Raw genomic sequence first — 226,223 nt, forward strand, 5'->3', positions numbered from 1 at the left:
AGATGCGCAGGATGCTCCTGGAGCAGATGGACCAGGTCGACTCCTGGCTGGAGCGCGCGGGCCGGCTGGCCCGCCCCGCGCCGCTGGGCGCGAACCCCGTCGGCGACCGGATGGCGCACAAGTTCGAGACCCGCGCCGACGGCGACCCCCGGTCCTTCGTGGCCGTGATGACGGCGTACCGCGAGGTCCTCCAGCAGACCCACGACTCCGTGCAGAGCGCGATCCGCAACTTCACCGCGGTCGACGAGGAGCACGGCAGCGAGCTGACCAGGCTGAGCGGGAACTGACGGGAGCCGGCGAGATGAAGCAGCTGAACCCGGACGACATCGACATCGTCCTCACCGACCCGCAGAACTGGGCGTCCCGGTCGCACCGCGAGCTGTACGAGGCGGTGCACAACAACAACGACCCCGGCCAGACCGGCGAGATCGGCGCGGAGTGGGGCCAGTTCGGCACCGAGCTGACCGAGTCCGCGCGGCTGATCAACGAGCGGGTGGCGCTCACCGAGTCCGGCTGGACCGGCAACGCCGCCGACGCGGCGCGCACCGCGCTCAAGATGCTCGCCGACTGGGTGACCGACACCGCCGAGACCGCGGTCGAGGTCGGCAAGCGCGTGCAGGACCAGAGCCAGATCATGCAGAACGCGCGGGCGTCCATGCCCGAGCCGGCCGACTTCAACTGGGACCAGGCGACGGGCACGTTCACCGCGGGCGGCATCCAGGGGCTCATGAGCTCCGCCGCCGACGTGCAGGCCGCCAACGAGCAGTCCCGCGCGCTGCACGAGCACGCCGTGACGGTCATGAGCACGATGGAGAACGAGTCGCGCGCGGTCGACCAGACCACGCCGCTGTTCACCCCGCCGTTCAACCCGGTGACCGGCCGCACCGAGGAGCCGCAGGTGATGGCGTTCGCCACCTCCGGCGCCCCCACCCTGGGCGACGCGTCGGACGCGACCCGGGTGAGCGGCACGACCGCCGCCGCGCCGATGGCCGCCTACCAGTCGTCGCAGTCGCAGGCGTACCAGCCGGTGTCGGGCACGAGCGCGCAGTCGGCGCCGGCCTACACCGCGCCGTCCGGTTCCGGCGGCGCGCCGGCGGGTGCGGCCGCCTACTCGGGCGGCCCGGTCCCGACCGGCTCGTACACCGGTCCGACCGGCTCCTACACCGGCCCGTCCGGGTCGTACGGCGGCAGCACGCCACTGGCCCCGGCCGCGACCTACCGGCCCGAGGGCACCACGGCCGCCGCGGCGGCGGCCCAGGTGCCGGTGGCCAACCCGTACACCCCGCCGGCGAGCTCCTACACGCCGCCGTCGAGCGCGTACAACCCCGGCGGCTCGGGCTACGTGCCGCCCGCAGGCCAGTACAACCCGCCCGGCAGCAGCGGCTACGTGCCGCCGTACCAGCCGGCCAACCCGAACTCGGTGCCGCGGCAGGGCGGCGGGACGCTGCCGCCGGGCGTGAAGCCCCCGACGTACGTCCCGGCGGGCAGCCCCGGCACGCCCCCGGTGACCGGTCTGCCCGGCACGGGCGGCGGCGGCACGGGCGGCGGCGGTGCCGGTGGCGGCGCGCCCCGCATCCCCACCGGCGGCATGCCGGGTGGCTTCGGCGGTGGCGGTGCCGGCGGTTTCGGCGGCGGCGGCGCGGGCGGCTTCGGCCCCACGGGCTCCGGCGGCGCGGGCGGTTTCGGCCCGGCCGGTTCCGGCGGCGCCGGCGGTGGCGGCACGATGGGCGCGGGCGGCTCGACCGGCGCGATGGGCCCCGGCGCGCGCGCCGCGATGGCGGGCGGCGGGTTCGGCCCCGGCGTGGGCGGCGCGGCGGGCACCCCGATGGCCGGCGGCGCGCCCATGGGCGGCGCGGGCCAGGGCGGTCAGGGCGCGGAGGACAAGGAGCACCGGGCCGCGGCGTACATCAAGGGCGAGGACATCTTCGAGGTGCCCGGCGAGAACCTGCCCCCGTCGGTGATCGGCGGCGCCAAGGTCCGCAAGAAGGGCGACCAGGCGTGATCGAGCCGGAGTTCCTGCTCACGCCGCGCGAGCTGGACGTGCTGTGGCACCACCTGGACCTGGGTCGGCTGCCCTACCCGCTGGACGTGCCGAGCACCGGCGCGACCGAGGACGAGCGCGACCGGGTGCGCGCCGAGGTGCTGGCCGAGTACGGCGAGCCCTCGCCGCGGCTGGTGGAGCTGCTGCGGCTGCTCTCCGACAACGACGTGTCGGTGGACGCGGTCGCGCACGTGGACCGGTCGGTGCGGGCGCTGGCCGTGTCCAACGGCGAGCGCGGCGCGCTGGCGGTCGTCGACGAGGGCAGGTTCGGCGTGCTGGAGATCCGGCCGACGGCGCTCGCCAGGTCCATCGTCGAGGTGCTGCCGGACGGCTCGGCCGGGCCGGGCAGCGCGCTGTCCCTGCGGTTGGAGACGCTGAACGCGGCGGTGGCGCTCCAGCAGGAGGAGGAGCAGGCCGAGGACGACGACGACCCGTGGGGCAGCGGTGAGCTGGACGAGCGGGAGGCGCTGCAGAAGGCGGGGCTGTCCCGCGAGGACGCCTCGGTGATCAGCGAGCTGGCCGCGAGCCGGGTCGCGGGCGGCCAGTTCGGCGTGACCGTCGGCGGCGGCTACCGCTCCGCGCGGGCGGGCACCCTGATCACCTGGTTCGACACGCCCCAGGGCCGCTACCTGATGGTCAGCGAGGACGGCTGGCTGAGCCTCGCGCCGACCGACAACGACCGGATCGCCACCCGGATCGCCTCGGTGCTGTCCGCGGTCGCGTAAGGACACATGCGGAGGGCCCCGGCGCGCGCCGGGGCCCTCCGCCGTGCGTGCCCCCGTCTTACGCCGACTCGCGGTCGAGCGCGGCGTCCGCCGCCAGCAGGCGCAGCACCGCGCGGGCCACCTCGTCGTTCTGCCGGAACGCCGGCGCGTTCGTGCCGGGCCGCGCGAACGCCGCGAACGCCGCGTTCGTGGTGTACGGCCCGACCGCGAACCGGCGCGCGTGCGGCACCCCGGCGGCGTCCACGAGCCTGCTGTCCGCGGCCGACACGCCCACCAGCCCGCCCTCGTCCCGCAGCTCCCCCGCCGCCAGCAGCGACCGCAGCAGCGGGTCCGCCGTGCGCTCCAGCCGGTGCACCGGCAGCCGCGCCTCGACCAGCCCGGTCGCCCGCACGACGTGCCCCGGCGTGCTCGCGCTGCCCGCCAGGAAGACGCCGTCCTCGGCCCGCACCCACGTGTCCGCGCCCAGGAACCGCACGACACCCGCGCGGGACAGCGCCAGCAGCTCCTCCAGCCGGTCCGGCGGCGGCCCGCTGGCGAACCAGCTGAAGAACCCGCGCCACCAGCCGTCGTCGCCGCGCAGCCGCCCCGAGGCCGCCAGCCGCGCGAACTGCCCGTACACGCCGAGCAGCGCGAGGAACGCGCCCAGGTCGGCGCTGTGCGCCGGGTCGCCGCGCCGGGCCACGTCCGCCTCCACGTACCCGCGCACGTGCTCCTGGAACTCCTCGGCGGAGCCGAACACCCGCCCCGCCAGGGGCCGGTCGAGCCGCTCGAAGTCGATCCGGTCCTCCGCCGCGGGCACGGCCCGCTCCTCCAGCGCCCGCATCCCCGCGCCGTACCAGTCGAGCCCGGCGAACTCCGCGGCGAACTCCTCCCACGGCACGCGCACCCGGTCCGGGTGCCCGGTGAACAGCTCGCGGTAGTGGCCGTGGGCGACGTCCTTCGCCATCAGGGGCCACGCGTCGGCGCGGAAGTCCACGTCCCCGTCGCGGGCGAGCAGCGCGGCGGCGTCGAAGAACCCGCCGGGCTCGGGCCGCGCGCCCTGGAGCCGGTACCCGGTCTTCGAGTGGTACGGCAGCCCGCGCCGCGAGCCGACGTGCAGCCGGGGTTCCCGCCCGGACGGCCGGTAGCGCAGCTCGCCGCCGACCCGCTCGAACACCCCGCCGCGCCCCTGGCCGAGCAGCACGGCGAGGTCGACGAACGCCAGGCCCAGGCCGCGCACCACGACGTCCTCGCCCGCCGGCACCCCGGACAGGTCGGTGTCGGCGGTGTAGTCGGGCGGCAGGTAGGTCAGCCCGTGCCGGGCCGCGTACCCGGCCAGCTCGACCTCCTCGGGCGCGGGCCGCGCGTCGAGGTGCCCGAGGGCCAGCACGACGACGTCGGCGACGAGCGGTTCGGCGCGGCCGGCGAGCCACACCCGCTGCGGCGCGCCGGGCCCGCCGGCCAGCCGCACCGCGCGCGTCCGGTGCAGGCGCACGGAACCGCCGGGCGGCAGCGACCGCACCGCGCGCTCGTGGAACCACCGCAGGTAGGCGCTCTGCACCCGCCGCGAGGGGAACGAGGTCGGTGTCGTGGCGGCCAGCTCGGCCCGCACGCCGGGGTCGAGGTCCACCCCGGACAGGTCGCCGGCGGCCCACTCGGCGAGCGACGGCCCCGGCCGCACCGGTCCCTCGCACAGCACGCTGTCGTCGGTGAACGCGGTGACGTCCTCGGCCATCGAGTTCATCCGCAGCAGCGGCGACTGCTCGTGCCGCCACACGCGGCCCGCGCCGGGTGGGAACGGGTCGACGAGGTGCACCTCCAGCGGACCGCCGAACAGCTCCGCGTTGGCGCCCAGCCGTTCGAGGAGACCCGACGCGCGGGGACCGGCGCCGATCACCACCACCCGGCTCACCGGTTTCCGCCCGCACTGGTCGACGCGGTCGTGGCGGGTGGTGTCATCGGAATTCTCCCGAGGGCGCGCGGAGGGGTCGGAACGTGGGGTCGGAACACGTGCCGCGTCCCTCAACGCCGCACCCCGATCGTATGCGCGCGCGGCGACCGCGGGTCAAGGCATTCCGCGATCTGGACACCGCCGGGCCGCCGTTGACGGTTCCGCGGCGACGCTGCTGGACTGGCGTCGCCGGACCCGGGCGCACCAGTACCCGCGTCTCCCTCAACGCCCCGTCCGCACGGGTCCCGGCGCCGTTCGGGGCACCCGCGCGGCACCCCGCCCGGGCACCTCGCCGACGAGGTGGCCCCCGCTCCCGGAGCCGGTCGGACCGGGTCACTTCGCCGGTCCCGGTCCGACCACCCCGCGCGCCGGGGAGATCGTCTTGCACCCCTCACGCCGACGGCCACTAAACTCGAATGCGACCACCGGTCCCCATTGCACCGTTCGAGTGAAAATGGGCCGGGAAGCGCACACCGGTCCGCGGTGGTGATCTCATCGCGCGATGCGCCGGCACCCAGTTTGGTCCTCGACGATTGGCCCGCAGAGCTGAATGAAGATGGTCGAACAGGAAGGCGCCGCGGCACCGCGTGAGGGGCACGGGAATTCCCGTGCCGATTTCGCGCGCCGCTGGGCCGCCGCGATCGGCTCCACCGTGATGGCCGACCTGCCGCGCCCCCGGCTGGAGGAGCTGCTGGCCGGTTTCACGGACGTCCTGCTCGCCGCGCTGGACGACGACGGCCCCACCGCGCCCGTGCAGCGGGTCGGCCGCGGCCTGGTCGAGCACGGGCTGGTGTCGACCACCACGCTGGAGCACACGGTCGAGTTCATCGGCACGCACCTGCCGGCCGCGTTCGACCTGCCCGCCGGGCGGACCGGGCGGCTGGCGGCCGTGCTCGGCGCCCTCGCCGCCGGGTTCGGCGACGGCCTGCGCGTGCACACCCTCGACCAGCAGGAGAAGAGCGCCCGGCACGCCCTGATCGCCACCCGCTCGGCCGAGTCCGCGGTGCGGGCGAGCGAGGCGAAGTTCCGCGCCGTGTTCCACAGCACGGCCGTGGCCATCTCGGTGACCAGCCTCGACGGCAAGGTCCTCGACTGCAACGAGGCCATGCTGTCCATGATCGGCTACTCCGCCGACCAGGTCGTGGGCACCGACGCGGGCGAGCTGCTGCACCCCGACGACCGGGAGACCCTGCGGCGCGGCGCCCGGCAGCTCGCCGCGGGCCTGGGCGAGCACGTGCGCACCGAGGTGCGGCTGGTGGACACCGACGGCGAGGAGGTGCCGGTGCTCGTCGCGATGTCCCTCGTCCGCGACGACCTGGACGAACCCGCCTACTACGTGACCATGATGGAGAACCTCGACGAGCTGCGGGCGCTCCAGGCGCAGCTGCTGCGGCAGAGCCTCAACGACGTGCAGACGGGCCTGGCCAACCGGGCGCAGTTCGTCGGCTGGCTGGAGAAGGCGGCGGGCAGCCGGGGACCGGCGACGCTCGGCCTGGTCGTGTTCGACGTCGACGGCTTCCGGGTCGTCAACGACGCGTTCGGGCACGACGTCGGCAACCGCGTCCTCGGCGGGATCGCGAAGCAGCTGCGGTCGGTGTTCGACGGCCGCGGGCACGTCGCGCGCATCGGGCCCGACGAGTTCGGCGTGCTCCTCCACGACCCGGCGGACGTGGCGACCGTCGTGACGCTCGCCGAGGAGGCCCTCGAACTGCTCGCCGAACCCGTCTGGGTCGGCGACGACGGGGTGGGCGTGACCGCCAGCGTGGGCGTCGTGGTGGCGCCCGCGCGGGGTGCGGACGCGGCCGAGCTGCTGCGGTCCGTCGACATGACGGTGCGCTGGGCCAAGGACGGCGGCAAGGCGCAGTGGGCGCTGTACGACCGGGAGCGCGACCGGCGGGACCGGCGCCGGATGCGGCTCGCGGCGTCCATCTCCGGCGGCCTGGAGCAGGGCGACTTCCGGGTGGACTACGAGCCGGTGCACTCGCCGGTGGACCGGTCGCTGCTCGCCGTCGAGGCCACGCTGCGCTGGGATCACCCGACCGAGGGGTTGTTGGACCCGCGGGACCTGCTGTCCCTGTCCACGTCCACCGGCATGGTGGTGCGGCTCGGCAGGTGGGCGATGGAGCAGGCGTGCTTCCACGCCGGGCAGTGGTACGCCGAGTTCGGCGACCGCGCGCCGCTGCTGACCATGGACCTGACCGCCCGGCAGTGCCAGGAGCCGGAGCTGGTGGCCGAGGTGCGGCGGGTGCTGCGGGAGAGCGGCCTGCCCGCCGAGCGGCTCCAGCTCGAACTGGGCGAGCAGCTGCCCGCGCTGATCACCGACGAGCAGGCCGAGGAGCTGACGTTCCTCGCCGAGCACGGCGTGCGGCTCGTGCTCGACCAGGTGGGCGGCGGCAACCTGCCGGTCGACCGGCTGCGGCGGTTCCCGTTGAGCGGCATGAAGTTCCAGGGCTCGCCGGTGGCCGGCCTCGCCGAGGGGGCGAACCGCTTCGACGAGAGCGCCGCCGTGGCGCTGCTCACGTGGGCCGCGTCGCTGGGCATGCCCCTGTACGCGGCGGGCGTCACGAGCGAGACGGTCGCCGCGCGCCTGGCCGAGCTGGGCGTGACGGGGGTGCAGGGCCCGCTGTTCGGCGACGGGCCGCTCACCGCCGAGGACGTCACCGCGATTCTCGGCAAGTCCTGAGGGGACGCTCAGGCCGCTCACAGCCGGCGGGGCGACAGTGGGGGCATGACACAGGAGCTCCCCGCGGTGAGCGGGTCGCAGGAGCAGGTCCGGGCGCCGTTCCGGCGGCGCACCGGCACGGTCGTGACCTCGGCGGCGCTGGTCGCCGCGGTGCTCGGCGGGGTCACCGGTGGCGTGGTCGGCGCGGTGAACGCGTCCGGCGGCGGCACGACGGCGGTCGGCAGCCCGGTGGCGGCGCGGACCGGGTCCACGTCGACGGCCGACGTCTCGGCGATCGCGGCGGCGGTGCTGCCGAGCGTGGTGCAGGTCGACGTCACCTCGGCGCAGGGGCGGGGCCTCGGGTCCGGGGTGGTGCTCAGCGCCGACGGCCGCGTGCTGACCAACAACCACGTGGTGGCGGGGGCGCGGGAGATCACGGTGACGCTGTCCGACGGGCGGACCGTCGACGCCGCCGTGGTCGGGACCGACGCGTCCAGCGACCTGGCGGTCGTGCAGGCGGAGGGCGTGAGCGGGCTGACGCCGGCGGTGTTCGCCGATTCCAGCGCGGTGCGGGTCGGGGACCAGGTCGTGGCGATCGGGTCGCCGGAGGGGCTGCGGGGGACCGTGACGACGGGCATCGTCAGCGCCCTGGACCGCACCGTCACCGTGCCCGGCACCACGACGTCCCCCCGCAGCTCGTCATCGGTGAGCTACCAGGCGATCCAGACCGACGCGTCGATCAACCCCGGCAACTCCGGCGGCCCGCTGGTGAACGCGGCCGGCGAGGTGATCGGCATCAACTCGGCGATCTACTCGCCCGCGTCGGGCGGCGGCGAGGCGGGCAGCGTGGGCATCGGCTTCGCGATCCCCTCCGACCAGGCCCGCCACATCGCCACCACCCTCACCTGACCCCGCGAGTCATGCGCTCGCGACCCGCGAGTCATGCCTTCACGACCCCTGTGTCATGCGTTCGTGCCTAACACCGTTGGGCATGAGCGCATGACACGAGGGTCGTGAGCGCATGACTCGCGGGTCGTGAGCGTTGGACTCGCGGATCGTGAAGGCATGACTCGCGGGTTAGGGCCAGGTGGGGCGGAGGGGGTAGTGGGCTTCGGCGCCGTCCAGCTTGACGCCGAGGACCTGGTGCAGCTGGATGTCGTTGCGCTCGAAGCCCAGGCGCGAGGCGGCCAGGTAGAGGCGCCACACGCGGGCGCGGGGCAGGCCGATCTCGGCCACCGCGTCGTCCCAGTGGGCGTCCAGGTTGCGGCACCACGCGGCCAGGGTGAGGGCGTAGTGCTCGCGCAGGTTCTCCTCGTGCCGCACCTCGAAGCCGTGGTCGTGCACCTGCGACACGATGTGGCCGGGGCCGACCAGCTCGCCGTCCGGGAACACGTACCGGTCGATGAACCCGCCCGTGCGGGCGCGCTGGCGGTTGTCCGCCCGGGTGATGCAGTGGTTGAGCAGCCGGCCGCCGGGGCGCAGCTTGCGGTGCAGGGAGCGGAAGTACGCGGGCAGCTTGGCCTTGCCGATGTGCTCGGTGAGGCCGATGGAGCTGATCGCGTCGAACCCGCTCTCCCGCACGTCGCGGTAGTCCAGGTGGCGCACCTCGGCCAGGTCCGACAGCCCCGCCTCGACGATGGCCTTCTGCGCCCACTCCGCCTGGTTGCGCGACAGCGTCACGCCGAGCGCCCGCACGCCGTACTCGCGCGCCGCGTGCATCACCATGCCGCCCCACCCGCAGCCGACGTCGAGCAGCCTCATCCCCGGCCGCAGCCCGAGCTTGCGCGCCACCAGGTCGTGCTTGGCCGCCTGCGCCTCCTCCAGCGTGGACGACGCGGTCGGGTACACGGCGCACGTGTACGCCATCGACGGCCCGAGCACCCACTCGTAGAACGTGTTCGACACGTCGTAGTGGTGCGCGATGGCCTCGCGGTCGCGCGTCTTCGAGTGCCGCAGCCCGCGCAGCCGCCGCTCCTGCGGCGGCGCCTCGACCCGCGTGCCCAGCCGCGTGCGCCCCAACGTGGCCAGCAGCTCCAGCCGCTGCCCCCACGGCACCCCGCGCAGCGACATGTCGGACAGGTGCACGAGCGCGCCGTGCACGTCGCCGACGATCTCCAGGTGACCGGTCACGTACGCGCGCGCCAGGCCCAGCTCGCCCGGCGCGGACGCCAGGTACGACAACGCCTCCGGCGTGCGCACCTCGATGCGCACCGGGGCGTCGCGCGGCCCGGCCTCGCTGCCGTCGAACGCGCTGAAGCCCACGGACCCGTCGCCGCCGACCACCCGTTGGAACACCTCCGCCAACCGCACGTCCCCCGCTCCCTTCACTCGCGCAGCACACACTTGGCGTACAGGTCGGGCAGCCGGCCGCCGGGGTCGTAGCGCTCCTTGAGCCCCCGGTACTCCGGGCCGTTGTAGTTGTCCCAGAACTCCCGCTCGCCGTAGTACGAGTCGGAGTACAGCGACTTGTGCCCGCCCAGCCGGGTGACCTCGTCCTCGATCAGCCGGTTGCGGCTGCCCGGCTCCTCGTCCGGCCGCAGCGACACCGTCGACCAGAAGCCGACGTTCACGTACAGCAGGTCGGGGTCCATGGGGTACAGCGGCCAGCCCGCGCGGTCGCGCAGCCGCACGGGGCACAGCCACACGGGGCTGACGCCGATCTCGCGGTGGAAGAAGTCGAGGAATTCGGCCAGCCGGTGGACCGGGATCTCCACGTCCTGGATCACCGGCTCCTGCACGGCCTTGCTCAGCCGGTCGGAGAACCGGTGCCGCCGGTCCCACGCCACGACCCGCCGGTACACGTCGGACCGCAGGAACCGCTTGGGCACGAGCCGCCGCACGACCGGGTGCTGCACGCCGAACGCCCGCGAGCACCAGAACCAGTCGGTGTCCCACCGCCACAGGTAGTCGCGCACGGTCAGGTGGTCGGTGCGCCGGGACTGGATCGACCGGTAGTAGATCCGGTTGCCGGTGTAGTCGGACGTGGCCGGCGCGCTGTCGGCGAAGGTGCCGAGGGTCAGGTACTGCTCCCCGCCGGAGAACACCGTCCCGTCCACGAAGTCGACCGGTTCGCCCCGGTACGACCGCTCCGCGCAGATCGCCTCGACGGCCTCCGCGCAGCGCGCCGCGTCGCCGAACGGCACGTGCCGCAGCCGGACGTACGGCTTGACCGGCTCCAGCTCGATCTCCAGCCGCAGCGCGTACCCGAGGGTGCCGTAGGAGTTGGGGAAGCCGCGGAACAGGTCGTCGCCGGGGCCGACCACCTCGATCGAGCCGTCGCCGGTCATGACCTCCAGCTCGCGCACGGACTCGTGCGGCAGGCCGTTGCGGAAGGAGGTGGACTCGATGCCCAGCCCCGCGACCGCGCCGCCGAGCGTGATCGTCTTGAGCTGCGGCACGACCAGCGGCACGAGCCCGTGCGGCAGGGTCGCGTCGACCAGGTCCTCGTAGGTCGTCATGCCCTGCACCTGCGCGGTGCGGGCCTGCGGGTCGACGGACAGGACCCGGTCGAACCGGGCCACGTCGAGGCCGCCCGGCCGTTCGTCGCGGAACCGGAACAGGTTCGACGTCGACTTGGCCAGGCGCACGGGCGAGCCCGCCGGGATCGCCGCGTACTGGCCGCGCAACGCGGTCACCGCCCGTGCGTGGGCAGCGCGCGCGTGGTCCGCTCCGTGATCGCTCACCGGACCGACGGTAGGCCCGGAACCGGTGATCGGCACCCCCGTTTTTCCACCTCCCTCGAAGTTACCGACGAGTAGTACCCTGACGGCTATGACGCACGCCACGCACGAGGTGACCAACCAGGTCCCGCCGCTGGAGGGCCACGACGTCTCCGCCGACCCGGCGCTGCTGGACGGCCTGCGCCGCGGCGGCGCGGGGTGGGTCGAGCCCGAGGTGCGCGAGCTGGGCGTGCTGGCGGGCACCGCGCACGTCCAGGCCCTCGGCAGGCAGGCGAACGCCCACCCGCCCGTGCTGCACACCCACGACCGGTACGGCAACCGGGTGGACGAGGTCGAGTTCCACCCCGCCTGGCACGAGCTGATGACCACCGCCGTCCGCCACGGCCTGCACGCCGCGCCGTGGCGGGACGACCGGCCGGGCGCGCACGTGGCGCGGGCCGCCAAGTTCCTCGTGTGGAGCCAGGCCGAGGCGGGCCACGGCTGCCCGATCTCGATGACCTACGCCGCCGTGCCCGCGCTGCGCGCCGCGCCCGCGCTCGCCGAGCGGTTCGAACCGCTGCTGGCGTCCCGCGAGTACGACTTCGGCCTGCGCGCCCCCGAGGGCAAGCGCGGCCTGGTCGCGGGCATGTCGATGACCGAGAAGCAGGGCGGCTCCGACGTCCGGGCGAACACCACCCGCGCGGTGCCCGCCGGCGACCACCACGTGATCACCGGGCACAAGTGGTTCACCTCCGCGCCGATGTCCGACCTGTTCCTGACCCTGGCGCAGGCGCCGGGCGGCCTGAGCTGCTTCCTGCTGCCGCGCGTGCTGCCGGACGGGACGCGCAACGCGCTGTTCTTCCAGCGCCTCAAGGACAAGCTCGGCAACCGGTCGAACGCCTCCGCCGAGGTGGAGTACGACGGCGCGGTGGGCTGGCTCGTCGGCGAGGAGGGCCGGGGCGTGCGGACCATCATCGAGATGGTCAACGCCACCCGCCTGGACTGCGTGCTCGGCTCGGCGTCCGGGATGCGCCTCGGCGTCACCCAGGCCACGCACCACGCCGCGCACCGCAGGGCGTTCGGGTCCTACCTGGTCGACCAGCCGGCCATGCGCAACGTGCTGGCCGACCTCGTCGTGGAGTCGGAGGCGGCGACGACGGCGGCGCTGTGGCTGGCCGGCAACCGCAGCCGGCTGGGGCTCGCGGTCACCAAGTACTGGGTGTGCAAGCGCGGCCCGGCGCACGCGGCCGAGGCCCTGGAGTGCCTGGGCGGCAACGGGTACGTGGAGGACTCCGGGATGCCCCGGCTGTTCCGCGAGTCGCCGCTGATGTCGATCTGGGAGGGCTCCGGCAACGTGGCCGCGCTCGACGCGCTGCGCGCCCTGGCCCGGGAGCCGGCGGCGGTGGCGGAGTTCCTCGCCGAGCTGGACGCGGCGCGCGGCGCGGACCGGCGGCTGGACGCGGCGGTCGACGCGCTCAAGGGCGAGCTGGCCGACCGCGACGACCTGGAGGTGCGGGCGCGCGGGCTGGTGGAGCGGATGGCGTTGGCGTTGCACGGTTCGCTGCTGGTCCGGTACGGCCACCCGGCGGTGGCGGACGCGTTCTGCGCGTCGCGGCTGTCCGGCGACCGGGGCGCGGCGTTCGGCACGCTGCCGCGCGGCGTCGACTTCGCGGCGATCGTGGAGCGGGGGTCGCCGAAGCCGTGAGCGCGGTGCGCGTGGAGCGTTCGGGACCGGTGTTCACCGTCCTGCTGAACCGTCCCGAGGTGCGCAACGCGGTCGACGGGCCGACCGCGCACACCCTCGCGGAGGTGTTCCGCGAGTTCGACGAGGACCCGTCCGCGTCGGTGGCCGTCCTGCACGGCGAGGGCGGCACGTTCTGCTCGGGCGCGGACCTCAAGGCGATCGGCACCGCGCGGGGCAACGACCCGCGCTCGCCGTCCGGCCCGATGGGGCCGACCCGGGTGCGCCTGTCCAAGCCGGTGATCGCGGCGGTGGCCGGGCACGCCGTGGCGGGCGGGCTGGAGCTGGCGCTGTGGTGCGACCTGCGGGTGGTCGAGGAGGACGCGGTGTTCGGCGTGTTCTGCCGCCGGTGGGGCGTGCCGCTGGTCGACGGCGGGACCGTCCGGCTGCCCCGGCTGATCGGGGCGTCCCGCGCGATGGACCTGGTGCTCACCGGTCGTCCCGTCCACTCGGGCGAGGCGCTGCGCATCGGCCTCGCGAACCGCGTCGTGCCGAACGGGACCTCCCGCGCCGAGGCGGAGCGCCTGGCGCGGGAGGTCGCCGCGTTCCCGCAGGCGTGCCTGCGGGAGGACCGCCTCTCCCTGCTGGAGCAGGAGGGGTTGCCGGAGGCCGCCGCCCTGGACAACGAGCTGGAGCACGGGCTCGTGTCGCTCCGCGAGGTGGAGGCGGGGTTGACCCGGTTCCGCGCGGGGGGCGGCAGGCACGGCAGGTTCCCGGGATGAGGCGTGACCGGGGACGCCCGCCGGCGCGACGTACGCGCCGTTCGTGACGACCTGGTCGAACAGCACCCCGCGGGTGCCGGCCCTTCGCGCCGTTCGACCCCTGTCCGGGCCGGCCGGGGGCCCACCCCGGGAGTGGTCCCACCGGGCGGTGCTCCCGCGGGCGGACGGGGGCGGCGAGCCCCCCGGGTCCTACGGGCCGACGAGGGCGGCGAGCCGCGCGAACAGCGTCCGGGCCGCGCGGACCTGGTCGGGGTCGTCGGTGAACAGCGCGGCGTGCGGGTGGGCGTAGAACACGACCGCCGCGCCGTCCGCCATCCCGAAGCGGGTCACCGGGTCGCACCCGACGCCGGGGTAGGCGCCCGCGCCGCGCGGGATCACGCGCACCGCCACGTCGTCGCGCCCGACCTCGACGCCCTCCGGCACGTAGGCCGTGCAGCGGGCCGGGTCGAGCCTCGGCAGCACCGGGTTGACGCCGAACGGCGCGAGGGCGTCGACCCGCACCGCGTTGCGGCACAGCACGTTGAGCACCCTCGGCGCGTCGGCGCCCCAGCGGCACCACATGTCGTGCGCGTCGGGCGCGGGCGCGTCGAGGACGCCGTCCTCCAGCAGCGCGACCTGGCGCGGTGACATCCGGGTGCGGGCGGCCAGCTCGGTCGCGCTGAGCCCGGAGGTCTCCCGGACCCGGCGCAGCTCGCGACCGAGCAGCCGGCTGCGCAACGTGGTGGCCACGGGGGGGATCACGCGATCACACTAATCCCGATACGTATCAAGGGGCGATTCCCCGGACGGGTGCCCTGTCGCTACGCTGTGTGCCTACCCGACACTGTCCGCAACCCGAACAGGACCAGGCGCATGGCCGAGGGCTCGACCTCCAGCACGGTGCAGGCGTGGGAGCTCGGGGTGCGGCTGCGCGAGCACCGCGACCGCCTCGGCCTGACCGCCGCGTTCGTCGGCAAGACCACCGGGATGGGCAGCACGAACCTGTCCGCGGTGGAGTCGGGCAAGCGCCGCCTCACCGCGGCCAGGCTCGCCGACCTCGCCGCGGTCTACGAGCTGGACCGCGACGAGCTGACCGGGTTGGACGGGCTGCGCCAGGGCGGCGAGCGGCGCGAGTGGTGGCACGACCACGCCCACCTCTACCCCGACGAGTTCGTCCGCTTCCTGGGCCTGGAGGCGGGCGCGGACCGCATCGCCGAGTACGCGCCGGACATCGTGCCCGGCCTGCTCCAGACCGCCGACTACGCGCGGGCGGTGCTGCGCGCGGCCACCCCGTACATCAGGCCGGTCGACATCGGCCCGCGCCTGGCCACCCGCCTCGCCCGGCAGGCCAGGCTGACCGACGACCACCCGCCGGTGTTCGACGTCGTGCTGGGCGAGGCCGCGCTGCGGCAGCGGATCGGCGGGCCGGGCGTCATGCGCGCGCAGCTCACCCACCTGATCGCGGTCGTCGACGCGCACGACCACGTGCGCGTGCGGGTCGTGCCGTTCAGCACCGGCGCGCACCCGCTGCTGGGCGGCGCGCTGATGATCCTGTCGTTCCGGCCCTCCCGGCTCACCGACGTGGTGTACCACGAGACCGCGATCAGCGGTGTCCTCACCGACAAGCGGCACGTGATACTCGAATCGACCGCGAGCTTCGCCGAGACGTTCGACCGCGCGCTCGGCGAACGGGAGTCCCGCGAGTTCATCGGTCACGTCCACGACGAGATGGAGGAGCCATGACGGCGCGCACTTCCCCGCCCCCGGCGCACGGCTGGTTCAAGAGCAGCTACAGCTCGGCTTCGGGCAGCTGCGTGGAAGTCCGGTTCGACGGCCGCGCGACGCACGTCCGCGACAGCAAGAACAGGCGTCCCGCGATCCGCCTCGACTCCGGGTGGTCGGCCTTCCTCCTCGGCGTGCGCGACGGGGCCTTCGAGGCCTGAGAGGGCGGCGTCAGACCAGGCCCAGCTCCCGGGCGATCAGCATCTTCTGCACCTCGCTGGTCCCCTCGCCGATCTCCAGGATCTTCGCGTCCCGGTAGAAGCGGCCGACCGGGTACTCGTTCATGAACCCGTAGCCGCCGAAGACCTGCGTGGCCTCACGGGCGTTGTCCACGGCCGCCTCGGACGACACGAGCTTGGCGATGGCCGCCTCGCGCTTGAACGGCTCGCCGCGCAGCATCTTCGCCGCCGCCTGGTAGTAGGCCAGCCGCGCGGTGTGCGTGCGGGCCTCCATCTCGGCGATCTTGAACTGGATGGACTGGTACTCGCCGATCTTGCGGCCGAACGCCTCGCGCTCGCCCACGTACCTCAGGCACTCGTCGACGCACCCCTGGGCCAGGCCCACGCCGATCGCGGCGATGGCGACGCGGCCCTCGTCCAGGGTGCGCAGGAACTGGGCGTAGCCGCGCCCGCGCTCGCCGACCAGGTTGGCCAGCGGCACGCGGCAGTCCTGGAAGGACAGCTCGCGGGTGTCCGAGGCGTTCCAGCCGACCTTGGAGTACTTGCGGGACACCGAGAAACCGGGCGTGCCGGCCGGCACCAGGATCGCCGAGATCTCCGGCTTGCCGTCCTCGCGGCGGCCGGTGACCGCGGCGACGGTCACCAGGCCGGTGATGTCGGTGCCCGAGTTGGTGATGAACGCCTTGGTGCCGTTGATCACCCACTCGTCGCCGTCCTGCTTCGCCGTGGTGCGCAGCGCCCCCGCGTCCGACCCGCCGCCGGGCTCGGTGAGGCCGAACGCGCCGAGCACCTCGCCGGAGGTGAGCTTCGGCAGCCACTCGGCCTTCTGCTCGGCGGAGCCGAAGCGGTACAACGGCATCGCGCCCAGCGAGACGCCCGCCTCCAGCGTGATCGCGGTGGACGAGTCGACCCGGGCCAGTTCCTCCAGGGCCAGGCACAGCGCGAAGTAGTCACCGCCCATGCCGCCGTGCTCCTCGGGGAACGGCAGGCCGAACAGGCCCATCCGCCCCATCTTGGCGACGATCCCGTAGGGGAACTCCTCGCGCTCGTAGAACTCGCCGATGACCGGGGCGACCTCGTCCCGGGCGAACTCCTCGACGGTCTTGCGCAGCGCCTCGTAGTCCTCGTCAAGGCGGAAGTCCAGCATCGCTCACTCCTCGTGGGGCACGACGACGGCCAGGGGTTGGTCCAGGGCGACCTGTTGGCCCTCCCGGACGTGCACTTCGGTGAGCACGCCGGCCACGGGTGACGTGACGGTGTGCTCCATCTTCATCGCTTCGACCACGAACAACGCCTGCCCGGCGGCCACCTCGTCGCCCCGCTCGGCGCGCGCGACGAGCACCGTGCCGGGCATGGGGCTGGTGACCGGACCGCCGCGGCCGGCGGCGCCCGACGCGGCGACCTCGGACGGCCGGGTCTCGGTCAGCGCCCACGCGTGCCCGTCCCGCCCGAGCCACAGCACGTCGCCGTCCCGGGCCATCGCGTAGGACCGGCCGCCCACGACGAGCCGGTCGCCGTCGACCCGGACCGCGTACCGGGCCGGCGCGCCGCCCGCGACCGACACCTCGTCGCCGCGCACGCGCACCTCGACGCCGTCGATCAGCCACCGGGTCCAGGCGTGCTCGCCGAGCCGCCAGCCGTCGGCCCGCGCCCACGGGTCGTCGCCGTCGCCGCGCAGGGAGAGCTGCCGCTCCAGGGCGGCGGCGGCCGGCACCTCGTCGGGCCGCTCGACGGCGACCAGCGAGTCGAGCTTGCGCTCCACCAGCCCGGTGTCGAGGTCGCCGGCCCGCACGTCGGGGTCGGTCAGCAGCGCCCGCAGGAACGGCACGTTCGTGGTCACGCCGAGCAGCGTGAACCGGCCCAGCGCGGCGTGCAGCCGGCGCAGCGCCTCGGCCCGCGTGGCGCCGTGCGCGATCACCTTCGCCAGCATCGGGTCGTAGTCGCTGCCCACGGTCAGCCCGACGCGCAGCGCCGAGTCGACCCGCACGTCCGCCGGCTCCTCCAGCAGCAGCACGGTGCCACCGGTGGGCAGGAACCCGCGCGCCGGGTCCTCGGCGTAGACGCGGGCCTCCACGGCGTGCCCGGTCAGCTCCACCGAGGTGAACCCCAGGGGCTCGCCCGCCGCCACCCGGAGCTGCTGCTCGACCAGGTCCACGCCGGTCACCAGCTCGGTCACCGGGTGCTCGACCTGGAGCCGGGTGTTCATCTCCATGAAGTAGTACTCGCCGGACGAGCCGTCGACGATGAACTCGACGGTGCCCGCGCCGACGTACCCGACGGACCGCGCCGCCTCCACCGCCGCGCGCCCCATGGCCTCCCGCACCTCGGGGGTGAGCAGGGGCGACGGGGCCTCCTCGATGATCTTCTGGTGCCGCCGCTGGAGGCTGCACTCGCGCTCGCCGAGGTGCACGACGCCGCCGTGCGCGTCCGCCAGCACCTGGATCTCGACGTGCCGCGGGTTGCCGATGAACCGCTCGACGAGCAGGGTGTCGTCGCCGAACGACCCGCGCGCCTCGCGCCGGGCGGACTCGATCGCGTCCCGCAGCCCCCCGGGGTCGCGGACCAGCCGCATCCCCTTGCCGCCGCCGCCCGCGGAGGGCTTGAGCAGCACCGGGAAGCCGACCTCGCCGGCCGCGCCGACCAGGTCGTCGTCGGTCATGCCGGCCTCGGTGCGGCCGGGCACCACCGGCACGCCGGCCGCCGCGACGGTGAGCTTGGCGCGGATCTTGTCGCCCATGGCCTCGATGGCCTCGGCGGGCGGGCCGATGAACACCAGGCCGGCCTTCTCGCAGGCACGCGCGAACTCGGCGTTCTCGGCCAGGAAGCCGTACCCGGGGTGCACGGCCCGCGCGCCGGTCGACAGCGCGGCCTCGACGACCCTCTCGACCGACAGGTAGCTCTCCCGGGCCGCCGCCGGGCCGAGCCGCACCGCCTCGTCGGCCAGCCGCACGTGCAGGGCGTCGGCGTCCGCGTCGCTGTGGACGGCGACGGACCGGATGCCGAGGGACCTCAGGGCGCGGATCACGCGGACCGCGATCTCGCCGCGGTTGGCCACCAGTACCGACTCGAACATCGCCATCACATCCGGAAGACGCCGTAGGACACCGGCTCGATCGGGGCGTTGGCCGCCGTGGACAGGGCGAGCCCGAGGACGGTGCGCGTGTCGAGCGGGTCGATCACGCCGTCGTCCCACAGGCGGGCGGTGGAGTAGTACGGGTTGCCCTGGTCCTCGTACTGCCGCCGGATCGGGGCCTTGAACGCCTCCTCGTCCTCGGCGGACCACTCGTCGCCGAGCTGGTCCCGCCGCACGGTGGCGAGCACGGACGCGGCCTGCTCGCCGCCCATGACGGAGATGCGGGCGTTCGGCCACATCCACAGGAACCGGGGCGAGTAGGCCCGGCCGCACATCGAGTAGTTGCCCGCGCCGAACGAGCCGCCGATGACGACGGTGAACTTCGGCACCCGCGCGCACGCCACCGCCGTGACCATCTTCGCGCCGTGCTTGGCGATGCCCGCGGCCTCGTACTCGCGGCCGACCATGAACCCGCTGATGTTCTGGAGGAACACCAGCGGGATCGACCGCTGGTCGCACAGCTGGACGAAGTGCGCGCCCTTCAGCGCGGACTCGCCGAACAGCACGCCGTTGTTGGCGACGATGCCGACCGGGTGGCCGTGGACGCGCGCGAACCCGGTGACGAGCGTCGCGCCGTACTCCTTCTTGAACTCCTGGAACCGGCTGCCGTCGACGACCCGGGCGATGACCTCGCGCACGTCGTACGGGGTGCGGCTGTCGGTCGGCACGACGCCGTACAGCTCGCCGGGGTCCACCGCCGGCTCGACGCTCGGTTCGACCCGCCACGGCCGGGGCGCGCGGGGGCCGAGGGTGGAGACGATGGAGCGGACGATGCGCAGGGCGTGCTCGTCGTCCTCCGCGAGGTGGTCGGTGACGCCGGAGGTGCGCGAGTGCAGCTCGCCGCCGCCCAGCTCCTCGGCCGTGACGACCTCGCCGGTCGCGGCCTTCACCAGCGGCGGGCCGCCGAGGAAGATCGTGCCCTGGTCCCGCACGATCACCGCCTCGTCGGACATCGCGGGCACGTACGCGCCGCCCGCGGTGCACGAGCCGAGCACGGCGGCGACCTGCGGGATGCCGCGGGCGGACATGGTGGCCTGGTTGAAGAAGATCCGGCCGAAGTGCTCGCGGTCCGGGAACACCTCGTCCTGCCGGGGCAGGAACGCGCCGCCGGAGTCCACCAGGTAGACGCACGGGAGGTTGTTGTGGAGCGCGACCTCCTGGGCGCGGAGGTGCTTCTTGACCGTCATCGGGTAGTAGGTGCCGCCCTTGACGGTGGCGTCGTTGGCGACCACCACGACCTCGCGGCCGGAGACGCGGCCGACGCCCGTGATGACGCCCGCGGCCGGTGCCTCGTCGCCGTACATGCCGTCGGCGGCCAGCGGGGACAGCTCCAGGAACGGCGAGCCGGGGTCCAGGAGGGTGTCCACGCGGTCGCGGGGCAGCAGCTTGCCGCGGGCCACGTGCCGGGCGCGGGCCTTCTCCGGGCCGCCCGAGGCGGCTCGGCGGAGCTTGTCGCGCAGGTCGTGCACGAGCGCGGTGTGCTCGTCGTGGTAGCGCCGGAAGGCGTCGGCCGACTTGTCGGCCGCGCTGCGCAGCACCGGGGCGTCCATCGGGCTCCTCGCGGTTAGCCATCGTTAACCTGAGGAGATGTTAGCGCCTGTTAACGCCTGCCCACAAGCCGGAGGGGGCCGTCGACGACGACCCCCTCCGACCGGTGGCGCGCTCAGCCGGTGACGGCGTTCAGCTGCGGCAGGTAGCCGAGCCGCTGACCGTTGCGGTTCGGGTGGTACGACTCCTCGACCGGCCACGACAGGCTGTTCAGCCACCAGTCGCCGGAGCAGATCTCGTGCCCGGTGAACGCGCCGCGCACGTCGCGGTAGGCGAAGCCCTTGGCGCCCGCCCGGCCCGAGATGACCGTGTGCAGGGCGTCGGCGGCGGAGTTGATGGCCGCGCGCTTGGCGTCGCTCAGGCCCACGTTGCAGGAACCGGGCACCTTGTAGAGGCGCGGGTAGCCGAACACGACGACCGTGGCCGAGGGCGCCCTGGTGCGGATCTGGGTGTAGACGTTGTCCAGCAGGCCCGGCAGGGTGCCCGAGACGTACGCCTTGGCCTGGTTGACCCGGTTGGTGCAGGTCGAGTCCGTGCCGAAGGTGCAGGTGGTGATCACGTCGGTGAAGCCGGCGTCGTTCCCGCCGACGGAGATGCTGACCAGGGAGGTGCTCGCGGTGACCGAGCCGATCTGGTTGTTCAGCACGTCGCCGGTGCGCGCGCCCGAGCAGGCGACGAACGCGAACGACGCGGGCGCGTGCGAGGCCGCCCACAGCGCCGGGTAGCTGTACTGGCTGCGCTTGCAGCCGCCGGAGTCGGAGTAGTAGGAGCCGGTGCCCGTCCCGGAGGAGTAGGAGTCGCCGAGGGCGACGTAGTTGACGGCGGCGGCTTCGGCCGGCACGACGAGGGCCAGCGACGCGGCTAGCGCCAACGCCGCGCTGGACAGGATGCGGACAAGGCGCATCGGGGGCCTCCCGGAGGGGGAACTGCGCAGGGATGTGATGCAGAGCACTACTAGAGTTACCAGCAGGTAGAGCGGGTCGGACAGCGTAAGTGAAAAGTTAACGGATCATGACCACTCTGAGTAAATAATCTCCGTCCATCGGCTCGGTTAACGACCGTTTACGTGCGCCGGGCGGGCCGCTTAAGATGAGGGGCGTGCCAGTCGAGCCCGTGAAGCAATCCCGCCGCGACCAGATCCTGGCCGCCGCCGCCGAACTGTTCGCCCGGCACGGCTTCCACGGCGTGGGCATCGACGACATCGGCGCCGCCGTCGGCATCTCCGGTCCCGCCCTCTACCGCCACTTCCGCAGCAAGGACGCCATGCTCGGCGAGATGCTGACGCAGATCAGCGAGCGGCTGCTGGAGGGCGGCGTGGCGCGCGTGGAGACCTCGTCCGGCCCGGACGACGCGCTGCGCGCGCTGATCGGCTGGCACGTGGACTTCGCCCTGGACGACCCGGCGCTGATCACCGTGCAGATCCGCAACCTGGCCAACCTGACCGACCCGGACCGCCGCCGGGTGCGCGCGCTCCAGCGCCGGTACGTCGAGGTGTGGGTCGAGACGATCCGCAAGACCTCGCCGGAGGTCGACGAGCCGACCGCGCGGGCCGCCGCGCACGCCCTGTTCGGCCTGATCAACTCGACCCCGCACAGCGCCCACCTGGACCGGGACCAGATGGCGGCGCTGCTGTCGCGGATGGCCCTGGCCTCGTTGGCCGGCGCGGTGTCCTGACCCCGCCGGACCGGCGCCGCGCGGCACCCCGCCGGACCCACCGGGGGGACGGCCCCACCACGCGGTGGGGGGACAGGGGGTTGGCGGGCGCCGATGCCGATCCGTAACCTTGGGCGCCGATGAGCGACGCGGCGGTGCGGACCGACACCACCGGGGGGTGGCCGGGGCTCCGGTTGCTCGCCCGCCTACCGGCCTGGTTCCGGTTCGTCCTGGTCGCGCTGGCCGTGTTCACGTGCGGCGTGATCGCGTCCCGCCCCGTCGGGGCGACCGACGGGTCCCCGCTGACCGGGGACGTCGCCACCGCCGCGCGCGCGGTCGAGGCGATGGCCGACCCCGGGGCGGCCAACCCGCTGCTCGCGTTCCCCGAGGACTTCGACCGCGTCGTCAACCGCGACCCGCGCACCGCCACCGGCCCGGACGGCACGACGCGCGCCGTCGACCCGAACGGCGGCTGCTCCGGCCCCGCCGGCGACACCGAGTGGGACTTCGGCACCGGGTGCCGCGCCCACGACCTCGGCTACGACCTGCTGCGGTACGCCGAGCAGAAGGGCCGCCCCCTCGGCCCGGACGCCCGCAGGTCGCTCGACACCCGGCTCGCGCTCGACATGCACGCCCAGTGCGACGTGAACCCGCGCGGCAGCGGGGGGCGGTGCCACGCCACCGCGCGGCTGTACGCGGCGGGCCTGGAGTTCAACTCGTGGCGGCAGCGGTGGGGGCCGCCCGGCCACGAACCGGTGCTCGCCTGGGGCTTCGGCAGCGCCGTCGTGGTGTTCCTGCTGGTCGCACGCCTGCCGCGGCGCCGCGAGACGGCACCGCACCCGCCCGCGCCGCCGACCGCCGACCGGTACGCGACGTTCCTGCGGCTGGCCGCGCTCGGCCTCGTGGTGATGGGCCAGTCGACGCTCACCGTCCTGCACTGGGCGGGCGTCAGCGCGAACTGGCTGTGGCTGCTCACCTGGCTCCTCCAGGCGATCCCGGTCTTCTACTTCGCGGGCGGGCAGGCGAACCTGCTCAGCTGGTGGGCCGTGCAGGCCGACCACGGCGGGTACGGGCGGTACCTGGCCGCGCGGATCTCGTGGCTGCTGCGGCCGGTGCTGGCGTTCGTGCTGGCCTGGCTCGTCCTGCCGCTGCCGCTGGAGCTGCTGGACGTGGACAAGTCGCGGGTGGGGATGTTCGGGCGGCTGATCGCCCACCCGCTGTGGTTCCTCGGCCTCTACCTGGTGGCGGTGGCCGCGACGCCCGTCATGGCCTGGCTGCACCGCAACGCCCGGCTGGTCACACCGGTCGCGCTGGTCGCCGTGATGATCGCGGTCGACGCCTGCCGCGTCGGGTTCGGGTGGCGCACCGGCGGCCACCTGAACCTGGTGCTCGGCGCGCTGCTGCTCCAGCAGGTCGGGTTCCACTACGCCGACGGCAGCCTGCTGCGGGTGCCGCGCCGGGTGCTCGCCGCCCTCGCCCTGGCCGCCGCGCCCGCGTTACTGGTGCTGATCACGGTGGGCGGCTACCCGCGCACCATGATGGCGCTGCCCGGCGAGCGGACCTCGAACCTCAGCCCGCCGACGGTGTGCCTGCTGGTGCTGGGCCTGGCGCAGATCTGCCTCGTCCTGCTGCTGCGCGACCGCGTCACCGCCTGGCTGGAGGGGCACCGGCAGTGGCGGGTCGTGGACTTCGCCCGCGCCGCCCCGATGACGGTCTACCTCGGCTACCTGACCGCGCTGGCCGCCCTCGTCGGCACCCTCGGCCTGCTCGACGCGCCCGGCGGCGCGTTCGGCGCGTTCGGCTGGGTCGCCGCCCGGCCCCGCTGGCTGGCCGTGCTGGTGCTGCTGCTCCTGCCCCTGGTGCTGCTGTTCCACCGCTTCGAGCGCGGCGGCCTGCCCGGACCGTGCGGCGGCCGGGAGACCCACCGCACCCGGCTGGCCGCCACCCTCGGCGTCGGCTACGGCGTGCTGGGCGTCCTCGGGTTCGTGGTGACCGGGTTCGCGGGCACCGCGGGCACGCTCGTCGTGCTCAAGGTCGACCCGCTCCAGAACCTCATCCACCTGCTGCTCGGCTGGTACCTCCTGCACGCCGCCCACACCGGGACCTGCCACGGCCGGCGGCCCTGGCTGCTCACCGCGCTGGCCTGCGTCCCGCCGCTGCTCGTCCTGGAGCCGACCGCCCCCGTCGTCGCCCTGCACGGCGCGACGATCGCGGCGGCGCTGCTGGCCGCCATACCGAAGCAGGACCAGCAGCACGCAGCCGAACACCGGCAGCCACGTCAGGCGCTCCAGCACCCATAACGCGTCCGACGGCGGCGTGTGCAGGCCGCGCAGCGGGCCGAACGCCGAACCGACGAGCGTGACCGCGAGCAGCGCGCTCTGGTGCAGCAGGAAGACCGGCAGCGCCGCCGCGTTGAGCCGGGCCGCGCGGAACGACGGCCGCACCAGCAGGACCAGCCCCACCTGCGCCAGCGCGAGCGCCAGGGCGGCGGCCGTCGGCGGCGACAGGTTCGACTCGGCCGCGCCGGGCACGCCCACCGCCGACACCGGGTAGCCGGCGCGCAGCAGCACGGCGAACGCCGCCGCGCCGAACCCGAGCAGCGCCGCACCCCACGAGCGGCGCCACCCGTGCCGGGCCACCAGCAGGCCCACCTGCCACGGCGCCCACCACACGGCCACCACGTTCGCCCAGCCCGGACCGCCCCACCAGGCGTCCACCGCGACCAGCGCCACCGGCAGCGCGACGCCCCACCAGCCGAGCCGCGCGAGCAGCGGCGTCGCCGCCAGCAGCAGCAGGTACACGCCCAGGAACCACAGCGGCGTGACGACGGCGTACCCGGCGTTCCACAGGGTCTGCTGGGGCAGGCCGCGCACCGACAGCCCGAACAGGACGACCGCCCACGCGGCGAGCAGCCCGGCGACCGGCGGCAGCAGCCGGCGCACCCGCGACCACCACGGCGTGGTCGAGCGGGCCGCGCCGAACCCGCCGGTGAAGAAGAACAGGCCGAGCACCTGGAGCACCCAGCTCGCCGGGGCCAGCTCCGGCACCCACCGCAGCGGGCTGTCGAACACCAGCCCGTCGTCGGTCAGCACCAGCGCGGTGACGAGCCAGTGGCCCAGCACCACGCCCCCGATCGCCAGCGCGCGCGTCGCGTCGACCGCCGCGTCCCTGCCCCGCGGCCCCGTCACGGCGCCTCCCCCACCGCGAGCCGCGCGAGGGCGCGCAGCGACGGCGAGCCGGGCGTGAAGTACCCGTCGTGCGCCGCGTCCCCCGCGTCGAACACCCGGGCCCCGAAGTCGGGGTCCAGCGGGTCCGCGCCGTGCCCGAGGTCGCCGACCCGCACCGCCGGCACCCACCTCGTCCAGTCCCGCGCGCCGCGCGCCGCCCACACCCGTCCGCCCAGTTCGGCGGCCGAGTCGGCGCGCACGCCCGGCGAGCCGAGCAGCACCACGTCGGCCACCCGCGCCCGGGCGAGCCCGCACACCACCGAGCCGTAGCTGTGGCACACCAGCCGCACCCGCCTCGGCGACCCCCGCCCCTGCAACTCCCGCACGTACGCGTCCAGCGCGGTCGCCCCGGCACGGGCCAACCGGCCGGAGGCCGCGTCCACACCGAGTCCCGAGGGCGTCCGGTAGCCGAGCCAGGCGACGACCGCGAGGTCGTCCCGCCCCGCCGCGGTGAACAGCGCGCGGGCCATCCGGCCCACCGTCGCCGCGAACCGGCGTTCGTCCACATCGGACCCCGGCACGAGCACCACCACGTGCGCGGCCCGGGCCGGGTCGCCGAGCACCTCGACGTGCGGGGTGGCCGGCGGCGGGTCTCCCCCGCCGGGCGTCACCAGCACCAGCAGCGCCGCGAACAGCGCGATCCCCTTGGTCACACCGGGAAAGCTAGGGAGGTGACGCGCCCCGGGGCGTCACCCCGGGGTACCCGCCGGCCGGTGCTACCCCGGTACGACGAGGCCCGACTCGTAGGCCGCGATCACGGCCTGCGCCCGGTCCTGCAGGGCCAGCTTCATCAGCACCCGGCTCACGTGCGTCTTCACCGTCTGCTCGGCCAGCACGAGGTGGGCCGCGATCTCGGTGTTCGACAGGCCCTGCGCGACGAGCCGCAGCACCTCCGCCTCCCGGTCGGTCAGCGCGTCCAGCGCGGCGGGCCGCACCGAGCGCACCGGCCGCGCCTTGACGAAGTCCTCGATGAGCCGCTTGGTCACCGACGGCGCCAGCAGCGCCTCCCCGCGCGCCACGACGCGCACCGCGTTCAGCAGCTCGCTCGCCGGGGCGTGCTTGAGCAGGAACCCGCTGGCCCCGGCGCGCAACGCCTCGTAGACGTAGTCGTCCAGGTCGAACGTGGTCAGCACGAGCACCTTGACCGGGTCGTCGGCGAGCAGCCGGGTGGCTGCGAGGCCGTCCACGCCCGGCATCCGCACGTCCATGAGCACGACGTCCGGCTCCAGCCGCCGCACCTCGGCCACGCCCGCCGCGCCGTCGCCCGCCGACCCCACGACGGTGATGTCCGGCTGCGCGTCGAGCAGCGCCGAGAAGCCCTCCCGCACCATCTCCTGGTCGTCCACCACCAGCACCCGGATCACCGCCGCACCACCGGAATCGCCGCCCGCACCTCGAACCCGCCGTCCTCCGTCGGCACGGCGGTCAACGAACCGCCGTGCACCGCCACCCGTTCCCGCATCCCGCGCAGGCCGTGCCCGCCGCCACCGCCGCGCGACGGCCCGCCCGCCGTGTTGCGCACGGCCACCCGCAGCTCCCCGTCCACCAGTTCGACCAGCACCGACGCGTCCGACCCCGGCGCGTGCCGCCCGGCGTTGGTCAGCGCCTCCTGCACCACCCGGTACGCGGTCAGCCCCACCGCGCCCGGCACCTCGACGTCGGCCACCTCGGCGTCGGCGTGCAGCGACCGGATGTCCGCCAGGCCCGGCTGGGGGTTGCGGTCGGCGCTCTGCCCGGAGGCCCGCAGCACGCCCAGCAGCTGCTGCATGTCGGTGATCGCGGACCGCGCGGCACCGCCCAGCTCGGCGAACTCGCGCCGCGCGCCCTCGGGCAGGTCGGGCAGCCGGTAGGGGGCCGTCTCGCAGCGCACCACCACCATCGACATGTGGTGCGCGACCACGTCGTGCATCTCGCGCGCGATGCGGGCCCGTTCCTCCAGCGCGGCCTTGGCGTCCCGCTCGTCGTGGAACCGCTGCTCGGCCCGGCCGCGCGCGCCGAACGCGTACCCGAGGAGCAGCAGGACCAGCAGCGTGCCGATCGTGGTCGGGAAGTGGTCGAGGTCGCCCAGCGCGCCGGCCAGGAACACCGCGCCGGACGTGAGCAGGCCCACCACCACGACCACCCGGCCGCTGTGGATCATGCCGATGGCCAGCACCACCGGGATGTACCAGCACCAGCCGGCGGGGCCGAGGATGGCGGGTTCGGACTCCAGCAGGAGCCTGCTCGCGACCACGCCGGCGGTGGCCAGCCGCCAGGCCGCCAGGGTCGAGCGCAGCAGGAGCGCGAAGGTGCCGCCGACGAGCACGAACAGCAGCGGCCACCAGCCGTCCGGGCTGTTGTTCGAGGCGTACTCCACGCTCTGCACGATCGCCACGACCAGGCCGTAGAGCAGCACCGAAGCCCACGCGAACCGCCGGTACCGGAAGTCCTCGAAGACCCGCGTGCGGTCGCGGAGCAGCACGACCTGGAGGAAGGTGCGGATCACGCGGCCGATGCTAGGCGGGTCCCGGCCGGGGCACATGCGACCCGGGGGTGTCATACCCGAGTAGCACCCGGACCGGCAAGCCGTTGCCTAGGACTCACGCCACCGGGTAGGCAGTACGGCAGAGCGCGAAAACTCCTACTCCGTGTTGGAAGATGGCTGAATGCACCCGCAGCAGGACCCGGATCGCTGGTCACGGCTCCGCGCCGTGGCCGGTGAGGCCCTGACCGCCGCCAAGGTCGGGGAGGACGCTGTCGCGGTCGACCTCGTGACCGGATACCTCAGCGGCTCCCCCGAGGGGAACGAGGAGATCAGAGAGCTGGTGCTGCTGCTGTTCTCCGAGTGCAGCGACATGGTCGCCGCCCTCGGCTCGGGCGGCGCGACGCCGGTGAAGATGCAGGTCTTCGACGAGGACGGCCAGGAGGTGCCGATCGACGACGCGGACCCGCCCGTCCGCACGGCGATCCGCACGCTGCTCGCCGAGGTGCACGGCGACCAGGCCGCCGCCGCCGAGCAGATCGAGATCGCGCTGGCCAACGGGCAGCCGCAGGAGCTGGCGACGGTCGTGCTCCAGGCGCTGCGCTGGACGGTGAAGCTCGCCCTGGAGTGCGAGGTGCGCAACCTCCCCGTGGCCCCCTGGATAGCCACCGCCCTCGACGAATAACCCGCCCACCACACGAACGAGTGACCACCCCCGAGAGTCCAACCCCCAGGCCCCGAGAGTCCAACGCTCAGGCCCGGTGAGTTCTACGTTCGGGGCTCACACCGTTAGGCGCGAATGCAGAACTCAGGGGTCCTGAGCGTTGGACTCTCGCGTCTTGAGCGTTGGACTCTCGGGGTCTGAGCGTTGGACTCTCGCGGTTAGGGGAGGAGGTCGGCCACTAGTTTGGCCACCTGGTCGACCTCGATCAGGAACGCGTCGTGGCCGTACGGGGAGGTGACCACGCGGAGGTCGCCGGCACCCGGGACGGCGGCGGCGATCTCGGCCTGCCGGGCCAGCGGGTACAGGCGGTCGGAGTCGATGCCCGCCACGACGGTGCGCGCGGTGACCCGGGACAGCGCCTCGCGCACCCCACCGCGGTCGCGGCCCACGTCGTGGCCGTTCATCGCCTGGGTCAGCACGACGTAGCTCTCCGGGTCGAACCGGCGGACGAGCTTGGCCGCGTGGTGGTCCAGGTACGACTCCACCGCGTACCGCCCGTCGGCCTGCACCTCGCGGCCGAACCGCGCGTCCAGCTCGGCCGCGCTGCGGTAGCTCGCGTGCGCGATGCGCCGCGCCACGCCCAGCCCGCCCACCGGGTCCAGCCGGATGGCGTGCAGCTGGGCCGAGGCGAGCGCGACGTTGTCCGCCGACGACGACGCCGGCGCGGCCAGCACCAGCAGGTTCCGCACCCGCTCGGGCACGGTCACCGCCCACTCCAGCGCCCGCATCCCGCCCATGGACCCGCCGAGCACCGCCGCCCACGCGCCCACCCCCAGGTGGTCGGCCAGCAGCACCTCGGCGGCGACCTGGTCGCGCACCGTCACGCGCGGGAACCTCGCGCCCCACGGCAGGCCGTCCGGCGCGGTGGCCCACGGCCCGGTGGTGCCCTGGCACCCGCCCAGCACGTTCGGCGCGACCACGAACCAGTCGGCCGGGTCCAGCACACGACCGGGGCCGATCAACCCGTCCCACCAGCCCGGCGTGGGGTGCCCCGGCTCCACGCCGCCCGCCGCGTGGCTGTCCCCGGTCAGGGCGTGCAGCACGAGCACCGCGTTCGACCGGTCGGCGTTCGGCTCGCCCCACGTCTCGTAGGCGATCGACAACGACGGCAACGACGGCAACGCGCCGCGGAACCACCTCCGCCGCCCGTTCGGGTCCCCCTCCCGCCACCCGCCGGCGGCGGGAGGGGTCTCCCCGGTGGTGGACCCGAAGCTCACAGCACCGACTTGGCGGCGCGGAAGCCGGCCTCCAGGTCGGCCTTGAGGTCCTCCACGCCCTCGATGCCGACCGACAGCCGGACCAGTCCGGGCGTGACGCCCGTGACGACCTGCTCGTCGGGCGTGAGCTGGCTGTGCGTGGTGCTGGCCGGGTGGACGATCAGGCTGCGCACGTCGCCGATGTTCGCGAGCTGGCTGAACAGCTCGACGCCGTCCACGAACGCCCGCCCCGCCTCGACGCCGCCGTGCAGCTCGAACGACACGATGCCGCCCGCGCCGTTCGGCAGGTACTTCTGCGCGAGCCCGTGCCACGGGCTCGACTCCAGCCCCGCGTAGTGCACCTTCTCCACCTCGTCGCGCGCCTCCAGCCACCGGGCCAGCTCCAGCGCGTTGGCCGAGTGCCGCTCCAGGCGCAGCGACAGCGTCTCGATGCCCTGGATGACGAGGAAGCTGGTCAGCGGCGCGATGGCCGCGCCCGTGTCGCGCAGCCCCTGCACGCGCAGCTTCGCGGCGAACGCCCCGTGCCCGAGGGCGGGCCAGTACTGGAGGCCGTGGTAGCTCGGGTCGGGCTCGGTGAAGTCCGGGAACTTCTCCGCGTCGGAGAACTCGAACTTCCCGCCGTCCACGACGACGCCCGCGATGGCGGTGCCGTGGCCGCCCAGGTACTTGGTGGCCGAGTGGATCACGATGTCGGCGCCGTGCTCCAGCGGCCGGAGCAGGTACGGCGTGGGCACGGTGTTGTCCACGACCAGCGGCACGCCGTTCTCGTGCGCGACGGCGGCCACCGCCTCGATGTCCAGCACGTTGCTGCGCGGGTTGGCCAGCGACTCGGCGAAGAACAGCTTCGTGTTCGGCCGCACGGCCGCCCGCCACGCGTCGAGGTCGTCGGGGTCGTCCACGAAGGACACCTCGATGCCGAGCTTGGGCAGCGTGTAGTGGAACAGGTTGTAGGTGCCGCCGTAGAGGGACGCGCTGGACACGAAGTGGTCGCCCGCGCGGGCGAGGTTGAGGATGGTCGCGGTCTCCGCCGCCTGGCCGGAGGCGAACGCCACCGCCGCCACGCCGCCCTCCAGCGCCGCGACCCGCTGCTCCAGCACGTCCTGCGTCGGGTTGTTGATGCGGGTGTAGATGTTGCCCGGCTCGGCGAGGCTGAACAGGGCCGCGCCGTGCGCCGAGTCGCGGAACACGAACGAGGTGGTCTGGTAGATCGGGGTGGCCCGCGCGCCCGTCGCGGGGTCGGGTGCGGCGCCGGAGTGGACCTGTCGGGTGTCGAAGGACCAGGACATGCGGTGTGCTCCTGTCAGGCGGGGGTTGCGCGGGCACGCCGAGGAGACCGGGCGTGCCGGTGGGGGTGGGGTCGTTCAGCCGCGACGACAGGCCGCGCCGACGACGCGCACGTGGTCCACGTGCCGAGGTGCCACCAGCAGAGGACCCATGCGGCTGAACGTAGCAACGTGCCACGGGTCGCGACAGGGCGTCCACGTCGTGGGAAGCCTAGGGTTCGGCACCATGCGCACCGCACTGATCGGGTACGGGCTCGGCGGAGCCGCGTTCCACGCACCCTTCCTGTCCTCCTCGCCGGACCTGGAGCTGACCGCCGTGGTCACCGGCAACGCCGACCGCGCGGCCGAGGTCGCGGCCCGCTACCCCGGCACCGAGGTCATCGCCTCGGTGGACGACGTGTGGGCGCGCTCGGACGATTTCGACCTGGTCGTGGTGACCACCCCGAACCGCTTCCACGCCGGGCACGCGCGCGCCGCGCTGGAGCACGGGCTGAACGCGGTGGTGGACAAGCCGTTCGCCGGGTCGGCGGACGAGGCGAGGGCGCTGGCCGACCTGGCGTCGTCGCGCGGCCTGCTGCTGGCCCCGTTCCACAACCGGCGGTGGGACGGCGACTTCCGCACCGTCGCGCGGCTCGTCGGCGACGGCGAGCTGGGCGACGTGCACCGGTTCGAGTCGCGGTTCGAGCGGTGGCGGCCCGAGCCGAAGGACGGCTGGAAGGAGTCCGGCGACCCGGCCGACCTGGGCAGCATCGTCTACGACCTGGGCACGCACCTGGTGGACCAGGCGGTGGCGCTGTTCGGCCGGCCGACCGGCGTGTACGCGGAGGTGCGGACGCTGCGGCGCGGCGTCAAGGCGCACGACGACGCGTTCCTGGCGCTGACCCACCCGTCCGGCGCCGTGTCGCACCTGTGGGCGTCGGCGCTGGTGGGGGCGCTCGGCCCGCGGTTCCGGGTGCTGGGCGACCGGGCGGCGTACGTCAAGCACGGGATGGACCCGCAGGAGGAGGCGCTCAAGGCGGGCGAGGTGCCCGGCGGCCCTGGCTGGGGCGCGGAGCCCGAGGAGCGGTGGGGCGTGCTGGCCGCGGGCGGCGACCCGCGGCGCGTGCCGACCGAGCCCGGCGCGTACCAGGAGTTCTACGCGGCCGTGGCGGCCGGGCGGGCGCCCGTGCCGGTCGAGGACGCGATCACCGGCCTGGAGGTCGTGGAGGCGGCGTTCGGGTCGGCGCGAACGGGTGACGTGGTCGCGCTGCGCTGACCCTTGATCGGCGGCGTCGGTCAGCGCGGCGCGGGTTCGCCCGCGCCGCGCCGGGGCGTCTCGCCGACCGCCAGCAGGCACAGGCCGCTGACCAGCGCGCCGGCGATCAGGTAGAGCGAGATCGGCCACGAGTCGTGCGTCGGCGTGGCGCCCAGCAGCCACGTCGCCACGAGCGGGGACAGCCCGCCGCCGAGCACCGCGCCGAGCTGGTAGCTCAACGACACGCCGCTGTAGCGGACCCGCGTGCCGAACAGCTCCGCGTAGTAGGCGGGCATCGGCCCGAACAGCGCGGCCGACCCGGTGAACGCCAGCACCATCGCGAGCACCACCAACCCGGGCGAGCGCGTCTCCAGCAGCCAGAACAGCGGGAACGCGAACAGCCCCAGGAACGCCGCGCCGCCCAGCATCACCGGCAGCCGGCCGACCCGGTCCGACAGCCGCGCGAACACCAGGATGGCGACGGCCTGGGTGAACGCGCCGATCAGCCCGGCGTTGAGCAGCGTCGCGCGGCTCATGCCGAGTTCCTTCGTCCCGTACGACACGGCGAACGTGGCGACGATGAAGATGAACGCGGTGAAGCCGAGGTTCACGCCCGCGCCCAGCAGCACGGTCCGCCACGACCGGCGCAGCAGGTCGGCGACCGGCAGCCGCACCGCGCCGCGCGCCTCCCGGGCGGCGCGGAACTCCGGGCTCTCCCCCACCGACAGCCGCACGTACAGGCCCACCCCGACCAGCACCAGGCTGAGCAGGAACGGCACCCGCCAGCCCCACTCCGGGAACGCGTCGCCGGACACCGCGGTGGACGCGGCCATCGCGCCGTTGGCCAGCAGCAGGCCCAGGGGCGAGCCGAGGAACGTCCAGCTGCCGTACCACCCGGTGCGGCCCGGCGGTGCGTGCTCGACGGCCATCAGCGTCGCGCCGCCCTGCTCGCCGCCGAGGAAGAAGCCCTGCACCAGGCGCAGCAGCACGAGCAGCAGCGGCGCGGCGATCCCGATGGACGAGTAGGTCGGCAGCAGGCCGATCAGCGCGGTGCACACGCCGGTCGCGGTGAGCGTGAGGACGAGCATCGACCGCCGGCCGACCCGGTCGCCGAAGTGCCCGATGACGACCCCGCCGAGCGGGCGGGCGAGGAAGCCCGCGCCGAACGTGGCGAACGCGAGCAGCGTGCCGATCCGCGGGTCGAAGGACGGGAAGAACAGCTTGTCGAAGACGAGCGCGGACGCCGTGCCGTAGAGCAGGAAGTCGTACAGCTCCACCGCGTTGCCGGCCGAACTGGCCAGCGCCACCCTGCGCACCCCTGATGTCGCCACCCCGGTAGCCATCCACCCACCCTGGCCCGGCACGCCCACGGCGGAGCTTGACAGTGAGCTACCTCACAAACACGATCCGTGAGGGTGCTTCCGCTCGCGTGCCGAGGCCGACGACTCCCCGCCCAGCGCGCCGACGTGATCGCGGGAACCGCTCAATACACCACACGATCCGGTGAGATCACTGGAACGAGTGGTGTCGTGCCCATCATCGTGAGGGCATGGCACCCCTCCCCTTCATCGCGGCGATGGCCGCACTGGCTCCGTTCGTCCACGCACCGGAGTCCAGCTTCGTGCTCAACGTGCAGCGGGGTGAATCGCTCCGGATCGTCAACCTGACGTGCGAACCCTCCGGCGGCCTGCACCCCAGGGCGGACCGGGCGTGCGACGCGCTGTCCCTCGTGGACGGTCAGGTCGCGCAGCTCTCCCCGGGCGGCGACGCGATCTGCACCCTGGAGTACAACCCCGTCCGGGTGAAGGCGACCGGCACGTGGCGCGGCGAGGAGCGCTGGTTCGAGGCGGAGTTCCCGAACCCGTGCGTCATGCACGCCGAGACCGGCCCCGTGTTCGACTTCTGAGCCCGGCGCACCCGTGGAGGGGCCCACGACACCGCCGCCGAAGTCGTGGGCCCCTCCACCGATGACGCTAGGGAGTGCACCGGCGAACGGTCAACAAAGTTCACAGTGGTGAAACAGGGCCGGATCAGCCCTGCTCGTGGCCGGTTCCCACCCCGTCCCCCTTGACGGCCTGGGACACTCGACGGCATGGCAGACCTGTCGGGGGTCAGGGTCGCCGCCCTCCCCCTCCTGTGCTCCGGCGTCGTGTCGCTAGCACCGGGGTGGACCGGGCACTGGCCGGTGGCGTTGGCCCTGACCGTCCTGGCCGCCACCTGGCGGCCGGGCGCGGTGGGCGCCGGCGTCTCCGCCGTCCTGGCCGCCACCGCCCTCACCGCCGCCGTGCTGCCCACCGAACTCCCGACCCTGCTCGCCCCGGCGCCGGCCGTCGTGCTCGGGCTCGTCCTGCTGGCCGCCGCCGCGGTCCTGTGGCGACGCCTCGACCTGGGCGTCGCCGCCCTGGCCCCCGCCGTGGCGGGCACGACCGCGCTCGCCCAGGCGCTCCCCGCCACCGCCCCGCTGGTCCTGGTCTCGGTGGTGCTGCTCGGCCTGGCGGCGGCGTCGGGCGACAACCTCCTGGCCTCGGCGGCGACGGCCTACGCGGTCGCCACGTGCCTGACCGGTGCCCTGCTCCTGCCGGCGGCCGTGCCCGCGGTGGTGGCGTTCGCGGGCGCGGCGGGCGCGGTGCGGCGGCACGTAGCCTCTCGGCATGAGCATCCACGACATCCCCGTGCGCACCCTCTCGGGTGAGGGGTCCAGCCTGGGCGAGCACGCGGGCAAGGCGCTGCTGGTGGTCAACGTGGCGTCGAAGTGCGGCCTGACGCCGCAGTACAAGGGCCTGGAGCGGCTCCAGGAGCGGTACGCGGACCGCGGCTTCTCGGTCGTCGGCTTCCCGTGCAACCAGTTCATGGGCCAGGAGCCGGGCACCGCGGAGGAGATCGCCACCTTCTGCTCGACGACCTACGGCGTCACCTTCCCGCTGTACGAGAAGATCGACGTCAACGGCCCCTCGCGGCACCCGGTGTACGCCGAGCTGACCCCCACCGAGGACGCCGACGGCAAGGCCGGGGACGTGCAGTGGAACTTCGAGAAGTTCCTGCTGTCCCCGACGGGCGAAGTGGTCGCCCGCTTCCGCCCGGCCACCGACCCCGAGGCCGACGAGGTCGTGCAGGCGATCGAGGCCACCCTGCCCTGACCACCGCCGCCGCCGCGGGTCCTCACCCGCGGCGGCGCGGCCGGGTCAGCACTCGACGACGTTCACGGCCAGGCCGCCCCGGGCCGTTTCCTTGTACTTGTGGTTCATTCCCGCAACGGACTGACCAGCACGAACGACGAGACGAAAGCGGGGAAATGGCAGACACGCCGCGCCATTCGGTCAGCGTCGCCGGAATCGTCGTCAACGACTCAGGACAGGTGCTCGTCATCCGCCGCAGGGACAACGGCCACTGGGAGCCACCGGGTGGAGTGCTCGAACTCGCCGAAACGTTCGAGGAAGGCGTCAGGCGTGAAGTCCTGGAGGAGACCGGCATCTCGATTCAAGTCGAGCACTTGTCCGGCGTCTACAAGAACATGAAGCGCGGCATCGTCGCCTTGGTCTACCGCTGCACCCCACTCGGCACACCCAGTAGCACGACGGACGAAGCCACCGCGGTCCGCTGGGTGACACTGGACGAAGTACGCGAAGCGATGGCACCGGCCTACGCGGTACGGGTCACCGACGCGTTCGAACCCACATCGCACACTCGCGCTCATGACGGCGTGAACCTGCTGTGACCCAACCACGGCCTGTCGACCACGAGGCCGCGTCACCGCCGAGCAAGCGCCGGGTGTTCAAGGTCGCCTTCGACCTGCGGGACGAGAGCGCATCGGAGTTCACGACCGCGCTGTCCACGGAGAGGATGTGGACGGAGAAGACAACCACGCAGGTGGTCGTACAGGTGCGCAGCATCCCGTTCTTCGTTCGGGGTGTGGCCTTCGGCGATACCGTGCGGGTCCGAGCCGATCACGACCGACGAGAACTGGTCTTCGAAGAACTGCTCACGAGGTCTGGACACTCCACCATTCGGATCAGCATTCCCAGCCAAAACGCAGCAGTCCCGGTAGAAGACGCCTTGCAGCGGCTCGGCTGCTCATGGGAGACCATTTCCGCAGGTATGTCGTGGGCCGTTGACGTCCCACCCGAGGTGGACTACTCGTCAGCAAGGACCGCGCTTCTCCTGGTGGTCGCGAAGGCGGGAGCAGTGCTTGAAGAAGCTTCGGTAGCAGCAGGACATCACAGCAACAACGATCGGTAAACCGATCCCACAGCCTGCACATCCCGCCGGGTGGCAAGCGTTGGCACTGCCGAATCCAGCTGTACGGGATCAAGGCGCGCCGGCTGCGGAAGCATGTCCCCAGGCAGTCCTCAGCGGCAGCAGTCGGGACGATCGCGGTCGCGCGGCTGGACCGGGCTGGGCTCGGCGGTCGACTGCCGCGGCGGCTCCGCCGCCTTGCCACCGGGAGTGGTTGTGCCGCAACGAGGACCAGGCCCACGACGCGCGACGGTCCCCACCCCGCGCTACCGAGGTGGGGACCGTCGCGTTCGGACCAAGATCAGGCCGTCTCCAGGCCGTGGGACGTCGGGTACCAGCGAGAACCACCGAGCAACGATGGAAGTCATTCGCGCTGGTCAGACGCCGGTCATCAGCACTCGATGACGTTCACCGCCAGGCCGCCCCGAGCGGTCTCCTTGTACTTGTGGTGCATGTCCTTCCCCGTCTCCCGCATGGTCTTGATGACCTTGTCCAGGGACACGAAGTGCGACCCGTCGCCCCGCAGTGCCATGCGCGCCGCCGTGATGGCCTTGATCGACGCCAGCGCGTTGCGCTCGATGCACGGGATCTGCACGAGCCCGCCGATCGGGTCGCAGGTCAGCCCGAGGTTGTGCTCCATCGCGATCTCGGCCGCGTTCTCGACCTGCTCCGGCGTGCCGCCGAGCACCTCCGCCAGACCGCCGGCGGCCATGGAGCAGGCCGAGCCGACCTCGCCCTGGCAGCCGACCTCGGCGCCGGAGATCGACGCGTTCTCCTTGAACAGCACGCCGATCGCGCCCGCCGTGAGCAGGAACCGCACCACGCCGTCGTCGGACGCGCCCGGCACGAACCTCGCGTAGTAGTGCAGCACCGCGGGCACGATGCCGGCCGCGCCGTTGGTGGGGGCGGTGACGACGCGACCGCCCGCGGCGTTCTCCTCGTTCACCGCCAGCGCGAACAGGGTCACCCAGTCCATCACCCGCAGCGGGTCGGTGGCGTAGTGCTCGGCGGCCAGCCGGGACCTCATCTCGGCCGCCCGCCGCCGCACCTTGAGGCCGCCGGGCAGTTCGCCGGTCTCCGTGCAGCCGTGCTCCACGCACTCCTGCATGACCTGCCAGATGTGGAGCAGGCCGGACCGGATCTCCTCCTCCGACCGCCACGACCGCTCGTTGTCCAGCATCAGGCCGCTGATCGGCAGCCCGGTCTCCCGGGTCCGCGCGAGCAGCTCGTCCCCGCTGCGGAACGGGTGCGCGACCGGCGTGCTGTCCGGCTTGATCCGGTCGGTGCCGGACGCGGTCTCGTCGACCACGAACCCGCCGCCCACCGAGTAGTAGACGGCCGAGTCGACCGGCGACGACCCGGAGAACGCCTCGAAGCGCATCCCGTTGGGGTGCAGCGGCAACGACTTGCGCCGGTGCATGACGAGGTCGGTGTCCTCGGTGAACGCGATCTCGTGGACGCCGCCGAGCCGCAACCGCCCGGTCGCCCGGACCTCCTCGACCCGCGCGGACGCCGCCACCGGGTCGACCTCCTCGGGCTTGTGGCCCTCCAGGCCGAGCAGGACGGCCTTCGGGCTGCCGTGCCCGTGGCCGGTTGCTCCGAGTGACCCGAACAGCTCCACGTGCACTCGGTCGACTGAACTCGTTCGTGCACCCAGGCGGTCCACGAACATCGTCGCCGCGCGCATCGGCCCGACCGTGTGCGAACTCGACGGACCGATGCCCACGGAGAACAGGTCGAACACGCTGATCGCCACGGATCAGCCCTCGGTCAGTTCCGCGTACTTCGCGGCGGTCAGCAGCCCGGTGGCGTCCTCGACGGCCACCTTGAACAGCCAGCCGCCGCCGTACGGGTCGTTGTTGATCAACGACGGGTCGTCGACCGCCGCCGTGTTGACCTCCACGACCTCGCCGCTGACCGGCGCGTACAGGTCGCTCACCGACTTGGTGGACTCCAGCTCGCCGCACACCTCGCCGGACGCGACCCGCGTGCCGACGGCGGGCAGCTCGACGAACACGACGTCGCCCAGCGACTCGGTCGCGTACGAGGTGATCCCGACCGACACGGGCTCCCGGGTGCCCGGCGCCCAGTCGACCCACTCGTGCTCGGGCGTGTACAGCAGGTTCTCCGGAAAGGTCACGTCAGCGCTCCCTGGTGGTGAAGGTCCACCCCCACTCTGTCCTGGGACCTGAGAGCTTCGCCGCGCGCGCGGCTTGCACCGTGGGTGCGCCCCCTCGGACGAGGGTGCGCTTTCCAGAGTCGCCTCACCGCGCGCGGTTCTCGCTGCCTGAGAGTGTGCGGGGGACTTGCTCCTTCGGCGCCTCGAACGAACGAGGTCTCTCCCGCGCGGGTTCCGGCGCCGTCGAGGCGCCGCGGCCGATGTTCAGTTGGGTGACCCGCACGCTAGGTGCCGGCCCGGACGGGTGTCAACGCGCCGCACGACTTGTTCCGCCGGCACAACCGGACCCGTCCTCCTTGGTTCCGCGCGCACGATGACACCGCGCCCCGGGTACCCGACCTTTGGCGAACACGACAGCCGAAGGAGCCCACCGTGCGGATCGCAGTCCCCCGGGAGATCAAGAACCACGAGTACCGCGTCGCGCTGACCCCGGCGGGCGCCCACGAGCTGGCGTCACGCGGTCACGAGGTGTTCGTCGAGGCCGGCGCGGGCCTCGGCTCGGCGATCACGGACGAGGAGTACGCGGCCGCGGGCGCCAAGGTGCTCGCCGGGGCCGACGACGTGTGGTCCGAGGGCGAGCTGGTGCTCAAGGTCAAGGAGCCGGTCGCCGAGGAGTACCCGCGGCTGCGCGAGGGCCAGGTCCTGTTCACCTACCTGCACCTGGCCGCCGACCGGCCGCTGACCGAGGCGCTGCTGGCCTCCGGCACCACGGCCATCGCCTACGAGACCGTGCAGACCCCGAACGGCGCCCTGCCGCTGCTCGCGCCGATGTCCGAGGTCGCGGGTCGCCTCGCGCCGCAGGTGGGCGCGTTCTCGCTGATGAAGCCGTCCGGCGGCCGGGGCGTGCTGCCCGGCGGCGTGCCCGGCGTGCACCCGGCGCGCGTGGTCGTGATCGGCGGCGGCGTGGCGGGCCTGAACGCGGCCGTGATCGCCGCGGGCATGGGCGCGGACGTGGAGATCCTGGACACCAACGTCGACCGGCTGCGACACATCGATGCCCTCTACCAGGGCCGCCTGCGCACCGTCACGTCGAACCGGTACGCGGTCGAGCAGGCCGTGCGCGAGGCCGACCTGGTCATCGGCGCGGTGCTGGTGCCCGGCGCGAAGGCGCCGAAGCTCGTGACCAACGAGCTGGTCGCCGACATGAAGCCCGGTTCGGTGCTGGTGGACATCGCGATCGACCAGGGCGGCTGCTTCGCCGACTCCCGGCCGACCACGCACGCCGACCCGACCTACCAGGTGCACGACTCGGTGTTCTACTGCGTCGCGAACATGCCCGGCGCGGTGCCGCGCACCTCGACCTACGCGCTGACCAACGTGACCCTGCCGCACGCGGTCGCGCTGGCCGACCGGGGCTGGCGGGAGGCGCTGCGCGCGGACGCGTCGCTGGCGCTCGGCCTCAACACCCACGCGGGCCTGCTGACCAACGCGCCGGTGGCCGAGGCGCACGACCTGGCGTTCACCGCGCCCGAGATCTGATCCGGAAAACAGAGGGGGCCCCGCTCACGTGCTGTGAGCGGGGCCCTCGTCGTACGAGGCGGCCCGCTCAACCAGCCTGGGGGTCACTGGGAGCGGGCCGCGTCCCAATGTTAGCGGGGAACCGGGCTCCCTGCCCAGCGGGCCCACCGGTCCGGCCCACATCACACGCCCCGCCGGCCACGCGGAGTTGCCGACGTTCAAGCTAATGAGTGAATTACCCGGGTAACGGGTAAGTCACGACGCCGTGCCGGCCGATGCACAGGACGGGACCCCCGCCGCTACGCAACGGGGTCGTCCGCTCGTGCGGCTCCCCCGCCGCGCCCCACCCCGTCCCCTCGCGATCGGAGTGCCGATGGCCGAACCACAGGGCTGGATCGACTGCCACGACCCCTTCGGGAGGGACCGGTCCATGACCGTCCTCGTCGAGGACGACCGCGTCCTCCTGGTCGCCCCGCCCGGCGAGTCGGCGGTGATGTCGGTCACGCAGACCCGCAGGCTGCACCACCTGCTCGCCCAAGCCGCCGACAGGATGTGAGCGCGTGGACGAGGCGCTCCGGGCCGCCGTGCTGCGCCGGCTGGCCCTGCTCGACGAGGCCGTCGAGCGGGACGAGGCCGACGCGCTGGTGCCGCTCGCCCGGGCCGAGATCCACCGCCTGGCCGACGGTTGGCGGCTGCTGCTGACCCTGCACCAGCCCGATCCGGACGGCCGCTGCGGCGCGTGCCCCGGCGTGCTGCGGCACAAGAAGTGGCCGTGCCAGGTGTGGACGATGGCCCACCAACACCTCATCGGCGAGGGCCTGCCGCACCGGGAACGCCGCCGGCCGCTGCGCCCGCTGCTCCGTTCGCACGACGCGGAGACGACCACCGAGATGCCGGCGGTGGTGTCGAAACCGCGACACGCCCTCCCCGAGTGACCCTCCTAGGGCAGGATGACGCCCGGTAGGAGTATTCCGGGAGGGACGCGTGCACGACGGCAGTGGCCGCATCGTGGTGCAGAACTTGACCAAGCAGTTCGGTCCGGTCGCAGCGGTGCAGAACTTGAGCTTCACGGTGGAACCCGGTTCGGTTACCGGCTTCCTCGGTCCCAACGGCGCGGGCAAGACGACGACGCTGCGCATGCTCCTCGGGCTGGTGACGCCCACGGCGGGCACCGGTCTGATCAACGGCAGGCCGTTCCACCAGCTCGGCAACCCCGGGCGGGTCGTGGGCGCGGTGCTGGAGGCGCAGGGCTTCCACCCCAAGCGCACCGCGCGCAACCACCTGCGCGTGTACGCGGCGGCGATCGGCGTGCCCGACTCGCGCGCCGACCAGGTGCTCCAGCTGGTGGGCCTGGGCGCGGCGGGCGACCGCCGGGCGGGCGGGTTCTCGCTGGGCATGAAGCAGCGGCTGGCACTGGCCACCGCGCTGCTCGGCGACCCGCAGATCCTCGTGCTCGACGAGCCGGCCAACGGCCTCGACCCGGAGGGCATCGCCTGGCTGCGGACGTTCCTCCAGTCGTTCGCCCGCAGCGGTCGGACCGTGCTGATCTCCAGCCACCTGCTGGCCGAGGTCGAGCAGACCGTCGACCAGGTGGTCATCGTCAGCCGGGGCCAGACCATGTACTACGGGCCGCTGGACAACCTGCGCGACCAGCAGCAGGCCCGCGTGCTCGTGCAGCCGTCGGACGCCGCCGGCCTGGTCGCCGCGCTCCGCGAGGACGGCGTGTCGAACATCGAGCAGCTGCCGGACGGCCGGATCGCGGTCAGCGGGGTCGAGGCCAAGCAGGTCGCCGACACCGCGCTGAAGGCGGGCGTGTCGATCTACGGCATCCAGGAGGAGAAGGCGGACCTGGAACGCCTGTTCTTCCAGCTCACCAACGGTCAGTACGCCGCGCCGGGCCAGGACCAGTACGGCCAGAACCCCTACGGGCAGCCACAGCAGGGTTACGGGCAGCCCCAGCAGCCGTACGGCCAGCCGCAGCAGGGCTACGGCCAACCCGGGTACGGCCAGCCGGGGTACGGGCAGCCGGGCTACGGCCAACCCGGGTACGGCCAGCCGGGCTACGGCCAGCCGACGCCGCCCGGCGGCAGCGGCTACTACGCCCCGCCGCCCGGCTACCAGCAGCAACCCGGGCAGCAGACGCCGCCGCAGGGGTACCAGCAGCCCGGGCAGCAGCAACCACCTCAGGGGTACCAGCAGCCACCGCAGGACAACCCGTACGGACAGCAGCAGGGTGGCGGCCTGGGGGGCGGTGCGTGATGGGTGACCTGATCAAGGCGGAGTTCCGCAAGACGACCACCACGGGCCTGTGGTGGGGCCTGCTGATCCCGACCGTGCTGCTGGCGCTGGGCTGGGCGCTCGGCACGGGCGCCATCGGCAAGGGCATCATGGACGTCGTCAGCAGCGACGAGGCCGAGGACCTGACCAGGCTGCTCGGGGTGGACCCGGCGCAGTGGCAGGTCTCGCTGTTCGGCATGGCCCGCAGCATCAACGTGGCCACCATCTTCCCGATGATCTTCGGCGGCCTGGCGATCTCCGGCGAGATCAACCGCAGGACGATCACCACGACGTTCCTCACCGCGCCCACCCGGGTCGCGGCGCTGAGCGCGAAGCTGATCGTCTACGTCGCGTGGGGCGCGATCTACGGCGTCGCGATCGTGGCCGCCGTGAGCATCGGCATCGTGATCACCTCGGACTCCGGCGCGCTGCCGGACCCGGCGGGCTGGCTGGCGCTGGCCGGCGTGGGCATCCTGGCCTCGATCCTGATGACGATGTTCGGCGTGGGCGTCGGCGCGCTGATGACGAGCGTCGTGGGCACCACCGTGGTGCTGATCCTCTACATGCTGATCATCGAGAACGGCATCCAGCTCGTGCTGGCCTCGCAGAACCTGCCGGAGCTGATCGGCTTCCTGCCCAACGGCGCGGTGAACGGCATGACCGGCTCGGTCGCGTCCTCGCTGTTCCTGGCGAACGCGGGCGTGGTGCCGGACGAGCTGGTCGACGTGCTGCGGACCATCGCGGGCGGGCTCGGCGCGTTCGACTGGTGGCTGAGCGGGTTGATCTTCCTGGTCTGGACCGGCCTGTTCTTCCTGGGCGGGTGGGCCTCGACCCAGCGCAAGGACATCACGTGATGTGACGCACTCCTGGAGGCCGTCCCGGTTCGTCGGGGCGGCCTCCGTTCTTTTCGGGGGTCGACGAGGGCGTTTCCCTTGTTGCACCGCTCCGCAGGCGTCGAAGCGGACCGCTCGCCACTGCGCACACCAATCCAAGAGCACCGGCGGGTGAAGATCAGCGCAACCGCGGGCGCGCTGCCTCGGCGCCTGCGGAGCAGTGCACCGCCCGCGGGCCGGCCGGCGGGACCGAAGGTGGGCGGTCCGCGTCATCGCACTCATGTCGGTGGTCCGACCTAATCTGGTGGGCGTGACCAACACCGACGGCTGGATCAGGCGACTCGCCCGCGCGTGCTGGCAGCACCGCTCCCTCGTGGTGTGGTCGGTGCTGGCCGCCGTCGTGGGCGTGGGGCTCCAGGCCGCCGGGCCGCTGCTGATCAAGGCCGCCGTGGACGACGCGGTGGCCGGGCGCACCGACCGCCTCACCTGGCTCGCGGTGGTGCTGGTCGGGTTGGAGTTGCTCACCTTCGGCACCGCGTTCGTGCGCCGCTACCTGGGCGGCAAGCTGGCCGTGGACGTGCAGCACGACCTGCGGCAGGCCGTGTTCGGCGCGGTGCAGCGGTTGGACGGGCCGAAGCAGGACGCGTTGCGCACCGGGCAGGTGGTGTCGCGCTCGATCACCGACCTCCAGCTGGTCAACAGCCTGCTGTCGATGACACCGCTGGCGTTCGGCACGGTCGTGTTCGCGGTTGCCGCGCTGGTGGCGATGTTCTGGCTGTCGCCGTTGCTCACGGTGATCGCCCTGGTGGTCGTGCCCGCCGTAGGGGTGGTCGCGGCGCGCAGCAGGCTGACGTTGTTCCCGGCCACGTGGTCGGCCCAGCAGCGGGCCGCCGACGTGGCGCAGCACGTCGAGGAGACGGTCACCGGCGTGCGCGTGGTGAAGGGCTTCGGGCAGGAGGCGCGCGAGGTCTCCCGGCTGGAGTCGCGGGCGAAGGTGCTGTTCGCGGAGCGGATGCGGGCGGCCCGGTTGACCTCGAAGCCGTCCGCGACGCTGACCGCCCTCCCCTACCTGGGGCAGGTGGCGGTGCTCGCGCTGGGCGGCTGGCTGGCGCTGCGCGGCGAGGTGTCGCTCGGCACGTTCCTGGCGTTCGCGACGTACGTGGCGAACCTGGTCGGCCCGACCCGGCTGCTGTCGAGCCTGATGGTGACGGCGCAGCTGGCGCGCGCGGGCGTGGAGCGGGTGTACGAGCTGATCGACTCGCAGCCGGACGTGGTCGACGGCGGGCGCGACGTGCCGGCCGGGCCGGTGGGCGTGGAGCTGCGGGACGTGTCGTTCGGGTACACGCGCAGCGAGCCGGTGCTGTCCGGGGTGTCGCTGCGGGTCGAGCCGGGCGAGACGCTGGCCGTGGTCGGCACGGCGGGGTCCGGCAAGTCGACGATCTCGCTGCTGCTGCCCCGGTTCTACGACGTGCACGGGGGCTCGGTGACCGTGGGCGGCGTGGACGTGCGGGAGCTGCGGCTGGAGTCGCTGCGGCGGACCGTGGGCACGGTGTTCGAGGAGGCGTTCCTGTTCTCCGACTCGGTGCGCGCGAACATCGCCTACGGCGTGCCCGACGCGTCGGACGAGCAGGTGGAGGCGGCGGCGCGGGCGGCCGAGGCGCACGGGTTCATCGCGGCCCTGCCGAACGGCTACGACACCGCGGTCGGCGAGCGCGGCCTGACCCTGTCCGGTGGTCAGCGGCAGCGGGTGGCGCTGGCCAGGGCGCTGCTGTCGGACCCCCGCGTGCTGGTGATGGACGACGCGACGTCGGCCGTGGACACCGCGACCGAGGCCGCGATCCACCGCACGCTGGCCGCGGTGACGGCCGGGCGCACCACGGTGCTGGTGGCGCACCGCCGGTCGTCGCTGGCGCTGGCCGACCGGATCGCCGTGCTCGACGCGGGCCGCGTGGTCGACGTGGGCACGCACGAGGAGCTGACCGCCCGCTGCCGGCTGTACCGCGACCTGCTGGCGGGTCCCGGCGAGGCGATCGAGCAGGTCGACCCGAGGGCCGACGCGCGGCTGGAGCCCGGACCGGACGGCGTGACGCCGGAGCTGTGGCCGGGTTCCGACGAGGACGAGCTGACCGTGCGGGCGGCGAACCGGTCGGTGAGCGCGGAGCCGGGGGTGGCCCGCGGCGGTGGCGGCACGTCGGCGCTGCTGGGCGGCACCCCGCCGACGCCGGAGCTGGTCGAGCGCGTCCGGTCGCTGCCGCCCGCGCTGGACGAGCCGGACCTGCGCGGCGAGGACCCGAGCGCCCCCGACCCCGGTTTCCGGCTGCGCACGCTGCTGCGCCCGGTCCGGTGGGCGATGGTGGGCGTCGCCGGCCTGCTGCTGGTGGACACGGCCCTGTCGGTGGCGCTGCCCGGCCTGGTGCGGCTGGGCGTGGACCGGGGCGTGGTGGGCGGCGCGGTCGGCTGGCTGTGGCTGGCGGCGGCGATCGGGTTCGTCCTGGTCGCCCTGGGCTGGGTGTCGTCGGCGATCGGCACGGTCGTCACGTCGCGGGTCGGCGAGCGCCTGCTCTACCTGCTGCGCGTGCGCAGCTACGCCCACCTGCAACGGCTCGGCCTGGACTACTACGAGCGCGAGATGGCCGGGCGGATCATGACCCGGATGACGACGGACGTGGACGCGCTGTCGAGCTTCCTCCAGACGGGCCTGACCACGTTCGCGATCAGCGTGCTGACCGTGGGGGGCATCGCGGTGGCGCTGACCCTGACCGACCCGGGGCTGGCGCTGGTGGCGCTGAGCGTGCTGCCGGTGCTGCTGGTCGCCACGGTGGTGTTCCAGCGGTTGTCGTCGCGGGCCTACGCCGAGGCGCGGGAACGCGTCAGCGCGGTCAACGCCGACCTCCAGGAGAACGTCTCCGGCCTGCGCGTCTCCCAGGCGTACACGCGCGAGGCGCGGTCGGCGGAGGCGTTCGCCGAGCGCAGCGACGCCTACCGGCGGTCCCGCATCCGGGCGCAGCGCTACATCGCCACCTACTTCCCGTTCCTGGCCCTGCTGTCCGGGGTGGCGCAGGCGGCGGTCCTGGTGGTCGGGGCGTACCGGGTGGCCGACGGCACGCTGTCGGCGGGCGTGCTGCTGGCGTTCGTGCTGTACCTGGGGTTGTTCTTCGCGCCGCTGTACCAGCTGTCGGGCGTGTTCGACGGCTACCAGCAGGCGCGGGTCGGCCTGAGCCGCATCGGGGACCTGCTGCGCACGCCCACGTCCGTGCCGCCCGCGGAGCACCCGGTGGGCGTGGCGGAGCTGCGGGGCGAGGTGGAGCTGCGCGACGTCACGTTCGCCTACCAGGGCACCTCCGCGCCGGCGTTGGAGGGCGTGTCGCTGCACGTCGCGCCGGGCGAGACGGTCGCCCTGGTGGGTGCGACGGGCGCGGGCAAGTCGACGCTGGTCAAGCTGGTGGCGAGGTTCTACGACGTGACGTCCGGGCAGGTGCTGATCGACGGCGTGGACGTGCGCGACTACGACCTGTCGGCGCTGCGGCAGCGGTTGGGCGTGGTGCCGCAGGAGGCGCACCTGTTCGGCGGGGACGTGGCCGAGAACGTCGCGTACGGCGACCCGGGCGCCTCGCGCGCGCAGGTCGAGGCGGCGGTGCGCGCGGTGGGCGCCCTGCCGACCGTGGCGTCGCTGCCGCACGCCTTCCACCAGCAGGTCGGCGAACGCGGGCAGGGCCTGTCGGCGGGTCAGCGGCAGCTGGTCGCGCTGGCGCGCGCCGAGCTGGTCCAGCCGGCGCTGCTGCTGCTGGACGAGGCCACCGCCGCCCTGGACCCGGCCACCGAGTCGGCGGTCCTGGCGGCGGGCGACCACCTGGCGGGCGCGCGCACGACGTTCGTGGTGGCGCACCGCCTGGCGACCGCCGCCCGTGCCGACCGGATCGTGGTGCTGGCCGGCGGGCGGGTCGTCGAGGTGGGCACGCACGCCGAGCTGCTGGCGGCGGGCGGCCACTACGCGCGGCTGTGGGCGCACGGGCTGGGCGAGGCGGTGCCGGACGACAGGGCCGACGCGCGGGTCGGCTGACGTCGTCCCCGCCGGTCCCGCGCGGGACCGGCGGGGACGGGCCGGTCAGCCGGCCAGGAGGTCGTCCAGCTGCTCGTAGCCCTCGACGACGCCGGTCTCCATGCCGGACGACAGGGCCAGGTCGCGCACCTCGACCGACTCGTAGACGCTCACCGCGTCGAGCCGCGTGCGGCCGTCGCCGAGGTCGGTCAGGGTGAGGGTCTCCAGGCACACGCCGTCCGGGAAGCCCTCGAAGGTGAACGTCTGCACGATCCGCGACGGCTCCCTGACCTCGTGGAACGAGCCGTAGAAGCCGTACTCCTCGTCGCCGCGGGTGTGCTTGTACCGGTACGCGCCGCCGGTGGTGGCCTCCCAGCGCTCGACCTGCATGGTCACCGAGCGCGGGCCGAGCCACCTGACGACCAGGTCGGGGTCGGTGTGGGCGCGGAACACGGCCCCGGGCGGGGCGGCGAACTCGCGGGTGATGCGGATGGTGGGTGCCGCCGGGTCGGCGGTGATGGTCGTTCCGGGGTGGGTGGTCGTGGTCATGACGCTTCTCCTCCACGCACGTCGGGTGCGGCCTCGTCGGCCAGGTCTGCGAGCACGGCGTCGAGCCGCCGGTAGCGCTGCTCGGCTTCGTGCCGGTAGCGCTCGATCCACTTCGTCATCAGGTCGAACACCTCCGCTTCGAGGTGGACGGGACGCCGCTGCGCCTGCCTGCTGCGGCTGACGAGCCCGGCGTCCTCCAGCACCCGCAGGTGCTTCGACACGGCCTGCACGGTCACGGAGTAGGGCTCGGCCAGCTCGTTGACCGTCGCGTCCGCCACCGCGAGCCGCGCCACCATGTCGCGCCGGATCGGGTCGGCCAGGGCCGAGAAGACCCGGGACAGCTGGTCGTCCACCGCCACCTCCTTGTTCAACCGCTCGGTTGAACACGACGATAGGCGTCGGGGCGACCGTGGTCAACCGTCCGGTTGAACAAGCTGGTCACGAGATCGGGTTCAGATCGGTGAACACCTCACGGCCCGAAGGGGCCGGCGGTGCGCTCCCCGTCTCCCCGCCGACACCACGCCCGGCACGTGACGCGCTTAACCTCAAGAGGTGCTCAAGCACCCATAACAGGACCGATGACGTGATCGATCCTGTGAGTGAGACCTCCGCGCCGGGCCCCTCCTGTGTGTGAACTGCACCAGACGGGGGACTAGCCTGGTCACGAGTGAGTCATTACCAAGAGCGAGATGGATAGAGGCGAGCGCCAGCCGTGTCCAGCAGCAGTCCTGCTTCTCAGTTCGGCCCCAATGAGTGGCTGGTCGAGGAGATGTACGAGCAGTTCCTCGCCGACCCGTCGTCGGTAGACCCTGCCTGGCACGACTTCTTCGCCGACTACAAGTCGACGCAGCGGTCGAGCGGCAACGGGGCTGGGACGGTGGCCGCGGAGAACGGCTCGACCACCTCGTCCACCGCCACCGCGACGAAGCCGGCCGCGGGCAAGCCCGCCGAGCAGGCACCCCGACCGGCCGCGGCCGAAGCCGCGCCCGCTCCGGCCAAGCCAGCTCCGGCCAAGCCCGCAGCCGCCAAGCCCGCGACCGCCGCACCGGCGGCGAAGCCCGCGGCCAAGCCAGCTCCCGCGCAGGCCGCCAAGGCCGCGCCGGTGAAGCCCGCCCAGGGCCAGGAGCAGAAGCAGCTCCGGGGCGCCGCCGCCGCCATCGCGAAGAACATGGAGCTGTCGCTCACCGTTCCCACCGCGACGAGCGTGCGCGCCGTGCCGGCCAAGCTGCTGGCGGACAACCGCATCGTCATCAACAACCACCTCAAGCGCACCCGCGGCGGGAAGGTCTCCTTCACCCACCTCATCGGGTACGCGGTGGTCCGGGCGCTCCAGGCGTTCCCGAACATGAACCGGCACTTCGCCGAGGTCGAGGGCAAGCCCTTCGTCGTCACGCCGGAGCACGTGAACTTCGGCCTGGCGATCGACCTGCCCGGCAAGGACGGCTCCCGCTCGCTGGTGGTGGCCTCCATCAAGGGCTGCGAGGGGATGACCTTCACGCAGTTCTGGCAGGCGTACGAGGACCTGATCCGCAAGGCCAGGTCCGGCTCGCTGACCGCGGAGGACTTCTCCGGCACGACCATCTCGCTGACCAACCCGGGCACCATCGGCACCAACCACTCGGTGCCGCGCCTCCAGGCGGGCCAGGGCACGATCGTCGGCGTCGGCGCGATGGAGTACCCGGCGCACTTCCAGGGCACCAGCGAGCAGGCCCTGACCGACATGGGCGTCAGCAAGATCATCACGCTGACCTCCACGTACGACCACCGCGTCATCCAGGGCGCGGAGTCGGGCGAGTTCCTCAAGCGCATCCACCAGCTCCTGCTGGGCGAGGACGGCTTCTACGACGACGTGTTCACGTCGCTGCGGCTGCCGTACGAGCCGATCCGCTGGGTCGCCGACATCCCCGAGGGCGCGGTCGACAAGACCGCCCGCGTCATCGAGCTGATCGACGCGTTCCGCACCCGCGGCCACCTGATGGCCGACACGGACCCGCTGAACTACCGCCAGCGCAGCCACCGCGACCTGGACGTCCTGTCGCACGGCCTGACCCTGTGGGACCTGGACCGGGAGTTCCCGGTCGGCGGGTTCGCGGGCCAGGAGCGGATGAAGCTGCGCGACATCCTCGGCGTGCTGCGCAACTCGTACTGCCGCACGGTCGGCGTCGAGTACATGCACATCCTCGACCCGGAGGAGCGCCTCTGGATCCAGGAGCGCGTCGAGGTGCCGCACGAGAAGCCGCCGGCCTCCGTGCAGAAGTACATCCTGTCGAAGCTCAACGCCGCCGAGGCGTTCGAGACCTTCCTCCAGACCAAGTACGTCGGCCAGAAGCGGTTCTCGCTCGAAGGCGGCGAGACGGTCATCCCGCTGCTCGACGCGGTGCTGGACAAGGCCGCCGAGCACGAGCTGGACGAGGTCGTCATCGGCATGCCGCACCGCGGCCGGCTGAACGTGCTGGCGAACATCGTCGGCAAGCCGATCTCGCAGATCTTCCGCGAGTTCGAGGGCAACCTCGACCCGGGTCAGGCGCACGGCTCCGGTGACGTGAAGTACCACCTGGGCGCGGAGGGCAAGTACTTCCGCATGTTCGGCGACGGCGAGACCAAGGTGTCGCTGACCGCGAACCCGTCGCACCTGGAGGCCGTGGACCCGGTGCTGGAGGGCATCGTCCGCGCCAAGCAGGACATCCTCGACAAGGGCGGCGAGGGCTTCTCCGTGCTGCCCGTCGCGATGCACGGCGACGCCGCGTTCGCCGGTCAGGGCGTGGTCGCCGAGACGCTGAACCTGGCGCTCGTGCGCGGCTACCGCACCGGCGGCACCGTGCACGTCGTGGTGAACAACCAGGTCGGCTTCACCACCGCGCCGGAGAACTCGCGCTCGTCGAAGTACTCGACCGACGTCGCGAAGATGATCGGCGCGCCGGTGTTCCACGTCAACGGCGACGACCCCGAGGCGTGCTACTGGGTCGCGAAGCTGGCCGTGGACTACCGGCAGGCGTTCAACAAGGACGTCGTGATCGACATGGTCTGCTACCGGCGCCGCGGCCACAACGAGGGCGACGACCCCTCGATGACGCAGCCCGCCATGTACGACGTGATCGACACGAAGCGCTCGGTGCGCAAGACCTACACCGAGTCCCTGATCGGCCGCGGCGACATCTCCGTCGAGGAGGCCGAGAAGGCGCTCCAGGACTTCTCCTCGCAGCTGGAGCACGTGTTCAACGAGGTCCGGGAGCTGGAGAAGCACCCGATCAAGACCTCGCCGTCGATCGAGGAGGAGCAGCAGGTCCCGGCCAAGCTGCCCACCGGCGTCGACCGGTCGGTCATCGAGCGGATCGCCGACGCGCACGTCGACCTGCCCGAGGGCTTCACCCCGCACCCGCGCGTGAAGCCGGTGCTGGAGCGGCGCGCCAAGATGGCCCGCGAGGGCGGCATCGACTGGGCGTTCGCCGAGCTGCTGGCGTTCGGGTCGCTGGTGCTGGAGGGCCGCACGGTCCGGCTGGCCGGCCAGGACTCGCGGCGCGGCACGTTCGTGCAGCGGCACGCCACCCTGGTGGACCGCAAGAAGGGCGCCGAGTACACGCCGCTCCAGAACCTGGCCGACGACCAGGGCAAGTTCATGGTCTACGACTCGGTGCTGTCGGAGTTCGCGGCGCTGGGCTTCGAGTACGGCTACTCGGTGGCCAACCCCGACGCCCTCGTGCTGTGGGAGGCGCAGTTCGGCGACTTCGTCAACGGCGCGCAGCCGATCATCGACGAGTTCATCTCGTCCGGTGAGGCGAAGTGGGGCCAGGTGTCCGACGTCGTGCTGCTGCTGCCGCACGGCCACGAGGGCCAGGGCCCGGACCACACGTCCGGCCGCATCGAGCGCTTCCTCCAGCTGTGCGCGGAGGGCTCGATGACCATCGCGGTGCCGTCGACGCCGGCGAACTACTTCCACCTGCTGCGCCGCCACGCCCTCGACGGCGTGAACCGCCCGCTGGTGGTGTTCACCCCCAAGTCGATGCTGCGCCTGAAGGCCGCGACCAGCCCGGTCGAGGACTTCGTCGAGGACCGCTTCCAGTCGGTCATCGACGACAAGGCCGCGAAGAAGGACAGCGTCACCAAGGTCCTGCTGTGCAGCGGCAAGATCTACTACGAGCTGCTGGCCGAGCAGGAGAAGCGCGGTGCGCAGGACGTGGCGGTCGTGCGCGTCGAGCAGCTCTACCCTGTCCCGGCGCGCAAGCTGACCGAGGCCCTGGAGAGCTACCCGAACGCCACCGAGGTCCGGTGGGTGCAGGAGGAGCCGGCGAACCAGGGCGCGTGGCCGTTCTTCGGCCTGGCCCTGCCCGAGCTGCTGCCCACGAGGTTCACGGTGAAGCGCGTGTCGCGCCGCCCGATGGCCGCCCCGTCCGCCGGGTCGTCCAAGGTGCACGAGGTCGAGCAGCGCGAGCTGATCGCCAAGGCGTTCGAGTAGGCCGTTCGAGGTGTGCTGGTCGAGCCGTCGGGGCGCCACGTCCCGGCGGCTCGGCCGTTTCCCCCGTTTTTCGCTTGGGAGGGCGACGTGTACTTCACCGACCGCGGTATCGAGGAGCTGGAGAAGCGGCGCGGCGAGGAGGAGGTCACGCTGGCGTGGCTGGCCGACAAGCTGCGGGCGTTCGTGGACGCGAACCCGGAGTTCGAGACGCCGGTCGAGCGCCTGGCCACGTGGCTGGCGCGGGACGACGAGGACGACTTCGAGGACTGATCAGCCGAGCCGGAGCGCCGCCGCGGACTCGATGAGGCCCGAGCGCTCCAGCTGACCGAGCACCTCGTCGATCGTCTCGGGCGGGTTGGTGCGCTCGTCCACGATCTGCTGCACGCACGAGTAGACGACCCGGTCGTTGATGCCGATCAGGTCCAGGACGAAGTCGTCCGGGCTCTTGGCCTCGATGTCCCACCTGCACAGGTACTCGGCCGGGAAGTCCTTGAGGTTGTCGGTCACGATCACCTGGGCGCCCGCCCGGATCGCCGCCGCCAGGACGTGCCGGTCGTCCGGGTCGGGCAGTTCGAGCCCGCTCACCAACGACTCGTAGCCGTTGACGAGGCAGTCGGGCACCGAACGGTTGATCAGGTCGCGCAGTCTGTGCCGCTTCTGCTGCGCGATGCCCCGCCGTTCGAGGGCGCGGTCGACCTCGTCGAGGATCCGGTCGGTCCACTTCGCCTGCACCAGACGCGCACAGGCGACCCTGAGGAGCAGGTTGCGCACGGTGTTGCCGTACAGGGCACAGGCGTCGTAGATCACGACGAACGCCATTCAGTCTGTTCCCAACTCCTGGTCGAGTCGCGTCAGCTCGTCGACGACCTGCTTGCGCGCGAGGTCGTCCCGCCGCATGTAGTCCATCAGCGCGTCGAACCGGACGCGACGGTGCCTGCCGACCAGTCGGTACTCGATCTCGCCCCGTTCGAGCAGGCTGATCAGGTACGGCCGGGAGACGTTCAGGATTTCGGCGGCGCTCTGGGTGGTCAGTTCGGCGTTGACCGGCATGATCCGGACACCTTGGCCGTTGGCCATGGCGGCGAGGACGTGGACGAACATCTCGACCGCCGGGCGCGGGAGCACCAGTGCCTCGCCGGGGCCGCCCTCGACCAGTATTTCGAGTTCTTCGGCCTGCCCACCGGACGACGTCAGGTAGTCCTTCACCCGCCTCAACGCACGCGCCGCGATCTCGGCGTCGACCACACCGGGTGCCACGTTCGCCGCTTCGACCTTCACCATCGCCGTCACCCCCTGGTCGAATTATTCGCAACAATCGAAGCGAACGCAACAAGTGTCACCCGTCCGCGCGGTACCGGCGACCCCGCGGCGTCGAGTCACGGATCAGGCACACCCGCCCGGTGCGGTGCTCGTCCTCGCGGCCTCGACGACGGCGCGGCCGGCGCTGACGATCGACTCGGCGCGGTCGGCGCGGTCGAGGTTGAGGTAGCCGGCGAGCATCGCGCCGTCGCGGAGGAAGATCAGTTGGTCCACCGCCGCGGCGGGGTCGGTGATCCCCAGTCGCACCAGCAGGTCGCGCAGGTAGGCCGCGAACCAGGACCGGTGGGCGGCGACGGCCCGGCGCACGGGGTGGTCCGGGTCGGCGTACTCGGCGGCGGCGTTGATGAACGGGCAGCCGCGGAAGCCGGGCGAGCAGCTCAGCCCGGAGATGCCGTGCGCGATGGCGACGAGCGTGTCGCAGGCGTCGGAGGCCCGGTCGCGGAACTCCTCCAGCGCGTGCCGCTCGACCGCCGCCCGGCCCTCGACGTAGGCCACGACCAGGTCGTCCTTCGTGGGGAAGTGCCGGTAGAAGGTCACCTTGCTGACGCCCGCCTCGGCGATCAGCCGGTCCGCGCTGACCGCCCGGATGCCCTCGGCGTAGAAGTGCTCGTCGGCCGCCGCGAGGATGCGTTCCCGGACGGACGGGGTGGGCCGCGCGTCGTCGGCCTTCGCCTCGGCGGCGGTCTGCGCCATCGCGGTTCCCCTTCCCTCGGCCGGGTCTCTCCGGGTCGTGCCGGCCAAGTCTACTGACGTACTAGTTCGTCTACCTGACGACGGACGCCGCCACGCGCCGGTTGTGAAGCAGCGCACCTTCCGTTGCCCCGAGCAGCGCCGGCGGCCAGGCTGGCGACTGCCGGTAGGTAGACGAACTAGTACGTCTACCTACCGGGTCACGAGCCGAAGCGCCTCCGACCGTTGGGAACCCCATGACCGCCACCACCGCTCCGACCGCGACCGGCCTCGCGCCGGCCCTCCGACGCCTCTACCTCGTCCGCTTCGCGTTCGCCCTCGCCTGGGCCGGCTCGCTGTTCGCGACCGCGTCGGGCATCGGCCCGGTGAGCGGGGCCCTGCTCGTGCTCTACCCGCTGTTCGACGTGGCCGCGGCCGTCGTCGACGCGCGCTCGTCCCGGACGACCGGGTCCACCCGGGGCCTGTACCTGAACATCGCGATCAGCACCCTCGCCGGCGTCGGCCTGGCGGTCGCCGTCACGTCCGGCGTCCCGGCGGTCCTGCGGGTGTGGGGGGCCTGGGCGATCGCGTCGGGGATCGTCCAGCTCGTCGTCGGCGTCGGGCGGCGGGGGCTGGGCGGCCAGTGGGCGATGATCGCCAGTGGCGGCCTCTCCGCCCTGGCCGGGACGACGTTCGTCCTCCAGGCGTCCGGCGAGGGCGCGTCGCTGGGCACCCTGGCCGGCTACGCCCTCGTCGGCGGGATCTTCTTCCTCGTCTCGGCGCTGCGCCTCGGCCGCGCCGGCAGGGGCTGACACGACGACCGGCGCGCGACCCCGACCCGGTGACGCCCACCGCCCGCAAGGGGCGGCGGGCGTCCCACTCCTACCAGGCGTCCCACTCCTACCAGGCGTTCCGCTCCTACCAGGCGTAGGACTCCGGGGCGGGCTTGCTGCCGTTCGGGCCGGGGGCCGGGAACAGCTCGTCCAGCTTCGCCAGGACCTCGTCGTCGAGCGCGATCTCGACCGACCGGAGCGAACCGTCCAGCTGCTCCATCGTGCGCGGGCCGATGATCGGCGCCGTCACGCCCTCCCGGTGCAGCAGCCACGCCACGCCCAGGTGCGCCGGGTCCTCACCCAGGTCGGCGGCCAGCTCCTCGTACGCCTCCACAGCGTCGCGGTGCTTCTCCAGGGCCTTGGCGCTGCGCTCGCTGGTCCCCCGCGACCCGCCGCCCTCGCGCTGCTTGCGCAGCACGCCGCCCAGCAGACCGCCCTGCAACGGCGACCACGGGATCACGCCGAGGCCGTAGTGCAGCGCCGCCGGCAGCACCTCCAGCTCGACGAAGCGGTTCAGCAGGTTGTAGATCGACTGCTCGCTGACGAGGCCGAGGAAGTGCCGCTCGCGCGCGGCCTCCTGCGCCTGCGCGATGTGCCACCCGGCGAAGTTGGACGACCCGAAGTAGACGACCTTCCCCTGCTGCCGCAGCACGGAGAACGCCTCCCAGATCTCCTCCCACGGGGTGTTGCGGTCCACGTGGTGCATCTGGAGGAGGTCGATGTGGTCGGTCTGGAGCCGCCGCAGCGACTCCTCCGCCGAGCGCCGGATGTGCAGGGCGGACAGCCGGCCCTCGTTCGGCCAGTCCCCCATGTCGCCGTACAGCTTGGTCGCGATCACGGTCTTCTCGCGCCGGCCACCGCCCTGCGCGAACCACCGGCCGATGATCTGCTCGGTGACGCCCTCGCCCTTCTGCCAGCCGTAGACGTTGGCCGTGTCGAAGAAGTTCAGGCCGTGCTCGTGCGCGCGGTCCATGATGGCGTGGCTGTCGGCCTCGGACGTCTCCGGGCCGAAGTTCATCGTCCCCAGGCACAAGCGGGACACGGAGAGGCCGGAACGGCCGAGCTGGGTGTACTCCATGCCACCAGCCTGCCCCAGGTCGTGGGGTTCGACCACCGGGGACGAACGGCGGTCCCGGGAACGGGTCAGCGCACCCGGACGCCCTCCCGCCACACCGCGTGCGTCAGGGGCACGCCGGGGCGGTAGGCGAGGTGCGTCGCGGAAGGTGCTTCGAGCACGTGGACATCGGCCCGCGCGCCGACCGCCAGGTGGCCGACGTCGGTCCGGCGGAGCGCTCGCGCGCCGCCCAGGGTCGCGGCGGTGACGGCCTCCTCCACCGACATGCGCATCTGGAGCACGGCGGTGGCCACGGCGAAGGCCATGGACGTCGTGTACGAACTGCCGGGGTTGCAGTTGCTGGCCAGGGCGACGGTCGCGCCCGCGTCGAGCAGGCGGCGCGCGGGGGCGAGGGGTTGCCTTGTCGACAAATCGCACGCGGGCAACAGGGTGGCGACGGTCGCCGAGTGCGAGAGCACTTCCACGTCCGCGTCCGACAGGTAGGTGCAGTGGTCGACGCTCGCCGCCCCCACCTCGACCGCCAGCCGCACGCCCGGCCCCTCGCCCAGTTGGTTCCCGTGCACGCGCAGCCCGAGCCCCTTGGCCGCCGCCGCGCGCAGGACCGTCCGCGACTCGTCCTCGTCGAACGCCCCGCGCTCGCAGAACACGTCCGCCCACCGTGCGTGAGGCGCCACGGCGTCGAGCATCGCGCCTGCTGCGAGAGATACGTAAGCATCTTTGTCAACGTCCTCGGGCACCAGGTGGGCGCCGAGGAACGTCACCTCGTCGACCAGTTCCGACGCGATGCGCGCCGACCGGACCTCATCGGCGACGGTCAGGCCGTAGCCGGTTTTGGTCTCGATGGTGGTGGTGCCTTGACGAGCGGCTTCTTCGACGTGCTTGAGCACGTTTGCGATGAGCGCGTCGTCGGACGCCTCGCGCGTCGCGCCCACGGTCACCATGATGCCGCCGGCGGTGTACGCCTGGCCCGCCATGCGGGCCTCGAACTCGGCGGTGCGGTCGCCCGCGAAGACCAGGTGGGTGTGGCTGTCCACCCAGCCGGGGAGGACCGCGCGGCCGGCCGCGTCGACCCGGGTGTCGGCGGGCGGGGCGGCCGAGGCCGGGCCCACCCACCGGACGTGCGAGTCGAAGACGATCGCCGCATCGGTCAGGCGGCCCAGCTCGGGGTCGTTGGTCGTCAGTTCACCGATGTTGGTGACCAGCGTGCCGGCGCTCACCGTCGCACGAACCGCTGCCAGGCGTCGGCGGGGAACGCCAACCGGCCGCCGCTCGGCGACTTCGAGTCCCGCACCGCCACCAACGGCGGGGAGAACGCCACCTCGACGCAGTTGTCGTTCCCGCCGCTCCCGCTGCGACTGCTCTTGCGCCAGATCGGACCGGTCACGTTCACGGTGGGCCGCCCTCTCACTCGAACTCGGCACGAACCCGCTCGATCAAGGCGACCGACTCGGGTGGAGCCAGGGCGAGTCCGAGCAGATTGTTGAACAACACTGTAGCCCGGGAGACCTGTTCCGGATCTTCGCTGTGCAGCGCCCCCGTCGCGTAGGACACGTAGAGCAGGGGCGATTCCGCCGGATCGGGGAAGTGGAGGAGGGTGAAGGGACCGCGCTGCCCCGCATGGGCCCCGATGGTCCGCGGCAGCACCCGGAGGTCGACCGTTTCCAACTCGGCCGCCATCACCAGGTACTCCAACTGCCCCCTCATCAGGGCACCGCTCCCGATGCGTTGGCGCAGCGCGGTTTCGTCGACCAGGGCGGTCAGGTGCAGGGGGTTCTCCTCGGCGGTCAGCCGGCGTTGGCGCACCATCCTGACCTTGACGTGGGCGGCCAACTCCGGCTTGCTCCAGCGCTGGCCGCTCTCCAGCACCGCACGGGCGTAAGCCTCGGTCTGGAGGAGGCCGGGGACGTGCAGGAGGGTCAACTCCCGCACGGCCACCGCCTCGGTCTCTATGTCGACATATCCCATGTTGCGGAGGCCGTAGGTGGTCCACCAGCCGGGCTTCAGGGCCTCGCGCACCTGGTCGAGCAGGTCCGGCGCGTAGTGGTCGTAGACGTCCATCATCGTGCGGGCCAGGTGGACGTCGACCTTGGTCTCCCCCGCCTCGATCCGGTACAGCGAGTTCCGGTGCTTGTCGAGGCGCGCGGCGGCGTCCTCGATGGTCATCCCGGCTTCCTCGCGCATCCGGCGCAAGCGGCGGGCCAACTTCCGGCGGCGGAACGACGGGCGGATCGGCATGGGGCCATGATGGGCGGGTGGGGTCCCGGAACCGGGAATCCCGTTACCCGATCAGGTGACTGCTCCCCTGCGGCTCAGGTGAGCACTTCCCGCAGCGCCTCGCGCAGCAGCCTCGGCACGTCGCCGAGCGTCTCGTGCACGCCGTCCCGCGCGATCACCCGGCCGCCGACCACGACGACGGACACGTCCGACGCGGTCGCCGCCATCACGACCTGGTCCGGTTCCACCCCCGTCGTGCGCACGGAGTCCAGCCTGACCGACACCAGGTCGCACGGCGCGCCGACCTCGATGCGCCCCGCCTCCGGCCACCCGATCGAGGCGTGGTTGGTCAGCGCCGCGAGCAGCTCCGCCGGGCTGAACCGCCCCCTGCGGCCGGTGCGCAGCCGTTCGCCGTGCTCCAGCGCCCGGGCTTCCGCCAGCAGGTCCACCACGGCGTGCTGGTCGCTGCCCAGGGACAGCGGCGACCCGGCGTCGGCCAGTTCGCGGGCCGGGCCGATGCCGTCGGCCAGGTCGGCCTCCGTGGTGGGGCAGAAGCAGACCCCGGAGGACGCTCCACCCAGCAGGGAGATGTCCTCGGGCGTCAGGTGGGTGCCGTGGACGGCGGTGGTGCGGCCGGTGAGGGCGCCGGCCTCGGCGAGCAGGCCGGTGGGCGTCAGGCCGTACGCGTCGAGGCACGCCCGGTTCTCGGCCGGCTGCTCCGACAGGTGCACGTGCAGCGGCCGGTCCGGGAACGCGCCCGCCACCAGCGGCAGCAGCTCGCGCGGCACGGCCCGCACGGAGTGGATGGCCGTGCCGATCCGCATCCCGTCGTCGGCGCGCAGCGCGGCGACCCGGTCGAGCCAGCGGTCGCCGGTGCCGTCGGAGAACTTCGCCTGCACGCCCCGCACCGGCTCGCCGATGCCGCCCGCCAGGTAGCAGGCGTCCAGCAGGGTGATGCGGACGCCGGCGTCGCGGGCGGCCTGGCGCAGCGCCTCGGCCATCTCGTTGCCGCCGGCGTGCAGGTAGTGGAACTCGCCGACGGCGGTCACGCCGGCCACCGCCATCTCCGCGTACACCGCGCGGGCCAGCCGCAGGTAGCTGTCCGGCGTCAACCGGTCGGCCAGCTCGTACATGGCGTCGCGCCACGTCCAGAACGTGCCGCCGCCGCCGTGCGTGCGCCCGCGCAGCGCCCGGTGGAACGCGTGCGAGTGCGCGTTGGCGAACCCGGGCAGCACCAGGCCGTGCAGCCGCTCCACACCGAGCGGGATGGTGTCCACCGTGGACACGGAGGTGATCCGGCCGCGGTCCACGCGCACCAGGACGCGGGGGGCGACGCCGTCCGGCAGCCACGCCCGTTCGCACCAGTAGCTCCTCACCGGGCGGTTCCCGCGGACGCCAGGTGCTCCAGGGTCGCGGCCAGCGCCACCACGCCCGCCGCGCAGTCGTCCGCCTCGGCGAACTCGGCGGGCGCGTGGCTCACCCCCGTGGGGTTGCGCACGAACAGCATCGCGGTCGGCACGTGCGCGGCGAGGATGCCCGCGTCGTGCCCGGCCCCGGTGGGCAGGGCGGGGGTGTCCTCACCGATGGCTCGTCGCACGTCGGCCATCAAAGCAGGGTCGAAGAGCACCGTGCCACCCCAGCTCTCCTCGGCGACCCGCACCTCGCACCCCTCGTCGGCGGCGGCGAGGCGGGCGGCGGAGGTGATCCGCTCGACCACCTCGCGGGTGCGCGGCTCGTCGTCGGCCCGCGCGTCGAGCCACACGTCGACGGACGAGGCGATCACGTTCGTGCCGCCGGGGTTGGGCACGATCCGGCCCACGGTCGCCCGCGCCCCGTCACTGGCGGCCTGCCGCGCGGCCACCACCAACCGCGCGGCCGGGAGCATCGGGTCGCGGCGGTCCCCCATCACCGTCGCGCCGGCGTGGTTGCCCTCGCCGGTGAACGTGTAGCGCCACCGGCCGTGCGCCAGGATCGACGACGCCAGGCCCACCGGCACGTCCAGGCCCCGGCCCTGCTCGACGTGCAGCTCGACGAAGGCGCTCGTGCGGGCCAGGGCAGGTGCGTCGGGTCCCATCCGAAGGGGGTCGAAGCCCGCCGCGTGGGCCGCTTCGCCGAACGTGACCCCGTCCGCGTCGGTCAGCCGGGCCGCCGCCTCGGGCGTGATCGCGCCGGTCATCAGCCGCGACCCCAGGCAGGCGACGCCGAAGCGCCCGCCCTCCTCCTCCACGAACACCACGATCGCCAACGGCCTCGCCGGCCGGAACCCCCGGGAACGCAGCAGGTCCACGGCCCGCAACGCGGACACCACGCCCAGCGGCCCGTCGAACGCCCCGCCGCCGGGCACCGAGTCCAGGTGGCTGCCGGTCACCACCGCGCCGGGCCCCGGCGCGCCCCACCACGCCCACAGGTTGCCGTTGCGGTCCGGCCGCACGTCCAGCCCGCGCCGCCGCGCCTCCTCGGTGAACCACTCGCGCAGCTCCAGCTCCACCCGGTCGAACCCGTGCCGCGAGTACCCGCCGCGCCGGGCGTCGCGGCCGACGTCGGCGAGGTCCGCGAGGTCGGTCACCGCTCACCGGCCATCGGGACGACCACACCGCGCTCGGCGGCCACGTCGACCGCCCGCTGGTAGCCCGCGTCCACGTGCCGGATCACGCCCATGCCCGGGTCGTTCGTCAGCACCCGCTCGATCTTGCGCGCGGCCAGCTCCGAACCGTCGGCCACCGTGACCTGCCCGGCGTGGATCGACCGCCCGATGCCGACCCCGCCGCCGTGGTGCAGCGACACCCAGGTCGCCCCGGACGCCGTGTTGACCAGCGCGTTGAGCAGCGGCCAGTCGGCGATGGCGTCCGAGCCGTCCGCCATCGCCTCGGTCTCCCGGTACGGGGACGCGACCGAGCCGCAGTCGAGGTGGTCGCGGCCGATGACGACCGGCGCGGACAGCTCGCCCGACGCGACCATCTCGTTGAACTTGAGCCCGGCCCGGTGGCGCTCGCCGTAGCCGAGCCAGCAGATGCGGGCGGGCAGGCCCTGGAACTCGACCCGCTCGCCGGCCATCCTGATCCACCGCGCGAGCTTCTCGTCCTCGGGGAACAGCTCCAGGACCGCCCGGTCGGTGGCGGCGATGTCGGCCGGGTCGCCGGACAGCGCGGCCCAGCGGAACGGGCCCTTGCCCTCGCAGAACAGCGGCCGGATGTAGGCGGGCACGAAGCCGGGGAAGTCGAACGCCCGCTCGCAGCCGCCGAGCTTCGCCTCGCCGCGGATCGAGTTGCCGTAGTCGAACACCTCGGCGCCGCGGTCGAGGAACCCGACCATCGCCTCCACGTGCCGCGCCATCGACGCCCGCGCCCGGTCGGTGAACTCCTCGGGCTTCCTCGCCGCGTAGTCGGCCCAGTCGTCGACCGACACGCCGACCGGCAGGTACGCCAGCGGGTCGTGCGCGGAGGTCTGGTCGGTGACGACGTCGACCGGCACGTCGCGGCGCAGCAGCTCCGGCAGCACCTCGGCGGCGTTGCCGATGACGCCCACGGACAGCGCGCGGCCCTCGGCCTTCGCCGCCAGCACGCGGGCGACCGCGTCGTCCAGGTCGTCGGCGACCTCGTCCAGGTAGCGGGTCTCCACGCGGCGGCGGGCGCGGGCCGGGTCGGCCTCGACGCACAGCGCGACGCCCTCGTTCATGGTCACCGCGAGCGGTTGCGCGCCGCCCATGCCGCCCAGGCCGGCCGTCACCGTCAGGGTGCCCTTCAGCGTGCCGCCGAACCGCTTGTCGGCCACCGCGGCGAACGTCTCGTAGGTGCCCTGGAGGATGCCCTGGGTGCCGATGTAGATCCACGAGCCGGCCGTCATCTGGCCGTACATGGTCAGCCCCTCGGCCTCCAGCCGGCGGAACTCCGGCCAGTTCGCCCAGTCGGGCACGAGGTTGGAGTTGGCGATCAGCACGCGCGGCGCCCACTCGTGGGTGCGCATCACGCCCACCGGGCGGCCGGACTGCACGAGCAGCGTCTCGTCGTCGGCCAGGTTCGCCAGCTCGCGCGAGATGGCGTGGAAGCTCGGCCAGTCGCGGGCCGCCTTGCCGGTGCCGCCGTAGACCACCAGGTCCTCGGGGCGCTCGGCGACGTCCGGGTCCAGGTTGTTGTGGAACATCCGCAGCGCGGCCTCGGTGGGCCAGCTGCGCGCGGTCAGCTCGGTTCCTCGTGCGGCGCGGACCATCAGATCGCTCCATTCCGGATGAGTTCCTCGGCGGCGGCGATCTCCGGGGCGAGGTGGCGGTCCGGGCCGGGGCCCGGGACGTGCTCGCGGAGCGTCGCGACGGCCGCCGCGGTGGCGGGTGCGGGCGTGAGCGGGTGGCGCAGGTCCAGCGCGCGGGCCGCGGTGAGCAGCTCGATCGCGAGGACCCGGCGCAGGCCGTCGACGGCCTGGCGCAGCTTGCGGGCGGCGGACCAGCCCATCGAGACGTGGTCCTCCTGCATGGCGCTGCTCGGGATGGAGTCCACCGAGGCGGGCACGGCCAGGCGCTTGAGCTCGCTCACGATCGCCGCCTGCGTGTACTGGGCGATCATGTGGCCCGAGTCGACGCCCGGGTCGTGCGCCAGGAACGGCGGCAGGCCGTGCGAGCGGTTCACGTCGAGCATCCGATCGGTGCGGCGCTCGGCGATGCTCGCCACGTCGGCGACCGGGATGGCCAGGAAGTCCAGCACGTAGGCGAGCGGCGCGCCGTGGAAGTTGCCGTTGGACTCGACCCGGCCGTCGGCCAGCACCACCGGGTTGTCGATGGCGGAGGCCAGCTCGCGGTCGGCGACCACCTCGGCGTAGGCGACGGTGTCGCGGGCCGCGCCGTGCACCTGCGGCGAGCAGCGCAGCGAGTAGGCGTCCTGGACGCGCGTGCAGTCCGGGCCGCGGTGGCTCTCCACGATCTCCGAGCCGCGCAGGAACCCGGCCATCCGCCGCGCCGAGAGGCCCTGGCCGGGGTGGGGGCGCAGCGCGTGCAGGTCCTCGGCGAACACGCGGTCGGTGCCCAGCAGGGCCTCCACGCTCATCGCCGCGGTCAGGTCGGCCACGTCGAGCAGGTGGTGCAGGTCGTGGATCGCGAGCACCAGCATGCCGAGCATGCCGTCGGTGCCGTTGATCAGCGCCAGGCCCTCCTTCTCGGCCAGGCGGACCGGCGTGATCCCCGCGTTCGCCAGGGCCTCGGCGGCGGGCAGCAGCACCCCGTCGGCGTCGCGCGCGAACCCCTCGCCGGTCAGCGCGAGGGCGGCGGCGGACAGCGGGGCCAGGTCGCCGGAGCAGCCCAGCGAGCCGAACTCGTGCACGACGGGCGTGATGCCCGCGTTGAGCATCGCGGCCATCGCCCCGGCGGTCTCCGGGCGGACGCCGGTGTGCCCGGTGGTGAGGGTCTTCAGGCGCAGGAGGACCAGCGCGCGGACGACCTCGCGCTCCACCTCGGGCCCCGAGCCGGCCGCGTGCGAGCGGACCAGGGACTGCTGGAGGGCGGCCCGGCGGTCCGGCGGGATGTGCCGCACCGCCAGGGCGCCGAACCCGGTGGAGACGCCGTAGGTCGGCTGCTCGGCGGACGCCAGGCGCTCGATGTGGGCCCGCGCGGCGGCGACCGCCTCGCGGGCGGACTCCGTGATCTCCACGCGCGCGCCACCGCGGGCGACGGCGTGGACGTCGTCGCGGGTCAGGGGCTTGAGGCCCAGCTGCACGGGTTGCTGCATGGGCCCATCCCACCCCGGTTCCCGGGCCCGCACGACCCGGGAACCCCCGATGGTGTCTGGTATCCCAGACGGCCTACCAGCGGGCGAACCAGTCCACCCTGGGGCTCGGGTCGGTCGTGACCTGCCCGGCCACCTCGGCCAGCTCGTCCTCGGTGCCCAGGTCGTCCGGGGCGCCCGGGGCGCGCTGCACGGCCAGGTACCGCGCCGGGCGCAGCTCCACGACCAGCACGCCGCGCTCCGGGTAGAAGGAGGCGGGGCGCCCGAGCGCGGTGGTCCGCCGGGGCTCGCCGACCTGGCCGTCGCCGCTGCCGAAGCTGACCACGTAGGGGCGACCCCGGTGCTCGCCGCCGGCCTGCGCGGTCCACCGGTCCAGGCCCGTGCCGTGGAGGGAGAACCCCGTCGAGCCGTTCAGCGACACCGGCACCGGCATCGGCCTGTCGTCGCGCGCGGTCGACTCCGCGATCGACTTCATCACCGCGCGCGGGTCGGCCACGCCCTGCGGCGACAGGGACAGGAAGCGGGTCGGCTCGGGCTGCCAGTACAGCAGGTCCCCGATGTAGAAGGCCGGTGCGCCGCGGACGGTCGTCCGGTCCGCCGGGGCCGCCTCCGCCATCCGGGCCGTGAGCATCTCCACGTCCTGGAACTTCACGCCGAACGTGATCACCTGCGTGCTCCCGCCGGGCCCCTCGTAGCCGCGCTCGACGCCGTACGCCGCGTAGCTCCGCAACTGCTCGACGAACCCCGGGGGCATCCACGCGGGCGAGTACTCCAGCGACACGGTCCGCACCGCCGGGCCGGGGGCGGACGTCGACGTGGCGGAGATGGCGGGTGGCGCGGTCTCGGCGACCGGGCGGGTGGTGACCGCCGTGATCGCGACGGTGGCCGCGGCGGCCGTGGCGGCGGTCGCGAGGACCAGGAACAGCGGCTTGCCGGACCTGCGCGGCCGGTGGAGGGCGGCCAGCACGGGGCCGGGCGGCGGGGTGCGCTCGGCGCGCAGCTCCAGGGCGTCCCGGAGCAACTTCTCGGTGCCGGTCTTCCAGGCGTCGTTCACAGCGCCTCCTTCACCCGGTGCGCCGCGCGCAGCGTGGCCAGCGCGCGGGAGACGTGACTGCGGACGGTGACCTGGGAGCAGCCCAGGACCGCGGCGATCTCGGTGTCGTCGTACCCCTCGTAGTACCGCAGCACGACGGCCGCCTTCTGCTTGCGGGGCAGCTTGTCGACGTGCTGGAGCATCGCCTCGCGCTCGTCGTAGCGGTGCGAGACGTCGGGATCGGGTGGGTCCACGTCGCTCAGCGGCACGTGCGGCCGCAACCGCCGCCGCCAGCTCAGGTACTCGTTGGTGACCATCTTCTTGAGGTAGGCGACCGGCGCGTCCACCGCCGCGATGCGCGCCCACCGCTGCTGGGCGCGGAGGAGGACCTCCTGGACCACGTCCTGGGCCAGGTGCGGGTCGCCGGTCAGCACGGTCGCGTAGCGCAGCAGCGGGGTGACCTGCGCGGTGGCGAAGTCCTCGAAGCTGGTCGTCATACCCCTCCAATGCGGTCCGCCGCCGATTTGTTGAGAATGGGCCCGTGGGCGGCAGCAGCGACGTGCCGGCACTGCGGCGCGGCCTCGCGGTGCTGCGGCTGCTGGCCAGCAGACCGGGGCCGCTGTCGGCCGCCGCCGTGGCGCGCGAGCTGGCGCTGCCCCGCTCGACGACCTACCACCTGCTGGCCGAGCTGGCCGCCGCCGGGTTCGCGACCCACTTCCCCGAGGAGCGGCGCTACGGGCTGGGCGTGGCCGCGTTCGAGCTCGGCTCCGCCTACCTGCGGCACGACCCGCTGGAACGGCTCGCGCGCCCCCTGCTGCGGCGGCTCGTGGACCTCGTCGGGCGGACCGCGCACCTCGGCGTGCTGCACGGCGCGGAGTCCCTCTACCTGGTGCGCGAGCAGCCCCGGCAGCCCACGACGATCGTGTCGGACGTCGGCGTGCGGCTGCCCGCGCACCTGACCGCGTCCGGCCGGGCCGTCCTGGCGCACCTGCCCGCGGCGCAGGTGCGCGCCCTGTTCCCGGGGGTGTCGTCGTTCGTCGACCGGACCGGGCGCGGCCCCGCCGACCTGCCCGCCCTGCGCCGCCTGCTGGTCGCCGAGCGCCGGCGCGGCTGGGCCGTGGAGGACGGCTACGTGACGGCCGGGTTCGCGTCGGTGGCGGCGCCCGTCTTCGACCACGGCGAGCGGCCGATCGCGGCGATCACGGTCACGTTCCGGCACGTGTGCGAGGCCGAGTGCGGCGGGACGTGGCCGGACCTGGCGGCGGAGGCGCGGCGCACGGCCGACGAGCTGACCTCGCGGTTGCGGTAGGGCGGTCGCGGTGGGGCCGGTCGCTCCCGGCGCAACGGCGGCGGCCCCGGTCCGGGTGGACCGGGGCCGCCGCGGGGGGTCGGGACGGGTGGGGCTAGAACGAGACGGTCTTGAGGAACTCGGCGGCCACGTTGGCCGCGGTCTTCTTGTCCACGTCCACCTGCTTCACGAGGTCGGCGAGGTTCTCGGTGGTGAGCGCCGCCGAGACCTTGTCCAGCGCCGCCTTGCCCTTGGCGTCGACCGCGTCGGACCGCAGCAGCGGCACGATGTTCTGCGCCGGGTACATGACCTTCGGGTCCTCCAGCTCGACGAAGTCGTTCGCCGCGATGTCGGCCGACGTCGTGTAGAGGTTGATCACCTGCACGGTGCCGTTCTTCAGCGCGTCCACGGTGATCGGGCCGCCCGCGTCGGTGGTCTTGATCTCGGTGAACGAGACCCCGTACAGCTCGTTGACCTTGCTCTCCCAGCGCTGGGCCCACTCGCCCGCCGCGCCGAGCACGTACTTGCCCGAGCCGAGGTCGGCGATGGACTTCACGCCGCTGTCCGCGGTGGCCTTGGTGACCACCAGGACGTCCTTGTCCTCCGCCTCGGACTTGGCCAGCACCTCCAGGCCGGACGGCGTCTTCGACTTCAGCGCCGCGTAGACCTCCTCCGCCTCGGTGGCGGTGTTGGCCTTGTCGAAGTAGTTGAGCAGGTTGCCCGTGTACTCCGGCACCACGCCGAGCGACTTGTCCTGCAACGCCTTGACGAGCAGTTCGCGGGCGCCGATGCCGGCCTTGACCGTCGCCTTCCCACCGGCGGCGTTCAGCGCCCCCGCGTAGATCTCGGCGAGGATCTTGTTCTCGGTGAAGTCGGCCGAGCCGACCACGACCTCACCCGACGCGGCCTGCTGGTCGCTCCCGCTCAGGTCCTCCGCGGACCCGCAGGCGGAGACCACCAGTGCGGCCGACGCGACGATGACGGCCAACGTGCGCTTCATGCCGTGCTTCCTCCTGAATCGACGAGCACCGGTTCCTCCCGGCGCCGACGCCTCGACGGTCCCCGCGCGGCACGCGCGGACACCCGCAAACCCGTCGGCACGACCAGCCGACCGACGAGCGCGAGCAGGACGTCGAGCGCGACCGCGAGCAGCGCGATGAGGACCGCGCCGCCCACGAACTGCCCGTAGTCCAGCACCCGCAGCCCGTCGAGCAGCGGACGCCCCAGCGTCTCGATGCCCACGTACGCCGCGACCGAGGCGGTCGCGACGACCTGGAGCGTGGCGTTGCGCAGACCGCCCACCAGCAGCGGCAGCGCGTTGGGCACCTCGACCCGCCACAGCCGCTGCGCGCCGGTCATGCCCATGCCGCGCGCCGCGTCCACGACCCCGCGGTCGACGTCCTGGATGCCCGCGTAGGTGCCCGCCAGGATCGGCGGGACGGCCAGCACGACCAACCCGATCAGCACGCCGGCCGTGCCGCCGCCCGCGACCAGGTACAGGAACGTGACCAGGCCGAGGGTGGGCAGGGCGCGCAGGGCGTTGCCCGTGCCGACGAGCACGACGCCGCCGCGGCCCGTGTGGCCGACGAACAGCCCGAGCGGCACGGCGACGGCCGCCGCGCCCAGGACCGCGCCGAGGCAGTACAGCAGGTGGGTGCCCACCCGCACCGGGATGGACTTGGTGCCGGTCCAGTTGGCCGGGTCCAGCAGCCACGCGAGCGCGTCCGCGAAGATCACCTGGTCACCCCCGCCCACGGGGTGAGCCGGTTGCGCAGCAGCACCAGCAGCAGGTCGACCACGAGGGCCAGCAGCAGGGTCAGCACGATGCCGATGACGATCGGCGCGAGGTAGCGCTGGCGGAACCCGTCGGTGAACAGCGTGCCGAGGCCGCCGGTGCCGATGAGCGCGCCGACGCTGACCAGGCTGATGTTGCTGACCGAACCGACCCGCACGCCGGCCGCGAGCACCGGCACGGACAGCGGCAGCTCCACGGTGAGGAAGCGGCGCACCGGCCGGAAGCCCATCGCGGTGGCGGCGGCCGTGACGTGCGCGGGCACCGCGTCGAGCGCCTCGGCGACGGGGCGCACGAGCAGCGCGGTCGTGTAGACGGTGAGCGCGATGACGACGTTGAGCGGGTCGAGCACCCGGGTGCCGAGGATCGCCGGGATGATCGCGAACAGGGCCAGCGACGGGATCGTGTAGACGATGTTCGACACGCCGATCAGCGCCGCGTTGAGCCGGCGGAACCGGTGGCACAGCAGGCCGAGGACGATCGCCAGCAGCACGGACACGACCAGCGGCACCAGCGACAGGTAGACGTGGTCGAGGAGCATGTCGAGCAGCGCCGCGCGGGTGCCGGCGTCGCTCAGGTAGGTCACGACGTCACCCACGGCGGCCCTCGATCACGTCGAGGACCTGCCGGGCGGTGACGACGCCGGCCAGCCTGCCGCCGGCGTCGACGGCCACGCCGAGCCGCGACGGCGAGGACAGCGCCGCGTCCAGGGCGCCGCGCACGGGCGCGCCCACCTCGTAGAGCGAGCCGCCGGGCACCGCGGCGCCGTCGGGCGCGACCCAGCCCTGCGGCCTCTTGTCGGCGTCCACGACGAGCCGCCACCCGTCGCCGGGCGCGGCGGGCGACCCCTCCGGCACGGTGGGCACGTCCGACACCACCACGCCGGAGGGGTCCACGAAGGACAGGCTGCGGTAGCCGCGGTCCTTGCCGACGAAGGACGCGACGAAGTCGTCCGCGGGACGGGTCAGCAGCTCGACGGGCGGCGCGTACTGGGCGAGCACGCCGCCGGTCCGGAACACCGCGACCTTCTCGCCGATGCGCACGGCCTCGTCGATGTCGTGCGTGACGAACACGATGGTCTTGTCCAGCTCGGCCTGGAGCCGCAGCAGCTCGTCCTGCAACCCCTCGCGCACCACCGGGTCGACGGCGCTGAACGGCTCGTCCATCAGCAGCACGGGCGGGTCCGCGGCGAGCGCGCGCGCCACGCCGACGCGCTGCTGCTGGCCGCCGGAGAGCTGCGCGGGGTAGCGGCGGCCCAGCTCGGCGGGCAGGCCCACCAGCTCCAGCAGCTCGGCGGCGCGCTCGCGGGCCCTGCGGCGCGTCCAGCCGGTGAGCAGCGGCACGGTGGCGACGTTGTCCAGCACCGTGCGGTGCGGGAACAGGCCGGCCTGCTGGATGACGTACCCGATGCCGCGGCGCAGGGTCGGCGGGTCCACGTCGGAGACGTCCTCGCCGTCCACCAGGATCGTGCCGGAGGTGGGGTCGATCATCCGGTTGACCATGCGCAGCGACGTGGTCTTGCCGCAGCCCGACGGTCCTACGAAGACCGTGATCGTGCCCGCCTCCACCACGAGGTCCAGCCCGTCCACCGCCGTGGTCCCGCCGTCGAACCGCTTGGTCACGTCGCGGAACTCGATCACCCGGGGTCCTCTCGCCGATGGTCGTCAAGCGTCGGTCGACCCTAGCCCGTTAGCCCGACCGTGGCACGGCGTTCCAGATTCCGGTCAGTAGGCTGCACCGGTTGTGGCAACCGAACTAGTCCGCGCGCTCCTGGCCGAGCGCGGCGCGCACGCCCGAGGGCTCCGCCGCGTCGTCGACCTGCTCGCCGGCGACTGGCACCCGTTGGCCGAGCTGGTGCGGCTCCCGGCGGTGCCCCGGCGCACCGTGCAGGAGCTGCTGACCGCGATCGGCGACGACCTGGACACCGACGGCGACCGGTACCGGCTCTCCCCCGCGCACGCCGCCGACTACGCCGGGTTCGGCGTGGGCGGCGACGACCTCGTGGACCCGTTCGGCGCGCTGCTGTCCCGGCACACCGCGCAGCTGCGCACGATCCTCGCCGACATCGCCGACGTGCCGCCGCCGCTGGCCGCGCTGGACCACGTGCAGGCGACGGCGGAGACCGCGCTGAAGCGCGCGCTGTGGCTGGACACCACCTACGACCTGGCCGGCCGCACGCTGCTGTGCCTGGGCGACCACGACCTCACCTCGCTCGCGGTGTGCTCGGTGAACCCCGACGTGCGGGTGGTCGTGGTCGACGTGGACGACCGGCTGCTGGAGTACGTGGACGCGCGGGCCGCCGAACGCGGCCTGTCGATCACCACCGTGCACGCGGACTTCCGGTTCGGCCTGCCGCCCGCCGTGCTGGAGTCGGCGGACCTGGTGTTCAGCGACCCGCCCTACACGCCGGAGGGCATGGCGCTGTTCGCCGGGCGGGCCGTCGAGTGCCTCGCCGACCCGGGCCGCGGGCGGGTGCTGCTGGCGCACGGGTTCAGCGACCGCACGCCCGCGCTGGGGCTGAAGGTGCAGCAGGAGCTGCAACGGCTCGGGCTCGTGTTCGAGGCGATCCTGCCCGCGTTCCACCGGTTCGACGGCGCGCAGGCCATCGGCAGCGCGGCCGACCTGTACGTGTGCCGGCCCACGTCGCGCCGACCGGTGGCGCCCGCGCGCACCTCCATCTACACGCACGGCCCGCAGTCGGTGGAGGCGTCCGGTCCCGGGTCGGAGGCGTTGGAGGCGCTGGTGGACCTCGCCCCGCGCCCGGAGTCCTCGCCGCCGCCGAAGCCGCGTCGGCCCGGCTGGGCGGAGCCGGTCGGCAAGGGCGCGGCGTCGCTCGCGGTGGACCTGTCCGGCGACCCCGGGCCGTGGCTGCTGCGCACCCTGCTCGCCTGCTCGCCGGGCCGGATGGCCGCGCTGGTGCCGAACAACCACCCCGACGTGGCGTCCGAGAAGGGGCAGAAGGGCCTGGCCTCGTTGGTGGGCACCAGGTTCGCGCTGCGGTACCTGCGGTCCACGCCGGACGGCAAGCACTGCGTCGTGGTGGCCGACCAGGTGCTCGCGGGGACCCTGGACACCGGTGGCCTGGCCGTGCGCGAGGTGCTGGTGCGGGCGCACGGCAAGCTCGGCAACGTGTGGCGCGAGGCGCTGGTCACGGCGTCGCGCGGCGCGCTGACCAAGCGCGAGGCGAGGCAGCGGATCGAGGAGGCGGTGGGCGAGTCGGACGACCTGGAGCTGCGGCTGATCGACCTGCCGCGCCACCGGATCGCCGCCCTGCTGCCGCTGGTCGCCGAGTCGGCGCGCTGACGGCCCCGGGCCTGCGGGGCTCAAGGGCTACTGCGGCTCAGGGGTTCGGTGACGGGGGCGCCCCGAGCGAGGCCGCCAGCTCCTCCAGCCTGCCCAGGATGCGGGCGACCGCGCGCAGCAGCTTCAGCACCTGCTCGGTGATCCGCTCCAGCACCGCCGCCGCCCGGCCGACCGCCCACGCCGCGAACGCCGCCACCGACGCCCCGGCGCTCGCCTCCGCCGCCGCCAGCGCCACCGCGGCGTTGCGGACCGCCTCGCGGGCGAACAGGACGACGAGGTCGCGCACCATGCCGCGCACGGCGGCGGTGACGGTGCCCGCCGTGGACACGTGGTCGGCGACCGCGGCGCAGGCGCGGGACGCCTCCTCGGCCTCGTCCGCCGACTCCAGCCGCGCCCGCCGGAACGCCTCGGCCGCGCGCGGCGCCCAGCCGGTCACCTCGACGCGCACCTCGTAGCGGCGGTCGCGGGCGAGGCGGTCCAGGTCGAGCGACGCCTGCCGCCAGCGCGCGACCGCCTCCTTGATCCGCGCGCCGTCGCCCTCCAGCCAGTCCAGCGGGGCGCGCAGGAAGCGCACGTGCTCGACCAGCCAGCCCACCCCGGCCGCGTCGAGCGCCTCGAACGGGTCCAGCGCGAGGCCCAGCGTGTCCAGCCAGGCGGCGGCCAGCCCGCGGCCCGGCGCGGCCGTACCCCCGCACCTCGGGGCGTCGACCCGGCTGTCGACCAGCGCGCGGCGGACGTCGTCGACGACGCGGGCGGCGTCCTCGGCGAAGGGGCGCAGCAGCAGGCCGAACGCGTCACCGCCCAGGTCGGCGCGGGCCAGGCCGGCGGCCACCCCGTCCGACCGGGAGCCGCCGGGGTCGCCGGAGCGGGAGCCGCCGGCGTGCGCGCGCAGGTCGAGGTCGCTCACCGCCGGGCCGTCCCCCCGCCCTCGTCCGGTTCGCGCCGGTCCGGTTCGCGCCGGTCCGGTTCGTCCCAGCCCCGCAGGCTGCGCGGCAGCGGCAGGTCGGGGGCGGCGTCCGGCACCTCCTCCGCGCGCACGGCGGGCGGCGGCAGCAGCGGCACGCGCGCCACCGGCTCGTCGGCCGGGAGGAAGCCGGTCAGGAAGTCCATCGCCTCGGTGCCGCCGAACTCGGGCTCGACGACCTCGGCCACCCGGCGCGCCACCTCGGCCTGCGCCCGGCGGACGGTCGCCAGCACCAGCTCGCCCAGCAGCTCGTCGGGCACCTCGCCGGACCGGGCGAACGCGATGTCGCGCAGCGCCCCGTTGGGGGCGACGGTCACGGTCACCGCGCCGTCCGGCGAGGAGGCGGTGGCCGACGCGGCGCGGATGCCCTCGCGCACCTCGCGCGAACGCCGGGCGAGGTCACGCGCCTTCGCCTCCAGGTCCGCGATCATCCGTTCCGGGTCCACGCACGTCCCCCCACTGCCGGCCGTCACCCGATCGTGGAGTATCGCGGATCAACCGGCGCGGGGTATGTGCAGGGGTCCGAGGGCGAGGATCGCGCGGAACTCCTTCGGCGGCACCGGTCGGGAGAACAGCCAGCCCTGGTAGGCGTCCACGCCGACGCCGCGCAGCACGTGGAACTGGGTCGCGGTCTCCACGCCCTCGGCCACGCACTTGCGGCCCATCGCCCGCGCCATGTCCACCACGGCCCGCGCCACCGCGAAGTCCGACGAGTCGTTGCCCACGCCGGACACGAACCGCCGGTCGACCTTGATGATCTGCGCCGGGAGGTCCTTGAGCCGCGCCAGCGACGAGTAGCCGGTGCCGAAGTCGTCGACGGCGAACCGGATGCCGCGCTCGACCAGCTCGTCCATCGACTGCCGCACCCGCGAGGGCAGGTCCACCAGGGCGGTCTCGACCAGCTCCAGCACCACCCGGTCCCACGCGATGCCGGTCTCGGCGATCGTGTCGGCGACGATGTCGACGAACTCCGGGTCGCCCGGCACCAGGCCGGCCAGGTTCACCGCCACCGACACCGGCTGGTCGCCCGGCGACGGCCACGTCGACGCCTCCTTCAGCGCCGTGCGCAGCACCCACCGGTCCAGCTCGCGCAGCAGGTCGCCCTGCTCGGCCACCGGCAGGAAGATGTCCGGCGGCAGCAGGCCGCGGTCCGGGTGCGGCCAGCGCACCAGCGCCTCCGCCGTCTGCACCGACCCGTCCACGCCGACCACCGGCTGGAAGTGCAGCGCCAACCCGTCGTGCTGGAGCGCTTCGCGCAGCTGCCCCTCCAGGTGCACCTGCCGGTCCGCCGACGCGATCAGCGCCGCCGACGCCAGCGACACCCGGCCCGCGCCGGACCGCTTCGCCTCGAACATCGCCGCGTCCGCGAACCGCAGCAGGTCGTTGCCGGTCGCCCGGGACCCGTTGGGCACCGCCGCGCCGATCGACGCCGACACCCGCACCAGCTGCCCGTGCACCGGCACCACCGTGCGCAGCAGGCTCGCCACCGTGGTCGCCAGCTTGTCCACGCCGCCGACGTGGTCGATGTTCTCGCAGATGATCACGTACTCGTCGCCGGACAGCCTGGCCGCCGTGCAGCCGTCCGGCAGGCCGCCCTCCAGCCGGCGGGCCAGCGCGACCAGCAGCTCGTCGCCCGCGTCGTGGCCCAGCGAGTCGTTGACCCGCTTGAAGTTGTCGATGTCGCAGAACAGCACGGCCACCTTCGACCGCTCCGGCGACTCCAGCAGCGTCCCGAGCATCTCCTTGACCAGCGCCCGGTTGGGCAGGCCGGTCAGCTCGTCGTGCGTGGCCTGGTGGCGCAGCGCCTCGGCGGTGCGGCGGCGCTCGGTGATGTCCTGGAAGACGATCAGCCAGAACCGGCGGCCGTCGTCCTGCACGGACAGCGCGACGTGCAGCTCGCAGTAGACCTGCACGCCGTCGCGGCGCACCAGGATGCGCTGCGGCACCTTGTGCGTGCGCTCGGCGCCCACCGCGGACATCTCGTCGATCGACGGCAGCGGGTTGCCGACGTCGTCGGGGTGCGTGAGGTCGCCCGCGGTCATCCCGCGCAGCTGCTCCAGGTCCATGCCGAGCAGGTCGCACAGGGCGTCGTTGGCGTCGACGAGCCGCTCGCCCTCGTCGAACAGGCCGATGCCGACGGGCGTGAGCGACACCAGGTCGGCGAACCGCTGGCTCGACCTCTTCATCCGGGTCTCGGTCGCGCGCTGCTCGGTGATGTCCTGGGCGGTGCCGACGGCCAGCGGGAGCCCGTCCGGGCCCTTGACCACCACGCCGTAGCAGCGGAACACGCGCACCGCGCCGTCCCGGCGCACGATGCGGTGCTCCAGCTGGATCGGCCGCTCCCCGGTCGCCAGCTGCTGCCACAGGTCGTCGACCCAGGCGCGGTCCTCGGGGTGCACCAGGTCCAGGTAGGTCTGGTAGCGGGTGTGCTCCTCGCGCGGCACGCCGAACAGCAGCGTCATCATGTCCGACCACAGCACGTCGCCGGTCTGGAGGTTCCACTCCCACACGCCGAGCTGCGCGGCCTTCTGCGCGTCGGCGAGCCGCCGCCGGTCCTCGCGCAGCTGGCGCTCCAGCGCGCGGGCGTCGGTCACGTCCTGGACGGTGCCGTGCAGCCGGCGGACCCGGCCGCCCTCGAACTCGGCGCGGGCGCGGCACACGTAGACGCGGTCGCCCAGCTCGCTGCGCACCTCCACCTCCAGCGTGCGGCCCGCGTCCGGGTCGCCGTCCCGGGGGCGCAGCAGCGCGCGGCGCAGGTCCTCCAGCCGGCCCCGGTCCTCCGGGTGCACGCCGCACAGCAGGTCGTCGTCGGGGAGGACGCCCAGCTCGGCGTACATCTCCAGCAGCACCTCGCTGCGGTGGACCCGGCCGGGCTGCGCCGCGACGGGCGACGCCTCGTAGCTCCAGCTGCCCATGCGCGCGATGCGCTGCGCCTCCAGCAGCCGGGCGCGCTCGGTCTCCAGGGCGCGGTCGGAGCGCCACTGGTCGGTGATGTCGCGGATGTAGCCGGTGATGAACTGGGTGCGCCCGTCCGAGCGCAGCTTCGCCTCGGCGACGCCCCTGATCCAGCGCAGGTCGCCGTCGGGCCGGTAGATGCGGTAGACGATGTCGATGGGGTTGCCGTCCAGCTCCCGGTTGGACCAGTAGCTGGCGACCATGTCGTAGTCGTCGGGGTGCACCACGTCCAGCACGGCCTGCGCGCCGGGCACGACCTCGTCGGGCTTGAGGCCCATCATCTCGTAGTGGGTCTCGGACCAGACCGTGACGCCGGTGTCCGGGTCGTACTCCCACGAGCCGATCTGCGCGACCCGCTGCACGGTGCGCAGCCTGCGCTGCTCGTCGCGCAGGTCCTCGGCGGCCCTGGCCAGGTCGGAGACGTCGACCAGGAGCACGGCGTGCAGGCCCGTGCCGGGCACGGGCATCCGGACCGCGCGGACCGGCAGGAGCGCGCCGTCGCCGCGGTGCAGGCGCAGGTCGTCGTGGTCGCCGAGCAGCAGCTCGCCGAGCGGGCGGCCGACCAGGTGGTCGGCGGAGGGGACGCGGGCCAGCTCGACCGCGGCGGGGTTGGCGCGCATGACGACGCCCTTGGGGTCGCACAGCAGCGTGGGTGCCTCGGGCATCGCCAGGCCGTCCAGCGCCACCCCGCCGTCCGGCGGGCGCGCAGGGTCGAGCACCACAGGAGCCCGTCCAACCCGCTTGGGCACGGTCCCACCTTCCCGTGTTCACGGCAGGGATGACCGGCCCGACCGCACCCGACCGCAGACCCCTGACGGGGTGCCCCTCTCCACGGGCAATATTCACCCGTGGGGAGGGACGGTAGCGCTTCGGAGCGTCATCGCCCACCCCCCAACGGGCTAACGAAACGTCACGTTAGTGAGTTCGTTGCCTTGTCGAGGGGTGTGGGCTCTGCGGCCGGAGCTCTCCCGACTCCGACACCGGTCAGGCTACTCCGTCCTGGCGGGCTGCCAAGGCCACGGCGGTGGCCACTTCAGGTCCGACGCGCGGGTCGAGGGCGCTCGGCACGATGCGGTCCGCGGCCAGGTCGTCCGAGGCCACGGCCGCGATGGCGTCCGCCGCGGCGAGCTTCATGTTCTCGGTGATCCGGGTGGCGCCCGCGTCCAGCGCGCCGCGGAAGATGCCGGGGAACGCGAGCACGTTGTTGATCTGGTTGGGGAAGTCGCTGCGCCCGGTGGCGACGATCGCGGCGTGCCGCGCGGCGACCTCCGGGTGGACCTCCGGGTCGGGGTTGGACAGCGCGAACACGACCGCGTCGTCGGCCATGCTCGCGATCAGGTCCTCGCCGACCCTGGACGAGGAGACGCCGACGAACACGTCCGCGCCGCGCAGCGCCTCGGCGATGCCGCCGCGCAGGCCGCTGCCGTTGGTGCGCGAGGCCAGCTCGGCCTTCACCGGGTTGAGCCCGTCGCGGCCCTCGTGCACGATGCCGCGCGAGTCGACCATCACGACCTCGCCGACACCGGCCGCGAGGAGGATGTTCGCGCAGGCCACGCCCGCCGCGCCCGCGCCGGAGATGACGACCCGCTGGTTCGCGGCGTCCTTGCCCAGCACGGTGTTGGCGCCGCGCAGCGCGGCCAGCGTGACGACCGCGGTGCCGTGCTGGTCGTCGTGCATGACCGGCACGTCCAGGGCCTCGATCAGCCGCTTCTCCAGCTCGAAGCAGCGCGGCGCGGCGACGTCCTCCAGGTTGACCGCGCCGAACGACGGGCGCAGCCGGACCAGGGTCTCCACGATCTCGTCGACGTCCGTGGTGTCGAGCACCAGCGGGATCGAGTCGAGGCCGCCGAAGGTCTTGAACAGGGCCGCCTTGCCCTCCATGACGGGCAGCGACGCGCTCGCGCCGATGTCGCCCAGGCCCAGCACGGCGGTGCCGTCGCTGACCACGACGACCAGCCGGTGCGCCCACGTGTAGCGGGCGGCCAGGGCCGGCTCCTCGGCGATGGCCTGGCTGACCCGGGCCACGCCGGGCGAGTAGGCGATGGACAGCGCGCGCGAGTCGGCCAGCGAGGCGGTGACGCTCACGCCCAGCTTGCCGCCCTCGTGGGCGCTGAAGATCTCGTCGTCGGTGAGTTCGGCGGTGGTCGGTTTCTCGTTCACTGCGGTCACGGGAGTCCCTCCTGCGGTGCGCGATTCCTGCGGCGCACCGGGACCGGCGTTGTCACGCGGGTCGACGGGGCCTGGCTGCGGGCTCCGGCACGCGGTGGCGCGCCGTCCCTGGGGGTGGTGTCGGGCAAGCATGGCAGCGACAAGGGGTGCTGTCTGCGACGGGGGTCACAGTCTTTCCGCAGGTCAGAGCGGGTTTTCGCAGAACGTACGTCCGGTTTTCTGCACCGACCGGTCAGTTTCCGCAGGCAGGATCGGTCAAGAGCCGGCAGGTCCTAGGGTGTTCGCCATGCAGGCACGTGAGTTGAAAATCCCCGGCGCTTTCGAGTTCACACCTTCGGTGTTCCCCGACGAACGGGGCCTCTTCGTCGCACCGTTCCAGGAGGCGGCGTTCGTCGAGGCCGTGGGCCACCCGCTGCGGGTCGCGCAGACCAACCACAGCGAGTCGCGGCGCGGGGTCGTCCGGGGGCTGCACTACGCCGACGTGCCGCCCGGCCAGTCGAAGTACGTGCACTGCCCGCGCGGCCGGCTGCTCGACGTCGTGGTGGACCTGCGGGTGGGGTCGCCGACGTTCGGCGAGTGGGACGCCGTGGAGCTGTCGCCCGACCGGTTCAACTCGGTCTACGTCCCCGAGGGCCTCGGCCACGCGCTGATGGCGCTGGAGGACGGCACGGTCACGTCGTACCTGTGCTCGGAGGGCTTCAACCCGAAGGCCGAGCGCGCCGTCAACCCGCTGTCGCTCCCCCTGCCGTGGCCGGCCGACGTGGAGCCCCTGCTCTCGCCCAAGGACGCCGCCGCGCCGACGGTGGACGAGGCCCGCGAGGCCGGCCTGCTGCCGTCCTACGACGAGTGCACGGCCTGGTACGCGAAGCTGCGCGGCTGAGTCGCCGTCCCGGCCGCGCGGCCGGGACGGCGGCCCGGTCAGCGCAGCCGGCGGGGGCGCGGCCACAGGCGGTACCGGACCACCCCGACCACCTCGGCCGCGCCCAGCGTCCGCGAGTCCGTCGTCCCGAAGGGGTTGTCGCTCTCGACGTACCACCCCCCGCCGACCTCGCGCACGGCCCGCTTGACCGACAGCTGCGCGGGCCGGGCGCGCCACCTGACCAGCACGAGATCACCCGGTCTCGGCGGTCTCCGGTAGGCGACGACCACGACGTCACCGTTCCGCAGGGTGGGCGACATGGACGGCCCGACCACCCGAACCAGCGGCAACGGGTTGGCCTCCGACGGTGCCAACGATCACCTCCACCTGCTCGCGCCCCGGCCCCGGAGTAGGGTTCCGCACGTCGGAGCATCCACTGTCAGGGAGGAAAGATGCGACTTCTGTCGCGCATCCGTTCACTCCGCCGCCCGCTCCTGGAGGCCACCGCGCACTGCGACCTCCCGTGCGGTGTTTACGACCCGGCCCAGGCCCGGATCGAGGCCGAGTCGGTCAAGGCGATTCAGGAGAAGTACCAGGCGAACGAGGACCCCGAGTTCCGCGCCCGTGCCATCCTGATCAAGGAGCAGCGGTCGGATCTCGTGAAGCACCACCTGTGGGTGCTGTGGACCGACTACTTCAAGCCGCCGCACTTCGAGAAGTACCCGGAGCTGCACGACCTGTTCAACCGGGCCACCAAGGCCGCCGGCGCGTCCGGCGCCAAGGGCTCCATGGACCCCGCCAAGGGCCAGGAGCTGCTCGACCTGATCGCCCAGATCGACAAGATCTTCTGGGAGACGAAGGCCGCAGCCTGAGCACGATCGCGGAGCGCTGACCAGCGGGGACCTTCCCGGTGGTCAGCGCTCTTCCTTGTCCGCGGCCTGTCCCGCCCCGCCGCGCCCGGCCTTCGTGAGCCCGCCTCACCACCGGCGGCGACTTCGGACAACCGGAGCCGCGAACGTGGCGCGGAGCACGTGTCGCACCGAGGCGGGTCGGGGGTGGCGTCCGTAAGATCGGCCCCGTGACCTCACACGTGTACCTCCTGCGGCACGGGCAGACGGAGTGGTCCGAGAGCGGGCGGCACACGGGGAGCACCGACATCCCGCTCACCGAGACCGGCGTGCAGCAGGCGCGGCGGGCCGGGGCGGTGCTCGCGCGGTTGCGCGGGACGGACCGGCCGCCGGCCCTCGCGCTGGCCAGCCCCCGGCAGCGGGCCTGGCGGACCGCCGAGCTGGCCGGGCTGCACGACGTCGAGCGCACCGAGGACCTCGCCGAGTGGGACTACGGCGACTACGAGGGCCTGACCACGCCGCAGATCCGGGAGACCGTGCCCGGCTGGACCGTGTGGTCGCACCCCACCCCCGGCGGCGAGACGGCCGAGCTGGTGCACGAGCGGGCCGTTCGGGTGCTGGAGGCGGCGCGCAAGGCGCTGGTGAGCGGTGACGTGGTGCTGGTCGGGCACGGCCACTTCAGCCGCGTCCTCATCGCCACCTGGCTCAACCTGCCGCCCAGCGAGGGTGTCCACTTCGGACTCGACCCGGCGGGCACGACGGTGCTCGGCGACGAGCGCGGCGACCCCCAGGTGCGCCGGCTGAACGTGCCGGCCTGGGAGTTCGACGTTGACTGACCCCCGGGTCCGCCGCATCCGGCCGGAGGACGTGCCCGCCGCCGTGCGCCTCGCCGAGGAGCTGGCCGAGTACGAGCGCGCCCGCGACGAGTGCCGGTTGACCGAGGCGCAGCTGCACGACGCCCTCTTCCGCGACGCACCCGCGCTGTTCGGCCACGTGGCCGAAGTGGACGGTCGCGTCGTCGGCACCGCCCTGTGGTTCCTCAACTTCTCCACGTGGCGCGGCACGCACGGCATCTACCTCGAAGACCTCTACGTCCAGCCGGCGCACCGCGGCAGCGGCCTCGGCAAGGCGCTGCTGACGGCCCTGGCCGAGGAGTGCGTCGCCCGCGGCTACGCGCGGCTGGAGTGGTCGGTGCTCGACTGGAACGCGCCCGCGATCGGCTTCTACAAGTCGCTCGGCGCGGTCCCGCAGGACGAGTGGACCGTCTTCCGCCTCACCGACGACGCCCTCACCCGACTGGGGCGGGACGGCTGACGGCCGCACCGCCGAGCGCGGCCTGCCGCACCACCCCGACCCACCACAGCACGGTGAACGCGATGACCGTCGGGTTCTTCAGGAACAGCAGCACGGCCAGGTAGGTCCGCCGCCACGCCTCGGGCAGCAGCGCGCCCGCGCCCTCCAGGCCGACGTCGAACACCAGGGCCGCCGCCGCCATCAGCACGACGTGCCACCCCAGCGACGGCCAGTGCCGCCGGGCGAACGCCCGTGCGCCGGCCCAGTCCGGCCGCTCACCGCGCACGGCCACCCGCCAGACCAGCACGACGAGCGCGACCCGCACCCCCGCCACCAGCACCTCGGACGCCAGGGCGAGGCCCGGCGGCAGGTCCCGGGTGACGACCACCAACCGCTGCGCGGACGCGACCAGCGACAGCCCCACGACCCAGCGCCAGTGCCGCAGGTAGAACCCGGCCGCCCAGCGCAGCACGTCGAGCGCCAACGACAGCTCCCGCACCCCAACCCCCTCAGTCAGTAAAGATTTTAGTTCAGTGTACTGAAATATCTGCCGAGGTAAAGTGACCGCCATGGACCACGGGCGCGAGCTGAGCACGGCGGTGGTCGCGTTCCACGAGGCGGTGGGCGCGCGCCTCGGCGTGACCGCGGTGGACCAGCGCGCGCTCGCGCTCATCGGCAGCAAGGGCCCCCTGAGCGCCGGCGAGCTGGCGAAGGAGATCAACCTGACGCCCGGCGCGGTCACCGGCGTGGCCGACCGGCTGGAGCGCGCGGGCCTGGTGCGCCGCGAACCCGACCCCGACGACCGGCGGCGGGTGGTGATCAGCGCGGTGCCCGGCGCGTTCGGCCGGGTGTTCGCGGGCCTGGCCGCGGCGATGGCCGAGCTGGGCGACCGCTACACGCCCGAGCAGCAGCGGGTGATCGCGGACTGGGTCGAGCGCGCGGTCGAGGTGCTCAAGGAGCAGACCCGGCTGCTCGGCGAGGGCGACGAGCCCAGGCCGTAGACCGCCTCACGCGGCAGACCGTTCACGGGGCAGGCCGCTTCACGCCCACCGCGCCGTAGGAGACGGCCTCGGCACCGGTCTCCGGCTCGTCCTCGCCGCGCCACCGGGTCGCCAGCACCAGACCGGGTTCCAGCAGCTCCCAGCCCTCCAGCATGACCTCCAGCTCGGCCTTGGAGCGGGCCACCATCGGCATCAGCGTCCCCTCGGCCACGCCGATCAGCTCCTCCACCACCGAGGGCTGCACGTCGCCGGTCAGGTGGCTCACCACCAGCACGCTGCCGGCGGCCAGCGCGTCGCGGTAGCCGGCGATCATCCCGGCGGGGCCGTCCTCGTCCCGCACGAACGGCAGGACCGCGACCATGAGCACGGCGACCGGCTCGGTCAGGTCGAGCATCCCGCGCACCTCGGTCGTGCCGAGCACGGCGGCCACGTCGCGGATGTCGGCCTCGGCGATGGCGGCGCCGGAGTTGTCCCGCAGCATCGCGCGGCTGTGCGCCACGGCGGTCGGGTCGTGGTCCACGTACACCACGCGGCACGTCGGGTCGACCTGCTGGGCGACCTCGTGGACGTTGCCCGCGGTCGGGATGCCGGAGCCGAGGTCGAGGAACTGGCGGATGCCCCGCGAGACGCACTCGCGCACCGCCCGGCGCAGGAACGCGCGGCTGTGCTGGACCATCGCGGCGGCGGGGACGTGCCGCATCGACCGCTCGGCGTACTCGCGGTCGACCGCGAAGTTGTGCGCGCCGCCGAGGTAGTAGTCGTAGAGCCTGGCCGCGTTGGGCCGGTCGACGTCACCCGACGCCGACACCCACCTCGGGGGGTTCTGCACTGCGCACCTCACCCTGCACGGCACCCGGAGCGGCGTGAACGCCTGCCAGACCGTATCTGGCTACTCCGTTCGTGTCCATCCGCCAAACGTGAACACGCAGTGTGATTGTGACTGGTGGGTGGGCTCGCGACCAAACCCGCAGGGTGGCTCCCGGCCGAGGGGGCGGCGCAGGGGTCCTGCCCCCTCGGCCGGGCGGTTCGGGCGTCAGACGCCCGCGTAGGAGCGGATCCAGTCGCGGTAGCGGGTGACGGCGGTGTAGTTCGAGCGCGTGGAGCGGTCGGAGGTGGACGCGACGCCGACCTGGTAGCGGCGGCCGTCGACCGGGCTGGTGGCGAACATCGGGCCGCCCGAGTCACCGCCGGCGGCGATGCCGTTCACGCGGGTCACCGAGATGGCGGTGCCGCCGCGGTAGTCGCGCCCGTTGACCGAGGTCACGCGGGTGTCGGCGTACTTGAGGTAGCGCGACTGGCAGTTGATCTCCGGCTGGTCGGTGCAGGTGGCGCCCCAGCCGTAGAGCTGCACGATCTGGTTGACGGCCACCGCGGTGGTGGTGCCCAGCGGCGCGTAGGTGCCGGAGACCGAGCGGTCGATCTGGGCCAGGGCCAGGTCGGCGGACGAGTGCTGGATGATCCGGGTCGCGGTGACCAGGGTGCCGCCGGTGGTCTGGTCGAGGCTGCCGACCCGGAAGGTGTAGGTACCGGCGGACGCCACGCAGTGCTGCGCGGTCAGGATCCACGTGGGCGCGATGATGGTGGCCGAGCAGTTCTGCTGGCCGTTGCGGAACAGGCGGGCCGCCCACGGCGCGTTGGACGCCGTGCCGCCGCCGATGATGTACGGCGTGACGTCGTCGGCCGGGGCGGCGGAGGCCGTCGGGGCGAGCGTCGTCAGCGCGAACGCGGACAGCAGGGCGGTAGTGGCTCCGACCACCGCGGACAGGGCGCGATTGAGTCGCATGGATTCGTCACCTCAGCGAACGCAGGGAGTGGTGAATTCACCACCCACAGCGTCACTCTTACCGGTGACGGTGGCCACCCGCCGTTAGTCGGCGATCAGCCAGACCAACGGCGGGGACCGAATGCCCTATTCGTCTTCTTCGTCCACCCCGAGGGCCCACCGGCGCACGGGGTTGGAGAACAGCAGCACCAGCACGACGACCACGTAGGCGCCGAGCAGCGCGCCCCACAGCTGCCTGCCGGACGGCCCGTACACGTACCAGGCGATCCCCAGCAGGAGCAGCTGCACGACCACCGCGGGCGTGCGGCCCCAGTGCCGGCCGAGCACCAGCCCCACCCCGGCGGCGAGGACGCCGCCCGACAGGACCGCGAAGTAGGCGGCCTCCCCGAGCACCCCGCCGGGCTCGTCCGCCTCGAAGGAGCGCAGGACCAGCGCGACCGCGAACGCCAGGCCGGTCAACCCCTGCACCGCGGTCAGCGCGCCGGCGGCGCGGACGGCCGGTGGGACCTGCTGCTGGGGCGTCACGCTGGACCTTTCCTCACGGTGCGTACTCGTCACGCATCGTAGGCCACCCGGTTGGCGAGTCCCCTTCGGCCGCCGCAGGGGCGAAGATCATGGGAAGTCTTCGGCGAGCCGGCGGTCGGGCCGGGGTGCACTTGTCGCTGACGTGCAGCAGGGCGACGTGGAAAGGAGATTTGGACCACTTTCGTGCGCTCTGAACCCTCCTACCGGGTGACACGTGATCTGTCACAGGTCACGCACTGTCCTACTCTGCTGGAGTGCGCGCACTTCTGGTGGTCAACCCGCAGGCGACGGCCACGACGCCTGCCGGCCGGGACGTGCTCGCGCACGCGCTGGCCAGCGAGGTGAAGCTCGACGTCGTCGAGACGGACTACCGCGGGCACGCGGCCGACGCCGCGGCGCGCGCCGTCGTCGAGGGGTACGACCTGGTCGTGGCCCACGGCGGCGACGGCACGGTCAACGAGGTGGTCAACGGCCTGGTGCGCGACAGCGCCCGCGCCGGCGGCCCCCTGGCGGACCTGCCGATGCTCGGCGTGGTCCCGGGCGGCTCGGCGAACGTGTTCGCGGGCGCCCTCGGCCTGCCGCGCGACCCGGTGGAGGCGACCTACCGCCTGCTCCAGGCGATCGAGCACGGCACCAGCCGCCGGGTCAGCCTCGGCAAGGTCGCCTCGGCGGGCGGCGACGAGGACCACGACCGCTGGTTCACCTTCAACGCGGGCGTGGGCTGGGACGCCGACGTCGTCGCGGGCGTCGAGGCGCAGCGCGCCAAGGGCCGCCAGGCGTCACCCGGCCTGTACGTGCGGACCGCCCTGACCACGTACTTCACCGAGCGCAGGCAGCCGTCCTCGCTCACCGTGCGGGTCCCGGACGAGCCCCCCTTCGAGGACGTGCGGCTGGCCTTCGTGTCCAACACCGACCCGTGGACCTACCTCGGCGACAAGGCGATCCGCCTCAACCCGAGCACCTCGTTCGACGGCGGCCTGGGGCTGTTCGCGCTGCACGGGATGGGATTCCCCACGATTGCCCGCTACGTCGCGCATCTTTTGGCGACGGACGGGAACCCCAAGGGCGCGAACCTGCTCCGGCGCGACGACGTCGAGTTCGTCCGGGTGACGAGTACCGAACCCGTCAACCTCCAGGTCGACGGCGACCTGCTCGGCTCGTGCACCGAAGTGGAGTTCACGGGCGTCCGCGAGGCGCTCACGGTGGCCGTGTGACGGCTGTGCGGCGTTGTGTGACCGTCGCGTGACCGGCTCGCTACCCATCCGCGACGTTCCGACCTGCTGTGACGTCGTTGCGTGAACCCGCAGGTGAACTCTGTCGATCTTTCGGGTGAGTTCACTCACCGGGTTAGTGCTAAACCCTTGACATCCCCGCCGTTCGTGAAAGCATTCACAAGCACCCCAAAACCGACCGCTGACGACTGGCGCGCCCTTGCGCGCGCCTAGCTGAGGAGTAGTTCCAATGGACTGGCGCCACCGCGCGATCTGCCGCGACGAGGACCCCGAGCTGTTCTTCCCCGTGGGGAACAGCGGGCCTGCGTTGCTCCAGATCGCCGAGGCGAAGACCGTCTGCCGCCGTTGCCCCGTCGTCTCCGACTGCCTCGCGTGGGCTCTGGAGAGCGGCCAGGACGCCGGCGTGTGGGGCGGGATGAGCGAAGACGAGCGTCGCGCCCTCAAGCGCCGCAACGCCCGCACCCGGGCTCGCAGCAACGCCTGAGCCGATAGGCAATCACGAAGGGCCCGACACCGTGCCAGGTGTCGGGCCCTTCGTCTTGTTGCACACCCTCCCGCATGACCACGTGACACCGCTGAGGCGGGTTCGTCACGTGTGCACGGGGAGCAGTCTAACGCCGCGCCCTGAGGGGCACGCGCAGGACCGCCTCTGTACCGCCCTTGGGCCGCCTCCGCAAGCTCAACGAGCCCCTGAGTTCGGATTCCACCAGCGTCCGGACGATCTGGAGGCCGAGCCGGTCGGTGCGCTCCAGCGAGAACCCCTGGGGCAGGCCGCGGCCGTCGTCGGAGATCACCACGTCGAGCCACTTCGCCGAGCGCTCGGCGTGCACGACCACCTCGCCGCGCTGACCCGGGTGGTAGGCGTGCTCGAACGCGTTCTGCACGAGTTCGGTCAGCACCATCACCAGCGGCGTGGCCAGCTCGGCCTGCACGATGCCGAACGGCCCCTCGCGGCGCACCACCACCTGCGACTCGGTGGCGGCCACGTCCGACATCATCGGGATGACCTTGTCCACCACGTCGTCCAGGTCCACCCGCTCGTCCACCGACATGGACAGCGTCTCGTGCACCAGGGCGATCGACGTGACGCGGCGCACCGACTCGGCGAGCGCCTCGCGGGCCTCCTCGCTGCTGGTGCGGCGGCTCTGCAACCGCAGCAGCGCGGCCACGGTCTGGAGGTTGTTCTTCACCCGGTGGTGGATCTCGCGGATCGTCGCGTCCTTCGACATCAGGGCGCGGTCGCGGCGGCGGACCTCGGTCACGTCGCGGCACAGCACGAGCGCGCCCGCCGCGCTGCCCCTCGGCCGCAGCGGCAGCGCCCGGAACAGCACCGCGGCGCCCCGGCGCGACTCGGCCTCGATGCGCATCGACGGCTGCCCGTCGAGCGCGGCCCGGATGCGCTGGGCGACCTCGGTCGCGTCGAACGGGTCGCCGATCAGCGACCGCGTCAGCGGCGCCAGGTGCACCCCCACCAGGTCGGACGCGTGCCCCATCCGGTGGTAGGCGCTCAGCGCGTTCGGCGAGGCGAACACCACCGCGCCCGACGCGTCCAGCCGGATCAGGCCGTCACCGACGCGCGGGCTCGTGTGCACGTCCGGGGACGGCTCGGTGGTGGGGAACGTGCCGTCGGAGATCATCTGGCACAGGTCGGCGGCACTGCCCAGGTAGGAGATCTCCAGCGGGCTCGGCACGCGCGGCACGGCCAGGTTGGTGTTGCGGCTGAGGACGGCGATGACCTCGTCGTGCCGCTTCACCGGGATGGCCTCGCGACGCACCGGCACGCCCAGGTGCCAGCGCGGGTCCTCCTCGCGGCAGATCCGCGCCTCGGCCATGGCGCGCCGCAGCTGCGGGTGCTCCTCGACGTCGACCATGCTGCCGACGACGTCCTCGGGGTGCGCGGTCGGCGCCGTCGTGGGCCGGGCCTGGGCGACGCACAGGAACGTGTCGTCGTCCAGCGGCGCCCACAGCAGGAAGTCGGCGAAGCTGAGGTCCGAGAGCAGTTGCCACTCGGCCACCACCAGCTGGAGGTGGTCGACGGCGGCGCCGGAGAGCTTGGTGTGCTCGGCCAGCAGGTCGGTGAGCGTGGACAGCTACTCCACCACCGCGATCAGGTCGCCCTCCTGCACCACGTCGCCCGTGGCGACCGCGATGCGGGTGATCCTGCCCGAACCCTCGGGGAGGACCGGGATCTCCATCTTCATGCTCTCCAGCACGACGACGGTCGTCTCGTGCGTGACCTCGTCACCCTCGCGCACGGCGATCTGCGCCACGTTGGCGACGATCTCGGCCCTGATCTCCTCGGCCATGGCCCTCCTTCGCTCCAGGACCATCCAACCACGATTCAGACCCGGTGCCGCGCACTTCCGGGCGCGTGACACACTGTCGGGAGGTAGTTCGAGCACTAGGAGAACCCCATGTCGAAGCGTGCCCGCAAGCGCCGCGACCGCAAGAAGGGTGGCGCCAACCACGGGAAGCGCCCCAACGCCTGATCAACTTCAGTGCGTGCGAAGGCCCCGGAGCCCACGGCTCCGGGGCCTTCGAAGTCTGGTCGAATGCCTACGGGGTCCTATTCGGCCACCGTGGCGGTCGTGGTGCGGACCTCCACGACGGCCTGCTGGAGGCGCGCCCGCAGCCGCTGCTTCAGCTCCTCCGGCGCCAGCTCGCCGCCGCACTTGCGGGCCAGCAGGGCCTTGAGGTGCTCCTCGATGCCGTACTGCTCCAGGCACGGGTGGCACTCGTCCAGGTGGGCCGCGAGGAGCGACTTGCGCTTCTCGTCGCACTCGTGGTCGAGGAACAGGTAGACCTCGGCCAGGACCTCGGAGCAGTCGGTCTCGTGGTGTTCGCCGCAGCTCATCGGCCCGCCACCTCCGCCCGGCCGTCGCGGAGGAAGCCGCGCTCGCGCGCGACGCCCGCGAGCTGCTCGCGAAGCTGCCTGCGGCCCCGGTGCAACCGGGACATCACGGTGCCGATGGGGGTGCCCATGATGTCTGCGATCTCCTTGTACGCGAAACCCTCGACGTCGGCGAGGTAGACGGCGATCCGGAACTCCTCGGGCAGCCTCTGGAGGGCGTCCTTGACGTCCGAGTCGGGCAACCGGTCGAGCGCGTCGACCTCCGCCGAGCGCAGGCCGCTCGACGTGTGGCTCTCCGCCTGCGCGAGCTGCCAGTCCGTGATCTCGTCGGTCGGCTGCTGCACCGGCTGGCGCTGCTTCTTGCGGTAGCCGTTGATGTAGGTGTTCGTGAGGATGCGGTACAGCCAGGCCTTCAGGTTCGTGCCCTGGGAGAAGGACGCGAAGGCCGAGTACGCCTTGAGGAAGGTCTCCTGGACCAGGTCCTCGGCGTCGGCCGGGTTGCGGGTCATCCGCAGGGCAGCCGAGTACAACTGGTCGAGCATCGGCATGGCGTCGCGCTCGAACCGGGCCGCGCGCTCCTCCGCTGTCTCGTCAGTCGGCGTGTCCTGCGTTCGCGTGGCTGGCACCGCGCTCCCTTCCCACCGGCCGGTGGGCGCGGTGGACGAGACTGTCTGGGGCGCGTTCGAGGATACGCGGCGGTCGCCGGGACGGCAGCGGGCGGAGCCGCGCGGCGGACGTGCCCTCACCGGCCTGCTGACGTGCTGGTCCATCACCTCGGTAGCCACACCCGCACCAACGCGGGGGGCGCTCCGGGCATTCCCCGCGCTGTTGTGCCCGATCCCTGCACTAAGGTGCGCGATCATGGCCGGACGTGGGACGCCCGCCACCGCGTTGCTGGACAAGCAGAAGGTGGCCCACACGCTGCACGCCTACGACCACGACCCGCGGCACGAGTCGTACGGGCTGGAGGCCGCCGAGGCGCTCGGCGTCCCGCCCGGGCGGGTGTTCAAGACCCTCGTCGCGGAGGTGGACGGCAAGCTCGCCGTCGGCGTGGTCCCGGTCACCGGCCAGCTGGACCTGAAGGCGCTGGCGACGGCCCTCGGCGGCAAGCGGGCGAAGATGGCCGACGTCGCGGCGGCCGAGCGCGCCACCGGCTACGTGGCGGGCGGCATCTCGCCGCTGGGCCAGAAGAAGCGCCTGCCGCTGGTGCTCGACGCCTCGGCGGAGGGCTTCGGCACCGTGTACTGCTCGGCCGGGCGGCGCGGCCTGGAGGTCGAGATCGCGCCCGCCGACCTGGTGCGGCTCACCGGTGGCGTCGTGGCCCCGATCTCGGCCTAGGGACCGGGCTCAGACCTCCAGGGGGCGCAGCACCCGGGACAGCCACTCGCCGACGGCCCGGTGCACGCCCTCCAGGTCCGCCTTGAGGTTGTGGTCGCCGCGCAGCAGCACCACCTCGCGGTGGTGCGCCGACCCCGGCCGGCCGAACGGGTCCGCCTCGCCCTGCACGACCAGCGTGGACACCTCGACGGCGTCCAGCTCGGGCTGCCGCGTCCTCTCCGGCTTGCCCGGCGGGTGCACGGGGAACGCCAGGCACAGCACGGCCACCGCCTGCCCCTCCGCCGACGTCCGGCACGCCACCCGCGCGCCCGAGGACCGGCCGCCGAACACCAGCGGCAGGTCGTCGAACCAGCGGCTGGACAGGTCGTCGGCGACGGCCAGCCACGCCGCGTCGAGGTGCGCGGCCGGGGCGGGGGCGCGGCGGCCCGCCACCCGGTAGGGCTGCTCGACGAGCGCGACGTGCACGCCCGCCGCCACGGCCGCGCGGGCCGCGGCGACCAGGTCGGGCGCGGCGATCCCGCCGCCCGCGCCGTGGCCGAGCAGCAGCGCCGCCCGCCCCTCCGGCGCGCAGTGCAGCTCGGCCCGCGCGGGGCCGTGCGGGGTCTCGACGACGCGCGAGGTCATGACAGCTCGAACAAGGTGGGCTCCGGTTTCTCGGACTCCCCCAGCACGACGGCGTCCATGAGGGACGGGTCGTTGTTCCTGATGCTGTTGACCCGCGTCGACACCGGGCGCAGCTCCAGCGCGGCGACCAGGTCCGGGTCGGGCGCGAGCAGGCCGGAGGGGTCGCCGTTGTCCGGGTCGAGCCACGCCGACCAGCGGTCGCGCGGCAGCACGAGCGGCATGCGGTGGTGGACCTCGGCCATCTCGCCGACGGCGTCGGTGGTGAGCACGGCGAAGGTGATGACCGGCTTGCGCTCGTCGCCCTCCTGCTGCCACCACACCGACCAGATGCCCGCCATCGCGAGGCTGCTGTCGTCGCCGGGGTTGATGAAGTACGGCTGCTTGCGGCCCTCGCCGGGCTGCCACTCGTACCAGCCGGCGGCCGGGACGATGCACCGGCGCTTGGCCGCCGAGTCGCGGTAGGCGGGCTTGGTGAGCACGCTCTCCGACCGGGCGTTGATCATCTTGGCGCCGCCGGACGGGTCCTTGGCCCAGTGCGGCACGAGCCCCCAGCGCATCGTGCGGACGCTGCGCTCGGTGGTGCCCGGGTCGGGGTTGCCGTCCTCGTCGCGCGGGTGGCGCTCGACGACCACCGGCGCCTGCTTCGTCGGCGCGACGTTGTAGTCGGGGCCGGGCGCGTCACCGCCGGTCCCGTCGCCCACCGTCCCGTCCACCGCGTCGAACTCGGCCGCGAGGAGCGCCGGGTCCTTGGTGGAGGCGTACCTGCCGCACACAACGATCACCTCCGGAGGTAGCCCATCGTCGCACGTCGGAAAGCCCGGTGCGACCCGTCGACCACCCCATGCGGAATCATCGACCCATGACTCAGCAGTGGTCCGCTCCCACCGCCGACGGCCCCGTGCGCGCGACGGTACCCGTGCCCGGTTCCAAGTCGATCACCAACCGCGCGCTCGTCCTCGCCGCGCTGGCCGACGGCCCCTCCACCGTGCACGCCCCGCTGCGCAGCCGCGACACGACGCTGATGGCGGCGGCGCTCGGCTCCCTCGGCGTCGGGGTCGCCGACGGGGCGGACGGCTCGTGGCTGGTCACCCCCGGCGAGCTGCGCGGCCCGGCGCGGGTGGACTGCGGCCTGGCGGGCACCGTCATGCGCTTCCTGCCGCCCGCCGCGGCGCTCGCGGTCGGCGACGTCGTCTTCGACGGCGACCCGCACGCGCGGACCCGCCCGATGAGCACGATCCTCGGCGCGCTGCGCGCCCTGGGCGCCGACGTGGACGGCGACTCGCTGCCGTTCACCCTGCACGGCAAGGGCGGGCTGCCCGGCGGCGAGGTCACCGTCGACGCCTCGGCGTCGTCCCAGTTCGTGTCCGGCCTGCTGCTGTCCGGCGCGCGCTACGAGAGCGGGGTGACCGTGCGCCACGCCGGCCGGCCCGTGCCGTCGCTGCCGCACATCGCGATGTCGGTTGCGATGCTGCGCGAGGCGGGCGTGGCCGTGGACGCGTCCACCCCGGACGTGTGGCGGGTCGAACCCGGCCCCCTGGCGGGCCGCGAGTGGCACGTGGAGCCGGACCTGTCCAACGCGACGCCGTTCCTGGCGGCGGCGGCGGCGACCGGCGGGACGGTGACCGTGCCGGGGTGGCCCGCCCGGACCACCCAGCCGGGCGGCGCGGTGCGGGAGCTGTTCGAGCGCATGGGCTGCGCGGTGGAGCTGACCGCCGACGGCCTGGTGCTCACCGGCCCGGACCGGCTGACCGGCCTGGACGTGGACCTGCGCGACGAGAGCGAGCTGACGCCGACCGTCGTGGCGCTGGCGGCGCTGGCCGACGGCCCCTCGCGCGTCCGGGGCGTCGCGCACATCCGGGGCCACGAGACCGACCGCATCGCCGCGCTGGTCGCCGAGGTCAACCGCCTGGGCGGTGACGCCGAGGAGACCGAGGACGGCCTCGTCGTGCGACCGCGACCGCTGCGCGGCGGGGTGTGGCGGGCCTACGCCGACCACCGCATGGCCACCGCGGGTGCCATCGTCGGCCTGGTGGTGGAGGGCGTGTCGGTGGACGACATCGGGTCGACGGCGAAGACGATCCCCGACTTCCCGGGGATGTGGGCGACGATGCTCGGGACGCGCTGACGTGGCGCGCGGCGACTGGCGGCGGCTGGACGAGTCCGACGTCCGGGTGCGGCCGGGCAAGGGGACCCGGCCGCGCAGCAAGCGGCGGCCCGAGCACGCGGACGCGGTGCCCGCCATGGTCGTGGGCGTGGACCGGGGACGGTGGACGTGCGCCGTGGAGGGCGACCCGGCCCGGCTGGTCACCGCGATGCGGGCCCGGGAGCTGGGCCGCACGCCGGTCGTCGTGGGCGACCGGATCGGGTTGGTCGGCGACACGTCCGGGCAGCCGGACACCCTGGCCCGGGTCGTGCGCGTCGACGAGCGCCGCAGCGTGCTGCGCCGCACCGCCGACGACACCGACCCGTTCGAGCGGGTCGTCGTGGCCAACGCCGAGCAGCTGGTGATCGTGTCCGCGCTGGCCGACCCGCAGCCGCGGCGCGGGTTCATCGACCGCTGCCTGGTCGCCGCCTACGCGGGCGGGCTGGAACCGCTGCTGTGCCTGACGAAGTCCGACCTGGCGTCCCCCGACGACCTGGTGGCCGCGTACGCCGAGCTGGACCTGCCGGTGGTCGTGACGCGGTCCGACGAGGACCCCGCCGAGCTGCGCGAACGGCTCGTGCACCGGCTGTCCGCGCTGATCGGGCACTCGGGCGTGGGCAAGTCGACCCTGGTCAACCGGTTGGTGCCGGACGCGAACCGGGCCGTGGGCGTGGTCAGCGGCGTCGGCAAGGGCAGGCACACGTCCACCCAGACCGTCGCGCTGCCGCTGCCCGAGGGCGGGTGGGCCGTGGACACGCCGGGCATCCGCTCGTTCGGGCTCGCGCACATCACGCCGGACGACATCGTGGGCGCGTTCCCCGACATGGCGGCGATGGCCGAGGAGTGCCCGTCGGGCTGCGGCCACCAGGGCCCGCCCGAGGACCCGGACTGCATGCTCGACGAGCTCGTCACCTCCGGCGAGGCCTCCCCCGGCCGCCTGGCCTCCCTCCGCCGCCTCCTCTCCTCCCGCGGCAAACTGGACGAATACGACTAACCCCCGAGAGTCCAACCCCCAGGCCCCGAGAGTCCAACGCTCAGGTCGTGAGAGTCCAACGTCCAGGCCCCGTGAGTTCTTCGTTCCGGCCTAACGGTGTGAGGCTCGAACGGAGAACTCAGGGGTCCTGAGCGTTGGACTCTCGAGGTCTGAGCGTTGGACTCTCGGGGTGGGGTTCGCTGGATCGGGTGGCGATGTCACCGCTTCGGTGTCGGTGACGCGGGGAGCGGGAGTACGGTGCGCAGCCGTGGCCAAGGTGACCGGCATCGGCGGTGTCTTCCTGCGCGCCCGCAACCCCGCGCGCCTGGCCGAGTGGTACCGCCGGCACCTGGGCGTGCCGATGGGCGACGGCGCGGCCGTCACGTTCCACTGGACCGAGGACGAGACGACGACCCTCGCGCTGTTCGCCCAGGACACCGCCTACTTCGGCGAACCCGGGCAGCGCGTGATGCTCAACCTGCGCGTCGACGACCTGCCCGTCCTGCTCGACCAGCTCCGCGCTCAGGGCGTGGAGGTGCTGCCGGACACGGAGGAGTCCGAGTTCGGCCGGTTCGGGTGGTGCGTCGACCCCGAGGGCAACCGGATCGAGCTGTGGCAGCCCGCGCCCGGGATGTGAGCCCGGACCACACGAGCCGGGACTACACGAGCCGGGACTACACGAGCCGGGACTACACGAGCCGGGACTACATGAGTTCGAGCAGGAACGGCAGCTCCTGCGTCGCGTACCAGGCCAGCTCGTGGTCCTCCGCGCCGCCCAGCGCGAACTCCGCGTCCGGGTCGCCCAGGTCGGCCGCGTCGATCACCTCCGCCGCCGCGCGCACGTCGTCCTCCGCCTCCAGCGTGTCCAGGTGGATCGCGGCGACCAGCTCCACGGGCACCGGCCCGGACAGCTTCACCACCGAGAAGTCCAGGTCGGGGCGCAGCTTCACGTCCTCGACGTCCACCGACACCACGGCCCGCCGCGGCACCGCCTTCTCGTCGCCCGCGATCAGCCGCAGCGACGCGCGCGCCGCGTCCAGCATCGCCGAGTACTCCAGCTCCTCGGTGTCACCGGTCGCGTAGGACTCGCGCAGCGCCGGCGTCAGCGCGAACCCGGTCCCGCCCACGGGCGCGAACAGCCCGTCATCGACCAGGCCGCGCAGCATCGCGACCGTCGCCGGCAGGTACACCCTCATGCGGACACCGTTCCCATCAGCTCCTCCACCGACTCCTCCACCATCGCCGCCAGCACGTCCACATCGGACATCGCGTCGCGGTCGGCGTTCAAGCCGAAGTACACCCCGCCGTCGTACGAGGTCACCCCGATGGACAGCGCCTGGTTCTTCGCCAGCGGCACCACCGGGAACATCTCGATCATCCTCGCCCCCGCCGCGTACAGCGGCACCTGGGGGCCGGGGACGTTCGTCACCACCACGTTGAACAGCCTGCGCGAGAACGACGACGCGGCCCGCGCGCCGAGCGCGTGCAACGTGGGCGGCGCGAACCCGGAGAACCTCACCAGCGTCTGCGCCGCCACCGACTGGCCCGACTCCTGGTGCGCGCGCATCGCGTGCGACACGTGGTGCAGCCGCACCACCGGGTTCGGCTCCCCCACCGGCAGGTCCACGAAGTACGCCGCGACGCCCGCCTCGTCGTCGCGCACCGACATCGGCGCCATCGCCCGCATCGTCGTGCCCGCGGTCACGACCTCGCCGCGCGACAGCAGCCAGTTGCGCAGCGCGCCGGACAGCACCGCCAGCACGCCGTCGTTGACCGTGCCGCCGTGCACCCGCCGGATCGCCCGGAACTCGTCCAGCCGCGTCCGCGCCACCGCGAACCGCCGCTGCGGCGAGATCCGCACGTTCAGCGGGCTGCCCGGCGCGGGCGTCGCGGCCGTGCGCACCGCCGACGCGAGACCGCCGAACAGCCCGGCCACCTTGCGCACCGTCGCCACCGTGTCCACCGCCGCCGAACGGGCGTTCTCCACCACCACGCCGGGTCGCTGCACGGCCTCCGCCACCGCGTCCGCCACCAACTGGAGGCCGCTGGGCTCCGGGGACGGCATCCACAGCGACGCGACGGGCGTGCGCGGCGTGGCGCTCACGTCCAGGATCACCTGGCCGATCTCGGGTGCGCCCAGGCCGTCCACCATCGCCTGGTGGGTCTTCGTGATCACCGCCGTGCGGTTCCGGGCCAGGCCCTCGACCAGGTAGATCTCCCACAGCGGCCGCGTGTGGTCCAGCGGGCGGGACATCAGCCGCGCCACCAGGTCGTGCAGTTGCCGCTCGCTGCCCGGCTTCGGCAGCGCCGAGCGGCGCACGTGGTAGGTGACGTCGAAGTCCGGGTCGTCCACCCAGACCGGCCGGGCCAGCCTGCCCGGCACGTGCACGACCTTCTGCCGGTAGCGCGGCACCAGCGACAGCCGCTGCTCGATCAGGTTCACCAGGCGGTCGTAGTCGAACCCGGTGCGCGGCCTGCGGAACACCGCCACCCCGCCGACGTGCATCGGCGTCGTGGAATCCTCCAGGTACAGGAACGAGGCGTCCAGCGCGGACAGGCGGTCGGGCATGCCGCCCAGGCTAGTCGCTGCGCACGGCCCGCCGCTGTGGTCGACGGGGCGTCGTCCGTTCCGGTCGATCCCGGTGCCAGTCGCTCAGGCAGGTCGCCCCGGCCGGTCACCCGGGTCGGTCGCCCCGGCCGGCTGCTCGGGTCGGTTCCTCGGGTCGGTCGCTCCGGCCGGTCACCCGGGTCGGCTGCTCGGGTCGGCTGCTCGGGTCGGCTGCTCGGGTCGGCTGCCCCGGTCCGGTGGCCCGGGTCAGTCGCTCCAGTCGGCGCAGTCGGCCACCAGGCGGCGCACCGCGTCCACCTCGTCGTCGTCCCGCTGGTGCCGGGCCAACCTGATCGCCGCCGCGGTCGGCATCGCGCGCCGCACGCCCGCGTCCGTGCCCGACAGGAACCCCCGGAGGAACCGGGCGCGGGCCAGCCGCTTGAGGGGGCGCAGCGGCGCCACCGCGATCGCCAGCCAGCTCATCGCCACGTCGACCCGCCGGTCGCCGCGCGCCGCGCACGCCCAGTCGACCACCACCGCGCCCTCGGGGCCCATCACCACGTTCCCGGGGTGCAGGTCGAGGTGCACCAAGCCGCCGCCACCGCCGTCGCCCGCGCCGAGGAAGTCGGGCGGGCGCACGTCGTCCAGCCTGTGGTGCAGCTCGGCCAGTTCGCGCCCCAGCGCGGACGCGCGCCACGGCCTCGCGTCCAGCTCCTGCGACATCCGGGGACCCGGCACGTACTCCATGACCAGGTCGGTCTCCGACACGTCCGCCACCCTCGGCACCGGTATGCCGTGCCCGCGCAGGTAGCGCATCAGCTCGGCCTCGGGTCCCGGGTCGCGCCCGGCCCGGTCGCGCTTGACCAGCAGGCCGTCCGGACGCAGGTAGACGTCCGCCTCCCGGCCGGAGGCCAGCAGACGGTGCGCCTCGTCGCGCGGTGTCATGTGACGATCATCATGATTGACAGCGGAGAAACAAGCCCCAAACGGGTGTTGGACACTTACCGGGTGGACGTATCCCCCAAGGACAAGTTCGTCACCGTGTACGGCCGCAAGCCCGTGCTGGAGGCGTTGGACGACCCGTCGCTCGACGTCGACAAGGTCGTGCTCGCCGACACCGCGCGCGGTCAGGCCGCCCGCGAGATCCTCGACGCCGCCGCACGGCGGGGCGTGGCCGTGCAGCGGGCCACGGCGCAGCGGGTCAAGGTGCTCGCCGGCAACGGCAAGCAGGACCAGGGCGTGCTGGCGGACGTCGTGGCGCCCCGGATGCGACCGCTGGAGGTCGGCCTGCGGTCCGCGCCGCGCACCGTGCTCGTCCTGGACGGCATCACCACGCCCGCGAACGTCGGCATGATCCTGCGCACCGCGACCGCCGCCGGGATCGAGGGCATCGTCGTGCCGCGCCGGGGCGTGGCCTCCCTCGACCCGCTCGTGGTGAAGGCGTCGGCGGGCGTCGCGTTCCGGGCCCCGATCCTGAAGTGCGCGACCGCCGCCGAGGCCGTGGCCGCGCTGGTCGCGTCCGGGTACCCGGTGTACGCCCTGGACGCGTCCTCGCGGTCCTCGGTGTTCACCGCCGACCTGCCGGCGCGCGCGGCGTTCGTGCTGGGCAGCGAGACCGCGGGCATCTCGGACGACGTGCGGCCGCACGTGACGGGGTGGCTGTCCATCCCCATGTCGGCCGGTGTTGAATCGTTGAACGTCGCTACAGCGGCAGCCGTCCTGTGCTTCGAGGTGGCCCGCCGCCGCGGTTAGCCCTCCCCGGCCACCGGGGTCCCGAGCAGGATCTCGACCTCCTCGACGGTGGCGCGGACCGTCCGGTGGTGCACCCCGACCATGCCCGCCGCGGCCGCGCCCCGGACGTTCACCGCGAGGTCGTCCACGAAGACGCAGTCGGCGGGGTCGAGGCCGAGCCGTTCGGCGGTGAGCAGGTAGATCCGGCGGTCCGGCTTCGCCATGCCCACGTCGCCCGAGGTGATGACCACGTCGAACAGCGGCGCCCAGGCGCGGGGCGGTGCCCACAGGCCGTCGGCGTTCGACAGGACGGCCGTGCGCACACCGGACCGGCGGACCTGCCGCACCAGCCCGACCAGCGGCGGTTCGTCGGCACCGTGGTCGTCCCCGAAGTCGGTCAGCACCCCGCCGAAGTCGAGCACCAGTCCCCGCACAGATAACTCCTTCGGGTGATCGAGGTACGTAAACCGCACCGCCCCCCTCGGTTCAGCATGCCACCACGCCTCCGCGCCCTGCCCAGCTCGCCGCAGCCCGGCACCCCGAGCCCCCTGGACGCCCGCCACTTCCTCATCCCGCTGGTGGAGGCCCTGTCGGGTCGTCGGCCGCCGCAGCAACTCGCGCCGCTGTTCCCGACCAAGGCCCTCAAGGAGTTCCCGACCACCCCCACCACCACCCGCCTGGGCCGGTACCGGCTGTGCCACATCGCGCCCGGCAAGGCGGAACTGGCGGGGACGCTGCACCTGCCGACCAGGACCCGAGCCTTCGCCGCCCGGGTGGAGCACTCGGGCACCCGCTGGCAGTGCACCGAGTTCCACCTGCTGCCGTGAGCCACGATCGGGTGAACATGACCATGAAAATGTACGGAAACGCCGTTACCGACATCGGTTGGAACGAAGAGGAGGCCCGACCACACCACGACCATCCCCTACCCGACGCCCCCGACGCCCCACGTCCCCACTGCCGATGACGGCCCGGTAGCCACACACGCCCACCGCCGACACCGCCACAGGGCCGCCACCGCCGCTCCCCCACCGCCGCCGACCGCCGACCGCCGAGCCCACGCGACCGCGCGACCGCGCGACCGCGCGACCGCGCGACCGCAGGCGAGGGTCGCGGTGGCGATGGCTCGCGGGCAATGGCTGGCGCGGTGGCGGCTGGCGCGGTGGCGCGCGCAGGCCCGGGCCCGGGCGGGGAGGTTACGCAGGTGGGGTGGTGCCGAGGGAGTCTCGGCACCACCCCACCTGTGCGTTGTGCGTGCGCGCACCGCGACGTGCGGTGCGTTGGGTTATCTGCCGGGGCCGGGGCCGGGGCCGGTTGCCGGGGGCGCTACTCGCGGGGGCCCTTGCGCTGGCCCTTGGCCTGGGCGCGGGCCGCGGCTCGGCGTTCCTTGCGGGTGCCGGCCTGATTGCCGCCCTGGGTGGGGGTGGCGCCGCTGGTCTCGGCGTCACCGCTCTCCGACGGGCCGGTGTAAGTGAGGCCCTGCTGGCCGCCTCGGCCTTCCAGGCCCTTGCCGCGCAGGGCGGGGGGGATGGCGTTCCCGCTCTGGAGCTGCGCCAGCGCCGGCCCGGCGGGGGCCTGGGCGGCCGCTTCGGCTTCCTGCTGGGCGGCTGCCGCGGCGGCGGCCCGGGCTCGGGCTCGGCTGCCGGCCAGGGGGCCGCCGTTGGCGAGGGAGACCTGGACGGGGGGTTCGGCTGCGGCGGGCGGGGCGGGTTCGGCGGCTTCGACCTGGAGGTTGAACAGGAAGCCGACGCACTCCTCCTTGAGGGCGTCCAACATGGTGTTGAACATGTCGAAGCCCTCGCGCTGGTACTCGATCAGCGGGTCGCGCTGCGCCATGGCCCGCAGGCCGATGCCCTCCTTGAGGTAGTCCATCTCGTAGAGGTGCTCGCGCCACTTGCGGTCGAGGACGGAGAGGAGGACGCGGCGCTCCAGTTCGCGCATGGCGCCCGGGCCGACCCGGCCGTCGATCTCGGCTTCGCGGGCCTCGTAGGCGGCGAGGGCGTCGGCGTGGAGCTTGGCCTTCAGCGCCTCGCGGTCGACGTCCTCGTCGTCCTCCTCGAACAGCTTCTTGTGGTCGAGGCTGACCGGGTACAGCGTCTTGAGCGCGGTCCAGAGCTGGTCGAGGTCCCAGTCCTCGGCGTAGCCGTCGGCGGTGGCGCCGTCGACGTACTCGCCGACCACGGCGGTGATCATGTGGGTGATCTGTTCGCGCAGGTCCTCGCCGTCGAGCACGCGGCGGCGCTCGGCGTAGATCACCTTGCGCTGCTCGTTCATGACCTCGTCGTACTTGAGGACGTTCTTGCGGATCTCGAAGTTCTGCTGCTCGACCTGGGTCTGCGCGCTGCGGATGGCGCGGGTGACCATCTTGTGCTCGATCGGCACGTCGTCCGGCACCTTGAGCCGCGTCATGACGGTCTCGACCATGGCCGCGTTGAAGCGGCGCATCAGCTCGTCCTTGAGCGACAGGTAGAACCGGGACTCACCGGGGTCGCCCTGGCGGCCGGAGCGACCGCGGAGCTGGTTGTCGATGCGCCGCGACTCGTGGCGCTCGGTGCCGAGCACGTAGAGGCCGCCGGCGTCCTTGACCTCCTCGGACTCGGACTTGACCTCGGCGCTGACCTCCTCGATCAGCTTCGCCCAGGCGGCCTCGTACTCCTCCGGGTTCTCCACCGGGTCGAGGCCGCGTTCGCGCAGCTCGTGGTCGGCGATGATGTCCGGGTTGCCGCCCAGCACGATGTCGGTGCCTCGACCGGCCATGTTGGTGGCGACGGTGACGGCGCCCTTGCGGCCGGCCTTGGCGATGATCAGCGCCTCGCGGTCGTGGTGCTTGGCGTTGAGGACCTCGTGCGGGATGCCCTTGCGGACGAGGAGCTTCGACAGGTACTCGGAGCGCTCGACGCTGGTGGTGCCGACGAGGACGGGCTGGCCCTTCTCGTGCCGCTCGGCGATGTCCTCGGCGACGGCCTCGAACTTCGCCTCCTCGGTCTTGTAGACGAGGTCGGCCTGGTCCTTGCGCTGCATCGGCCGGTTGGTGGGGATGGGCACTACGCCGAGCTTGTAGGTCTGGTGGAACTCGGCCGCCTCGGTCTCGGCGGTGCCGGTCATGCCGCCGAGCTTCTCGTAGAGGCGGAAGTAGTTCTGGAGGGTGATCGTGGCGAGCGTCTGGTTCTCGGCCTTGATCTCGACGCCTTCCTTGGCCTCGATCGCCTGGTGCATGCCCTCGTTGTAGCGGCGGCCGGCGAGGACGCGGCCGGTGAACTCGTCGACGATCATGACCTCGCCGCCGCGGACGATGTAGTCCTTGTCCTTGGCGAACAGCTCCTTGGCCTTGATCGCGTTCTGGAAGTAGCCGACGAGCGGGGTGTTGGTCGAGTCGTAGAGGTTCTCGATGCCGAGCTGGTCCTCGACGTACTGCACGCCGGCCTCGGTGACGCCGATGGTGCGCTTGCGCTCGTCGACCTCGTAGTGGGTGTCGCGGCGCATCCGGGTGGCCAGGCGGGCGAACTCGACGTACCAGCGGGACGACTGGTCGGCCGGGCCGGAGATGATCAGCGGCGTGCGGGCCTCGTCGATGAGGATGGAGTCGACCTCGTCGACCAGGGCGAAGAAGTGGCCGCGCTGGACCATCTCGTCGCGGCTCCACGCCATGTTGTCGCGGAGGTAGTCGAAGCCGAACTCGTTGTTCGTGCCGTAGGTGATGTCGGCGTTGTAGGCGACCCGGCGCTGCTCGGGGGTCATCTCCGAGAGGATGGCGCCGACGGTCAGGCCGAGGAAGCGGTGGATGCGGCCCATCCACTCGGCGTCGCGGCGGGCGAGGTAGTCGTTGGTGGTGACGACGTGGACGCCCTTGCCGGCGATCGCGTTCAGGTAGGAGGGCAGCACCGAGGTCAGGGTCTTGCCCTCACCGGTGCGCATCTCGGCGATCTGCCCGAGGTGCAGCGCCGCGCCGCCCATGAGCTGGACGTCGAACGGGCGCTGGCCGAGGGTGCGCTTGGCTCCCTCGCGGACGACGGCGAACGCCTCCGGCAGCAGCTCGTCGAGGCTCTCCCCGTCGGCGCAGCGCTTGCGGAACTCCTCGGTCTTCGCCCGCAACTCCGCATCGGAGAGGTCGATGACGTCGTCTTCGAGGTTGTTGATGTGCGCTGCGATGTTGCGCAGGCGCTTGAGCATCTTGCCCTCGCCGGCGCGGAGCAGTCGGGACAGCACCATCTGGGTCGACCTCATTACCTCATCGCGACGCGCCCGGGGGACGGGCGCCTTCCACTGCCCCGTCACGGGCATGACGAGGCTTCACCACCCGCCATCGTAGGCAAGTCGTGAAGGTGTGTGCACAGACACAGGTAGGAAGGGGTGCGAAACGCCCTGTGACGGCCGACCGGAGGCACGTGGGAGATGCGCGGGAGACGCGCGGGGGGCGTGCGGCGGGGAACGCCCACCGGGCGGGCGAGCGGGCGGGGGAACGGGCGGGGTGTGCGCCGGTCGGAGCCCGATCGGCACCGGGGAGGAGGACGGGCGGGGAACGGGCGGGGTGCGAGAGGACGTCGGGGCGGTGGGTCGGCACCCGGTCCGCGAAAGCCGACAAGATCACGCAGAGCGACGAGGTGGGGCGAGGCGGCAGGCCCGGCCAGGCGGCGGTGCGGGGCCAGCGGCAGGCCCGGCCAGGCGGCGGTGCGGGGCCAGCGGCGGGGCGGAACCGGGTGGCGGGGCCAGGCCGGGCCGGGCCAGCGGCGGGGCGGAACCGGGTGGCGGGGCCAGGCCGGGCCGGGCCAGCGGGGGCGGGGGCGGTCAGGGGGCAACCCCCGGCGTGCAAGGGACGCCGGGGGCCGCGAGGTCGAGTGGCGGGGACTGTGGCAGGTGGCGCTCAGGCCAGCCTGATCACGCCGTAGTCGAACCCCTTCCGGCGGTAGACGACGCTGGGACGTCCGCAGTCCGCGTCGGAGAACAGGTAGAAGTCGTGGCCGACCAGTTCCATCTCGTAGAGGGCCTGGTCGACGGTCATCGGCTTGGCCGCGTGCTCCTTCTCGCGCACGACCCGGCCGGGCAGGTTGTCGTCGACGCCGTCTTCCCAGCGCTGGGCGGGCACTTCGGCCATGCCCTCGTACGCGGGTTCCGGTTCGGTGGTCTCCAGCACGGCGGTGCGGCCGAGCCACATGCCCTGTGCGTGACCGTCGTGGTCGGGGCGGCGGGGAAGGGAGTCCCCGAGACCGCTGGTCGCCTCGGCGACCGATGTCGGGCCACGTCGCCCGTGGTGCACGCGCCTGCGATCGTGCGAGCGGCGCAAACGGTTCTCGAGCTTGGCGACCGCGGCGTCCAGGGCGGCGTAGAAGTCACCGGCACACGCTTCGGAGCGGACCACCGGGCCACGTCCCTTGCCGGTGATCTCGACGCGCTGGCAGTTCTTGGACTGCCGGCGGTTGGGTTCGTGGAACAACTCCACGTCGAAGCGGATGACCTTGCGGTCGTAGCGCTCAAGGCGGGCCAGCTTTTCGGCGACGTGAACCCTGTAGTGATCGGGCACCTCGACGTTGCGGCCCTTCACGACGATGTCCATACACGACCTCCCTCGCTTAGGGGCGAGCTGTGGCTTGTGATCGTTTGGCACCGGTATTCGCGATCTACTTCGCGGACATGTTGCGGAGGGTTGCCCTCGGGCTTCCCACCGGCGCCGGGGTCATGGGCTGTTCGCCTCCTCCCCGCGTTCCGGGAACGCTGATAGCGGTGCACGTTAGCCCGGTATTCGCCGCTGCGACAGCCCCCGAGGCGGGGGATCTCGAAGATTTTCCGCTCGTGACTGAGAGCGACCGGAAACCGGTACCGGCTGTCGACCGCGCGGACGCGGTGGGACACCCCGAAGGCAGCCGCTCACCCGAACGGCCCAGCAGTGCGCGGTCATCCGTCAGCAGAGCGGTTACCTCCAACGGCCTCAGCGCGGGCGTCATATCCGGCCAACGGGCGAAGAGTCCGGGAGGTTCCCGGGCCGTTTCACCCGTGTGGGTGGGTTCGTCGGGCAGTAGTCAGTGCGAGAACGACGGATACCCGGAACCCACCCGTTTTCAACATCGAAATGCAGGCGGATGCCGTGGAACCGGTGGTGACCACGTCGTCCAGCAGGACAACCGCGCTCCCGGGCGGTGGGAGGCCCCCCGGAACGAGACGCAGGCGACCTGCGAGATTCGCGCGGCGGGCCGCCGGTGAGAGCCCCACTGAATCACGAACGCCTTTCGTGAATGCGAGTGCGGGGGCCACGGGAAAGCCGGACGCACGTGCCACTCCCACCACGTGGGAACCGCCTCGGGCGCGCGCCGCCGACCGCCGGGACGGGGCGGGCACGAGGCACGCGCCGGACCCCGCGCCGGGCAGCAGCGGCACGGCGGCGGCCACCAGGGAGCCGAACACGGCGGCCAGCTCGCGCCGGCCGCGCTCCTTGAACGCGAGCAGCGCCTCGCGCGCCGCGCCCGAGTAGTCGGCCAGCGCGTACACCGGCGGGCCGGCGCCGGGCACGGGGACGGGCCTGGGCGGCCCGAACGCGGCCAGGCAGGGCGGGCACAGCCGGGACCCCGGGCGGGAGCAGCCGGCGCAGCGGGACGGGAACAGCAGTTCGATCACCATGGGCACGACCCTGCCGGCCGGTGCCGGCGAAACCGCAGGTCGAGCCCGTCGGACACGAACGGGTGAAACTACGGAACCGCAGGTCAGCCGGGGTAGAAGGCCAGCGTCCCGGGTGCCACGGCGGTCGCCGACGCGTGCCACACGTCGCCGACGTCGCCCGCGCTCCACAGCCCGCTCTGGTCCACCGCCAGCACGTTGCGCCCCGGCGCGGCGGTCACCGACCTGACCGGCACGGTCAGGTTCGAGGTGTTGTACCGCTCGATCCGCATCCCGTCGATGTTGACCTTCGCGATCGGCCACGCGGCCAGCGACGTGCTGACGACCACCACGTCCTGCGCCAGCCAGTCCAGCGACAGCGCGGACGCGCCCAGCACGGACGGCTGGAGGTTGCGGGGCGCGCGCAGCGACACCGCCGAGTCCTGGCCCCGCACGACGGCCGCCACGATCAGCTTCCCGTCCACCACGGCCGCCACCCGCGTGCCGTCCCGGGACAGCCGCAGCTCGGTGATCTTGCCGATCAGCGACAGCTCCGAGGCGTTCACGGCGTTCGCCGTCCACCCGTTGTCGGTGCGGATCACGCGCACCACGTCGGTACCGTCGACGACCGTCCACACCTCGCTGCCCGGCTCGTCCTGCCGCCCGCCGAGCAGCCACGTCGGCCTGGTCAGGGTGCTCGCGGTCAGGTCGACCTGGGCCAGGTCCCCCTGGACGCCGCCGACCCTCAGCCGCGCGGAGGACCCGGCCCGGGTCACCACGGCGAGCTGGCTGCCGTCCACCGACTGGGCCCCGCTGAGCACCTCGTAGGCGCCCTCGCCGGCCGGGCCGGGCACCGGTTCGCCGCTGGCGCGCCTGATCCGCCCGTTCTCCACGAGCAGGCCGCCGAGCCCGGCGGCGGGGGTGGTCAGCGCCTCCCCGGTTTGCACGTCGGAGGTGCGCCACTCCTCCTGGTCGGGGGAGATCGGCTGGCCCTCCACGAGCACCCGCACGCGGCTGCTGGTCACGCCGGCGAGGGACTTCACCACCTGGGCCACGATCTGCTTGCCGACGGCGGCCGTGATGTCCCCGACCTTCGTCAGGTCCACCTCCAGCGCCCCGTTGTCGTTCTCGGCGGTGTTCTTGCGCTGCGCCGCGCCGTTCGGGACGGCCGTGGACAACGCGCCGCGCATCCCGACCGCGGGCCCCTTGAGCAGCAGGTTCACCACCCGGCTCGGGATCGACGTGGACGGCGCGACGACCACCCACCGGGGGTCCGGCACGAGCACCGCGAAGTCCTGGTCGTAGAAGAACAGCGTCACGCGCCGGTAGTTCTGCTGGAACCCGCTGAGCGGCACGAAGATGCCGTCCGGCGGGTCGGAGATGCGCCACTCGCCCTCGTCCCGGGTGATGCCGACGGGCGTCTCCAGGTTGCCGAGCTGCTGCACGAACGAGTTGTCCTCCAGCTGGAGGCGGCCGACGTTCTTGCCCTGGAGCAGCACGGTGCGCTGCTTGTCGTCGTCGGACAGGGCGGCCGTGGGCACGGTGTTGAACGTGGTCTCGATGATCGCGGGCGCGCCCTTGGTGTCCCAGGTCTTCTCGGCCTCGGAGGTCAGGTAGGCCCTGGCCGCGGCGTAGTCGTTCTCGGGGTTCGCGGCGGCGTTGACGAACTCGCGGACCAGGGTCAGCGGGTCGATGCCGGCGACGGGTTCGGGCGCGACGGCCACGGTGGCGTTGCCCGCGGACGGGTTGACCGGGATGGGCGAGGTCTGGGTGGGGATCGCGGCGCAGCCCGACAGCGCGAGCAGCGCGACCGGCAGCGCGAGCAGCGCCCTCGCGGACCGCCTCACCGGACCTCCTCGCGCTCGGCGGTGACCGGTTCGGCGGGCTGCCACGTGATCTCCTCCTCGGTCAGCTCGACCTCCTCGACCTGCTCCGGCTCGTCCGCGCCGGGTTCGACGACGACCGGCGGCAGGTCGGGCGGTTCCAGCGGCAGCGGGCTGGAGTGCACCTCGTGCCCGTGCCGGCAGGGCAGGGTCAGCCGGAACACCGCGCCGTGGCCGCGCTCGCCCCACGCCTGGAGCCAGCCGCCGTGCAGCCGGGCGTCCTCCAGGCTGATGGACAGGCCGAGGCCGGTGCCTCCGGTGCGCCGGTTGCGCGACGGGTCGGCCCGCCAGAACCGGTTGAACACCAGGTCGGCCTCGCCCGCGCGCAGGCCGACGCCGCGGTCCCGCACGGTCACCGCGACCGCCTCGCCGTCGCTGCGCAGGGTCAGCTCGACCGGCATGCCCTCGCCGTGGTCGATGGCGTTGGCCAGCAGGTTGCGCAGGATGCGCTCGACGCGCCGCGAGTCCAGCTCGGCGGTCACCTCGTGGTCGGGCAGGTCCATGACGATGGTGGTGCCGCTGCTGTTGGCGATGGCGCGCACCGCGTCGTGGGCGCGGCGGGCCAGCACGCGGATGTCGACCAGCTCGGCGGCCAGCTCCTCCACGCCCGCGTCGAGCCTGCTGATCTCCAGCAGGTCGCCCAGCAGCGACTCGAACCGGTCCAGCTCGTCGACCAGCAGCTCGGTGGAGCGCGACAGGCCGGGCGGGAACTGCTCGCGCGACGCGTGCAGCACGTCCGCCGCCATCCGCACGGTGGTCAGCGGGGTGCGCAGCTCGTGGGACACGTCGGAGGTGAAGCGGCGCTGGAGCTGGCCGAACTCCTCCAGCTGGTGGATCTGCCGCTGGATGCTGGCGGCCATCTCGTTGTACGACTCGGCCAGCCGCGCCACGTCGTCCTCGCCGACCACGGGCATCCGCTCGTCGAGGTCGCCGTCGGCGAAGCGCTCGGCGATCTCGGCGGCCTGCCGGACCGGGCGCACGACCTGCCGGGTGACGAGGTTGGCGATCACCGCGAGCAGCAGGAGCAGCACGACGCCGCCCACGACCAGGGTGTTCTGCACGACCTCGGCGGTGGCCTGCTCGCCGGTCAGCGGGAACAGCAGGTACAGGTGCATGGCGCGGGTCGAGGTGTTCACCGGCTTGCCCACGACCAGCAGGGTCGTCGGGCCGGTCTCCCGCTCCACGGTGGTGATCTGGTAGCCGGCGCTGCCCCGGTCGAGCATCCTGGTCAGGTCGACGGGCACGTCGCGCCAGCGGCCCACGGCGACGGGCTGGCCGTCGGAGCCGGTGCCGCCGACCGGGTCGTACAGGACGGGTTCGAAGGCGCCCGCGCCCAGGCTGGTGGGGTCGAGGTCCCCACCGGAGCTGTTGATCTTGTTCAACGCGGTGGTGAACCGCGTCTTCACGCTGTCCGGACCGGGGTTGAGGCCCGCGAGGTCCGGTTGGATGGCCGCCGCGCTCGCCTCGCCCTGGCGCAGCGCCGCCTCGATCTTGGTCTCCAGCAGCTGCCCGGTGATCTGCACCTGGAGCACCATGCCCAGCACGAACACCACGGCCGAGGACAGCGCGAGCGTGGACACCACGACCCGCAGCTGGAGCGAGCGGCGCCACAGCTCGCCGAACGCGGCCACCCGGCGTCGAGCGCGCTCGACCCCGCGGCGCGCTTCACGCACCACGGGGTCGAGGAGACGCGGGGTCATCGCCGGCGGGCTCCGATCACGGAGGGCCCGCCTTGTACCCGACGCCGCGCACGGTCAGCACCACCTCGGGGTGCTCCGGGTCGCGCTCGACCTTGGAGCGCAGCCGCTGCACGTGGACGTTGACCAGCCGGGTGTCCGCCGCGTGCCGGTAGCCCCACACCTGCTCCAGCAGCACCTCGCGGGTGAACACCTGGCGCGGCTTGCGGGCCAGCGCCACCAGCAGGTCGAACTCCAGCGGGGTGAGCTGGATCGGCTTGCCCTCGCGCAGCACCTCGTGACCGGGCACGTCGATGGTGAGGTCGCCGATCTGGAGCACCTCGGCGGGCTCCGCCTCGGTGCGCCGCAGGCGGGCGCGGATGCGCGCCACCAGCTCCTTCGGCTTGAACGGCTTGACCACGTAGTCGTCGGCGCCGGACTCCAGGCCCAGCACCACGTCCACGGTGTCGCTCTTGGCGGTGAGCATGACGATGGGGACGCCCGACTCGGACCGGATCGCCTTGCAGACGTCGATGCCGTTCATGCCGGGCAGCATGAGGTCGAGCAGGACCAGGTCCGGCTTGAGCTCGCGCAGCGCGGGCAGCGCGCGGGCGCCGTCGGCCACCACAGCGGTGTCGAAGCCCTCGCCGCGCAGCACGATGGTCAGCATCTCCGCCAGGGCGGGGTCGTCGTCCACGACGAGCACGCGTGCCTTCATGCCCCACATCGTCCCACTAGTGGCCTGCGGTCCACGCACCGACCGGCGGTCATCGCTGCTGGTCGCCGCCCGGGTCCGGTACGTGACCGATCTGTGTTGCCGTTCCACGGACCCCACCTCGCCTCGCCGCTCGGGATCGTTCAGCGACTCATCGGCCCGGTGGTGACGTTTCGTTACGGCGTCACACTAACGACTGAACCAGCGGGCGATCGCCTCGTCGGCCCGCAGGTCAGCGGTGCCGTCGAGCACCTCCCACGGCGCCAGCCAGCCGGCCGCCGCCAGCCCGTCGTACACCGCCGCGCACCGCGCCTGGAGGCCGCCGTCGGACTCGTAGACGTCCCGCTCCCGGGATTCCCGCCGCTCACGGCCCGCCGCGCGGTCCGCCGCGACGTCCGCGGGCACGCGCAGCAGCAGGTGCAGGTCCGGGATCGGCAAGCCGAAGCGATCGACCTCCAGCGCCCGCACCCACTCGACGAACTCCCCGTCCGCGCCCTGGTGCTGCCGGGCCGCGCCGTAGGCGGCGTTGGACGCGACGTACCGGTCGAGCAGCACGACGTCGCACCGCGCGAGGTCGGCGCGGATGCCCTCGGCCGCGTCCCGCCGGTCCAGCGCGTAGAGGACGGCCATGGCGTGCACCGAGTCCGTCACGCCGCCGAGCCTGCCGTGCAGGGCGTCGCGCACCAGGTCGGCGTGCACGTCCACGTCGTAGCGGGGGAACGCGCCGGTCGCGACCACGGCGCCGGCCCGCTGCCAGGCGTCGGTCAGCAGCCGGGCGAGGGTGCGCTTGCCCGCGCCGTCAAGGCCCTCGATCACGACGAGTTTTCCCACGGGAACACCCTAAGGGGCGCTGGTCGGTCACGTTCGGCGGCATCACATCGCCCAGTCGAGTGACAATAGATCCTTTCGGTCACCAGATTGAGTGACTACGGTGAAGCCCATTTCCGGTTGCGCGAAAGGGTGGTCCACAGGTGACCGCGGACTCGGGGCACGCCAGACCGGTGGACGACCCGGCGGGCCACCCGGTCGGGGGGCTCCCCGGGGCACTCGCCGAGACGCTGCGCTACGGGCCGTTCCACCGGGCGCTGCACGACGCCATCGCCCACCGCGGCCTGTCCCTGGCCAGGCTGCGCGCCCACCTCGGGCAGCACGGCGTGCAGGTGGGGCAGTCGACGCTCAGCTACTGGCAGCGCGGGCTGCGCCACCCCGAGGTGCCGCGCGCCATCGCCACCGTCCGGGCGCTGGAGACCGTGCTGCGGCTGCCGCCCGAGTCGCTGGTCGCGCTCGTCGGCACCCGGCCCCAGCCCCACCCGGCGCGGCCCGCCTGGGTGTCCACCGCGCCCCGGCACGACGGGTTCGACGGCGTCGGCGACCTGGGCGCGAACACCGACCTGGAGCTGCTGTCCGTGCACGACACCGTGCTCGTCGGGCCGGAGCGGGAGCAGCGGTCGATCAGCACGCGGCTCGTCGTGCGCGCGGGCCGGGCCGGGCCCGACCGGTTCCTCGGCGTGCACCAGGGCGACGAGGGGTCGCTGGTCGACAACGCCCTCGTGCGGCCCGGCGAGGGGTGCCGGCTCGGCCGGGTGCGCCGCCAGGTCGCCACCCGCGGGCTCGCCTTCGAGCTGCTGTTCGACCGCAGGCTCGCCGAGGGCGAGGAGCACGTGTTCAGCTTCACCGTGGTCGACGACACCGGCGGGCCGACCCCGGGCCACCGCCGCGCGTTCCGCGAGCCGTGCCGCGGCTACCTGGTGCAGGTGGCGTTCAACCGCCGCGCCCTGCCCGCCCGCTGCACCAAGCAGTTCCGGGCGGACGCCGACGCGGCGCCGGTGGACCTGGAGGAGCTGGTCTGCGGGCTCGGCGGGTTCGTCAGCGCCTACTACGAGGACGTCGGCCCCGGCGTGGCGGGCATCGGCGTCGAGTGGACGTGACGGGGCCGGGACCCCCGAGGAGGTCCCGGCCCCGGCGGGCACCGGTCAGTACCGGTAGTGCTCGGGCTTGTACGGGCCCTCGACGTCCACGTCGATGTACTCGGCCTGGTCCTTCGACAGCTTGGTGAGCTTGCCGCCCAGCGCCTCCAGGTGGATGCGCGCGACCTTCTCGTCCAGCTTCTTCGGCAGGCGGTACACCTCCTTGTCGTACTCCTCGTGCTTGGTGAACAGCTCGACCTGCGCGATCACCTGGTTGGAGAAGGAGTTCGACATCACGAACGACGGGTGGCCGGTGGCGTTGCCCAGGTTGAGCAGGCGGCCCTCCGACAGCACCAGGATCGAGTGGCCGTCGGGGAAGACCCACTCGTCGACCTGCGGCTTGATGTTGATCCGCCGCACGCCGGGGTAGCGCTGGAGACCGGCCATGTCGATCTCGTTGTCGAAGTGGCCGATGTTGCCCACGATCGCCTGGTGCTTCATCCGGGCCATGTGGTCGACGGTCACGACGTCCTTGTTGCCGGTCGTCGTGATGATGATGTCGGCCTTGTCGAGCACGTCCTCCAGGACCTGCACGTCGTAGCCGTCCATCGCCGCCTGGAGCGCGCAGATCGGGTCGATCTCGGTGACGATGATCCGGGCGCCCTGCCCGCGCAGCGACTCCGCCGCGCCCTTGCCCACGTCGCCGTAACCGCAGATCACGGCCACCTTGCCGCCGATCAGCACGTCGGTGCCGCGGGTGAGGCCGTCGATCAGCGAGTGGCGGATGCCGTAGCGGTTGTCGAACTTCGACTTGGTGACCGCGTCGTTGACGTTGATCGCCGGGAACAGCAGCTCACCCGCGGCGGCCAGCTGGTACAGGCGCATGACGCCGGTCGTGGTCTCCTCGGTGACGCCGCGCAGCCCCTCGGCGATCTTGGTCCACTTGCCGGTGTCGGCCGCCAGGGAGTCGCGCAGCCTCCCCAGGAAGATCTGCCACTCCTCGGAGTCGTTCGCGTCCGCCTGCGGGACGACGCCGGCCTTCTCGTACTGCACGCCCTTGTGGACCATCATCGTGGCGTCGCCGCCGTCGTCGAGGATCATGTTGGGGCCGCCGCCGTCGGGCCAGGTCAGCATGGCCTCGGCGGTCCACCAGTACTCCTCCAGCGTTTCACCCTTCCAGGCGAACACCGGGACGCCCTTGGGCTCCTCGGCGGTGCCGTGCGGGCCCACGACGACCGCGGCGGCGGCGTGGTCCTGGGTGGAGAAGATGTTGCACGACGCCCAGCGGACCTCGGCGCCCAGCGAGACCAGGGTCTCGATGAGCACCGCCGTCTGCACCGTCATGTGCAGCGAACCGGAGATCCGCGCACCCTTGAGCGGGTAGACCTCCGAGTACTCGCGGCGCAACGCCATCAGGCCGGGCATCTCGTGCTCGGCCAACCGGATCTCCTTGCGGCCGAACTCGGCCAGGGAGAGGTCCGCCACGGCGAAGTCGATGCCGTTGCGGGTCTGGAGCCTCTCGGCGGTCATCGCGGGTTCCTCCATCTCGGGTTGACCCGACCCTACCGCCCGCCACGCCGGGCCACGGCGGTCGCGGTGAACTGCGCGCGGATGGACCACCATGGCACTGCTGACGTGAGGTTTCGCGGGGAGGACCTGTGCTGATACCCGGCCCCGACACGCGGGTGGTCGAGCTGCGGGTGCACGGCGTGCAGGGCACGACGCCGCACTCGCTGGTGGACGCCGTGGCGGCGGTGGACGTGGCCGGCGACGGCCTGGGCCGCCTCGTGCGCCCGGCCGACCGGCTGCGCAGACCCGCGCCCGGACCCGTGCTCCAGGCCGGGGGGCGGCCCGTGTCGCGCGTGGTCGAGGGGTACGTGTGGGGCGGCATGACCTCCGGCGGGTGGGCCAAGGCGACGTGGGCGCTGCTGTTCCCGTTCTCGCTGGCCAACGTGGCGCACTGGATGCTGCCGCCGGTGCCCGCCGGGAACCTGCCCGCGCACCTGCTGGGCATCGGGCTGCGGGCGCTGCTGCGGCTCGCGGCGCTGCTGCTGACCGTGCTGCTGATCGCCCAGGTGACCGTGATCAGCCTCGACCTGGTGGCCGCGCAGTGCCTGGCGGCGGGCTCGCCGTGCCTGTGGGGGCAGTCCTGGCCGGCCGCGACGCCGTGGGTGCGGGCGGTGGTGGGCACCGCGCCGGTCGCGCTGGTCGTGCTCGTCCTGCACCGGGTGTCCAGCGTGGACTGGCGCATCGAGCGGCGGGACGTGCCCGCGTCCTCCGCGCCCGGCTCGGGGCTGCCCGGGGCGCACGTCGCCACCGACCCCGACACGCCGTCGCTGCGGGTCCTGCACCTGGTGGCGGGCCTGGGCACGGGGGTGGCGATCGCGTTGGGCGGCCCGCTCGGCCCGCTGGTCGCGCCCGGCTGGCACGGTGCCGCGATCGCCGCGTGCCGGTGGGTGGGCGTCGGGCTGGTCGCGGTGGCGGCGCTGGGCGCGATGCTGCTCGACGACCCGACGGGCGGTTCGCCGCACCGGGGCGGCCGGTGGCTGCGCGCCGCCCTCGGCCGCGGCCCGCGCCGCGTGCTGCACGTCACGGCGTGGCTGGCGCTGCTCGCGGCCACCGCGCTGCTGGTCCGGCTGCCCCGGGAGCTGCCCGGCGCGGACCTGGGCGTGCAGGTCGTGGCGGCCCTCGTGGCGCTGGTGTGCGCGCTGATCGGGCTGCTGCTGGTGCCCGCGGCGCTGCTGGCCCGGCGCACGTGGCGTGCGCAGCCGCGCGAGCTGCGGCCGTGGGCGGGCGGCTGGATGGCGGCGCCGGTGGTGGCGGTGTCCGCGCTGCTGGGCGGCGGGTTCGGCGCGGGTGTGGCGCTGACCCTGCGAGGGCTGCTCGGGCACGGCGAACTGCCGCGCGGGTACGACTACATCGCGCTGCTGTGGGGCGTCGCCGGCGTGCTGGCCCTGCTCGCCGGGGTGGCGGTCGCCGCGTACACCGGGATGGTGCGGTGGAGCTCCCTGCGGCGGGACAAGGAGTGGGCGCGCGAGGCGTCCCTGCTGCACGCCGGGCGCGCCCGCGACCTCAAGCGCGCCGCGCGGGCCTGGTGGTGGGCCGAGTGGCAGCGCGGGCACAGCCACCACGTGGTGCTGATCGTGGCCGCCGTGCTGGCCGTCGGCGCGGTGCCGGCGGCGTTCCTGCGGCTCCGGGAGGTCGTCCTGCCCGAGTGGGCGTGGCCGTTCTCCGGGCTGGGCGTCGTCGTGCTGGCCCTGCTGGCGCTGGCGCTGCTGCGGGCCGTGTGGCTCGCCGCGCGGCGGCCGGACACCGCCCGCCAGGTCGGGGTGCTGGCCGACCTGGCCGCGTTCTGGCCGCGCGAGGCGCACCCCGTCGTGCCGCCGTGCTACGCGCTGAAGGTCGTGCCGGAGCTGGTGTCGCGGGTGCGGGAGCACCTGGACGACCCCGGCACGCGGGTCGTGCTCGCCGGGCACAGCCAGGGCAGCCTGCTCGCCGCGGTCGCCGCCGCCCGGCTGCTGGAGGAGCTGCCGCCGCACCAGGCCGAGCGGTTGGGCCTGGTCACGGCCGGGTCGCAGCTCCAGTGGGCGTACTCGCGGGCGTTCCCGGCGGTCGTGCCGCACAGCTCGCTGGCGTCCCTGTCCGGCGGCCTGGCCGGCCGGTGGCGGGCGCTGTGCCGGGGCACCGACCCGCTGGGCGGCGCGGTCACGACGTGGGACCGGCAGGTGTACGACGGGATGCTGCTCGGCACCGGCTTCCGCCCGGACGGCACGTCGGGCGCCCTGCCGCCGGCCGAGCGCGGCCCGACCGGCGCGCTGGTGCTGGGCGGCGACCACTGGCTGCCCGACCCGCAGCGCGGCCCGTTCCCCGGCCGGCGGTGGGCGCCGGGCGTGAACCGGCACGCCGACTACACCTCGGACCCGGAGTGGGACCGCGCCGTGGCGCTGGCGGCGGGCCTGGAGGTGGGCGAGCGGCCCGTGCCGGTGCTGCCTACCGCGCGGCCGGGGTCGCCGTCGTTCCGGTTCCCGTCGCCGGAGCAGCGGTGAGCCGGTCGAGCAGGCGGTCCGCGGCGCGTTCCCGGCCGGCGGCGGCGAGCAGGCCCGCGGGGGCCAGCACGTAGTCCCGGTCGACCAGCACCGCGGCGTCGCGCAGCACGGGCCGCAGCACGGGGTCGGCGCGCAGGGTCCCCTCGATCCCGTCGAGCGACGCCGCGTGCCGGAACACGCCGCCGGACAGCACGAGCAGGCCCGCGCCGCGCGGTCCCAGCCGCCCGTCCACCAGGCGCAGGTGCCGGCGCACGGCCAGGACGGCGGCCAGCGCGGCCAGCCGGTGGTCCACGGCCGGGTCCTCGGGCAGCCAGTCGACCCGCGCCGCCCGGACCCCCGCCTCCGCGCGCAGGGCGGTCGCCTCGGCGTCGGTGACCAGCCGCTCGGCGAGGGCCTCGGCGACCAGCGTGCCCGCCGACCACCGCATCCCCAGGTCGCCCTCGACGGTGCGGCGGTCCGGCGGCAGCGCGACCGTCCTCTCCGGACCTTCCACAGTGGACACGGCGGAGTACACGTCGGTGGTGGCGCCGCCCACGTCCACGACGAGCACGGCGCCCTCGTGGTCCCGCGCGGCCAGCCGGGACACCCCGCCCAGCACCGCGTCCGGCGTCACGGCCCGCACCAGCCGGCGGAACCGCGGCCCGCGCGACAACCCCTTGCCGCCGATCACGTGCGACAGGAACACGTCGCGGATCGCCCGCCGCGCCGGACCGGGGTTCAGCTCCCCCACGTCCGGCAGCACGTTCTCCGCGCGCACCACCGTGCGGCCCGCCAGCAGCTCCAGCGCCCCCGGCTGCGCCTCGGCGTTGCCCGCCAGCACGACCGGGCACGCGACGCGGTTCGCGCCGAGCCGGCGCGCGTTGTGCAGCAGCACGCGGTCGTCGCCGCCGTCCGTGCCGCCGACCAGCAGCACCACGTCCGGGCGGGCCGCGCGCAGCGCCCGCACGCCCGCGCCGTCCAGCGGACCGGCCGACACGTGCACCACCCGCGCGCCCGCCGACAGCGCCACCCGGTACCCGGCCTCGGCGCTGACCAGGCGTTCCTGCCCGACGACCGCCAACCGCAGGCCGCCGCCCGCCGACGAGCAGGCCAGCACCTCGTCCACCGGGCCCAGCGCGCCGGCCACCGCGTCGATCCCCCGGAGCACCTCCGGCGGGGTGGTGGCGTGCTGCGCGGTGCCGAGCAGCTCACCGCCCCCCGACACCGCGGCCGCTTTCGTCCACGTCGAGCCGATGTCCAGACACAGCACGGTCATGCGGCGCAAACTACCGGTGGCCTCGCGGGCCCCCGGTCACCTCTAGGCTGATCGGACCAACGCACCGAGGAGGGGAACGCCGTGCCGGGGAACGGGCTGTGGCGCACCAAGTCGATCGAGCAGTCGATCGCGGACACCGACGAGCCGGACACCAAGCTCCGCAAGGAACTCACCGCCTGGGACCTGACCGTGTTCGGCGTCGCGGTGGTGATCGGGGCGGGCATCTTCACGCTCACCGCCTCCACCGCGGGCAACCTCGCCGGGCCGTCCGTGTCCCTGGCGTTCGTGCTGGCCGCCGTGGCGTGCGCGCTGGCCGCGCTCTGCTACGCCGAGTTCGCGTCCACCGTGCCGGTCGCGGGCAGCGCGTACACGTTCTCCTACGCCACGTTCGGCGAGTTCGCGGCGTGGATCATCGGCTGGGACCTGGTGCTGGAGTTCGCGGTCGGCTCCGCGGCCGTCGCCAAGGGCTGGTCGGTGTACCTGGAGACCGTGCTGGGCCACGCCGGCCTGGACGTGAAGACGACCGCGACCATCGGGGGCGTGGACGTCGACTGGGGCTCGCTGCTGCTGGTGGCGGTGCTGACCGTGCTGCTGGCGGTGGGCACGAAGCTGTCGTCGCGGGTGTCCGCGGTGATCACCGCGGTCAAGGTGGCCGTGGTGCTGCTGGTGATCGTGCTCGGCATCGGCTACATCAAGATGGCGAACTACAGCCCGTACGTCCCGCCCGCGCAGACCGGTCCGGCGACCGCGCACGGGCTGGAGCAGTCGCTGTTCTCGCTGCTCACCGGGTTCGAGGGCTCCACCTACGGCGTGCTGGGCCTGCTGGCCGCCGCGTCGCTGGTGTTCTTCGCGTTCATCGGCTTCGACGTCGTCGCCACCACCGCCGAGGAGACGAAGGACCCGCAGCGCGCCGTGCCGCGCGGCATCCTCGGCTCGCTGGCCATCGTGACCGTGCTGTACGTCGCGGTGTCGCTGGTGATCACCGGCATGGTGCCCTACACCGAGCTGGCCACCCAGCCGGACGGCAGCCGCGCCACGCTCGCCACCGCGTTCTCGGCGAACGGCGTGGACTGGGCGGCCACCGTGATCTCGGTCGGCGCCCTGGCGGGCCTCACCACGGTCGTCATGGTGCTGATGCTCGGCCAGACGCGCGTGCTGTTCGCGATGTCCCGCGACGGCCTGGTGCCGCGCGGCCTGGCCCGCACCGGCAAGCACGGCACGCCGTTCCGCATCACGCTGGTCGTCGGCGTCCTGGTCGCGATCGCGGCCGGCTTCTTCCCGGCGGGCAAGCTGGAGGAGATGGTGAACGTGGGCACGCTGTTCGCGTTCATCCTGGTGTCGGCGGGCGTGCTGGTGCTCCGCAAGACCCGCCCCGACCTGCCGCGCGGCTTCCGCGTGCCGCTCGTCCCGGTGGTGCCGGTCCTCGCGATCCTCGCCTGCCTGTGGCTGATGCTGAACCTGACCGCCCTCACCTGGGTCCGCTTCCTGGTGTGGATGGCCCTGGGCGTGGTCGTCTACTTCGCCTACGGCCGCCGCCACTCGCTGCTGGGCAGGCGCGGGACGACCGCCGTGCCCGTGGTGAAGGAGGACGAGGTCCCGTAGCGGCGCGGTGGTCCCGCACCGGCGGGCCACCCGACCGAACGGAGGAGGGGCGGCGAGCACACCGGCTCGCCGCCCCTCCTCGGTTCCGCGGCCCTACGACTTCTGGGCCGGCGACCGGTCCAGGTCGGGCTCCAGGTAGATCAGGCGCGCGGCCGGGACCTTGGTCCTCACGCGCTGCTCCGCGTCGTCGATGGCCTGCGCCACCTCGGAGACCTCCAGGCCCGGGTTCAGGGCGATCTTGGCGGCCACCAGCAGCTCGTCCGGGCCGATGTACTGGGTCCGGATGTGGATGACGCGCTGGACCTTGCCCGCCGCCAGCTCGTCGACGATGACGTCCAGCTCCGCCGGGGCCGCGCCCTCGCCGATGAGCAGCGACTTCATCTCGATGATCAGGATGATCGCGATGACGCCCAGCAGCACGCCGATGCAGATGGTGCCGATGGCGTCCCACACCGGGTCACCGGTGAGCGTGGACAGGCCGACGCCCATCAGGGCCAGCACGAGGCCGAACAGCGCACCCGCGTCCTCCAGCAGCACGACCGGCAGCTCGGGCACCTTCGACTGGCGGATGAACTGCCACCACGTGGCGTTGCCCTTGATCGCCTTCGACTCGACGATGGCGGTGCGGAAGCTGTAGGTCTCCAGGCCGATGGCGACGACCAGGATGACCACCGCGACCAGCGGGCTGCTCAGCTCCTCGTGCGACTCCAGCTTGTGGATGCCCTCGTAGAGGGCGAACACCGAGCCGAGGCTGAACAGCATCAGGGCCACGACGAACGAGTAGAAGTACCGGTCCCGGCCGAAGCCGAACGGGTGGTTCAGCGTCGCCCTGCGCCGGGACGTCTTCTGCCCGAGCAGCAACAGGCCCTGGTTGGACGTGTCGGCCACGGAGTGCACCGATTCGGCCAGCATCGACGACGAGCCGGTGATCAAGAAGCCGACGAACTTGGCGATCGCGATGCCCGCGTTCGCCACCAGTGCGGCGATGATCGCCTTGGTACCGCCCCCTGCTGACACGGTTGCTCCCTACACGCCCTGGTCCGATTTGTCGTGGTGACCCTACTCAACGCCGGGGGTTGCCCGGAAAAGCCGGGTGGGAACCTCGGCGGTCACCACGACGGACGGATCGGCGGCCGGCAGCCACACGGACTGGCCCCGCCGCAGCTCCAGCACCGTCGAGCCGGACGTGAGCCTCGCCACACCGCGCGCGCAGAAGAGGATCTGCGGTCCGCTGTGGTCGATCCGGACCTCGTCGCCGTCGTCCACCTCGACGCGGGACAGCTCGAACTCGGGGCACGCCGTCCGGTACGTCCACAGGCCGGGCGCGGTCGGCGAACCGGTCTGCACCGGCATGTCGCCGCACGTGAAGTCGAGCACCCGCATCAGCTCGGGCACGTCGACGTGCTTGGGCGTCAGGCCGCAGCGCAGCACGTTGTCGGAGTTCGCGAGGATCTCCACGCCGGTGCCGTGCAGGTAGGCGTGCAGGTTGCCGGCGGGCAGGTAGATGGCCTCGCCGGGCTGGAGCACGATCCGGTTGAGCAGCAGCGCGGCCAGCACGCCCGCGTCACCGGGGTACGCCTCCCCCAGCTCCAGGACCGTACGGCACTCCAGGTCGAACTCGCCGTGCTCCTTCACGTGCGCCACGCACGCGTCGAGCACCTGCGGCAGCAGCACGTCCAGCGCGTTCTGCGGCAGCGTGATCACCGTGGTGAACAGGGCGCGCAGGCCCTCGGCGTCGGGCTGGGCGGCCAGCAGCTCGGTGTAGGGCGCGAAGTCGGGCGCGTCGAGCGAGCGCAGCAGCTTCACCGTCCGCGCCGGCTCCCGGAACCCGGCCAGCGCGTGGAACTCGGTCAGCGCGCAGACCAGCTCGGGCTTCGCCGACGGGTCCTTGTAGTTGCGGACCGGCGAGTCCAGCGGCACGCCCGCCGCGTCCTCGGCGGCGAACCCCTGCGCCGCCTGCTCCGCCGACGGGTGCGCCTGGAGGCTCAGCGCCTCGTCGGCGGCCAGCACCTTGAGCAGGAACGGCAGCCTGCTGCCCCACCGGTCGGCGCAGCGCGCGCCGAGCTGGCCGTCCGGGTCGTCCGCGAGCAGGTCCAGCAGGGACCGCTGCACGCCGTCCGCGCCGACCACGTGCGACGGGTCGCCCGGGTGGGCGCCCATCCACAGCTCGGCCTCGGGGTGCGGCGCCGGCACCTCGCGCCCGAGCATCTCGGCGATCGCGGTGCGCGAACCCCACGCGTACGCGCGCACGGCGTTGTGCAGCAGTTCCACAGTCAATCCCCTCACACGGCCGGCGCGTACAGCCCCGGGCCACCCAGCGTCCCCGCCGCCAGGCCCAGGTACAGCGCGGCCAGCTCGAACCGCAGCGCGAGCAGCGCGGCGCACACGGCCTCGCCGCCGCCGACCTCCTCGGCCGGCTCCAGCACGTCGGCTCCCGACAGGGTCTCCATCGCGACCCGGCGGGTGAACTCGGCCTGCGGGCCGCGGCGCACGGCCAGCAGCATCACCCGGACCAGGCCGTCCTGCTCGTCGTCCGGGTCGGCGAAGATGTCCGCGCCGGACGTGCCCCGCACCGCCCTCCGGTGCAGCGCCGACCGGGTCGACGCCTGAGGATAGCCGGCCACGTCGCTGACCACGCCCGCGTGCGCGGCGAGCATGCCCGCGCCGTGCACGGCGACGGCCGTGGCCAGGTCGTCCAGGCCCCACAGCAGCGGGGTGCGGTCGGCCACGCGCAGCGCCAGCGTCTTCGCCGGGTTCACGAACGACTCGTGCTGCGGGTGGCAGCGCTCGGCCTCGCGGTCCAGCTCGTCGGCGATGGCGTGCACGTCCGCTTCGAGCAGCCCCAGCGCCTCCAGCGCCACCAGCCACGCGGCGAACGCGCGGGCGAAGCCGAGGCCCCGCGGCACGGGCACGCGCGGCGGGACGAGCACGGCGTGCCGGGCCGCGGCGGCGGCCACCGGGCCGTCGGGCTCGGCGGTCAGCAGCACGCGCGCGCCGCGCCGGGCCACCCGGTCCACCGACTCGGCCAGCTGCACGTCACCGGGGTCCTCGGTGTGCGCGAGGACCACGTCGAGCGCGCCCACCCACGTCGGCACGTCGTCGGACACGACGACCGGCACCGGGCAGCGCGGCCCGAGCAGGGCCGTCACCAGCCCGGCGACGGCCGGCCCGACCCCGGGCCTGGCGACCAGCACCAGCGCCCGCGGCCGTTCGGTGAAGATGCGCCGGACCCCTAGCTCGTCCGCCACCTCGGCGGCGGCCCTGACCTGCGCGCCCGCGCGCGCGGCGGCGCGCAGCAGGCCGCCCGTGTCGGCGTCGGCGAGGCGGGACTGGTCGTCGAGGAGACTGTCGTCGAGCACGTGCTCACCCGGCCGTCGGCTCGACAGCCTCGTCGAGCAGCAGCACCGGGATGCCGTCCCGGACCGGGAACGACCGGCCGCACGACGTGCACGTCAGGTAGTCCGCCCGCGGGTCGGACGCGGTGCCGATTTCGAGCGGCGCGTGCTCCGGGCACGGGCAGGCCAGGATCTCCAGCAGCTGCGGGTCGAGTTGCACTGCCACGGCGCTCATCCCCTCACGATCGCCAGGACCTCGTCGCGCAGGGCGGCGACGGAGGCCGCGTCGGCGGCTTCGACGTTGAGCCGCAGCAGCGGCTCGGTGTTGGAGGCGCGCAGGTTGAACCACGAGCCGTCGGGCAGGCTCACCGTGAGGCCGTCGAGCTCGTCGAGCTCCACGCCCTCCCGGCCGCCGAACTCGGCCTTGATGGCGGCCAGGCGGCCGGCCTGGTCGTCGACCGTCGAGTTGACCTCGCCGGACGCGGCGTAGCGCGAGTAGGCGCTGGTCAGGTCGGACAGCGTACCGGCCTGCTCGCCGAGCGCGGCCAGCACGTGCAGCGCGGCCAGCATGCCGGTGTCGGCGCGCCAGAAGTCGCGGAAGTAGTAGTGGGCGGAGTGCTCGCCGCCGAAGATCGCCCCGGTCCGGGCCATCTCCTCCTTGATGAAGGAGTGGCCGACGCGGGTGCGCACCGGCGTGCCGCCGTGCTCGCGCACGATCTCCGGCACCGCGTGCGAGGTGATCAGGTTGTGGATGACCGTGCCGCCCGGGGCCTTGGCCAGCTCGCGCACCGCGACCAGCGCGGTGATCGCGGACGGGGACACCGGCTCGCCGCGCTCGTCGACCACGAAGCAGCGGTCGGCGTCGCCGTCGAACGCCACGCCCGCGTCGGCCCCGACCTCGCGGACCTTGGCCTGGAGGTCGACGATGTTCTTCGGGTCGAGCGGGTTGGCCTCGTGGTTGGGGAAGCTGCCGTCCAGCTCGAAGTACATCGGGACGACGTCGAACGGCAGGCCCTCGAACACCTTCGGCACGGTGTAGCCGCCCATGCCGTTGCCCGCGTCCACGACGACCTTCAGCCGCCGGTTGGCGCTCAGGTCGACCAGCTGGTGCAGGTAGGCGGCGTACTCGACGAGCATGTCGCGCTGCGTGACGGCGCCCTTGGCGACGCCCTCGGCGTCCGGCACGCCCTGCTCGGCGTCCTGGCGGACCTGCGCCAGGCCGCTGTCCTGGCCGACCGGCGCGGCGCCCGCGCGGCACAGCTTGATGCCGTTGTACTTGGCCGGGTTGTGCGACGCGGTGAACATCGCGCCGGGCAGGTCGAGCTTGCCGGAGGCGAAGTACAGCATGTCGGTGCTGGCCAGGCCGATGCTGACCACGTCGACGCCCTGGGCCGTGACGCCCTCGGCGAACGCGGCGGCCAGCCCCGGGGACGAGTCGCGCATGTCGTGGCCGATCACCACGGCGGGACCGCCGACCAGGCGCGCGAAGGCCGCGCCGAAGTCGCGCACGACACCCTCGTCGAGCTGTTCCCCGACGACACCGCGGATGTCGTAAGCCTTGACGATGCCGGACAGATCGCGCACGGCCACACTCCCGATATTCGGCTCTTGACACTGCCCTCAGGAGCCTACCGGCGCACGGGCGCGCGCCGCGTCCGGTCATCCGGTCGTTCGGACTTCGTGACGGGCCCGGCCGCTCTCCGCGCGGTCTCCGTGCGGTCGGCGAGGGGCCGTTCAGACCTCGCGAGGGGCCGTTCGGTCCGCGCGGGCCGTTCAGTCCTCGGGCGGGCCGTTCAGTCCTCGGGCGGGCCGTTCAGTCCTCGCGCGGGTCGGGCAGGACGCGGAGGTGGCCGCGCCTGATCGTGCCCGCGGGCACCTCGGGGACCTCGACCGCGGGGGTGCGCCCCGCCTCGCGCACGGCCTCCGCCAGCGCGGTCAGGTCGTCGACGGTCGGCTCCGGCGCCCGGAACTCGCCCTGGTGCCGCACGACCTCCCAGCCGCGGGGCGCGGTGAGGCGCAGCGCGTGCTCCTCGCAGAGGTCGTACGAGTGCGGTTCCGAGTAGGTCGCGAGGGGTCCGACGACCGCCGTGGAGTCCGCATAGGCGTACGTGAGCGTGGCGACTGCCGGGTTAGCGCACCCGGTTCGCGAGCACCGTCTCACGCTCCGCACGGCGGGGACGATATCGCGTCCCGCGCGAGGTGTGTTGGATTACCTCCGGCGCGGCGCTCGGGAGGGGTCCGGACTTCGGCAAGTTGCCTGGTCGCGGAGGCACCCGCACGGGGCCGAGCGGCCGACAACTACCCTTGTCCCGTGGTGATGGCTCGGGGTTCACGGCGGCAGGGCGCTCCGCGGCGGCGCAACCGCGACCGGCACGGCCGGGGGTTGCGCGGTCCGCTGTACCCGGCCACGCTGCCGGCGGCGCGCAGCCGTGCCGAGCGGTTCGACGCGCTGGTGCTGGAGGCGCTGGAACCGATCGAGGCGCGGTGGCGCACCGAGCTGACCCAGTTGGACGTGGCGGTCGACGACGTGCCCGACGTGGCGCCCAACGGCGACGACGGCGACGTGGTCGAGGACGGCAACGTCCCGCTGGCCCGGCTGATCCCGGCCGGCGCCGACCGCCGTGCCCGCATCGTGCTGTACCGGCGACCGCTGGAGGCGCGCGCGAAGGACGGCGCGGACCTGTCCGACCTGGTGCACGACGTCCTCGTGGAGCAGGTCGCGAACTACCTGGGCCTGGACCCCGACGTGATCGACGGCGAATAACCCAAAGCCCACCCGCGAGAGTCCAACGCTCAGGCCCCGAGAGTCCAACGCCCAGGCCTCGAGAGTCCAACGCTCGGACCCGGTGAGTTCTTCATCCACGCCTAACGGTGTGAGTCCCGAACGCAGAACTCAGGGGTCCTGGGCGTTGGACTCTCGGGGCCCGGAGGTTGGACTCTCGCGGTCAGGGGCGGCGGCGGGACGGGGGGATGGCGGTCAGGAGGGTGAAGAGGGCCGCGGCGGCCTGGAGGACCAGGAGGAACTCGCGCAGGGTCGTCGAGACCTCCACGCGCACCTCGGACGCCGTCGTCGGCAGGGTCACGCCCACCAGGTGCCCCCACGCCCGCACGGTCGCCACCTCGCGACCGTCCACGGTGGCCCGCCAGCCCGGTTCCTCCTCGGCCGCCAGCACCAGGAGCCTGCCCTCGGGCCCCTCGGACACCCGCACGCCCACCTCGGGCGGCCCGGCCTCGACGGGCGCGAGGCCGGGCGCGCCCAGCTCCACGGGCGGGTCGCCGCCGGTGCGGGCGCGCCGGGCCAGCTCCGGGGACAGCAGCACGGCGTTGCCCGCCGCCGGCTGCACGCGCAGCACGGGCCGCCCGTCGGTCATCGCGGGCGTGACGGCCACCAGGTCGCCCGCGGCGTCGCGCAGCCGCCGTGCCGCGGCCGGGTCGGGCAGGACGACGAACGCCACCCCGGACGCCGCGGCCTGGGCGAGGGCGGTCCGGGCGGTGGCGGCGTCACCGCCGGTCAGGTCGCGCGACCACCGCGCCAGCCGGGCCGGGGCGGCGGCCACGGGCACGAGGTCGTCGTCCCCGAACGCGGGCAGCCGGCCCGCCACGAGCCGCGTCGGCGTGCCGAGGACCAGCACGGACCGGCCGGTGCGCGGCAGCTCCCGCTCCACCGTCGACGGCAGCCGGGCCGCGTCGTCGGTCAGCGCGCCGGTGCGCAGGCCGGCGAACCCGGACACCGCCAGGCCGACGACCGCCACCACGCCCACCGCGGACACGACCCGCGCGAACGGCACGGCCGCCGCGTCCCGCCGGAACGCCGACAGCACGACGTGCAGCAGCCCCCACCCGACGACCACGAGCGCGGCGCCGGTCCAGCCGGGCTGGGCGGGCCCGCCGGGCAGCGGCGTGATCGGCACCGTCCGCAGCACGATCACCGCGAACCCGCCGAGCACGACGACCGCGAGCCCGGCGAGCATCGACCGGTTCGGCCGCGCGGCGAGCGCGAACAGGGCGAACGCGACCACCGCGAACCCGGCGAACGGCAGCGCGCCCGTCCCGCCCGGCCGCAGCGCCACCAGGTCGAGCAGCCCGGACACCGGGGTCTCCGCGAACGCGCCCACGCCGTGCAGCACGACCGACGGGTTCTGGAGCACCACGGCGGGCCACGGCAGCAGCAGCGCCATCGGCAGCAGCACGACCACGAACAGCGAGGCCACCCGCCGCCGGCCGTCGCCCGCCCGGCCGGGCACCACGACGAACCCGACCAGCGCGCCCAGCGCCACCAGGCCGTGCACGAGCGGCGAGAACGCGCCCAGCGCGGCGACCGCGAGCGCCGTCCCGGAGGCCACCGGCAGCCAGGCCGCGCCGGCGCCGCCGCGCAGCACCGACACCACCCCGGCGAACACCACCGGCACCAGCAGGTGCACCACGACCACGTCGAGCCGGCCCTGGCTGACCGCGGACGTGGCGGCCGGCAGCAGGGCGTACCCGGCGGCCACGAGGGCGCGCACGGGCCGCCGCGCGGGCACCCGCCGGGTCGCGGCGTAGGCGGCCAGGCCGGCCAGCGGGGCGTCCGCGACGAACAGCACGGCGACCAGCCCGGCCGGTGAGCCGACGAACACCCCCAGCACGCCGAGGACGGCGAGCGCCGCGGGCGCGGGCGCGGTCGTGCCGCCCGCCACCGGGTGCCAGGCGGCCAGGTAGGTCGACCACGTCGCGGCCAGGTCGCCGACCGGCAGCAGCCGCCCGCCCGAGAGGTCGAGGCCGAGGCGGGACGCGTTGGCCAGCAGGCCGAAGAGGGTGAGGCCGAGCACCAGCAGCAGCGGCGGGCCGAGGACGACGGACCGCAGCACGCGCGCCCGGTCGACCTCGACGAACACGATCCCGGGCACGGGGGCGGTGGTCCCGCGCGGCACCGGCGAGGGGCGCGGGCGCGGTGAGGGGCGCAACGCCCCGGGGGCCGTCCGCTCGGCCACCGGCACCACCACCGCCGGCCGCCGCAGGCCGCCCGTGGCGCGCACCGGCCGCCGCCGCGACAGCACGCCCGCGGGCAGCGCCGCCGGTCCGACCGCCGGGCGCTGCGCGGCGGACGGCGGCGACCACGCGGGCGACCGGCCGTCGTCGGGCAGCCTGCCGAGCGCCAGGTCGGCCTCGACGCGTCGCCTGATCAGGTGAGCCGACGCGGTGCGGGCGGCGTTGCGCAACCGCGTCACCCGGCTGGTGAACAGCCCGCGCACCACGCCGCGCACCGGCCGCGCGCGCCGGCCCGCGAGCAGCCGGGCGCGCCCGCTCAGCAGGTAGCGCAGCGCGCCGACCTCGGCGTGCGCGTCGGCGAACCGCCGCAGCAGGACGAACCCGAGGGCGCGCAGGACCGCGAGCACGGCGAGGCGGGGCAGGCCGAGCCAGAACGACGCCGCGCCGCAGTTGACCAGGAACGCGCGCAGGCCGTGCGCCCGGTCGACGCCCCGGTAGGCGGGTCCCGGGCGGGCCGCCGCCGCGTCCAGCCGCCGTTCGCCGCGGCCGAGGGCGCGCGCGTGCCGCACCCGCGCCACCGGGACGGACAGCACCAGGTGGCCGGCGAGGTTGACGCGCCACCCGAAGTCGACGTCGTCGCCCAGCAGGGGCAGCGCCCGGTCGTAGCCGCCGAGCGACTCCCACACCGAGCGGCGGACCAGCGACCCGGCGGAGGGCACGGCCAGCGCCTCGGTGCTCTGCTCGAAGAACGCGGTCTCGAAGGTCCCGACCGGTTCCGCGCCGCCGATGCCGGTCTGCCGGTGCCCGGAGGAGTCCGCGGACACGCCCGCCTCCACGACCAGGCGCGGGTCGGCCCAGTCCAGGGCCAGCGGGCCGAGCAGGGCGGCCGACGGCGACACCTCGGCCGCGGTCAGCAGCGAGGACAGGCAGTCGGGTTCGGGCGCGCAGTCGTCGTGCAGCAGCCACACCCACGAGCCGGGGTCGCCCCACCGCTGCACGGCGTGCTCCACGGCGGCGTGCACGGCCTCGCCGAACCCGGTGCCGCGCGGCAGCGTCAGCACGCCGTCTATCACCCGATCGGTACCTTCGGCGGCGTCGGCGAGGAGCTTCGCGGTGCCGTCCACGGACCCCGTGTCGACCGCGATCACGTGCCGGGGACGGGGTCGTTGCCGGCGCAGCGCGGACAGCGCCGTGCCCAGCCACCGGTCGCCGTCGTGGCACACCAGCACCGCCAGCACGGGTGCGGTGCGCAGCCGTGGAGCAGCCCCGCTCGTCAAGTGCCGCTCCTCGATCCGTTCCGACTACGCCGTGGGACGCCCACGGTAAGCCAGGCCGGACCCGGGGGGTTCGACGCGGCACGATCACGCGGCCTGACGACGCCGCGGGCCGCGCACCCGGTTCACGCGCTCACACGGCGCGCTTCTTGAGCTTCCTCCGCTCGCGCTCGGACAGGCCGCCCCAGATGCCGAACCGCTCGTCGTGCTGCAGCGCGTACTCCAGGCACTCGGAGCGCACCTCGCAGCCGAGGCAGATGCGCTTGGCCTCCCTGGTGGAGCCGCCCTTCTCGGGGAAGAACGCCTCGGGGTCCGTCTGCGCGCACAGGGCGCGCTCCTGCCAATCCTGCTCATCGGTCGCGTCGAACGCGCCGAGCACGACCGGCTCCTGTGCCGGGACGTCCCCGCCCACGATGCGACCCCCGTCGAATTCCTGCATCCAGTCCGCCTCCTCGCCTTCCGCTCTCCCCGGTTGGCGGACACCACTCGCCGTCCCCACAACGACGAATGACACCGATGTGATTACACCTGTGTCACAACACCCGGTCAAGCCGAGTCCACAGGACGGGGGATATTCGCGCGGATGGCCGCAAAAGCCTTGACTGGCTGCACAGACGGTGATTGGCCCGGCGTGGCGCGCGACACGCCGGGCGCGAACGGCCCAACGACCGACCTGTCGGCGGGCGCGCCCGGGAGGCCACACTGGTGGGGTGAAGCGATCAGCGGTGCGACCGAGTCCACTGTTCCTCAGCCTGCTCGCGGCGACGGTGGTGGGCGCCGTGCTGACCCTGTTCGAGGAGTCGCGGGCCGCGCTGGTCGGCGGCACGGTCCTGTTCGTGCTGGCCGGCTGGGCGGTGTCGCTGTGCCTGCACGAGTTCGGTCACGCGATCGTGGCGTACCGGGGCGGCGACCACGCCGTGCAGGCCAAGGGCTACCTGACGCTGGACATCCGCCGCTACACCGACCCGGTGCTGAGCATCGTGCTGCCGCTGGTGCTGCTGGCGTTCGGCGGCATCCCGCTGCCCGGCGGCGCGGTGTGGATCAACCACCACGCGCTGCGCGACAAGCGCGTCGAGTCGATGGTGTCGCTGGCCGGGCCGTTGTCGAACCTGGTGCTGGGCTTCCTGCTGGCGATGTCGGTGCTGCTGTTCTCGCCGCCGCTGGGCCTGGCCGCCGCCCTGTCCTACCTGGCGCTGCTCCAGGTGCTCGCGTTCGTGCTGAACATCCTGCCGATCCCGGGCCTGGACGGCTGGGGCGCGATCGAGCCGTACATGTCGTACTCGGCGCGGCAGTTCGGCGCGAAGGCCCGGCAGTGGGCCCCGTTCGTGCTGTTCGCGGTGCTGATCGGCTTCCCGACCATCGCCCGGCTGTTCTTCGACGCCTCGTACGCGGTGTTCGAGCTGGTCGGCGGGCACCAGTCGCTCGCCGGGTACGGCCAGGGCACCTTCCTGTTCTGGCGCTGAGCCCCGGTGGGAGGATGGCGTCCCGTGAAGGTCGTCGTACTGGTGGGCGGGGTTGGCGGGGCGCGGTTCCTGGTGGGGCTCAAGAGCCTCCTGGCCGGTCCGGGGCACGAGATCACCGCGGTGGTGAACACCGGTGACGACGTGTGGATGCACGGGTTGCGGATCTGCCCCGACCTGGACACCTGCATGTACACCCTGGGTGGCGGGATCGACGCCGAGCGCGGCTGGGGCCGGGCGGGCGAGACCTGGGCGGTGAAGGAGGAGCTGGCGGCGTACGGCGCGGACCCGACGTGGTTCGGGCTGGGCGACCGGGACGTGGCCACGCACCTCGTGCGCACGCGGATGCTGCGCGCCGGGTACCCGCTGTCGGCGGTGACCGAGGCGCTGTGCCACCGCTGGGAGCCGGGCGTGCGGCTGCTGCCCATGTCCGACGACCGGGTCGAGACGCACGTCGTCGTGGACCTCGACGGCGCGGAGAAGGCGATCCACTTCCAGGAGTGGTGGGTGCGGCACCGGGCCGCGCTGCCGGCGAAGTCGTTCGCCTCGGTGGGCGCGGGGACCGCGACCCCCGGGCCGGGGGTGGTCGACGCGCTGCTGGAGGCGGACGCGGTGCTGATCGCGCCGTCGAACCCGGTGGTGAGCGTCGGCACGATCCTGGCCGTGCCGGGGGTGCGGGACGCGCTGCGCAAGACGGAGGCCGGCGTGGTGGGCCTCTCCCCGATCATCGGCGGCAAGCCGCTGCGCGGGATGGCCGACGCGTGCCTGGCCGCGATCGGCGTGGAGACCTCCGCCGAGGCGGTCGGCCGCCACTACGGCTCGCGCAAGACGACCGACCGGGGCGTGCTCGACGGCTGGCTCGTGCACACCGGCGACCGCTGCGACGTGCCGGGCGTGGCGGTGCGCGCCGTGCCGCTGCTGATGTCCGGTGTGGACGAGACCGCCGCCATGGCGAAGGCCGCGCTGGACCTGGTGGGTGTCGAGCTTGGCTGACCACGCCTCGCCCTCGCTGACCGTCCTGCCGGTGACCGGGCTGCCGGAGTTCCGGCCCGGTGACGACCTGGCGGCGGCGCTGGCGTCGGCCGCGCCGTGGCTGGCCGACGGCGACGTGGTCGTCGTCACCTCGAAGGTGCTGTCCAAAGTGGAAGGTCGGCTGGTGCCGGTGCCGACCGACCCCGAGGAGCGCGACGCCGTGCGCCGGGAGTGGGTGCGCGCGGAGGCCGTGCGCGTGCTCGCGCGGCGCGGCCGGACGCTGATCACCGAGAACAAGCTGGGCGTCGTGCAGGCGGCGTCCGGGGTGGACGCGTCCAACGTGGCCGGTGACGAGATCGCGCTGCTGCCGGTGGACCCGGACGGGTCGGCCGGCGCGCTGCGGGCGGCGCTGCGGGAGCTGCTGGGCGTGTCCGTGGCGGTCGTGGTGACCGACACGATGGGCCGGGCGTGGCGGGTCGGGCAGACCGACGCGGCGATCGGCGCGTCCGGGCTGAGCGTGCTGCACCGGTACGCCGGGTCGGTCGACGGCCAGGGCAACGCGCTGGTGGTGACCGAGGTGGCGGTGGCCGACGAGATCGCGGCGGCGGCCGACCTGGTCAAGGGCAAGCTCGGCGCGGTGCCGGTGGCCGTGGTGCGCGGCCTGTCCTACGTCGACGACGGCTCGTCCGCGCGCGACCTGGCCCGCCCGGTCGAGGACGACCTGTTCCGGCTGGGCACCGCCGAGGCCGTGGCGCAGGGGCGTGCCGAGGCGGTCCTGCTGCGCCGCTCCGTGCGCTCGTTCGCGGCGGAGCCGGTGGACGTCGAAGCGCTTCGACGGGCCGTGGCCGCCGCCCTGACCGCGCCCGCGCCGCACCACACGCGGCCGGTGCGGTTCGTGCGGCTGACGGCGCGGCGCGCGGCGCTGCTGGACGCGATGCGCGAGCGCTGGGAGGCCGACCTGCGCGGTGACGGGCTGTCCGAGGAGGCCGTCGCCCGCCGCACGGCCCGCGGCGACTTCCTGCGGGACGCGCCGGAGGTCGTGCTGCCGTTCCTGGTGCGCGAGGGCGCGCACGACTACCCGGACGAGCGGCGCGCGTCGGCCGAGCGGACGATGTTCACCGTCGCCGGCGGCGCGGCCGTGCAGGGCCTGCTGGTCGCGCTGGCGGCCGAGGGCCTGGGGTCGTGCTGGGTGTCGTCGACGATCTTCTGCCCGGACGTGGTGCGCGCCGCGCTGGACCTGCCGGGGTCCTGGGAACCGCTGGGCGCGGTGGCGGTCGGCGTGCCGGAGGTCGAGCTGACCCCGCGCGCGCCCCGTGAGCTGAAGGGGTTCGTGGAGCTGTGAGCACCGGTGACCTGCACGCGGACGCCGTGGCGACGTTGACCGGGTGGCGTCCCGCCGACCGGACCCAGGAGTCGCTGCGGCAGGCGTACCTCGGTTTCCTCGCCGCCCGGGAGGACGGCTGCCTGCGCTCGTGCGAGCCGGGGCACGTCACCGCGTCGGCGCTCGTGCTGAACGCGACGGCCGACGCGACCCTGCTCACCCTGCACCCCCGGGTGGGCCGCTGGCTCCAGCTGGGCGGGCACTGCGAGCCGACCGACGAGACCCTGGCCGGGGCCGCGCTGCGCGAGGCGACCGAGGAGTCGGGCATCCGGGGCCTGCGCGTCGAGCCGACGCCGATCCACCTCGACGTGCACCCGATCACGTGCTCGCTGGGCAAGCCGACGCGCCACTTCGACGTCCGCTACCTGGTCCGCGCCCCGGTCGGGGCCCGGCCGCGGCGCAGCGCCGAGTCTGTCGACCTCCAGTGGTGGCCGCTCGACTCGATGCCCGCGAACGTGGACGACCTGTTCCCGATGATCGAGGCGGCCCTGGCGCGGTTGCGCTAGGGACCGGGTGCACGGGCCGAGTCGCGCCGGGGTCGGGCCTCGGCGGGTCGGGCCAGGTCACACGGCGCGGTGGTCGCGCGGGCTGAAGCGGGGGCCGAAGCGGGGTTTGCCGAGGCCCGCCGCGAGGACGTAGCGGACCGCCCGCTGCCGCTGCGGCGCGTACGCGGCCAGTTCGGCGGCCATGGCGTCGTCGTCGATGCGGCGGCCGAGCAGGGCCCAGCCGACCAGGCCCGCGAGGTGGAAGTCGCCGAAGCTGACGGCGTCCGCGTCGCCCCACGCGCGCTGCGCCACCTCGGCCGCCGTCCACACCCCGATGCCCGGCACCTTGCGCAGCAGCGCCCGCCCGGCCTCGCCGCCCAGGCCGCACGCGCCCTCCAGCCGGTGGGCGACCTGCGCCGCCGCGACGAGGGTGCGGCGGCGCGCGCCGTCCACGCCCGCCCGGTGCCACTCCCAGTCGGTGATCGACAGGACCGCGCGCGGGGTCGGCGGGACCCGCAGGTCCGGCCGGGGACCGGGCGCGGGCGTGCCGAAGCGCAGGCACAGCTCGCGGTACGAGCGGTGGGCCTCGGTGCCGGTCACCTTCTGCTCCAGGACCGCGGGCAGCAGGGCGTCCCACACGCGGCCCGTCGCCGACAGCCTGATCCCGGGGCGCCGGCGGCGGACCTCCGCGACCAGCGGGTGGTGGCACTCGAACGCCGAGTCGTCGTCCGACGCGCCCAGCAGGGCCGGCAGGCCGTCCAGCAGCCAGTCCGCGCCGGGACCCCACGCGTCGGCCTCCACCGCGTCACCGCGCCGGACGTGCAGGGTGCCCGGACCCGCCGGGGTGGTGGCGGTCAGCCACACCCCGGCGTCGGCCCGGAACGACGGGTCGCCCGGCCCGCGCCGCAACGGCCCCAGCACGGTGCCGAGGTCGAGCGGGAACGGCGGCGACCACGTCCTAGGCATCCGCGGAGAACCTGATCCCCGCCTCGGGCAGCACGACGCCCGGCCACACCCGCGCCCCGCCGACCAGCTCGCACCGCGCGCCCACCACCGCGCCGTCGCCGATCACCGAGTCCACGACCACCGCGCCGGCCTGCACCAGGGCGTTCGCGCCCAGCACGCTGCGCTCCACGCGCGCGCCCTCGCCGACCACGGCCCCGTCGAACAGCACCGCGCCGTCCACGACCGCGCTCGCCGCGACCGTGCAGCCCGCGCCGACCGTGGTGCCGCCCCGGACGACCGCCGACTCGTCGACCGCGGCGCCCGGCAGCAGCACCGCCTCGCCCGTGGCGGACAGCGCGGCGGTCGGCGCGATCCCCCGCACCAGGTCCGCCGAGCCCTGCACGAACGCGGCGGGCGTGCCCAGGTCGAGCCAGTACGACGCGTCCACGTGGCCCTGCACCCGCGCGCCGGCGGCCAGCAGCCCGGGGAACGTCTCGCGCTCCACCGACACCGGCCGACCCGCGGGGATGGCCTCGACCACCTCGCGCCGGAACACGTAGCAGCCCGCGTTGATCTGGTCGGTCGGCGGGTTCTCGGTCTTCTCCAGGAACGCGGTGACGCGCCCGTCGGCGTCCGTGGGCACGCACCCGAACCGGCGCGGGTCGTCGACCCGGACCAGGTGCAGCGTCACGTCCGCCCCGGAGGTGCGGTGCGTGTCCAGCACACCGCGCAGGTCCACCCCGGAGAGGATGTCGCCGTTGAACACCATCACGTCGCGTTCGCGCAGCTTGTGGGCCACGTTGCGGATCGCGCCCGCGGTGTCCAGGGGCACCTCCTCGACCACGTACTCCAGCTCCAGGCCGAGCGCCGACCCGTCGCCGAAGTGCTCCTCGAACACCTCGGCCTTGTACGACGTGCCGAGCACCACGTGGGTGATCCCGGCTTCCCTGATGCGCGACAGCAGGTGGGTGAGGAAGGGCACCCCGGCCGTCGGCAGCATGGGCTTGGGGGCGGACAGGGTCAGGGGCCGCAGCCGGGTTCCCTTGCCCCCGACCAGAACCACTGCCTCGGCGCCTTGCAGCTCCGACATGCCGTTTTTCCTCCTCCGCTTACTTCCACCCTGAGTTGCGAATACTCTGGCACGAGCACCTCGACGGCACGGGCGGTGGTCCGGGTCGGAGGCGCACCCACCGTTCCGGCACCGCCGGCGTTCACCGCCGGCCCACAGCACGCAGGAGAGATCCGGATGGACCCCCGCGCTCGGGCCGACGCGGCGCTCGCCCGTGCTCGTGCCCGCGGCATGCACGTCGTGACGCCGGACAACATGACGTCGCCGATGGACTCGTCGGCCACCCAGCAGATCCCGCGCAGCATGGTCAACGCCCTGGACCCCCGCGCGGACCCGGACTCGACCATGGTCCTGGCCGCGCACGTGGCCGCGGGCCGCCCCGCCCCGCCCCCGATGCAGCCCCCGATGTCGCCCGCCGCGCCGCCGGAGCCCGAGCAGGAGCTGCGCGTGGCCCCCGGTCCGGTGCCGACGGTGCAGCAGGTGCCGGTGTCGCGGCCGTCGCTGTCGCAGCGGCTGTCGGGCGGTCCGCCGCAGCAGCCGGGGATGACACAGCGGTTGAGCGGCGACTGAGCGGCGGAGTGACAGACCGAGCGGCGACCAGGCGACAGACCAAGCGGCGACGGGGCGACGGGCCAAGCGGTGACCGGGCAGCGCCCGACAACGCCCGAGCGACGCCCGAGCGGCGACCGAAGTCTCGCGAGGTCGGCCATTTCACGGCGTTGGCGTGGTCGCGTCGCTGGTGAGGGCTGTTGCCGAACGGTTCGGCAAGGCTGGCGCATTCATGCCATGGACGCGCTCTCATCACCTTTGCGAATGTTGCACGGCTTCCTTGCGGTCAGCCCCATGAGGATTGTTGAACAATTCTTTTTGATGGTCTGATGGCCGGTTCGAGCATCGCCCCTGAAATTGGAGGCGCGTACCCGGAACGGGCTAGCGGGTCATCAGCTTCAGGCGCAACGACAGGCCGGCGCGCACGGCCAGCATGACCGGGGCCCACAGGAGACCCCTGTGGCGGTCCGACAGGTAGCGGTAGGCGCTGGAGTGGTGGGCGGCCAGCATGCGGGACGAGGCGCGCTTCGTCGAGTGACCGCCGATGTGCACCACCTCGGCCTCGGGCACGTAGACGTTGAGCCAACCGGCGCGGGTGACGCGGTCGCCCAGGTCGACGTCCTCGAAGTACATGAAGTACCTCGGGTCGAAGCCGTCGACCGAGTCGAACGCCTCCCGGCGCAGCAGCAGGCACGAGCCGGACAGCCAGCCGGCCGTCCGCTCCTCCAGCGACGCCGCCGCCTGCCGGTACGCCTTCGACCACGGGTTGCCGGGCCACACGTGGGCGAAGACGGCGTGCCCCAGGCCCCGACCGAGGGACGGCAGGAGGCGTGCCGAGGGGTAGACGGCACCGGACGGTTCGCGGATGAGCGGGCCGAACGCGCCGCCGCGGGGCCAGCGCTTGGTGGCCTCCAGGAGCGCGTCGAGGCTGCCCACGCCCCACGACAGGTCGGGGTTGGCGACCGCGACCCAGCCGACCGAGTCCGGCAGGGACCGCACGCCCAGGTTGGCGGCGGCGCCGTAGCCGGGGTTGCCGCCGGTCGGCAGGAACGTCACGTGCTCGTGCTCGTCCGCCGCGCGCTCGGGGACGCCGTCGGTCGACCCGTTGTCGGCGAGGACCACCGACACGGGCCGGGTGGTCGCCTCCGACAGCGTGGACAGGAACGTGTCCAGGGTGTCACCGGGCGAGTAGGTGACGGTCACCACCGCCAGGCCGTCTCCGTAGCGCGTCACGCCGGCCACCCTAGTGGTGGTGCGCGCGGTGCACGACGGCGTGCCCCTTGCCCCGCGAGATGAGCCACCGGTTGACGGGCACGGTCAGCACGAACGCGACCGCGAGCGAGAACGCCAGCGCGCCCCAGAACAGGGGGCTCGACACGCCGGCCGCCATCGCGCCGGGCACGGCGACCATGATCGCGTTGTCGATGACCTCCATGACCGCGATCGACGCGGTGTCGGCGGCCAGCGCCACCTTCAGGGCCGCGCCGAACGCGAGGCCGCCGCGCAGCACGCCGCGCAGGGTGAGCGCGTAGCCGAAGAAGAACGCCAGCACGACCGCGAGCACCACCGTGCCCCAGTTCGGCAGGCCGAGCGCGGTGCCGACGACCATGCCGAGCACCTCGCCGATGGCGCAGCCGGTGAGGCAGTGCAGGGTGGCCGAGACCGCCGTTGACCAGGATGTCCTCATACCGCCGAATATACCCCTAGGGGGTATGTAAAAGGCAAGGGCGAACGAGGGATGGGACGGGGTCGGTCAGCGGCGGTGGGCGCGGGCGGCGCGCTCGTAGGCCAGGCGGTGCCGGGCGGCCGACGTGGACCAGGCGAAGTCCTTCGCCCGCACGAGGGCGGCGGCGCCGAGGGCGTCCCGCCGGGCCGGGTCGTCCAGCAGCTCGCCGAGCGCGGCGGCGATGTCGCCCGCGCCCACCCCGCAGTACGCGACCGCGTCGCCGCCCACCTCGGGCAGGCTCAACCGGCGCGTGGTCAGCACGCACGCCCCGCTGGCCATGGCCTCCAGCACCGGCAGCCCGAAGCCCTCGCCCAGCGACGGGTAGGCCACCAGCTCCGCCCCGCCCAGGAACCCGGCCAGCGACGGGAACGGCAGGTAGCCGGCCCGGATCACCCGGATGCGGTGCGGCACGGCGTCCAGCGCCCGCTCCACCTGGCTGTCCCAGCCGGGCTGCCCGGCGAGCACCAGGGCGGGCGGTCGGGCGCGGTCCCGGCACGCCTGCGCGAACCCGCGGATCAGCGCCGGCACGTTCTTGCGCGGCTCCAGCGCCCCGAGGAACGCCACGTACGGGGTGTCCCCCAGCGACAGCATCCGCCGCACCTCGGCCACCTCGGCGGCGGTCGGCGGGTGGAACCGGTCGGTCTCCACGCCGTGCTGGGCGATGTGCAGGGCGCGCCGGTCGGCGCCGGCCACGCGGGCCAGCTCGTCGGCGGTGGCCCGGGACGGCACGACGCACAGCGAGGCGCGCTTCAGCGCGGCCCTCGTCCAGGCCCGGAAGAACCTGGCCTTGACCGACGAGTGCAGCACGGCGTCGGTGAAGAACGTCGCGTCGTGCAGCGTCACGACCGACGCGGTGCGGTTGGCCAGCGGCAGCGTGTAGTGCGGCGAGTGCACGACGTCCACGCCGAGCCGGGCGGCGATCCGCGGCAGCGTGGTCTGCTCCCAGGTCAGCCGGGCGGTGCGGGTGGCGACCGAGTCGACGGCGGCCACGACGCGCGACCGCGGCGCGAGGGTCGTGTAGAGCTGGGCGTCTCGGGGTTGGCACACCACGCTGAGCCGAGCACCGTCGGCGTCCAGCGCGGCCACCAGGGAGTCCACGTACCGCCCGACGCCACCTCGGTCAGCCGGAACGGCGGTGGCGTCGATCAGCACGCTGGGTTCGACGGGTGACACGCGGTGAAGGGTACGGCGGTCGACGGGCGGGCTGACCGGGAATGGCGTAAACGGTTCGTCAACGACACAGCCGCAGGTGCACGCCCCACACCGCGCGGGCGGCGTTCTCCCAGGTGAAAGCCTCGGCACGGGTGCGACCGGCGGCGCTCAGGCGCTCCGCCAGCGCTGTGTCGAACAGCACGGAGCGCAGCCCGGCGGCCAGCGCGGACCGGTCACCGCGCGCCACCTCCACGCCCGCCCCGCCCGCCACCTCGACCAGCGCGGGCGCGTCCGAGTGGACCACGGGCACCCCGGCGGCCATGGCCTCCACGACGGGCAGCCCGAAGCCCTCGGCGAGGCTCGGCGCGGCCAGCACCGCCGCCCGCCGCAGGACGAACGCGAGCCGCGCGTCGCTCAGCCGCCCGAGGAGGTGGACGTGCGGCGCGCGCAGGTCCACCCCGCCCCACCCCGGCGGCCCGACGACGACCAGCGGCACGCCCAGCTCGGCCGTCGCGGCCGTGAGCAGGTCGAAGCCCTTGCGCGGCTCGACCGTGCCGATCGCCAGCACGTACCGCGGCGGGAGGGGCACGGCCTCCTCGTCGGGGAAGCGCGTGACGCCGTTGCCGACGACGTGCACGGGCGCGGGACCCGGCGCGTACCGGCGCAGCTCCCCGGCGACGGTCGCGGTCGGCACGACGACGGCCCCCGCCCGCGCCACCGCCCGCCCGATGGCACGCCGGTGCCACGCCACGCCGCGCGGGGTCAGCGTCGACGGGTGGGTCCACGGCACGGTGTCGTGCACGGTCACCACGACCCGCCCGCGCGGCGGCGCGAACGGGGTGAAGGCGTGCACCGAGTCGCCGCCCGGCCAGTAGGGCACCCCCCGCTCCCACGCCGCGACCAGCGCCCGCCGGGGCAGCGGCAGCACGCGCGGGCCGGCGACACCGGGCACGACGGCCGCCGACACGTCCGCGTGCCTGCTCACGGCACCGGTGACGGTCCAGCCGGCGGGCGCGGTCGCGGCCAGGGCGGCGGCCAGCTCGCGGGTGTACCGGCCCGTCCCGCCGGGCACGGGGGCCAGCAACTGCTCGGTCAGCACCACCAGGTTCGGCACGTCGCGTACCGTCTCACGCCGTGTCGACCCCCAGCACGACGGTGGTCGTGGTGACGTGGCGCGGTCGCGGGCACGTCACCGCGTGCCTCGACGCCCTCGCCCGCCAGCGCCCGCACCGGGCGGTGGTGGTGGACAACGCCTCCGACGACGGCACGGCCGACCTGGTGCGGTCGCACCCCAGCGCGCCGGAGCACGTCCGGCTGCCGCGCAACGTCGGCTACGCGGGCGGCCTGGCGGCCGTGCTGCCGGACGTGACCACCGAGTACGTGGCCTGGCTCAACGACGACGCGGAACCCGACGACGGCTGGCTCGCCGCGCTCGAGGACGCCCTGGACGCCGACCCCGGCGCCGCCGCCGCGACCTCGTCGATGGTGCTCGCGGACGGCTCCACCCAGTCGGTCGGCGTCCGGCTGACCGCCGACGGCCACGGCGCGGACCTGGTGCTCGCGGGCCGCGAGGTGTTCGGCTTCTGCGGCGGCGCGGCGCTGGTGCGCACGGCCGCCCTCGCCCGCGCGGGCGGCGTCCCGGCGGGCTTCTTCTGCTACTACGAGGACACCGACACGGCGTGGCGGCTGCGGCTGGGCGGCCACCGCGTGCTGTCCGTCGGCCCGGCGCGGGTCCGGCACCGGCACGGCGCGAGCACCGAACCGGGCTCCCGCCCGTTCCACCGCTGGAACGAGCGCAACCGGCTGCTGATGCTCCTGCGCTGCGCCCCGCTCGCCGTCGCGCTGCGGGAGACCGCCCGCTTCGCCGCGATCACCGCGAGGCTGCCGTTCGCGCGGAACGCGCCGGACGCGGGGAACTTCCGCGTCGGCCTGCGCGTCCGGGTGCTGCTGGAGGTGCTGGTCCGGCTGCCCGCCGCGCTGGTGGACCGGGTCCGGATCGGCCGGCGCGCGGTGGTGCCCCGGCGCGCGGTGTGGCGCGAGTGGGCGGGCAGGTAATCGCGGGCGGGTAATCGCGGCAGGCAGCCGCGGGCGGGTAGTCGTGGACAGGTCGCCGAGGGCGGGTAGTCGCGGGCAGGTCGTCGAGGGAGAGGGAGGACCGGCGTGGCCGAGTACGTCGAGGTGCGCACCGAGGACGGCGGGCTGGTGCCGTTCGAGCTGGACGAGGACCACGACGGCCCGGTGCGGGCCGGGCGGCGCTGGGACCGGGTCGAGGAGACCCTGGAGCAGGGCGTCGAGCGGGCCCGGCAGGTCGCCCGGTCCGTCGCCGCGAGGATCGGCGACATGCCGTCGCCGCGCCCCGACAAGGTGGCCGTGGAGATCGGGCTCAAGGCCGGGGTGAGCGGTGCGTTCGGCATCGCCAGGTCGTCCGCCGAGGCGCACATCAAGATCACCGTCGAGTGGCACCGGGACGGCCTCGACGCCGCGCCGCCGCCCGAGGACGGCGAGTCGAAGCAGGTGGGCGGCGGGGTCGGGCAGGCGGACGGCGGGCCGGGACCGGCGGACGGCGCGCAGGGCACCGCGTAGGGCACCGCCACCTCACGCTGCGGAGCGTGATGAGGCAGAGTGAGGCCGTGGAGCACGGGAACAGCCTGCCTGACGTGACGGTCGTCGTGGTGAACTACCGCGGCGCCGACGACACCACGACCTGCCTGCGCGCGCTGTTCGGGGAACTCGACCACCCGGCCGACAAGCTCCAGGTGGTCGTGGTCGACAACGCCTCGGGCGACGGCGGCGCGGAGCGCATCCGGGCCGCCGTGCCCGCCGCGGAGGTCGTCGAGGCGCCCGCCAACCTCGGGTTCGCGGGCGGCTGCAACCTCGGCGTGGAGCACGCCCGCGGCTCGGTCGTCGCGTTCCTCAACAACGACGCCCGCCCGCACCGCGACTGGCTGCGCGAGGCGCTGCGGGTGCTGCGCGCCGAACCCGCCGTGGGCGCGGTCGCGTCGAAGGTCCTCGACTGGGAGGGCCGGGACGTGGACTTCGTCGACGGCGGCCTCACCTGGTTCGGCATGGGCTACAAGCGGCACGCCGGGCAGCCCGACGACGGCACCCACGACACGCCCCGCGACGTGCTGTTCGGCACCGGCTCGGCGCTCGTGGTCCGCACCTCGGTGTTCCGCGAGCTGGGCGGCTTCGACGAGCGCTTCTTCATGTTCTACGAGGACGTGGACCTCGGCTGGCGGATGAACCTGCGCGGCTGGCGGGTGCGCTACGAGCCGAAGTCCCTGACCTACCACAAGCACCACGCGTCGATGGCGGGGATCGACAGCAGCCGCGAGCTGTTCCTGCTGGAGCGCAACGCCCTCGCCGCGCTCTACAAGAACTTCTCCGACGAGACGCTGGCCAAGGTGCTGCCGGCCGCGCTCGCCCTGGTGGTCCGCCGGGCCACCGCGCGCGGCGAGCTGGACGCGGGCCAGCTGGAGATCACCCGCCGCCCCGCCGACCCGGCGGACGACCTCGCGCCCGTGCCGGTGCCGCGGCAGGCGCTGGCCGGGTTCCTCGCGATCGACCAGTTCGTGGAGCTGCTGCCGTCGCTGGCCGCGTCGCGGGAGGTCGAGCAGGCCGCGCGCCGGCTGACCGACGCCGACCTGCTGCCGCTGATGCGCAAGGCGATGGAGCCCGCCTACCCGCTGCCCCGCTACCTGGCCGCGCACGACGTGCTGGTCGAGGTGTTCGGGCTGGAGGAGGTCTTCGGCCGGCCCCGGCGCGTGCTGGTGATCACCGGCGACGCGATCGCCGACCGGATGGCCGGCCCGGCGATCCGCGCGTGGAACATGGCCGACGTGCTGGCCGGCGAGCACGAGGTGCGGCTGGTCACGACCAACGCGCTGTGCGAACCGCCCGAGGCGCCGTTCCCGGTGGTCCGCGCCGCGCCGCGCGAGCTGGTCGAGCACGCCGGGTGGGCGGACGTGATCGTGCTCCAGGGGCACGTGCTGGAGCACCTGGGCTTCCTCAAGGAACCCGGCAACACCAAGATCGTCGTCTGCGACGTCTACGACCCGATGCACCTGGAGCTGCTCGAACAGGGCAAGGACTCCACCGACGAGCAGCGCGAGCTGGACCTGGTGGGCGTCACCCGGATCATCGACAACCAGATGCGGCGCGGCGACTTCTTCCTGTGCGCCTCCGAGCGGCAGCGGCACTTCTGGCTCGGCCACCTGACCGCCATCGGCCGCCTCACCCCGTCGCTGTACGACAACGACCCGACGACGCGGTCGCTGCTCGCCGAGGTCCCGTTCGGCCTGCCGGGCAAGCCCCCGCAGCGCACCGGGCCGGGGCTGCGCGCCGCCCTCGGCCTCCCCGAGGGGGACAAGGTCGTGCTGTGGGCGGGCGGCGTCTACAGCTGGTTCGACCCGCTGACGCTGGTCACCGCGATCGACCGGCTGCGGGCGCGGCACGCGGACGTGCGGCTGGTGTTCCTCGGCATGAAGCACCCGAACCCCGAGGTGCCCGACATGGACATCGGCGCGCGGACCCGCGCCCTGGCCGCGCGGCTGGGCCTGACCGGCTCGCACGTGTTCTTCAACGAGACCTGGGTCCCCTACCAGGACCGGCAGAACTGGCTGCTCGACGCGGACGCGGGCGTCACCACGCACTTCGAGCACGTCGAGACGACGTTCGCCTTCCGCACCCGCGTCCTCGACTACCTGTGGGCGGGGCTGCCGATCGTCACCACGGACGGCGACTCGTTCGCCGACCTGGTGCGCCGCGAGGGGCTGGGCGTGGTCGTGCCGTCCGAGGACGCCGACGCGCTGGCCGACGCGCTGGAGAAGGTGCTCCACGACGAGGCGTTCGCGGCGGCGTGCGCCGAGCGGATCGCCGTCGTGCGGGAGCGGTTCACCTGGGACAACGCGCTGGCGCCGCTGGTGGAGTTCTGCCGCAGCCCGCGGCCCGCCGCCGACCGGCTGCCCGGCGCGTCGCCGATGGTGCGCAACCGGCCGCTGGGCAAGCTGGACAAGGTGCAGCGGGACGTGCAGCTGGTGCGCGAGTACCTCACCGCGGGCGGGCCGCGCGAGGTCGCCCGCCGCGCCTCCGGCCGCGTGCTGAAGAAGCTCCGCCGTGGCTAGGCCGCTCAAGGTGCTGATCGACGGCACCCCGCTGCTCGGGCACCGGACCGGCATCGGCCGCTACACGGCGGCGCTGGCCGAGGAGCTGGCGTCGATGCTCGACGAGGTCGACGTGCGGGCCGTGGCGTTCACGCTGCGCGGCTGGCGGGCGCTGCGGACCGTGCTGCCGCACGACGTGGTGGCGCGGGGCCTGCCCGTGTCGGCGCGGCTGCTGCGGCAGTTCTGGCTGCGCGCGCCGTTCCCGCCGGTGGAGTTCCTGGCCGGGCCGACCGACGTGGTGCACGGCACGAACTTCGTGCTGCCGCCCGCGATCCGGGCCGGCGGCGTGGCGACCGTGCACGACCTGGCGTTCCTCGACTCGCCCGGCGACCTGCCCCCGTCCGACCGGCGGCTGCCGGAGCTGGTGCGGCGCTCCGCGGCCCGCGCCGACGTGGTGTGCACGCCCACGCAAGCGGTTGCGTCGGTGGTGGAGGAGCGGCTGGGCGTGCCCGAGTCGAAGATCGTCGTGACGCCGCTCGGCGTGGACCCGGCCTGGTTCGCCGCCCGGCCGCCGTCGCCCGAGCTGCGCGCCCGGCTCGGCCTGCCGTCGGAGTACCTGCTGTTCGTCGGCGCGGGCGGTCCCCGCAAGGGCCTGGGCACGCTGGTGGCGGCCCACTCGGCGCGCCCCTCCCTGCCGCCGCTCGTGCTGGCCGGGCCGGGCGCGCGGTCGGCGGACGGCCGGGTGCTGCGCACCGGGTACCTGAGCGACGTCGACCTGCGCAGCGTGGTGGCGGGGGCGGCGGCGCTCGTGCTGCCGTCGCGCGACGAGGGCTTCGGGCTGCCGGTGCTGGAGGCGCTGGCCTGCAACGTGCCCGTGGTGTGCACGGACGTGCCGGCGCTGCGCGAGGTGGCCGGCGGGCACGCGGTGCACGTGCCGGTCGGCGACGTCGAGGCGCTGGCGCAGGCGATGGGCGCCGCCGCCGAGGCGCCGCCGACACCGGCCGAGGCCACCGCCCGGCGCACGCACGCGGCCGGGTTCACGTGGCGCAGGACGGCGCTGAGGACGGTCGAGGCGTACCGCCGCGCGGCCGGCCGCTGACCTACGGGATGCGGGCCGGCCTACGGGACGGGGTTCGGGCGGGCCTACGGGGTTCGGGCGGGCCGGTCCGGGGAGCTGAGGACGCTCCACGACACCTGCCGTGAACCGGTCACGGCGCACACGCGGCGCAGGAACCGCTGGCGCTCGCTGTCCTGGCGAGGCGCGACCGCACCTGTCGAGAGCTCGGGCATGAGGGCAAGAATCCCCCACCGGCCGAACGCGGAACCAGTGCGGGAGGCCGGTAACACCCCAACGGCCCAACCTCACCCCTCACGCGGTCACCGAGCGCATCCGCTGCGATGATGCCGGGCATGAGCTTCACGGCTGTCTGGCCGATCTCCGACCCCACCGACCCCTCCTCCGGCGACCCCGAGGCCGCCGACGAGCTGACCGTCAGCACGCCGGAGGACGTCGACGTGCTCCTGGCCCGCCTCGCCGACCCCGGCGCCGGCCCGGCCGTGGTCGAGCACGCCGACCGCGACCCGATCACCGACACCGAGGGGCTGCTCGGCGCGCCGGGCGCGGCGGAGATCCCCGACCACGACGTGGCGGTGGCCGTCGACGGCGGGTTCGGCTACCTCACGTACGCGGACCCGGAGCACGACTACTCGACGTTGAAGGGCGAGGCGGGCTCCCCCGGGCTGCGCTCCGAGCTGGTGGACTACCCGGCGGGCGCGGGCGTCCCGGTGGAGGTCCTGGCCGCCGCCCTGAAGGACTTCCTGGCCACGGCCCGCCGCCCGTCCTGCGTGGAGTGGCAGGAGGCGTAGGCGTCACCCGGCCCCGGTCGCGCCGTCGGCGGGGTGGCGCAGCCGGACGTCGGCCTCCACGTAGACCGCGACGTCGTGCGCGACCGACACGCGCACCGGGGCCAACCCGCCGGGCACGCGCACGTCGCCGTCCCGGTCGAACGGCAGGCCGGTCCAGTCCCGCCACACCGCCAACGGCGCCACCACGCTCGACGAGCACCGCGCCACGCCCTCCACCACCCCGCCGGCCCGCACGTGCGTGCGCAGCCACCGGTCGGCGGGCAGCCCGTCCTCCCGCGTGCGCGCCGCGTAGTCGCCCATCGGCACGTCGGGCTCGGCGGCCTTGTCCGGTGGCCGCAGCGGCACCAGGAACGAGTCGTACCCGGTCGCCGACACCGCCCGCCGCATCCCGGCCGGCACCCGGGCCGACAGCCCCCGCCCCGAGTACGGGACCAGCACGCCCCGCGCGACCGGCTCGCCGCCGTCCAGCAGCGCCACGACCAGGTGCGGCCACCGCGCCGCCGGCCGCCGCCGCGTCACCAGCGACGCGGCCAGGACGCCCGACACGAACCTCGCCGCGCCCGGCGGGTAGGGCACGGCGAACACCGCGTCGGCGAGGTCGGGGCGGTCGGCGAGCGTGACGGTCTCCACGCGGCCATCGAAGCCCAGGACCGGCCGCCGGGCACGGGGGCGCCACGACGGCCGGTCCGGGAACCGCGACCGGCCCTAGGGCACGGCCTTCGTCGCCACGGCCTCCGCCAGGGCCTCCTGCCAGGACCGCAGCGGCGGCAGGCCGGCCTCCTCCCACGACTTGCCGGACAGCACCGAGTACGCCGGGCGCGGGGCCGGGCGCGGGAAGTCGGCGGTCGAGCACGGCCGCACCCGCTCCGGGTCCAGGCCCAGCTCGGCGAACACCGCCCGCGCGAACCCGCACCACGTCGTCTCGCCGCCGCCGGTCGCGTGCAGCACGCGCGCCGGCGTCCCGCCCCCGGCCACCAGCCCCGCCAGCGCCACGAGGCCCCGCGCGAGGTCCAGCGACCACGTCGGCGACCCGACCTGGTCGTCCACGACGGACAGCGCGTCGCGCTCGCCCGCAAGGCGCGCCATGGTCTTCACGAAGTTCGGCCCGTGCGCGCCGTAGACCCACGCGGTGCGCACGACCCACGCCCGGTCCCACGCCGCCAGCACGCGCTGCTCGCCCGCGAGCTTCGTGCGCCCGTACGCCGAACGCGGCCCGGTCTCGTCGGACGGCTCGTACGGCCGCGCGCCGTCGCCGGGGAACACGTAGTCGGTCGACACGTGCAGCAGCGGCACGTCATGCGCGCGGCAGTGCTCGGCCAGCAGGCCGGGGCCGGTGGCGTTGACCGCCAGCGCCCGGTCCTCGTCGGTCTCGGCCGCGTCGACCGCCGTGTACGCGGCGCAGTTCACGACCACCGGGCTCAGGCCCGAGTCGCGCGCCGTCGCCGCGAAGACCGCGACCGCGTCGGACACGGCCCGCGCGTCGGTGATGTCCAGCTCGGCCGACGACGGCGCGTGCACGAGGCCGTCCGCCGGCGCGGCGGCCACGACGTCCTGCCCGAGCTGGCCGCGGCCACCGGGCACCAGGAGTGCGAGCGCCACGTCAGCCCGCCAGCGCCGCGCGCTGCTTCAGCGGCTCCCACCACGCCCGGTTGTCCCGGTACCACTGCACGGTGGCGGCCAGGCCCTCGGCGAAGTCGACCCGCGGCGCGTAGCCCAGCTCGGTGCTGATCTTGGTGATGTCGACCGAGTAGCGGCGGTCGTGGCCCTTGCGGTCGGCGACCGGCTCGACGAACGAGTCCCAGTCGCGGCCGGTGGCCTCCAGCAGCCGCTCGGTCAGCTCCCGGTTGGTCAGCTCGGTGCCGCCGCCGATGTTGTAGACCTCGCCGCCGCGACCGCCCTCGACCACCAGCTGGATGCCCCGGCAGTGGTCGTCCACGTGCAGCCAGTCGCGCACGTTGAGGCCGTCGCCGTACAGCGGCACCTTCTTGCCGTCCACCAGGTTCGTGACGAACAGCGGGATGACCTTCTCCGGGAACTGGTACGGCCCGTAGTTGTTCGAGCACCGCGTGATGCTGACCGGCAGGCCGTGGGTGCGGTGGAACGACCGGGCCAGCAGGTCCGAGGACGCCTTCGACGCCGAGTACGGCGAGTTCGGCTCCAAGACGTGGTCCTCGGTCCAGGACCCCTCGTCGATCGTGCCGTAGACCTCGTCGGTCGACACGTGCACGAACTTGGCCACCCCGGCCTCCAACGCGCCCTGGAGCAGCACCTGGGTGCCCAGCACGTTGGTCAGCACGAAGTCCGCCGACCCGGAGATCGACCGGTCCACGTGGGACTCGGCGGCGAAGTGCACCACCACGTCCGTGCGGGCCATCACCTCGGCGACCACCTCGCGGTCGCAGATGTCGCCCCGGACGAAGGTCAGCCGCGGGCTGTCCGCGACCGGCGCCAGGTTCGCCTCGTTGCCGGCGTAGGTGAGCTTGTCCAGCACCACCACCTCCGCGTCGGCGTAGGCCGGGTAAGCGCCGCCCACCAATTCCCGCACGTAGTGCGAGCCGATGAACCCGGCCCCACCCGTTACCAGTACGCGCATGCTCAAACGCCCTTCCACAGCGGTTCGTACCATCGCAGTCTGTCACGGGGTAAACCCGTGCAACCCACCCGGTTGTTACAGCGTCTCCCGTATAAGAAGGGATGTCCGGCGAGGTTCACCCGTCCGCGACTACCTTTGACCAGGCAGGCTGTGCAGACGGGGGAGGCAGGCCAGTGGACCGGAGTCCGCACGGGAGAGCCGCCGGGGCGACAGCGGTGCGTGCCCTCCTGGTCACCGCGCGTTCGTTCCTCGCGCTGCTCTCGGCGGCCGTGCTCGCCGTCACGTGGTACGGCTGGTACTACTTCAAGGACCTGGACGACAACGTCACCACGACCGACGTCATCCCCGGCTCGGTCACCGAGATGCCCGACGGCGTTGCCCGCAAGCCGCTCGACGGCGCGGTCGACATCCTGCTCGTCGGCGTCGACAGCCGCACCGACGCGCAGGGCAACCCCCTGTCCGACGAGGTGCTGGCGCTGCTCAACGGCGGTGTGGCGGACGGCACGCTGAACACCGACACGATGATCCTGGTGCACGTGCCGCAGGACGGCACCCGCGCAGTGGCCGTGTCGTTCCCGCGCGACTCGTACGTCGAGATCGCCGACGGGTTCGGCAAGCACAAGCTCAACTCGGCGATGGCCCGGCAGAAGAACGACACCGCGCAGGGGCTGCGCGAGCAGGGCGTCACCGACGAGGCGCGCATCGAGCGGGAGTCGACGCTCGCCGGGCGCAAGACGCTCATCAAGACCATCGAGGGGCTGACCGGCGGCGCGGTCACCGTCGACCGGTACGCCGAGGTCAACCTGGCCAGCTTCTACGAGGTGACGCAGGCCATAGGCGGCGTCGAGGTGTGCCTGAACAACGCCACCCGCGACTCCGACTCGGGCGCGGACTTCGCGGCGGGCCGGCAGACCATCGCCGGGCGCGGGGCGCTGTCGTTCGTGCGGCAGCGCGGCGGCCTGCCCGGCGGCGACCTCGACCGGATCGTGCGGCAGCAGGTGTTCATCGGGGCCCTGGCCCGCAAGGTGCTGTCCACCGGCACGCTGACCGACTTCGACCGGCTCAACCAGCTCGTGACGGCCGTGAAGAAGTCCGTGGTGCTGAGCGAGCGGTGGAACATCACCGAGTTCGCCGAGCAGATGCAGGGCCTGGTGTCGGGCAACATCCAGTTCCGCACCATCCCGGTGGGCGAGCCCACGGACACGTTCAGCGACGGCAACGTGCTGCCCGTCGACCCGGTGCAGGTGCGGCAGTTCATCAAGGGGCTGGCCGCGGCGGACTCGCGGTCCTCCTCCGCCGCCCCCGTGACGACCACGACCCCCGACCGGCCGGCCGCGTCGGCGATCACCGTGCAGGTCTACAACTCCGCGGGCGTCGCCGGCCTCGCCGGCACCGTGCTGGACCAGTTGGCGGACAAGGGGTTCCGCCGCGGCCAGGCCACCACCGGGACGTACTCGGACACCACCGTCGTGCGGCACGCCGCGGGCGAGCGGTCGAGCGCCGAGAGCGTGATCTCCGCCCTGGGCGGTAACGCCGAGGCCGTCGAGGACGACTCCGTGCCCGGGGGGCAGGTCCAGGTGCACGTCGGGGCGGACTACTCGCCGCCCGGTTCGTCCGACCCGGCGTCGGTCGAGGACACCACGCGGGTGGCGCCGTCGACCGGTTCCGCCCCGCCGATCACCGCCGACGGTGTGGTCTGCGTCAACTGAACAGCCCACCCCAGGCGCGCACCGGCGTCCGACCGGCCGAAGGTGGTTAGCCTGATCGGACTGGTTCGGACCGGTTAGGGGAGCGGAGGAACGCCGTGAAGGCCGCGGTGATCACCGGGCGCGTGCTCGTCGCACTGCTGTCCGCGGCCGTGCTGGCGGTGGCCGGGTACGGCTGGTCGACGGTGCAGCGCGTGCAGGAGAGCGTGAACAAGACGGACGTGCTGTCGGTGCTGGAGGACGTGCCCAACGCGCCGCCCGTCGAGGACGGCGCGACCGACATCCTGCTCGTGGGCAGCGACAGCCGCACCGACGCCCAGGGCCGGCCGCTGCCGGACGACGTGCTGCGCCGGTTGCGCACCGAGGCGACCGACACGCTCAACACCGACACGATCATCGTGCTGCGGGTGCCGAAGAACGGCGGCCGGGCGCACGCCGTGTCCATCCCGCGCGACACGTACGTCGCCATCCCCGACCACGGCCAGGAGAAGATCAACTCGGCGTACGGGGTGACCAAGTTCTTCACGATGGAGCGCCTGGCCGCCTCCGGGGTGCCGCTGGACGAGCGCTCGCGCGAGGGCGACCAGGCCGGGCGGCGGGCGCTGGTGCAGGTCGTGCAGGAGCTGACCGGCGTGCGCGTCGACCACTACGCGGAGGTCAACCTCTACGGGTTCTACCTGCTCACCCAGGTCATCGGCGGCGTGGACGTGTGCCTGCGGGCGGCGACGTCGGACCCGGACTCGGGCGCCGACTTCCGGGCGGGCGTGCAGACCGTGGCGGGCGGCGACGCGCTGGCGTTCGTGCGGCAGCGCAAGGGCATCCCCAACGGCGACCTCGGGCGGATCACGAGGCAGCAGGTGTTCATGTCGGCGGCCGTGTCGAAGCTGCTGTCGGCGGGGACGCTGACCGACCAGGCCAGGCTGTCGGGGCTGATCGACGCGGTGAGCAAGTCGGTCGTCGTGGACCAGGACTTCGACCTGACCACGCTGGCCGCGCAGGCGCAGGGGCTGGCCGGCGGGAACGTCGAGTTCGCGACCATCCCGGTGACGGGGGTCGGGGCGGTGAACGAGCGGGGGCAGAGCGTCGTCACCGTGGACCCGGTGCAGGTGAAGGCGTTCGTGGCGCAGGTGCTGGGCGAGAAGAAGACGACCGTCGTGCCCACGCCGTCGGTTGTCCCCAGCACGCCGGTCGGCGCCACCCCGTCGGGGTTCGGCGGCGGTAGGGTCGTGGCGCTGGACGGCGGTCGCGCGGCCGGCGCGGTGGCGCTCCAGGGACCGCCGTGCGTGGACTGAGGTGACCAGGGCTTTCAGGGGGTCGGGTAGCTGGATCGGGTGATCATGGGGACGAAGGTGTACGTAAACGCGGTTTCGGCACTCGGTTGAGAGAAGCGGACCCCCGAGACCACCCCGGCCGTCCACCACGAGCCCACCACCCGCACCTCCGACCCACCACCCGCCCCGGCCGCCCTGCCGGCCCGCAGCCAAGCCACCCGGCCGACGCACCGGCCCGACGCGCCCCGCCGCCCGGCCCGACCACCGGCTGACCACCGGCTGACCCGTCCCCGAGGGCGGGGTGCGGCTTCGTGCGGGAGGGGTGGCGGGACGCCGCGACCGGCGTGGCAAGGTTGTGCCATGACCGTCACGGATGCGCTGTTCGCCCCCCTGTTCGCCGCGAACCCGGGCCGTCCCCTGATCACCCACTACGACGACGCGGCCGGCACGCGCGTGGAGCTGTCGCGGGCGACCATCCGGAACTGGGCGGCCAAGACGGCGAACTGGCTGCGCGACGAGCACGACGTCGAGCCGGGCGACCCGGTGGCCGTGCTGCTGCCCGCGCACTGGCAGACGGCGGGCGTGCTGCTCGGGGCGTGGTGGTGCGGCGCGGCGGTGACGGACGACCCGGCGGGTGCGAAGGTGGCGATCGTCGCGCCGGGCGGGGTCGCGCCGGGGGCCGCGGTGACGGCGGTCGCGTCGCTTCACCCGATGGGGTTGGGCAGCGGCGCGCCGGTCGACTACAACGACGACGTGCGGGCGCACGGCGACGACTTCGCGCCGTGGGAGCCGGTCCCCGGCGCGACGCCCGCGCTCCTCAAGTCCACTGTGGACGAGGTCGTGTCGGAGGCGCACCACCGGGCGGAGACGTTGGGCATCACCACGTCCTCGCGCGTGCTGTCCACGTTGGACTGGTCCATGCCGGACGGTCTGCTGAACGGTTTCCTGGCCGTGCTGGCGGGCGGCGGGTCGCTGGTCCAGTGCAGCAACGCGACCCCGGACCTGCTCCCCGCCCGCCGGACCGGTGAGCAGACGAACCTGGACCTGGTGGGCTGAAGCGGGCCGGAGTGGACCCGAGCGGAGCGGGCCGGAATGGACCGGAGCGGGTGAACCTGCGGGGGTGGCGTGGTCGCGGGGACCACGCCACCCCCGGACGACCTAGCCCCTGAGCAGGGCGCGGCTCATCACAACCCGCTGGACCTGGTTGGTGCCCTCGTAGATCTGGGTGATCTTCGCGTCCCGCATCATGCGCTCGACCGGGAAGTCGCGGGTGTAGCCGGCGCCGCCGAACAGCTGCACGGCGTCCGTCGTCACCTCCATGGCGACGTCCGAGGCGAAGCACTTGGCCGCGGCGGTGATGAAGCCGATGTTCGGCTCGCCCCGCTCGGCCTTGGCGGCGGCCACGTAGACCATGTGGCGGGCCGCCTCGATCTTCATCGCCATGTCGGCGAGCATGAACTGCACACCCTGGAAGTCGGCGATCGCCGTGCCGAACTGCCTGCGGTCCTTGGTGTAGGCGATGGCCTGCTCCAGGGCGCCCTGCGCGATGCCGACGGCCTGCGCGCCGATGGTCGGGCGCGTGTGGTCGAGGGTGCGCAGCGCGGTCTTCAGGCCGGTGCCGGGCTCGCCGATGATCCGGTCCGCGGGGATGGTGCAGTTCTCGAAGTGGATCTCGCGGGTGGGCGAGCCCTTGATGCCGAGCTTGCGCTCCTTCGAGCCGACGACGAAGCCCGGGTCGTCCTTGTGCACGACGAACGCCGAGATGCCCTGCGACTTCTTCGGCGCGTCCGGGTCGGTGACGGCCATCACCGTGTACCAGGTGGACTCGCCGGCGTTGGTGATCCAGCACTTGGTGCCGTTGAGCACCCAGTGGTCGCCGTCGAGGCGGGCGCGGGTGCGCATGGACGCGGTGTCGGAGCCGGCCTCGCGCTCGGACAGCGCGTAGGACGCCATGGCCTCGCCCGAGGCGATGGACGGCAGCACCTGCTGCTTGAGCGACTCGGACGCCGACAGCAGGATCGGCATGGTGCCCAGCTTGTTCACCGCCGGGATCAGGGACGACGACGCGCAGACGCGCGCCACCTCCTCGATCACGATGCAGGTGGCGACGGAGTCGGCGCCCTGGCCGTCGTACGCCTCGGGCACGTGCACGGCGGCGAAGCCGGATTTGACCAGCGCGTTCAACGCCTCGACCGGGAAGCGCTCCTGCTCGTCCACGTCGGCCGCGTACGGCGCGATCTCCTTGTCGGCCAGTGACCGGACCGCCTCGCGCAGCGCCTCGTGCTCCTCGGCGAGCTGGTAGGTACCGAAGCTCGGGTCCACGTTAAGTTACCTCCGGGTAGGGCGTTCTACCTGGATGTTAGCGCGCGTTCACGGCACTGTCCGCTGTGCCGTCGGCAACAACACCCGCCCGGGTGCGCAACGCCGCGTCCTTCTCCAGGACCAGGTCCGCGAGGGACGCCTGGAACTCCGCCATCCGCTCCCGCAGGGCGGGATCGGACGCGGCCAGGACGCGCACCGCCAGCAGGCCCGCGTTGCGCGCGCCGCCGACCGACACGGTGGCCACCGGCACGCCGGCGGGCATCTGCACGATCGACAGCAGCGAGTCCATGCCGTCGAGGTACTTCAGCGGCACCGGCACGCCGATCACCGGCAGCACGGTCGCCGACGCCACCATGCCCGGCAGGTGCGCCGCGCCGCCCGCGCCCGCGATGATCACCTTCAGGCCCCGGGATGCGGCGGACGTCGCGTAGTCGAGCATCCGCTGCGGGGTGCGGTGCGCCGAGTACACGCCCACCTCGTAGGTCACGCCGAACTCGGCGAGCGCCTCGGCGGCGGCCCCCATCACGGGCCAGTCCGAGTCGCTGCCCATGATCACGCCGACCTGCGTCACTGCTCTCCTCCGTGGATGTCGTACCCGTCGAGCCACACGCCGTCGGACAGCCAGTGCGCGGCGAGCCTGGCCCGCGCGCGCACCTCCTCCAGCCGTTCACCGAGGACGGTGACGTGCCCGATCTTGCGTCCCGGCCGCTCCGCCTTGCCGTACAGGTGCACGTGGGCGTCGGGGAACCGGGCGAACAGGTGGTGCAGCCGCTCGTCGGGGCCCGTCGCGGGCGCGTCGGGCGCGCCGAGGACGTTGGCCATGACGACGGCGGGCGCGGCGAGGTCCGTCGCGCCGAGCGGGTAGTCCAGGACGGCGCGCAGGTGCTGCTCGAACTGGGACGTGCGGGCGCCCTCGATGGTCCAGTGGCCCGAGTTGTGGGGGCGCATGGCCAGCTCGTTGACGACGAGGCCGGCGGCGGTGTCGAACAGCTCCACGGCGAGCAGGCCGACGACGCCCAGCTCGTGCGCGACGCGCAGCGCCAGCTCCTGGGCCTCCTCGGCCACCTCGGCGGGCACGTCGGGCGCGGGCGCCAGGACCTCGACGCAGATGCCCTCCTGCTGCACGGTCTGCACCAGCGGCCACGCCGCGCCCTGCCCGAACGGCGAGCGCGCGACGAGGGCGGCCAGCTCGCGGCGCATGGGCACGCACTGCTCGACCATCAACGGGGTGCCGGCGGCGAGCAGCTCGGGCACGACGCGCTGCGCGCCCTGCGGTGTGTTCAGCATCCACACGCCGCGCCCGTCGTACCCGCCGCGGACGGCCTTGAGGACGCACGGCCACCCGTGCTCCGCGCCGAAGCGCAGCACGTCGCCGGTGTCGGTGACCTCGGTGAACGGCGGCACGGGCAGTCCCAGCGCGGCCAGCTTCACGCGCATGACCAGCTTGTCCTGGGCGTGGACCAGGGCGTCGGGGCCGGGCGCGACCTTCACGCCGTCCGCGACCAGCGCGCGCAGGTGCTCCTGGGGCACGTGCTCGTGGTCGAACGTGACGACGTCGCACGACCCGGCGAAGGCGCGCAGCGCGTCCAGGTCGGTGTGCTTGCCCAGTTCCACGTCGCGGGCGACGAGCGCGGCCGGGTCGGAGTCCGACTCGGCGAGCACCCGCAGCGACTGGCCCAGGGGGATCGCGGCCTGGTGGGTCATGCGGGCCAGCTGGCCGCCGCCGATCATGCCGACGACGGGGAGACGGGTTCGGGAGTCCACGGTTCGGTGATTTTACCTGCACAAACAGCGGGCTCCCGCACGCCCCCGGCGCGGGCGGCGACCCGCTGTCAGACGCGGTGCGGCCGGCGCGTCGTCACGAGGGCCAGCGCGAGCAGCGCCGCGGCGGGGACGGTGAAGACGGCGAACTCGACCCACTGGAGCTCCGCGACGCGGTCGGCGGGCTGGAAGTCGGTGTAGTGCTGCGTGAGGCCGGTGTCGGCGACGCACTTCCGGAACGCCGGGTCGACCTCCTCACCGGTGGGGACGCAGTGCCGCGGGTAGTCGACCACGGTGCCGGCCGCGTCGGCGTAGCCGCTGCCCACGGTCCAGTCGTCGTCGCCGGTCGCCGACGAGTACAGCAGACCGCCCGGCGAGTAGGGCTCCAGCACGCGTTCGGGCGTCCGGTAGAAGGGCCGCCACAGGGCGGCGACGAGGGCGCGGGTCAGGCCGTAGGCGACCAGGGTGAGGCCCATGGACAGCACGGTGCGGCGGGTGAGCGCGCTCATCGCCAGGCCCAGGGCGAAGCCGAACGCCGCGTAGGCGGCCTGCACCTGCGGCACGACCTCGAACGGCATCGGGTCGAACGCCCGGAACGGCACGTAGTCCGTGTTGGTGGCGTTCATGGCGTTCATCAGCACGACCAGCGACGCGCCGAGGCCGGCGGCCAGCGCGACGGCGGGCACGCCGAGCAGCACGACCTTGCCGACCAGCCAGCGCAGCGGGCTGATGTCCTGGCTCCACACCACGAGGTGGGTGCGCTGCTCGTACTCCCGGGACAGCAGCGGCGCGGTCCAGAACACGGCGACCACCGCGCCGAACAGCGCCGGGCCGAGGGACAGCAGGTAGGCGAGGTCCGCGTAGTCCACCCGGCCGAGCAGCTCGTGGCGCTGGTGGCCGGTGGCGGTGACGTGCGCCGCCAGGGCCAGCGCGGTGCCGGCGACGACCGCGACGACGACCGCGGCGCCGCCCACGGTCCAGCGGTGCCGGCGCCAGGCCAGCCAGAGCAGGTCGCGCCAACCGACGGCGGACCGCACGACGGCGGTGTCCACGGGCGGGGGCGCGGCGGTGGACCCGTCGGCGGTGCCGGTGGTCTCGGTGGTGGTCCGGGCGGTGGTCACGCCCCGCCCTCCTTCGGGTCCGGGCCGTTGCGGGTGGCCGCGAGCTGGGCGAGCACGTAGTCCTCCAACGTCACGGGCCGCTCGGTCCACCGCCCCGCCACGACCGGGCGCGGGTGGTCGTCGGGCAGCCTGACCAGGAACGTCGACTGGTTGCCGCGGTGGCGCGCCTCGACGACCCGGCCCAGGGCGGGCGGCACCTCGGAGCGCGGACCGGTGTAGCTGACGTGCCGGGCGAGCAGGTCGTCGAGGTCGCCGCCGGCCAGCAGCCGGCCGTGGGCGAGCAGCAGCAGGTGGTCGGCCACGCCGCTCAGCTCGGCCACGACGTGCGTGGACAGCAGCACCGTCATGCCGGTCTCGTCGACCTCGGCCAGCAGCTCGGCGGTGACCTCGCGGCGGGCCAGCGGGTCGAGGTTGGCCAGCGGCTCGTCGAGCAGCAGCACGTCCGGTCGCGAGCCGATGGCCAGCGCGAACGCCACCTGCGCCTGCTGGCCGCCGGACAGCCTGCCGCACGCCCGGTCGAGCGGGACCTCGAAGCGCCCCAGCCAGCGGCGGGCCCGCGCCTCGTCCCACACGACGTTGAGGCGGGCGCCGAGCCGGAGCACGTCGACGGCGGTGAAGTTCCGGTACAGCGGCTTGTCCTGCGACACGAACGCCACCCGGCCCGCCGCGCCCGCCGACCCCTCGTCGGCGTCGAGGAGGCCCGCGAGGACGGACATCAGCGTCGTCTTGCCCGCGCCGTTGGCGCCGACCAGCGCGGCGACCCGGCCGGAGGGCAGGTCGAACGTGCAGTCGCGCAGCGCCCAGCGGTTCCGGTAGCGCTTGCCGAGCGACCGGGCGCGCACCGCGAACGCGGTGCCGGCGGTCGGGCCCGCGGGGCGACCGCTCACAGGACCACCACCCCGTCCCCGCCGGACGTGCGGTTGCCGCGCGCGCCGGGGTGCAGGACGGAGCGCACGAGCGCGTCGACGTCCTCGGCGTCCAGCCCGGCGTCGCGCGCCTCGCGCACCCACAGGACCAGGCGGGCGCGGAGCGCGGCCATCACCTCCGGGTCGGTCGAGCCGAGCCCGGCCTTCACGTACGTCCCCGATCCCTGGCGGGCTTCGACCAGGCCGGACATCTCCAGCTCCCGGTACGCCTTCAGCACGGTGTTGGCGTTGACGCCGCTCGTGCCGACGACGTCGCGCACGGTCGGCAGCCGGTCCCCCGGGCCCAGCCAGCCCAGCCTCAGCGCCTCCCGCACCTGGCGCACGAGCTGCAGGTAGGCGGGGAGACCGCTGGAGCGGTCGACGCGGAACTCCACCGCTCCCCCCCGGATTGTTCTGGTTGACTAAGACACCGGAACACGGTTCAGGAACGTCCCGGGGTTGTCAAGCCCTGCCCCGCGCACTCCACCTCGCGCACCGACCAACCCCCGGTACGGGTGCCGTCGGGTAACGCGTCCGTAACCGGCGCGGCGACCACCCGGACCAGGTCGTGTCATTCACCACCACCTTAGTCTTTCTCGCCTCTCACAGGCCCTGTCCAGCGCTTTTACTCGACGGTGCAGGACAACACCGCACCGGAAGGACAAGGGATGACATTCCGACGAATCCTGACCGCCGTCGTCGTGGCCGCCTCGGCGCTGCTCATCGCGCCGGCCGCCAACGCCGAGCAGGCCGACACGCGGCAGGACGAGTGGGTGCTGGAGAGCGTCACACGGCCGGGCGACGTGTGGGACCAGACCAACTGGGCCTGGGACCCCGAGTTCCCGGTCATCCCCCACCCGCGCCACGGGGAGGACAACCAGACGTGGTTCATCTCCGACGACGGCAGCATCAGGGACAAGATGTACGGCTGGTGCGCGACCTCGGTCGGCGGCCGGCTGGCGGGCCGGCCCTGCGACGGTTCCTACGAGCAGCGCTGGGTGGGCCACTCCTACGACGGCTACGAGACCTGGCTGTTCGAGCTGGGGAACAGCGACCAGTGCGTCACGCACAACGGCGTCTACAAGGAGCTGATCCTCTCACCGTGCGGCCCTGAGCGGTCCGACCAGCGCTGGATCATCCACCGGCGGTAGTCGACCCGGGCACGGCGGGGGACCCGAGCGGCACGGGGCTCGGGTCCCCCGCCGTGCGACCGGGTCGGACGGCCGGTCCGGGCGCGCGCTGCTGCACCGGCACGTCCACCCCGGGCACGTCCACCCCGGGCACGTCCACCCCGGGCACGTCCACCCCGGGCACGTCCACCCCGAGGACGTGCCCGGGGGCCGCGACGACCGCGCCGCGCACGGGTCGCGCGCGCCGGACCTCGCCCGGCGACACGACTCCGACGAGGGCGGACAGCACCGCGGTGAGGACGTGGCTGATGCGCGCGTACGTGGTCACGGACCCGGCTTACCCGCCCGCGCCGGACGCCGATCGCCGGACCGGGGCGGACCACCCGCCCGGCGGGGCGCATCACCCGGGCAGGTGAGAGGAGCCCCGGCGGGCGGGACGGGCCAGGCAAAACGGGTTCTGACAGGCGGGACGAGCCCGACGCGCCGCCGTGGGCGGGCACCGGACCGGTGGGGAGGGGAGGGCGCCGGCGGACGCCGGACAGGGGGTCAGCGTCCGAGGGCGGCGACGAGCCGGACCGCTTCGTCGTAGGTGCCCGGCAACCGCTCCAGCCACACCTTCGCCGGGCCGGTGGGGGCGACGTGCGGGTCCACGGCCAACCTGTCCGCGGTGAGCAGGCGCAGGTTGGCCACGGTTCTCGCCAGCCGACCACCGCGCCGGACCAGCACGCACGCGGTGGACGGGCCGACCGACGCCAGCGTCTCGCCGGAGTCGAACACCTCCTTCAGCGCGTCCGCCAGCAGCGTCATCGCCACCACCCGCGACCAGCCCGCCACCCGGTTCAGGTCGATCGACACGAGCACCAGCACGTGCTCCTGGCACCCCGCCACGCGCGCCTCGGCGTACACCTCGCGCAGCCGCGTGCGCAGGTAGGCCGAGGTGGCGAGGCCGGTGAGCGGGTTGTCCGCGGCGCAGTCCCCGGCCCGCTTGCTCATCACGTCGCCCCAGCCCAGCGCGGTGACGCGCAGCATCCTGGCCGGGATGGCGTCCACGTTCGGCGAGACGATCCCGGTCGAGCCGGGCGGTTCGGCGAGCACCGCGTGCAGCGCCGCGAGGTCCAGCAGCGTCTCGGCCAGGCCCGCGCCCGCCTCCGCCCGCGCGGCGCCCAGCCGGTACAGCTCGCCGTCGGGGTCGTCCCGGCCGAGCACGGCCCGGCAGACGTCGTCGACCTCGTCCAGCGGCCAGTCGGCCGGGAACGCCCAGCCCGCGGCCATCGTGGCCGTGCGCCACCTCGACCGCAGCGCGCGTGAACCGTCAGCACCGGAACGCCGTGCCACCGCTTCCCGAACACCCACCCGGATGCCTCCTCGCCGTCGTCGTTACGGCCACGAGACGTCGCCGGCGTTCGTCCATGACGGCAGAACCAGGACACAGTTGGGTAGTCGTGCGTGACGTCGCACTTCCCGGTGCGTCAGACTGGCGCCGCGCGAGGAGGGGAATCACAGGTGGCGGCAGTTCCTGCGGACGTCCACGGACCGAGTGACGCGGAGCTGATCGACTCCGTCCGGGGCGGGGCGATCGACGCCTACGGGCAGCTCTACGAACGGCACGTGGGCGCCGCGTACAACCTGGCCCGCCAGCTCGCCAGGTCCTCGGCCGAGGCCGACGACCTGGTGTCCGACGCGTTCGCGAAGGTGCTGGACACCCTGCGCGCGGGCCGCGGGCCGGACACGGCGTTCCGCGCCTACCTGCTCACCGCGCTGCGGCACACCGCCTACGACAAGACTCGCCGGGACCGCAAGGTCGAGCTGTCCGACGACGTGGCCGAGGCCGCGCCCGAGGCCACCAGCGTGCCGTTCAAGGACACCGCCGTCGCCGGCCTGGAGCGGTCGCTGGCCGCGAAGGCGTTCGCCCGGCTGCCCGAGCGCTGGCAGACCGTGCTGTGGCACACCGAGATCGAGGGCCAGTCGCCCGCCGAGGTCGCCCCGCTGCTGGGCTTGACCGCGAACGGCGTGTCGGCGCTGGCCTACCGGGCCCGCGAGGGCCTCAAGCAGGCCTATTTGCAGGTGCACCTGGCCGAGACGCAGGCCGAGCGGTGCCGCGCGACCGTGGACAAGCTCGGCGCGTGGACCCGGGGCGGGCTGTCGAAGCGGGAGACCACGCAGGTCGAGGCGCACCTGGACGAGTGCGTGGACTGCCGGGCGCTGGCCGCCGAGCTGGCCGACGTCAACGGCGCGCTGCGCGGGATCATCGCGCCCCTGGTGCTGGGCGTCGGCGCGACCGGCTACCTCGCGGCGGCCGGCGCGGGCACGGCGAAGGCGGCCACCGCGGCGGCGGCCGGTGCGGCGGCGGGCGCTGCGGCCGGCACGAGCGGCGGCGGCACGGGCAACGCGCTCGGCTCGGTGCCCCGCCAGCTCCTCGGCACGGCGGCCTCGATCGCCGCGCTCGTGGTGGCGGTGGCGATCGGCCTGGCCTCCGGCGGCGAGCAGCAAGAGGTGCCCGCCGCGCAGACCTCCCCCGTGCCGACCGCGCCCACGCGCACCGCGCCGCAGGTCCCGCCGGCCACGCAGGCGCCGACCGGCACGTCGTCGACCACGACCACCACCGCGCCCACGACCACCGAACCCACGACGACGGCGCCCACGACCACCGCGCCGTCCACGGAGCCGGTCGTGCCCGCGCCGCCCGCGCCCGCCCCCGAACCGGCACCCGAACCCCAGCCCGAACCCGAACCGGAGCCCGAGCCCGAGCCCGAGCCCGAACCGGAGCCGACGCCGCCGAACCTGGTGCCGATGGTGCCCAGCGGTTTCACGCTCACGCCCGGCGCGGAACCGGTGGCGATGCCGGTCGTCGTGCGCAACACCGGCGAGACGACCTCGCAGCCGGCGAGCGCGGCCCTCACCCTGCCGCCCGGCGTGCGGTCGGTGGGCGGGCCGGCGTCGTTCGCGGGCCGGCGGCTGGTGCAGCTGAACGGGCTGCCCGAGCAGACCGTCGACTGCCCGGCGGCGGTGGGCGCGGTCACGTGCGCCACCACCCAGGGCATCGCACCGGGCGGCACGGCGACGTTCGTCTTCCGCCTCCAGGCCGACTGGGAGGCGGTGAACAGCCGCATCACCGGCACCGTCACCGCGGGCACGTCGCTGAGCGTGGCCATCGAGGTCGACGTGGCGGTCACCCCGGTCGAGGACGCCCTCGACCTGGACGTCGACGTCACCAAGTGGCACCACGAGCACTGGAGCTCGCGCGTGGACGTGGCGGTCACCAACACCGGTGGCCGGGCGGGCGACCTGGTGCTCGCGGTGTCGTCCGAGGACGTCTTCCTGGTCAGCCTGGCGCCGGGCTGCACGAAGTCGGACCGGCGGATCACCTGCGAGGTGCCGCTCGGGCGGGGCGAGGCGTACCGGCTGTCGGTGTGGGCGCTGCGCGGGTCCTGGCACGACGACCACGACGAGCGCGGGAAGTCCCGCGAGGTGACGGTCACCGCGACCCTCGGCACCGCCGCGGCGAGCGAGACGGTGACCGTTTTCACCCGTCCGGGTGATCATCCCGGGCACCCGCCGACGGGCGACCCGACCCCGACGACCACGCCGACGACCACGGGCACCACCGCGCCGACGACGACCACCACGACACCCCGCCCGACCTCGTCGTCGCCGACCGGGCAGCCGCCCGCGACCGCACCGACGAAGACCGGCGCGGAGCCCCCGCCGGTGGTCACCACACCCCCGGGCGTGCCCGCGGCGGAGCCCCCGGTCGTGCCCCCCGTCGTGCCGCCGAACGGGCCGCCGTCGAGCGGGCCGACCCCCACTGACCGGCTCGAACCGTGCGAACCGGTCATACCGCTGTGGCCCCCGCTGCTGGGGGACCTGCTGCCCGGGCTGTGCCGCACCCCTTCGTGATCGACCCGTCACGGGGTCGGTAGCCTGCCCCGGTGCTGCCACTAGTGCGCAGGGTGCTGGGACGCCTCCCGGAACCGCTCCGCTTCCTGATCGTCAAGCACCGCGAGCTGATCCGCTTCGCCGCCGTGGGCGGCACGACGTTCGTGATCGACAACGGTGTCTGGTACGCGCTGAAGCTGACGTTCCTGCAGGACAAGGTCGTCACCGCGAAGGCCATCGCCGTGCTGGTGGCGGTCATCTCGTCCTACGTGCTGAGCCGCGAGTGGTCCTTCGACACCCGCGGCGGGCGTGAGCGCCACCACGAGGCCGCGTTGTTCTTCCTGGTCAGCGGCATCGGCATCGGCGTGAACCTGCTGCCGCTGTACGTGTCGCGGCACGTGTTCGACCTGCACTCGGAGGTCGCCGACTTCATCACCGGGTCGGTGATCGGCATGCTGCTCGCGACCGGGTTCAAGTTCTGGGCGATGAGGAAGTTCGTGTTCCCCCAGGCCGACGCGCGGCCGTCGGTGCGGCCGCTGCACGTCGTCGCGGAGCAGCGCGAAGTAGCCTGACCGGGTGTCCGTAGTCGAGAACGTGGTCCTCCGCCTGCCCGAACCGCTGCGCTCGCTCGCCCTGAAGCACAGAGAGCTGCTCAAGTTCGCCGTGGTCGGCGGCACGTGCTTCGTGATCGACACGGCCATCTTCTTCGGCCTGAAGTCGATCGTCCTGACCGACCACCCGGTGACGGCGAAGATCGTCGCCACCCTGGTCGCCACGATCGTGTCGTACATCCTGAACCGCGAGTGGTCGTTCAAGACCCGCGGCGGGCGTGAGCGGCGGCACGAGGCGGCGTTGTTCTTCCTCGTCAACGGCATCGGCATCGTGCTCAACTCGGCGCCGCTGTGGGTGTCGCGCTACCTGCTGGACCTCCAGGAGCCGAACATCAGCCGGGTCGGCGAGGAGGTCGCCGACTTCGTCAGCGCCCAGGTCATCGGCACCCTGATCGGCATGGCGTTCCGCTGGTACGGCTACAAGAAGTGGGTGTTCCCCGACCCCGACGCCCGCCCGCGCCGCGTGACCAGGGCCTACGACCTCCCCGAAGAGGACGAACAAGCCCTGGGCCACTCCTGACCCACCCGAGAGTCCAACCTCCAGGCCCCGAGAGTCCAACGCCCGGGTCCCGAGAGTCCAACGTCCAGGACCCCTGAGTTCTCCGTTCCGCATACCGACCGGTCGGCTCGAACGCAGAACTCAGGGGTCGCGAGCGTTGGACTCACGAGACCTGAGCGTTGGACTCTCGGGGCCTGAGCGTTGGACTCTCGGGGGTGGTCAGGCGGGGGTGGCGAGGATGGCGAGGGCGGCGGCGTGGAGGTGGCCGTTGCTGGACAGGACGTTGCCGCCGTCGAAGCGCTCGACGCCGTCCAGGTCGCTGAACCGGCCACCGGCCTCGCGGACCAGCACCTGGAACGGCGCGACGTCCCACGGGTTCACGATCGGCTCGGCGGCCACGTCGATCGCGCCCTCGGCGACCAGGCAGTGCTGCCAGAAGTCGCCGAACGCCCGGTTCTCCCAGCACGCGTCGACCAGCGCCAGGTACGCCTCCCGCGAGTGGTGCTCGGTCCACGTGCCCAGGTGCGTGGTCGACAGGTAGGCGTCGGTGAGGTCCCGCACGCCGGACACGGTGATCGGCCGGGTGCCGGTGGCGTCCGACGTGAACGCGCCCCCACCTGCCGAGGCCCACCAGCGACGCCCCAGGGCGGGGGCCGAGACGACGCCCACCACGGGCGTGCCGTCGACGACGAGGGCGATCAGCGTGGCCCACACCGGCACGCCGCGCAGGAAGTTCTTCGTCCCGTCGATCGGGTCCACGACCCACGCGCGCCCCGCGCCCGCCGTGCCGCCCCGCTCCTCGCCCGCCACCTGGTCGCCCGGCGCGTCGACCGCGAGCACGGCGCGGATGGCGTCCTCCACGGCCACGTCCGCGTCCGTCACCGGCGTCCGGTCGGGCTTGCGCTCCACGACGAGGTCGCGGGCGCGGAACCGGGACGTGGTGATCGCGTCGGCCTCGTCGGCCAACCGGAGGGCCAGGGACAGGTCTGCACGAAGGTCTGACACGCACGGGATGGTGCCACGCCTACGCTGGGTGCCGTGAGCGTGGTCTTGTTGGCCGAGGACGACCCGGCGATCGCCGATCCCCTCTCCCGGGCACTCCAGCGGGAGGGGTACCAGGTGCAGGTCGTGGGTGACGGTCCGGGCGCGCTGGACGTCGCCGCGCACGGCGGCATCGACCTGCTCGTCCTCGACCTGGGCCTGCCCGGCATGGACGGCCTGGAGGTGTGCCGCCGGCTGCGCGCGGGCGGGCGCGGCATCCCCGTGCTGATGCTCACCGCGCGGTCCGACGAGGTGGACTTCGTGGTGGGGCTGGACGCCGGCGCGGACGACTACGTGGCCAAGCCGTTCCGGCTCGCGGAGCTGATGGCCCGCATCCGGGCCCTGCTGCGCAGGCGCGCGCCCGGCACGCTGGAGGTCAACGGCGTGCGCCTGGACCTGGCGGCCCGCCGCGTCACGGTGGACGGCCAGGAGGTGCAGCTGGCGAACAAGGAGTTCGAGCTGCTGCGCGTGCTGATCCAGCGCGCGGGCCAGGTCGTGCACCGCGACGAGATCCTCTCGGAGGTGTGGAACGACCCGGAGCTGAAGTCCAGCAAGACCCTCGACATGCACATGTCGTGGCTGCGCCGGAAGCTCGGTGACACCCGCACGGTGGAGCGCCGCATCGCGACCGTGCGCGGGGTCGGCTTCCGCTTCAACACCGCCGACTGATGCGCAGCCGCATCCTGCGGGCGATCCTGCTGGCCGTCGCGGTCACCGGGTTCGCCCTGGGCATCCCCCTGGGCTACACGGCCCTGCGGCTGGTCGACGACGGCGCGCGCGGCGACCTGGCGTCCCGAGCGCGGCAGATCGCCGCCCTCATCGACGACCAGATCGCGGACGGCCGCCCCATCGACCTGGGGCCCGTGCAGGTCGGCGTGCCCGAGGGCGGGCACCTGGTGGTCACGTCCTCGTCCGGCGTGCGGGAGTTCGGCACGACGCCGGGCCGGGACGCGCTGTCGGTGGAGCTGCCGATCGCGCAGCAGGGCACCGTGCGGCTGGAGGTGTCGTCGGCGCCCATGCACACCGCGCAGTACCAGGTGGCGGCGCTGGTGGTGCTGCTGGTCGTGCTGTCGGTGGGCACCGGCACGGTCGTCGCCACGGTCACCGCCCGCAAGCTCGCCAGGCCCCTGCGGCACGTCGCGTCGCGCGCGGCGCGGCTCGGCGCGGGCGACTTCCGGCGCGACGACCGGCGGCACAACGTGCCCGAGCTGGACCTGGTGGCCGACGCGCTGGACAAGTCGGCGGGCGCGCTGGCGCAGCTCGTGCAGCGGGAGCGGGAGCTGGTCGGCGACGTGTCGCACCAGCTGCGCAGCAGGCTCACCGCGTTGCAGCTGCGGCTGGAGGCGCTGTCGCTGCACACCGAGCCGGACGCGGCGACCGAGGCGAGGGCCGCGCTGGAGCAGGCCGAGCGGCTCGGCGAGGTGCTGAACGAGATGCTGGCCGCCGCCCGCGCCGCCCGCGCGGTCGGCGCGGAACCCCTGGACCTGGGCGCGGAGCTGTCGGCCATCGCCGAGGAGTGGCGCGAACCGCTGCGCGGCGTCGGCCGGGCGCTGCGGGTGCGGGTGCCGGAGGGGCTGCTGGCCCGCGCCACGCCCGCCCGGCTGCGCGAGGCGATCGGCGTGCTGCTGGACAACGCCCTGCGGCACGGCGAGGGCCTGGTCACGGTGTCCGCGCGCAGCGACGACGGCACCGTGGTCGTCGAGGTCGCCGACTCGGGCGCGGGCGTGCCCGACGAGCTGTCGCACCACATCTTCGAGCGCGGCGTGTCCGGCGGCGGCTCCACGGGGGTCGGCCTGGCGCTCGCGCGGGCCCTGGTCGACGCCGACGGCGGCCGGTTGGAGCTGTCCACCGCCCGGCCCGCGACGTTCGCCGTGTTCCTGCCCGTGCCGAAGGCCGAGGACGTGGTGGGCGTGCCCTGGCGGACCGACCTCACGCCTCGTTAGCGGCCGGCAGCACCCCCACCGCGCCGCGCACGACCTGCGCCCACACCAACCGGCCGAACAGGTAGTGGCAGGCGACGTCCTCGCTGGTGAACGCCGCCCAGTCGTACCGGTTGCCCTGCTCGCGCCAGAACACCTCGAAGCCGTCGTCGGTCGGCAGCAGGCACCACGCGTTGTCGGCCTCGGCCCCGATCGACACGACCTCGGCGGGCACACCGACCGCGAGCAGCCAGCCCAGGACCGACTCGACGTTCACCTGATCTCCTCCAGGTAGCCCAGGGCGAGCAGGTCCGCCACCGGGTAGGTCGTCCGGTAGCGGACGCCGCCACCGGGCTGGCCGAACCACTCGGCGGACAGCGTGAACCACACCGGCAGCACCCGGGTCGTCCGGTAGCGGTGGTAGCCGGCCGAGGCGAGCGCGGGCGGCAGGGACCTCGCCGCGAACGACGTGCCCAGCTCGGACAGCACCCGCCCCTCGGGGCCGCCGAAGCGGTCCAGCTCCACGCCGGCCGCGAGCACGCCGGGCTGGCCGGCCTCGTACCCGCCCTCGGGGAACAGCTCGCCGGGCGGCCACGCGTACTCGGGCGGGTCGGCCCGCACCAGGTAGCGGCGGTCCCAGTCGCGTTCGTGCGCGCCGGCCTGCGGGTCGTGGCCGGCCATCAGGTCGGGGTCGGGCTCGCCGCCGGGCGCGAGGACCAGGCGGGGGCGCAGGCACGCGGGCACCGGGTCGACCTGCGGCGCGTCGGTCGGGTCGCCGGACAGCCGGGACCGGAGCCGGTCGCCGTGCGTGAGGTCGACGCCGAACCGGGCGGACGCGTCGACCACGTGCCCGTCGGGGTGGTTCTGCGGCTCGAAGCGCAGGCCGGCCGCGAACGCCGCCTCACCGGACGGCGGGGGCAGCTGCCGGGCGGGCGCGGTGCGCGGCCGGGGCAGCGTCCCGCCGGGGAACACGTGCGCCAGGAACAGCGCGGCGGCCTCGGTGGTGGGGCGCGCGGTGGACGCGGCCGGCACCGGTGGCGCGTCGTCCTCCTCGACCTCCGGCTCGACCGCCCGCCGGGGGCCGGGCAGCAGCGGCGACCGGTCGAGCACCGGGCCGCGACCGACCGGGATGGGCACGACGGCGAACGCGAGGCCGCCGTCGGCCGCGACGCCGGCGACCGCGTCGCCCGCGTTCGCCACGGCGGCGCGCAGGTCGTCCAGGTCGAGGTCCCGGTCGAGGTCGCGATCGGAGTCGCGGTCGGGGTCGCGGTCGTCGCGGACGGCGGTGGTGTCGCCCTGGGCGAGGCCGGTGGCGCCGGCGGCTGCCGCCTTGGGGTCGGCCTTCACGGTGGCGTCGGCCTTGGCGGTGCTGTTGGCATCGGCCTTGGCGGTGGCGTCGGACCTGGCCTGGCCCTCGCCCCTGGGCGCGGCCTCACCGGACCGGCCACCCGACTGGCCCTGGCCCTGGCCTGGGCCCTGTGCCGGGCCCTGCCCTTGCGCCTGCGCCTGTCCTTGCGCCGGGCCCTGACCGGGCTGGACCGCCTGCGCGGCGCGGGCCTCCGCCTTGGGCGCGGCCTGGCCGGGCTGGGCCTGGGTCGACTGGCCGGGAGCCGCCGCGGCGGCGTTCGCCGCCGGGGACTGGCCGACCGCGGCCGCGCCGGCCACCGGGGCCGCCGCGGCGGGCGCACCGCCCGAGGGGCCGCCGAACGACGGGCCCTGCGACACGGCCTGGTTCGCGGCCGGGGCCGCGGGCTGCTGCGGGGCGGGGGCGTGCGGGGTGTCGACGTGCGCCACGGGCCGGTCCAGCACCGCGGCCGACGACTGGCTGACCGTGCCCTCGGCACGGGTCACGACCTCCGCGACCGCGCCGGTGGTGCCGCCGACGACCTGGTTCACCGCGTCGCCGAGCCGACCCACCAGGCCGGGCGCACCGCCCTGGCCCGGACCGCCGTGGTCGGGGGCGCCTCGACCGGGGCCGTTGTCGCCGGGACCGCCGTGACCAGGTCCGCCATGACCGGGGCCCTGCTGGCCGGGGCCGTGCTGGCCGGGACCGTTGTCGGGTCCGGGCGCCACGGCACCCACGGTGCGGTCGACGCCGTCGCCGACCCCCCGCACCAGGTCACCGGTCTTGTCGAGCACCGGCTCCACCACGGCCGCGACCGGCGGGGCGACCGCGCCCACGGCCCCCACGACCGGCTTCGCGACGGCGTCGACCGTGTCGGCCACGCCGTCCACGATCCCGCCGACGAGGCCGGGCGAGTTCCCGCCGGGCAGCAGGCCGCCCAGCAGGCCGCCGTTCTGGTTCCCGCCCTGGTTGCCGGGGCCGGCCGCCGGCGGGGCGCCCGCACCGGGCACCTGGCCCTGCTGGCCCTGACCCTGCTGGCCCTGCCCCTGCTGGCCCTGACCCTGCTGGCCCTGCCCCTGCTGGCCCTGGCCGTCCGGCGCGGGGCCGCCGCCGAGGAGGTCGCCCAGCAGGCCCCCGCCGCCGAGCAGCCCGCCCTGGCCCGGGCCCTGCGTGCCGGGCACCTGGCCGCCGGTTCCCTGCGAACCCGGACCCTGCGAACCGGGCCCCTGTGAGCCGGGGCCGTGCGAGCCGGGGCCGTTCTCGGACGGGCCGTGCACGCCGGGGTTGGCGTCGACCGGGAGCGGGTGGCCGCCGATCGTCACGCCGCTGTCCAGCCGCACCGCGCTGGTCAACGTGTCGGTCAGGTGGGCGATGTTGGCCGCCGCGCCGCGCACCGCCGTGTCCAGCCCGAGCAGCGCCGACGGGTTGCCCGCACCGGCGGCCTGCTGCGCGGCGGCGTCGTTCTTGGCCAGGTTCACCAGCTCGCGCACCAGCTCGACCTTGGCCGCGCCGATCTGCTCGGCCGCGTGGTCCAGCCGGTCGGCCGCCGCGGTGCAGCCGCGCAGCACGGTGTTCAGCGTGCCGTCGGGCGCGGTGAACGCGTTCCAGTGCCCGCGCGCCGCGTCGCCGGTCGAGCCGGACATCGCGCCGAGCGCCTTGCCCGCCGACCCGTCGGACTCGCCGGCGAGCGTCGTCAGCCGGTCGCCCGCCTCCCGCCACGCGGCGGCGGACGAGCGCAGCGCGTCCTCGTCCGCCTGCGGCCACACCACACCGGCCTTCGCCGCGACCTCGGCCAGTTCGGCCGGCAGCTCGATCCCCATCACGGCCCCCTGAGTCAGATCGCGCCGAGCGCGGTGCTGTTGTCGCCCTCGACCTCGCGGTAGGTGCGGGCCGTCCCGGCGAAGCGCTCCGCGACGCCGCCGAACCCGCCGCCCAGCGCGGTCAGCCCGGTGAGCACGTCGCCGGAGGGCCGCACGTGGCCGGCGGCGAAGCTCTGCCCGATCGCGTCGTCGCCCCAGCAGGCGCCCAGCGAGTCGAGGGTCGCGCCGAGGTCGTTCGCGATCTTGTCGGCGCGCTCCGCGAACGCGCCGAAGTCCTGCGCGCCCTCGGCGAGGCGGGCGAGGTCGGTCCGGAAGCCGTTCATCTCGTTCTCCTCGGAGTGGCGCTCGGGGTGGCGGCGCGGGGCGCGGTCGCGCCGAGCACCGGGGTGGGCGCGGCCTCGACGTCGAGCCAGTCGCGCTGCTCGAAGTCCTCGTCGTCGACGACGGGCCGGCGGGCGGGCTCGGGCGGCCGGATCTTCTCGGGGCGCAGGTCGGCGGTGCCGCGCACGAGCGCCGCCGGGTCGGTGCCGGCGGGCAGGACCGGGCTCAGCGCCTGGTAGGTGCGTTCCGCGGCCCTGACCCCGGCCTCCTGCACGGTGCGCAGGACGAGCCGGGCGAGCTGCGCGGGACGCATCCGGTAGGCGTCGTCGGTCAGCTCCAGGTCGGTGAGCGCGCCCTGGGCGCCGACCACCGCGGTCACCGAACCGTCCGGGCTGGTCGCGACCCCCGACACCGCGGCCAGGTCCCGCTGGACGGACGCCAGCTGGTCGCGGCTGCGCCGGTAGTCGGCCAGCAGTTCGTCGACCTGCGCGCGGTGATCGGTCACGGCCACCTCCGGTTCCAACCGTCGCCGGGCATGGTCGTCGGTCGCGCGTTGGACGTTACGACCCCCACCCCGGTTCCGGGGCGCGCGGGGGAAAATCGTGCGGGGACCCGCGCTACCCGCGCAGCGCCCGCACCACCCGCGACGGGCTGGGCCGGCCGAGCCGCTCCGCCATCCACGCGCTGGTGTCGGCGAGCTTGTCCAGGTCGAGGCCGTGCGCCACGCCCAGGCCGTCGAGCATCCACACGAGGTCCTCGGTGGCGAGGTTGCCGGTGGCCGACTCGGCGTACGGGCAGCCGCCGAGGCCGCCCGCCGAGGAGTCGACCGTGGTGACGCCCGCCTGGAGCGCGGCCAGCGTGTTCGCCAGCGCCTGCCCGTAGGTGTCGTGGAAGTGCACGGCCAGCGGTTCGACGCTGTCGAACGCGGCCAGCAGCGCCGTCACCTGGCCGGGGGTGGCCACGCCGATCGTGTCGCCGAGGGAGAGCTGGTCGCAGCCCATGTCCAGCAGCCGGCGGCCGACGCCGACGACCTGGTCGCGGGCCACCGCGCCCTCCCACGGGTCGCCGAAGCACATCGACACGTACCCGCGCACCCTGAGCCCCTCGGCCCTGGCGCGCGCGACGACCGGGTCGAACATGGCGAACTGCTCGTCCAGGGACCGGTTGAGGTTGCGGCGCGCGAACGCCTCGGTGGCGCTGGCGAAGATCGCGACGTGCTCGACGCCCGCCTTCAGCGCGCGTTCCAGGCCACGTTCGTTGGGCACCAGCACGGGGTAGTCGACGCCGTCGCGCCGGACGAGGCCGTCCAGCAGCTCCTCGGCGTCGGCCAGCTGCGGCACCCACTTCGGGTGCACGAAGCTCGTCGCCTCCAGCACCGCGCCGCCCGCGTCGGCCAGCCGGTCCAGGAACTCCAGCTTGGTGGCGACGGGCACGACCCCGGACTCGTTCTGGAGGCCGTCGCGCGGACCCACCTCCCAGATCGTCACCCGCTCCGGGAGCCCGCTCCCGCCGACCACGTCGGGCAGCCCGACCTCACGCGCGCCCATCGCTGACCCTGTCCTCCGGCTGGTGGTCGTCGTCCGGGTTGTCGTTGATCTCCCGTTGCAGCAGCGAGTTCACCGCTTCCACGTCCGGGATGTCGTCGAGTTCGAGCGGGGTGTCGGACGCGGAGTCGATGACCAGCGTGCCGCACCCCAGCAGCCGGTCCGTCACCCCCTGCTCGAACCGCACGCTGTCGATGCGCCGCAGCGGCAGGTCCAGGCTGACGCGCCGCACCACGCCCATCCGCCACATCACCCGCTCGGTGGTGACGACCAGGTGGGTGGTGCGCCAGCGCAGCACCGGCGCGAGCACCAGCCAGGCGAGGAGCGCGACGGAGACCGCGGCCAGCACGAGCCACGCGGTGGACGCCCACGTCAGGTCGGCGGCCAGCACCGCGAGCCAGGTGCCCCCGACGAGCACGACCAGCAGCACGACCACCGGGACCAGCAGCGCCTTCCAGTGCGGGTGCTTGTGGGTCACGACGTGCTCGCTCGGGCTGAGCAGGTCGTCCGGGTAGGCCACGGCGATCCCCTTCGGTGGGTGGTGCTGGCCTCACCGTACTCGCAGGTGCACGACGTCCCCGGCGGAAACGGCGTGGTCCGCGCCTCGTTCGTCGCGCACCACCAGGGTGCCGTCGGGCTCCAGGCGGTGCGCCGTGCCGAGCAGCAGCCCGTCGCGGGCCAGCTCCACCCGCACGGGGCTGCCGAGCGTCGCGCAGTGCCGCTCGTACTCGGCGCGCAGACCGGGGTCGTCGCCGCCCGCGACGCGCCACCGCCGCTCCAGGTCGGCCAGCTCGGTGAGCAGCGCGACCGCGACGTCCGTGCGGTCGAGCGGGCCCGCGTGGGACTCCAGGCCGGTGGGCCGCAGCCCGCCCGCGCCGGGCTCCACGTCGTCGGGCAGCTCGGCGACGTTCAGCCCGATGCCGACGACCACGGCCGGTCCCGGCGTGGTCTCGGCCAGCACCCCGGCGGCCTTGGCGCCGTCGACCAGCAGGTCGTTCGGCCACTTCAGGGTCGCCTCGACGCCCACCGAGCGCGCCGTGCGGACCAGGGCGAGGCCGGCGAGCAGCGTCACCCACGGCAGCCGGGCCGGCGGCACGCCGTCCGGGCGGAGCAGCACGCTCAGGTAGAGGCCGCCGGTGGGCGACACCCAGGACCGGCCGCGCCTGCCCAGGCCGGCGGTCTGCCGCCCGGCGACGAGGACGGTGCGGTCGGGCGCGCCGCGCGACGCGGCGGCGCGCAGGTCGGCGTTGGTGGAGCCGGTGTGCTCCACGACGTCGACCGCGGCGTAGCGGCCGAGCAGCTCACGGCGGAGGACGGCGGCGTCTACGGCGGCATCTGGAGCGGCACCCGAGGTCACCCGGGAAGGGTAGGAGCGGCCCGTCCCGCCCGCTGCGTCGGAGCGGTGTGGATGGCGGGACGGGCCGTGCGACCAGCCTGCAACCTCCAGCGCGGTGGAGGTCAACCACGATGACCGTGACGTGGACAACTGCCTCCGCCCCGCCCTCGGCCGGCCTGGCTAAGCTGCCCGGTCATGAGCAGTGCGACCGCCCCCATCGGCGAGGAGCCGGACGTCCACACCACGGCCGGCAAGCTGGCCGACCTGTACCGGCGCAACGAGGAGGCCGTGCACGCCGGTTCGGCGCGCGCGGTCGAGAAGCAGCACGCCAAGGGCAAGAAGACGGCCCGCGAACGCATCGAACTGCTGCTCGACCCGGGTTCGTTCGTGGAGCTGGACGAACTGGCCCGGCACCGCTCCACGAACTTCGGCCAGGACCGGAACCGCCCCTACGGCGACGGCGTGGTGACCGGCTACGGCACCGTCGACGGCCGCCCGGTGTGCGTGTTCAGCCAGGACGTCACCGTGTTCGGCGGCTCGCTCGGCGAGGTGTACGGCGAGAAGATCGTCAAGGTCATGGACCTGGCGATCAAGACCGGCCGGCCGATCATCGGCATCAACGAGGGCGGCGGCGCGCGCATCCAGGAGGGCGTCGTCTCGCTCGGCCTGTACGGCGAGATCTTCCGCCGCAACGTGGCCGCGTCCGGCGTCGTCCCGCAGATCTCGCTGATCATGGGCGCGAACGCGGGCGGGCACGTGTACTCCCCCGCGCTCACCGACTTCGTGGTGATGGTCGACCAGACCTCGCACATGTTCATCACCGGCCCCGACGTCATCAAGACCGTCACCGGCGAGGACGTGGGCTTCGAGGACCTGGGCGGCGGTCGCACGCACAACACCAAGTCCGGCAACGCGCACTACCTCGGCAGCGACGAGGAGGACGCCATCTCCTACGTCAAGGAGCTGCTGTCCTACCTGCCGGCCAACAACATGTCCGAGCCGCCCGTGTTCGACGCGCCGGACGACCTCGTGCACGGCTCGATCGCGGACTCGGTCACCGACTCCGACCGCGAGCTGGACACGCTGATCCCGGACTCCGCGAACCAGCCGTACGACATGCACGAGGTCATCACCCGCGTGCTGGACGAGGGCGAGTTCCTGGAGGTCCAGCCGCTGTTCGCGCCGAACATCCTGGTCGGCTTCGGCCGGGTCGACGGCCACTCGGTCGGCGTCGTGGCCAACCAGCCCACCCAGTTCGCGGGCTGCCTCGACATCGACGCCTCGGAGAAGGCCGCCCGGTTCGTGCGGACCTGCGACGCGTTCAACATCCCGGTGCTGACCTTCGTCGACGTGCCCGGCTTCCTGCCCGGCACCGACCAGGAGTGGAACGGCATCATCCGGCGCGGCGCGAAGCTGATCTACGCCTACGCCGAGGCCACCGTGCCGCTGGTCACCGTGATCACCCGCAAGGCGTACGGCGGCGCGTACGACGTGATGGGGTCCAAGCACCTGGGCGCGGACGTCAACCTGGCGTGGCCGACCGCGCAGATCGCGGTCATGGGCGCGCAGGGCGCGGCGAACATCGTGCACCGCAAGACGCTCGCGGCGGCCGTCGGCAACGGCGAGGACGTGGACGCGCTGCGGGCCCGGTTGCAGCAGGAGTACGAGGACGCCCTGTGCAACCCGTACGTGGCGGCCGAGCGCGGCTACGTCGACGCGGTCATCCCGCCGGCGTACACGCGGGCGCACGTCGCGCGGGCACTGACGGTGCTGCGCGACAAGCGAGAGGTGCTGCCGCCCAAGAAGCACGGGAACATCCCCCTGTGAGCGCCGTGCCGCACCTCCGGGTGGTGCGGGGGAACCCGGACGACGTGGAACTGGCCGTCGTGACCGCCGTGGTGGCGGGTCTGGCGGCCTCGGGCGGGGCGGTCGAGGACCGCCCCCGCCGTTCGGCCTGGGCGGACCGCTCCCGCCTGGTCCGCACCGCCCTGCCGCACGGCCCGGGCGCCTGGCGCGCCTCCGGCCTGCCGGGCTGACCACACCGACCGGTCATCGGTCATCGGCCGCCGGGTCCGCTGCGCGTCAGCAGTCGACCCGGCGGCTGTTGACCTGCACGCCGGTGTCGCCGAGCACGGACACCTCGCGGCAGCGCACGCCGTCCGGCACGCGCAGGCGCACCCGCATCCACACCGCGCCCGCGCCGACCTGCGCGTCGAGCACCTCGACCCCCTCCTCGGCGACCGCGCCGGGCACCGCGTCCAACCGCGTGAGCGCGCGGGCGGTCGCCGCGACCTGGTCCATCACCCCGCGCTCGACCCGGTCGCTGCCGTTCGCGAAGGGCCAGAACGGCACCCCGTACCCGACCGGGTCACTGGACACGACCCGAACCGCCACGCCGACCACGAGGACGGCGGGCACCAGCAGGAACAGCCACCGGTACCTCCTCCTCCCCGACTCGGTCCGGCGCACCACCAGAGCCCAACGCTGCACGTGATCGAGGGTGGCCGACGCCGGGGCGGCACGCATCGGTAGTTCTACGCAGCGCGCGGCGGGCTGGGCGCGGTGGGCGCGGCGGGCGCGAAGCGGCCGGGTTGTCGGTGGTCGCCGGCAAGATGGAAGACAGGGGACCCCCTGGGCGGGGACCTCTGCGAAGCAATCGCGAGACGCGCCGCAGGTGGGAATTCCGAAGTGATTTCGAGGCGCGCCACCCGCAGGCGACCCCGGAGCCGTCGCGCAGCCAGCCGGTCCCGGCACCCCGCCCTGGCCGAGCGGCCCCCGTTCGCCGCGCCCTAGGCTGAACGCCGTGCGCCTCGTCCTCGCCTCCCAGTCCCCCGCCCGCCTCGCCGTCCTCCGCGCCGCCGGGGTGGAGCCCGTCGTCCGGGTGTCCGGGGTCGACGAGGACGCGCTCGCCGCCTCGCTCACCGACCCCACCCCCGAGGACCTCGTCACCGCGCTCGCCGTGGCCAAGGCGGAGGCCATCGCGGGCGGGTCGACCGGGGACGAGGTCGTGGTCGGCTGCGACTCGATGCTCCTCACCGCCGACGGCGAGGTGCACGGCAAGCCGGGCACGGTCGACGTGGCGCGCGAGCGCTGGAAGCGGATGGCGGGCACCACCGGCACCCTGCTGACCGGCCACGCCGTGCTCCGCGTGCGCGACGGCGCGGAGGTCGACCGGGCGGTCGGCCACGAGGCGACGCTGGTCCGGTTCGGCCGGCCCACCGAGGACGAGCTGGAGGCGTACCTGGCCACCGGCGAGCCGCTGCACGTGGCGGGCGCGTTCACGCTCGACGGGCTGGGCGGCTGGTTCGTGGACGGCATCGACGGCGACCCGTCCAGCGTGATCGGCATCAGCCTCCCGCTGACCAGGCGGCTGCTGCGCCAGGTCGGCGTCGCGGTGTCCGACATCTGGTAGCCGTTGTCACATTTCCCCCGGTCAGGGAAGCTCCACAGCAGGAGCGGCGTTGGGGGGATCGATGAACGAACTGCTGACGCGCCGTCGTCACATCGACTACGGGCGCAGGACGACGGCGAGCTGTCGGGGCTGACGCCCCGCGTCCAGCCAACCCCTGCGCACCCACCCGGAGCAGTCGTGTCGTTCGTCCGCACCTACACCAAGCCGAAGGTCTTCGGCATCACCGTGCTCGCCGCGCTCGTGCTCGGCGCGCTCGCGGGCTTCCTGGCCAAGAACGCCGGCCTGACGTGGCTCACCACCACGCTCGGCCACATCGGCGACGTCTTCACCAGCCTCCTCCAGTTCACCGTCATCCCCCTGGTCTTCACCGCGATCGTCGTCGGCATCACGAGCCTGCGCCGCCTCGGCTCGAACCGCGCGGCCCGCCTCGGCGGCAAGACGCTGCTGTGGTTCGCGATCACGTCGCTGATCGCCGTGCTCATCGGCCTGGCCATCGGGTTGATCTTCAAGCCGGGCGCCGGCGTCACCGTGGAGCCCTCGCAGGCCGCCGTCGAGCGGCTCGCCGCCCGCGACCCCGGCTCGTGGAGCACGCTGCTGGAGACGCTGATCCCGTCCAACCTGTTCGCCGCCTTCACCGAGGGCGAGGTGCTCCAGGTCGTGTTCATCTCGGTCCTGGTCGGCTTCGCCGCGTACGCGCTGGGCGAGAAGGCCGCGCCGTTCGTGAACCTCACCCGGTCGGTGTTCGACCTGATCCAGAAGATCGTCGGCTGGATCGTGCTGCTCGCCCCGATCGGCGTGTTCGGCCTGATCGGCACGGCGTTCGCCACCTACGGCAACTCGTTCGTCCGCCCGCTGTTCTCGCTGATCGCGGCCGTGTACGGCGGGTCGCTGCTGGTGCTGTTCGTGGTCTACCCGGTGCTGCTGCGGTTCGTCGGGCACGTGTCGCCGGTGACGTTCTTCGCCAAGGCGTGGACCGCGATCCAGTTCGCCTTCGTGTCCCGCTCGTCGGGCGCGACGCTGCCGCTGAGCCGCCAGACCACCGCCAACCTGGGCGTGGACCCCGACTACGCGTCGTTCGCCGTGCCGCTGGGCACCACCACCAAGATGGACGGCTGCGCCGCCGTGTACCCGGCCATCGCGACGGTGTTCATCGCGAACCTGTTCGGCGTGCAGCTCGGTGTGTGGCAGTACGTGGCAATCATCGCGGTGGCCGTGTTCGGCGCCCTGGCCACCGCCGGCACCACCGGCTGGTTCACCATGCTGACCCTGACCCTGGGCGCGGTGAACATGCCGCCGGAGGTCATCGCCACCGGTGTCGCCGTGGTCTACGCGATCGACCCGATCCTCGACATGGTGCGCACCGCGACCAACGTGACGGGCCAGATCACCGTCCCGGTCCTGGTCGCCCGCGGCGAGGGCCTGATCGACGACGAGGTGCTGAACGCGCCGAGCGAGCCGCCGCTGCTCAGCGGCCCGCGTGAGGACGACCGGCGCGCGACCGGCGACCGCGAGGTCGTCCCGGCCTGAGCCCGACCGCACCACCACCCGGAGGGGGTCGCCGAACGGCGGCCCCCTCCGCCGTCCCCGCCTCCCCGCACCCGGTCACGCCTGCCCCGCCCAGGTCACGCCTGCCCCGCACCCGGTCACGCTCCCCCGCACCGCACCAGGGTCGCGGGGTCCGGCACGGCCTCCGGCCCGCCCGGCAGCTCCTCGGGCGAGCCCACGACCGGCGTGCAGCCGACCTCGCCACCACCGGCCTCGCCGGTGCCGACCACGGAGAAGACCTGCACGAAGCGCCGGCCGCAGTCGGCTCCCCCGGCTCCCCCGGGGCAGGCGCGCTGGACCGCGACGACGTCGGCGACCGCGTCCCGGTCCACGTCGGCCAGCGCCAGGTGGCCCCCCGACGCCGCGTACGGCGCCTGCGCCCGCGTCCACGCCCCCGACCGGCGCACGATCACCTCGCCGCGCACCTCGGCGCCCGCCGTGCCGCGGACCAGGCACACGGCGACCTCGGCGTCCGCGCACCGGAGCGACCGGTCGGTGATCTCGGCCCCCGAGGCGGCGATGGTCAGCTCGAAGATGTTCGACCCCGAAGCCCCGCTGGTGCGGATGCGCCCCTCGCCCGAACCCACGAGCAGCTCGACCGAGTCGGCCCCGACCCCCTGTTGGACGACGGGGCGGCACGCCGTGGTGCCGCAGCGCAACTGGTCCTGGGTCGGCGCGGCGCCCGGGTCCGCCTGATCGGGTGGGCGCAGTGACCAGGCGGTTACCAGGCCCGTGACGGTGACCAGGACTGCGGCGCAGGCGACCACCAGCGCGGGTTTGGGCGGTGGGGGCACGATTACCGATTGTTGCACCCAAGCGTGACCTGTCTCTCCGCCGCGGGATACCGGGGGGTCATTAAACTTCCCGACCATTGCCGCTCCAGTACCAGCGTTGCCAGGAGGTAGGACGTCGTGTCGCTGCGCAAGGTCCTCGTCGCCAACCGCGGTGAGATCGCCGTCAGGGTCATCCGCGCCTGTCGTGACGCAGGTCTCACGAGTGTCGCGGTGTACGCGGACCCGGACCGCGACGCCCCGTTCGTCCGGCTCGCGGACGAGGCGTTCGCCCTGGGCGGCACCACGCCGGGCGAGAGCTACCTGTCGGTGGACAAGCTGCTGGACGTCGCCAAGCGCGCCGGCGCGGACTCGGTGCACCCCGGCTACGGCTTCCTGTCCGAGAACGCCGACTTCGCGCAGGCGGTGCTGGACGCGGGCCTGACCTGGATCGGGCCGACCCCGCAGGCCATCCGCGACCTGGGCGACAAGGTGACCGCGCGGCACATCGCGATGCGCGCGGGCGCGCCGCTGGTGCCCGGCACCAAGGACCCGGTGTCCGGCCCGGACGAGATCGTGGCGTTCGCCGAGGAGCACGGGCTGCCGGTCGCGATCAAGGCGGCGTTCGGCGGCGGCGGACGCGGCCTGAAGGTCGCCCGCACGCTGGAGGAGATCCCCGAGCTGTTCGACAGCGCGGTGCGCGAGGCGGTCACCGCGTTCGGCCGCGGCGAGTGCTTCGTCGAGCGCTACCTGGACAAGCCGCGGCACGTCGAGGCGCAGGTGCTGGCCGACCAGCACGGCAACGTCGTCGTCGTCGGCACGCGCGACTGCTCGTTGCAGCGCCGCCACCAGAAGCTGGTGGAGGAAGCGCCCGCGCCGTTCCTCACCGACGAGCAGCGCGCCGAGATCCACCGGTCCGCGCGGGCCATCTGCAAGGAGGCCGGCTACCACGGCGCGGGCACCGTCGAGTACCTGGTCGCGGTGGACGGCACGATCTCGTTCCTGGAGGTCAACACGCGCCTCCAGGTGGAGCACCCGGTCAGCGAGGAGACCGCGGGCATCGACCTGGTGCGCGAGCAGTTCCGCATCGCCGCCGGCGAGCCGCTGCGGTTCACCGAGGACCCGACCCCGCGCGGTCACTCGATCGAGTTCCGCATCAACGGCGAGGACGCGGGCCGCAACTTCCTGCCCGCCCCCGGCACCGTGACCACGTTCACCGCGCCGTCCGGCCCGGGCGTCCGGGTGGACGCGGGCGTGGAGAGCGGCACGGTCATCGGCGGCCAGTTCGACTCGCTGCTGGCGAAGCTGATCGTCACCGGCGAGGACCGCACCCAGGCCCTCGAACGGGCGCGGCGCGCGCTGGACGAGATGGTCGTGGAGGGCATGGCCACCGTGCTGCCGTTCCACCGCGCGATCGTGCGCGACCCGGCGTACGTGGGCACCGACGAGGGCTTCACCGTGCACACGCGGTGGATCGAGACCGAGTTCGACAACACCATCGAGCCGTTCACCGGCGGCGCGGAGGCGGCCGAGGACGAGCCGCGCCAGACCCTCGTGGTCGAGGTCGGCGGCCGTCGCCTGGAGGTGTCGCTGCCCGGTGACCTGGCCCTCGGCGGCGGTGCCGGCGGCGGCGCGGCGAAGGCGGCCGCGAAGGCCAAGCCGCGCAAGCGCGCCGGCGGCAAGGCGGGCGCGGCCGTGTCCGGCGACGCGGTGGCCGCGCCCATGCAGGGCACGATCGTCAAGGTGGCCGTCGAGGACGGGCAGCAGGTCCAGGCGGGCGAGCTGGTCGTCGTGCTGGAGGCCATGAAGATGGAGAACCCGGTGACCGCCCACAAGTCGGGCACGATCACGGGCCTGGCGGCCGAGCCGGGCGCGGCGGTCACCCAGGGCACGGTGCTCTGCGAGATCAAGGAATAGGCTCGCACGTGTGAGCGAGCGGGACATCCGGATCGGCGACGCGGAGCGCGAGCACGCGCTCGAACTGCTCGGCGACCACCTCGGCCAGGGGCGGTTGACCGTGGACGAGTTCGGCGAGCGCTCCGCCCGCGTCGCCACCGCCCGCACGCGGGGCGACCTGCTCCGGCTGTTCGCCGACCTGCCCGACCCGCGACCGCGGTTCCGGCAGGTCACGCCGTCGCCGCCGGCGGAACGGCCCGTGCGGCGGTCGTTCGCGCTGGAGCCGCGCCTGTCCGGCGTGGTGCTGCCGGCCGTGCTGCTCGGGTGCCTGGTGCTGTTCTTCCTGGTCAAGAACCCGTTCGTGTTCCTGCTGGTCCTGCCCGTGATGCTGCTGCTCGGCCGGATGCGCGACCGGTGAGCGCGCCGACGCTGCTGCTGCTCGACCTCGACGGCGTGCTGCGCCGGTTCGGGCCGGACGCGCCGATCGAGGACCGGTTCGGCCTGCCGCGCGGGACGCTGGCGCGGGTGTCGTTCGCGCTGTCCGTGCCCGCCGTGACCGGCCGCGTCACCGACGCGGAGTGGCGTGCGGCGGTCCGCGACCAGCTGGTCCGCGAGGGCGTGCCCGAGGACCGGGCGGCGGCGGCCGTGGCGGCGTGGACGCGCACCGGCGAGGTGGTCCCCGAGGCGCTGGAGCTGGTGCGGCGGGTGCGCGGGAGGTGCCGGGTCGCGCTGCTGTCCAACGCCACCGACCGCCTGCCGGGCGACCTCTCCGCCCTGGGCCTGAACCGCGAGGTGGACGCCGTCGTGACCTCCGCGCGGCTCGGCGTGGCCAAGCCGTCGCCCGAGGCGTTCCGGCGGGCGTTGCGGGTGCTTCAGCACTCAGCGTCCTCGACCCTGTTCTGCGACGACAACGAGCAGAACGCGGCGGCGGCCCGGACCATCGGCCTCGACGCCGTGCACACGCCGGACCACGCCGCCCTGCACGAGGCCCTCCGCTCCCGCGGCCTGCTCGGCGGCGGGGACGGCGCGGGCGCGCCGCCGGCCGACGGCCCGCTGCTGCTGGTCCTGCACGACCGGGACGACGCCGAGGACGCCGCGGCGGAACTGGCCGAGGCGGGCTGGCGGCCGTGCGCCGTGCACAAGGACCTGCTGGCCGGCGAGGACGACGCCGAGGACGCCGACTGGGTCGTGGAGCTGTCCGCCGGGCCGGACGGCCAGGCCGCCTCGGCGCACCGCGGCCTCCTCGAAGCGCTGGCCGCCCGGTACGACGGGTTCGTCACCGACTAGTCTGCGCGCCCATGGAGGCCGTAGAGATCAACGCGGGTGAGTTCTACCTGCGCCGACTGCGGCACGACGACCGCATCGACGACCGCGTGGCGCTCGTCGAGGGGGGTTTGCTCCCCGACCTGGACGCCGCGGCGGCCCACGTCGCGGAACGCCTGCGCCAGTGGCACGCGGACGAGGTGTGCTCCTGGGCGGTGTGCGACCAGCTCACCGGCGCCGCCGTCGGCGAGGTCGCGTTGACCGCGCGCGGCGAGCTGACCTGCTGGACCACGCCCGCCCGCCGCCGCCGGGGCGTCGCGGCCCACGCCGCGGACGCGGTGGCGCGGTTCGGGTTCGGCTTCCTCGACCTCCCCCTGCTCACCGCCAGACCCCCGGACGAGGCCGCCCGGCGGCTCGCCGAACGCACCGGCTTCACAGCCGGGGGTCCACTCGGCGTGTGGACCCGACTACGGTAGGTGCTCATGAGGGCTGCTCGCGTGATCATCGCCACGTTGTGCGCGTTGGCGCTGCCGGCCTGCACGCCCTCACCGGAGAACACCGCCGACGGCCGGTCCGACGAACCGGTCATCGCGAGCGCCACCAGCGTGCCGCCCATGCCGCCGCGCCCCGGCGAGCTGAGGTTGGACGACGTCGACCCGTGCTCGGTGCTGTCGGACGACCAGCGGGTCGCGCTCAGCCTGGACAACCCGCCGAGCGCGTACGTCGAGTCGAGCTTCGGCAACGCGAAGGCGTGCACCATGCGCAGCAACATCAGCGGGAACGTGGTGCGCCTCGCGCTCGTCACAGTCGAGGGCATCGGCGTGTGGCTCGACGAGAACGCGCAGGTCGACGCACGTCAGACGACGGTGAACGGGTTTCCCGGGCTCACCGTCAGGACACCCGGGATGGACAACGTGTGCAACGTCGAGGTGGACGTCGCGGAAGGGCAGTTCCTCGACGTGATGTTCCGCGACGGCGGTAACGAGAACAAGGCCAAGCAGGACACACTGTGCCAGGGAGCGCAGCGCGCGGCGGAAGCGGCGGTGGTCGGTTTGCTGCGACGGCGCTGACCCACGCGGGGGATGTGCGCACGTGCGCACTCCCCGTTGTCGGACCCTGTGACTAGAGTGACCATGCGCGACGGAAGTCGGGAAGACGGGGAGGTCGTCCATGCCGTCGGAAGACCGCGGACTCAGTGGCGACGCGGGCTCACCACCGCCCTTGTCGCACACCCTGAACGTGGACCCCAGTGCCATCCCCAGTCTCCGCAGCGCCTTCTCGGGCGCGCTGACGAGGCTGGACCAGCAGATCGAGCTCGCCATCACCGAGGTCAGGGTGCGTCCCTGGGCCGGTGACCCGGTGAGCCAGGACGCGGCGGAGAAGTTCAACGACCGGTCGCTGGAGTCCGGCGACTCGGCGCTGACCGCGTTGCAGAACTACCAGCAGCAGCTGAAGTCGGCGATGGACGCGCTCACCCTCGTCGAACGGCAGTACAGGTCCATCGAAGAGGACAACACCGGCTTGATGGGACAGCAGGGCGGCCGCTAGGCGCCCCGCGCAGGCAAGGGGACATCTTCTATGCCCGATGGACACCGCTGGAGCGGGTACAGCCACGAAGAGCTGTACCAGGCGATCAACTCCGGGCCGGGACCGCAGGCTTCGCACGCCTCCACGGAGCGCTGGGCAGGCGTCTCGGCGGCGTTGGCCGAGATCAACTCGGAGCTGCACGCCGGCGTGCTGCGCTCCGGGGCCTCGTGGGAGGGCGCCGCGGCCGACAAGGCCCGGATGGGCATCAACCCGCTGGCCTCGTGGGCGGACGACGCGCGCGCCGGTTCCGAGGTGATGCGGATCTCCGCCGAGCTCCAGGCCGACTACATCTCCAAGGCGCGCTCCGACATGCCGCCGCCGGTGCCGGTCACCGCGGAGAAGCCGAACCTGCTCGTCAGCGCGATCACCACGCTGGTCGGCGCGCAGACCGACTACGAGGTGCAGGAGAAGGCGGCCAACGCCGCCGAGCAGCGCGCCCGCGAGGTGATGACCACCTACGCGTCCTCGACGACGTCGAACACCAACACGCTGGGGCAGTTCCACCAGCCGCCGCAGCTGGTGATCAGCGCCGGCGACTCGGTGCGCAACGACGCGCCCGGCGTGTCCGGTCCCGGGTGGGGCTACGGCGGGCCGCGCGGCGGTCGCGGCTGGGGCGGCGGTCGCGGCTGGCGCGGCGGCGGCCGGGGCGGCGGTCGCGGTCCCGTGCCGGCGCAGCGGCCCCCGATGCCGACCGGCGGTTCCACGGGCACGTCCTCGGCGGGCTCGGCGCCCGCCGCGAACACCCGTCCCTCGACGCACGCCCTGCCCGCCGGTCCCAGCACCGGCTCCTACGGGCCGTACGGACCGCACGGGTCGGGCGGGGTGATCGGCGGCGGTCGCCGTGACGACGACAAGCGCCGCGCCGACACGACGAACACCGAGCAGCACGCGGCCGGCGGGGCCGGTGGCGGTGGCGCCGGTGGTCCCGGCGGCGCCCCGGGCGCGGGCCAGCACCTCCTGCCGCTCCCGCCCGGCACCCCGCTGCCCATCGGCACGACGTCGGCCAGCTCGGCGGACTTCGGCGCGTTCGCCACGGCCGGCGCGCAGCACGCGGCCACCACCGGCACCGGCGTCCCCGGCGCCGGCCTGCCCGGCGCGGGCCAGCCGGGCGGCGGCGACACCGTGCACAAGCGCACCGTGGCCGCGGCGCCGGCGCAGCCCGCGTTCGACCCGTTCGGCGGGCTGGGCGGTCCGCGGTCGGCGGAGGACGAGGAGGACGCGACGCACGACGCGGCCGACTACCTGCGCGAGACGGACGACATCTACGGGGTGGGCGGGTTCTCGCCGCCCGTCATCGGGGAGAGCACCAGCTCCTGATGACGACGTTCGGCGTTGACCTGGGTACCAGCGACCTGCGCGAACCGGTGACGGTGTCGGCGCTCGAGTTCGACGTGCTGTGGGAGCACCTGCGGTTGGAGACCATGCCGCTGGTGCTCAAGGTGCCGTCGCCGGGCAAGACGCAGTCCGAGCGGGCGGAGCTGGAGCAGCGGGCGTGGGCGGACCTGGAGCGGCGCGGCCTCGGCCGCCCGGTCTCGCTCGACCCGGTGCTGGAGGACCTGCTGCACCTGCTCAACCGGCCGCAGCGGGAGGTCGACGGGCGGCTGTGGCTGGGCCGCAGCGTCCGCGTGCTGGCGGCGGCCAAGGGGCAGTCCGGTGTGCTGGCCGTGCTGGACGAGGACCGGTTGACCCTGCGCGCGGCGTCCGCGGAGAGCCTGGCGCGCGAAGCGCTCAGCACCCTCCCCCCGGCCCCCGCCGGGCCCGGCCACTCGGTGACCCTGCCCAGCGCCGACCTGGACGCGGCGGCGGCCGGCGCGAACACCCCCGACGACCTGGAACGCGCCCTCGCCGCACGGGGCGTCCGGCAGCAGGACGCGCACACCCTGGCGGAGATGTTCCGCGATGCCGGCAACCGCGGCCAGTTCGGCGCCGCGTTCCGCGACAAGTACGGCAAGCGCGTCCGCCCGGACCGCGTGGTCGCGTTCTTCGACAACCCCGGGGGCCGCTACATCCAGCTGCGCCGGGCCACCCCCAACCAACAACCCTGGAGCACCGTCTCCCCGGTGGACACCCGCCGCCTACTCCACCACCTGGAAGACCTAACCACCCCCACCTAACCCGCGAGAGTCCAACGCCCAGGCCCCGAGAGTCCAACGCTCCGGTCCCGAGAGTCCAACGTCCAGGGCCCGTGAGTTCTACGCTCAGGCCGCGTTGTGCCACCTTCGGGTGAACCGTGTACGGAAACGCGGCAGTGCTGCTCGGTTCAGCATGATCGAACTACCCGACGGACTCCACGGAGCCCACCGACGCACCGAACTGCACGCGCACCTCGGCCACAAGCAGCTGAAACGCGTGATCGCCGAGGGCAGGCTCGTCAGCTACTGCCGCACGGTCGTCATCCAGCGCGAACGCATGGCGGACCTGCGCACCCGCGCCGCAGCCGCACTGCTCATGGCAGGCCCGGACGCCGTGCTGTCGAACCACACGGCGGCCTGGCTCCACGGCTGCACGGCGGCGTCGACCCACCGCGTGCACCTGACCATCGACTACGGCCGCAAGCTGCGCCTGCGCTCCGGCCTCGACGTGCACCACCAGTCCTTCCACCCGGACGACGTCGTCGAGGTCGACGGCCTGCGCTGCCTCACGCTTGCGCACGCCGTCACCGAACTGCTGTGCCGGGCGCCCCGCGGCACGGCGCTCGCGTGCGCCGACCAGGCGTTGGCCCAGGTCACCGCCGACGAACGCGCCGGGTTCAAGGCGGACCTCGCCGAACGGATCACCACCCGTGCCGACCACCGGGGACGACGGCAGGGCATGTCCCTGCTCGACCTGGCGACGGGCCTGCCCGAGTCACCGCCGGAGAGCGCGCTGCTCCTGCTGATCGCCGACGCCGGGTTCCCGCTGCCCGAGCCGCAGCACTCCGTGCGCGACCTGGAGGGCCGCGAGGTGTGGCGCCTGGACTTCGCCTGGCCGCACGCCCGGCTCGGTCTCGAGTACGACGGCCACGCCGCCCACGCCGACCGGCGCGAGCGTGACGCGGCTCGTGACGACGACCTGCGGCGACGCGGGTGGCGCGTGCTGCGTGCCGACGCCTCCGACCTGCGCAACCCGATCACCCTGTTCAACCACCTGCACGCAGCGCTCGGTGGTCCGCAGCGCAGGTCCCGGGGGTTCTGGGTGTAGAACTCACCGGGCCTGGGCGTTGGACTCTCGGGGCCCCGAGGTTGGACTCTCGGGGCCTGAGCGTTGGACTCTCGGGAGTGGGTTAGGGGCCTATGCCTTGGCAGGGGCGGGTTCGGAGGTCGGCCACGTAGTCGTCCGGGGCGCCCGCGGCTTCGGCGGCGTCGGCCACGACGCCGATGTAGCGGGCCGAGGGCAGGCCGCCCTCGTAGGCGTCCAGGACGTACAGCCAGGCCGTGACCGAGCCCTCCAGGGTCTGCACCCGGAGCCTGATCTTCTTGTAGAGGCCGAGGGCCCCTTCCCAGCGGTCGAGGCGGGACTCGTCACGCGGGCTCACGTCGTAGAGGACGCAGAAGACCTGCGAGTCCGGGTCCTCGACGATCGTGGCGAGCGCGCCCTCCCAGCCCAGGTCCTCGCCACCGAACGACAGACGCCAACCGGCGAGCCACCCGGTCCCCGCGATCGGGGAGTACGGGGCTCGCTCCATCATCTGGTTCGGGTCCATGTTGGACCCGTACGCGGCATAGAGCGGCACGACGACAGCCTAGCGACCTCGCGATCACCGCGAGGCACGAGAAGACCGGACGACACGCCCCCGCACCCGACCGCGTACCGTTGTCCCTGGTCGCAAATGGCGCAACCAGCGCCGACGAACCCCGAGGAGGACGTGTCGTGACCCGCATCGTCATCATGGGCGGTGGCCCCGCAGGTTACGAGGCGGCACTGGTCGCGGCCCAGCACGGGGCCGACGTGACCATCGTCGAGAACGAGGGCCCCGGTGGGGCCTGTGTCCTCTACGACTGCGTGCCGTCCAAGACGTTCATCGCCTCCGCGGGCGGTCGCAGCGCCTTCCGCAACGCCGGTGAGCTGGGCATCCGCACCAACAACGCCGCCGCCGAGGTGGAGCTGCCGGTGGTCCACGGCCGGGTGAAGGGCCTCGCGCTCGCCCAGTCCGCGGACGTCCGCGCCCGCCTCCAGCGCGAGGGCGTGCGGATCGTCAACGGCACCGCGAAGTTCTGCGACGGCGCCAAGGGCCTCGCCCAGCACGAGGTGGTGGCGCTGGCGGAGGACGGCACCAAGGAGGTGCTGCCGGCCGATGTGGTGCTCATCGCAACGGGCGCGACCCCGCGCGTGTTGCCGGGCGCCGAGCCGGACGGCAAGCGCGTCCTCACCTGGCGGCAGATCTACGACCTGCCCGAGCTCCCGGAGCACCTGGCCGTCATCGGTTCGGGTGTCACCGGTGTGGAGTTCGCCTCCGCCTACACCGAACTGGGCGTGAAGGTGACCATGGTCTCGTCCCGCGACCGGGTGCTCCCGCACGAGGACGCCGACGCGGCGGTCGTGCTGGAGGACGTGTTCGCCGAACGCGGCACGGCGGTGGTGAAGCACGCCCGCGCGGACCGGGTGGAGAACACCGGTGAGGGTGTCGTGATTCACCTGGAGGACGGTCGCACGATCGAGGCGAGCCACGCGCTCATGACGGTCGGCTCGGTCCCGAACACGGCCGACCTGGGTCTCGACAAGATCGGCATCGAGCTGGGCCGCGGCGGTTACATCCCGGTCGACCGGGTGTCGCGCACGAACGTCTCGGGCGTCTACGCGGCGGGCGACTGCACGGGCGTGCTGCTGCTCGCGTCGGTGGCCGCCATGCAGGGCCGCATCGCCATGTGGCACGCGCTGGGCGAGGGCGTGAGCCCGATCAAGCTCAAGACGGTCGCGGCGAACGTGTTCACCAACCCGGAGATCGCGAGCGTCGGCATCAGCCAGCAGGCGATCGACTCGGGCACGGTGCCCGCCCGCACGGTCATGCTGCCGCTGGCCACGAACCCGCGCGCCAAGATGGAGGGCCTGCGGCGGGGCTTCGTGAAGCTGTTCTGCCGCCCGGCGACCGGCGTGGTCATCGGCGGTGTCGTGGTCGCGCCGAACGCCAGCGAGCTGATCCTGCCGATCGCGCTGGCCGTGCAGAACCAGCTGACCGTGGAGGACCTGGCCACCACGTTCTCGGTGTACCCGTCGCTGACGGGGTCGATCACCGAGGCGGGCCGCCAGCTCATGCGCCACGACGACCTGGACTGACCCCGGGAGGGGTGCCCGGGAACGGGCACCCCTCCCGGCGAGGGCTACTCGACCCAGTCGAACGTCCTGGTCACGGCCTTCTTCCACAGGGCGTACTGCGTCTCGCGGGTCTCGTCGTCCATGTCCGGGTCCCACTGCTTGTCCTGCGCCCAGTTCCGCCGGATGTCGTCCTCCGACTCCCAGAACCCGACGGCGAGCCCGGCGGCGTAGGCGGCGCCCAGGGCGGTGGTCTCGCTGACCACCGGGCGGATCACCGGCACGCCGAGGATGTCCGCCTGGAACTGCATGAGCAGCTCGTTGACGACCATGCCGCCGTCGACCTTCAACGAGGTCAGCGCCACGCCCGAGTCGGCGTTCATGGCGTCGATCACCTCGCGGGTCTGGAACGCGGTGGCCTCCAGCACCGCGCGGGCCAGGTGGCCCCTGTTGACGAACCGGGTGAGGCCGACGATCGCGCCGCGCGCGTCGGAGCGCCAGTACGGCGCGAACAGGCCGGAGAACGCGGGCACGAAGTACGCGCCGCCGTTGTCCTCCACGGTGCGGGCGTGCTCCTCGACCTCGGCCGCGCTCGTGATCATGCCGAGGTTGTCGCGCAGCCACTGCACGAGCGACCCGGTGACCGCGATCGAGCCCTCCAGCGCGTACACCGGGTCGGCCGAGCCGATCTTGTAGCAGACGGTCGTGAGCAGGCCGTTCTCGCTCATCACCTTGTCGGTGCCGGTGTTGAGCAGCACGAAGTTGCCGGTGCCGTAGGTGTTCTTGGCCTCGCCCGGCGACAGGCACGCCTGGCCGAACGTGGCGGCCTGCTGGTCGCCGAGGATGCCCGCGATGGGCACGCCGGCCAGCGCGCCGCGCTCGCGCACCCTGCCGTACTCCTCGGACGACGACCGGATCTCCGGCAGCATCGACAGCGGGATGCCCATGTCGGCGGCGATGCCCTCGTCCCAGCTCAGCGTGTCGAGGTCCATCAGCAGCGTGCGGGAGGCGTTGGTGGGGTCGGTGACGTGCACGCCGCCGTCCACGCCGCCCGTCATGTTCCACAGCACCCAGGTGTCCATGTTGCCGAACAGCAGGTCGCCCGCCTCGGCCCTCTCCCGGGCGCCCTCGACGTTGTCGAGGACCCAGCGCACCTTCGGGCCGGAGAAGTAGGTGGCCAGCGGCAGGCCGGTGGTGGCCCGGTACCGCTCCTGGCCGCCGCCCAGCGCGGCCAGCTCCTGGCAGGTCTTGTCGGTGCGGGTGTCCTGCCAGACGATCGCGTTGTAGACCGGCTGCCCGGTGGTGCGGTCCCACACGACGGCGGTCTCGCGCTGGTTGGTGATGCCGACCGCGGCGATGTCGCCCGCGTTCAGGTCGGCCTTGGCCAGCGCGCCCGCCGCGACCTGCCGGGTGTTCGCCCACACCTCGACCGGGTCGTGCTCGACCCACCCGGCCCTGGGGAAGATCTGCTCGTGCTCCTTCTGGTCGACCGACACCACCCGTCCCGAGTGGTCGAAGATCATGCACCGGGTCGACGTGGTGCCCTGGTCGATCGCGGCGACGTACTGCGTCATGGGGGTGAGTCCTTTCAGACCGGGAGGACCAGGTAGAGGAGGCCGGCGAGCGCGGCGCCGAGGAGCGGGCCGACGATCGGCACCCAGGCGTAGCCCCACTCGGCGGCGCCCTTGCCGCGGATCGGCAGGACGGCGTAGGCGATGCGGGGACCGAGGTCGCGGGCCGGGTTGATGGCGTACCCGGTGGGGCCGCCGAGGGAGTTGCCGATGCCGATCACGACGAACGCGACGCCCGCGTAGCCCAGCGCCGAGTTGCCGAGCTGCGGCACGCCGTCCACGGTCCCCTTCGCGCCGGGGCTGAGGAGGACCCAGGTGATCAGCACGAACGTGCCGATGACCTCGGTGACGAGGTTCCACGGCGCGCTGGGCACGGTCGGGCCGGTGCAGAAGATGCCGCGCGTGCCGGCCGGGTCGTCGTGCGTGTCGAACTGCTTCTTGTAGGTGAGCCACGCGAGCACCGCGCCGAGGAACGCCCCGAGCAGCTGCGCGGCGAAGTAGACGGGCACCTGGCCCCACGGCAGCTTGTCGGCCACCGCCAGGCCCAGGGTCACCGCCGGGTTGAGGTGAGCGCCGCTGGGAGCGGCGATGCTGGCGCCCGCGAAGACCGCGAAACCCCAGCCGATGGTGATGACGAGCCACCCGCCCGAGTTGCCGAGCGCGTCCTTCAGGGTGACGTTCGCGACGACGCCCGCGCCCAGCAGGATCAGCACCGCGGTACCGAGCAACTCCCACACGAAGATCGAGCCACTGCCCATCCGCCGACCTCCTCGCCTTGGCAGGAGGCAGCACTGTCCGGGTCCGGCGGCGCTGCCCACCCCACAACGCGGCTGACGCTAGTTCCGGGCCGAACGGTTGTCCACGGGTGGCGTACCGACGGGTAACGTGGTCGAGTCAGTCCTGTCGGGCTCGTCCACCCACGCCGGCAGCAGGGAGGCGTCCACCGTGGCCACCACCGATCGACCGGGCCGGCTCGGACCCGACGAGCGCGCCCGGACGTGGGAGCGGCTGGGCTCGGAGACCTTCGACCTGGTGATCATCGGCGGTGGCGTGGTCGGCGTCGGCGCGGCCCTGGACGCCGCGACCCGGGGGCTGCGCGTCGCCCTCGTCGAGGCCAGGGACCTGGCGTCCGGCACGTCGAGCCGCTCGTCCAAGCTGTTCCACGGCGGGCTGCGCTACCTGGAGCAGCTGGAGTTCGGCCTGGTCCGCGAGGCGCTGCGGGAACGCGAACTCATGCTCACCCGCCTCGCGCCGCACCTGGTCAAACCGGTGCCCTTCCTGTACCCGCTGACGCGCCGCGGCTGGGAGCGCCCGTACACGGCGGCCGGCCTGCTCATGTACGACACGATGGGCGGCGCGCGGTCCGTGCCCGGCCAGAAGCACCTGAGCCGGGCGGGCGCGCTGCGCCTGGTGCCCGCGCTGAAGCCGGACGCGCTGATCGGCGGCATCCGCTACTACGACGCGCAGGCCGACGACGCCCGCCACACGATGATGGTGGGCCGCACGGCCGCCCACTACGGCGCCGTCGTGCGCACCTCGACCCAGGTGATCGGCTTCCTGAAGGAGGCGGACCGCGTGTCGGGCGTGCGGGTGCGCGACGTGGAGGACGGCCGGGAGACCGACGTGCGGGCGCACGCCGTGATCAACGCGACCGGCGTGTGGACCGACGAGCTGCAACGCCTGTCGGGCTCGCGCGGGCGGTTCCGGGTCCGGGCGTCCAAGGGCGTGCACATCGTCGTCCCGCGCGACCGGATCGTGTCCGAGTCGGGGCTGATCCTGCGCACCGAGAAGTCGGTGCTGTTCGTCATCCCGTGGCGCAACCACTGGATCGTCGGCACCACGGACACCGACTGGAACCTCGACCTGGCCCACCCGGCGGCCACCCGCAAGGACATCGACTACGTCCTCGACCACGTCAACTCGGTCCTGGCGACCCCGCTCACGCACGACGACATCGAGGGCGTCTACGCGGGCCTGCGGCCGCTGCTGGCCGGGGAGAGCGAGTCCACGTCGAAGCTGTCGCGCGAGCACGCCGTGGCCCGCGTCGCGCCCGGCCTGGTAGCCATCGCGGGCGGCAAGTACACGACGTACCGGGTGATGGGCGCGGACGCCGTGGACGCCGCCGGCGTGGACCTGCCGGGCCGCATCCAGCCGTCCATCACGGACAAGGTGCCGCTGCTGGGCGCCGACGGCTACCACGCGCTGGTGAACCAGGCGGACCAGCTCGCCACCCGCTACGGCCTGCACCCGTACCGGGTGCGCCACCTGCTCAACCGCTACGGCTCCCTCGTGCACGAGGTCCTCGGCGGGGCCGACCCGGACCTGCTCAAGCCCGTGCCCGCCGCGCCGGACTACCTGCGGGTGGAGGTCGTCTACGCCGCGTCCCACGAGGGTGCGCTGCACCTGGAGGACGTGCTGACCCGCCGCACCCGCATCTCGATCGAGTACCCGCACCGCGGCGTCGAGTGCGCCGAACCGGTGGCGCGGCTCATGGCGGGCGTGCTCGGGTGGGACGAGGAGCGCGTCGCCCACGAGGTGTCCGGCTACACGACGCGCGTGGACGCCGAACGCGCCTCGCAGGCGGAGCCGGACGACGAGGCCGCCGACGCCGTCCGCGCGGCGGCGCCCGAGGCCCGGCCGCAGCTCACCGAACCCCTGACCTGACCCCCGCCACGCGCGGGGGGCGGTAACGTCGGACGGGTGATGGGGTCGAGGGGTTTCGAAGAGCCGGTGTCCACTCCCGCGGTGGTCGAGCGGCGGTTGGAGGCGGTGGCGGCGGACGGGACGCGCTCACCGGTGGTGGTCGTGCTCGGCGCGCCGCGACCGGACCCGCTGAGCTCGAACGGCGACTGGTGCTGCCCGCACCGGATCACCGGTCTGGGCGACGAGGTGGTCGGCAGGGCGTTCGGGGTCGACTCGCTGCAGGCGATGCTGCTGAGCGTCTACAAGCTGCGCCTGGAACTGGCCGCGCGCGCCGAGGCGGCGGGGGTGGAGCTGAACTGGATGGGGATGCCCGACCTGGGGCTGTCCGTCGTGCCGGCCCAGCTCCGCTGACGCCGGACGGGGAACAGGGGTCCCCGGGCGGGGACCCCTGCGCAAGCGTCCGCTCCCCGGGAGCGCTTCCCCGGTCAGGCCAGCGCGGCCAGGGCGGTGTGCACCATCACGCGCACGCCGACCATCAGCGCCCGCTCGTCCAGGTCGAACCCGGGCTGGTGCAGGTCGCGCTGCGGGCTCACGCCGTCCCAGACGCCCAGGCGGGCGAACGAGCCGGGCACGTGCTCCAGGTACCAGCCGAAGTCCTCGCCGCCCGACGACTGCTGCGTGCCGGCCAGCGCGTCCTCGCCGAGCGCCGCCTCGATGCCGGCCCTCAGCAGCATGGTGCTCTCGCGGTCGTTGACGACCGGCGGCACGCCGCGGCGGTGGTGCAGGTCGAAGCCCACCCCGGTGGGGGCCAGCAGGGCGCTCACCAGGTCCTTGATCAGCGGTTCCAGCTCGGCCCAGATGTCCCGGTCGCCGGTGCGCAGCGTGCCGCGCAGCACGCCGTCCTGCGGCACCGCGTTGGGCGCCTCGCCCGCGTGCACCGCGCCCCACACGAGGACGGTGCCCGAACGGGGGTCCACGCGCCGCGACAGCAGGCCGGGCAGGCCGGTGATGACGGTGCCCAGCGCGTGCACGAGGTCCGCGGTCAGGTGCGGCCGGGAGGTGTGGCCGCCGGGCGAGGTGAGGCGCAGCTCCAGCATGTCCGACGCGGACGTGATGGCGCCGATCCTCGTGCCGATGCGGCCGACCTCCAGCCTCGGGTCGCAGTGCAGGCCGAAGATGCGCTCCACGCCGTCCAGGCCGCCCGCGGCGAGCACGTCGAGCGCGCCGCCCGGCATGACCTCCTCGGCGGGCTGGAACACCAGGCGCACCCGGCCGGGCAGCTCGGTCGCCGAGGCCAGCGCCAGGGCCGCGCCGAGCAGCACGGTGGTGTGCGCGTCGTGACCGCACGCGTGCATGACGCCGGCCGCGGTGGAGGCGTGCGGCGAGTCGACGGCCTCCTGGATCGGCAGCGCGTCGATGTCGGCGCGCAGGGCCACGCAGCGCGGGCCGGAGCCGACGTCGCAGACCAGGCCGGTGCCGCCGGGCAGGACGCGGGGCTTGAGGCCCACCGAGCGGAGCACCCGGGCGATCAGCTCGGTGGTGGCGTACTCCTTGCGCGACAGCTCGGGGTGCGCGTGGATGTGCCGGCGCCAGGCGACGACCTCGGAGGCGTTCGACGCCAGCCAGTCGTCCAGCCACGAGGGCCCTCGGCCCTCCCCGGGATCGTCCACGGGGGCAATGCTGACCCCGCGATCGGTCAACAGCACCTCGGCACCCTCCTCCGGCAGACGAGCGTCACGTGCGTCCACGACCGTCATGCCACACCGCCCAGGAGACGGGCGCGCTGTTCTTCGTCCAGGGCGGCGGACATGGTCGTCCAGGCGAGGGCGAGCGCCCCGTCGAGCACAGCTCGGTCGGCCGAAGCCGAGGCACAGGCGTTCGCGAACTCGATTTGGTGGTTCACCGCGTCTCCGCAGTCGATGGCGATGGTCGGGTGGATGGCCGGCAGCGCACGGGTGATGTTGCCCATGTCGGTGCTGCCGATCTTCTCCTTGAGCTCTTCCTCAGGGCTCATGGGGTGCCGCCCCAGTTCCGTGGCCGCGCGCCGGTAGGCGTCCGCGAGCCACGGGTCGGGGGTCAGCTCGGCGTACACGGGCGAGACCTTGACGACCTCGTGCGTGCACCCGGTGGCCAGGGCGCCGGCCTCGAAGCAGCGGCCGATCCGCTCCTCCAGCCGGCGCAGGGAGTCCAGGTCGTCGGCCCGCAGGTCGAACATCGCCGAGGTCGCGGCGGGCACCACGTTGGGCACGGTGCCCCCGCGCGTGACGATGCCGCTGACCATCTGGCCGGGTTCGAGGTGCTGGCGGGCCAGGCCGATGGCGACCTGGGCGATCGTGATCGCGTCCGCCGCGTTGACGCCCAGGTGGGGCGCGGCGGCGGCGTGCGAGGGCTTGCCGGTGTAGTGGACCTCGACGTCGGTGATGGCGAGCGACCGCGCGGCCACGGCCTCGTACGGGGCCGGGTGCACCATCATGGAGAACGCCACGTCGTCGAATACCCCGCGTTCGAGCATCAGCACCTTGCCGCCGCCGACCTCCTCGGCGGGCGTGCCGATCACCCGGACGGTGAGGCCGAGGTCGTCGGCCAGGTCGCGCAGGGCGAGGGCGGCGCCGGTCGAGGCGGCCGCGATGACGTTGTGCCCGCACGCGTGGCCGACCTCGGGCAGCGCGTCGTACTCGGCGCACAGGCCGACGACCAGCTCGCCGGACCCGAAGGACGCGGTGAACGCGGTCTCCAGGTCGGCGACGCCCCGTTCGACCTCGAATCCCTCGGCGGCGAGCAGGTCGGCGACCTTGGCGGCGCTGCGGTGCTCGGCGAACGCCTGCTCGGGTTCCGCGTGGATGCTGCGGGACAGGTCCACCAGCGCGGTCGAGTACCGCTCGATGGCCGAGCGCGTGCTCATCTTGAAGTCGGTACTCATTTCACATCCATCCTGCATCAGGCCCGTGGGCCACGAGGCGCCTCGCGGAGGTCAACCGGCAACCGGTCGCGGGGGTGCGCCAAGCGGTGCTCGAGTATCGGTAGTACCGATCAACTCTGCGCAGGCTCTAAGTACAGGAGGACCATATACCGACTGGCCCGTCCCACTGGGTGGAACGCTAGCCCTTCTTGCCCGCCCGCCACTTCGACCACCGCTTCTTGTTACGCCAGTACACGAGGGCGAACAGCAGCAGTGCGATACCACCGAGCCACAACTTTTTACGGGTTTCGGTGGACGACGACGGGGCCGGCTCCTGCGGCGCGTCCACCGCCGGCCCGGGGCCGACCGTGGTGCCGGGCTGGAGCGTCTCGTTCCCCGGCGCCGGCGTGTCCGTGGGCTGCACGGCGTGGTTGACCTGCAACGACGGGGCTGCCGACGCTGTGGCCGGCCCGGCGAGGGCACCGACCAGCACCATCAAGCACACCGCGAACGCAGATCGCCACATGGTCACCAAGCCTAGTCACCGCACAGTCCGGTTACCACTGTCGGTGGTCGATCAAACCGGTGACGCTTCACGGCGGGTGCGCACTTGTGCGCACAAAGTGCACACTTTCGGGCCTTATACGTCCCGGAATGCGTCCAGAATTCTTTCCGCGGCGAGGGTGGCGGTCAGTTCACCGTCCCTCACCTGCCGCTCGACCTCCGGCACCAGCGCCCGCACGGCCGGTGCCGACCGCAGCCGGGCGAGCAGCCGGTCGTGCACCGTGGCCCACGTCCACTCGACCTGTTGGCGGCGGCGCCGCTCGGCCAGTTCCCCGGCACCCTCCAGGGCCGATCGGTGGGCGCCGATCCGCCGCCACACCTCCTCCAGCCCGGAGCCGTCCAGGCCGCTGCACGTCAGCACGGGCGGGTGCCACACCGCGTCCGGCGGGCGCAGCAGCCGCAGCGCGCCGGCCAGCTCCCGGGCCGCCCGGCGGGCCTCGACCTCGTGCGGGCCGTCGGCCTTGTTCACCGCGATCACGTCGGCCAGCTCCAGGACGCCCTTCTTGATGCCCTGGAGCTGGTCGCCGGTGCGCGCCAGCGCGAGGAAGAGGGAGCAGTCGGTCATGTTGGCCACCGCGACCTCGGACTGCCCGACGCCGACGGTCTCCACCAGCACCACGTCGTACCCGGCGGCCTCGACCAGCACGATCGACTCGCGGGTCGCCTTGGCGACGCCGCCGAGGGTGCCGGAGGTCGGCGACGGCCGGATGAACGCCGCCGGGTCGACCGCGAGCCGCGCCATCCGCGTCTTGTCGCCCAGGATGGACCCGCCGGTGCGGGTGGACGACGGGTCGACGGCCAGCACCGCCACCCGGTGCCCGGCGGCGGTCAGCATCGTGCCGAACGCGTCGATGAACGTCGACTTGCCGACCCCGGGCACGCCGGTGACGCCGACCCGGTGCGCGCCGCCGGAGTGCGGCAGCAGTTCGACCAGCAGCTCCTGGGCCGCCGCGCGGTGGTCGGGCCTGGTCGACTCGACCAGCGTGATCGCCCGCGCGAGGGTGCCGCGGTCGCCGGCGAGCACGCCCTTCGCGTACCCGCCGACGTCGACCGGCCTAGGCATCCGCGGGCTGCTCCCGCTGCTCGTGGCCCAGCTGCGCGGCGAGCTTGCGCAGCAGGTCGCCCGCCGCGTCCGCGATCACCGTGCCGGGAGGGAAGATCGCCGCCGCGCCCGCCTCGCGCAGCGCGTCGAAGTCCTGCGGCGGGATCACGCCGCCGACCACGATCATGATGTCCTCGCGCCCCAGCCCCGCCAGCGCCTCCCGCAGCGCGGGCACCAGCGTGAGGTGGCCCGCGGCCAGCGACGAGACGCCGACGATGTGCACGTCGGCCTCGACCGCCTGGCGGGCGACCTCGTCCGGGGTCTGGAACAGCGGGCCGACGTCCACGTCGAAGCCGAGGTCGGCGAACGCGGTCGCGATGACCTTCTGGCCGCGGTCGTGGCCGTCCTGGCCCATCTTGGCGACCAGGATGCGCGGCCGGCGGCCCTCCTCCTCGGCGAAGCGCCCGACCACCTCGCGGGTGGCGTCCAGGTTCGACACGGAACCCGCCTCCTGCCGGTAGACGCCGGTGATGGTGCGGATCTGCGCGGAGTGCCGGCCCCACACCCTGCCCAGGGCGTCGGAGATCTCCCCGACGGTGGCCTTCGCGCGGGCGGCCTCGACGGCCAGCTCCAGCAGGTTGCCGTCCGCGCCGGCGGCGTTGGTCAGGGCGTTCAGCGCGCCGTCCACGGCCGCCTGGTCGCGCTCGGACCTCAGCCGCTCCAGCTTCGCGAGCTGCTGGGCGCGCACCCCGGCGTTGTCGACCTTGAGCACCTCGATCTGCTCGTCGGTCTCCACCCGGTACTTGTTCACGCCGATCACCGGCTGCCGGCCGGAGTCGATGCGGGCCTGGGTGCGGGCCGCCGCCTCCTCGATGCGCAGCTTGGGGATGCCCGCGTCGATGGCCTGCGCCATGCCGCCCGCCGACTCGACCTCGGAGATGTGCGCCCACGCCCGGCGCGCCAGGTCGTGCGTCAGGCGCTCGACGAACGCGCTGCCGCCCCACGGGTCGATCACGCGGGTGGTGCCGGACTCCTGCTGGAGCAGCAGCTGGGTGTTGCGGGCGATGCGGGCGGAGAAGTCGGTGGGCAGCGCCAGCGCCTCGTCCAGCGCGTTGGTGTGCAGCGATTGGGTGTGGCCCTGGGTCGCGGCCATCGCCTCGACGCACGTGCGGGCCACGTTGTTGTAGACGTCCTGCGCGGTCAGCGACCAGCCGGACGTCTGGCAGTGCGTGCGCAGGGACAACGACTTGGGGTTCTCCGGGCCGAAGCCCTTGACCAGCTTGGCCCACAGCAGGCGCGCGGCGCGCAGCTTGGCGACCTCCATGAAGAAGTTCATGCCGATCGCCCAGAAGAACGACAGCCGCGGCGCGAACGCGTCCACGTCGAGGCCCGCGTCCCGGCCCGCGCGCAGGTACTCCACGCCGTCCGCCAGCGTGTAGGCCAGCTCCAGGTCGGCCGTCGCGCCGGCCTCCTGCATGTGGTAGCCGGAGATCGAGATGGAGTTGAACTTCGGCATCCGCCGCGAGGTGTACGCGAAGATGTCGGAGATGATCCGCATCGACGGCTTCGGCGGGTAGATGTAGGTGTTGCGGACCATGAACTCCTTGAGGATGTCGTTCTGGATGGTCCCCGCGAGGAGCTCCGGCGCCACCCCCTGCTCCTCGGCCGCGACGACGTAGAGCGCGAGCACCGGCAGCACGGCGCCGTTCATGGTCATCGACACGCTCATCCGGTCGAGGGGGATGCCCTCGAACAGCCGGCGCATGTCGTAGATCGAGTCGATGGCCACGCCCGCCATGCCCACGTCGCCGGCCACGCGCGGGTGGTCGGAGTCGTAGCCGCGGTGCGTGGCCAGGTCGAACGCCACGGACAGGCCCTTCTGGCCGGCCGCGAGGTTGCGGCGGTAGAAGGCGTTCGACTCCTCGGCGGTGGAGAAGCCGGCGTACTGCCGGATGGTCCACGGCTGGTTGACGTACATCGTCGGGTACGGGCCGCGCAGGAACGGCGCGATGCCCGGGTAGCCGCCCAGGAAGTCCAGGCCCTCGGTGTCGGCGGGGCCGTAGAGGGGCTTGACGCCGATGCCCTCGGGCGTCTCCCGGGTGAGCGCGTCGGGGCCCTTGCCGGTGGCCTCCTGCAGCGCCCGCTGCCACTCGGCGGCGGTCGACGGCGTCGGCTCCCCGAGGTCGACGTCGGCGAAGTTCGGGATCATCGCTGCACTCCCAGGAGGTCGAAGGTGCGCTCCAGGACGTCGAGCGCCTTGCACCCGGTGAACACGTGCTCGTCGACCCTCGCGTCCGTGCCCTTGCCCGCCAGCAGGACGCGTTCGGCGCCGGCCTCGCGCAGCGCGTCGGCGACGGGCGCGGCCAGCTCGGCGTAGACCTTCTCGCTGCCGCACAGGCAGGCGACGCGGGCGCCGCTCGCGCGGAACGCGGCGACGACGTCCTCGACGGTCGCCGTCGGGCCCGCGTCCGGCGTCTCGAACCCGCCCGCCTGGAACAGGTTGGCCGCGAACGTGGCCCGCGCGGTGTGCGCGGCGACCGGGCCGAGCGTGGCCAGGAAGACCTTCGGCCGCTCGGGTGCGGCGTCGGCGGCGTCGCGCAGCGCCTCGTACGCCTGGGCGTACCGGACGCGCGGCAGGCCGCCGGACGGCGCCACGGGCGCGGCGGGCCGCACCACGGGTCGCTCGGTCGGGTTCGGGAACTCGCTGACGCCGGTGATGGCGTCGCCGCGGTCGGCCAGCCTCTCCCGCCGCTTCGCCCACGTCTCCGCGATCTCGCCCGCGACCAGGTCGAACGCCTTCGGCAGGCCGCCCGCAGCCTCGATGCGCCGGAACCAGTCCCACGCGGCGCGCGCCAGGTCGTCGGTCAGCTTCTCCACGTACCAGGAGCCGCCCGCCGGGTCGATCACGCCCGCCAGCCCGGACTCCTCCAGCAGCAGCGACTGCGTGTTGCGCGCGACGCGGCGGGAGAACTCGTCGGGCAGGCCGAGGGCGTCGTCGAACGGCAGCACGGTCACCGCGTCCGCGCCGCCGAGCCCCGCGCCGAAGCACGCCACGGTGGTGCGCAGCATGTTCACCCACGGGTCGCGGCGGGTCATCATCGCGGGCGAGGTCACCGCGTGCTGGAGCTGCGCGGCGGGCGCGCCGGAGACCTCGGTGACCCGCGCCCACAGCCGCCGGGCGGCGCGGAACTTCGCGATGGTGAGGAACTGGTCGGCGGTCGCCGCGTACCGGAACTCCAGCAGCCGCACGGCCTCGGCGGTGGTCAGGCCCGCGCCGGTGAGGTGGCGCAGGTACGCCACGCCGGCGGCGAGGGACGCGCCCAGCTCCTGGGCGTCCGAGCCGCCGGCCTCGTGGAACGGCAGGCCGTCCACGACGACCACGCGCAGCCCGGGGAACCGCCGGGCCGCGCCGAGCAGGTCGGTGAGGGCCGCCAGGTCGGCCGGCTGCCCGGTCCGGGCCTGCACGCCCAGGGGGTCGGCGCCGACGTTGCCGCGCACCTCGCTCGCCAGGACGGGCCGCTGGTCCCAGACCCGCAGCACGGCGCGGCCGGCGGCGAGGAAGTCCGCGCCGCCGTCCACGACGACGGGCGCCAGGTCCAGGTAGACGTCGGCGAGCACCTCGTCGTAGGAGGCGGGGTCGAGCCCTTTGAGCCACAGCGACGTGACGCCGTTCTCCAGGTCGGCCGCGACCGCGTCCCGGTCGGCGACCCGGTGCTGCTGGCGGACGTCCCAGCCGTCGACCGAGCCCTGCGGCCTGCCGCCCCGGGTGAACGGGGGCAGACCGGGGAAGCCGGCGGGGGGCGCCGCGTCGGCCGCGGTGTAGAGCGGCTGGACCTCGATGCCGTCGTAGGTGGTGGTGACCAGCGACCCGAGGTCCGCGCCCGACTTGCGGAGCACGCCGTGCACGAGGTCGAGCCACGTCTCTCGGTCGGGGGTCGGGAACTCGGCGGCCAGCGCCAACTCGCCTGACGGCTCCATCATGCTCCGCAGTGTTACTCACCAGTAGTACGACGGCTATGTGAGGTTCACCGCCGTGAACGATGCAGACGCCAGTCTTCCACGATGGGGAATGATGGCCCAGTGGAGGAAGACCACGTGGTGACCATCGGTGACCCCCCTGAGGACGGCCGCCTGATCGCCGGCCGCTACCGGCTCCGGCACGTCCTGGGCCGCGGGTCGATGGGCACGGTGTGGGCGGCGCACGACGAGGTGCTGCGCCGCGACGTGGCCGTCAAGGAGATCCTCCGACCGTCGGGGACGTCCGACGGCGAGGCGTCGCTGCTGCGCGAGCGCACGCTGCGCGAGGCCCGGTCGGCCGCCGCGCTGGCGCACCCGAACCTGGTCACCCTCTACGACGTCGCGCAGGTCGACGGCGACCCGTACGTGGTGATGGAGCTGGTCGTCTCGTCGTCCCTGGCCGAGGTCGTGCGGCAGCGCGGACCGCTCACCGACGAGCAGGGCGCGGTCGTCGCGGACGCCGTCGCCGCGGGCCTGGAGGCCGCGCACCGGGCGGGCATCACGCACCGGGACGTGAAGCCGGGCAACGTGCTGATCGCCGACGACGGCCGGGTGAAGCTGACCGACTTCGGGATCGCGCGCAACGTCGCCGAGGCGACCCTGACGAGCCGGGGCATCACGCTCGGCACGCCCGCCTACATCGCGCCCGAGGTCGCGGCGGGCGAGGCGGTGTCGCCGGTGGCCGACCAGTGGTCGCTCGGCGCCACCCTGTTCCACGCGATGACCGGGCAGCAGCCGTACGAGGGCGCGAACGTGCTCCAGACGATCAACCAGGTCGTGGAGGGCGAGGTGCCGTCCGCGGCGGCGTGCGGCGCGCTGGCCCCGGTCGTGGCCGGCCTGATGACGAAGGACCCGGCGGGGCGCATGTCGCTCGCCGAGGTGCGCCGCGCGGTCCGGCCGCTGCTGCCCGAGCCCGGCGCGGACGTGTTCCCGGCCGGCGCCGGGACCCGCCCCCTCGTGCCGGTCGTGCGCCCGCCGCTGGTCAAGCCGCGGATCGCCCCGGACACGCCGCTGGCCGCCGACCCCGGTCCCCTGCCGTTCCCGGTGTCCCCGTCCCCTCCCCCGGCCCGGCCGCTGGCGAGGACGCTGGTCGCGCTGGCCGCGCTGGTGCTGTTCGCGATCGGCGGCGCCTCGGGCTTCGCGCTGACCAGGACCGTCGCCGGCGCGCCCCTGCTGCCGCCGCCCGCGGTCACCCGCACGCCGTCCCTGCCCGCGATCAGCGAGACCCCGTCGCTGGGCCCGACCACCGCCTCGGCCACCACGGCCAAGGGCGAGCGGGGCGCCGGGTTCACCGTCGACGTCGGCCCCGACTGGACGAGCTTCCTGGAGCAGCGCGCCAACGAGGGCCTCTCGCCCGGCGCCGTCGTGCACCTGGTCGCCCCGGGCGGCGCCTACGAGGTGTCGGTGCAGCGCTTCCCCGACTACTACCCCGAGCACACCGTGAAGGACTACGTCGCCTTCGTCCGCGCCCGCTGGGGCCAGGACTACTTCAACCCGACGACGGAACCCCTCGACGCGCCGGGCGGCCGGGAGCCGGGCATCGCCCACGGCTACCGGACGGCGGAGCGCGCCACGACCCAGGCGCACGCCGGCGCGGCACCGGCGCCGGACCTGCGGCGCACCCACTACTCCCGCGTCCTGCCGCGGGGCGCCGACCTGTGGGTGGTGGAGATCGTGGTGCCGACGGAGCAGGAGGAGACGGGGCGCGACCTGTTCGCGACGATCGCGCCGACCTTCACCGTGCTCGACTGACCGGCTCCACGGGTTCGGCCGGCCGGCGCGCGGGCAGCGGGTGGGAGCTGCGGTTAGGCTGCCGTGCCGTGACCGCCATCAGTGAGAGCACCACACCGGAAGCCCTGGCCACGGAGGCCGCGCGGGCGCTGGCCGAGCGGACCGGCGTGGACAGGCACGACATCGCCGTGGTCCTCGGGTCGGGCTGGCGCCCGGCCGCGGACCTGATCGGGGAGCCCGCCGCCGAGGTGCCGATGGCCGAGCTGCCCGGGTTCGCGGCCCCCACCGCCGTCGGGCACGGCGGCACGCTGCGGTCGGTGCCGGTCGGCGGCAGGAACGTGCTGGTCATGCTCGGTCGCACGCACGGGTACGAGGGCAAGGGCGTGGACCGGGTCGTGCACGGCGTGCGCACCGCCGCCGCGGCCGGCGTCGGCACGGTCGTGCTGACCAACGCGGCGGGCGGGCTGCGGCAGGGCATGTCGGTCGGGCAGCCCGTGCTGATCAGCGACCACCTGAACCTCACCGCGTCGTCGCCGCTGGTCGGGGCGCGGTTCGTGGACCTGACCGACCTGTACTCGCCGCGGCTGCGCGACCTCGCCCGGGAGATCGACCCGTCGCTGGAGGAGGGCGTCTACGCGGGCCTGCCCGGTCCGCACTTCGAGACGCCCGCCGAGATCCGGATGCTGCGCACGATGGGCGCCGACCTGGTCGGCATGTCCACCGTGCTGGAGGCCATCGCGGCCCGCGCCGAGGGCGTCGAGGTGTTCGGGCTGTCCCTGGTCACGAACCTCGCGGCGGGCATCACCGGCGAACCCCTCAACCACGAGGAGGTGCTGGAGGCCGGCAAGGCGGCGGCGAGCCGGATGGGCGCGCTGCTGCGCGAACTGGTGACCAGGGCCGAGCCGGCGGCCCGCGCATGAGCCTGACGCCCGCGCTGCGCGACGCCGCGTTCCGCTGGATCGCCGACGACCCCGACCCGGACGCCCGCGCCGAGCTCCAGGGCGTGCTGGCGCGGGCCCTGGGCGGCGACCCGGCGGCGGCCGACGAGCTGGCCGACCGGATGGCCGGGCCGCTCGCGTTCGGCACGGCCGGGCTGCGCGGCCCCGTGCGGGCCGGCCCCAACGGCATGAACCGGGCCGTCGTCGTGCGCACCACGGCCGGGCTGGCCGCGTGGCTCAAGGCCAACGGGCGCGTCGGCACGGTGTTCGTCGGCCGCGACGCCCGGCACGGCTCGGAGGACTTCGCCGCCGCGGCGGCCGGGGTGCTGGCCGCCGAGGGCTTCGACGTGCGCGCCCTGCCCCGGCCGCTGCCGACGCCGGTCCTCGCGTTCCTGGTCAAGCGGCACGGCGCGGTGGCGGGCGTGCAGGTCACCGCCTCGCACAACCCGCCCGCCGACAACGGCTACAAGCTGTACCTGGCGGGCGGCGGGCAGATCGTGCCGCCGGAGGACCGGCAGATCGAGGCCGCGATCCGCGCGGTGCCGGCCGCGGTGTCCGTGCCGCTGGCCGACTCGTGGGCGACGGTGACCGACGCCGAGGTCGACGAGTACCTGGAACGGGTCGCGTCGCTGCCCCGCGGCACGGCGCGCGACCTGCGGGTGGCGTTGACGCCGATGCACGGCGTGGGCGGCGCGACGGCCGTGGAGGCGCTGCGGCGGGCCGGGTTCACCGACGTGCGGGTGGTGCGGGAGCAGGCCGTGCCGGACCCGGACTTCCCGACCGTGGCGTTCCCCAACCCGGAGGAGCCGGGCGCGGCGGACCGGCTGCTGGCGCTCGCCGCGGAGGTCGACGCGGACCTGGCCGTCGCGCTCGACCCGGACGCCGACCGGTGCGCGCTGGGCGTGCGGGGGCGCGACGGGACGTGGCGGATGCTGCGCGGCGACGAGACCGGCGTGCTGCTCGGCTCCCTGGTGCTGTCCACCGCGGACACCCCGGACCCGCTGGTGGCCACCACGATCGTGTCGTCGTCGCTGCTGGGGTCCATCGCGGCGGCGCGCGGCGCCCGGTACGCGGAGACGCTCACCGGGTTCAAGTGGCTGGTCCGCGCGGGCGAGGGGCTGGTGTTCGCCTACGAGGAGGCGCTGGGCACCTGCGTAGACCCGGCGCACGTCAACGACAAGGACGGCATCTCGGCGGCGGTCGTCGCGTGCGACCTGGCGGCGGGGCTGAAGGCGTCCGGCCGCGACCTGCTCGACGCGCTGGACCAGCTGGCCGTCGACCACGGCCTGCACCTGACCGACCAGGTGTCGCTGCGGTTCACCGACCTGTCCCGGATCGGGGCGCTGATGGCGCGGCTGCGCGCCGAGCCGCCGGCCGGCTTCGCGTTCGAGGACCTGCTGCCGGGGGCCGACGTGGTGCGGCTGACGGCCGAGGGCGTGCGGGTCGTCGTGCGGCCGTCCGGCACGGAACCGAAGCTGAAGGCGTACCTGGAGGTCGTCGAACCCGTGTCCGACGACCTGCCGGCCGCCCGGGAGCGCGCGACGGCCCGGTTGGCCGACCTGCGCGCCCGCGTGGAGGGGCTGCTCGCCCCGTAGGGGACCGAGCCCCGGAGGGGACCGGGCCCCGTAGGGGACCGGGCCCCGGAGGGTCGGGTCCCCGGAGGATCAGGACATGATCGCGATGACCAGGCACAGCACCGCGATCGCCAGCGCACCGCCCGCCACCAGGTACGGCCGCTTGGTCGGCGGGCTCACGCGGTTCGGCCGGTTCTCGGTGAGCGCGGCGACCGCGATGCGCCCGGCGACGTAGCCGGCGGCGCAGAGCGCGACGCCGACCGCCAGGATCATCGTGTTGACGGCCCACGGGCTGTGGTCGACCCCCGGCCACAGCGCGATGAAGACCAGCGGCAGGCCGATCAGCGTCAGCGAGACGCCGACCCCGCCTCCCCAGGTGATCCTGCGGTTGCGCTCCATCGTGGCGATGCTGCGAGTGTCCATGACTCCCTCCCGGTCACCTACTAAGACGTGCGGGGGCCACACTGGTTCCATGGCCCGGTTGTTGATCATCCACCACACGCCGTCGCCCGCGACGCACGAGCTGTTCGAGGCCGTCGTCGCCGGGGCCAACGACCCGGAGGTGGCCGGGGTCGAGGTGGTGCGGGTGCCGGCGCTGGGCGCGACCGCGTCCGACGTCCTCGCCGCCGACGGCTACCTGCTCGGCACGCCCGTCAACATCGGGTACATCAGCGGCGCGCTCAAGCACTTCTTCGACACCGTCTACTACCCCTGCCTGGACGCCACGCGCGGCCGGCCGTTCGGGGCGTACGTGCACGGCAACCAGGGCACCGAGGGCGCGGTGCGGGCGATCCGGGACATCACGACGGGGCTCGGGTGGACGCCGGTCGGCGACACCGTGACCCTCACCGGCGCACCGGACCGGGCCGCGCGCGAGCGGTGCTACGAGCTGGGCGCGACGGTCGCCGCCACGATCATGTGAGCCTTCATGGTCAGCGCCCCAGGGTGTCCATGACCTGCGCCGGGTAGCGGGTGCCGGCCACGGCGTCCGCGGGCACGGCCGACTCGACGCGCGCCAGCTGGGGGCCGGTGAGCCGGATCGACGCGGCGGCGGCGTTCTCCTCCAGGTACCGCACCCGCTTGGTGCCCGGGATCGGCACGGCGCCCCGGTGGTGCACCCACGCCAGGGCGATCTGCGCGGGCGTCACGCCGTGCTCGCGCGCCACCTCCCGCAGCGACTCCACCAGCGCCAGGTTGCGGGCGAAGTTCGCGTCGTCGGCGAACCTCGGCTGGTGGGTGAGCCGCACGTCGCCGGGCGCGAAGTCGTCCTTCGACGTGTACCGGCCGGTGAGGAAGCCCCGGCCCAGCGGCGAGTACGCCACCACGCCGACGCCCAGCTCGCGGCACGCGGGCACGACCTCGTCCTCGATGTCGCGCGACCACAGCGACCACTCGCTCTGGACCGCGGCGATCGGGTGCACGGCGTGCGCCCGGCGCAGCGTCGCCGCGCCCACCTCGGACAGCCCGAGGTGCCGCACCTTGCCCTCGGCGACCAGCTCGGCCATCGCGCCCACGGTCTCCTCCACCGGCACGCCGGGGTCCAACCGGTGCTGGTAGTAGAGGTCGACGTGGTCGACGCCGAGCCGGCGCAGCGACGCCTCGGCCGCCTGCCGCACGTACGCGGGGTCGCCGCGCACGCCCCAGTCGGCGCCCGGCTCGCGGACCACCGCGAACTTGGTGGCCAGCACGACCTCGTCCCGGCGGCCCCGGATCGCCCGGCCGACCAGCTCCTCGTTCGTGAACGGCCCGTACATGTCGGCCGTGTCGAGGAACGTGACGCCCAGGTCGAGCGCGCGGCGGATGGTGGCGGTCGACTCGACGTCGTCGCCGGGCCCGTAGAACTCGCTCATCCCCATGCAGCCCAGCCCCTGCGCGCTCACCTCCAGCGCACCCAGACGGCGGTTCTCCATGGCGCTCCCCCTCCGGAGTCCGGCAACGGTCCGGTTCCCACTGTGCTCGGCCCGGTCCGGGGCGGCCAACCACCCCGGACCGACTCCGTGCACTAGCGGTTGGAGAGCTTGAGCATCTCGGGCGTGTACCGCTCGCCGACGACGGCCGACGTGGCGGCCTCGACCACCCGCAGCTCCTCCGGCGTCAGCACCAGGTCGGCGGCGGCGACGTTCTCCTCCAGGTACTCCACCCGCTTGGTGCCGGGGATCGGCACGACGTCGGGCCCCTGGTGGTGCACCCAGGCCAGGGCGAGCTGACCGGCGGTGACGCCGCGTTCGGCGGCCAGCTCCTGGAGGGCCCGCACGATCGCGGTGTTGCGGGCGAAGTTCTCGCCGGCGAACCGGGGCAGGCCGCGGCGCACGTCGTCCTCGTCGAGGTCGTCGACGGACGTCACGCGGCCGGTCAGGAAACCCCGCCCGAGCGGGGAGAACGGCACCAGGCCGATGCCCAGCTCTCGGCACGTCGGCACGACCTCCGCCTCGACGTCGCGCGACCACAGCGACCACTCGCTCTGGAGCGCGGCGATCGGGTGCACGGCGTGGGCGCGGCGGATCGTGGCCGCGGACGCCTCGGACAGCCCGAGGTGCCGGACCTTGCCCTCGGCGACCAGTTCGGCCATCGCGCCCACGGTCTCCTCCACCGGCACGGTCGGGTCGACGCGGTGCTGGTAGTACAGGTCGACGTGGTCGACGCCGAGCCGGCGCAGCGACGCCTCGGCCGCCTGCCGCACGTACGGCGCGTCGCCGCGCGGGCGGCGCCCGGGGTCGGCGAGGGAGAACTTGGTGGCGAGGACGACGCGGTCGCGGCGGTCCGCGATCGCCCGCCCCACCAGCTCCTCGTTGGCGCCCGCGCCGTAGACGTCGGCGGTGTCGAGGAGCACGACGCCGAGGTCGAGGGCGCGGTGGACCGTGGCGATCGACCCGCGCTCGTCACCCGCGCCGTACGACTGGCTCATGCCCATGCAGCCCAGGCCCTGCCGGCCCGCTTCCAGCCCGCCCAGCAGCGTCACGCCGTGATCCCTTCCACGAAGGTGTGCTCGATCTGCTCGTAGTGCGTGATCTTGTAGTCCAGCACGTCCAGGCAGGACTGCAGCTCGGCGATGCGCGCGCGCACCGAGGCGCGGTGCTCGTGGAGCATCTGCTTGCGCCGGCCCGCGGTCAGCCCACCACCGTGCCTGAGCTGCGCGTACTCCCGCATCATGCGGATCGGCATGCCGGTCGTGCGCAGCCTGGTGAGGAAGTGGAGCCAGCCCAGGTCGTCGTCGCTGTAGGTCCGCCGGCCGCCCGCGTCCCGCGCGGGCGGGTCCACCAGGCCGATGCGTTCGTAGTAGCGCAGCGTGTCGATCGACAACCCGCTGCGCTGCGCCGCCTGAGCGATCGAGTAAGTCACGCAGACGACCGTAGGAGCTGGAGTGCACTCCAGGTCAACCCGTTTCGGCCACCGGACGCCCCCGGTGGGGGCCGGACGCCGGCTCAGCCCTCCTTCGCCAGGCCCCACGCCTCCAGGTGGGCGGCCATGCCGGCCACGTCGATCTGCTCCCTGCCGAGCGCGCGGACGAGGTCGAGCGCCTCGTCCTCCTCGGCGTCCACCACCCAGCCGTTGATGTCGCACAGCGTCACGGCCGCGACCCACCCGAGGCGCCAGTTGCCCTCGGCCAGTGGACGCGTGCGGACGATCGAGTCGAGCAGCGCGGCGGCTTTCAGCCAGAGCGTGTCGTACGCCTCGACCCCCAGCACTGATGCCCTGGGGCGGTGGGCTGCGGAGTCGAGGAGACCTAAGTCGCGCACGACCAGGTCCCCGCCGGTGACGGCGGTCGCCAGCACGAGCAAGTCGCCGGCGTCGAGGTAGTTGACCACTGCTTGACGCGCTCCCTGTCCTGCGGGGCGGGGACTCCGGTGCGGCCAGGCCGCCGCCGGCATTCCGGCGCCACCACCCACCCCCTCAGGTCCGTATCGCCTCGCCGTCCGGACGACGTCGAGGATGGTGTCGGCCGCGCTGTGCGCCGGAGCGCGACCAGGACGCGGCCCGATCTTCAACGGCGCACCATACCGGTGCGCTCGACGGCGTCGTGGGCGTTCGCACGGGTGCGCACGCAGGCGGAGCGGTTGACAGTGGTTGAACTGCACGGATTCACCGTATCGAACATGTGTTCGAACGGCGAGGGGAATCCGGACCGTCACTCGAACGTGCGGGATCGACTACCGAGCGCTGCGGGAAGCCGAAAAAGCGGACGGGTCAGGCGGAGCCGAGCCGGTCGAGCAGCCCGCGGTACTTGGGGAGCACGCGCCCGAGCACCTCGGACAGCTGCTCCTCCTTCTGCAGCCTGGCCCAGCGCTCGGCCAGCGCCAACCGGACCACCTCTTGCTTGGAACGCCCCTCGGCCGCGGCGAGCTCGTCGAGCCGCCGGTTCTCCTCGTCACTCAGACGCAGGGTCATCGCCATGGGGAAGGACGGTACCAACTTGGTACCACAATGGCCAGACTAATTTGGTAACAGTGTTTTGATATATACTGCGCGGGTGCCGCGGCCCAAGACGCACGACGACGCTCTCCGCGCCCGCCTGCTGGTCCGGGCAGGTGAACTGCTGTCCGCCGAGGGCCCGGGCGCATTGAGCTTGCGCAGGCTGGCGGCCGATGTCAACACCTCCACCACCGCGGTCTACTCGCTGTTCGGCGGGAAGCCCGCGCTGCTCAACGCCCTCTACGAGGAGGCGTTCCGCCGTTTCGGTGAACGGCTCGCGGAGGTGCCGCGGACGGACGACCCGGTCGAGGACCTCGTGCAGCTGGGCCTCGCCTACCGGCGCAGCGCGTTGGCCGACCCGCAGTTCTACCTGGTGATGTACGCCAAGGTCGTGCCGGGCTTCGAGCCGTCCGCCGAGGTGTTCGAGGCGTCCTGCGCGGCCTTCGAACCGCTGCTGGCGCACGTGACGCGCGCCCTGGAGGCGGGGCTGTTCGCGCCGAACCCGAGCGCGCGGCTCGCCGTGGGCGTGTGGGGCACGGTGCACGGCCTGCTGACCCTGGAGCTGAACGGCAACGTGCCGCCCGAGCTGGGCCTCGACGCGATCTACGAGGGCGCGCTGCGCGCCCTGACCGACGGCTGGCGCGCCCGCCGCTGACGAAGAAGGTGGGGCCCGGGGGGCGGCCGCCGCGAAACCCCCCGGACCCCGTGAACTGCCCTTCTCAGGACAGTCCGCTGGTGAGCGCCTTGATCAGCTCGCCGTCGGCGGTGTCGCCGTCGAGCGACCAGATCATCGCGCCGCCGAGCCGCCGGTCCGCCACGTAGCGGCCCTTGCGCCTCATCTCGGTCGGGTCGTCCCAGGTCCAGAACGTGGTGCCGTCGAACAGCCAGGCGTGCCCGGCCTTCGCGTCGCGGTGCACGGTGAACCGGGGCAGCTGCGCCTTGAGGACGCGGTAGTCCTCGTAGCCCGCCTCGTACGTCGCCGGCGCGGGGCCGGTCGCGTTCTGGAACAGGCCGTTGTCCGCGTTGGTCACGCCGGTCCAGCCGCGGCTGTAGAAGGGCACGCCCAGGACGACCTTGTTCTTCGGCGCGCCGTTCTCCAGGTAGTGGTCGACCGCGACCTGCGAGCTGAACGGCAGCGGCGCGGGGTCGCCGGCGGGGGTGCGGATCGACGACTGCTGGTTCGTCCGCGGGTCCCAGGCGCCGTGGTAGTCGTAGCCCTGGACCGTGCCGAAGGTCAGCAGGCCGAAGACCCGTGCGACCTCGAAGCCCCGGTCGACCTGCCGCGGGTCGGCGGGCAGGAACGCGGTGAGGTCGTAGGACCTGCCGGTCCGCCAGGTCAGCTTGCCGAGCTGCTTGCGGTACTCGACGAGCAGCGCGGTGAAGTTCCGCTTGTCCTCGGGGCGCACGACGTTGCCGGGCGCGGCCTCGCTGGCCGGCCACTCCCAGTCGAGGTCGATGCCGTCGAACACGCCCGCCGCCGCGCCGGGCGCGAGGCCGGGCAGGTTGCCCTTGAGCCACATGTCGAGGCACGAGGCCACGTGGGCGGCGCGCGACTCGGGCGTGAGGGCGGCGTTGGAGAAGTACTTGGAGCCGGTCCAGCCGCCGAGGGAGATGTTGATCCGCAGCTTCGGGTGCTTCGCCTTGAGCTGCTTGAGCTGGTTGAGGTTGCCGGACAGCGCCTGGCCCGCCTCGTCCGCCTCGCCGCTGACGGACTGCTCGGCGGTGAACGGCCACTGGTAGTCGGCCCACGGGTCGGAGCTGACGCACGCGCCGCTCTCGTCGAGGAACCCGAACGCGTAGTTCAGGTGCGTCAGGCGCGGCGCGGTGCCGTTGGTGACGAGGTTCTTGACCAGGAAGTTCCGGTCGTAACCGCTCCACTGGGTGTAGTACCCGACGGTGCGGGTCTTCGTCCCGCCGGCGTGGTGGCCGCCGTGGCGGTCCTCGTCGTGGGCGGCGGCCTGCGGCGCCAGTGAGGCGACCAACGCGGTGGCCAGGAGGGCGGGGAGCACCCATCTCCTGCTCGACATGCTTCTCCTCGCGGGGCGGCGGCAGCATTCCGGTTGTGGTCTGGACCACGGTAGTGATGAGGTCTAGACCATTGCTACGGCCGAACGGCCGAATCCGGCAACACCGCCCGCCGTCGCCGGAGGTCGTGCCCACCGGGTTCGCCACGGCCTTTGCAAACTTTTGCATGTGCGGACACCCGACCGACCGCGCTAGCGTCGGTATTCAAATTTGAACACCGAGCCACTGGGGGAACACGTGACGATCCTGGTCACCGGGGCGACCGGCACCGTCGGCCGCGCCGTCGTCGAGCAGCTGCTGGCGGCGGGTGCGGCGGTGCGGGCGCTCACCCGCGACCCGGCGCGGGCCGGGCTGCCCGCCGGCGCGGAGGTCGTGGCGGGCGACCTGACCCGGCCCGCCGACCTGCCGCTGGAGGGCGTGACGGCCGCCTACCTGATCGCCGTCGTCGAGTCCGACGAGGCGCCCGCGCACGCCGAGGCGTTCCTGCGCGCCGCCCCCGACCTGCGGCGGGTGGCGTTCCTGTCCAGCAGCGCGGTCACCGCGCGACGGCCCGGCAGCTACGAGCTGCACCACGACGTGGAGCAGGTGGTCGAGGCGTCCGGGGTGGCGTGGACGCACGTGCGGCCGGGCGAGTTCATGGCGAACAAGCTGGTCTGGGCGCGCGGCATCCGGGAGGACGACGTGGTGCGCGCGCCGTTCCCGGACTCGGTGGGCGCGCCGGTGCACGAGGCCGACGTGGCCGAGGTCGTCGTGCACGCCCTGCTGTGCGACGGGCACGCGGGGCGGGCGTACACGCTCAGCGGCCCCGAGGCGTTGACGCACCGGCAGCAGGCGGAGGCGTTCGCGCGCGGCCTGGGCCGGCCGATCCGCTACGAGCGCCTCACGTACGGCCAGGCGCGGGCCGCCCTGATCCGCGACGAGGGCCTGCCCTACGACGTGGCCGAGTACCTGCTCGGCTACATGGCCCAGCACGCCGAGGAGCCGGCCGACGTGACCCCCGACCACGCGACCGTCACCGGCCGCCCGGGCCGGACCCTGGCCCAGTGGGCCGCCGACCACGCCACCACCCTCACCCCCGCCTGACCCGCGAGAGTCCAACACCCAGGCCCCGAGAGTCCAACACCCAGGTCGCGAGAGTCCAACGCCCAGGACCACCGAGTTCTACGTTCGGGACTCCCCGGTGAGCGCTCGCGCCGTCCTGGATGTAGAACTCAGGGGTCCTGAGCGTTGGACTCTCGGGGCTTGAGCGTTGGACTCTCGGGGTTAGACGGCGCCGTACTGGCGGTCGCCGGCGTCGCCGAGGCCCGGGACGATGAAGCCCGAGTCGTTCAGGCGCTCGTCGACGCTGGCGGTCACCAGGCGCACCGGCAGGTCGGAGTCGGCCAGGTGCTTGATGCCCTCGGGCGCGGCCAGGGCGCAGATAGCGGTCACGTCCGTCGCGCCCCGGTCGGTCAGCAGGCGGATCGTGTAGGCCATCGACCCGCCGGTGGCCAGCATCGGGTCCAGCACGAACACCGGTCGGCCGGCCAGGCTCTCCGGCAGCGACTCCATGTACGGCGTGGGCTGGAGCGTCTCCTCGTCGCGCGCCAGGCCGACGAACCCCATCTGCGCGTCGGGGATCAGCTTGTGCGCCTGGTCGGCCATGCCGAGGCCGGCCCGGAGGACGGGCACCAGCAGCGGCGGGTTCTCCAGCCGGTAACCGGTGGTCCGGGCGACCGGCGTGTGCACCCGCTCCTCGGCCACCGGCGCGTGCCGCGTGGCCTCGTAGACCAGCATCACGGTCAGCTCGTGCAGCGCGGCGCGGAACGCCGCGTTGTCGGTGCGGGCGTCGCGCATGGTGGTCAGCCGCGCCCGGGCCAGGGGGTGATCGACGACGAGGACGTCCATGGTCGAACAGTATGTGGCACCGTCCGGCGTCCGCTGACCGGACATCCGGCGGCTCGGGGTTGACGAGGTGCTCCCGGGGGTAGCGTCCTGACCATGACCGACCACGTGCGGATCGGGATCTTGGGTGCGGCGCGGATCGCGCCGGCGGCAGTGGTTCGACCGGCCCGGACCTCGGGGGTGGTCGAGGTGGCGGCGGTGGCGGCGCGGGACGTCGGGCGGGCCCGGCGGTTCGCCGACCGGCACCTGGTGGCCAAGGTGCACGACAGCTACGAGGCGCTGCTGGACGACCCCAACATCGACGCGGTCTATGTCCCGCTGCCCAACGCGCTGCACGGGAGGTGGACGCTGCGGGCGTTGGCGGCCGGGAAGCACGTGCTGTGCGAGAAGCCGTTCGCCGCCAACGCCGAGGAGGCCGCCGAGGTGGCCGAGGTGGCGAACGCGAGCGGGCTGGTGGTGATGGAGGCGTTCCACTACCGCTACCACCCGCTGGCCGCGCGGATGGCCGAGGTGGTCGGGGAGCTGGGGCCGCTGCGGCACGTCGACGCGCGGCTCGCGTTCCCGCTGCCGAGGTTCGGCGACATCCGGTACTCGCTGGAGCTGGCGGGCGGCGCGCTGATGGACGCCGGCTGCTACCCGGTGAACCTGGTGCGGCTGCTGGGCGGCGGCGAACCCGAGGTGCGCTCGGCGCGGGCGCTGCTCAAGGGCGAGGGCGTGGACCGGGCGATGCGGGCCGAGCTGCTGTTCCCCGCCGGGCACACGGGCACGGTGGTGGCGTCGATGTGGTCCCGCTCGGTGCTCAAGCTGTCGGCGAGGGTCATCGGGGAGAACGGCGAGATGCGGGTGCTCAACCCGTTCATGCCGCAGGCGGGCCACCGGCTCACCGTGAAGCTGGCGGGGCAGCGCCGGGTGGAGCGCTTCGACCGCCGCACGTCCTACGCCTACCAGTTGGACGCGTTCGCCGGCGCGGTCCTGCGCGGCGAACCGTTCCCCACGACGGCGGACGACGCGGTTTCCACCATGCGGGTGATAGACGCGATCTACTCGGCCGCCGGTCTCGCCGTTCGCAGACCCAGCAATTCCGCATAATTCGTGTTCACCACCGGGTGGAATACAGATCCATTCGAGCGAACGAGCTATTCCTCCTTTCCCCGGCGCGGCTAGCGTGCGATTCACGGCCAATCGTCCGGGGAGGGACATGAGCGGCTTCGAGGTGGACGTCGAAGGGCTGCGCGCGGCTGCCGCGTCGGCGGCGTCGGCGGGGGAACGGGCGCGGCGGGTCGGGCTGGGCGAGGCGGTCGGGCAGGTGCCGGCCGGCCTGCCCGGTTCGCGGTCGGCCGACCGGGCCGAGCGGTTGGCGAGGGCGTGGGACGACCGCGTGGCGACCTGGTCGCGGGACGTGGGCGCGTTCTCCGCGAACCTGTCGGCGTCGGCGGACCGGTACGCGGCCGACGACGCCGCGTCCGCGCGCGACTTCTCCGGCGGGCTGGTCGGATGGCCCTGACCTACGGGGACGTCCGCCGGTGGGACGCGGACGGGCTGGAGGGCGCCGCGCAGGCGGTCCGGGGCCGCAAGGACCTGCTCATCGGCCTGGAGGACGAGCTGGTCGGCTCGTTCGGCCCGCTGTTCTGGCACGGCGACGGGGCCACCGCGGCCCGCGGCGCGCTCGCCGCCATCAGGGACCGCGCCGAGCACGTCGTCGCCGAGGCCGGGTCGGTGCAGCGCGCGCTCCAGGAGGCGTCGGACGCGGTCACCGCGCTGCGCCACCTCGTCGAGGAGGCCGAGTCGGTCGCCCGCGCCCACGGCTTCGGCATCGCGGCCGACGGGTCGGTGCGCGACGAGGCGCCCGGGACGCAGCCCGCCGACGAGCGCACCCGCCTGGCCGCCGAGCTGGCGGACCGCGTGGAACGCGTGCTGGTCGCGGCGCGGGCGGCGGACGACTCGCTGGCCGCGGCCCTGGCCAAGGCCGAGGCGGCGCAGGTGTCCGACGGCGGTGCGGCGAGCCTCGCCGAGGCCGACCCGACCGCGCGCACCGAGGACGGGCGCTACCGGGTCGGACCGCCCGACCGGCCCGACATCCGGTTCGACGACGATTTCGCGCACGGCTCGGCGGAATCGAACTGGCGGGACCAGGTGTCCAAGGCCGAGTGGTTGGCGAAATTGCGCGGGGCGCAGGCGCTGGGCATGATGCCGGACGCCACCGGGATGTACGAGCACTATTGGAAGAACAGCGGTGAACCGCGCGGGTTCGACTACGACAAGGCCGTCCGGGAGGACTCGGGAATCCGCGCGGGCCTCGACGGCGAGATCACCCGGGCCGCGCGGGCGGCGGAGGAGCTGGTGCGGGCGGGGCACACCGAGTTCCCCCTGACCGGGCAGCCGTCGGCCGCCGACTCGTACCCGAAGACGGAGAACTGGCAGAAGGCCGTCGGCGCGTACCAGGTGTGGAGCCACGGGAACGTGCGCGTGGACGGGAACCGGGTGACGATGACGGTCACCGTGGAGGCCGAGGACCGCTACAACTTCAACCGCGGCCAGGCCGACATCGCGACCGGTGCGGGTGACGACGAGAACGGCAGGTTCACCGAGGTGGGGTGGGCGAAGCCGTTCGACACGCACGGCCAGGCGACCAGGACGGTCACCTGGGAGCTCGGCAACCCGCCGCAGGGCGCGCCCGACGTCGTCGCGCCCCGCGTCGACGAGGGCACGCGCGGCGCGGAGCGCGACCGGGGCCCGACCCCGGACAACCCGAGGGAGCGGCGCTAGTGGACGGCGTGCCGGCGGAGCGCCGGGTGACGGCGCCCCCGCCTGCGGGGGTCGTACCGGGGGGACCCCGGCCAGGGGGGTCTCGACCTGCGGGGCCCCGGCCTGCGGGGGCTCAGCCAGCGGGACCCCGGCCCGCAGGGGCTCGACCGGCGCGCCCCCGACCGGCGGGGCCCCGGCCGTGGGTGCTCGCGCTGGCCGCGGTGGCGGCGGTGCTGGTGGTGCTGGTGGTGGGTGCGGTCGGTTACCGGGTGCTGGTGGTGGAGGAGGACGAGCCGATGGCGAGCACCGGTGCGGCGGTGAAGTCGGGGACGGGTGAGCTGCGGACCGACCTCGACCCGCTGCTGTCGCGGTTCCCCGCGCTGGGGACGCCGGGGGGAGCGCGGTGGATGTCGGGCACGTACGGTCGCGCCGACGTGCCGGGTCCGTCGACGTACTGGATCGACGCGGTGGTGGCGCTGCCGGCCGACCGGGTGGCCGGCCTGGTGGCCGCCCACCACCCGACCGAGCAGGGCCTGCGACCGTCGGTCGCGGACGGGCTGCGCGACGGGCTCCCGCCCGGCCCGTTCCTCACCGGCGAGGCTCTGACCAGGGCCTTCTCCGGCGGTCGGTGGTCGGCGACGGCGTACCTGGACGTGCGGTCGGGGACGCTCGTGCTCACCGCCACCGGCACGTGACGGCCACGCCCGGCGTCCGGTTCGGGCATGATCCCGCGTTCCGTCGTCAAACGCACGACGTGCTCCTAGACTCACCCGGGTGAGCGACGAGCTTGTCCCCGACCCCCGTCAGATGCGCGCCTCGGACGCCGACCGCGAGCAGGTGGCCCGGGTGCTCCAGCAGGCGCACGGCGAGGGTCGCCTCGACCTGCACGAGCTGGACGAGCGGTTGGCGGCGGTGTACGCGTCGAGGACCTACGGCGAGCTGGTGCCGCTGACCGCCGACCTCGGCGTGGCCCCGCCCACCGTGCTGCCGGCGCCGCTCCAGCACACCCCGCCGTCCTCGCGGGTCGGCGGCACGCCCGGCTCGGCGACGTCGTTCGCGTTCTGGTCCGGCGTCGACCGCCGCGGCGAGTGGGTCGTGCCCGTCACGCACAACGCCGTGGCGGTCATGGGCGGGGTCCAGCTGGACCTCACCAAGGCCCGCTTCGCGCAGCAGGAGACGACGATCAACGCCTACGCGCTGATGGGCGGCATCGAGATCATCGTGCCGCCGGAGGTGACCGTGCGGGTGGACGGCGTCGGCTTCATGGGCGCCTTCGAGGACTCGACCCACAAGGGTGAACCGACCGTGCCCGGTGGTCCGGTGGTGCGCGTCACCGGCTTCGCGATGATGGGCGCGGTCGAGGTGCGCCGCCCCAAGAAGAAGAAGCTCAAGGGCGCGAAGCGGGACGAGATCGAGGGCTGAGCGGACCTCCGCACCCCCGCTGACCAGCCCTTACCCGCTCACTTAGGACGGCCGTCCCAGTCCGCTTAGACTCGGCTGCATGGCTGCTCCATCGACACAGGCGTCGCTGCCCCCGGCGCTCGCCGACGCCGTCCGGGACGACGCGTCGCTGCGCCGGTTCCTGCACGGGCTGCCCGGGGTGGACCAGGTCGGCGTCGAACAGCGCGCGGCCGGTCTCGGGACGCGCAGCATCAAGAAGGCCGCGAAGCTGTGGGCGATCGACACGGCGATCTCCATGGTCGACCTGACCACGCTGGAGGGCGCGGACACGCACGGCAAGGTGCGCTCGCTCGCGGCCAAGGCGCGCAGGCCCGACCCGGACCGGCCGGAGGTGCCGAGGGTCGCCGCCGTGTGCGTGTACCCCGACATGGTCGCGACCGCGGTGGAGGAGCTGGCGGGCACGGGCGTCAACGTGGCCAGCGTGGCCACCGCGTTCCCGTCGGGCCGCTCGTCGCTGAAGGTGAAGCTGGAGGACACCGCGTACGCGGTGGACGCGGGCGCCACCGAGATCGACATGGTGATCGACCGGGGCGCGTTCCTGTCCGGCCGCTACGGCCAGGTGTTCGACGAGATCGCGCAGGTCAAGCGCGCGTGCGGCGACGCGCACCTCAAGGTCATCCTGGAGACCGGCGAGCTGGCGACCTACGACAACGTGCGCCGCGCCTCGTGGATCGGGCTGCTCGCGGGCGGCGACTTCATCAAGACCTCCACCGGCAAGGTGTCGCCCGCCGCGACGCTGCCGGTGACGCACGTGATGCTCCAGGCGGTGCGCGACTGGCACACCCAGACCGGCGAGCTGCGGGGCGTGAAGCCCGCGGGCGGCATCCGCAGCACCAAGGACGCGATCAAGTACCTGGTGGCGGTGCACGAGGTCGCGGGCCCCGAGTGGCTGACCCCGGACCTGTTCCGGTTCGGCGCCTCCACGCTGCTCAACGACCTGCTGATGCAGCGGCGCACCCAGTTGGACGGCCACTACAGCGGCCCCGATTACGTGACGGTGGACTGAGACATGTGGGAATACGCGCCCGCGCCCGAGTCGCGGGACATCGCGAACCTCAAGCCGACCTACCGGATGTTCGTCGACGGCGAGTTCGTCGAGGGCGGTGGCGAGCCGCTCAAGACGATCAACCCGGGCACCGAGGAGGTGCTCGCCGAGGTCTCCACGGCCACCGCCGCGGACGTCGACGGGGCCGTGAAGGCCGCCCGCCGCGCCTACGACCGGGTGTGGGGGAGGATGCCGGGCTCCGAGCGGGCCAAGTACATCTTCCGCATCGCCCGGCTGGTCCAGGAGCGCGCTCGCGAGCTGGCCGTGCTGGAGTCGCTGGACAACGGCAAGCCGATCAAGGAGTCGCGGGACGTGGACGTGCCCACGGCCGCCGCGCACTTCTTCTACCACGCGGGCTGGGCGGACAAGCTCGGCTACGCGGGGTACGGCCCGGACCCGCGCCCGCTGGGCGTGGCCGGCCAGGTCATCCCGTGGAACTTCCCGCTGCTGATGGCGGCGTGGAAGATCGCGCCCGCCCTGGCCTGCGGCAACACCGTGGTGCTCAAGCCCGCCGAGACGACGCCGCTGAGCGCGCTGGTGCTGGCCGAGATCATCCAGCAGGCCGACCTGCCGCCCGGCGTGGTCAACATCCTGCCCGGCGCGGGTGACGTCGGCGCGGCCGTCGTGAACCACCCGGACGTGGACAAGGTGGCGTTCACCGGGTCGACGGACGTCGGCAAGACCATCCAGCGGCAGCTCGCGGGCACCAACCGCAAGCTCACCCTGGAGCTGGGCGGCAAGGCGGCGAACATCGTGTTCGACGACGCCCCCATCGACCAGGCCGTCGAGGGCATCGTCAACGGCATCTTCTTCAACCAGGGCCACGTGTGCTGCGCGGGCTCGCGGCTGCTGGTGCAGGAGTCGGTGGCCGAGGAGCTGCTGGAGAAGCTGCGCGTGCGCGTGTCCACGCTGCGCGTCGGCGACCCGCTGGACAAGAACACCGACGTCGGCGCGATCAACTCGCGCGAGCAGCTGACCCGCATCCGGGAGCTGGCCGACACCGGCGAGGCCGAGGGCGCGGAGCGCTGGACGTCCGCGTGCCCGTTGCCGGAGAAGGGCTTCTACTTCGCGCCGACCGTGTTCTCCAACGTGTCGCAGGCCATGCGGATCGCCCGCGAGGAGATCTTCGGGCCGGTGCTGTCGGTGCTGACGTTCCGCACGCCCGACGAGGCGGTGGCCAAGGCCAACAACACGCCGTACGGGCTGTCCGCGGGCATCTGGACCGAGAAGGGGTCGCGCATCCTGTGGGCGGCGCAGAAGATGCGCGCCGGCGTGGTGTGGGCCAACACGTTCAACCGCTTCGACCCGACCGCCCCGTTCGGCGGCTACCAGGAGTCGGGCTTCGGCCGCGAGGGCGGTCGCACCGGGCTGGAGGCGTACCTCGATGTCTGACCGCATCGCCGTGGCGAAGACGTACAAGCTCTACGTCGGGGGCGCGTTCCCCCGTTCGGAGTCCGGGCGCTCCTACCCGGTCGTGGACGCCGGGGGCGCGTTCCTGGCCAACGCCGCTCAGGGGTCCCGCAAGGACGCCCGGGACGCGGTGGGCGCGGCGCGCAAGGCGTTCCCCGGCTGGTCGGGCGCGACGGCGTACAACCGCGGCCAGGTGCTGTACCGGGTGGCCGAGGTGCTGGAGGGCCGCCGCGAGCAGTTCACCGCCGAGGTGGCGGCGTCCGAGGGCGTCGCGGTGGAGGAAGCGCGGTCGCTGGTGGACGCGGCCGTCGACCGCTGGGTCTGGTACGCCGGGTGGACCGACAAGGTCGCCACCGTGCTGGGCGCGGCGAACCCGGTGGCCGGGCCGTACTTCTCGTTCTCCGTGCCGGAGCCGACGGGCGTGGTGGCCGTGCTGGCGCCGCAGGGGTCGTCGCTGCTGGGCCTGGTCAGCGTGATCGCGCCGGTCATCGCGACCGGCAACACGGCGGTGGTCGTGTCGTCGCAGGACCGGCCGCTGCCCGCGATCACGCTGTCCGAGGTGCTGGCCACCTCCGACGTGCCGGGCGGGGTGGTGAACGTGCTGACCGGGCGGACCGCGGAGATCGCGCCGTGGCTGGCGTCGCACGCGGACGTGAACGCCCTCGACCTGACCGGTGCGCCGGAGTCGGACCGGGCCGACCTGGAGCGGTCGGCGGCGGGCACGGTGAAGCGCGTCCTGCGCCACCGGCCGGCCGAGGACTTCACCCGCGAGCCGGACCTGGGCCGGCTGCGGGCGTTCCTGGAGACGAAGACGGTCTGGCACCCGACCGGGGTGTGAGTCGGTTCCGGGGAGGCGCTTCCGGGGAGGCGCTTCCGGCGGGTGGCCGGTCGGGGTGCGGGTCGCTTTCAGCGGCGGCAGCCGACCGCGCTGTAGGCCAGCAGGCCGGTGACGCCCAGCACGACCGCGGTCAACGTGGCCGCGGTCGTGCCGGCGGGTTGCACGTGCCAGGTCAGGACCCGTTCGGCCCACCTCTCGCCGGGCGGGACGACGAGCGTGGCCCCCGCCCAGGCCGTCGGCGGCACCCACGCGGCGCGCGCGCCGAACAGCACCGCGCCCAGCGCCGCCAGCCCGCCGAACCCGGCCACGTCGCGCAGCACGACCGCGTCCGGGGCGGTCGGGTCGGCGACCGACCCGACCGCCGACAGCAGGTCGACCGCCAGGCCGACCGCCAGCAGCAGGCCGACCACGACCGCCGCCCCGAGCAGCAGGTGCGCGGCCCGGCGCGGCGGCCAGCGGAACGCGGCGGTCCGGTCGAGGTCGACGTCGTGGCCGCCGAACCCGGCCGCCAGCGCGGACACCCCCACGGCCGCCCCGAAGGCGGTGAGCTGCGGCGAGCCGCCGGGCCGGTCGAGCCCGCCGAGCAGCACCGCGCCGACCGCGCCCACCGCGGCGACCGCGAGCGACGCGGGCACCTCCCTCGACCGGGCGTGCAGCACCAGCCACCGGGCCGCGGTCACGACGTGCCGCCGGTCAGCGTCCGCAGGGCGTCGCCGGAGCAGGCCGCGAGGACCTCGCGGGTCGCCTGCACGCGGGCCGCCTGGTCCGCCTCGGGCAGGGCGCGCAGCGCGTCCCACGCCGTGCGGCTCAGGGCGTCGATCTCCTCGCCGAGCCACTGCCGGTACAGGGGCAGGGGCTCCAACTCCCCGGTGAGCCACGACGTCAGCACCGTCCTGGCGGCCACCTCGCGGGACACCTCGTCGGGGACTCGCTCCCCGTAGCACGTGCGCGTGCCCGCCCCGGCGACGAGGAACCTCGTCACCTGCTCCGGCGTCACCGGCGTGACCGAGCGGAAGTAGGTGAACTCGTCCAGGTCCACCGGCACCACGTCGGTCGGCTCGGGACCGCGCCGGTCGAGCCGCCCCGCGGTCCCCACGACCTCCCGCACGGCGGTCGGCGGCGACGGCAGCGCGGCCAGCAGCCGCAACGCCTCCCGCACCGGCGGCTCCAGGGCCGCGCGCTCGTTCTCGTGCGCCCGGGTCAGGCACAGCTGCCCCTCGCAGACGACCTCGGCCGCCCGCCGGTCGGCCACCACGGCCTCCGCCGGGCTGCCCGGCAGCAGCGGCACGGCGACCGCGCCCGCCACGACCAGCGGCAGCAGCCCGAGCCACCACCGCCGCAGCGCGAACAGCAGCGCGCCGGTCACGGCCACGCCGGTGAACCACACCGCCTGGCCGGCGGACACGAGCGGGGCCGTGCGCTCGAACACGCTCTCGGGCATCGGGACGGCCGGCCGCAGCAGGGTCAGGCGGAAGGTCTCCCCCACCGGCCCCTGGCCGAACACCATCAGCGCCAGCCCGACCCCGGCCAGCACGGGCGGCGTCAGCGCCGACGGCAGGACCCGCCCCACGCCCAGGCCGAGCCACGCGGAACCGACCAGCGCGAGCACGCCGACCAGCGCGACCGGCAGCCACGCCCAGTGGAAGTGGTCGGTGGCCCGCACGACCCGCGTCGCGCCGACGACGAGGACGAGCAGGTAGGCGGCGCCCAGGGCGACGGCGAACGCGCCGAGCGTCCGGCCGACCCGCTGGGCGCGCGGTCGCGGCGTCGTGGCGAACAGCTCGTCGACGCCCGAGCGCCGGTCGCGCATCCCCTGGAGCGCGCCCGCGCCCAGCACCAGCGGCACGGCGAAGACCAGCATGAACCGGCTCCACTCGACCATCGACGACCACTGCCGGGTCCACGCGGTGCTGTTCTTCGTCGACGGCCCCCAGTTCAGCATGAGCAGCACGACCAGCGCGGTCAGGACCGCGACCACCACGGCCGCGGTGCGCCGCAGTTCGATGCCGAGGATCTTCACCAGGCACGCCCCAGCAGCGCCGAGTAGCCGCGCTCGATGGGGCTGTCGCCGACGTCGTCGGGCCCGCCGGCGGCGGCCAGCCCGGCGGGCGTGCCCTGGAACACGAGCTTGCCCGCGGCGACCAGCACGACGTCGTCGCACGCCGCCGCCACGTCCTCCACCAGGTGCGTGGACACGACCACGCACGCGTCCGCGCCCAGCTCGCCCAGCAGCTCGCGGAACCGCACCCGCTGGCCCGGGTCGAGCCCGGCGGTCGGCTCGTCCAGCAGCAGCACCTCGGGGTCGTTGACGATGGCCTGCGCGATGCCGGCCCGCCGCACCATGCCGCCGGACAGGGTCTTGAGCTTGTCGTCGGCGCGGTCGGCGAGCCCGACCCGTTCGACGGCCCGCTGCACGGCGCCCGGCACGTCGCGCTCGGGCACCTCCTTGAGCCAGGCCACGTACTCGACGAACTCGCGCACCGTGAACCTCTTGTAGTAGCCGAAGTCCTGGGGCAGGTAGCCCAGGCGGCGGCGCAGCGCGCGCAGGTCCGCCGTCCCGGACGTGGCCGAGCCGAGCACCTCCAGCGTGCCGCCGGAGGGCTTCAGCACGGTCGCCAGCGACCGGATCAACGTCGTCTTGCCCGCGCCGTTCGGCCCGAGCAGGCCGTGCACCCCGCGGCCGAGCCGCAGGTCGAGCCCGTCGACCGCGACCCTCCTGCCCGCGCGGACGCGCAACCCCTCCGCCCGGACCTGCCAGGCGTACCCCGTCGGCGCGACCTCCGCCGCTCCCACTGCACGCACCGCTTCCTCCTCCGTCACAGCCGCGCGTAGGACGCGGACCTGAAGAACACGGCGGCGGCGCCCCCCGTCAGCGCCGCCGCCCACAGGGGCGCCGCGCCCGGCGCGAGCACGCCGGGCACGTCGCCGAGCACCACCGCCGGGCCGATCACCAGCGCCACCCACAGGGCGGCGGCGGTGATCGCGGCCCGGCGCACGCCGAGCACGCTGCCGAGGGCGAGCGCCACCGAGGTGACGCCCAGGGACGGCAGCAGCCAGTACGCCGGGGACGCCCCGGTCAGCCAGCCGCCCACCAGCAGCGGCGGCAGCACCACGAGCAGCACGGCGAACGTCCGCCGCAGGACCAGTTCGAGACCGGCGCGCGGCGTGGACAGGACGAGTTCGCGGGCCGGGTCCAGGGAGCCGGTCCAGGCGCCGGCCACGCCCAGGACGGGCACGATCGGCGCGATCAGCAGCACCGCGGACACCGCCGCACCGGTGGGCGTGACGGCGTCCAGGAACAGCGTCCCGAGCAGCACGAGCGCCGTCGTCGCCAGCCAGGGCAGGAACGCGGGCGCCACGCGGCGGGCGAACCGGCGCCGGGGCGCGGGGTCGCCGGGCAGGTCGAGGTCCGCCCACACGGCCGCGGTCAGGGCGGTGACCCGGGGTGGAGCCGCGTCGGCCAGCCGCAGCCGGCACAGCGCGCAGGTCTCCAGGTGCGCTTCGACGGCCCACAGCACGTCGGCGGGCAGGTCGTCGCCCGCGGCGTAGCGGGCGACCAGGTCGGCCGACGCGTGCTCGCCTTCGGCTGCGTGCTCGCTCATGACAGTGCCTCCCGCATCGCGATGCGCGCCCGCCGAGCGCGGGTCTTCACGGTGCCCTCGGGCACCCCGAGCAGGACGGCGGTCTCGCGCACGGTCAGCCCGTCGAGCACCATCGCCTGGAGGACCTGGCGGAGTTCGGGGGCGAGGTCGCGCAGCGCGCCGCCCACCTCGTCGCCCAGCGCGCCGGCCAGGACCTCGTCCTCGGCGGCGGGCACGGCCCGCGCGACGGGCGGCACCCGGTCCTCCCGGGCGCGCCGGCGGAACGCGTCGACCAGGCGGCGGGCCGCGATCGTCCACAGCCAGCCGACGGCCGTGCCGTCCACCGCCGCGCCCGCGAACGAGCCCGCCGCCCGCCACACCGCCAGGTACGTCTCCTGCATCACCTCGGCGACGACCTGCTCGTCCGAGCACCGGCGGCGCAGGCGCACGGCGAGCCACGGCGACGTCCGCCGGTACAGCTCCTCGAAGGCCGCGCGGTCGCCCCCGGCGACCGCGCGCACCAACTGCTCCTCGTCCACACCCGGCAAGACGACCGACCCCCGGACGAGGTTCTCGGTTTTACGTGACCTGCGTCACATCAGTACCAGCTGTTCTCCTCCGCGGTGGCGCTCGTCTCGGCCTCGGCGGTGGCCCGGTGGGACACCGCGGCGACCGCCTCCGCCAACTCCTTGCGCACGTCACCGCCGTTCTCGGTCTCGACGACGACCACGATCTCGCTCTGCCCGGCGCCGTCGTCGACCACGGTCAGCTCGCCGCGGTAGCCGTTCTCGTCCCACGTCACGACCCGGCGGTCGTGGTCGACGCCCGGGGTCGTCGCGGACAGTCCGGGCAGGTGCTGGGGCAGGCTGCCGGGGCGCGCGAGGAAGCCGAACAGCTCCTGCGCGGCCATCCCGACCGGCGCCCGGTACTCGTAGCTGGTCATGCCGCCGGGTACCCCGTCAGGCGGGCCCCAAGACCCCGTCGAACACCGCGCGCAGGGCGTCCGGCGGCCCGGTCATGCCCTCCCGGCACGCGTCCGCGAACGCCACCGGGTCGAGCCCGGCGACCGCGACGTGCCACCCCGCCTCCAGCGCGAGCTGGGCGAAGAACGCCCGCTGCGCGCGACCGTTGCCCTCCCGGAACGGGTGCAGGGCGTTGACCTCGGCGAAGTAGAACGTGAACCGGTCCAGGAGCCGCTCCCGGTCCAGCCCGCGCAGGTACAGCTCCTTGCGCAGCTCCTCGAACAGCCACCCGGCGTACCGCTCGACGTGCTGCCACCCGGCGAACGGGACCGTCCGGGCGATGTTCACCCGCCTGAGCTCCCCCGCCCACGGGTACAGGTCGCCGAAGACGTGCCGGTGGAACGCCCGCAGGTGCGCCAGGTCGTAGGGGCCGGGCAGCGGCCGGATCTCCAGCTCGCCGATGCGGATCGCGCTCAGGCGCGCCTCGGCCTCGTCGCAGGTCCGCTTGTCGGTCAGGCCGAGCTTGTTGAGCAGGACCCCCGTCACCGGGTCCGCGTACGGGTCGTCGTGGGGCGCGTAGTCCTGCGCGCCCGCGCCGTTCCGGGGCCTTTCGGCGGGTGGGTCGTCGAGGGTCACGACCCGCGCAGCGCCTCGATCTCCCGGGCGATCGCCTCGTCCACCGTCAGCTCGCCGGCCGCGATGGCGCGCATCGACGCCACCGTCTCCTCCGGCACGTCCAGCCCCTCCAGGCGGACGCTCGCGACCGCGTCGGCGAACGCCTGGTCGGGGGTGCGGGTCAGGCGGCGGAAGTAGCGGGCCATCACGTCGTGCCGCAACGCCTCGTCGCTGGGCTCGGACTCCGGCAGGTCGCCGCGCGCCACGCGCCACGGTTCCTCCGCGTGCGCCATGTCGCTCAGCTCGTGCCTGCTGAAGTGGCCGTAGCGCTGCACGACCGAGCCGACGACCGCGCGCCCCCGCTCGTCCAGCGCGCCGGGGTCGCCCTCCTCCCAGGCGAAGACCTCGGAGCGGCCCTGGTGGCGGTGGTAGACCTCGGGCACGACCGGTCCGCGCCGCCACGCCTCGATCCGCGCGTCGAACAGCGGCTCGTCGTGCTCGGCCAGGTGCCACGCCTGGGCGTAGTAGAGGAGCTTCTGGAGCTTCATCGGCGACTCGGGGCCGGTCGCGGCGAGCACGGCCGCGGCCACGTCGTGGACGTTCGCCATGCCACCTCCGCAGGGCTGTGAGCTGGGAGTACCGATTCTACCGGATCACCGGTCACGGCGGGGGCGGCCGGTCGCCGCCAGCACGGCCGCGCCTGCCAGCACGAGCAGGCCGCCGAGCAGCGGGAACCCGCTGAGCGGGGAGCCGGTGGTGGCCAGGTGGCCTGACGCGGGTGCGGTGGGCGTGACGGGGGCGGGCGTGACCGGGGCGGGGGTGGCCGGGGTGGGGGTGACGGCGGCCGGGTGGCTGCTGGAGGGGGTGGCCGTCGGCGGGTGGGTGGTGGTCGGGGGCTCCGTCGAACCGGTCGTGGTCGGCTGCGTCGTGGTCGGCTGCGTCGTGGGCTGGGCCGTGGTGGTCGGCTGCGTCGTCGTGGGCTGCGTCGTGGTCGGCTGCGTGTCGCAGGCCACGCGGTCCGCGAACGGCGCGTAGTGGATCTCGCCGCCACTGGCCCCGGCCGAGCCGTGCACGAGGGTGCGCACCACCACCGCGCCCTCGACGTTGGCCGAGCTGTCGTCGACCAGGGTCGCGTTCGGCGCGTACACCGTCCCCCACACGGTCGGCGTGCCGGCGGGCAGCGTGATCGTCCCCGAGGTGGTGAAGTTCCACAGCACGTGCCGCGACGGCCCGTTGCCCTGCCAACTCACGTTCGGCACCGACCACGAGTAGTCGCCGGTCGCGGCGACGTTGACGACCAGCCACGCCTGCTCGCCGGGCTGGAGCGCCCCGTTCAGCGGGTTGACGTTGTCCAGCGCCGCCACCTGCTCCGGGGTCAGCGTCAGCACGTTCCCGCCGGGCCGGAGGCCGATCGTGGCGGTGGGGTCGACGCCGTTCCAGGGCGCCTGCCCGTTCTGGTCGCGCAGCACGACGGTGGACGGGCAGGCGGACAGGTCGGCGTTGACCGCCCGGTAGGCGGCGAACAGCGCGGGGAAGTCGAACCCGCTCGGCCCGCCCACCGACCCGGCGGGCTGCGCGGTCTGCACCACCACGGCGGGCCGGGTGCCCTGGTCGCCGCCGGACGGCACCACGAACGTCACACCGCCCGAGGGCAGCACGCCGGCCGCCGACAGGTCGCCGATCTTGGCGTACGACCGGTCGAGCACGTTCAGCAGCGAACCGGGCGCGCTGTTCGCGAAGTCGGCCCGGCCGCCGACGACGAGGCTGGTCGGCCGGTCGTCACCGGGCAGCGTGTGGGTACCGGGGTTGTTCGCCCCCACCTGGTAGGTGCGGAACCGGAGGTCACCGCCGATCGCGACCGGACCCTCGGTCTCGTTCTCGTGCAGGACCGCGTCGCCCTCGACGAGCACCAGGAACCCGTGGCTCGGGTCGAGCGCCACGTCGTCCGGCGCCACCGGGCGCACCGGGTTGACCGCGGCGGCACGCGGGTGGGCGGGTGCCCACCCGATCGCGGCGACGGCGACGGCGAGCGCCGCGGCGAGACCGACGACTCCGGTGCGACTGGTGCGCATTCTCGGCTCCCGGGGAGGACGACGACTCCAGGGAGCCAACCGCGGCCCACGCGCGGCGGCTCGTCGGCACGCACGCGGGTTCACCCTCAGGTGTGGACTAGTTCGTGCGCCAGCCCAGCCTGCCGTCGGCGGTGACGAGCGGTTCGCAGTGCCCGAGCGGGCCGCGGTGCTCCAGGGCCGTGGCGACCAGGTCCAGCATCTCGTCGATGCTCGTCCACTCCGGCTTGAGCATCTCGCCCGCCTCGCGGTCCCACTCCACCACGCAGCCGGACAGCACGCCGGGCCGCAGGTCCACGGCCAGGGCGTCGCCGCAGCCGTCGAACGCGATCGGCAGCCACTTCGGGTGGAACCCGGTGGTCGGCGACCCGGCCTCGGTGTCGAGCTCCTCGGGCCGGAACGGCTCCTTGAGCCGCCAGGAGCGCAGCGA

Annotated in this window: 221 protein-coding genes, 1 pseudogene and 1 riboswitch (2 of these 223 only partly in view); of the genes and pseudogenes, 96 read left to right on the forward strand and 126 right to left on the reverse strand. The window is 73.8% G+C overall.

Features of this window, described 5'->3' with window-relative positions; all coding sequences use genetic code 11:
• The 3 genes in view from ACRAKJ_RS37210 to ACRAKJ_RS37220 are tightly spaced (at most 14 nt apart) and all read left to right on the forward strand, a layout consistent with a single transcriptional unit that may run on beyond the window.
• Positions 1-287, forward strand: partial view of a hypothetical protein gene (locus ACRAKJ_RS37210; RefSeq protein WP_438924661.1) — the 3' portion only. Its footprint begins 151 nt before the window's first position; the window shows 287 of its 438 coding nt (coding positions 152-438); its start codon lies beyond the left edge, outside the window; the stop codon is at positions 285-287.
• 14 nt (positions 288-301) lie between these two features.
• The gene (locus tag ACRAKJ_RS37215) at positions 302-2,002 is read left to right on the forward strand and encodes a PPE domain-containing protein (protein ID WP_447008812.1); all 1,701 of its coding nucleotides are present in this window, start codon (positions 302-304) and stop codon (positions 2,000-2,002) included.
• A complete protein-coding gene (locus ACRAKJ_RS37220; RefSeq protein WP_447008813.1) occupies positions 1,999-2,766 on the forward strand; it encodes an ESX secretion-associated protein EspG in 768 nt (255 codons plus the stop codon). Before ACRAKJ_RS37215 ends, ACRAKJ_RS37220 begins: the two co-directional genes overlap by 4 nt.
• 58 nt (positions 2,767-2,824) lie before the next feature.
• Here the strand turns inward: ACRAKJ_RS37220 and ACRAKJ_RS37225 are convergent, their stop codons facing one another.
• Positions 2,825-4,648, reverse strand: coding sequence for an FAD/NAD(P)-binding protein (locus ACRAKJ_RS37225; RefSeq protein WP_438924262.1), 1,824 nt, complete (start codon positions 4,646-4,648; stop codon positions 2,825-2,827).
• Positions 4,649-5,252: 604 nt separating this feature from the next.
• Between ACRAKJ_RS37225 and ACRAKJ_RS37230 the strand changes: the two genes are divergently transcribed.
• Both ACRAKJ_RS37230 and ACRAKJ_RS37235 read left to right on the forward strand, forming a co-directional pair.
• Positions 5,253-7,379 (forward strand): EAL domain-containing protein, encoded by a 2,127-nt coding sequence (locus tag ACRAKJ_RS37230; protein ID WP_438924261.1) that lies wholly within the window; start codon positions 5,253-5,255, stop codon positions 7,377-7,379.
• Between the two features lie 45 nt (positions 7,380-7,424).
• Positions 7,425-8,267, forward strand: coding sequence for a trypsin-like peptidase domain-containing protein (locus ACRAKJ_RS37235; protein WP_438924260.1), 843 nt, complete (start codon positions 7,425-7,427; stop codon positions 8,265-8,267).
• Between the two features lie 168 nt (positions 8,268-8,435).
• Here the strand turns inward: ACRAKJ_RS37235 and ACRAKJ_RS37240 are convergent, their stop codons facing one another.
• Together ACRAKJ_RS37240 and ACRAKJ_RS37245 are read right to left on the reverse strand one after the other, a co-directional pair.
• On the reverse strand, positions 8,436-9,668 hold the full coding sequence (locus tag ACRAKJ_RS37240) for a class I SAM-dependent methyltransferase (RefSeq protein WP_438924259.1): 1,233 nt from the start codon (positions 9,666-9,668) through the stop codon (positions 8,436-8,438).
• 14 nt (positions 9,669-9,682) lie between these two features.
• Positions 9,683-11,041 (reverse strand): FAD-binding protein, encoded by a 1,359-nt coding sequence (locus ACRAKJ_RS37245; protein ID WP_438924258.1) that lies wholly within the window; start codon positions 11,039-11,041, stop codon positions 9,683-9,685.
• 88 nt (positions 11,042-11,129) lie between these two features.
• Here ACRAKJ_RS37245 and ACRAKJ_RS37250 point away from each other — a divergent pair, with 88 nt between their 5' ends.
• Positions 11,130-12,722 carry an acyl-CoA dehydrogenase family protein gene (locus tag ACRAKJ_RS37250; protein ID WP_438924257.1) on the forward strand — a complete coding sequence of 531 codons (1,593 nt, stop codon included), beginning with the start codon at positions 11,130-11,132 and terminating at the stop codon, positions 12,720-12,722.
• Entirely contained in the window at positions 12,719-13,480 is a 762-nt protein-coding gene (locus tag ACRAKJ_RS37255) for a crotonase/enoyl-CoA hydratase family protein (RefSeq protein ID WP_438924256.1), read from the forward strand. The genes ACRAKJ_RS37250 and ACRAKJ_RS37255 overlap by 4 nt, the downstream gene beginning before the upstream one ends.
• 189 nt (positions 13,481-13,669) lie before the next feature.
• Here the strand turns inward: ACRAKJ_RS37255 and ACRAKJ_RS37260 are convergent, their stop codons facing one another.
• Entirely contained in the window at positions 13,670-14,221 is a 552-nt protein-coding gene (locus ACRAKJ_RS37260) for a Scr1 family TA system antitoxin-like transcriptional regulator (RefSeq protein WP_438924255.1), read from the reverse strand.
• A gap of 111 nt (positions 14,222-14,332) precedes the next feature.
• Between ACRAKJ_RS37260 and ACRAKJ_RS37265 the strand changes: the two genes are divergently transcribed.
• Positions 14,333-15,202, forward strand: coding sequence for a Scr1 family TA system antitoxin-like transcriptional regulator (locus ACRAKJ_RS37265; RefSeq protein WP_438924254.1), 870 nt, complete (start codon positions 14,333-14,335; stop codon positions 15,200-15,202).
• Entirely contained in the window at positions 15,199-15,402 is a 204-nt protein-coding gene (locus ACRAKJ_RS37270; protein ID WP_438924253.1) for a DUF397 domain-containing protein, read from the forward strand. Before ACRAKJ_RS37265 ends, ACRAKJ_RS37270 begins: the two co-directional genes overlap by 4 nt.
• Positions 15,403-15,412: 10 nt before the next feature.
• Here the strand turns inward: ACRAKJ_RS37270 and ACRAKJ_RS37275 are convergent, their stop codons facing one another.
• From ACRAKJ_RS37275 to ACRAKJ_RS37290, 4 genes are all read right to left on the reverse strand, one after another.
• Entirely contained in the window at positions 15,413-16,567 is a 1,155-nt protein-coding gene (locus ACRAKJ_RS37275) for an acyl-CoA dehydrogenase family protein (protein WP_438924252.1), read from the reverse strand.
• Between the two features lie 3 nt (positions 16,568-16,570).
• The gene (locus tag ACRAKJ_RS37280; RefSeq protein WP_438924251.1) at positions 16,571-18,493 is read right to left on the reverse strand and encodes an ATP-binding protein; all 1,923 of its coding nucleotides are present in this window, start codon (positions 18,491-18,493) and stop codon (positions 16,571-16,573) included.
• Positions 18,494-18,498: 5 nt separating this feature from the next.
• Entirely contained in the window at positions 18,499-20,103 is a 1,605-nt protein-coding gene (locus ACRAKJ_RS37285) for a carboxyl transferase domain-containing protein (RefSeq protein WP_438924250.1), read from the reverse strand.
• A 113-nt stretch (positions 20,104-20,216) separates the two neighbouring features.
• Entirely contained in the window at positions 20,217-21,005 is a 789-nt protein-coding gene (locus tag ACRAKJ_RS37290; RefSeq protein ID WP_438924249.1) for a GDSL-type esterase/lipase family protein, read from the reverse strand.
• A 194-nt stretch (positions 21,006-21,199) separates the two neighbouring features.
• Here ACRAKJ_RS37290 and ACRAKJ_RS37295 point away from each other — a divergent pair, with 194 nt between their 5' ends.
• Positions 21,200-21,775 carry an SACE_7040 family transcriptional regulator gene (locus ACRAKJ_RS37295; protein WP_438924248.1) on the forward strand — a complete coding sequence of 192 codons (576 nt, stop codon included), beginning with the start codon at positions 21,200-21,202 and terminating at the stop codon, positions 21,773-21,775.
• Between the two features lie 119 nt (positions 21,776-21,894).
• On the forward strand, positions 21,895-24,054 hold the full coding sequence (locus ACRAKJ_RS37300; protein ID WP_438924247.1) for a hypothetical protein: 2,160 nt from the start codon (positions 21,895-21,897) through the stop codon (positions 24,052-24,054).
• A 9-nt stretch (positions 24,055-24,063) separates the two neighbouring features.
• Here the strand turns inward: ACRAKJ_RS37300 and ACRAKJ_RS37305 are convergent.
• From ACRAKJ_RS37305 to ACRAKJ_RS37320, 4 genes and pseudogenes are all read right to left on the reverse strand, one after another.
• A pseudogene (locus ACRAKJ_RS37305) lies at positions 24,064-24,942 on the reverse strand (acyltransferase family protein); the annotation flags it as partial.
• Positions 24,939-25,634, reverse strand: coding sequence for an alpha/beta hydrolase (locus ACRAKJ_RS37310; RefSeq protein ID WP_438924246.1), 696 nt, complete (start codon positions 25,632-25,634; stop codon positions 24,939-24,941). The pseudogene ACRAKJ_RS37305 and the gene ACRAKJ_RS37310, both read right to left, overlap by 4 nt.
• A 63-nt stretch (positions 25,635-25,697) precedes the next feature.
• Positions 25,698-26,345, reverse strand: a complete 648-nt coding sequence (locus tag ACRAKJ_RS37315) for a response regulator (RefSeq protein WP_438924245.1) — start codon at positions 26,343-26,345, stop codon at positions 25,698-25,700.
• Positions 26,342-27,466, reverse strand: a complete 1,125-nt coding sequence (locus ACRAKJ_RS37320; protein WP_438924244.1) for a histidine kinase — start codon at positions 27,464-27,466, stop codon at positions 26,342-26,344. Before ACRAKJ_RS37320 ends, ACRAKJ_RS37315 begins: the two co-directional genes overlap by 4 nt.
• 160 nt (positions 27,467-27,626) lie before the next feature.
• Between ACRAKJ_RS37320 and ACRAKJ_RS37325 the strand changes: the two genes are divergently transcribed.
• Positions 27,627-28,127, forward strand: a complete 501-nt coding sequence (locus ACRAKJ_RS37325) for a hypothetical protein (protein WP_438924243.1) — start codon at positions 27,627-27,629, stop codon at positions 28,125-28,127.
• Between the two features lie 197 nt (positions 28,128-28,324).
• Here ACRAKJ_RS37325 and metX read toward each other — a convergent pair whose 3' ends face one another.
• Positions 28,325-29,383, reverse strand: coding sequence for a homoserine O-acetyltransferase MetX (gene metX, locus ACRAKJ_RS37330; RefSeq protein WP_438924242.1), 1,059 nt, complete (start codon positions 29,381-29,383; stop codon positions 28,325-28,327).
• A complete protein-coding gene (locus ACRAKJ_RS37335; protein WP_438924241.1) occupies positions 29,380-30,669 on the reverse strand; it encodes a bifunctional o-acetylhomoserine/o-acetylserine sulfhydrylase in 1,290 nt (429 codons plus the stop codon). The genes metX and ACRAKJ_RS37335 overlap by 4 nt, the downstream gene beginning before the upstream one ends.
• Positions 30,670-30,892: 223 nt before the next feature.
• On the opposite strand from ACRAKJ_RS37335, the gene ACRAKJ_RS37340 reads away from it, so the two are divergent.
• Positions 30,893-31,921, forward strand: a complete 1,029-nt coding sequence (locus ACRAKJ_RS37340; protein WP_438924240.1) for a Gfo/Idh/MocA family protein — start codon at positions 30,893-30,895, stop codon at positions 31,919-31,921.
• A gap of 20 nt (positions 31,922-31,941) precedes the next feature.
• Here ACRAKJ_RS37340 and ACRAKJ_RS37345 read toward each other — a convergent pair whose 3' ends face one another.
• Positions 31,942-33,243, reverse strand: coding sequence for an MFS transporter (locus ACRAKJ_RS37345; protein ID WP_438924239.1), 1,302 nt, complete (start codon positions 33,241-33,243; stop codon positions 31,942-31,944).
• A 206-nt stretch (positions 33,244-33,449) separates the two neighbouring features.
• Between ACRAKJ_RS37345 and ACRAKJ_RS37350 the strand changes: the two genes are divergently transcribed.
• The 5 genes from ACRAKJ_RS37350 (at position 33,450) to ACRAKJ_RS37370 (ending at position 36,136) form a co-directional block, all read left to right on the forward strand.
• Positions 33,450-33,806 carry an SSI family serine proteinase inhibitor gene (locus ACRAKJ_RS37350; protein ID WP_438924238.1) on the forward strand — a complete coding sequence of 119 codons (357 nt, stop codon included), beginning with the start codon at positions 33,450-33,452 and terminating at the stop codon, positions 33,804-33,806.
• Between the two features lie 186 nt (positions 33,807-33,992).
• The gene (locus ACRAKJ_RS37355; protein ID WP_438924237.1) at positions 33,993-34,592 is read left to right on the forward strand and encodes a hypothetical protein; all 600 of its coding nucleotides are present in this window, start codon (positions 33,993-33,995) and stop codon (positions 34,590-34,592) included.
• Positions 34,552-35,037 carry a glutathione peroxidase gene (locus ACRAKJ_RS37360; protein WP_447008814.1) on the forward strand — a complete coding sequence of 162 codons (486 nt, stop codon included), beginning with the start codon at positions 34,552-34,554 and terminating at the stop codon, positions 35,035-35,037. The genes ACRAKJ_RS37355 and ACRAKJ_RS37360 overlap by 41 nt, the downstream gene beginning before the upstream one ends.
• Before the next feature lie 155 nt (positions 35,038-35,192).
• Positions 35,193-35,615: an NUDIX hydrolase gene (locus ACRAKJ_RS37365; protein ID WP_447008815.1), complete on the forward strand. Its 423-nt coding sequence runs from the start codon at positions 35,193-35,195 to the stop codon at positions 35,613-35,615.
• Positions 35,616-35,668: 53 nt separating this feature from the next.
• Positions 35,669-36,136 carry a DUF4265 domain-containing protein gene (locus tag ACRAKJ_RS37370; protein WP_438926469.1) on the forward strand — a complete coding sequence of 156 codons (468 nt, stop codon included), beginning with the start codon at positions 35,669-35,671 and terminating at the stop codon, positions 36,134-36,136.
• 388 nt (positions 36,137-36,524) lie between these two features.
• Here ACRAKJ_RS37370 and ACRAKJ_RS37375 read toward each other — a convergent pair whose 3' ends face one another.
• Together ACRAKJ_RS37375 and gcvH are read right to left on the reverse strand one after the other, a co-directional pair.
• Positions 36,525-37,889: an L-serine ammonia-lyase gene (locus tag ACRAKJ_RS37375; protein ID WP_438926470.1), complete on the reverse strand. Its 1,365-nt coding sequence runs from the start codon at positions 37,887-37,889 to the stop codon at positions 36,525-36,527.
• A gap of 3 nt (positions 37,890-37,892) precedes the next feature.
• Positions 37,893-38,273 (reverse strand): glycine cleavage system protein GcvH, encoded by a 381-nt coding sequence (gcvH, locus tag ACRAKJ_RS37380; RefSeq protein ID WP_438926471.1) that lies wholly within the window; start codon positions 38,271-38,273, stop codon positions 37,893-37,895.
• Between the two features lie 124 nt (positions 38,274-38,397).
• A riboswitch (glycine riboswitch) is annotated at positions 38,398-38,488 on the reverse strand.
• A gap of 196 nt (positions 38,489-38,684) precedes the next feature.
• Here gcvH and ald point away from each other — a divergent pair.
• The 6 genes from ald (at position 38,685) to ACRAKJ_RS37410 (ending at position 46,940) form a co-directional block, all read left to right on the forward strand.
• Positions 38,685-39,791 carry an alanine dehydrogenase gene (gene ald, locus ACRAKJ_RS37385; RefSeq protein ID WP_438926472.1) on the forward strand — a complete coding sequence of 369 codons (1,107 nt, stop codon included), beginning with the start codon at positions 38,685-38,687 and terminating at the stop codon, positions 39,789-39,791.
• A 352-nt stretch (positions 39,792-40,143) separates the two neighbouring features.
• Positions 40,144-40,326, forward strand: coding sequence for a hypothetical protein (locus ACRAKJ_RS37390; RefSeq protein WP_438926473.1), 183 nt, complete (start codon positions 40,144-40,146; stop codon positions 40,324-40,326).
• Between the two features lie 4 nt (positions 40,327-40,330).
• The gene (locus ACRAKJ_RS37395) at positions 40,331-40,705 is read left to right on the forward strand and encodes a hypothetical protein (protein WP_438926474.1); all 375 of its coding nucleotides are present in this window, start codon (positions 40,331-40,333) and stop codon (positions 40,703-40,705) included.
• Positions 40,706-40,754: 49 nt separating this feature from the next.
• Complete coding sequence (locus ACRAKJ_RS37400; RefSeq protein WP_438926475.1) at positions 40,755-42,029, forward strand: ATP-binding cassette domain-containing protein; 1,275 nt, start codon at positions 40,755-40,757, stop codon at positions 42,027-42,029.
• A complete protein-coding gene (locus ACRAKJ_RS37405; protein ID WP_438926476.1) occupies positions 42,029-42,901 on the forward strand; it encodes a hypothetical protein in 873 nt (290 codons plus the stop codon). Before ACRAKJ_RS37400 ends, ACRAKJ_RS37405 begins: the two co-directional genes overlap by 1 nt.
• A gap of 259 nt (positions 42,902-43,160) precedes the next feature.
• Positions 43,161-46,940: an ABC transporter ATP-binding protein gene (locus ACRAKJ_RS37410; protein ID WP_447008816.1), complete on the forward strand. Its 3,780-nt coding sequence runs from the start codon at positions 43,161-43,163 to the stop codon at positions 46,938-46,940.
• A 45-nt stretch (positions 46,941-46,985) separates the two neighbouring features.
• On the opposite strand, the gene ACRAKJ_RS37415 is transcribed toward ACRAKJ_RS37410, so the two are convergent.
• Positions 46,986-47,468: an SRPBCC family protein gene (locus ACRAKJ_RS37415; protein ID WP_447008817.1), complete on the reverse strand. Its 483-nt coding sequence runs from the start codon at positions 47,466-47,468 to the stop codon at positions 46,986-46,988.
• Complete coding sequence (locus ACRAKJ_RS37420) at positions 47,465-47,821, reverse strand: metalloregulator ArsR/SmtB family transcription factor (RefSeq protein ID WP_438925735.1); 357 nt, start codon at positions 47,819-47,821, stop codon at positions 47,465-47,467. The genes ACRAKJ_RS37415 and ACRAKJ_RS37420 overlap by 4 nt, the downstream gene beginning before the upstream one ends.
• A gap of 359 nt (positions 47,822-48,180) precedes the next feature.
• On the opposite strand from ACRAKJ_RS37420, the gene ACRAKJ_RS37425 reads away from it, so the two are divergent.
• The gene (locus tag ACRAKJ_RS37425; protein WP_438925736.1) at positions 48,181-51,921 is read left to right on the forward strand and encodes a multifunctional oxoglutarate decarboxylase/oxoglutarate dehydrogenase thiamine pyrophosphate-binding subunit/dihydrolipoyllysine-residue succinyltransferase subunit; all 3,741 of its coding nucleotides are present in this window, start codon (positions 48,181-48,183) and stop codon (positions 51,919-51,921) included.
• A gap of 87 nt (positions 51,922-52,008) precedes the next feature.
• Positions 52,009-52,191 (forward strand): DUF6104 family protein, encoded by a 183-nt coding sequence (locus ACRAKJ_RS37430; RefSeq protein ID WP_438925737.1) that lies wholly within the window; start codon positions 52,009-52,011, stop codon positions 52,189-52,191.
• Here ACRAKJ_RS37430 and ACRAKJ_RS37435 read toward each other — a convergent pair whose 3' ends face one another.
• From ACRAKJ_RS37435 to ACRAKJ_RS37445, 3 genes are all read right to left on the reverse strand, one after another.
• Entirely contained in the window at positions 52,192-52,740 is a 549-nt protein-coding gene (locus ACRAKJ_RS37435; RefSeq protein WP_438925738.1) for a PIN domain-containing protein, read from the reverse strand.
• Entirely contained in the window at positions 52,741-53,202 is a 462-nt protein-coding gene (locus tag ACRAKJ_RS37440) for an excisionase family DNA-binding protein (RefSeq protein ID WP_438925739.1), read from the reverse strand. It abuts the gene before it with no gap.
• 102 nt (positions 53,203-53,304) lie between these two features.
• Positions 53,305-53,934: a TetR family transcriptional regulator gene (locus tag ACRAKJ_RS37445; RefSeq protein WP_438925740.1), complete on the reverse strand. Its 630-nt coding sequence runs from the start codon at positions 53,932-53,934 to the stop codon at positions 53,305-53,307.
• A gap of 233 nt (positions 53,935-54,167) precedes the next feature.
• On the opposite strand from ACRAKJ_RS37445, the gene ACRAKJ_RS37450 reads away from it, so the two are divergent.
• Entirely contained in the window at positions 54,168-54,722 is a 555-nt protein-coding gene (locus ACRAKJ_RS37450) for a hypothetical protein (RefSeq protein WP_438925741.1), read from the forward strand.
• A 106-nt stretch (positions 54,723-54,828) separates the two neighbouring features.
• Here ACRAKJ_RS37450 and ACRAKJ_RS37455 read toward each other — a convergent pair whose 3' ends face one another.
• The 10 genes from ACRAKJ_RS37455 to ACRAKJ_RS37500 form a co-directional block, all read right to left on the reverse strand.
• On the reverse strand, positions 54,829-55,821 hold the full coding sequence (locus ACRAKJ_RS37455; RefSeq protein WP_438925742.1) for an aldo/keto reductase: 993 nt from the start codon (positions 55,819-55,821) through the stop codon (positions 54,829-54,831).
• Between the two features lie 65 nt (positions 55,822-55,886).
• Entirely contained in the window at positions 55,887-57,035 is a 1,149-nt protein-coding gene (gene hutI, locus ACRAKJ_RS37460; protein ID WP_438925743.1) for an imidazolonepropionase, read from the reverse strand.
• A complete protein-coding gene (locus ACRAKJ_RS37465) occupies positions 57,032-57,202 on the reverse strand; it encodes a DUF397 domain-containing protein (RefSeq protein ID WP_447008818.1) in 171 nt (56 codons plus the stop codon). The genes hutI and ACRAKJ_RS37465 overlap by 4 nt, the downstream gene beginning before the upstream one ends.
• 20 nt (positions 57,203-57,222) lie before the next feature.
• Positions 57,223-58,053: a Scr1 family TA system antitoxin-like transcriptional regulator gene (locus tag ACRAKJ_RS37470; protein WP_438925745.1), complete on the reverse strand. Its 831-nt coding sequence runs from the start codon at positions 58,051-58,053 to the stop codon at positions 57,223-57,225.
• A gap of 74 nt (positions 58,054-58,127) precedes the next feature.
• Entirely contained in the window at positions 58,128-59,408 is a 1,281-nt protein-coding gene (locus ACRAKJ_RS37475; RefSeq protein WP_438925746.1) for a formimidoylglutamate deiminase, read from the reverse strand.
• Positions 59,405-60,598 carry an allantoate amidohydrolase gene (locus ACRAKJ_RS37480; protein WP_438925747.1) on the reverse strand — a complete coding sequence of 398 codons (1,194 nt, stop codon included), beginning with the start codon at positions 60,596-60,598 and terminating at the stop codon, positions 59,405-59,407. Before ACRAKJ_RS37480 ends, ACRAKJ_RS37475 begins: the two co-directional genes overlap by 4 nt.
• The gene (hutU, locus tag ACRAKJ_RS37485; RefSeq protein WP_438925748.1) at positions 60,595-62,238 is read right to left on the reverse strand and encodes a urocanate hydratase; all 1,644 of its coding nucleotides are present in this window, start codon (positions 62,236-62,238) and stop codon (positions 60,595-60,597) included. The genes ACRAKJ_RS37480 and hutU overlap by 4 nt, the downstream gene beginning before the upstream one ends.
• Positions 62,238-63,743, reverse strand: a complete 1,506-nt coding sequence (hutH, locus tag ACRAKJ_RS37490) for a histidine ammonia-lyase (RefSeq protein WP_438925749.1) — start codon at positions 63,741-63,743, stop codon at positions 62,238-62,240. Before hutH ends, hutU begins: the two co-directional genes overlap by 1 nt.
• Before the next feature lie 73 nt (positions 63,744-63,816).
• A complete protein-coding gene (locus ACRAKJ_RS37495) occupies positions 63,817-64,794 on the reverse strand; it encodes a hypothetical protein (protein WP_438925750.1) in 978 nt (325 codons plus the stop codon).
• Positions 64,791-65,270 carry a SigE family RNA polymerase sigma factor gene (locus tag ACRAKJ_RS37500; RefSeq protein WP_438925751.1) on the reverse strand — a complete coding sequence of 160 codons (480 nt, stop codon included), beginning with the start codon at positions 65,268-65,270 and terminating at the stop codon, positions 64,791-64,793. The genes ACRAKJ_RS37495 and ACRAKJ_RS37500 overlap by 4 nt, the downstream gene beginning before the upstream one ends.
• Positions 65,271-65,314: 44 nt before the next feature.
• Between ACRAKJ_RS37500 and ACRAKJ_RS37505 the strand changes: the two genes are divergently transcribed.
• Positions 65,315-66,082, forward strand: a complete 768-nt coding sequence (locus ACRAKJ_RS37505; protein ID WP_438925752.1) for an IclR family transcriptional regulator domain-containing protein — start codon at positions 65,315-65,317, stop codon at positions 66,080-66,082.
• Positions 66,083-66,176: 94 nt separating this feature from the next.
• On the opposite strand, the gene ACRAKJ_RS37510 is transcribed toward ACRAKJ_RS37505, so the two are convergent.
• Genes ACRAKJ_RS37510 through ACRAKJ_RS37525 form a run of 4 tightly spaced genes read right to left on the reverse strand, consistent with a single transcriptional unit; the run spans position 66,177 to position 69,493 of the window.
• Positions 66,177-67,061 carry a glycine betaine ABC transporter substrate-binding protein gene (locus ACRAKJ_RS37510; protein WP_438924263.1) on the reverse strand — a complete coding sequence of 295 codons (885 nt, stop codon included), beginning with the start codon at positions 67,059-67,061 and terminating at the stop codon, positions 66,177-66,179.
• Entirely contained in the window at positions 67,058-67,795 is a 738-nt protein-coding gene (locus ACRAKJ_RS37515; protein WP_438924295.1) for an ABC transporter permease subunit, read from the reverse strand. Before ACRAKJ_RS37515 ends, ACRAKJ_RS37510 begins: the two co-directional genes overlap by 4 nt.
• Positions 67,795-68,451 (reverse strand): ABC transporter permease subunit, encoded by a 657-nt coding sequence (locus ACRAKJ_RS37520; protein ID WP_438924264.1) that lies wholly within the window; start codon positions 68,449-68,451, stop codon positions 67,795-67,797. The genes ACRAKJ_RS37515 and ACRAKJ_RS37520 overlap by 1 nt, the downstream gene beginning before the upstream one ends.
• On the reverse strand, positions 68,444-69,493 hold the full coding sequence (locus ACRAKJ_RS37525; protein ID WP_438924265.1) for an ATP-binding cassette domain-containing protein: 1,050 nt from the start codon (positions 69,491-69,493) through the stop codon (positions 68,444-68,446). Before ACRAKJ_RS37525 ends, ACRAKJ_RS37520 begins: the two co-directional genes overlap by 8 nt.
• Before the next feature lie 103 nt (positions 69,494-69,596).
• Between ACRAKJ_RS37525 and ACRAKJ_RS37530 the strand changes: the two genes are divergently transcribed.
• Positions 69,597-71,156: a bis-aminopropyl spermidine synthase family protein gene (locus ACRAKJ_RS37530; RefSeq protein ID WP_438924266.1), complete on the forward strand. Its 1,560-nt coding sequence runs from the start codon at positions 69,597-69,599 to the stop codon at positions 71,154-71,156.
• 37 nt (positions 71,157-71,193) lie between these two features.
• On the opposite strand, the gene ACRAKJ_RS37535 is transcribed toward ACRAKJ_RS37530, so the two are convergent.
• The 4 genes from ACRAKJ_RS37535 to ACRAKJ_RS37550 all read right to left on the reverse strand — a co-directional run bounded on the left by ACRAKJ_RS37535 (position 71,194) and on the right by ACRAKJ_RS37550 (position 77,244).
• Complete coding sequence (locus tag ACRAKJ_RS37535; RefSeq protein WP_438924267.1) at positions 71,194-72,063, reverse strand: hypothetical protein; 870 nt, start codon at positions 72,061-72,063, stop codon at positions 71,194-71,196.
• Complete coding sequence (locus ACRAKJ_RS37540) at positions 72,060-72,566, reverse strand: YbaB/EbfC family nucleoid-associated protein (RefSeq protein ID WP_438924268.1); 507 nt, start codon at positions 72,564-72,566, stop codon at positions 72,060-72,062. Before ACRAKJ_RS37540 ends, ACRAKJ_RS37535 begins: the two co-directional genes overlap by 4 nt.
• A gap of 48 nt (positions 72,567-72,614) precedes the next feature.
• Positions 72,615-75,824, reverse strand: coding sequence for an EAL domain-containing protein (locus tag ACRAKJ_RS37545; RefSeq protein ID WP_438924269.1), 3,210 nt, complete (start codon positions 75,822-75,824; stop codon positions 72,615-72,617).
• 235 nt (positions 75,825-76,059) lie between these two features.
• Positions 76,060-77,244, reverse strand: coding sequence for a malic enzyme-like NAD(P)-binding protein (locus tag ACRAKJ_RS37550; RefSeq protein WP_438924270.1), 1,185 nt, complete (start codon positions 77,242-77,244; stop codon positions 76,060-76,062).
• Positions 77,245-77,530: 286 nt separating this feature from the next.
• Here ACRAKJ_RS37550 and ACRAKJ_RS37555 point away from each other — a divergent pair, with 286 nt between their 5' ends.
• Positions 77,531-78,124, forward strand: coding sequence for a dTDP-4-dehydrorhamnose 3,5-epimerase family protein (locus ACRAKJ_RS37555; protein ID WP_438924271.1), 594 nt, complete (start codon positions 77,531-77,533; stop codon positions 78,122-78,124).
• Positions 78,125-78,162: 38 nt separating this feature from the next.
• Here the strand turns inward: ACRAKJ_RS37555 and ACRAKJ_RS37560 are convergent, their stop codons facing one another.
• Positions 78,163-78,477 carry a S24 family peptidase gene (locus ACRAKJ_RS37560; protein ID WP_438924272.1) on the reverse strand — a complete coding sequence of 105 codons (315 nt, stop codon included), beginning with the start codon at positions 78,475-78,477 and terminating at the stop codon, positions 78,163-78,165.
• Positions 78,478-78,555: 78 nt separating this feature from the next.
• On the opposite strand from ACRAKJ_RS37560, the gene sodN reads away from it, so the two are divergent.
• The 3 genes from sodN (at position 78,556) to ACRAKJ_RS37575 (ending at position 80,265) form a co-directional block, all read left to right on the forward strand.
• Positions 78,556-78,975, forward strand: a complete 420-nt coding sequence (gene sodN / locus ACRAKJ_RS37565; protein WP_306748469.1) for a superoxide dismutase, Ni — start codon at positions 78,556-78,558, stop codon at positions 78,973-78,975.
• Between the two features lie 206 nt (positions 78,976-79,181).
• Positions 79,182-79,787: a histidine phosphatase family protein gene (locus ACRAKJ_RS37570; RefSeq protein ID WP_438924273.1), complete on the forward strand. Its 606-nt coding sequence runs from the start codon at positions 79,182-79,184 to the stop codon at positions 79,785-79,787.
• Entirely contained in the window at positions 79,780-80,265 is a 486-nt protein-coding gene (locus tag ACRAKJ_RS37575) for a GNAT family N-acetyltransferase (protein ID WP_438924274.1), read from the forward strand. The genes ACRAKJ_RS37570 and ACRAKJ_RS37575 overlap by 8 nt, the downstream gene beginning before the upstream one ends.
• Here the strand turns inward: ACRAKJ_RS37575 and ACRAKJ_RS37580 are convergent.
• The gene (locus ACRAKJ_RS37580; protein ID WP_438924275.1) at positions 80,240-80,743 is read right to left on the reverse strand and encodes a hypothetical protein; all 504 of its coding nucleotides are present in this window, start codon (positions 80,741-80,743) and stop codon (positions 80,240-80,242) included. The two genes, ACRAKJ_RS37575 and ACRAKJ_RS37580, sit on opposite strands and share 26 nt — an antisense overlap.
• Positions 80,744-80,813: 70 nt before the next feature.
• Here ACRAKJ_RS37580 and ACRAKJ_RS37585 point away from each other — a divergent pair, with 70 nt between their 5' ends.
• Positions 80,814-81,245: a MarR family transcriptional regulator gene (locus tag ACRAKJ_RS37585; protein ID WP_438924276.1), complete on the forward strand. Its 432-nt coding sequence runs from the start codon at positions 80,814-80,816 to the stop codon at positions 81,243-81,245.
• 22 nt (positions 81,246-81,267) lie between these two features.
• Here ACRAKJ_RS37585 and ACRAKJ_RS37590 read toward each other — a convergent pair whose 3' ends face one another.
• From ACRAKJ_RS37590 to ACRAKJ_RS37600, 3 genes are all read right to left on the reverse strand, one after another.
• Complete coding sequence (locus ACRAKJ_RS37590) at positions 81,268-82,074, reverse strand: SAM-dependent methyltransferase (RefSeq protein WP_438924277.1); 807 nt, start codon at positions 82,072-82,074, stop codon at positions 81,268-81,270.
• Positions 82,075-82,278: 204 nt separating this feature from the next.
• A complete protein-coding gene (locus ACRAKJ_RS37595; protein ID WP_438924278.1) occupies positions 82,279-83,028 on the reverse strand; it encodes a trypsin-like serine protease in 750 nt (249 codons plus the stop codon).
• A 126-nt stretch (positions 83,029-83,154) separates the two neighbouring features.
• A complete protein-coding gene (locus ACRAKJ_RS37600) occupies positions 83,155-83,553 on the reverse strand; it encodes a hypothetical protein (protein WP_438924279.1) in 399 nt (132 codons plus the stop codon).
• Positions 83,554-83,807: 254 nt separating this feature from the next.
• On the opposite strand from ACRAKJ_RS37600, the gene ACRAKJ_RS37605 reads away from it, so the two are divergent.
• Positions 83,808-84,767 carry a diacylglycerol kinase family protein gene (locus ACRAKJ_RS37605; protein WP_438924280.1) on the forward strand — a complete coding sequence of 320 codons (960 nt, stop codon included), beginning with the start codon at positions 83,808-83,810 and terminating at the stop codon, positions 84,765-84,767.
• A 247-nt stretch (positions 84,768-85,014) separates the two neighbouring features.
• Positions 85,015-85,269: a WhiB family transcriptional regulator gene (locus ACRAKJ_RS37610; protein ID WP_015104912.1), complete on the forward strand. Its 255-nt coding sequence runs from the start codon at positions 85,015-85,017 to the stop codon at positions 85,267-85,269.
• 127 nt (positions 85,270-85,396) lie between these two features.
• Here the strand turns inward: ACRAKJ_RS37610 and ACRAKJ_RS37615 are convergent, their stop codons facing one another.
• Both ACRAKJ_RS37615 and ACRAKJ_RS37620 read right to left on the reverse strand, forming a co-directional pair.
• Positions 85,397-86,875 (reverse strand): histidine kinase N-terminal domain-containing protein, encoded by a 1,479-nt coding sequence (locus ACRAKJ_RS37615; protein WP_438924296.1) that lies wholly within the window; start codon positions 86,873-86,875, stop codon positions 85,397-85,399.
• On the reverse strand, positions 86,876-87,091 hold the full coding sequence (locus ACRAKJ_RS37620; protein WP_306748493.1) for a biotin/lipoyl-binding carrier protein: 216 nt from the start codon (positions 87,089-87,091) through the stop codon (positions 86,876-86,878).
• 108 nt (positions 87,092-87,199) lie between these two features.
• Between ACRAKJ_RS37620 and ACRAKJ_RS37625 the strand changes: the two genes are divergently transcribed.
• Positions 87,200-87,274: a 50S ribosomal protein bL37 gene (locus tag ACRAKJ_RS37625; RefSeq protein WP_096498094.1), complete on the forward strand. Its 75-nt coding sequence runs from the start codon at positions 87,200-87,202 to the stop codon at positions 87,272-87,274.
• 77 nt (positions 87,275-87,351) lie between these two features.
• Here the strand turns inward: ACRAKJ_RS37625 and rsrA are convergent, their stop codons facing one another.
• Positions 87,352-87,639, reverse strand: coding sequence for a mycothiol system anti-sigma-R factor (gene rsrA, locus ACRAKJ_RS37630; protein ID WP_438924281.1), 288 nt, complete (start codon positions 87,637-87,639; stop codon positions 87,352-87,354).
• Positions 87,636-88,262 (reverse strand): sigma-70 family RNA polymerase sigma factor, encoded by a 627-nt coding sequence (locus tag ACRAKJ_RS37635; RefSeq protein WP_438924282.1) that lies wholly within the window; start codon positions 88,260-88,262, stop codon positions 87,636-87,638. Before ACRAKJ_RS37635 ends, rsrA begins: the two co-directional genes overlap by 4 nt.
• A 235-nt stretch (positions 88,263-88,497) precedes the next feature.
• On the opposite strand from ACRAKJ_RS37635, the gene ybaK reads away from it, so the two are divergent.
• A complete protein-coding gene (gene ybaK, locus ACRAKJ_RS37640; RefSeq protein ID WP_438924283.1) occupies positions 88,498-88,974 on the forward strand; it encodes a Cys-tRNA(Pro) deacylase in 477 nt (158 codons plus the stop codon).
• 9 nt (positions 88,975-88,983) lie between these two features.
• Here ybaK and ACRAKJ_RS37645 read toward each other — a convergent pair whose 3' ends face one another.
• Both ACRAKJ_RS37645 and ACRAKJ_RS37650 read right to left on the reverse strand, forming a co-directional pair.
• Positions 88,984-89,598, reverse strand: a complete 615-nt coding sequence (locus ACRAKJ_RS37645) for an alpha/beta family hydrolase (protein ID WP_438924284.1) — start codon at positions 89,596-89,598, stop codon at positions 88,984-88,986.
• On the reverse strand, positions 89,595-90,371 hold the full coding sequence (locus ACRAKJ_RS37650) for an SOS response-associated peptidase family protein (protein ID WP_438924285.1): 777 nt from the start codon (positions 90,369-90,371) through the stop codon (positions 89,595-89,597). Before ACRAKJ_RS37650 ends, ACRAKJ_RS37645 begins: the two co-directional genes overlap by 4 nt.
• An 86-nt stretch (positions 90,372-90,457) precedes the next feature.
• On the opposite strand from ACRAKJ_RS37650, the gene aroA reads away from it, so the two are divergent.
• The 3 genes from aroA to ACRAKJ_RS37665 all read left to right on the forward strand — a co-directional run bounded on the left by aroA (position 90,458) and on the right by ACRAKJ_RS37665 (position 93,351).
• Positions 90,458-91,723, forward strand: a complete 1,266-nt coding sequence (gene aroA, locus ACRAKJ_RS37655) for a 3-phosphoshikimate 1-carboxyvinyltransferase (RefSeq protein WP_438924286.1) — start codon at positions 90,458-90,460, stop codon at positions 91,721-91,723.
• Position 91,724: 1 nt separating this feature from the next.
• Entirely contained in the window at positions 91,725-92,735 is a 1,011-nt protein-coding gene (gene rsgA, locus ACRAKJ_RS37660; protein WP_438924287.1) for a ribosome small subunit-dependent GTPase A, read from the forward strand.
• A gap of 247 nt (positions 92,736-92,982) precedes the next feature.
• Positions 92,983-93,351, forward strand: coding sequence for a VOC family protein (locus ACRAKJ_RS37665; RefSeq protein ID WP_438924288.1), 369 nt, complete (start codon positions 92,983-92,985; stop codon positions 93,349-93,351).
• A 67-nt stretch (positions 93,352-93,418) separates the two neighbouring features.
• Here ACRAKJ_RS37665 and ACRAKJ_RS37670 read toward each other — a convergent pair whose 3' ends face one another.
• From ACRAKJ_RS37670 to ACRAKJ_RS37680, 3 genes are all read right to left on the reverse strand, one after another.
• On the reverse strand, positions 93,419-93,910 hold the full coding sequence (locus ACRAKJ_RS37670) for a DUF6912 family protein (protein ID WP_438924289.1): 492 nt from the start codon (positions 93,908-93,910) through the stop codon (positions 93,419-93,421).
• Positions 93,907-95,283, reverse strand: coding sequence for a wax ester/triacylglycerol synthase family O-acyltransferase (locus ACRAKJ_RS37675; protein WP_438924290.1), 1,377 nt, complete (start codon positions 95,281-95,283; stop codon positions 93,907-93,909). The genes ACRAKJ_RS37670 and ACRAKJ_RS37675 overlap by 4 nt, the downstream gene beginning before the upstream one ends.
• Before the next feature lie 246 nt (positions 95,284-95,529).
• The gene (locus ACRAKJ_RS37680) at positions 95,530-96,207 is read right to left on the reverse strand and encodes a phosphotransferase (RefSeq protein ID WP_438924291.1); all 678 of its coding nucleotides are present in this window, start codon (positions 96,205-96,207) and stop codon (positions 95,530-95,532) included.
• A gap of 12 nt (positions 96,208-96,219) precedes the next feature.
• Here ACRAKJ_RS37680 and ACRAKJ_RS37685 point away from each other — a divergent pair, with 12 nt between their 5' ends.
• Complete coding sequence (locus tag ACRAKJ_RS37685; protein ID WP_438924292.1) at positions 96,220-97,014, forward strand: TrmH family RNA methyltransferase; 795 nt, start codon at positions 96,220-96,222, stop codon at positions 97,012-97,014.
• Here ACRAKJ_RS37685 and ACRAKJ_RS37690 read toward each other — a convergent pair.
• Positions 97,011-97,556 carry an HAD-IA family hydrolase gene (locus tag ACRAKJ_RS37690; RefSeq protein ID WP_438924293.1) on the reverse strand — a complete coding sequence of 182 codons (546 nt, stop codon included), beginning with the start codon at positions 97,554-97,556 and terminating at the stop codon, positions 97,011-97,013. The genes ACRAKJ_RS37685 and ACRAKJ_RS37690 overlap by 4 nt on opposite strands.
• Here ACRAKJ_RS37690 and ACRAKJ_RS37695 point away from each other — a divergent pair.
• Entirely contained in the window at positions 97,485-97,820 is a 336-nt protein-coding gene (locus ACRAKJ_RS37695; protein WP_438924294.1) for an Rv3235 family protein, read from the forward strand. The two genes, ACRAKJ_RS37690 and ACRAKJ_RS37695, sit on opposite strands and share 72 nt — an antisense overlap.
• A gap of 499 nt (positions 97,821-98,319) precedes the next feature.
• Here ACRAKJ_RS37695 and secA read toward each other — a convergent pair whose 3' ends face one another.
• The 7 genes from secA to ACRAKJ_RS37730 form a co-directional block, all read right to left on the reverse strand.
• Positions 98,320-101,202: a preprotein translocase subunit SecA gene (gene secA, locus ACRAKJ_RS37700; RefSeq protein WP_438924927.1), complete on the reverse strand. Its 2,883-nt coding sequence runs from the start codon at positions 101,200-101,202 to the stop codon at positions 98,320-98,322.
• Between the two features lie 652 nt (positions 101,203-101,854).
• Complete coding sequence (gene hpf, locus ACRAKJ_RS37705) at positions 101,855-102,544, reverse strand: ribosome hibernation-promoting factor, HPF/YfiA family (RefSeq protein WP_438924926.1); 690 nt, start codon at positions 102,542-102,544, stop codon at positions 101,855-101,857.
• Between the two features lie 431 nt (positions 102,545-102,975).
• The gene (locus ACRAKJ_RS37710) at positions 102,976-103,602 is read right to left on the reverse strand and encodes a ComF family protein (protein WP_438924925.1); all 627 of its coding nucleotides are present in this window, start codon (positions 103,600-103,602) and stop codon (positions 102,976-102,978) included.
• A gap of 83 nt (positions 103,603-103,685) precedes the next feature.
• Positions 103,686-105,425: an LpqB family beta-propeller domain-containing protein gene (locus ACRAKJ_RS37715; RefSeq protein ID WP_438924924.1), complete on the reverse strand. Its 1,740-nt coding sequence runs from the start codon at positions 105,423-105,425 to the stop codon at positions 103,686-103,688.
• Complete coding sequence (gene mtrB, locus ACRAKJ_RS37720) at positions 105,422-107,161, reverse strand: MtrAB system histidine kinase MtrB (protein ID WP_438924923.1); 1,740 nt, start codon at positions 107,159-107,161, stop codon at positions 105,422-105,424. Before mtrB ends, ACRAKJ_RS37715 begins: the two co-directional genes overlap by 4 nt.
• A 16-nt stretch (positions 107,162-107,177) precedes the next feature.
• A complete protein-coding gene (gene mtrA, locus ACRAKJ_RS37725) occupies positions 107,178-107,855 on the reverse strand; it encodes an MtrAB system response regulator MtrA (protein WP_015104936.1) in 678 nt (225 codons plus the stop codon).
• Between the two features lie 186 nt (positions 107,856-108,041).
• Positions 108,042-108,683, reverse strand: coding sequence for a dTMP kinase (locus tag ACRAKJ_RS37730; RefSeq protein WP_438924922.1), 642 nt, complete (start codon positions 108,681-108,683; stop codon positions 108,042-108,044).
• 140 nt (positions 108,684-108,823) lie between these two features.
• On the opposite strand from ACRAKJ_RS37730, the gene ACRAKJ_RS37735 reads away from it, so the two are divergent.
• Positions 108,824-109,780 (forward strand): hypothetical protein, encoded by a 957-nt coding sequence (locus ACRAKJ_RS37735; RefSeq protein ID WP_438924921.1) that lies wholly within the window; start codon positions 108,824-108,826, stop codon positions 109,778-109,780.
• A gap of 45 nt (positions 109,781-109,825) precedes the next feature.
• Here the strand turns inward: ACRAKJ_RS37735 and ahcY are convergent, their stop codons facing one another.
• Positions 109,826-111,289, reverse strand: coding sequence for an adenosylhomocysteinase (ahcY, locus tag ACRAKJ_RS37740; protein WP_438924920.1), 1,464 nt, complete (start codon positions 111,287-111,289; stop codon positions 109,826-109,828).
• Positions 111,290-111,417: 128 nt separating this feature from the next.
• On the opposite strand from ahcY, the gene ACRAKJ_RS37745 reads away from it, so the two are divergent.
• Positions 111,418-113,805 carry a hypothetical protein gene (locus tag ACRAKJ_RS37745; RefSeq protein WP_438924919.1) on the forward strand — a complete coding sequence of 796 codons (2,388 nt, stop codon included), beginning with the start codon at positions 111,418-111,420 and terminating at the stop codon, positions 113,803-113,805.
• Here the strand turns inward: ACRAKJ_RS37745 and ACRAKJ_RS37750 are convergent.
• Positions 113,750-115,060, reverse strand: a complete 1,311-nt coding sequence (locus ACRAKJ_RS37750) for a glutamate mutase L (protein ID WP_438924918.1) — start codon at positions 115,058-115,060, stop codon at positions 113,750-113,752. The two genes, ACRAKJ_RS37745 and ACRAKJ_RS37750, sit on opposite strands and share 56 nt — an antisense overlap.
• An 81-nt stretch (positions 115,061-115,141) precedes the next feature.
• On the opposite strand from ACRAKJ_RS37750, the gene ACRAKJ_RS37755 reads away from it, so the two are divergent.
• Complete coding sequence (locus tag ACRAKJ_RS37755; protein WP_438924917.1) at positions 115,142-116,662, forward strand: amino acid permease; 1,521 nt, start codon at positions 115,142-115,144, stop codon at positions 116,660-116,662.
• Positions 116,663-116,755: 93 nt separating this feature from the next.
• Here the strand turns inward: ACRAKJ_RS37755 and ACRAKJ_RS37760 are convergent, their stop codons facing one another.
• The 6 genes from ACRAKJ_RS37760 to ACRAKJ_RS37785 form a co-directional block, all read right to left on the reverse strand.
• Positions 116,756-117,679: a cation diffusion facilitator family transporter gene (locus ACRAKJ_RS37760; RefSeq protein ID WP_438924916.1), complete on the reverse strand. Its 924-nt coding sequence runs from the start codon at positions 117,677-117,679 to the stop codon at positions 116,756-116,758.
• Between the two features lie 42 nt (positions 117,680-117,721).
• Entirely contained in the window at positions 117,722-118,933 is a 1,212-nt protein-coding gene (manA, locus tag ACRAKJ_RS37765) for a mannose-6-phosphate isomerase, class I (protein WP_438924915.1), read from the reverse strand.
• A gap of 11 nt (positions 118,934-118,944) precedes the next feature.
• Positions 118,945-120,021 (reverse strand): SIS domain-containing protein, encoded by a 1,077-nt coding sequence (locus ACRAKJ_RS37770; protein ID WP_438924914.1) that lies wholly within the window; start codon positions 120,019-120,021, stop codon positions 118,945-118,947.
• Positions 120,022-120,025: 4 nt separating this feature from the next.
• Entirely contained in the window at positions 120,026-120,223 is a 198-nt protein-coding gene (locus tag ACRAKJ_RS37775) for a Trm112 family protein (RefSeq protein WP_438924930.1), read from the reverse strand.
• Between the two features lie 5 nt (positions 120,224-120,228).
• A complete protein-coding gene (locus tag ACRAKJ_RS37780; protein WP_438924929.1) occupies positions 120,229-121,581 on the reverse strand; it encodes a phosphomannomutase/phosphoglucomutase in 1,353 nt (450 codons plus the stop codon).
• Between the two features lie 229 nt (positions 121,582-121,810).
• The gene (locus ACRAKJ_RS37785; protein WP_438924913.1) at positions 121,811-122,167 is read right to left on the reverse strand and encodes a DUF3499 domain-containing protein; all 357 of its coding nucleotides are present in this window, start codon (positions 122,165-122,167) and stop codon (positions 121,811-121,813) included.
• Positions 122,168-122,314: 147 nt separating this feature from the next.
• On the opposite strand from ACRAKJ_RS37785, the gene ACRAKJ_RS37790 reads away from it, so the two are divergent.
• Entirely contained in the window at positions 122,315-122,761 is a 447-nt protein-coding gene (locus ACRAKJ_RS37790; RefSeq protein ID WP_438924928.1) for a metallopeptidase family protein, read from the forward strand.
• A 181-nt stretch (positions 122,762-122,942) separates the two neighbouring features.
• Here the strand turns inward: ACRAKJ_RS37790 and ACRAKJ_RS37795 are convergent, their stop codons facing one another.
• Together ACRAKJ_RS37795 and ACRAKJ_RS37800 are read right to left on the reverse strand one after the other, a co-directional pair.
• Complete coding sequence (locus tag ACRAKJ_RS37795) at positions 122,943-126,242, reverse strand: glycosyltransferase (RefSeq protein WP_447008819.1); 3,300 nt, start codon at positions 126,240-126,242, stop codon at positions 122,943-122,945.
• A 130-nt stretch (positions 126,243-126,372) separates the two neighbouring features.
• Entirely contained in the window at positions 126,373-126,678 is a 306-nt protein-coding gene (locus ACRAKJ_RS37800; protein WP_438924525.1) for a WhiB family transcriptional regulator, read from the reverse strand.
• 271 nt (positions 126,679-126,949) lie between these two features.
• Here ACRAKJ_RS37800 and ACRAKJ_RS37805 point away from each other — a divergent pair, with 271 nt between their 5' ends.
• Genes ACRAKJ_RS37805 through ACRAKJ_RS37820 form a run of 4 tightly spaced genes read left to right on the forward strand, consistent with a single transcriptional unit; the run spans position 126,950 to position 130,558 of the window.
• Positions 126,950-127,702, forward strand: a complete 753-nt coding sequence (locus ACRAKJ_RS37805; protein ID WP_438924524.1) for a site-2 protease family protein — start codon at positions 126,950-126,952, stop codon at positions 127,700-127,702.
• A gap of 24 nt (positions 127,703-127,726) precedes the next feature.
• Positions 127,727-128,692, forward strand: coding sequence for a 2-phospho-L-lactate transferase (gene cofD, locus ACRAKJ_RS37810; RefSeq protein WP_438924523.1), 966 nt, complete (start codon positions 127,727-127,729; stop codon positions 128,690-128,692).
• The gene (locus ACRAKJ_RS37815) at positions 128,685-130,013 is read left to right on the forward strand and encodes a coenzyme F420-0:L-glutamate ligase (RefSeq protein WP_438924522.1); all 1,329 of its coding nucleotides are present in this window, start codon (positions 128,685-128,687) and stop codon (positions 130,011-130,013) included. Before cofD ends, ACRAKJ_RS37815 begins: the two co-directional genes overlap by 8 nt.
• Complete coding sequence (locus ACRAKJ_RS37820; RefSeq protein ID WP_438924521.1) at positions 130,010-130,558, forward strand: NUDIX domain-containing protein; 549 nt, start codon at positions 130,010-130,012, stop codon at positions 130,556-130,558. Before ACRAKJ_RS37815 ends, ACRAKJ_RS37820 begins: the two co-directional genes overlap by 4 nt.
• Before the next feature lie 57 nt (positions 130,559-130,615).
• Here the strand turns inward: ACRAKJ_RS37820 and ACRAKJ_RS37825 are convergent, their stop codons facing one another.
• Positions 130,616-131,503 carry a DNA-3-methyladenine glycosylase family protein gene (locus ACRAKJ_RS37825; RefSeq protein ID WP_438924520.1) on the reverse strand — a complete coding sequence of 296 codons (888 nt, stop codon included), beginning with the start codon at positions 131,501-131,503 and terminating at the stop codon, positions 130,616-130,618.
• Positions 131,496-132,572 (reverse strand): sugar phosphate nucleotidyltransferase, encoded by a 1,077-nt coding sequence (locus ACRAKJ_RS37830; protein ID WP_438924519.1) that lies wholly within the window; start codon positions 132,570-132,572, stop codon positions 131,496-131,498. The genes ACRAKJ_RS37825 and ACRAKJ_RS37830 overlap by 8 nt, the downstream gene beginning before the upstream one ends.
• Positions 132,573-132,728: 156 nt before the next feature.
• Here ACRAKJ_RS37830 and ACRAKJ_RS37835 point away from each other — a divergent pair, with 156 nt between their 5' ends.
• Positions 132,729-133,121 (forward strand): hypothetical protein, encoded by a 393-nt coding sequence (locus ACRAKJ_RS37835; protein ID WP_438924518.1) that lies wholly within the window; start codon positions 132,729-132,731, stop codon positions 133,119-133,121.
• Positions 133,122-133,481: 360 nt separating this feature from the next.
• On the opposite strand, the gene ACRAKJ_RS37840 is transcribed toward ACRAKJ_RS37835, so the two are convergent.
• The 4 genes from ACRAKJ_RS37840 to ACRAKJ_RS37855 form a co-directional block, all read right to left on the reverse strand.
• Positions 133,482-134,333 carry a glycosyltransferase gene (locus ACRAKJ_RS37840; protein ID WP_438924517.1) on the reverse strand — a complete coding sequence of 284 codons (852 nt, stop codon included), beginning with the start codon at positions 134,331-134,333 and terminating at the stop codon, positions 133,482-133,484.
• Positions 134,334-134,343: 10 nt separating this feature from the next.
• Positions 134,344-134,787: a DUF4396 domain-containing protein gene (locus tag ACRAKJ_RS37845; RefSeq protein WP_438924516.1), complete on the reverse strand. Its 444-nt coding sequence runs from the start codon at positions 134,785-134,787 to the stop codon at positions 134,344-134,346.
• A gap of 66 nt (positions 134,788-134,853) precedes the next feature.
• Entirely contained in the window at positions 134,854-135,978 is a 1,125-nt protein-coding gene (locus ACRAKJ_RS37850) for a glycosyltransferase (protein ID WP_438924528.1), read from the reverse strand.
• Positions 135,979-136,057: 79 nt separating this feature from the next.
• On the reverse strand, positions 136,058-137,092 hold the full coding sequence (locus tag ACRAKJ_RS37855; protein ID WP_438924515.1) for a glycosyltransferase: 1,035 nt from the start codon (positions 137,090-137,092) through the stop codon (positions 136,058-136,060).
• A 20-nt stretch (positions 137,093-137,112) separates the two neighbouring features.
• On the opposite strand from ACRAKJ_RS37855, the gene ACRAKJ_RS37860 reads away from it, so the two are divergent.
• The 5 genes from ACRAKJ_RS37860 (at position 137,113) to ACRAKJ_RS37880 (ending at position 142,946) form a co-directional block, all read left to right on the forward strand.
• Positions 137,113-138,033 carry a glycosyltransferase gene (locus ACRAKJ_RS37860; RefSeq protein ID WP_438924514.1) on the forward strand — a complete coding sequence of 307 codons (921 nt, stop codon included), beginning with the start codon at positions 137,113-137,115 and terminating at the stop codon, positions 138,031-138,033.
• 105 nt (positions 138,034-138,138) lie between these two features.
• Entirely contained in the window at positions 138,139-138,561 is a 423-nt protein-coding gene (locus tag ACRAKJ_RS37865; RefSeq protein ID WP_438924513.1) for a CU044_2847 family protein, read from the forward strand.
• 29 nt (positions 138,562-138,590) lie between these two features.
• Positions 138,591-141,101 (forward strand): glycosyltransferase, encoded by a 2,511-nt coding sequence (locus ACRAKJ_RS37870; RefSeq protein ID WP_438924527.1) that lies wholly within the window; start codon positions 138,591-138,593, stop codon positions 141,099-141,101.
• Positions 141,094-142,179 (forward strand): glycosyltransferase, encoded by a 1,086-nt coding sequence (locus ACRAKJ_RS37875; protein ID WP_438924512.1) that lies wholly within the window; start codon positions 141,094-141,096, stop codon positions 142,177-142,179. Before ACRAKJ_RS37870 ends, ACRAKJ_RS37875 begins: the two co-directional genes overlap by 8 nt.
• Before the next feature lie 311 nt (positions 142,180-142,490).
• Positions 142,491-142,946, forward strand: a complete 456-nt coding sequence (locus ACRAKJ_RS37880) for an Imm1 family immunity protein (protein ID WP_438924511.1) — start codon at positions 142,491-142,493, stop codon at positions 142,944-142,946.
• Positions 142,947-142,949: 3 nt separating this feature from the next.
• Here the strand turns inward: ACRAKJ_RS37880 and ACRAKJ_RS37885 are convergent, their stop codons facing one another.
• The 3 genes from ACRAKJ_RS37885 to rfbB form a co-directional block, all read right to left on the reverse strand.
• Entirely contained in the window at positions 142,950-143,576 is a 627-nt protein-coding gene (locus ACRAKJ_RS37885; RefSeq protein WP_438924510.1) for a hypothetical protein, read from the reverse strand.
• Between the two features lie 75 nt (positions 143,577-143,651).
• Positions 143,652-144,545, reverse strand: coding sequence for a dTDP-4-dehydrorhamnose reductase (gene rfbD / locus ACRAKJ_RS37890; RefSeq protein WP_438924509.1), 894 nt, complete (start codon positions 144,543-144,545; stop codon positions 143,652-143,654).
• A 1-nt stretch (position 144,546) separates the two neighbouring features.
• Positions 144,547-145,539 (reverse strand): dTDP-glucose 4,6-dehydratase, encoded by a 993-nt coding sequence (gene rfbB, locus ACRAKJ_RS37895; RefSeq protein WP_438924508.1) that lies wholly within the window; start codon positions 145,537-145,539, stop codon positions 144,547-144,549.
• 215 nt (positions 145,540-145,754) lie between these two features.
• Here rfbB and ACRAKJ_RS37900 point away from each other — a divergent pair, with 215 nt between their 5' ends.
• The 3 genes from ACRAKJ_RS37900 (at position 145,755) to ACRAKJ_RS37910 (ending at position 149,572) form a co-directional block, all read left to right on the forward strand.
• Positions 145,755-147,248 (forward strand): LCP family glycopolymer transferase, encoded by a 1,494-nt coding sequence (locus ACRAKJ_RS37900; protein ID WP_438924507.1) that lies wholly within the window; start codon positions 145,755-145,757, stop codon positions 147,246-147,248.
• Between the two features lie 95 nt (positions 147,249-147,343).
• A complete protein-coding gene (locus tag ACRAKJ_RS37905; RefSeq protein WP_438924506.1) occupies positions 147,344-148,537 on the forward strand; it encodes an LCP family glycopolymer transferase in 1,194 nt (397 codons plus the stop codon).
• A 339-nt stretch (positions 148,538-148,876) separates the two neighbouring features.
• The gene (locus ACRAKJ_RS37910) at positions 148,877-149,572 is read left to right on the forward strand and encodes a TIGR03089 family protein (protein ID WP_438924505.1); all 696 of its coding nucleotides are present in this window, start codon (positions 148,877-148,879) and stop codon (positions 149,570-149,572) included.
• Positions 149,573-149,674: 102 nt separating this feature from the next.
• Here ACRAKJ_RS37910 and ACRAKJ_RS37915 read toward each other — a convergent pair whose 3' ends face one another.
• The 6 genes from ACRAKJ_RS37915 to ACRAKJ_RS37940 all read right to left on the reverse strand — a co-directional run bounded on the left by ACRAKJ_RS37915 (position 149,675) and on the right by ACRAKJ_RS37940 (position 155,020).
• Entirely contained in the window at positions 149,675-150,838 is a 1,164-nt protein-coding gene (locus tag ACRAKJ_RS37915) for an acyl-CoA dehydrogenase (protein WP_438924504.1), read from the reverse strand.
• Between the two features lie 37 nt (positions 150,839-150,875).
• The gene (purE, locus tag ACRAKJ_RS37920; protein ID WP_438924503.1) at positions 150,876-151,409 is read right to left on the reverse strand and encodes a 5-(carboxyamino)imidazole ribonucleotide mutase; all 534 of its coding nucleotides are present in this window, start codon (positions 151,407-151,409) and stop codon (positions 150,876-150,878) included.
• Positions 151,406-152,602 (reverse strand): 5-(carboxyamino)imidazole ribonucleotide synthase, encoded by a 1,197-nt coding sequence (locus ACRAKJ_RS37925; protein ID WP_438924502.1) that lies wholly within the window; start codon positions 152,600-152,602, stop codon positions 151,406-151,408. The genes purE and ACRAKJ_RS37925 overlap by 4 nt, the downstream gene beginning before the upstream one ends.
• 68 nt (positions 152,603-152,670) lie before the next feature.
• Complete coding sequence (locus ACRAKJ_RS37930) at positions 152,671-153,720, reverse strand: ABC transporter permease (RefSeq protein WP_438924501.1); 1,050 nt, start codon at positions 153,718-153,720, stop codon at positions 152,671-152,673.
• Positions 153,717-154,607, reverse strand: coding sequence for an ATP-binding cassette domain-containing protein (locus tag ACRAKJ_RS37935; protein WP_438924500.1), 891 nt, complete (start codon positions 154,605-154,607; stop codon positions 153,717-153,719). The genes ACRAKJ_RS37930 and ACRAKJ_RS37935 overlap by 4 nt, the downstream gene beginning before the upstream one ends.
• A complete protein-coding gene (locus ACRAKJ_RS37940) occupies positions 154,604-155,020 on the reverse strand; it encodes a GntR family transcriptional regulator (RefSeq protein ID WP_438924499.1) in 417 nt (138 codons plus the stop codon). The genes ACRAKJ_RS37935 and ACRAKJ_RS37940 overlap by 4 nt, the downstream gene beginning before the upstream one ends.
• A 273-nt stretch (positions 155,021-155,293) precedes the next feature.
• Here ACRAKJ_RS37940 and ACRAKJ_RS37945 point away from each other — a divergent pair, with 273 nt between their 5' ends.
• Positions 155,294-155,776 carry a ricin-type beta-trefoil lectin domain protein gene (locus tag ACRAKJ_RS37945; RefSeq protein ID WP_438924498.1) on the forward strand — a complete coding sequence of 161 codons (483 nt, stop codon included), beginning with the start codon at positions 155,294-155,296 and terminating at the stop codon, positions 155,774-155,776.
• On the opposite strand, the gene ACRAKJ_RS37950 is transcribed toward ACRAKJ_RS37945, so the two are convergent.
• Both ACRAKJ_RS37950 and ACRAKJ_RS37955 read right to left on the reverse strand, forming a co-directional pair.
• A complete protein-coding gene (locus ACRAKJ_RS37950; RefSeq protein WP_447008820.1) occupies positions 155,760-156,083 on the reverse strand; it encodes a hypothetical protein in 324 nt (107 codons plus the stop codon). The genes ACRAKJ_RS37945 and ACRAKJ_RS37950 overlap by 17 nt on opposite strands.
• A 218-nt stretch (positions 156,084-156,301) precedes the next feature.
• Complete coding sequence (locus ACRAKJ_RS37955; RefSeq protein WP_438921643.1) at positions 156,302-157,027, reverse strand: GGDEF domain-containing protein; 726 nt, start codon at positions 157,025-157,027, stop codon at positions 156,302-156,304.
• 231 nt (positions 157,028-157,258) lie between these two features.
• On the opposite strand from ACRAKJ_RS37955, the gene ACRAKJ_RS37960 reads away from it, so the two are divergent.
• From ACRAKJ_RS37960 to ACRAKJ_RS37970, 3 genes are read left to right on the forward strand one after another with little or no spacing between them, the layout of a single operon-like run.
• Positions 157,259-159,652: a sigma-70 family RNA polymerase sigma factor gene (locus ACRAKJ_RS37960; RefSeq protein ID WP_438921644.1), complete on the forward strand. Its 2,394-nt coding sequence runs from the start codon at positions 157,259-157,261 to the stop codon at positions 159,650-159,652.
• A gap of 35 nt (positions 159,653-159,687) precedes the next feature.
• Positions 159,688-160,203: a GtrA family protein gene (locus ACRAKJ_RS37965; protein WP_438921706.1), complete on the forward strand. Its 516-nt coding sequence runs from the start codon at positions 159,688-159,690 to the stop codon at positions 160,201-160,203.
• Positions 160,204-160,207: 4 nt separating this feature from the next.
• Positions 160,208-160,762: a GtrA family protein gene (locus tag ACRAKJ_RS37970; protein ID WP_438921645.1), complete on the forward strand. Its 555-nt coding sequence runs from the start codon at positions 160,208-160,210 to the stop codon at positions 160,760-160,762.
• Positions 160,763-160,960: 198 nt separating this feature from the next.
• On the opposite strand, the gene hisN is transcribed toward ACRAKJ_RS37970, so the two are convergent.
• Positions 160,961-161,746, reverse strand: coding sequence for a histidinol-phosphatase (hisN, locus tag ACRAKJ_RS37975; RefSeq protein ID WP_438921646.1), 786 nt, complete (start codon positions 161,744-161,746; stop codon positions 160,961-160,963).
• Positions 161,747-161,779: 33 nt separating this feature from the next.
• On the opposite strand from hisN, the gene ACRAKJ_RS37980 reads away from it, so the two are divergent.
• Both ACRAKJ_RS37980 and ACRAKJ_RS37985 read left to right on the forward strand, forming a co-directional pair.
• Positions 161,780-162,451: a response regulator gene (locus ACRAKJ_RS37980; RefSeq protein WP_438921647.1), complete on the forward strand. Its 672-nt coding sequence runs from the start codon at positions 161,780-161,782 to the stop codon at positions 162,449-162,451.
• The gene (locus ACRAKJ_RS37985) at positions 162,451-163,725 is read left to right on the forward strand and encodes an ATP-binding protein (RefSeq protein ID WP_438921648.1); all 1,275 of its coding nucleotides are present in this window, start codon (positions 162,451-162,453) and stop codon (positions 163,723-163,725) included. The genes ACRAKJ_RS37980 and ACRAKJ_RS37985 overlap by 1 nt, the downstream gene beginning before the upstream one ends.
• On the opposite strand, the gene ACRAKJ_RS37990 is transcribed toward ACRAKJ_RS37985, so the two are convergent.
• The 7 genes from ACRAKJ_RS37990 to ACRAKJ_RS38020 all read right to left on the reverse strand — a co-directional run bounded on the left by ACRAKJ_RS37990 (position 163,712) and on the right by ACRAKJ_RS38020 (position 170,088).
• Positions 163,712-163,978 carry a hypothetical protein gene (locus tag ACRAKJ_RS37990; RefSeq protein WP_438921649.1) on the reverse strand — a complete coding sequence of 89 codons (267 nt, stop codon included), beginning with the start codon at positions 163,976-163,978 and terminating at the stop codon, positions 163,712-163,714. The two genes, ACRAKJ_RS37985 and ACRAKJ_RS37990, sit on opposite strands and share 14 nt — an antisense overlap.
• Positions 163,975-166,866, reverse strand: a complete 2,892-nt coding sequence (locus ACRAKJ_RS37995; protein ID WP_438921650.1) for a TNT domain-containing protein — start codon at positions 166,864-166,866, stop codon at positions 163,975-163,977. Before ACRAKJ_RS37995 ends, ACRAKJ_RS37990 begins: the two co-directional genes overlap by 4 nt.
• Positions 166,867-166,880: 14 nt before the next feature.
• Complete coding sequence (locus ACRAKJ_RS38000) at positions 166,881-167,189, reverse strand: WXG100 family type VII secretion target (RefSeq protein ID WP_438921651.1); 309 nt, start codon at positions 167,187-167,189, stop codon at positions 166,881-166,883.
• Positions 167,186-167,692 carry a YbaB/EbfC family nucleoid-associated protein gene (locus ACRAKJ_RS38005; RefSeq protein WP_438921652.1) on the reverse strand — a complete coding sequence of 169 codons (507 nt, stop codon included), beginning with the start codon at positions 167,690-167,692 and terminating at the stop codon, positions 167,186-167,188. The genes ACRAKJ_RS38000 and ACRAKJ_RS38005 overlap by 4 nt, the downstream gene beginning before the upstream one ends.
• A gap of 112 nt (positions 167,693-167,804) precedes the next feature.
• Positions 167,805-168,734: a hydroxymethylglutaryl-CoA lyase gene (locus ACRAKJ_RS38010; protein WP_438921653.1), complete on the reverse strand. Its 930-nt coding sequence runs from the start codon at positions 168,732-168,734 to the stop codon at positions 167,805-167,807.
• The gene (locus ACRAKJ_RS38015) at positions 168,721-169,251 is read right to left on the reverse strand and encodes a PH domain-containing protein (RefSeq protein ID WP_438921654.1); all 531 of its coding nucleotides are present in this window, start codon (positions 169,249-169,251) and stop codon (positions 168,721-168,723) included. The genes ACRAKJ_RS38010 and ACRAKJ_RS38015 overlap by 14 nt, the downstream gene beginning before the upstream one ends.
• Before the next feature lie 30 nt (positions 169,252-169,281).
• A complete protein-coding gene (locus ACRAKJ_RS38020; RefSeq protein WP_438921655.1) occupies positions 169,282-170,088 on the reverse strand; it encodes a biotin--[acetyl-CoA-carboxylase] ligase in 807 nt (268 codons plus the stop codon).
• Positions 170,089-170,262: 174 nt separating this feature from the next.
• Between ACRAKJ_RS38020 and ACRAKJ_RS38025 the strand changes: the two genes are divergently transcribed.
• Entirely contained in the window at positions 170,263-171,894 is a 1,632-nt protein-coding gene (locus ACRAKJ_RS38025; RefSeq protein ID WP_438921656.1) for a carboxyl transferase domain-containing protein, read from the forward strand.
• Positions 171,891-172,103, forward strand: a complete 213-nt coding sequence (locus tag ACRAKJ_RS38030) for an acyl-CoA carboxylase subunit epsilon (RefSeq protein WP_438921657.1) — start codon at positions 171,891-171,893, stop codon at positions 172,101-172,103. Before ACRAKJ_RS38025 ends, ACRAKJ_RS38030 begins: the two co-directional genes overlap by 4 nt.
• A gap of 46 nt (positions 172,104-172,149) precedes the next feature.
• Here the strand turns inward: ACRAKJ_RS38030 and ACRAKJ_RS38035 are convergent, their stop codons facing one another.
• A complete protein-coding gene (locus ACRAKJ_RS38035) occupies positions 172,150-172,557 on the reverse strand; it encodes a hypothetical protein (protein WP_438921658.1) in 408 nt (135 codons plus the stop codon).
• Between the two features lie 313 nt (positions 172,558-172,870).
• On the opposite strand from ACRAKJ_RS38035, the gene ACRAKJ_RS38040 reads away from it, so the two are divergent.
• Together ACRAKJ_RS38040 and ACRAKJ_RS38045 are read left to right on the forward strand one after the other, a co-directional pair.
• Positions 172,871-173,479, forward strand: coding sequence for a Maf family nucleotide pyrophosphatase (locus ACRAKJ_RS38040; protein WP_438921659.1), 609 nt, complete (start codon positions 172,871-172,873; stop codon positions 173,477-173,479).
• 177 nt (positions 173,480-173,656) lie between these two features.
• The gene (locus ACRAKJ_RS38045; RefSeq protein WP_438921660.1) at positions 173,657-175,006 is read left to right on the forward strand and encodes a cation:dicarboxylate symporter family transporter; all 1,350 of its coding nucleotides are present in this window, start codon (positions 173,657-173,659) and stop codon (positions 175,004-175,006) included.
• Between the two features lie 116 nt (positions 175,007-175,122).
• On the opposite strand, the gene ACRAKJ_RS38050 is transcribed toward ACRAKJ_RS38045, so the two are convergent.
• Positions 175,123-175,818 (reverse strand): hypothetical protein, encoded by a 696-nt coding sequence (locus ACRAKJ_RS38050; protein ID WP_438921661.1) that lies wholly within the window; start codon positions 175,816-175,818, stop codon positions 175,123-175,125.
• A 117-nt stretch (positions 175,819-175,935) separates the two neighbouring features.
• Between ACRAKJ_RS38050 and ACRAKJ_RS38055 the strand changes: the two genes are divergently transcribed.
• The 9 genes from ACRAKJ_RS38055 (at position 175,936) to ACRAKJ_RS38095 (ending at position 183,720) form a co-directional block, all read left to right on the forward strand.
• Positions 175,936-177,711: an ATP-binding protein gene (locus ACRAKJ_RS38055; protein ID WP_438921662.1), complete on the forward strand. Its 1,776-nt coding sequence runs from the start codon at positions 175,936-175,938 to the stop codon at positions 177,709-177,711.
• Positions 177,712-177,721: 10 nt separating this feature from the next.
• Positions 177,722-178,108, forward strand: coding sequence for a DUF1707 SHOCT-like domain-containing protein (locus ACRAKJ_RS38060; protein WP_438921663.1), 387 nt, complete (start codon positions 177,722-177,724; stop codon positions 178,106-178,108).
• The gene (locus ACRAKJ_RS38065) at positions 178,105-178,977 is read left to right on the forward strand and encodes an HAD-IA family hydrolase (protein WP_438921664.1); all 873 of its coding nucleotides are present in this window, start codon (positions 178,105-178,107) and stop codon (positions 178,975-178,977) included. The genes ACRAKJ_RS38060 and ACRAKJ_RS38065 overlap by 4 nt, the downstream gene beginning before the upstream one ends.
• An 11-nt stretch (positions 178,978-178,988) precedes the next feature.
• Positions 178,989-179,429, forward strand: coding sequence for a GNAT family N-acetyltransferase (locus tag ACRAKJ_RS38070; protein WP_438921665.1), 441 nt, complete (start codon positions 178,989-178,991; stop codon positions 179,427-179,429).
• Between the two features lie 6 nt (positions 179,430-179,435).
• Positions 179,436-180,023 (forward strand): DUF3558 family protein, encoded by a 588-nt coding sequence (locus ACRAKJ_RS38075; protein WP_438921666.1) that lies wholly within the window; start codon positions 179,436-179,438, stop codon positions 180,021-180,023.
• Positions 180,024-180,192: 169 nt separating this feature from the next.
• Positions 180,193-180,501 carry a transcriptional regulator gene (locus ACRAKJ_RS38080; protein ID WP_438921667.1) on the forward strand — a complete coding sequence of 103 codons (309 nt, stop codon included), beginning with the start codon at positions 180,193-180,195 and terminating at the stop codon, positions 180,499-180,501.
• A 30-nt stretch (positions 180,502-180,531) separates the two neighbouring features.
• Positions 180,532-181,857 carry a PPE domain-containing protein gene (locus ACRAKJ_RS38085; protein WP_438921668.1) on the forward strand — a complete coding sequence of 442 codons (1,326 nt, stop codon included), beginning with the start codon at positions 180,532-180,534 and terminating at the stop codon, positions 181,855-181,857.
• On the forward strand, positions 181,857-182,654 hold the full coding sequence (locus tag ACRAKJ_RS38090) for an ESX secretion-associated protein EspG (protein ID WP_438921669.1): 798 nt from the start codon (positions 181,857-181,859) through the stop codon (positions 182,652-182,654). The genes ACRAKJ_RS38085 and ACRAKJ_RS38090 overlap by 1 nt, the downstream gene beginning before the upstream one ends.
• 151 nt (positions 182,655-182,805) lie before the next feature.
• A complete protein-coding gene (locus ACRAKJ_RS38095; RefSeq protein WP_438921670.1) occupies positions 182,806-183,720 on the forward strand; it encodes a DUF559 domain-containing protein in 915 nt (304 codons plus the stop codon).
• A gap of 82 nt (positions 183,721-183,802) precedes the next feature.
• Here ACRAKJ_RS38095 and ACRAKJ_RS38100 read toward each other — a convergent pair whose 3' ends face one another.
• Positions 183,803-184,252, reverse strand: coding sequence for a gamma-glutamylcyclotransferase (locus tag ACRAKJ_RS38100; protein ID WP_438921671.1), 450 nt, complete (start codon positions 184,250-184,252; stop codon positions 183,803-183,805).
• A 137-nt stretch (positions 184,253-184,389) separates the two neighbouring features.
• On the opposite strand from ACRAKJ_RS38100, the gene ACRAKJ_RS38105 reads away from it, so the two are divergent.
• Entirely contained in the window at positions 184,390-185,793 is a 1,404-nt protein-coding gene (locus ACRAKJ_RS38105; protein WP_438921672.1) for an NAD(P)H-quinone dehydrogenase, read from the forward strand.
• A 44-nt stretch (positions 185,794-185,837) separates the two neighbouring features.
• Here ACRAKJ_RS38105 and glpK read toward each other — a convergent pair whose 3' ends face one another.
• Entirely contained in the window at positions 185,838-187,343 is a 1,506-nt protein-coding gene (gene glpK, locus ACRAKJ_RS38110) for a glycerol kinase GlpK (RefSeq protein WP_438921673.1), read from the reverse strand.
• Between the two features lie 14 nt (positions 187,344-187,357).
• Positions 187,358-188,098: an aquaporin gene (locus tag ACRAKJ_RS38115; protein WP_438921674.1), complete on the reverse strand. Its 741-nt coding sequence runs from the start codon at positions 188,096-188,098 to the stop codon at positions 187,358-187,360.
• A 187-nt stretch (positions 188,099-188,285) separates the two neighbouring features.
• Here ACRAKJ_RS38115 and ACRAKJ_RS38120 point away from each other — a divergent pair, with 187 nt between their 5' ends.
• Both ACRAKJ_RS38120 and ACRAKJ_RS38125 read left to right on the forward strand, forming a co-directional pair.
• The gene (locus ACRAKJ_RS38120) at positions 188,286-190,004 is read left to right on the forward strand and encodes an FAD-dependent oxidoreductase (protein ID WP_438921707.1); all 1,719 of its coding nucleotides are present in this window, start codon (positions 188,286-188,288) and stop codon (positions 190,002-190,004) included.
• 66 nt (positions 190,005-190,070) lie between these two features.
• Positions 190,071-190,394, forward strand: coding sequence for a DUF6968 family protein (locus tag ACRAKJ_RS38125; protein ID WP_438921675.1), 324 nt, complete (start codon positions 190,071-190,073; stop codon positions 190,392-190,394).
• A gap of 74 nt (positions 190,395-190,468) precedes the next feature.
• On the opposite strand, the gene ACRAKJ_RS38130 is transcribed toward ACRAKJ_RS38125, so the two are convergent.
• The 6 genes from ACRAKJ_RS38130 to ACRAKJ_RS38155 all read right to left on the reverse strand — a co-directional run bounded on the left by ACRAKJ_RS38130 (position 190,469) and on the right by ACRAKJ_RS38155 (position 198,466).
• Positions 190,469-191,740 carry an amidohydrolase gene (locus tag ACRAKJ_RS38130; protein WP_438921676.1) on the reverse strand — a complete coding sequence of 424 codons (1,272 nt, stop codon included), beginning with the start codon at positions 191,738-191,740 and terminating at the stop codon, positions 190,469-190,471.
• Positions 191,737-192,903 carry an amidohydrolase gene (locus ACRAKJ_RS38135; RefSeq protein WP_438921677.1) on the reverse strand — a complete coding sequence of 389 codons (1,167 nt, stop codon included), beginning with the start codon at positions 192,901-192,903 and terminating at the stop codon, positions 191,737-191,739. Before ACRAKJ_RS38135 ends, ACRAKJ_RS38130 begins: the two co-directional genes overlap by 4 nt.
• 178 nt (positions 192,904-193,081) lie before the next feature.
• On the reverse strand, positions 193,082-193,378 hold the full coding sequence (locus tag ACRAKJ_RS38140) for a hypothetical protein (protein WP_438921678.1): 297 nt from the start codon (positions 193,376-193,378) through the stop codon (positions 193,082-193,084).
• 144 nt (positions 193,379-193,522) lie between these two features.
• Complete coding sequence (gene meaB, locus ACRAKJ_RS38145; RefSeq protein ID WP_438921679.1) at positions 193,523-194,509, reverse strand: methylmalonyl Co-A mutase-associated GTPase MeaB; 987 nt, start codon at positions 194,507-194,509, stop codon at positions 193,523-193,525.
• Positions 194,502-196,697, reverse strand: a complete 2,196-nt coding sequence (scpA, locus tag ACRAKJ_RS38150; RefSeq protein WP_438921680.1) for a methylmalonyl-CoA mutase — start codon at positions 196,695-196,697, stop codon at positions 194,502-194,504. The genes meaB and scpA overlap by 8 nt, the downstream gene beginning before the upstream one ends.
• Positions 196,694-198,466, reverse strand: a complete 1,773-nt coding sequence (locus ACRAKJ_RS38155; RefSeq protein ID WP_438921708.1) for a methylmalonyl-CoA mutase family protein — start codon at positions 198,464-198,466, stop codon at positions 196,694-196,696. The genes scpA and ACRAKJ_RS38155 overlap by 4 nt, the downstream gene beginning before the upstream one ends.
• A 117-nt stretch (positions 198,467-198,583) precedes the next feature.
• On the opposite strand from ACRAKJ_RS38155, the gene ACRAKJ_RS38160 reads away from it, so the two are divergent.
• The 3 genes from ACRAKJ_RS38160 (at position 198,584) to ACRAKJ_RS38170 (ending at position 202,769) form a co-directional block, all read left to right on the forward strand.
• On the forward strand, positions 198,584-200,257 hold the full coding sequence (locus ACRAKJ_RS38160) for a protein kinase domain-containing protein (protein WP_438921681.1): 1,674 nt from the start codon (positions 198,584-198,586) through the stop codon (positions 200,255-200,257).
• Positions 200,258-200,325: 68 nt separating this feature from the next.
• Positions 200,326-201,156, forward strand: coding sequence for a purine-nucleoside phosphorylase (locus ACRAKJ_RS38165; protein WP_438921682.1), 831 nt, complete (start codon positions 200,326-200,328; stop codon positions 201,154-201,156).
• On the forward strand, positions 201,153-202,769 hold the full coding sequence (locus tag ACRAKJ_RS38170) for a phospho-sugar mutase (protein WP_438921683.1): 1,617 nt from the start codon (positions 201,153-201,155) through the stop codon (positions 202,767-202,769). The genes ACRAKJ_RS38165 and ACRAKJ_RS38170 overlap by 4 nt, the downstream gene beginning before the upstream one ends.
• Before the next feature lie 69 nt (positions 202,770-202,838).
• On the opposite strand, the gene ACRAKJ_RS38175 is transcribed toward ACRAKJ_RS38170, so the two are convergent.
• Positions 202,839-203,171: a hypothetical protein gene (locus ACRAKJ_RS38175; RefSeq protein WP_438921684.1), complete on the reverse strand. Its 333-nt coding sequence runs from the start codon at positions 203,169-203,171 to the stop codon at positions 202,839-202,841.
• Between the two features lie 49 nt (positions 203,172-203,220).
• Here ACRAKJ_RS38175 and ACRAKJ_RS38180 point away from each other — a divergent pair, with 49 nt between their 5' ends.
• Positions 203,221-203,670, forward strand: coding sequence for an NAD(P)H-dependent oxidoreductase (locus ACRAKJ_RS38180; RefSeq protein WP_438921685.1), 450 nt, complete (start codon positions 203,221-203,223; stop codon positions 203,668-203,670).
• 10 nt (positions 203,671-203,680) lie between these two features.
• Here ACRAKJ_RS38180 and ACRAKJ_RS38185 read toward each other — a convergent pair whose 3' ends face one another.
• The 5 genes from ACRAKJ_RS38185 to ACRAKJ_RS38205 form a co-directional block, all read right to left on the reverse strand.
• Positions 203,681-204,658, reverse strand: coding sequence for an aldo/keto reductase (locus ACRAKJ_RS38185; protein WP_438921686.1), 978 nt, complete (start codon positions 204,656-204,658; stop codon positions 203,681-203,683).
• Between the two features lie 92 nt (positions 204,659-204,750).
• Positions 204,751-205,659: an aldo/keto reductase gene (locus ACRAKJ_RS38190; RefSeq protein ID WP_438921709.1), complete on the reverse strand. Its 909-nt coding sequence runs from the start codon at positions 205,657-205,659 to the stop codon at positions 204,751-204,753.
• Positions 205,660-205,703: 44 nt separating this feature from the next.
• On the reverse strand, positions 205,704-206,087 hold the full coding sequence (locus ACRAKJ_RS38195) for a MerR family transcriptional regulator (RefSeq protein WP_438921687.1): 384 nt from the start codon (positions 206,085-206,087) through the stop codon (positions 205,704-205,706).
• 83 nt (positions 206,088-206,170) lie between these two features.
• A complete protein-coding gene (locus ACRAKJ_RS38200; protein WP_438921688.1) occupies positions 206,171-206,554 on the reverse strand; it encodes a Fic family protein in 384 nt (127 codons plus the stop codon).
• A 379-nt stretch (positions 206,555-206,933) separates the two neighbouring features.
• A complete protein-coding gene (locus ACRAKJ_RS38205; protein WP_233824133.1) occupies positions 206,934-207,134 on the reverse strand; it encodes a type II toxin-antitoxin system VapB family antitoxin in 201 nt (66 codons plus the stop codon).
• Between the two features lie 82 nt (positions 207,135-207,216).
• Between ACRAKJ_RS38205 and ACRAKJ_RS38210 the strand changes: the two genes are divergently transcribed.
• On the forward strand, positions 207,217-207,813 hold the full coding sequence (locus ACRAKJ_RS38210; protein WP_438921689.1) for a WHG domain-containing protein: 597 nt from the start codon (positions 207,217-207,219) through the stop codon (positions 207,811-207,813).
• 64 nt (positions 207,814-207,877) lie between these two features.
• On the opposite strand, the gene ACRAKJ_RS38215 is transcribed toward ACRAKJ_RS38210, so the two are convergent.
• A complete protein-coding gene (locus tag ACRAKJ_RS38215; RefSeq protein ID WP_438921690.1) occupies positions 207,878-209,185 on the reverse strand; it encodes a glycosyl hydrolase family 18 protein in 1,308 nt (435 codons plus the stop codon).
• A 235-nt stretch (positions 209,186-209,420) separates the two neighbouring features.
• On the opposite strand from ACRAKJ_RS38215, the gene ACRAKJ_RS38220 reads away from it, so the two are divergent.
• Entirely contained in the window at positions 209,421-210,266 is an 846-nt protein-coding gene (locus tag ACRAKJ_RS38220; RefSeq protein WP_438921691.1) for an NmrA family NAD(P)-binding protein, read from the forward strand.
• Between the two features lie 180 nt (positions 210,267-210,446).
• Here ACRAKJ_RS38220 and upp read toward each other — a convergent pair whose 3' ends face one another.
• The gene (gene upp / locus ACRAKJ_RS38225) at positions 210,447-211,070 is read right to left on the reverse strand and encodes a uracil phosphoribosyltransferase (protein ID WP_438921692.1); all 624 of its coding nucleotides are present in this window, start codon (positions 211,068-211,070) and stop codon (positions 210,447-210,449) included.
• Positions 211,071-211,163: 93 nt separating this feature from the next.
• On the opposite strand from upp, the gene ACRAKJ_RS38230 reads away from it, so the two are divergent.
• From ACRAKJ_RS38230 to ACRAKJ_RS38265, 8 genes are all read left to right on the forward strand, one after another.
• On the forward strand, positions 211,164-212,156 hold the full coding sequence (locus ACRAKJ_RS38230) for a Gfo/Idh/MocA family oxidoreductase (protein WP_438921693.1): 993 nt from the start codon (positions 211,164-211,166) through the stop codon (positions 212,154-212,156).
• 109 nt (positions 212,157-212,265) lie between these two features.
• Positions 212,266-212,571: a hypothetical protein gene (locus tag ACRAKJ_RS38235; protein WP_438921694.1), complete on the forward strand. Its 306-nt coding sequence runs from the start codon at positions 212,266-212,268 to the stop codon at positions 212,569-212,571.
• The gene (locus ACRAKJ_RS38240; protein ID WP_438921695.1) at positions 212,562-213,833 is read left to right on the forward strand and encodes a hypothetical protein; all 1,272 of its coding nucleotides are present in this window, start codon (positions 212,562-212,564) and stop codon (positions 213,831-213,833) included. The genes ACRAKJ_RS38235 and ACRAKJ_RS38240 overlap by 10 nt, the downstream gene beginning before the upstream one ends.
• Before the next feature lie 182 nt (positions 213,834-214,015).
• Positions 214,016-214,507 (forward strand): hypothetical protein, encoded by a 492-nt coding sequence (locus ACRAKJ_RS38245; RefSeq protein ID WP_438921696.1) that lies wholly within the window; start codon positions 214,016-214,018, stop codon positions 214,505-214,507.
• A 79-nt stretch (positions 214,508-214,586) separates the two neighbouring features.
• Complete coding sequence (locus tag ACRAKJ_RS38250) at positions 214,587-215,234, forward strand: DUF1707 SHOCT-like domain-containing protein (protein WP_438921697.1); 648 nt, start codon at positions 214,587-214,589, stop codon at positions 215,232-215,234.
• A gap of 79 nt (positions 215,235-215,313) precedes the next feature.
• The gene (gene deoC, locus ACRAKJ_RS38255; RefSeq protein WP_438921698.1) at positions 215,314-216,279 is read left to right on the forward strand and encodes a deoxyribose-phosphate aldolase; all 966 of its coding nucleotides are present in this window, start codon (positions 215,314-215,316) and stop codon (positions 216,277-216,279) included.
• 3 nt (positions 216,280-216,282) lie between these two features.
• Positions 216,283-217,710, forward strand: coding sequence for an aldehyde dehydrogenase family protein (locus tag ACRAKJ_RS38260; protein WP_438921699.1), 1,428 nt, complete (start codon positions 216,283-216,285; stop codon positions 217,708-217,710).
• A complete protein-coding gene (locus tag ACRAKJ_RS38265; protein ID WP_438921700.1) occupies positions 217,703-218,566 on the forward strand; it encodes an aldehyde dehydrogenase family protein in 864 nt (287 codons plus the stop codon). The genes ACRAKJ_RS38260 and ACRAKJ_RS38265 overlap by 8 nt, the downstream gene beginning before the upstream one ends.
• A 68-nt stretch (positions 218,567-218,634) precedes the next feature.
• Here the strand turns inward: ACRAKJ_RS38265 and ACRAKJ_RS38270 are convergent, their stop codons facing one another.
• The 10 genes from ACRAKJ_RS38270 to ACRAKJ_RS38315 all read right to left on the reverse strand — a co-directional run.
• A complete protein-coding gene (locus tag ACRAKJ_RS38270) occupies positions 218,635-219,246 on the reverse strand; it encodes a hypothetical protein (protein ID WP_438921701.1) in 612 nt (203 codons plus the stop codon).
• Positions 219,243-220,586 (reverse strand): hypothetical protein, encoded by a 1,344-nt coding sequence (locus ACRAKJ_RS38275; RefSeq protein WP_438921702.1) that lies wholly within the window; start codon positions 220,584-220,586, stop codon positions 219,243-219,245. The genes ACRAKJ_RS38270 and ACRAKJ_RS38275 overlap by 4 nt, the downstream gene beginning before the upstream one ends.
• Positions 220,583-221,368 carry an ATP-binding cassette domain-containing protein gene (locus tag ACRAKJ_RS38280; RefSeq protein WP_438921703.1) on the reverse strand — a complete coding sequence of 262 codons (786 nt, stop codon included), beginning with the start codon at positions 221,366-221,368 and terminating at the stop codon, positions 220,583-220,585. The genes ACRAKJ_RS38275 and ACRAKJ_RS38280 overlap by 4 nt, the downstream gene beginning before the upstream one ends.
• A gap of 14 nt (positions 221,369-221,382) precedes the next feature.
• Positions 221,383-222,168 (reverse strand): zf-HC2 domain-containing protein, encoded by a 786-nt coding sequence (locus ACRAKJ_RS38285; RefSeq protein ID WP_438921704.1) that lies wholly within the window; start codon positions 222,166-222,168, stop codon positions 221,383-221,385.
• Positions 222,165-222,695, reverse strand: coding sequence for an RNA polymerase sigma factor (locus ACRAKJ_RS38290; protein ID WP_447008821.1), 531 nt, complete (start codon positions 222,693-222,695; stop codon positions 222,165-222,167). The genes ACRAKJ_RS38285 and ACRAKJ_RS38290 overlap by 4 nt, the downstream gene beginning before the upstream one ends.
• Positions 222,696-222,745: 50 nt before the next feature.
• Positions 222,746-223,090, reverse strand: a complete 345-nt coding sequence (locus tag ACRAKJ_RS38295) for a hypothetical protein (protein WP_438922939.1) — start codon at positions 223,088-223,090, stop codon at positions 222,746-222,748.
• A gap of 16 nt (positions 223,091-223,106) precedes the next feature.
• Positions 223,107-223,745, reverse strand: coding sequence for a Fic family protein (locus ACRAKJ_RS38300; protein WP_438922938.1), 639 nt, complete (start codon positions 223,743-223,745; stop codon positions 223,107-223,109).
• A complete protein-coding gene (locus ACRAKJ_RS38305) occupies positions 223,742-224,332 on the reverse strand; it encodes a type II toxin-antitoxin system antitoxin SocA domain-containing protein (protein WP_438922937.1) in 591 nt (196 codons plus the stop codon). Before ACRAKJ_RS38305 ends, ACRAKJ_RS38300 begins: the two co-directional genes overlap by 4 nt.
• Positions 224,333-224,377: 45 nt before the next feature.
• Positions 224,378-225,796 carry a collagen-binding domain-containing protein gene (locus tag ACRAKJ_RS38310; RefSeq protein ID WP_438922936.1) on the reverse strand — a complete coding sequence of 473 codons (1,419 nt, stop codon included), beginning with the start codon at positions 225,794-225,796 and terminating at the stop codon, positions 224,378-224,380.
• Positions 225,797-225,893: 97 nt separating this feature from the next.
• On the reverse strand, positions 225,894-226,223 hold the 3' portion of the coding sequence (locus tag ACRAKJ_RS38315) for an SMI1/KNR4 family protein (protein ID WP_438922935.1). It continues 237 nt past the right edge of the window; 330 of the gene's 567 nt are visible here — the last part of the coding sequence; its start codon lies off the right edge, out of view; it ends in the stop codon at positions 225,894-225,896.

This window comes from Saccharothrix sp. DSM 118769, from assembly GCF_052936295.1.

Coding starts and splice junctions, on each gene's coding strand:
- ACRAKJ_RS37215 (WP_447008812.1), top strand. CDS start 302: ATGAAGCAGCTGAACCCGGACGACATCGACATCGTCCTCACCGACCCG.
- ACRAKJ_RS37230 (WP_438924261.1), top strand. CDS start 5,253: ATGGTCGAACAGGAAGGCGCCGCGGCACCGCGTGAGGGGCACGGGAAT.
- ACRAKJ_RS37235 (WP_438924260.1), top strand. CDS start 7,425: ATGACACAGGAGCTCCCCGCGGTGAGCGGGTCGCAGGAGCAGGTCCGG.
- ACRAKJ_RS37250 (WP_438924257.1), top strand. CDS start 11,130: ATGACGCACGCCACGCACGAGGTGACCAACCAGGTCCCGCCGCTGGAG.
- ACRAKJ_RS37265 (WP_438924254.1), top strand. CDS start 14,333: ATGGCCGAGGGCTCGACCTCCAGCACGGTGCAGGCGTGGGAGCTCGGG.
- ACRAKJ_RS37270 (WP_438924253.1), top strand. CDS start 15,199: ATGACGGCGCGCACTTCCCCGCCCCCGGCGCACGGCTGGTTCAAGAGC.
- ACRAKJ_RS37275 (WP_438924252.1), bottom strand. CDS start 16,567: ATGCTGGACTTCCGCCTTGACGAGGACTACGAGGCGCTGCGCAAGACC.
- ACRAKJ_RS37280 (WP_438924251.1), bottom strand. CDS start 18,493: ATGTTCGAGTCGGTACTGGTGGCCAACCGCGGCGAGATCGCGGTCCGC.
- ACRAKJ_RS37285 (WP_438924250.1), bottom strand. CDS start 20,103: ATGGACGCCCCGGTGCTGCGCAGCGCGGCCGACAAGTCGGCCGACGCC.
- ACRAKJ_RS37290 (WP_438924249.1), bottom strand. CDS start 21,005: ATGCGCCTTGTCCGCATCCTGTCCAGCGCGGCGTTGGCGCTAGCCGCG.
- ACRAKJ_RS37300 (WP_438924247.1), top strand. CDS start 21,895: ATGAGCGACGCGGCGGTGCGGACCGACACCACCGGGGGGTGGCCGGGG.
- ACRAKJ_RS37325 (WP_438924243.1), top strand. CDS start 27,627: ATGCACCCGCAGCAGGACCCGGATCGCTGGTCACGGCTCCGCGCCGTG.
- ACRAKJ_RS37335 (WP_438924241.1), bottom strand. CDS start 30,669: ATGTCCTGGTCCTTCGACACCCGACAGGTCCACTCCGGCGCCGCACCC.
- ACRAKJ_RS37340 (WP_438924240.1), top strand. CDS start 30,893: ATGCGCACCGCACTGATCGGGTACGGGCTCGGCGGAGCCGCGTTCCAC.
- ACRAKJ_RS37345 (WP_438924239.1), bottom strand. CDS start 33,243: ATGGCTACCGGGGTGGCGACATCAGGGGTGCGCAGGGTGGCGCTGGCC.
- ACRAKJ_RS37350 (WP_438924238.1), top strand. CDS start 33,450: ATGGCACCCCTCCCCTTCATCGCGGCGATGGCCGCACTGGCTCCGTTC.
- ACRAKJ_RS37355 (WP_438924237.1), top strand. CDS start 33,993: ATGGCAGACCTGTCGGGGGTCAGGGTCGCCGCCCTCCCCCTCCTGTGC.
- ACRAKJ_RS37360 (WP_447008814.1), top strand. CDS start 34,552: ATGAGCATCCACGACATCCCCGTGCGCACCCTCTCGGGTGAGGGGTCC.
- ACRAKJ_RS37365 (WP_447008815.1), top strand. CDS start 35,193: ATGGCAGACACGCCGCGCCATTCGGTCAGCGTCGCCGGAATCGTCGTC.
- ACRAKJ_RS37390 (WP_438926473.1), top strand. CDS start 40,144: ATGGCCGAACCACAGGGCTGGATCGACTGCCACGACCCCTTCGGGAGG.
- ACRAKJ_RS37405 (WP_438926476.1), top strand. CDS start 42,029: ATGGGTGACCTGATCAAGGCGGAGTTCCGCAAGACGACCACCACGGGC.
- ACRAKJ_RS37410 (WP_447008816.1), top strand. CDS start 43,161: ATGTCGGTGGTCCGACCTAATCTGGTGGGCGTGACCAACACCGACGGC.
- ACRAKJ_RS37415 (WP_447008817.1), bottom strand. CDS start 47,468: ATGACCACGACCACCCACCCCGGAACGACCATCACCGCCGACCCGGCG.
- ACRAKJ_RS37435 (WP_438925738.1), bottom strand. CDS start 52,740: ATGGCGTTCGTCGTGATCTACGACGCCTGTGCCCTGTACGGCAACACC.
- ACRAKJ_RS37440 (WP_438925739.1), bottom strand. CDS start 53,202: ATGGTGAAGGTCGAAGCGGCGAACGTGGCACCCGGTGTGGTCGACGCC.
- ACRAKJ_RS37445 (WP_438925740.1), bottom strand. CDS start 53,934: ATGGCGCAGACCGCCGCCGAGGCGAAGGCCGACGACGCGCGGCCCACC.
- ACRAKJ_RS37450 (WP_438925741.1), top strand. CDS start 54,168: ATGACCGCCACCACCGCTCCGACCGCGACCGGCCTCGCGCCGGCCCTC.
- ACRAKJ_RS37455 (WP_438925742.1), bottom strand. CDS start 55,821: ATGGAGTACACCCAGCTCGGCCGTTCCGGCCTCTCCGTGTCCCGCTTG.
- ACRAKJ_RS37470 (WP_438925745.1), bottom strand. CDS start 58,053: ATGCCGATCCGCCCGTCGTTCCGCCGCCGGAAGTTGGCCCGCCGCTTG.
- hutU (WP_438925748.1), bottom strand. CDS start 62,238: ATGGTCCGCGCCGCACGAGGAACCGAGCTGACCGCGCGCAGCTGGCCC.
- hutH (WP_438925749.1), bottom strand. CDS start 63,743: ATGCAGCAACCCGTGCAGCTGGGCCTCAAGCCCCTGACCCGCGACGAC.
- ACRAKJ_RS37500 (WP_438925751.1), bottom strand. CDS start 65,270: ATGACGACCAGCTTCGAGGACTTCGCCACCGCGCAGGTCACCCCGCTG.
- ACRAKJ_RS37510 (WP_438924263.1), bottom strand. CDS start 67,061: ATGAAGCGCACGTTGGCCGTCATCGTCGCGTCGGCCGCACTGGTGGTC.
- ACRAKJ_RS37555 (WP_438924271.1), top strand. CDS start 77,531: ATGCAGGCACGTGAGTTGAAAATCCCCGGCGCTTTCGAGTTCACACCT.
- sodN (WP_306748469.1), top strand. CDS start 78,556: ATGCGACTTCTGTCGCGCATCCGTTCACTCCGCCGCCCGCTCCTGGAG.
- ACRAKJ_RS37585 (WP_438924276.1), top strand. CDS start 80,814: ATGGACCACGGGCGCGAGCTGAGCACGGCGGTGGTCGCGTTCCACGAG.
- ACRAKJ_RS37595 (WP_438924278.1), bottom strand. CDS start 83,028: ATGCGACTCAATCGCGCCCTGTCCGCGGTGGTCGGAGCCACTACCGCC.
- ACRAKJ_RS37610 (WP_015104912.1), top strand. CDS start 85,015: ATGGACTGGCGCCACCGCGCGATCTGCCGCGACGAGGACCCCGAGCTG.
- ACRAKJ_RS37620 (WP_306748493.1), bottom strand. CDS start 87,091: ATGGCCGAGGAGATCAGGGCCGAGATCGTCGCCAACGTGGCGCAGATC.
- rsrA (WP_438924281.1), bottom strand. CDS start 87,639: ATGAGCTGCGGCGAACACCACGAGACCGACTGCTCCGAGGTCCTGGCC.
- ybaK (WP_438924283.1), top strand. CDS start 88,498: ATGGCCGGACGTGGGACGCCCGCCACCGCGTTGCTGGACAAGCAGAAG.
- ACRAKJ_RS37645 (WP_438924284.1), bottom strand. CDS start 89,598: ATGACCTCGCGCGTCGTCGAGACCCCGCACGGCCCCGCGCGGGCCGAG.
- aroA (WP_438924286.1), top strand. CDS start 90,458: ATGACTCAGCAGTGGTCCGCTCCCACCGCCGACGGCCCCGTGCGCGCG.
- ACRAKJ_RS37670 (WP_438924289.1), bottom strand. CDS start 93,910: ATGAGGGTGTACCTGCCGGCGACGGTCGCGATGCTGCGCGGCCTGGTC.
- ACRAKJ_RS37675 (WP_438924290.1), bottom strand. CDS start 95,283: ATGCCCGACCGCCTGTCCGCGCTGGACGCCTCGTTCCTGTACCTGGAG.
- ACRAKJ_RS37680 (WP_438924291.1), bottom strand. CDS start 96,207: ATGACACCGCGCGACGAGGCGCACCGTCTGCTGGCCTCCGGCCGGGAG.
- ACRAKJ_RS37685 (WP_438924292.1), top strand. CDS start 96,220: ATGATTGACAGCGGAGAAACAAGCCCCAAACGGGTGTTGGACACTTAC.
- ACRAKJ_RS37695 (WP_438924294.1), top strand. CDS start 97,485: ATGCCACCACGCCTCCGCGCCCTGCCCAGCTCGCCGCAGCCCGGCACC.
- secA (WP_438924927.1), bottom strand. CDS start 101,202: ATGGTGCTGTCCCGACTGCTCCGCGCCGGCGAGGGCAAGATGCTCAAG.
- hpf (WP_438924926.1), bottom strand. CDS start 102,544: ATGGACATCGTCGTGAAGGGCCGCAACGTCGAGGTGCCCGATCACTAC.
- ACRAKJ_RS37710 (WP_438924925.1), bottom strand. CDS start 103,602: ATGGTGATCGAACTGCTGTTCCCGTCCCGCTGCGCCGGCTGCTCCCGC.
- mtrB (WP_438924923.1), bottom strand. CDS start 107,161: ATGACCCCGCGTCTCCTCGACCCCGTGGTGCGTGAAGCGCGCCGCGGG.
- mtrA (WP_015104936.1), bottom strand. CDS start 107,855: ATGAAGGCACGCGTGCTCGTCGTGGACGACGACCCCGCCCTGGCGGAG.
- ahcY (WP_438924920.1), bottom strand. CDS start 111,289: ATGACCGCCGAGAGGCTCCAGACCCGCAACGGCATCGACTTCGCCGTG.
- ACRAKJ_RS37750 (WP_438924918.1), bottom strand. CDS start 115,060: ATGACCGTGCTGTGTCTGGACATCGGCTCGACGTGGACGAAAGCGGCC.
- ACRAKJ_RS37790 (WP_438924928.1), top strand. CDS start 122,315: ATGGCTCGGGGTTCACGGCGGCAGGGCGCTCCGCGGCGGCGCAACCGC.
- ACRAKJ_RS37800 (WP_438924525.1), bottom strand. CDS start 126,678: ATGCAGGAATTCGACGGGGGTCGCATCGTGGGCGGGGACGTCCCGGCA.
- ACRAKJ_RS37825 (WP_438924520.1), bottom strand. CDS start 131,503: ATGCCTAGGACGTGGTCGCCGCCGTTCCCGCTCGACCTCGGCACCGTG.
- ACRAKJ_RS37830 (WP_438924519.1), bottom strand. CDS start 132,572: ATGTCGGAGCTGCAAGGCGCCGAGGCAGTGGTTCTGGTCGGGGGCAAG.
- ACRAKJ_RS37835 (WP_438924518.1), top strand. CDS start 132,729: ATGGACCCCCGCGCTCGGGCCGACGCGGCGCTCGCCCGTGCTCGTGCC.
- ACRAKJ_RS37845 (WP_438924516.1), bottom strand. CDS start 134,787: ATGAGGACATCCTGGTCAACGGCGGTCTCGGCCACCCTGCACTGCCTC.
- ACRAKJ_RS37870 (WP_438924527.1), top strand. CDS start 138,591: ATGAGGCAGAGTGAGGCCGTGGAGCACGGGAACAGCCTGCCTGACGTG.
- ACRAKJ_RS37880 (WP_438924511.1), top strand. CDS start 142,491: ATGAGCTTCACGGCTGTCTGGCCGATCTCCGACCCCACCGACCCCTCC.
- rfbB (WP_438924508.1), bottom strand. CDS start 145,539: ATGCGCGTACTGGTAACGGGTGGGGCCGGGTTCATCGGCTCGCACTAC.
- ACRAKJ_RS37910 (WP_438924505.1), top strand. CDS start 148,877: ATGACCGTCACGGATGCGCTGTTCGCCCCCCTGTTCGCCGCGAACCCG.
- ACRAKJ_RS37945 (WP_438924498.1), top strand. CDS start 155,294: ATGACATTCCGACGAATCCTGACCGCCGTCGTCGTGGCCGCCTCGGCG.
- ACRAKJ_RS37955 (WP_438921643.1), bottom strand. CDS start 157,027: ATGGCCGCGGGCTGGGCGTTCCCGGCCGACTGGCCGCTGGACGAGGTC.
- ACRAKJ_RS37985 (WP_438921648.1), top strand. CDS start 162,451: ATGCGCAGCCGCATCCTGCGGGCGATCCTGCTGGCCGTCGCGGTCACC.
- ACRAKJ_RS37995 (WP_438921650.1), bottom strand. CDS start 166,866: ATGGGGATCGAGCTGCCGGCCGAACTGGCCGAGGTCGCGGCGAAGGCC.
- ACRAKJ_RS38000 (WP_438921651.1), bottom strand. CDS start 167,189: ATGAACGGCTTCCGGACCGACCTCGCCCGCCTCGCCGAGGGCGCGCAG.
- ACRAKJ_RS38010 (WP_438921653.1), bottom strand. CDS start 168,734: ATGGGCGCGCGTGAGGTCGGGCTGCCCGACGTGGTCGGCGGGAGCGGG.
- ACRAKJ_RS38025 (WP_438921656.1), top strand. CDS start 170,263: ATGAGCAGTGCGACCGCCCCCATCGGCGAGGAGCCGGACGTCCACACC.
- ACRAKJ_RS38070 (WP_438921665.1), top strand. CDS start 178,989: ATGGAGGCCGTAGAGATCAACGCGGGTGAGTTCTACCTGCGCCGACTG.
- ACRAKJ_RS38075 (WP_438921666.1), top strand. CDS start 179,436: ATGAGGGCTGCTCGCGTGATCATCGCCACGTTGTGCGCGTTGGCGCTG.
- ACRAKJ_RS38085 (WP_438921668.1), top strand. CDS start 180,532: ATGCCCGATGGACACCGCTGGAGCGGGTACAGCCACGAAGAGCTGTAC.
- ACRAKJ_RS38090 (WP_438921669.1), top strand. CDS start 181,857: ATGACGACGTTCGGCGTTGACCTGGGTACCAGCGACCTGCGCGAACCG.
- ACRAKJ_RS38095 (WP_438921670.1), top strand. CDS start 182,806: ATGATCGAACTACCCGACGGACTCCACGGAGCCCACCGACGCACCGAA.
- glpK (WP_438921673.1), bottom strand. CDS start 187,343: ATGACGCAGTACGTCGCCGCGATCGACCAGGGCACCACGTCGACCCGG.
- ACRAKJ_RS38115 (WP_438921674.1), bottom strand. CDS start 188,098: ATGGGCAGTGGCTCGATCTTCGTGTGGGAGTTGCTCGGTACCGCGGTG.
- ACRAKJ_RS38130 (WP_438921676.1), bottom strand. CDS start 191,740: ATGACGGTCGTGGACGCACGTGACGCTCGTCTGCCGGAGGAGGGTGCC.
- ACRAKJ_RS38135 (WP_438921677.1), bottom strand. CDS start 192,903: ATGAGTACCGACTTCAAGATGAGCACGCGCTCGGCCATCGAGCGGTAC.
- ACRAKJ_RS38140 (WP_438921678.1), bottom strand. CDS start 193,378: ATGGTGCTGGTCGGTGCCCTCGCCGGGCCGGCCACAGCGTCGGCAGCC.
- meaB (WP_438921679.1), bottom strand. CDS start 194,509: ATGCCTAGGCCGGTCGACGTCGGCGGGTACGCGAAGGGCGTGCTCGCC.
- scpA (WP_438921680.1), bottom strand. CDS start 196,697: ATGATCCCGAACTTCGCCGACGTCGACCTCGGGGAGCCGACGCCGTCG.
- ACRAKJ_RS38155 (WP_438921708.1), bottom strand. CDS start 198,466: ATGGAGCCGTCAGGCGAGTTGGCGCTGGCCGCCGAGTTCCCGACCCCC.
- ACRAKJ_RS38170 (WP_438921683.1), top strand. CDS start 201,153: ATGAGCCTGACGCCCGCGCTGCGCGACGCCGCGTTCCGCTGGATCGCC.
- ACRAKJ_RS38175 (WP_438921684.1), bottom strand. CDS start 203,171: ATGGACACTCGCAGCATCGCCACGATGGAGCGCAACCGCAGGATCACC.
- ACRAKJ_RS38180 (WP_438921685.1), top strand. CDS start 203,221: ATGGCCCGGTTGTTGATCATCCACCACACGCCGTCGCCCGCGACGCAC.
- ACRAKJ_RS38185 (WP_438921686.1), bottom strand. CDS start 204,658: ATGGAGAACCGCCGTCTGGGTGCGCTGGAGGTGAGCGCGCAGGGGCTG.
- ACRAKJ_RS38190 (WP_438921709.1), bottom strand. CDS start 205,659: ATGGGCATGAGCCAGTCGTACGGCGCGGGTGACGAGCGCGGGTCGATC.
- ACRAKJ_RS38205 (WP_233824133.1), bottom strand. CDS start 207,134: ATGACCCTGCGTCTGAGTGACGAGGAGAACCGGCGGCTCGACGAGCTC.
- ACRAKJ_RS38215 (WP_438921690.1), bottom strand. CDS start 209,185: ATGTCGAGCAGGAGATGGGTGCTCCCCGCCCTCCTGGCCACCGCGTTG.
- upp (WP_438921692.1), bottom strand. CDS start 211,070: ATGGACGTCCTCGTCGTCGATCACCCCCTGGCCCGGGCGCGGCTGACC.
- ACRAKJ_RS38230 (WP_438921693.1), top strand. CDS start 211,164: ATGACCGACCACGTGCGGATCGGGATCTTGGGTGCGGCGCGGATCGCG.
- ACRAKJ_RS38235 (WP_438921694.1), top strand. CDS start 212,266: ATGAGCGGCTTCGAGGTGGACGTCGAAGGGCTGCGCGCGGCTGCCGCG.
- ACRAKJ_RS38240 (WP_438921695.1), top strand. CDS start 212,562: ATGGCCCTGACCTACGGGGACGTCCGCCGGTGGGACGCGGACGGGCTG.
- deoC (WP_438921698.1), top strand. CDS start 215,314: ATGGCTGCTCCATCGACACAGGCGTCGCTGCCCCCGGCGCTCGCCGAC.
- ACRAKJ_RS38260 (WP_438921699.1), top strand. CDS start 216,283: ATGTGGGAATACGCGCCCGCGCCCGAGTCGCGGGACATCGCGAACCTC.
- ACRAKJ_RS38265 (WP_438921700.1), top strand. CDS start 217,703: ATGTCTGACCGCATCGCCGTGGCGAAGACGTACAAGCTCTACGTCGGG.
- ACRAKJ_RS38285 (WP_438921704.1), bottom strand. CDS start 222,168: ATGAGCGAGCACGCAGCCGAAGGCGAGCACGCGTCGGCCGACCTGGTC.
- ACRAKJ_RS38295 (WP_438922939.1), bottom strand. CDS start 223,090: ATGACCAGCTACGAGTACCGGGCGCCGGTCGGGATGGCCGCGCAGGAG.
- ACRAKJ_RS38305 (WP_438922937.1), bottom strand. CDS start 224,332: ATGGCGAACGTCCACGACGTGGCCGCGGCCGTGCTCGCCGCGACCGGC.
- ACRAKJ_RS38310 (WP_438922936.1), bottom strand. CDS start 225,796: ATGCGCACCAGTCGCACCGGAGTCGTCGGTCTCGCCGCGGCGCTCGCC.